General features: G+C 48.9%; 193 protein-coding genes, 4 tRNA genes, 2 other RNA genes and 1 CRISPR repeat array (2 of these 200 running past the window's edge). Of the genes, 108 read left to right on the forward strand and 91 right to left on the reverse strand.

All coding sequences use genetic code 11. The annotated features are described in order from the left end of the window. Positions 1-113, forward strand: partial view of a sodium-translocating pyrophosphatase gene (locus tag CFX1CAM_RS03615; protein WP_087861701.1) — the 3' end only. The gene continues 1,954 nt to the left of window position 1, outside the view; only the last 113 of its 2,067 coding nucleotides appear in the window; the start codon falls outside the window, past its left edge; the stop codon is at positions 111-113. 134 nt (positions 114-247) lie between these two features. Next, positions 248-523, forward strand: coding sequence for a hypothetical protein (locus CFX1CAM_RS03620; RefSeq protein ID WP_157891673.1), 276 nt, complete (start codon positions 248-250; stop codon positions 521-523). An 11-nt stretch (positions 524-534) separates the two neighbouring features. On the opposite strand, the gene CFX1CAM_RS03625 is transcribed toward CFX1CAM_RS03620, so the two are convergent. The 7 genes from CFX1CAM_RS03625 to CFX1CAM_RS03655 all read right to left on the reverse strand — a co-directional run bounded on the left by CFX1CAM_RS03625 (position 535) and on the right by CFX1CAM_RS03655 (position 5,338). Then, complete coding sequence (locus CFX1CAM_RS03625) at positions 535-1,335, reverse strand: DNA alkylation repair protein (protein WP_087861703.1); 801 nt, start codon at positions 1,333-1,335, stop codon at positions 535-537. A 74-nt stretch (positions 1,336-1,409) separates the two neighbouring features. Further along, entirely contained in the window at positions 1,410-2,846 is a 1,437-nt protein-coding gene (proS, locus tag CFX1CAM_RS03630) for a proline--tRNA ligase (RefSeq protein WP_087861704.1), read from the reverse strand. A 31-nt stretch (positions 2,847-2,877) separates the two neighbouring features. Further along, positions 2,878-3,429, reverse strand: a complete 552-nt coding sequence (locus tag CFX1CAM_RS03635) for an LOG family protein (RefSeq protein ID WP_157891674.1) — start codon at positions 3,427-3,429, stop codon at positions 2,878-2,880. Next, a complete protein-coding gene (locus CFX1CAM_RS11610) occupies positions 3,413-3,904 on the reverse strand; it encodes a nucleotide pyrophosphohydrolase (RefSeq protein WP_213696445.1) in 492 nt (163 codons plus the stop codon). Before CFX1CAM_RS11610 ends, CFX1CAM_RS03635 begins: the two co-directional genes overlap by 17 nt. Before the next feature lie 16 nt (positions 3,905-3,920). Then, a complete protein-coding gene (locus tag CFX1CAM_RS03645; RefSeq protein ID WP_087861706.1) occupies positions 3,921-4,775 on the reverse strand; it encodes a class I SAM-dependent methyltransferase in 855 nt (284 codons plus the stop codon). A 7-nt stretch (positions 4,776-4,782) separates the two neighbouring features. Beyond that, on the reverse strand, positions 4,783-5,160 hold the full coding sequence (locus CFX1CAM_RS03650; protein ID WP_087861707.1) for a septum formation initiator family protein: 378 nt from the start codon (positions 5,158-5,160) through the stop codon (positions 4,783-4,785). A 94-nt stretch (positions 5,161-5,254) separates the two neighbouring features. Continuing rightward, a tRNA-Leu gene (locus CFX1CAM_RS03655) sits at positions 5,255-5,338 on the reverse strand. 310 nt (positions 5,339-5,648) lie between these two features. Here CFX1CAM_RS03655 and CFX1CAM_RS03660 point away from each other — a divergent pair. Next, positions 5,649-5,891, forward strand: coding sequence for a cold-shock protein (locus CFX1CAM_RS03660; protein WP_087861708.1), 243 nt, complete (start codon positions 5,649-5,651; stop codon positions 5,889-5,891). 50 nt (positions 5,892-5,941) lie between these two features. Here CFX1CAM_RS03660 and CFX1CAM_RS03665 read toward each other — a convergent pair whose 3' ends face one another. Continuing rightward, positions 5,942-6,574 carry a YdcF family protein gene (locus CFX1CAM_RS03665; RefSeq protein ID WP_087861709.1) on the reverse strand — a complete coding sequence of 211 codons (633 nt, stop codon included), beginning with the start codon at positions 6,572-6,574 and terminating at the stop codon, positions 5,942-5,944. A 4-nt stretch (positions 6,575-6,578) separates the two neighbouring features. Beyond that, positions 6,579-7,724, reverse strand: a complete 1,146-nt coding sequence (locus CFX1CAM_RS03670; RefSeq protein ID WP_087861710.1) for a MalY/PatB family protein — start codon at positions 7,722-7,724, stop codon at positions 6,579-6,581. Positions 7,725-7,968: 244 nt separating this feature from the next. Between CFX1CAM_RS03670 and CFX1CAM_RS03675 the strand changes: the two genes are divergently transcribed. Beyond that, positions 7,969-8,871 (forward strand): UbiA family prenyltransferase, encoded by a 903-nt coding sequence (locus CFX1CAM_RS03675; RefSeq protein ID WP_157891675.1) that lies wholly within the window; start codon positions 7,969-7,971, stop codon positions 8,869-8,871. 111 nt (positions 8,872-8,982) lie between these two features. After that, entirely contained in the window at positions 8,983-9,474 is a 492-nt protein-coding gene (locus tag CFX1CAM_RS03680) for a CinA family protein (RefSeq protein ID WP_157891676.1), read from the forward strand. A gap of 29 nt (positions 9,475-9,503) precedes the next feature. On the opposite strand, the gene CFX1CAM_RS03685 is transcribed toward CFX1CAM_RS03680, so the two are convergent. From CFX1CAM_RS03685 to CFX1CAM_RS11475, 5 genes are all read right to left on the reverse strand, one after another. Beyond that, on the reverse strand, positions 9,504-10,835 hold the full coding sequence (locus CFX1CAM_RS03685) for a hemolysin family protein (RefSeq protein ID WP_087861713.1): 1,332 nt from the start codon (positions 10,833-10,835) through the stop codon (positions 9,504-9,506). Continuing rightward, positions 10,819-11,037 carry a hypothetical protein gene (locus CFX1CAM_RS11470; protein ID WP_162287650.1) on the reverse strand — a complete coding sequence of 73 codons (219 nt, stop codon included), beginning with the start codon at positions 11,035-11,037 and terminating at the stop codon, positions 10,819-10,821. The genes CFX1CAM_RS03685 and CFX1CAM_RS11470 overlap by 17 nt, the downstream gene beginning before the upstream one ends. A 282-nt stretch (positions 11,038-11,319) precedes the next feature. After that, a complete protein-coding gene (locus tag CFX1CAM_RS03690) occupies positions 11,320-12,048 on the reverse strand; it encodes a histidine phosphatase family protein (protein ID WP_087861714.1) in 729 nt (242 codons plus the stop codon). 3 nt (positions 12,049-12,051) lie between these two features. After that, positions 12,052-13,086 carry a histone deacetylase family protein gene (locus tag CFX1CAM_RS03695; RefSeq protein WP_157891677.1) on the reverse strand — a complete coding sequence of 345 codons (1,035 nt, stop codon included), beginning with the start codon at positions 13,084-13,086 and terminating at the stop codon, positions 12,052-12,054. A 123-nt stretch (positions 13,087-13,209) separates the two neighbouring features. Then, positions 13,210-13,425, reverse strand: coding sequence for a hypothetical protein (locus tag CFX1CAM_RS11475; protein WP_162287628.1), 216 nt, complete (start codon positions 13,423-13,425; stop codon positions 13,210-13,212). Between CFX1CAM_RS11475 and CFX1CAM_RS03705 the strand changes: the two genes are divergently transcribed. Beyond that, positions 13,403-14,236, forward strand: coding sequence for a pirin family protein (locus CFX1CAM_RS03705; protein ID WP_197687155.1), 834 nt, complete (start codon positions 13,403-13,405; stop codon positions 14,234-14,236). The genes CFX1CAM_RS11475 and CFX1CAM_RS03705 overlap by 23 nt on opposite strands. 122 nt (positions 14,237-14,358) lie before the next feature. Here CFX1CAM_RS03705 and CFX1CAM_RS03710 read toward each other — a convergent pair whose 3' ends face one another. From CFX1CAM_RS03710 to CFX1CAM_RS11560, 4 genes are all read right to left on the reverse strand, one after another. Then, positions 14,359-15,861: an ABC transporter permease subunit gene (locus CFX1CAM_RS03710; protein ID WP_087861718.1), complete on the reverse strand. Its 1,503-nt coding sequence runs from the start codon at positions 15,859-15,861 to the stop codon at positions 14,359-14,361. Then, positions 15,858-16,973, reverse strand: coding sequence for an ABC transporter permease subunit (locus tag CFX1CAM_RS03715; protein WP_087861719.1), 1,116 nt, complete (start codon positions 16,971-16,973; stop codon positions 15,858-15,860). The genes CFX1CAM_RS03710 and CFX1CAM_RS03715 overlap by 4 nt, the downstream gene beginning before the upstream one ends. Beyond that, entirely contained in the window at positions 16,970-18,568 is a 1,599-nt protein-coding gene (locus CFX1CAM_RS03720; RefSeq protein ID WP_087861720.1) for a sugar ABC transporter ATP-binding protein, read from the reverse strand. Before CFX1CAM_RS03720 ends, CFX1CAM_RS03715 begins: the two co-directional genes overlap by 4 nt. Before the next feature lie 92 nt (positions 18,569-18,660). Continuing rightward, a complete protein-coding gene (locus CFX1CAM_RS11560) occupies positions 18,661-20,934 on the reverse strand; it encodes a DUF3798 domain-containing protein (RefSeq protein WP_197687156.1) in 2,274 nt (757 codons plus the stop codon). Between the two features lie 267 nt (positions 20,935-21,201). Here CFX1CAM_RS11560 and CFX1CAM_RS03730 point away from each other — a divergent pair, with 267 nt between their 5' ends. The 12 genes from CFX1CAM_RS03730 to alr all read left to right on the forward strand — a co-directional run bounded on the left by CFX1CAM_RS03730 (position 21,202) and on the right by alr (position 36,877). Beyond that, a complete protein-coding gene (locus CFX1CAM_RS03730; RefSeq protein ID WP_087861721.1) occupies positions 21,202-22,506 on the forward strand; it encodes an MFS transporter in 1,305 nt (434 codons plus the stop codon). Then, on the forward strand, positions 22,493-24,418 hold the full coding sequence (locus tag CFX1CAM_RS03735) for a glycoside hydrolase family 127 protein (protein WP_087861722.1): 1,926 nt from the start codon (positions 22,493-22,495) through the stop codon (positions 24,416-24,418). The genes CFX1CAM_RS03730 and CFX1CAM_RS03735 overlap by 14 nt, the downstream gene beginning before the upstream one ends. 204 nt (positions 24,419-24,622) lie before the next feature. Next, complete coding sequence (locus CFX1CAM_RS03740; protein ID WP_087861723.1) at positions 24,623-26,077, forward strand: TldD/PmbA family protein; 1,455 nt, start codon at positions 24,623-24,625, stop codon at positions 26,075-26,077. Between the two features lie 3 nt (positions 26,078-26,080). After that, positions 26,081-27,466, forward strand: a complete 1,386-nt coding sequence (locus tag CFX1CAM_RS03745; protein ID WP_087861724.1) for a metallopeptidase TldD-related protein — start codon at positions 26,081-26,083, stop codon at positions 27,464-27,466. Between the two features lie 421 nt (positions 27,467-27,887). Continuing rightward, positions 27,888-28,931 carry a 2,4-diaminopentanoate dehydrogenase gene (ord, locus tag CFX1CAM_RS03750; RefSeq protein ID WP_087861725.1) on the forward strand — a complete coding sequence of 348 codons (1,044 nt, stop codon included), beginning with the start codon at positions 27,888-27,890 and terminating at the stop codon, positions 28,929-28,931. Between the two features lie 26 nt (positions 28,932-28,957). Further along, the gene (gene ortA, locus CFX1CAM_RS03755; RefSeq protein WP_087861726.1) at positions 28,958-29,242 is read left to right on the forward strand and encodes a 2-amino-4-oxopentanoate thiolase subunit OrtA; all 285 of its coding nucleotides are present in this window, start codon (positions 28,958-28,960) and stop codon (positions 29,240-29,242) included. Beyond that, positions 29,239-30,654: a 2-amino-4-oxopentanoate thiolase subunit OrtB gene (ortB, locus tag CFX1CAM_RS03760; protein ID WP_087861727.1), complete on the forward strand. Its 1,416-nt coding sequence runs from the start codon at positions 29,239-29,241 to the stop codon at positions 30,652-30,654. Before ortA ends, ortB begins: the two co-directional genes overlap by 4 nt. Before the next feature lie 78 nt (positions 30,655-30,732). Next, positions 30,733-31,098 (forward strand): D-ornithine 4,5-aminomutase subunit OraS, encoded by a 366-nt coding sequence (oraS, locus tag CFX1CAM_RS03765; protein WP_087861728.1) that lies wholly within the window; start codon positions 30,733-30,735, stop codon positions 31,096-31,098. Beyond that, complete coding sequence (oraE, locus tag CFX1CAM_RS03770) at positions 31,095-33,305, forward strand: D-ornithine 4,5-aminomutase subunit OraE (RefSeq protein ID WP_087861729.1); 2,211 nt, start codon at positions 31,095-31,097, stop codon at positions 33,303-33,305. The genes oraS and oraE overlap by 4 nt, the downstream gene beginning before the upstream one ends. A gap of 7 nt (positions 33,306-33,312) precedes the next feature. Continuing rightward, positions 33,313-34,644, forward strand: a complete 1,332-nt coding sequence (locus CFX1CAM_RS03775; protein ID WP_087861730.1) for a glutamate mutase L — start codon at positions 33,313-33,315, stop codon at positions 34,642-34,644. Between the two features lie 17 nt (positions 34,645-34,661). Continuing rightward, positions 34,662-35,744, forward strand: a complete 1,083-nt coding sequence (locus CFX1CAM_RS03780) for an alanine racemase (RefSeq protein ID WP_087861731.1) — start codon at positions 34,662-34,664, stop codon at positions 35,742-35,744. Between the two features lie 11 nt (positions 35,745-35,755). After that, complete coding sequence (gene alr / locus CFX1CAM_RS03785) at positions 35,756-36,877, forward strand: alanine racemase (RefSeq protein ID WP_087861732.1); 1,122 nt, start codon at positions 35,756-35,758, stop codon at positions 36,875-36,877. A 57-nt stretch (positions 36,878-36,934) separates the two neighbouring features. Here alr and CFX1CAM_RS03790 read toward each other — a convergent pair whose 3' ends face one another. Then, complete coding sequence (locus tag CFX1CAM_RS03790) at positions 36,935-37,429, reverse strand: permease (protein ID WP_087861733.1); 495 nt, start codon at positions 37,427-37,429, stop codon at positions 36,935-36,937. A gap of 527 nt (positions 37,430-37,956) precedes the next feature. Here CFX1CAM_RS03790 and CFX1CAM_RS03795 point away from each other — a divergent pair. From CFX1CAM_RS03795 to CFX1CAM_RS03815, 5 genes are all read left to right on the forward strand, one after another. Then, on the forward strand, positions 37,957-39,822 hold the full coding sequence (locus tag CFX1CAM_RS03795) for a choice-of-anchor Q domain-containing protein (RefSeq protein WP_087861734.1): 1,866 nt from the start codon (positions 37,957-37,959) through the stop codon (positions 39,820-39,822). Positions 39,823-40,193: 371 nt separating this feature from the next. Then, the gene (locus CFX1CAM_RS03800) at positions 40,194-41,144 is read left to right on the forward strand and encodes a carbohydrate ABC transporter permease (protein WP_087861735.1); all 951 of its coding nucleotides are present in this window, start codon (positions 40,194-40,196) and stop codon (positions 41,142-41,144) included. Further along, on the forward strand, positions 41,141-41,980 hold the full coding sequence (locus CFX1CAM_RS03805) for a carbohydrate ABC transporter permease (protein WP_087861736.1): 840 nt from the start codon (positions 41,141-41,143) through the stop codon (positions 41,978-41,980). The genes CFX1CAM_RS03800 and CFX1CAM_RS03805 overlap by 4 nt, the downstream gene beginning before the upstream one ends. A 43-nt stretch (positions 41,981-42,023) precedes the next feature. Continuing rightward, positions 42,024-43,448, forward strand: coding sequence for an ABC transporter substrate-binding protein (locus CFX1CAM_RS03810; RefSeq protein WP_087861737.1), 1,425 nt, complete (start codon positions 42,024-42,026; stop codon positions 43,446-43,448). A 184-nt stretch (positions 43,449-43,632) separates the two neighbouring features. Next, positions 43,633-44,460, forward strand: a complete 828-nt coding sequence (locus CFX1CAM_RS03815; RefSeq protein ID WP_157891678.1) for a glycerophosphodiester phosphodiesterase — start codon at positions 43,633-43,635, stop codon at positions 44,458-44,460. Positions 44,461-44,529: 69 nt separating this feature from the next. Here the strand turns inward: CFX1CAM_RS03815 and CFX1CAM_RS03820 are convergent, their stop codons facing one another. The 4 genes from CFX1CAM_RS03820 to CFX1CAM_RS03835 all read right to left on the reverse strand — a co-directional run bounded on the left by CFX1CAM_RS03820 (position 44,530) and on the right by CFX1CAM_RS03835 (position 47,498). Continuing rightward, complete coding sequence (locus tag CFX1CAM_RS03820) at positions 44,530-45,210, reverse strand: amino acid ABC transporter permease (RefSeq protein WP_087861739.1); 681 nt, start codon at positions 45,208-45,210, stop codon at positions 44,530-44,532. Beyond that, on the reverse strand, positions 45,211-45,975 hold the full coding sequence (locus CFX1CAM_RS03825; RefSeq protein WP_087861740.1) for an amino acid ABC transporter ATP-binding protein: 765 nt from the start codon (positions 45,973-45,975) through the stop codon (positions 45,211-45,213). It abuts the gene before it with no gap. A 14-nt stretch (positions 45,976-45,989) separates the two neighbouring features. Further along, positions 45,990-46,634, reverse strand: a complete 645-nt coding sequence (locus tag CFX1CAM_RS03830) for an amino acid ABC transporter permease (RefSeq protein ID WP_087861741.1) — start codon at positions 46,632-46,634, stop codon at positions 45,990-45,992. A gap of 105 nt (positions 46,635-46,739) precedes the next feature. After that, positions 46,740-47,498, reverse strand: a complete 759-nt coding sequence (locus CFX1CAM_RS03835) for a substrate-binding periplasmic protein (RefSeq protein ID WP_087861742.1) — start codon at positions 47,496-47,498, stop codon at positions 46,740-46,742. Positions 47,499-47,912: 414 nt separating this feature from the next. Between CFX1CAM_RS03835 and CFX1CAM_RS03840 the strand changes: the two genes are divergently transcribed. The 4 genes from CFX1CAM_RS03840 to iolG are packed head-to-tail and all read left to right on the forward strand — an operon-like array spanning position 47,913 to position 52,136. Beyond that, the gene (locus CFX1CAM_RS03840; protein ID WP_087863221.1) at positions 47,913-48,743 is read left to right on the forward strand and encodes an SDR family oxidoreductase; all 831 of its coding nucleotides are present in this window, start codon (positions 47,913-47,915) and stop codon (positions 48,741-48,743) included. Between the two features lie 4 nt (positions 48,744-48,747). After that, entirely contained in the window at positions 48,748-50,001 is a 1,254-nt protein-coding gene (locus CFX1CAM_RS03845) for a lactate racemase domain-containing protein (protein ID WP_087861743.1), read from the forward strand. Between the two features lie 25 nt (positions 50,002-50,026). Beyond that, entirely contained in the window at positions 50,027-51,112 is a 1,086-nt protein-coding gene (locus tag CFX1CAM_RS03850; RefSeq protein WP_087861744.1) for a sugar kinase, read from the forward strand. 7 nt (positions 51,113-51,119) lie between these two features. Then, positions 51,120-52,136 (forward strand): inositol 2-dehydrogenase, encoded by a 1,017-nt coding sequence (gene iolG / locus CFX1CAM_RS03855; protein ID WP_087861745.1) that lies wholly within the window; start codon positions 51,120-51,122, stop codon positions 52,134-52,136. Positions 52,137-52,269: 133 nt separating this feature from the next. Here iolG and CFX1CAM_RS03860 read toward each other — a convergent pair whose 3' ends face one another. The 9 genes from CFX1CAM_RS03860 to CFX1CAM_RS03900 all read right to left on the reverse strand — a co-directional run bounded on the left by CFX1CAM_RS03860 (position 52,270) and on the right by CFX1CAM_RS03900 (position 62,881). Continuing rightward, positions 52,270-53,466, reverse strand: a complete 1,197-nt coding sequence (locus CFX1CAM_RS03860; protein ID WP_087861746.1) for an FAD-binding protein — start codon at positions 53,464-53,466, stop codon at positions 52,270-52,272. 3 nt (positions 53,467-53,469) lie between these two features. Beyond that, positions 53,470-54,294, reverse strand: a complete 825-nt coding sequence (locus tag CFX1CAM_RS03865) for an electron transfer flavoprotein subunit beta/FixA family protein (RefSeq protein WP_087861747.1) — start codon at positions 54,292-54,294, stop codon at positions 53,470-53,472. Further along, positions 54,291-55,937, reverse strand: a complete 1,647-nt coding sequence (locus CFX1CAM_RS03870; protein ID WP_162287651.1) for an FAD-binding oxidoreductase — start codon at positions 55,935-55,937, stop codon at positions 54,291-54,293. Before CFX1CAM_RS03870 ends, CFX1CAM_RS03865 begins: the two co-directional genes overlap by 4 nt. A gap of 47 nt (positions 55,938-55,984) precedes the next feature. Beyond that, positions 55,985-56,818: a 5-keto-L-gluconate epimerase gene (iolO, locus tag CFX1CAM_RS03875; RefSeq protein WP_087861749.1), complete on the reverse strand. Its 834-nt coding sequence runs from the start codon at positions 56,816-56,818 to the stop codon at positions 55,985-55,987. 63 nt (positions 56,819-56,881) lie between these two features. Beyond that, on the reverse strand, positions 56,882-58,081 hold the full coding sequence (iolM, locus tag CFX1CAM_RS03880; protein WP_087861750.1) for a scyllo-inosose 3-dehydrogenase: 1,200 nt from the start codon (positions 58,079-58,081) through the stop codon (positions 56,882-56,884). Between the two features lie 33 nt (positions 58,082-58,114). Beyond that, the gene (gene iolN / locus CFX1CAM_RS03885; protein ID WP_087861751.1) at positions 58,115-59,239 is read right to left on the reverse strand and encodes a 3-dehydro-scyllo-inosose hydrolase; all 1,125 of its coding nucleotides are present in this window, start codon (positions 59,237-59,239) and stop codon (positions 58,115-58,117) included. 67 nt (positions 59,240-59,306) lie between these two features. Beyond that, positions 59,307-60,350 carry a zinc-dependent alcohol dehydrogenase gene (locus tag CFX1CAM_RS03890; RefSeq protein WP_087861752.1) on the reverse strand — a complete coding sequence of 348 codons (1,044 nt, stop codon included), beginning with the start codon at positions 60,348-60,350 and terminating at the stop codon, positions 59,307-59,309. 39 nt (positions 60,351-60,389) lie between these two features. Continuing rightward, positions 60,390-61,850: a tagaturonate epimerase family protein gene (locus tag CFX1CAM_RS03895; protein WP_087861753.1), complete on the reverse strand. Its 1,461-nt coding sequence runs from the start codon at positions 61,848-61,850 to the stop codon at positions 60,390-60,392. After that, entirely contained in the window at positions 61,850-62,881 is a 1,032-nt protein-coding gene (locus CFX1CAM_RS03900) for a LacI family DNA-binding transcriptional regulator (RefSeq protein WP_087861754.1), read from the reverse strand. The genes CFX1CAM_RS03895 and CFX1CAM_RS03900 overlap by 1 nt, the downstream gene beginning before the upstream one ends. A 177-nt stretch (positions 62,882-63,058) precedes the next feature. Here CFX1CAM_RS03900 and CFX1CAM_RS03905 point away from each other — a divergent pair, with 177 nt between their 5' ends. The 16 genes from CFX1CAM_RS03905 to CFX1CAM_RS03980 all read left to right on the forward strand — a co-directional run bounded on the left by CFX1CAM_RS03905 (position 63,059) and on the right by CFX1CAM_RS03980 (position 83,426). Beyond that, a complete protein-coding gene (locus CFX1CAM_RS03905) occupies positions 63,059-63,799 on the forward strand; it encodes an HAD family hydrolase (protein ID WP_087861755.1) in 741 nt (246 codons plus the stop codon). Beyond that, the gene (locus CFX1CAM_RS03910; protein ID WP_087861756.1) at positions 63,792-64,553 is read left to right on the forward strand and encodes an HAD family hydrolase; all 762 of its coding nucleotides are present in this window, start codon (positions 63,792-63,794) and stop codon (positions 64,551-64,553) included. Before CFX1CAM_RS03905 ends, CFX1CAM_RS03910 begins: the two co-directional genes overlap by 8 nt. A gap of 18 nt (positions 64,554-64,571) precedes the next feature. Next, the gene (locus tag CFX1CAM_RS03915) at positions 64,572-66,152 is read left to right on the forward strand and encodes a 2,3-bisphosphoglycerate-independent phosphoglycerate mutase (protein WP_087861757.1); all 1,581 of its coding nucleotides are present in this window, start codon (positions 64,572-64,574) and stop codon (positions 66,150-66,152) included. Between the two features lie 11 nt (positions 66,153-66,163). Beyond that, a complete protein-coding gene (locus tag CFX1CAM_RS03920; protein ID WP_157891679.1) occupies positions 66,164-67,345 on the forward strand; it encodes a uridine kinase family protein in 1,182 nt (393 codons plus the stop codon). Between the two features lie 3 nt (positions 67,346-67,348). Further along, on the forward strand, positions 67,349-68,551 hold the full coding sequence (locus tag CFX1CAM_RS03925; protein WP_087861759.1) for a 2,3-bisphosphoglycerate-independent phosphoglycerate mutase: 1,203 nt from the start codon (positions 67,349-67,351) through the stop codon (positions 68,549-68,551). Between the two features lie 3 nt (positions 68,552-68,554). After that, entirely contained in the window at positions 68,555-69,745 is a 1,191-nt protein-coding gene (locus tag CFX1CAM_RS03930) for a uridine kinase family protein (RefSeq protein ID WP_087861760.1), read from the forward strand. A gap of 128 nt (positions 69,746-69,873) precedes the next feature. After that, positions 69,874-70,761, forward strand: coding sequence for a MurR/RpiR family transcriptional regulator (locus CFX1CAM_RS03935; RefSeq protein ID WP_087861761.1), 888 nt, complete (start codon positions 69,874-69,876; stop codon positions 70,759-70,761). A 94-nt stretch (positions 70,762-70,855) separates the two neighbouring features. Then, the gene (locus tag CFX1CAM_RS03940; protein WP_087861762.1) at positions 70,856-72,697 is read left to right on the forward strand and encodes an ABC transporter permease; all 1,842 of its coding nucleotides are present in this window, start codon (positions 70,856-70,858) and stop codon (positions 72,695-72,697) included. A gap of 10 nt (positions 72,698-72,707) precedes the next feature. Next, a complete protein-coding gene (locus tag CFX1CAM_RS03945; RefSeq protein ID WP_087861763.1) occupies positions 72,708-73,796 on the forward strand; it encodes an ABC transporter ATP-binding protein in 1,089 nt (362 codons plus the stop codon). Between the two features lie 113 nt (positions 73,797-73,909). Beyond that, positions 73,910-75,235, forward strand: coding sequence for an ABC transporter substrate-binding protein (locus CFX1CAM_RS03950; protein ID WP_087861764.1), 1,326 nt, complete (start codon positions 73,910-73,912; stop codon positions 75,233-75,235). Positions 75,236-75,381: 146 nt separating this feature from the next. Continuing rightward, positions 75,382-76,692, forward strand: coding sequence for an ABC transporter substrate-binding protein (locus tag CFX1CAM_RS03955; protein ID WP_087861765.1), 1,311 nt, complete (start codon positions 75,382-75,384; stop codon positions 76,690-76,692). 117 nt (positions 76,693-76,809) lie between these two features. Continuing rightward, positions 76,810-78,255, forward strand: coding sequence for an HAD family hydrolase (locus CFX1CAM_RS03960; protein ID WP_087861766.1), 1,446 nt, complete (start codon positions 76,810-76,812; stop codon positions 78,253-78,255). A 3-nt stretch (positions 78,256-78,258) separates the two neighbouring features. Continuing rightward, the gene (locus tag CFX1CAM_RS03965; RefSeq protein ID WP_087861767.1) at positions 78,259-79,953 is read left to right on the forward strand and encodes an HAD-IA family hydrolase; all 1,695 of its coding nucleotides are present in this window, start codon (positions 78,259-78,261) and stop codon (positions 79,951-79,953) included. A gap of 25 nt (positions 79,954-79,978) precedes the next feature. Next, positions 79,979-81,658: a TIM barrel protein gene (locus CFX1CAM_RS03970; RefSeq protein WP_087861768.1), complete on the forward strand. Its 1,680-nt coding sequence runs from the start codon at positions 79,979-79,981 to the stop codon at positions 81,656-81,658. 36 nt (positions 81,659-81,694) lie between these two features. Beyond that, positions 81,695-82,579, forward strand: coding sequence for a carbohydrate kinase family protein (locus CFX1CAM_RS03975; RefSeq protein WP_087861769.1), 885 nt, complete (start codon positions 81,695-81,697; stop codon positions 82,577-82,579). Further along, positions 82,557-83,426 (forward strand): MBL fold metallo-hydrolase, encoded by an 870-nt coding sequence (locus CFX1CAM_RS03980; RefSeq protein ID WP_157891680.1) that lies wholly within the window; start codon positions 82,557-82,559, stop codon positions 83,424-83,426. Before CFX1CAM_RS03975 ends, CFX1CAM_RS03980 begins: the two co-directional genes overlap by 23 nt. Positions 83,427-83,526: 100 nt before the next feature. On the opposite strand, the gene CFX1CAM_RS03985 is transcribed toward CFX1CAM_RS03980, so the two are convergent. The 3 genes from CFX1CAM_RS03985 to CFX1CAM_RS03995 all read right to left on the reverse strand — a co-directional run bounded on the left by CFX1CAM_RS03985 (position 83,527) and on the right by CFX1CAM_RS03995 (position 87,048). Beyond that, positions 83,527-84,327 (reverse strand): DODA-type extradiol aromatic ring-opening family dioxygenase, encoded by an 801-nt coding sequence (locus tag CFX1CAM_RS03985; RefSeq protein WP_087863222.1) that lies wholly within the window; start codon positions 84,325-84,327, stop codon positions 83,527-83,529. A gap of 135 nt (positions 84,328-84,462) precedes the next feature. Next, positions 84,463-85,122: a hypothetical protein gene (locus CFX1CAM_RS03990; RefSeq protein WP_087861771.1), complete on the reverse strand. Its 660-nt coding sequence runs from the start codon at positions 85,120-85,122 to the stop codon at positions 84,463-84,465. A gap of 321 nt (positions 85,123-85,443) precedes the next feature. Beyond that, positions 85,444-87,048: a hypothetical protein gene (locus tag CFX1CAM_RS03995; protein ID WP_087861772.1), complete on the reverse strand. Its 1,605-nt coding sequence runs from the start codon at positions 87,046-87,048 to the stop codon at positions 85,444-85,446. Positions 87,049-87,379: 331 nt separating this feature from the next. Between CFX1CAM_RS03995 and CFX1CAM_RS04000 the strand changes: the two genes are divergently transcribed. The 5 genes from CFX1CAM_RS04000 (at position 87,380) to serC (ending at position 91,873) form a co-directional block, all read left to right on the forward strand. Beyond that, on the forward strand, positions 87,380-88,900 hold the full coding sequence (locus CFX1CAM_RS04000; protein WP_087861773.1) for a YifB family Mg chelatase-like AAA ATPase: 1,521 nt from the start codon (positions 87,380-87,382) through the stop codon (positions 88,898-88,900). Positions 88,901-88,985: 85 nt separating this feature from the next. After that, on the forward strand, positions 88,986-89,219 hold the full coding sequence (locus CFX1CAM_RS04005; protein WP_087861774.1) for a DUF6290 family protein: 234 nt from the start codon (positions 88,986-88,988) through the stop codon (positions 89,217-89,219). After that, complete coding sequence (locus CFX1CAM_RS04010) at positions 89,212-89,550, forward strand: type II toxin-antitoxin system PemK/MazF family toxin (RefSeq protein ID WP_087861775.1); 339 nt, start codon at positions 89,212-89,214, stop codon at positions 89,548-89,550. The genes CFX1CAM_RS04005 and CFX1CAM_RS04010 overlap by 8 nt, the downstream gene beginning before the upstream one ends. 438 nt (positions 89,551-89,988) lie before the next feature. Continuing rightward, positions 89,989-90,507, forward strand: coding sequence for a DUF3592 domain-containing protein (locus CFX1CAM_RS04015; RefSeq protein WP_087861776.1), 519 nt, complete (start codon positions 89,989-89,991; stop codon positions 90,505-90,507). 274 nt (positions 90,508-90,781) lie between these two features. Continuing rightward, positions 90,782-91,873 carry a 3-phosphoserine/phosphohydroxythreonine transaminase gene (gene serC / locus CFX1CAM_RS04020; RefSeq protein ID WP_087861777.1) on the forward strand — a complete coding sequence of 364 codons (1,092 nt, stop codon included), beginning with the start codon at positions 90,782-90,784 and terminating at the stop codon, positions 91,871-91,873. Positions 91,874-92,240: 367 nt separating this feature from the next. Here serC and CFX1CAM_RS04025 read toward each other — a convergent pair whose 3' ends face one another. Genes CFX1CAM_RS04025 through CFX1CAM_RS04035 form a run of 3 tightly spaced genes read right to left on the reverse strand, consistent with a single transcriptional unit; the run spans position 92,241 to position 97,913 of the window. After that, positions 92,241-94,058 (reverse strand): hypothetical protein, encoded by a 1,818-nt coding sequence (locus CFX1CAM_RS04025; protein WP_087861778.1) that lies wholly within the window; start codon positions 94,056-94,058, stop codon positions 92,241-92,243. A 25-nt stretch (positions 94,059-94,083) separates the two neighbouring features. Further along, the gene (locus tag CFX1CAM_RS04030; RefSeq protein ID WP_087861779.1) at positions 94,084-95,100 is read right to left on the reverse strand and encodes a hypothetical protein; all 1,017 of its coding nucleotides are present in this window, start codon (positions 95,098-95,100) and stop codon (positions 94,084-94,086) included. A 32-nt stretch (positions 95,101-95,132) separates the two neighbouring features. Further along, positions 95,133-97,913: a serine/threonine-protein kinase gene (locus CFX1CAM_RS04035; protein ID WP_157891681.1), complete on the reverse strand. Its 2,781-nt coding sequence runs from the start codon at positions 97,911-97,913 to the stop codon at positions 95,133-95,135. A 315-nt stretch (positions 97,914-98,228) separates the two neighbouring features. On the opposite strand from CFX1CAM_RS04035, the gene CFX1CAM_RS04040 reads away from it, so the two are divergent. Beyond that, a complete protein-coding gene (locus CFX1CAM_RS04040; RefSeq protein ID WP_157891682.1) occupies positions 98,229-98,894 on the forward strand; it encodes an HAD family hydrolase in 666 nt (221 codons plus the stop codon). A gap of 103 nt (positions 98,895-98,997) precedes the next feature. Here CFX1CAM_RS04040 and ruvA read toward each other — a convergent pair whose 3' ends face one another. From ruvA to CFX1CAM_RS04070, 6 genes are all read right to left on the reverse strand, one after another. After that, the gene (gene ruvA, locus CFX1CAM_RS04045; protein WP_087861782.1) at positions 98,998-99,576 is read right to left on the reverse strand and encodes a Holliday junction branch migration protein RuvA; all 579 of its coding nucleotides are present in this window, start codon (positions 99,574-99,576) and stop codon (positions 98,998-99,000) included. Beyond that, positions 99,573-100,385 carry a TrmH family RNA methyltransferase gene (locus tag CFX1CAM_RS04050; protein ID WP_087861783.1) on the reverse strand — a complete coding sequence of 271 codons (813 nt, stop codon included), beginning with the start codon at positions 100,383-100,385 and terminating at the stop codon, positions 99,573-99,575. Before CFX1CAM_RS04050 ends, ruvA begins: the two co-directional genes overlap by 4 nt. Then, positions 100,382-100,888: a crossover junction endodeoxyribonuclease RuvC gene (gene ruvC / locus CFX1CAM_RS04055; protein WP_087861784.1), complete on the reverse strand. Its 507-nt coding sequence runs from the start codon at positions 100,886-100,888 to the stop codon at positions 100,382-100,384. The genes CFX1CAM_RS04050 and ruvC overlap by 4 nt, the downstream gene beginning before the upstream one ends. Positions 100,889-100,894: 6 nt before the next feature. Beyond that, entirely contained in the window at positions 100,895-101,650 is a 756-nt protein-coding gene (locus CFX1CAM_RS04060; protein ID WP_087861785.1) for a YebC/PmpR family DNA-binding transcriptional regulator, read from the reverse strand. Positions 101,651-101,782: 132 nt separating this feature from the next. Continuing rightward, the gene (locus CFX1CAM_RS04065) at positions 101,783-103,018 is read right to left on the reverse strand and encodes a ribonuclease H-like domain-containing protein (RefSeq protein WP_087861786.1); all 1,236 of its coding nucleotides are present in this window, start codon (positions 103,016-103,018) and stop codon (positions 101,783-101,785) included. Then, positions 103,011-105,530: a DEAD/DEAH box helicase gene (locus tag CFX1CAM_RS04070; RefSeq protein ID WP_087861787.1), complete on the reverse strand. Its 2,520-nt coding sequence runs from the start codon at positions 105,528-105,530 to the stop codon at positions 103,011-103,013. Before CFX1CAM_RS04070 ends, CFX1CAM_RS04065 begins: the two co-directional genes overlap by 8 nt. A gap of 145 nt (positions 105,531-105,675) precedes the next feature. Between CFX1CAM_RS04070 and CFX1CAM_RS04075 the strand changes: the two genes are divergently transcribed. Further along, complete coding sequence (locus tag CFX1CAM_RS04075) at positions 105,676-106,992, forward strand: MFS transporter (protein ID WP_157891683.1); 1,317 nt, start codon at positions 105,676-105,678, stop codon at positions 106,990-106,992. Here CFX1CAM_RS04075 and CFX1CAM_RS04080 read toward each other — a convergent pair. From CFX1CAM_RS04080 to tatC, 5 genes are all read right to left on the reverse strand, one after another. Next, positions 106,989-107,798, reverse strand: a complete 810-nt coding sequence (locus CFX1CAM_RS04080; protein WP_087861789.1) for an SDR family oxidoreductase — start codon at positions 107,796-107,798, stop codon at positions 106,989-106,991. The two genes, CFX1CAM_RS04075 and CFX1CAM_RS04080, sit on opposite strands and share 4 nt — an antisense overlap. Before the next feature lie 8 nt (positions 107,799-107,806). Then, positions 107,807-108,031 carry an FmdB family zinc ribbon protein gene (locus CFX1CAM_RS04085; protein WP_087861790.1) on the reverse strand — a complete coding sequence of 75 codons (225 nt, stop codon included), beginning with the start codon at positions 108,029-108,031 and terminating at the stop codon, positions 107,807-107,809. A 68-nt stretch (positions 108,032-108,099) separates the two neighbouring features. Beyond that, a complete protein-coding gene (locus CFX1CAM_RS04090) occupies positions 108,100-108,468 on the reverse strand; it encodes a hypothetical protein (RefSeq protein WP_087861791.1) in 369 nt (122 codons plus the stop codon). A 15-nt stretch (positions 108,469-108,483) separates the two neighbouring features. Next, complete coding sequence (locus CFX1CAM_RS04095) at positions 108,484-108,681, reverse strand: twin-arginine translocase TatA/TatE family subunit (RefSeq protein ID WP_087861792.1); 198 nt, start codon at positions 108,679-108,681, stop codon at positions 108,484-108,486. Between the two features lie 10 nt (positions 108,682-108,691). After that, a complete protein-coding gene (gene tatC, locus CFX1CAM_RS04100) occupies positions 108,692-109,423 on the reverse strand; it encodes a twin-arginine translocase subunit TatC (protein ID WP_087861793.1) in 732 nt (243 codons plus the stop codon). A gap of 168 nt (positions 109,424-109,591) precedes the next feature. On the opposite strand from tatC, the gene dinB reads away from it, so the two are divergent. Continuing rightward, positions 109,592-110,791, forward strand: coding sequence for a DNA polymerase IV (dinB, locus tag CFX1CAM_RS04105; RefSeq protein ID WP_087861794.1), 1,200 nt, complete (start codon positions 109,592-109,594; stop codon positions 110,789-110,791). 67 nt (positions 110,792-110,858) lie between these two features. Further along, positions 110,859-111,635, forward strand: coding sequence for a hypothetical protein (locus CFX1CAM_RS04110; RefSeq protein ID WP_087861795.1), 777 nt, complete (start codon positions 110,859-110,861; stop codon positions 111,633-111,635). Positions 111,636-111,709: 74 nt separating this feature from the next. Here CFX1CAM_RS04110 and CFX1CAM_RS04115 read toward each other — a convergent pair whose 3' ends face one another. Beyond that, complete coding sequence (locus CFX1CAM_RS04115; protein ID WP_231941005.1) at positions 111,710-112,960, reverse strand: glycosyltransferase; 1,251 nt, start codon at positions 112,958-112,960, stop codon at positions 111,710-111,712. Positions 112,961-113,020: 60 nt separating this feature from the next. Here CFX1CAM_RS04115 and CFX1CAM_RS04120 point away from each other — a divergent pair. Beyond that, positions 113,021-113,092: transfer RNA gene (locus CFX1CAM_RS04120), tRNA-Thr, on the forward strand. A gap of 191 nt (positions 113,093-113,283) precedes the next feature. On the opposite strand, the gene CFX1CAM_RS04125 is transcribed toward CFX1CAM_RS04120, so the two are convergent. Both CFX1CAM_RS04125 and CFX1CAM_RS04130 read right to left on the reverse strand, forming a co-directional pair. Further along, positions 113,284-114,072: a YhfC family intramembrane metalloprotease gene (locus tag CFX1CAM_RS04125; protein WP_087861796.1), complete on the reverse strand. Its 789-nt coding sequence runs from the start codon at positions 114,070-114,072 to the stop codon at positions 113,284-113,286. Between the two features lie 12 nt (positions 114,073-114,084). Continuing rightward, entirely contained in the window at positions 114,085-116,184 is a 2,100-nt protein-coding gene (locus CFX1CAM_RS04130; protein WP_087861797.1) for an acetate--CoA ligase family protein, read from the reverse strand. A gap of 98 nt (positions 116,185-116,282) precedes the next feature. Between CFX1CAM_RS04130 and CFX1CAM_RS04135 the strand changes: the two genes are divergently transcribed. Genes CFX1CAM_RS04135 through recJ form a run of 4 tightly spaced genes read left to right on the forward strand, consistent with a single transcriptional unit; the run spans position 116,283 to position 123,793 of the window. Beyond that, on the forward strand, positions 116,283-118,409 hold the full coding sequence (locus CFX1CAM_RS04135) for a DEAD/DEAH box helicase family protein (RefSeq protein ID WP_087861798.1): 2,127 nt from the start codon (positions 116,283-116,285) through the stop codon (positions 118,407-118,409). Beyond that, positions 118,406-120,664, forward strand: a complete 2,259-nt coding sequence (locus CFX1CAM_RS04140; RefSeq protein ID WP_087861799.1) for an ATP-dependent helicase — start codon at positions 118,406-118,408, stop codon at positions 120,662-120,664. Before CFX1CAM_RS04135 ends, CFX1CAM_RS04140 begins: the two co-directional genes overlap by 4 nt. Beyond that, complete coding sequence (locus CFX1CAM_RS04145; protein ID WP_087861800.1) at positions 120,648-121,487, forward strand: PD-(D/E)XK nuclease family protein; 840 nt, start codon at positions 120,648-120,650, stop codon at positions 121,485-121,487. Before CFX1CAM_RS04140 ends, CFX1CAM_RS04145 begins: the two co-directional genes overlap by 17 nt. Continuing rightward, on the forward strand, positions 121,487-123,793 hold the full coding sequence (gene recJ / locus CFX1CAM_RS04150) for a single-stranded-DNA-specific exonuclease RecJ (RefSeq protein WP_087861801.1): 2,307 nt from the start codon (positions 121,487-121,489) through the stop codon (positions 123,791-123,793). The genes CFX1CAM_RS04145 and recJ overlap by 1 nt, the downstream gene beginning before the upstream one ends. Before the next feature lie 75 nt (positions 123,794-123,868). Here the strand turns inward: recJ and CFX1CAM_RS04155 are convergent, their stop codons facing one another. Beyond that, the gene (locus CFX1CAM_RS04155) at positions 123,869-124,714 is read right to left on the reverse strand and encodes a DegV family protein (RefSeq protein ID WP_087861802.1); all 846 of its coding nucleotides are present in this window, start codon (positions 124,712-124,714) and stop codon (positions 123,869-123,871) included. Between the two features lie 367 nt (positions 124,715-125,081). Here CFX1CAM_RS04155 and CFX1CAM_RS04160 point away from each other — a divergent pair, with 367 nt between their 5' ends. Then, entirely contained in the window at positions 125,082-125,831 is a 750-nt protein-coding gene (locus CFX1CAM_RS04160; RefSeq protein WP_087861803.1) for a hypothetical protein, read from the forward strand. Positions 125,832-125,948: 117 nt separating this feature from the next. Beyond that, positions 125,949-127,169, forward strand: a complete 1,221-nt coding sequence (locus CFX1CAM_RS04165; RefSeq protein WP_087861804.1) for an MFS transporter — start codon at positions 125,949-125,951, stop codon at positions 127,167-127,169. Positions 127,170-127,469: 300 nt separating this feature from the next. On the opposite strand, the gene CFX1CAM_RS04170 is transcribed toward CFX1CAM_RS04165, so the two are convergent. Then, positions 127,470-128,606, reverse strand: a complete 1,137-nt coding sequence (locus CFX1CAM_RS04170; protein ID WP_087861805.1) for an META domain-containing protein — start codon at positions 128,604-128,606, stop codon at positions 127,470-127,472. 1,210 nt (positions 128,607-129,816) lie between these two features. Continuing rightward, a tRNA-Val gene (locus CFX1CAM_RS04175) sits at positions 129,817-129,890 on the reverse strand. A gap of 51 nt (positions 129,891-129,941) precedes the next feature. Here CFX1CAM_RS04175 and CFX1CAM_RS04180 point away from each other — a divergent pair. From CFX1CAM_RS04180 to ligA, 7 genes are all read left to right on the forward strand, one after another. Next, positions 129,942-130,712 (forward strand): fumarylacetoacetate hydrolase family protein, encoded by a 771-nt coding sequence (locus tag CFX1CAM_RS04180; RefSeq protein WP_087861806.1) that lies wholly within the window; start codon positions 129,942-129,944, stop codon positions 130,710-130,712. 35 nt (positions 130,713-130,747) lie between these two features. Next, positions 130,748-131,035, forward strand: coding sequence for a DUF503 domain-containing protein (locus tag CFX1CAM_RS04185; RefSeq protein ID WP_087861807.1), 288 nt, complete (start codon positions 130,748-130,750; stop codon positions 131,033-131,035). A 14-nt stretch (positions 131,036-131,049) separates the two neighbouring features. After that, positions 131,050-131,838, forward strand: coding sequence for an SDR family oxidoreductase (locus CFX1CAM_RS04190; protein ID WP_087861808.1), 789 nt, complete (start codon positions 131,050-131,052; stop codon positions 131,836-131,838). A gap of 25 nt (positions 131,839-131,863) precedes the next feature. Further along, positions 131,864-133,714 (forward strand): TIGR03960 family B12-binding radical SAM protein, encoded by a 1,851-nt coding sequence (locus tag CFX1CAM_RS04195; protein ID WP_157891684.1) that lies wholly within the window; start codon positions 131,864-131,866, stop codon positions 133,712-133,714. Beyond that, complete coding sequence (locus tag CFX1CAM_RS04200; protein ID WP_087861810.1) at positions 133,705-134,361, forward strand: TIGR03936 family radical SAM-associated protein; 657 nt, start codon at positions 133,705-133,707, stop codon at positions 134,359-134,361. Before CFX1CAM_RS04195 ends, CFX1CAM_RS04200 begins: the two co-directional genes overlap by 10 nt. 186 nt (positions 134,362-134,547) lie before the next feature. Beyond that, positions 134,548-134,619: transfer RNA gene (locus CFX1CAM_RS04205), tRNA-Arg, on the forward strand. A gap of 66 nt (positions 134,620-134,685) precedes the next feature. Further along, positions 134,686-136,713 carry an NAD-dependent DNA ligase LigA gene (ligA, locus tag CFX1CAM_RS04210; RefSeq protein WP_087861811.1) on the forward strand — a complete coding sequence of 676 codons (2,028 nt, stop codon included), beginning with the start codon at positions 134,686-134,688 and terminating at the stop codon, positions 136,711-136,713. 116 nt (positions 136,714-136,829) lie between these two features. On the opposite strand, the gene CFX1CAM_RS04215 is transcribed toward ligA, so the two are convergent. The 3 genes from CFX1CAM_RS04215 to CFX1CAM_RS04225 all read right to left on the reverse strand — a co-directional run bounded on the left by CFX1CAM_RS04215 (position 136,830) and on the right by CFX1CAM_RS04225 (position 140,785). Continuing rightward, the gene (locus tag CFX1CAM_RS04215; RefSeq protein ID WP_087861812.1) at positions 136,830-137,936 is read right to left on the reverse strand and encodes an Ldh family oxidoreductase; all 1,107 of its coding nucleotides are present in this window, start codon (positions 137,934-137,936) and stop codon (positions 136,830-136,832) included. Between the two features lie 261 nt (positions 137,937-138,197). Beyond that, positions 138,198-138,597: a transfer-messenger RNA gene (gene ssrA, locus CFX1CAM_RS04220) on the reverse strand. A 223-nt stretch (positions 138,598-138,820) separates the two neighbouring features. After that, entirely contained in the window at positions 138,821-140,785 is a 1,965-nt protein-coding gene (locus CFX1CAM_RS04225) for an endonuclease/exonuclease/phosphatase family protein (RefSeq protein ID WP_087861813.1), read from the reverse strand. Positions 140,786-140,927: 142 nt separating this feature from the next. Here CFX1CAM_RS04225 and CFX1CAM_RS04230 point away from each other — a divergent pair, with 142 nt between their 5' ends. After that, entirely contained in the window at positions 140,928-141,635 is a 708-nt protein-coding gene (locus CFX1CAM_RS04230; protein WP_087861814.1) for a SpoIIE family protein phosphatase, read from the forward strand. 110 nt (positions 141,636-141,745) lie between these two features. Further along, positions 141,746-142,765 (forward strand): NAD-dependent epimerase/dehydratase family protein, encoded by a 1,020-nt coding sequence (locus CFX1CAM_RS04235; protein WP_087861815.1) that lies wholly within the window; start codon positions 141,746-141,748, stop codon positions 142,763-142,765. 110 nt (positions 142,766-142,875) lie between these two features. Here the strand turns inward: CFX1CAM_RS04235 and gyrB are convergent, their stop codons facing one another. Both gyrB and CFX1CAM_RS04245 read right to left on the reverse strand, forming a co-directional pair. Continuing rightward, the gene (gyrB, locus tag CFX1CAM_RS04240; RefSeq protein ID WP_087861816.1) at positions 142,876-144,792 is read right to left on the reverse strand and encodes a DNA topoisomerase (ATP-hydrolyzing) subunit B; all 1,917 of its coding nucleotides are present in this window, start codon (positions 144,790-144,792) and stop codon (positions 142,876-142,878) included. A gap of 42 nt (positions 144,793-144,834) precedes the next feature. Then, positions 144,835-145,815 carry a hypothetical protein gene (locus CFX1CAM_RS04245; RefSeq protein WP_087861817.1) on the reverse strand — a complete coding sequence of 327 codons (981 nt, stop codon included), beginning with the start codon at positions 145,813-145,815 and terminating at the stop codon, positions 144,835-144,837. A 154-nt stretch (positions 145,816-145,969) separates the two neighbouring features. Between CFX1CAM_RS04245 and CFX1CAM_RS04250 the strand changes: the two genes are divergently transcribed. Next, positions 145,970-146,791, forward strand: a complete 822-nt coding sequence (locus CFX1CAM_RS04250) for a DUF5656 family protein (protein WP_157891685.1) — start codon at positions 145,970-145,972, stop codon at positions 146,789-146,791. Here the strand turns inward: CFX1CAM_RS04250 and CFX1CAM_RS04255 are convergent. Next, on the reverse strand, positions 146,788-147,636 hold the full coding sequence (locus CFX1CAM_RS04255; protein ID WP_087861819.1) for an MBL fold metallo-hydrolase: 849 nt from the start codon (positions 147,634-147,636) through the stop codon (positions 146,788-146,790). The two genes, CFX1CAM_RS04250 and CFX1CAM_RS04255, sit on opposite strands and share 4 nt — an antisense overlap. A 193-nt stretch (positions 147,637-147,829) precedes the next feature. Beyond that, the gene (locus CFX1CAM_RS11565; RefSeq protein WP_087861820.1) at positions 147,830-150,061 is read right to left on the reverse strand and encodes a right-handed parallel beta-helix repeat-containing protein; all 2,232 of its coding nucleotides are present in this window, start codon (positions 150,059-150,061) and stop codon (positions 147,830-147,832) included. Between the two features lie 197 nt (positions 150,062-150,258). Between CFX1CAM_RS11565 and CFX1CAM_RS04265 the strand changes: the two genes are divergently transcribed. Both CFX1CAM_RS04265 and bcp read left to right on the forward strand, forming a co-directional pair. After that, on the forward strand, positions 150,259-151,137 hold the full coding sequence (locus tag CFX1CAM_RS04265; protein ID WP_087861821.1) for a UbiA prenyltransferase family protein: 879 nt from the start codon (positions 150,259-150,261) through the stop codon (positions 151,135-151,137). A gap of 85 nt (positions 151,138-151,222) precedes the next feature. Further along, positions 151,223-151,684 (forward strand): thioredoxin-dependent thiol peroxidase, encoded by a 462-nt coding sequence (bcp, locus tag CFX1CAM_RS04270; RefSeq protein WP_087861822.1) that lies wholly within the window; start codon positions 151,223-151,225, stop codon positions 151,682-151,684. A 206-nt stretch (positions 151,685-151,890) separates the two neighbouring features. Here bcp and rsfS read toward each other — a convergent pair whose 3' ends face one another. Continuing rightward, entirely contained in the window at positions 151,891-152,235 is a 345-nt protein-coding gene (gene rsfS / locus CFX1CAM_RS04275) for a ribosome silencing factor (RefSeq protein WP_331712529.1), read from the reverse strand. A 37-nt stretch (positions 152,236-152,272) separates the two neighbouring features. Next, positions 152,273-152,851, reverse strand: coding sequence for an RNA 2',3'-cyclic phosphodiesterase (gene thpR, locus CFX1CAM_RS04280; protein ID WP_087861824.1), 579 nt, complete (start codon positions 152,849-152,851; stop codon positions 152,273-152,275). 110 nt (positions 152,852-152,961) lie between these two features. Between thpR and ssrS the strand changes: the two genes are divergently transcribed. The 11 genes from ssrS to gndA all read left to right on the forward strand — a co-directional run bounded on the left by ssrS (position 152,962) and on the right by gndA (position 162,255). Beyond that, positions 152,962-153,135, forward strand: a non-coding RNA gene (gene ssrS, locus CFX1CAM_RS04285) — 6S RNA. 365 nt (positions 153,136-153,500) lie between these two features. After that, positions 153,501-154,160, forward strand: a complete 660-nt coding sequence (locus CFX1CAM_RS04290; protein WP_157891686.1) for a hypothetical protein — start codon at positions 153,501-153,503, stop codon at positions 154,158-154,160. Then, positions 154,157-155,443 carry a tRNA (N(6)-L-threonylcarbamoyladenosine(37)-C(2))-methylthiotransferase MtaB gene (gene mtaB, locus CFX1CAM_RS04295; protein ID WP_087861826.1) on the forward strand — a complete coding sequence of 429 codons (1,287 nt, stop codon included), beginning with the start codon at positions 154,157-154,159 and terminating at the stop codon, positions 155,441-155,443. The genes CFX1CAM_RS04290 and mtaB overlap by 4 nt, the downstream gene beginning before the upstream one ends. Positions 155,444-155,624: 181 nt before the next feature. Then, positions 155,625-155,795 (forward strand): 50S ribosomal protein L34, encoded by a 171-nt coding sequence (gene rpmH, locus CFX1CAM_RS04300; protein WP_087861827.1) that lies wholly within the window; start codon positions 155,625-155,627, stop codon positions 155,793-155,795. Positions 155,796-155,851: 56 nt separating this feature from the next. After that, positions 155,852-156,199: a ribonuclease P protein component gene (gene rnpA, locus CFX1CAM_RS04305; RefSeq protein WP_157891687.1), complete on the forward strand. Its 348-nt coding sequence runs from the start codon at positions 155,852-155,854 to the stop codon at positions 156,197-156,199. A gap of 59 nt (positions 156,200-156,258) precedes the next feature. Continuing rightward, complete coding sequence (gene yidD, locus CFX1CAM_RS04310; RefSeq protein ID WP_173745455.1) at positions 156,259-156,489, forward strand: membrane protein insertion efficiency factor YidD; 231 nt, start codon at positions 156,259-156,261, stop codon at positions 156,487-156,489. 23 nt (positions 156,490-156,512) lie between these two features. Next, positions 156,513-157,574, forward strand: a complete 1,062-nt coding sequence (locus tag CFX1CAM_RS04315; protein WP_087861829.1) for an outer membrane protein assembly factor BamB family protein — start codon at positions 156,513-156,515, stop codon at positions 157,572-157,574. A 12-nt stretch (positions 157,575-157,586) separates the two neighbouring features. Then, positions 157,587-158,498 carry a YidC/Oxa1 family membrane protein insertase gene (locus tag CFX1CAM_RS04320; RefSeq protein WP_087861830.1) on the forward strand — a complete coding sequence of 304 codons (912 nt, stop codon included), beginning with the start codon at positions 157,587-157,589 and terminating at the stop codon, positions 158,496-158,498. Positions 158,499-158,549: 51 nt separating this feature from the next. Further along, positions 158,550-159,284 carry an RNA-binding cell elongation regulator Jag/EloR gene (gene jag, locus CFX1CAM_RS04325; RefSeq protein WP_087861831.1) on the forward strand — a complete coding sequence of 245 codons (735 nt, stop codon included), beginning with the start codon at positions 158,550-158,552 and terminating at the stop codon, positions 159,282-159,284. Positions 159,285-159,385: 101 nt separating this feature from the next. Continuing rightward, positions 159,386-160,696, forward strand: a complete 1,311-nt coding sequence (locus CFX1CAM_RS04330; protein ID WP_087861832.1) for a thymidine phosphorylase — start codon at positions 159,386-159,388, stop codon at positions 160,694-160,696. 152 nt (positions 160,697-160,848) lie between these two features. Then, positions 160,849-162,255, forward strand: coding sequence for an NADP-dependent phosphogluconate dehydrogenase (gene gndA, locus CFX1CAM_RS04335; protein ID WP_087861833.1), 1,407 nt, complete (start codon positions 160,849-160,851; stop codon positions 162,253-162,255). A 91-nt stretch (positions 162,256-162,346) separates the two neighbouring features. Here the strand turns inward: gndA and CFX1CAM_RS04340 are convergent, their stop codons facing one another. Genes CFX1CAM_RS04340 through CFX1CAM_RS04350 form a run of 3 tightly spaced genes read right to left on the reverse strand, consistent with a single transcriptional unit; the run spans position 162,347 to position 164,588 of the window. Then, positions 162,347-163,309 carry a sugar phosphate isomerase/epimerase family protein gene (locus tag CFX1CAM_RS04340; protein ID WP_087861834.1) on the reverse strand — a complete coding sequence of 321 codons (963 nt, stop codon included), beginning with the start codon at positions 163,307-163,309 and terminating at the stop codon, positions 162,347-162,349. Between the two features lie 23 nt (positions 163,310-163,332). Continuing rightward, the gene (locus CFX1CAM_RS04345) at positions 163,333-164,205 is read right to left on the reverse strand and encodes an SMP-30/gluconolactonase/LRE family protein (RefSeq protein WP_087861835.1); all 873 of its coding nucleotides are present in this window, start codon (positions 164,203-164,205) and stop codon (positions 163,333-163,335) included. Further along, the gene (locus tag CFX1CAM_RS04350; RefSeq protein ID WP_087861836.1) at positions 164,205-164,588 is read right to left on the reverse strand and encodes a cupin domain-containing protein; all 384 of its coding nucleotides are present in this window, start codon (positions 164,586-164,588) and stop codon (positions 164,205-164,207) included. Before CFX1CAM_RS04350 ends, CFX1CAM_RS04345 begins: the two co-directional genes overlap by 1 nt. 259 nt (positions 164,589-164,847) lie before the next feature. Here CFX1CAM_RS04350 and add point away from each other — a divergent pair, with 259 nt between their 5' ends. Both add and CFX1CAM_RS04360 read left to right on the forward strand, forming a co-directional pair. Further along, positions 164,848-165,855: an adenosine deaminase gene (gene add, locus CFX1CAM_RS04355; protein WP_087861837.1), complete on the forward strand. Its 1,008-nt coding sequence runs from the start codon at positions 164,848-164,850 to the stop codon at positions 165,853-165,855. A gap of 29 nt (positions 165,856-165,884) precedes the next feature. Continuing rightward, positions 165,885-166,781, forward strand: coding sequence for an alpha/beta hydrolase (locus CFX1CAM_RS04360; protein WP_087861838.1), 897 nt, complete (start codon positions 165,885-165,887; stop codon positions 166,779-166,781). A gap of 83 nt (positions 166,782-166,864) precedes the next feature. Here the strand turns inward: CFX1CAM_RS04360 and CFX1CAM_RS04365 are convergent, their stop codons facing one another. Then, positions 166,865-168,658, reverse strand: coding sequence for an ArnT family glycosyltransferase (locus CFX1CAM_RS04365; protein ID WP_157891688.1), 1,794 nt, complete (start codon positions 168,656-168,658; stop codon positions 166,865-166,867). 259 nt (positions 168,659-168,917) lie between these two features. Between CFX1CAM_RS04365 and CFX1CAM_RS04370 the strand changes: the two genes are divergently transcribed. The 3 genes from CFX1CAM_RS04370 to CFX1CAM_RS04380 all read left to right on the forward strand — a co-directional run bounded on the left by CFX1CAM_RS04370 (position 168,918) and on the right by CFX1CAM_RS04380 (position 174,112). After that, complete coding sequence (locus tag CFX1CAM_RS04370; RefSeq protein WP_157891689.1) at positions 168,918-169,349, forward strand: hypothetical protein; 432 nt, start codon at positions 168,918-168,920, stop codon at positions 169,347-169,349. Between the two features lie 291 nt (positions 169,350-169,640). Continuing rightward, positions 169,641-171,095, forward strand: coding sequence for a leucyl aminopeptidase (locus CFX1CAM_RS04375; protein WP_087861841.1), 1,455 nt, complete (start codon positions 169,641-169,643; stop codon positions 171,093-171,095). 1,035 nt (positions 171,096-172,130) lie between these two features. Beyond that, a CRISPR array of direct repeats spans positions 172,131-172,706; the repeat unit is 37 nt; unit sequence GTTTCAATGCCCCGAAGGGCTCATTGTGTATTTCACC. A gap of 905 nt (positions 172,707-173,611) precedes the next feature. Then, complete coding sequence (locus CFX1CAM_RS04380) at positions 173,612-174,112, forward strand: DUF3592 domain-containing protein (protein WP_087861842.1); 501 nt, start codon at positions 173,612-173,614, stop codon at positions 174,110-174,112. A gap of 73 nt (positions 174,113-174,185) precedes the next feature. Here CFX1CAM_RS04380 and CFX1CAM_RS04385 read toward each other — a convergent pair whose 3' ends face one another. The 12 genes from CFX1CAM_RS04385 to CFX1CAM_RS04455 form a co-directional block, all read right to left on the reverse strand. After that, a complete protein-coding gene (locus CFX1CAM_RS04385; protein ID WP_157891690.1) occupies positions 174,186-175,820 on the reverse strand; it encodes a WD40 repeat domain-containing protein in 1,635 nt (544 codons plus the stop codon). A gap of 373 nt (positions 175,821-176,193) precedes the next feature. After that, positions 176,194-178,404: a hypothetical protein gene (locus CFX1CAM_RS11305; RefSeq protein WP_157891691.1), complete on the reverse strand. Its 2,211-nt coding sequence runs from the start codon at positions 178,402-178,404 to the stop codon at positions 176,194-176,196. Continuing rightward, on the reverse strand, positions 178,365-179,255 hold the full coding sequence (locus CFX1CAM_RS11310) for a hypothetical protein (protein ID WP_157891692.1): 891 nt from the start codon (positions 179,253-179,255) through the stop codon (positions 178,365-178,367). The genes CFX1CAM_RS11305 and CFX1CAM_RS11310 overlap by 40 nt, the downstream gene beginning before the upstream one ends. 309 nt (positions 179,256-179,564) lie before the next feature. Next, a complete protein-coding gene (locus tag CFX1CAM_RS04410; protein ID WP_157891693.1) occupies positions 179,565-180,467 on the reverse strand; it encodes a hypothetical protein in 903 nt (300 codons plus the stop codon). Between the two features lie 635 nt (positions 180,468-181,102). Next, complete coding sequence (locus CFX1CAM_RS04415; RefSeq protein ID WP_087861848.1) at positions 181,103-181,975, reverse strand: formylglycine-generating enzyme family protein; 873 nt, start codon at positions 181,973-181,975, stop codon at positions 181,103-181,105. A gap of 100 nt (positions 181,976-182,075) precedes the next feature. Further along, the gene (locus CFX1CAM_RS04420) at positions 182,076-182,789 is read right to left on the reverse strand and encodes a zinc ribbon domain-containing protein (RefSeq protein WP_087861849.1); all 714 of its coding nucleotides are present in this window, start codon (positions 182,787-182,789) and stop codon (positions 182,076-182,078) included. A gap of 39 nt (positions 182,790-182,828) precedes the next feature. Next, on the reverse strand, positions 182,829-183,455 hold the full coding sequence (locus CFX1CAM_RS04425) for a zinc-ribbon domain-containing protein (protein ID WP_087861850.1): 627 nt from the start codon (positions 183,453-183,455) through the stop codon (positions 182,829-182,831). Between the two features lie 138 nt (positions 183,456-183,593). Continuing rightward, on the reverse strand, positions 183,594-184,397 hold the full coding sequence (locus CFX1CAM_RS04430; RefSeq protein ID WP_087861851.1) for a hypothetical protein: 804 nt from the start codon (positions 184,395-184,397) through the stop codon (positions 183,594-183,596). Positions 184,398-184,441: 44 nt separating this feature from the next. Further along, positions 184,442-185,770 (reverse strand): zinc ribbon domain-containing protein, encoded by a 1,329-nt coding sequence (locus tag CFX1CAM_RS04435; protein ID WP_157891694.1) that lies wholly within the window; start codon positions 185,768-185,770, stop codon positions 184,442-184,444. 92 nt (positions 185,771-185,862) lie between these two features. Then, positions 185,863-189,525 (reverse strand): hypothetical protein, encoded by a 3,663-nt coding sequence (locus tag CFX1CAM_RS04440; RefSeq protein ID WP_157891695.1) that lies wholly within the window; start codon positions 189,523-189,525, stop codon positions 185,863-185,865. A 663-nt stretch (positions 189,526-190,188) separates the two neighbouring features. Further along, positions 190,189-190,923: a zinc ribbon domain-containing protein gene (locus CFX1CAM_RS04445; protein ID WP_157891696.1), complete on the reverse strand. Its 735-nt coding sequence runs from the start codon at positions 190,921-190,923 to the stop codon at positions 190,189-190,191. Positions 190,924-191,390: 467 nt separating this feature from the next. Next, on the reverse strand, positions 191,391-192,125 hold the full coding sequence (locus CFX1CAM_RS04455) for a zinc ribbon domain-containing protein (RefSeq protein ID WP_087861856.1): 735 nt from the start codon (positions 192,123-192,125) through the stop codon (positions 191,391-191,393). A 551-nt stretch (positions 192,126-192,676) separates the two neighbouring features. Between CFX1CAM_RS04455 and CFX1CAM_RS04460 the strand changes: the two genes are divergently transcribed. From CFX1CAM_RS04460 to CFX1CAM_RS04535, 15 genes are all read left to right on the forward strand, one after another. Continuing rightward, positions 192,677-194,026, forward strand: coding sequence for a Card1-like endonuclease domain-containing protein (locus CFX1CAM_RS04460; RefSeq protein ID WP_087861857.1), 1,350 nt, complete (start codon positions 192,677-192,679; stop codon positions 194,024-194,026). A gap of 18 nt (positions 194,027-194,044) precedes the next feature. Further along, positions 194,045-195,685, forward strand: a complete 1,641-nt coding sequence (locus CFX1CAM_RS04465) for a Cas10/Cmr2 second palm domain-containing protein (RefSeq protein WP_087861858.1) — start codon at positions 194,045-194,047, stop codon at positions 195,683-195,685. Further along, positions 195,686-196,303, forward strand: a complete 618-nt coding sequence (locus CFX1CAM_RS04470; RefSeq protein WP_087861859.1) for an RAMP superfamily CRISPR-associated protein — start codon at positions 195,686-195,688, stop codon at positions 196,301-196,303. It begins immediately after the preceding gene. 1 nt (position 196,304) lies between these two features. Next, on the forward strand, positions 196,305-197,894 hold the full coding sequence (locus CFX1CAM_RS04475; RefSeq protein ID WP_087861860.1) for a hypothetical protein: 1,590 nt from the start codon (positions 196,305-196,307) through the stop codon (positions 197,892-197,894). Between the two features lie 3 nt (positions 197,895-197,897). Next, complete coding sequence (locus CFX1CAM_RS04480) at positions 197,898-199,295, forward strand: RAMP superfamily CRISPR-associated protein (RefSeq protein ID WP_087861861.1); 1,398 nt, start codon at positions 197,898-197,900, stop codon at positions 199,293-199,295. A 6-nt stretch (positions 199,296-199,301) separates the two neighbouring features. Beyond that, positions 199,302-199,868, forward strand: a complete 567-nt coding sequence (csx19, locus tag CFX1CAM_RS04485) for a type III-D CRISPR-associated protein Csx19 (protein ID WP_087861862.1) — start codon at positions 199,302-199,304, stop codon at positions 199,866-199,868. Between the two features lie 3 nt (positions 199,869-199,871). Continuing rightward, entirely contained in the window at positions 199,872-202,160 is a 2,289-nt protein-coding gene (locus tag CFX1CAM_RS04490; RefSeq protein ID WP_087861863.1) for a TIGR03986 family type III CRISPR-associated RAMP protein, read from the forward strand. After that, the gene (locus CFX1CAM_RS04495; protein WP_087861864.1) at positions 202,157-202,549 is read left to right on the forward strand and encodes a hypothetical protein; all 393 of its coding nucleotides are present in this window, start codon (positions 202,157-202,159) and stop codon (positions 202,547-202,549) included. Before CFX1CAM_RS04490 ends, CFX1CAM_RS04495 begins: the two co-directional genes overlap by 4 nt. Next, on the forward strand, positions 202,546-202,929 hold the full coding sequence (gene csx15, locus CFX1CAM_RS04500) for a CRISPR-associated protein Csx15 (protein ID WP_087861865.1): 384 nt from the start codon (positions 202,546-202,548) through the stop codon (positions 202,927-202,929). The genes CFX1CAM_RS04495 and csx15 overlap by 4 nt, the downstream gene beginning before the upstream one ends. A gap of 23 nt (positions 202,930-202,952) precedes the next feature. Further along, the gene (locus tag CFX1CAM_RS04505; protein ID WP_087861866.1) at positions 202,953-203,372 is read left to right on the forward strand and encodes a hypothetical protein; all 420 of its coding nucleotides are present in this window, start codon (positions 202,953-202,955) and stop codon (positions 203,370-203,372) included. 80 nt (positions 203,373-203,452) lie between these two features. Then, positions 203,453-204,286 (forward strand): CRISPR system precrRNA processing endoribonuclease RAMP protein Cas6, encoded by an 834-nt coding sequence (gene cas6, locus CFX1CAM_RS04510; RefSeq protein ID WP_087861867.1) that lies wholly within the window; start codon positions 203,453-203,455, stop codon positions 204,284-204,286. 75 nt (positions 204,287-204,361) lie between these two features. Continuing rightward, positions 204,362-204,574, forward strand: coding sequence for a hypothetical protein (locus CFX1CAM_RS04515; protein WP_087861868.1), 213 nt, complete (start codon positions 204,362-204,364; stop codon positions 204,572-204,574). 286 nt (positions 204,575-204,860) lie between these two features. After that, positions 204,861-205,805: a DUF6017 domain-containing protein gene (locus CFX1CAM_RS04525; protein WP_197687158.1), complete on the forward strand. Its 945-nt coding sequence runs from the start codon at positions 204,861-204,863 to the stop codon at positions 205,803-205,805. A gap of 2 nt (positions 205,806-205,807) precedes the next feature. Next, on the forward strand, positions 205,808-206,308 hold the full coding sequence (locus tag CFX1CAM_RS04530) for a PcfB family protein (protein ID WP_157891697.1): 501 nt from the start codon (positions 205,808-205,810) through the stop codon (positions 206,306-206,308). Then, entirely contained in the window at positions 206,305-208,068 is a 1,764-nt protein-coding gene (locus CFX1CAM_RS04535; protein ID WP_087861872.1) for a VirD4-like conjugal transfer protein, CD1115 family, read from the forward strand. Before CFX1CAM_RS04530 ends, CFX1CAM_RS04535 begins: the two co-directional genes overlap by 4 nt. 877 nt (positions 208,069-208,945) lie before the next feature. Here the strand turns inward: CFX1CAM_RS04535 and CFX1CAM_RS04540 are convergent. The 9 genes from CFX1CAM_RS04540 to CFX1CAM_RS04580 all read right to left on the reverse strand — a co-directional run bounded on the left by CFX1CAM_RS04540 (position 208,946) and on the right by CFX1CAM_RS04580 (position 222,159). After that, entirely contained in the window at positions 208,946-210,154 is a 1,209-nt protein-coding gene (locus CFX1CAM_RS04540) for an NHL repeat-containing protein (RefSeq protein ID WP_087861873.1), read from the reverse strand. After that, the gene (locus CFX1CAM_RS04545; protein WP_087861874.1) at positions 210,151-211,644 is read right to left on the reverse strand and encodes an RHS repeat domain-containing protein; all 1,494 of its coding nucleotides are present in this window, start codon (positions 211,642-211,644) and stop codon (positions 210,151-210,153) included. Before CFX1CAM_RS04545 ends, CFX1CAM_RS04540 begins: the two co-directional genes overlap by 4 nt. A gap of 33 nt (positions 211,645-211,677) precedes the next feature. Then, positions 211,678-212,193 carry an Imm26 family immunity protein gene (locus CFX1CAM_RS04550; protein WP_087861875.1) on the reverse strand — a complete coding sequence of 172 codons (516 nt, stop codon included), beginning with the start codon at positions 212,191-212,193 and terminating at the stop codon, positions 211,678-211,680. 10 nt (positions 212,194-212,203) lie between these two features. Then, positions 212,204-213,238 carry an RHS repeat-associated core domain-containing protein gene (locus tag CFX1CAM_RS04555; protein ID WP_157891698.1) on the reverse strand — a complete coding sequence of 345 codons (1,035 nt, stop codon included), beginning with the start codon at positions 213,236-213,238 and terminating at the stop codon, positions 212,204-212,206. 40 nt (positions 213,239-213,278) lie between these two features. Then, the gene (locus CFX1CAM_RS04560; protein WP_087861877.1) at positions 213,279-213,521 is read right to left on the reverse strand and encodes a hypothetical protein; all 243 of its coding nucleotides are present in this window, start codon (positions 213,519-213,521) and stop codon (positions 213,279-213,281) included. Positions 213,522-213,615: 94 nt separating this feature from the next. Further along, a complete protein-coding gene (locus CFX1CAM_RS04565; RefSeq protein ID WP_087861878.1) occupies positions 213,616-214,296 on the reverse strand; it encodes an imm11 family protein in 681 nt (226 codons plus the stop codon). 115 nt (positions 214,297-214,411) lie between these two features. After that, positions 214,412-215,284: an RHS repeat-associated core domain-containing protein gene (locus CFX1CAM_RS04570; protein WP_087861879.1), complete on the reverse strand. Its 873-nt coding sequence runs from the start codon at positions 215,282-215,284 to the stop codon at positions 214,412-214,414. After that, complete coding sequence (locus CFX1CAM_RS04575) at positions 215,281-215,778, reverse strand: SMI1/KNR4 family protein (RefSeq protein ID WP_087861880.1); 498 nt, start codon at positions 215,776-215,778, stop codon at positions 215,281-215,283. Before CFX1CAM_RS04575 ends, CFX1CAM_RS04570 begins: the two co-directional genes overlap by 4 nt. Positions 215,779-215,790: 12 nt before the next feature. Beyond that, the gene (locus CFX1CAM_RS04580; RefSeq protein ID WP_087861881.1) at positions 215,791-222,159 is read right to left on the reverse strand and encodes an RHS repeat-associated core domain-containing protein; all 6,369 of its coding nucleotides are present in this window, start codon (positions 222,157-222,159) and stop codon (positions 215,791-215,793) included. A gap of 811 nt (positions 222,160-222,970) precedes the next feature. Here CFX1CAM_RS04580 and CFX1CAM_RS04585 point away from each other — a divergent pair. The 6 genes from CFX1CAM_RS04585 to CFX1CAM_RS11675 all read left to right on the forward strand — a co-directional run bounded on the left by CFX1CAM_RS04585 (position 222,971) and on the right by CFX1CAM_RS11675 (position 228,307). Beyond that, positions 222,971-223,711, forward strand: coding sequence for a hypothetical protein (locus CFX1CAM_RS04585; protein WP_087861882.1), 741 nt, complete (start codon positions 222,971-222,973; stop codon positions 223,709-223,711). Positions 223,712-223,780: 69 nt separating this feature from the next. Beyond that, positions 223,781-224,158, forward strand: coding sequence for a hypothetical protein (locus CFX1CAM_RS04590; protein WP_157891699.1), 378 nt, complete (start codon positions 223,781-223,783; stop codon positions 224,156-224,158). Positions 224,159-224,289: 131 nt separating this feature from the next. Continuing rightward, on the forward strand, positions 224,290-225,369 hold the full coding sequence (locus CFX1CAM_RS04595) for a hypothetical protein (protein WP_087861884.1): 1,080 nt from the start codon (positions 224,290-224,292) through the stop codon (positions 225,367-225,369). A gap of 39 nt (positions 225,370-225,408) precedes the next feature. Next, positions 225,409-227,235 carry a hypothetical protein gene (locus CFX1CAM_RS04600; protein ID WP_087861885.1) on the forward strand — a complete coding sequence of 609 codons (1,827 nt, stop codon included), beginning with the start codon at positions 225,409-225,411 and terminating at the stop codon, positions 227,233-227,235. A 12-nt stretch (positions 227,236-227,247) separates the two neighbouring features. After that, the gene (locus CFX1CAM_RS04605; protein ID WP_087861886.1) at positions 227,248-227,889 is read left to right on the forward strand and encodes an ABC transporter ATP-binding protein; all 642 of its coding nucleotides are present in this window, start codon (positions 227,248-227,250) and stop codon (positions 227,887-227,889) included. A 169-nt stretch (positions 227,890-228,058) separates the two neighbouring features. Continuing rightward, positions 228,059-228,307: a transposase gene (locus tag CFX1CAM_RS11675; RefSeq protein ID WP_087861887.1), complete on the forward strand. Its 249-nt coding sequence runs from the start codon at positions 228,059-228,061 to the stop codon at positions 228,305-228,307. Positions 228,308-228,551: 244 nt separating this feature from the next. Here CFX1CAM_RS11675 and CFX1CAM_RS04615 read toward each other — a convergent pair whose 3' ends face one another. After that, complete coding sequence (locus CFX1CAM_RS04615) at positions 228,552-229,973, reverse strand: DEAD/DEAH box helicase (RefSeq protein ID WP_087861888.1); 1,422 nt, start codon at positions 229,971-229,973, stop codon at positions 228,552-228,554. Continuing rightward, positions 229,973-230,686, reverse strand: partial view of an ATP-dependent nuclease gene (locus tag CFX1CAM_RS04620; protein WP_087861889.1) — the end only. It continues 987 nt past the right edge of the window; only the last 714 of its 1,701 coding nucleotides appear in the window; its start codon lies off the right edge, out of view; it ends in the stop codon at positions 229,973-229,975. The genes CFX1CAM_RS04615 and CFX1CAM_RS04620 overlap by 1 nt, the downstream gene beginning before the upstream one ends.

Here is a 230,686-nt window from a genome sequence, read left to right on the forward strand (position 1 = left end):
TCGGCGATCCTTTTAAAGACACAGCCGGACCTTCGCTCAACACGCTGATTACGGTCATGTCGCTGGTGGCGTCCTTGTTTGCGCCACTGATTGCCGCGTTTCATTTGTTTTGAAGGTTGTGAATAGCGAATTGTGAATCGGAATTTGAAATTTGGATCGGTTTTCAGGCAAAAGGCGCCAGCGACATGCGATCAACGATGAGATACCAATCACTGTTTGCCACTCAATGGTCTCGATGACTTTTGATATGAATTTCTCAAAGGCAACCCCTGATTATGGGGGCGGTTTGTCCCTGGACGAGCTGGTTGGCATGCCTGCGGGTTCGATTTACGGCGCCAAACTCCCAAATGGTGAGGCCTTTCAGACAGTTCTGCGGGCATCAGGGTATATGCTGCAGGCTGAGCTGGCGTTGTATCGGTTGATAGAAATTTGGGCAGACGGGCACACCGCCTGGCATGGAGATAAGCGAGACGACCCGGTGGTGGTGACGCCATCGGGTCAGTTGATCCGTACCCGGGGATGAGTGCGAACGAATTATTCCTTTCGCAGGGCTGAGGTCAAATTTGCCTGGATATCTTTGGGAAAGGATGCCAGGCAGTTCTTAATTAACCACGACGTTTCAGGTGAAATGCTGGTCGCAAGAATCTGCCTGAGGAAGTAACCGGTCTCCTGGGGAGAGATTTTCGCCAGGGTGATCATCAGGTTTTCTAAATCCTGGATGAAGGCGTGATGGGGGTCCCTGATGAAGGGGCTTGCTAAGCGAAAAATGGCCGGCAGGTTGTGAAAACCAGGCGATTTTGCACCTGCTGCCAGGGCTTGGATCCCCAGGGAGTTGATTGCCGGATCGGTATCAGAGAGCAAGGAAAACACCCAGGACTCCCAGGCCTGGGGGAAGCGATCTTGCAGGTTGCGGGTGCCCACCATGAACAAATCTGATTTAAGCACCTGATCTAAACCCGGTGAAAGCCAGCTCGTGATTCGATCAAGGATCAATTGTGGGTCTTCAACGGGCATCTCTCCGATGATGAACAACGCTGTGTGTTTGACCTCGTAGTAGCTGTCCTCCCATAGCTCATCTGCCAGTGCCAGGGCAGCATGCGGGTTTTCTGAAATGTAAGGTCCCAGGTCAAATTTAATCTGACGCATCACCGGGTGAGGTAGATGGTACATGGGAATAAGGGGACGCATGGGGGCGGTTTCTCCAAAACGCAGGCTGTAGTTCGCATAGAGACTGAATAAATTGCGCAAAGCCTGGCGAAATTCAACCGGCGACCCGAACTGACCCATTAACGACTCGGTTTGGTGCCGCAAGCGCGTGGGATCAACTGCGGTCATAAATCCTCAGCTCCCGGGCTGGTGGTGAAGTTTCTATTGTGTGGTTCATCGCGGATCCCCCAACAAAGATGGGTTTAATACGCCCTGGCGAAATAGGCTTTCTCAGTCGTCTCCTCACCGCTGAAGATACACCTGCCTTTTCCACCAGGTTGCTCCAGGGGGAGGCAGCGCAGGGTTGCCCTGGTGTCCTCTTTAACACGGGCTTCGTTTTCCACGCTTTGCTTCCACCACACATAACACCAACCATCGGCCGCGATAATTTCTTTGAATTCTTCGTAGTTCTGTGGTTGATGAATGTTTTCATCCCTGAATTGGGTGGCTTTGACCAGCATATTGATCTGGATGGCTTCCAGAATGGAGCTGACCGTGTCGGCGATGCCTTCCTGTGAGACAAAGGATTTTCCTTCCCGCCCGGGGATATCGCGGCGGGCCAAGGCAACCGTGTGGTTGGCTACATCTTTCGGTCCGATCTCCAGGCGTAAGGGCACCCCGCGCAGTTCCCACTCGTTGAACTTGAAGCCCGGGGTGACTTCAGTGCGATCGTCCACTTTGACCCTAAAGGCAGAAAGTTCATGTTTGACGCGCTCCACTGCAGCCATCACCAGAGTTTGTTCTTCATCCTTGCGGAAGATAGGCACGATCACCACCTGGATGGGCGCCAGTCGCGGGGGCAGGACCAGGCCCTGATCATCGCCGTGAGTCATGATAATGGCACCGATAAAGCGTGTGGAAAGGCCCCATGAGGTGGTCCAACAGTATTGAAGGGTATTGTTTTCGTCCAGGTACTGGATATCGAAGGCTTTGGCGAAGTTCTGCCCCAGGTTGTGGCTGGTGCCGGCCTGGAGGGCTTTTTTATCGCCCATCATGGCTTCGATGGTATACGAGCGCACCGCGCCGGCGAATTTTTCACTTTCGCTTTTGCACCCCGGGATCACAGGCACGGCGGCTTCGTTGATGGCGAAATCGGTATAGACATCCAGCATCTGCAGGGTTTCAGCTTCAGCCTCTTCAGCCGTGGCGTGGGCAGTGTGGCCTTCCTGCCAGTAGAACTCCAGGGTGCGCAGGAACAGGCGGGTGCGCATCTCCCAACGGACGACGTTGGCCCACTGGTTGATCAGCACGGGCAGGTCACGGTAGGACTGGATCCATTTGGCGTACATGTGCCCGATGATCGTCTCGGAGGTAGGCCGAACGATGAGGGGCTCTTCCAGCTCACTGCCACCGCCAATGGTGACCACCGCCAGCTCGGGGGAGAATCCCTCCACGTGCTCTTTTTCCTTCTCCATGAAGGACATGGGGATAAACAGGGGAAAAGCAGCGTTGACATGACCGGTGGCTTTGAAGCGCTGATCCAGGGTGGCCTGGATGTTCTCCCACAACGACCAACCGTAGGGGCGCACGACCATACAGCCGCGAACAGGGGCATAATCAGCCAGTTCTGCGCGCTGCACGAGCTGGTTGTACCATTCTGAATAATTTTCTGCTTTGGGGGTTAATTTCTTCTCATCCATAATGACTTTCTGCAATAAACGATCATTGGGTTTAAACCAAACCTAAAAAATGTCTCAACAGCTCTAAGGCTGTGCTGGGGTCAGGTGCATAAGCCAGGTACTGGCGGTCGTCCACGGGGATATAATCGCCCAATTCAGAAAAAAAGGTTTCCAACACCTTTTGCCAGGCGCTCCCCAGGAGGATCACGGGTTTGGGTTCGATGATGCCAATTACGAGCTGGTTCCAGGTGAGGGCGATTTCGAGTAGGGTTCCAATCCCGCCAGGCAGGGCAATGGCAGCATCACAATGGGTGACCAATGTGTTCAAACGGTCATTGAAGGAGTGGCAGCGCCATTCCTCGGCAACCCAGGCATTGGGATCGGTCGGTCGCCAGACTTCAATTTCGTCGCAGGTGACGCCGATGACGTGCCCTCCAGCTTCACTGGCGCCACGCGATACGGCTTCCATGGTACCCGAATAACCGCCAGTGAGCACGGTCATCCCGGCAGTGGCCAGCAATTGACCTAATTTTAAGGCCTCGAGATAAGGCGGAGTGCCCGGTTTAGGGGCAGATCCGCCAAAAACGCTAATCTTTTTTTCCATTTTGCTCGCTTTCATCTATCAGGTGTTGATCCCATTCGCGTCGGTAATTGATCTTGAGTTTGTCGATCACCGCGGTTTCAAGGTCGATGCCGGTTAACCGTGCCAGTTGCAGCAAATACAGCATCACATCCGCCAGTTCACTTGCCAATTCATCCGGGTGCCTTTGTTTTTCGGACCATTGGAACAGCTCCAATACTTCAGCAGCCTCGATGGACAGGGAAATCGCCAGGTTCTTGGGGGTCTGCGGGCGCGGGGAGTCGGGCAGGTACCAACCCTTGGCGGTGACGAAGCGGTCCATGGCGCGGGTGAGGTCTTCGATATCCATTAGAAGGGAATTATACATGATATCGGGGGTTAATGGGGTTGCTGACAGGCAATCTTCGCATGTAGCATGCAAAAAGTAACGCAGTGTTGTACCTGTTCCCCAATTTATTCTTTCAACACTATTGCGGACCGGTCTCCACTCATCATTCATGTATGGAGACCTTCAGTCAAAGACCCTTGTTTTCCTTGACTGCCAGCACGCCAAAGGCGCGCGGCTTTGCAGACACCCTGAAGCCAACCTGGCCCAGGCGTGCGATCACGCCGCGGCCGGTATTGGCCCCGTAGCGGCTATTGGGGTTGCCGATGTAATGAAACAGGCGTCCGCCGGGTTTGAGGATGCGGTACAGGTGCTGGTAGGTTTCTAATGCATACATCTCTCCAGCCAGGGAAAAGGTGGGCGGATCGTGGATGATTGCGTTGAAAGTCGCGTCGGGAAAGGCTGCAACCAGATCTACGCTGTCCCCAATCAGCGGTTGGATATTGGATAGGGTAAACAACTCGGCTGACCAGGGGTTTTGCCGGCAGATCTCGTGGACGGCGGGATCAAACTCAATGGTGACCACCTGTTCAGCGGTCTGCGCAGCCATGATGGCGGTGTAACCCAGCCCGGAAGCTGTATCCAGGATGCGACCGTAGGGTTTCCCCAAAGCTTTCAGTTTTTGACGTGTATCCATATCAGGCGTGATGTCTTTAACCCGATGCATGGGAATTCCGGAGATGAGCATCGTGGGCGCGCCAGCGGTCGGCATCAGGCTGTAATAACGGTTGGTGCGGGAAGAGAAAGTCTGGACTTTTTTCAACTGGCTGCCCACCAGGCGAAAACACCCATTCAAGTCGCTGGAAATGGTGTTGAGATTTGCATCTGTCAGGAGCTCTCCATCCGGCAATGCCCAGCCGGATTCAACGCGGCGCACATGGACCTTTGTCCGCCCCAGGTTGGGAGAGATGCTAATAACAGAGGCTGGGTTCTTCGCCAGCAAAGGGCTGATTTGATGGTGAGAAAATATCAGATCGTGAGGCACAGGCGGTTCAATCCCCCAGGAACAGCGCTTGCCAGATTTCCCATTTCTGAATTTTATCGATAACAACAGGTTCAATAACACTTGGAGTTGGAACCTGCTCAGTAGGGGGCAGGAGCACGATGGGGATATCCCCGGGCTGGATCATCATTGCATCTTCGCGCGCCCAGCGCTCTACGGCTTGATCGGATTGGGCATAAATCAACTCAGCTTCCAGGGCGGTGCGCGTGGATTCCAAATGAGAATAGTATTCGGTCAGCTCTTTTTCTTGTCTGCGCAAGCGTGTGAGCAGCGTCATACGCTGATTGAAGTTCACCAACAGCAGCACCAGGACAATGCCCAGTACGGCAAAAATCACCCGTTTGTCTTTGAGAAGCTTCTTAATCATGATGGTCAGCACCTGATTTAATACCGTTACAAGAATTATACCATTTCAGCAGAAATTAAAATAAAATGGGGCTAACTTAACCGTCAGCCCCGAGTGCCGAAGGAGGGATTTGAACCCTCACGGGCTCTTGCCCACTACGCCCTGAACGTAGCGCGTCTGCCTGTTCCGCCACTTCGGCAACGAATTTTATTTTATCCGATACCCCTATTTTGTCAACTATTTGCAGGGAAGTCAACGCCGACTTCGTAAAGCCCCTGTATAGCTTGCAAATGGATTGAGTTGTGCTCCGTCCGTCTGAATACTTACGTTGCAAATGGAAAATATGGACATCCGCCTTAGTTTGACATTTGAATGGCTTTCATAAGCAATGTTTGCATAGATCGCGTGATAACTTGACACAAAGGTTCGAAAGGATTATATTTATTTGCGTTAAGCCACAAGGCTTAACAAGTCGAACCTTAAAAAAATAAGAAAGATGGAGTATTAGCATGTCAGAACGTTTTGTTGGAACTGTCAGATGGTTTAGCGCCCCCAAGGGGTACGGTTTCATTGGCCGTGACGATGGTGAGAATGATGTCTTCGTTCATTTCTCCGCCGTTCAAATGGAAGGCTACAAGCGGCTCAGAGAGGGCCAGGCTGTAGAATTCTCCATTGAACATGGTCCAAAGGGTTTTCAGGCGTCCAATGTGATTCCTATCCCCGGGAATGAGGAAGAGCTGCTTTCTTCATAAAATAATTTCGGGCCGCCTTGTAAAGTAAACAGGCGGCCCGATTTTTTTATTTAAATATGGAAAAGTAAGTAATTGAACAATTTGGCAATTTCAAGAAATACTGCTTGCCAGCCTGCGCAACTGAAGAACCAGGTCGAAGATTTAAACCAGTGACCCACTACCGGGCGGACTGAGATGGTCACTCCACTGCCGCGCAGCTCGTGCCGAAAAATCAAACGCGTCCTGAAGCTATGGTAGGGGTCGGTCACGACCATAAATGCGGACCAACCATGATCTTCGGCGAATTGTTTCACGGCTCTGGCCTCATCCCGGGTGCTGTCGACAGCCCGCTCTGTGATGAAAATACGGCTATTGTCAAACCCCAATGCTTCTGCTTCACTGGCCAAGAGCTGATTAGCCGCAGGGTCGGTATTGGTGATCAGCAGGGTATCGGCATACCCCCTTTTCAGCAAATCTGCAGCCATTGCCAGGCGGTCGCCTGAATCACCGCTGAGGATGACGATGGCATCCACCGGAACAATCGGATCTGCTACAATCAGGAATCCTCCCACAGCCGCTAAAACCAGGTAGATGATCAGCGGGCTCAGCAGTAGAAATATGAAAGCGTTTGAGTAAACAATGCAGCCCCTCCCTGCTGATTTCTCAGCGGAGGAAGGCTGTGCGCTTATCAATTGGGGTGACATGGGTTTATAATTTTTCGAGAGCCGTTTTCATGCGGACCAAGCCTTCATCAAGCATGGCGCGGGGGCATCCAAAGTTGATCCGCAGGAAACCCTGGCCGTCTTCGCCAAAGCTGATACCATCGTTGAAGCCTACTTTGGCTTCGTCTAAAAAGAAGCGGTGGGGTGATTCGACTTCCAGTTGACGACAATCCAGCCAGCCCAGGAAAGTGCCTTCAGGCGACCACATGCGTATGCCAGGCAGGTTTTCGTTGACATAGTTGACCAGGTAATCCCGGTTTGCCTGAAGGTAATGCATCACCTCGCGTAACCAGGGGCGTCCGTGCAGGTACGCGGCCCGGGCAGCATGTAAACCGAGGATATTGGGGTGACCTAAAAGCATGGACAGGGTTTGACTCAGCCTGTCTTTGATGACCGGATTCTCAGCAATCACAACTGACGTGGACAAGCCCGCGATATTAAAGGTTTTTGAAGGCGCCAAATAGGTGACCGTAATCTGAGCTGCATCAGGGGAAAGGTTGGCAATCGGGATGTGCTGATAGCCGGAAAAAATCAGGTCATTGTGTATTTCGTCCGAACAGATCCATACATTGTACTTTAAACAAATCTCCGCCATTTTGGTCAGCTCTTCACGAGTGAAGACCCGGCCAACCGGGTTGTGGGGGTTGCAGAGTATGAAAAGTTTCACGCCGGAGGCGACTTTTTCCTCGAAGTCGTCAAAATCAATCTCATATTTTCCATCTTCTTTCAAGATGAGCCGATTATGAACTGCGACCCTGCCCGTGGCATGGGGTGCCCGTAGAATGGGGGGATAGATCGGGGTTTGGATTAGCACCGATTCGCCGGGCTCGGTGAGGCTGTAGATAGCGTGGACAAAACCGGTCACAACGCCACAGACAAAGTTGAGGTCTTCCGGGTTAACGGTCCAGTCGAAAAAGTGCACCAGGTGTTGCAGGATGGCATCATCCAGGCCTTCAAGCCGACTGCCATAGCCAAAGACACCGTGGTTGACCCGCTCGGTTAATGCCTGGATAACAGGTTCAGGAGCTTTGAAGTCCATGTCTGCCAACCACATGGGCAAAACATCCTCGGGGTAATAATGCCATTTATAACTCTCAGTACAACGTCGGTCAATTATGCTGTCAAAATCCATTGTTTTCCTTCTAACTCAGTGTTGTTGATTAAAGACGAATGTAAAACCATATTGTTAATTAAAAATATGTATTAAACATACCCGATGAACCTAGAGACTCTTTGAGTCTGTTCCGATACGGATGCATGATTTGCTTTGGGCTCCTCAATTTTGCAATGATTATAGCCTAATATTGGAATTTCTTCCCAGGGTCTTGGCCAAAGAAAAATGGTATACTCACATTGATTGGTACCCGGAGACCCCGTTGAAGAAATCATTTTCAGCATTAATCAAACTTGTCCGTTTTCAAGAATATGGTTATTTTATTCTAATCACGTCTCTTTTAGGGGCAGTTACTGCAGGAGGGATATTGTCCGATCGCCTGTTGGCGATTCTGCTGGCAAACGGTCTGGTGGTTGGCTTTGCGCATATGGTCAATGATATTGAAGATGCGGCAGAAGACGTTTTTTCATTAAAAAACAGCTTGCGTAACCCCATCTCGAGCGGCTTGATTTTACCGAAAACTGCCCGATTAACAGCAGCGATCGTGGGGTTGATCGCGGTGGCTTTATTTGCCCTGATGGGTCGATGGCCGTGGATCTTTGGAGCAGGCAACCTAGTGCTGGGTTTGATTTACTCACATAAAGCCATCCGGTTGAAAGCGCTGCCTTTGGTAGCATTCATCTCGCGCGGCGCATTGCTGGCAGGATTGCCATTTTTATCGAGTTATTTCACTTTTTCTGACTCGCTCAATCGCATCTGGTACTGGCCATTTCTGTGGTTGATTTCGCTCAGTCTTTTATTTGATCTTCACAGTGAACGCAGTGGAGAAGAGAAGATACGATTCTCACGCTGGAATGAGATCTCTGTGCAGCATGGAGAACGCTTTGCCAATGTGTTGATGATCGGTGTGATCATCGTGGTTGCAAGCACTGGCGTGGTTTCGATGTTTTTGATTAACCTGTTTCCGTCCTGGGTCATTATCATCATTTTAATGCTGTTAACGCTGTTGATTGTGCCGCCCTATTTCAAGTATCGGCGCGACAGAACCGGTGTTGACCTGGCGGATTTGTTGTTCCATGGGTTGGTCCATGCGTTTGCAATTGGATTGATGCTGCAATTCCTTCTCCCTGCGCTGGTTCGAATCATTCGTCCAGGGTGTTTTTAAGGTCAGTGTAGTCGTAGCAATCAGCACCTCAGGTTTTATGGCATGGGTTTGTCCGTCCTCACGAACCGGTTTAGGGCTGTACGAATCGAGTTTCAAAACGAAAGGTGGAAGATGGATCAAAAATTTTTATCACTCTCAAAGCGGGTTGCCCGGAGTTTGCTTGATCGAGAGTACACGCTCAGCACAGCTGAATCCTGTACGGGCGGGATGCTCAGCCAAACCATCACAGCGATTTCAGGCTCTTCAACCTATTTCATCGGCGGTGTAGTGGCTTACCACAATCGGATCAAAGAACACTTCCTGGATGTGCAGGGCTTCACTCTTGAAACCTATGGGGCAGTAAGCCTGCAAACGGCTCAAGAAATGGCTGATGGTGTGCGGAAACGGTTCCAGACCGAGGTCGGCTTATCGACGACGGGGATCGCTGGGCCTACCGGCGCGACGGAAACCAAGCCGGTGGGTTTGGTGTGTTTGGGCATCAGCCTTCCTGAGAAAACCTGGACGTACAAGTGTAATTTTCGTGGTGATCGGCTCGAGGTGATGCAAGCGAGTGTGGTTGAGATCCTGGAGCGCTTGTTAGAATTGTTAGAACTGCCCGATTGATCCGATCTTACAGGGGGATAAAGATAAGCTCAGTTTATCGGTTGGTCTTGTTGAGCACTTTCATCCGGTAACGGGGTGACCAAAACGCGATCCACCCGGCGACCGTCCATATCAACAACCTCGAAGCAATACCCTTCATAGGTGAATTTTGCACCTGTTTTTGGGATATACCCCAACTGGCTCATTACAAACCCGCTCAAGGTTTGGTAAGCCGAGCGTTCTTCGCCGGGCATGACTGAAAAATGGAGGATCTCCTTGAGCTCGTCAATCACGAGAAGACCGTCAAACAGCCACGACCCATCCTCGCGCTGGTAAACCATGACATCGGTATCCATGCTATCTTCAGGGATTTCACCTACAATGGCTTCGAGGATGTCGTATTCGGTGGTCATGCCTGAAATTCCGCCATATTCATCGAGGATTATCGCCAGGTGAACGCCGCTATTCTGGATGGCGTCCAGGGCTTTGAGCGCAGCCATATTCCCTGGCAGGTAAACCGGGTCTTTAATGAAATCCCTGATATTAAAATCAGGATCATCTGGGCGATGTCCCAATAGATCGCGGACTTTGATATAGCCTATTGTTTGGTCAAGGTCGCCATCGGCAACAGGAATGCGGGAATGGGGTGAGGTCAATATTTGCTGCCAAATCTCCTCGATGGGCGCATTGATGTCTATCCAGGTGAGTTCCAGGCGCGGTGTCATCAGGGCTTCCACCCGACGATCACCCAACCGCAAGATACTCGAGAACATTTCCTGTTCAGCGTCCTGAATTAAGCCAAATTGACGACCTTCTTCGATGTAGCCTTTGATTTCATCAGTTGTAATTGAAGGGTCTTTGTCGGTGTTGATCTGAAAAAGTTTGAGTCCCAGGTTGGTCGATGCAGCTAAGAACAGGGTTAGCGGGCGGAATAATTTTGTTAATCGGAAAATGAATGGCGATAAAGCGACAACGATATTTTCCGGTTTACTGACTGCCATTCGTTTGGGGATCAATTCACCTAAAACAATCGAGAAGTAGGCAATAACAACTACGACAAATACCAGGGATAGAATTCCGGCATAATTCGTCAACCATGGAATTTTGGCGACTTGTTCCGCTAAAGGTATGGATAAGTTTGCACCACCAATACCGCCCGCCAATGTATCAATTAGCGTGATCAAAATTTGAACCGTCGAAAGATAATGCTGATCGGGATCTTGTAACATCTTGAGTGCTACAGACGCACCTTTCGCTCCCTCATCAGCCCGTTGTTGCAGTCGTATCTTTTTGGATGCAACCATCGCGATTTCGTACATTGCGAAAAACGCGTTGAAACCAAACAGAATTAAAATAATGAGGATATTAACGTAGATGGGCATGATTAAGAATTAATCCTAACTGAGAGATGGTGCTTGTTTTCAAGATCTGTGTTGATACCAATGCCCGGCTGATCGATGCAAAGGTTTCGCACCTGTAAATGTTGATGAATCCTTTGGGGTAAGGCGTCAGCGGATCTCTCAATAAACCTGATGTTCTCCGTGAATCACGTTCTTCTCGACTGGCTAATGCGCCTTTTTCCATAATTATTCTACCGTTACCTCTTCGATTCAATGAATAAGAGCACCAGTAGTTTGTTAAGAATACCACAGGTGAATCAAAGTAAATCCATTTTCTTTTTCACTGATGTTTATAATTTAAATAATTACAAAATTTATACACTATGATATGAATTAACGCACCAACCCCTTGGTGGTTTTGCCAGCGCCTGTTTCCCAGGAAGCGTAAAGAGGTACAGAAAAAACAACAGCGTTCTTTTTCACCCGATTTGGGCGGATGAAGAGATATTTTTCAGACATTCACCGGTCAGGTGACCAGATGATCGGGAAAAGGATCAACTTTGTTCGTGTATTGCAGCCTGACATGACCTTTATCAGAGATATCAACGCGGCTGATGGCACAGTTGTTCATCTGGAACCAGTAATGTTCAGCCTGGATTTCAAAAAATGCGGTGAGGATGTGGCCGAAAATTCCGCCATGCATGACGATCCCTACGCGGTGGTCCGTGCCCCCATGCTCGCTTAATAAGCGGTTGACGATCTCCCGGGCGCGTACAGGGTAATGCTCACGAGGTTCTTTTTCCCGGTTGTACCAGCCTGTTTCAGGCAGATCATCGGGGATGATCAATTGAGGAAAATTTGATTGAAAATAAGATCTTCCTGGCCCGGGTTGACCGATGAGAACCGGTTCCTCATCGATAAATTCGACGTCAAACAGTCCACCGGTTTCATGCAGTTCAGGCCAGGCGACCAGTGGCAAGCCAGTTTTTTCGGCAATGGCCAGTCCGGTTTTCACAGCACGCGTCATCAGACTGCAATATAAATGGGTCAGACCAAAACCTGAGCGATTCTGGGGGTCATAGCCGTTATTTACATAAGGGCGAGCAATGGCTTCCGCCACCAGGCGCGCCTGCTCTTCGCCAATTGGGGTCAGATCAGGGTCAGTGGACCTTTGAGATAGATAAGTATCGCTGCCATCTTCCGTAAGGAGATTATTGGTTGATTGCCCGTGCCGTATGAAGTAAAGCTCTAACATAGTTTATTCCTTTCTTAATTGATGCAGCGCAATGATTTTTTCAACGTCCGGACTGCCGGACGGATGGCCTGGAGATGGACCATAATGATCGGGAAATGTCGATCTTTCGCAAAGCGCTGCCAGGCAAGCCTGGATATTATCATGCAATGCTTGTGCATCGTAACCGCCTTCCAAACCAAACAGGATGCGGCTCTGGCAGTAATCATCCGCCAGTTCGACCAGGATTTTTGAGATTTGATAAAAGCTATCTGTGTCCAGTGTTGTGCTGGTCAGTGGATCTGAAAAATGGGCGTCAAATCCAGCCGAGATGAAGAGCATCTCTGCTCCAAAGCCCATTAACCACGGCTTGACAACCTGTTGGAAAACGCCCAAATAAGCTGCCGGGTTGGCAAAGGAAGGCATGGGAACATTAATAATCCGCCCCCGGGCGTGTGGCGCTGAATTCTGGTGACCGGTGCCCGGGTAGAGATATTCTTCATGCAGGGACAAATAACCCACACCGGGATGGTGTGAAAAAATGGCTTCGGTGCCGTTGCCATGATGGGCGTCGAAATCAATAATCGCGACTTTTTCGAGGCCGTGCGCAACTGCATCTGCGGCGGCGATGGCAAGGTTGTTAAGCAGACAAAAACCCATTGGGCGGTCTGCTTCCGCATGATGTCCGGGCGGACGCATGATAGCGAAACCTCGGCCGCGCCCTTCCGAAAGGATGCGCCTGCTAACGGCTAAGGTAGCCCCGGCAGCCATCAAGGCCGCGTGATAACTGGCTTCGGTGACATAAGTGGGCGCAGAATCAATCTCGTGAGAACCCCTGCGGCTGGCAGCCTGTAAGGTTTGCAAGATTGTCGCGTTGTGAACGCGCAGGACGTCGCTTGCCAGGGCTGGCATAAAATTCAGCCAAACCATTTCGGGATAGGGGGGGTCCTGGAGCCAGGGCTTCACAAGCTGCAGGCGTTGGGGTGACTCGGGGTGTCCCGGGAAGACGTGTTCGGGTGCATCATAAAAGGTGCAGTAAACAGGAATTTTCTCTGGTTTCATAATATTCGCAATGGTTAGTATACCGCAAGAATTGAGGGGAGAATGATTGATTTTCTGAACCATGGATTTGCAAAAAGGTTGAGAACTGTTTTTTTACGGCCTCAGCCGCCTTGTTATGAAAAATCATCGAATCGGCAAGACGTTTTCAACCCCAGAAATGATGCAAAAGCCAGCACTCTCCTGGATCCGGTTGACAAGGGCAATTTCAGATTCTATGATCAAGTAAACTATCTTATCGATGGTTAACAGGCTGGCAAGCGGTGTCAGCCCGGTATTGATTACGGGTAGAAAAGGATCATTAATTGTGGACAACGCTTTGAGGAAAATCAAAAAAATCATTCACGGAAGACACGCCATTGACGGCGCCGGCGTACACCTGGTGCGCTTGTTCGGGCACGATGAAACCCAGGATTTCGATCCCTTCCTGCTGATGGACGCCTTCGATTCCACCAACCCCGAGGATTACATCCGCGGATTCCCCTGGCACCCGCATCGCGGCATTGAGACAGTAACTTACCTGATCAAAGGCGATCTGGAACACGGCGATAGCCTGGGCAACCGGGGCAGCATTCTGGATGGCGACTGCCAGTGGATGACGGCGGGCTCTGGCATCATTCACCAGGAGATGCCCCAGCCAACGGAGCGCCTTTTGGGCTGCCAGCTCTGGCTTAATTTACCCGCCAGGGACAAGATGACCGCACCGGCGTATAACGATATCCTGTCTGCTGATGTGCCAGTGGTTGATGAGGACTCAGCCCGTGTGCGTATCATCGCTGGGGCGTACAGGGGGCAGCAGGGCGCGTTTGAGGGCAAATTTGTCAAGCCCCTGTACCTGGATATTGAGGTCCAAGCTGGTCAGGTGTGGCAGCTGGATACCGTCCCGAACACGACCCTGTTTGTTTATATTCTGTCGGGTTCAGCCGGATTTGACCCCGCAATCGATCAGCAGATTGATGAAAAGAGCGTGGTTTTATTCGATGAAGGTGAGCGCTTGTGGGTGCGTGCGGGTGCTGCTGGCGTGCGGTTGTTGTTGCTCAACGCGCCCCGGTTGGATGAGCCAATCGCCTGGGGCGGTCCGATTGTGATGAATACTCGGGAGGAGCTAAATCAGGCGTTCAGTGAATTGCGCGAGAACACGTTTATTAAGTAACACGGGTTAAATTCGCCTGGACAAACGAGCCATTCCGATTGCCCGGCGAACACTTGTAGATCATCAACAACAGCCGCGAAAGAGACCTTTCGCGGCTGTTTGTGTTGATGATGATTGTTGTTTTACACAGCTTTTATTTCTGTCGGAGTTTCCTGGCCGACATCCAGGCTTTCTAATTCTTCTGGTGGTTCTTCGGTCTTTTTCTCGACCATTTTCCAGGCGTGCATGGCAAGCGATAGGGCAATGACGCCGTAAGAGACGAACACCCGGAAATATTCACCGATCTGGGCATTGTCGAACAGGTTTTTACCCGCTTGCGGGGCGACGATGAACAGGGTATGGAAGAGGATCACACCGATGATGGCTTGTTTATTGGTCGCTTTTTGGACCGAAGCCCCGCCGACCAGCAATGCAGCGATGGCAAATTGTGCAATTTGCAGGTGTGCGCCGTAGGTGGCAAAGGTGCCAATATTCTGCAGATAGATCAACTGCCCCCAACTCGCCAGAACGGTAGAAATGATCATGGCAATGACTCGAGTCTGGTTGACATTGATTCCTGACGCCAGGGCGACGCTCTGGCTCTGTCCGGTCGTGCGCATATTCTGACCCAAACGCGTATCGAGGATTTTCTGGTTAAACAGGCATAGCACACCAATTAACAGGAAAGGCAACACCGGCATTTTAACGGTCAGAAGTATTGTTTCTATTTCCGGAATGTATGTTGCAGCATACAGCGCTGCGCACAGGATGATGGTCAGCACTGGTTTGCGGATGGAGTACTCTTCCTCTTTTAAGATCAGTTTCTTCCGCACAATATTGATTAGCTGTAAAACCGCAATGACGATCAAGCCGATGGTAACAGCACTCAGCAATTCCAATCGATCTGCGAATAAAAAGGTTTCAATGACCGGGATATAGGAAATCCCAAATAGAACTGCAATCACCGCAAACTGGAAGAAATCGCTACGTTTGAGTGTGTATTTCTTCAAAAAGTGAAGGACAACTTTAACAACCGTTATCGCCAGGATTCCATAGAACACAACGGTGAGGATATCCAGCATGCGAATCGCGTCAAGAGAATATTTTAAGGTACCTGCGAGGTCGATGGTATTCTTTACACCCACGCCATGAGAGATGATCAGGGTCGGGTTGTCGACCGGGATGACCCCACCGATGAGAACCAGGAATAACAACTGGTAAAGCCCATCGGCAAAAAAGCCCAGGATCAAGCCGGCAATCATTTCAGTGCCTTTCATCCTGTTGAAGAGCTTGCCAACCAGAAAACCAAAAAATGCGGCAATCGGGGTAGCAATCAATACACACAGCATCATGCCACCGAATCCCCCAATGCCCCAATGAACGACCCAAAATAAGGCGATTTGAGCAGCAATAGCACCGATGACCATGCCAAAGTTCAACCCTAACCCGGCGATGACAGGAATAATCAGCGCCAGGACCGTGAATGTATTTCTGCCGATGCGGGTGATGACACCATCGACGATGAACGTCATCGGGCTGCCGGATAGCAAAATGGCACCAAGACAGACCAGAGCGAAGGCAATCATTACCTTGTTTTCGAAAAGGTATGAGCCGATATTTTTGCTAATTGTTTTTATCTTCGTCATTGGTTTTCGCCTTTCGCTTTTGAAAGTGCATACAAGATGATGCCGTTTGAAATGATGATTCTGAGGACTTCAGGCAGTACACCAATTTGAATCACGACGTTCACCACCGGTAATGCTGTTACCAGAATACCTTGAAACAGCAGGGTACCAATAATGACATGAGGTATGGCTGCTCTGTGAACGGATGCTCCACCGATCAAAATGGCTGCAACACTGGCAAACCCCATCATCAACGGTGCGTTGTACAATTGTAGGAAGCCGTAGGTTTGCGCGTACATAATGATGCCAACGGCGCCAAACACCGTTGAAATAACCGTTCCTAAGATACGGGTTCGGTCAACATTGATGCCACTCGAGGTTGTAAAGGTTGGATTTTCACCGCCGGCGCTCATGGCGATACCCGCTTTGCTTTGTAAAAAGAGCCAAATAACGAAGGCGCATAATACAAAAACAAGGATTAATCCCAGGGGAATGGTGACGCCGCCGACATTAAAAGCCAGCCACTTCAGCCATGCGGGTTGGGTATCTTGTATCACAGTGGGTTCACTGAGTAAACCCCCAAAGCTTCCCGCCAGGCTGGCCGTGTTACGCAGACCTTTTCCCTGCAAAGGCCAGCTCAGTTCGCCGTTTTGGAAGGAAAATGAAAGCCAAACGATGTTCATAAAGGCAATCACTGAAAAGCCAACATAGGTTGACACGGTCATTTCAGAGCCTTTTACCCTGTTGAGCAGCAACCCATATAAATATCCGAGGACTGCCGCAATGACGATGCCAATGGCAAGGGCTAAAAGAATGGTGAGCCATGGATTGGCGGCGCCGAATTTTTCAGCCCAGTTGTTAACAAAACTTACCTCCATGGATAAAACTGCCCCTAAAAGACCAGCGGAGATGCCGATTGAGATGCCAAAATTCATCCCGATTCCGCTTTGAACACCCGGGATCATGGCAAGTACCAGGATACTGTACATTAAAACACGTCGAAGGACATCGCTGAACAATACGCCCGGATCGAATCCCACAGCCAGTGAGGTTATCAGCAAAAGTATGAAGAAAAGCCCAATGATCAACCTGGGCAGGCCGACATTGTCAATGATGGTTTTTAATTTTTTCATGCCAAAACCTCCTCTCGCACGCCAGCCATGGCAAGGCCATAGGCAGAATCGGGGTCATCGGGGTCCATAATGGAGAATAGTCCACCTTCAAAGACGATACCGATCCGGTCACACAACGAGCGTAATTCCACCAATTCGGAACTGATCATAATAATGGTGGTGCCCTGTTCCCGATTGATTTTCAGAAGATAATCTAAAACGAGTTTCTTTGCGCCAATATCAATGCCGCGAGTGGGTTCTGATACGATCAGAATATTTGGGTTCATCGTCAGCGCGCGCGCCAGGCAGACTTTTTGCTGGTTTCCGCCGGAAAGGCTACCACTTGTTTGTGAAGGACCTGTGCAGCGGATATCCAGAAGTTTGATCATCTCCTGGGTGTGTTGTTCTGCTCTTGTTTTGTCAATAAATTTTAAGCCCGCAAATTTTTTAAGAAATTCTTCTTTTATTTGAATTGCTGAAAATACGATGTTGAGCTGAATCGATTCGCCCAGAAGCAATCCGACCCCTCGTCGATCTTCCGACACAAAGGCGATATCGTTGCGCAGTGCCTCGCCCAATTTGCTGAGATCGAGTTTTTTCCCATGGACAATAATATCTCCCCTGGTTTCAAACAACCCCATTATGCCATTGATGATGCCAATTTTTCCCTGTCCAGCCAGGCCACCGAAACCAAATATTTCACCTTCGCGAATGCGGACATCAATGCCTTTGACCATTTCCCCAGGCATGTCCACTTGAAAATTTCTTAATTCCAGGGCAATTTTCTCATCTGATATTTTGCGCTCGTTGATTTGATCTTCGTCTTCTTGCCTTTCGACTGACCGACCGATCATCAACTGGGCAATTTCAACCAGGTTGGTGTCTTTAACATTTTTTCGAGCGACAAGCTCTCCGTCACGGAGGATCGACATGCTATCCGCAACCATCATGACCTCAGTCAGACGGTGGGTGATAAAAATGATGGCGATGCCTTTACTGGCAATGATCCGCATGATTTCAAGCAAGCGTTCCGCCTCACCTTCAGTGAGTACCGCTGTTGGCTCATCAAATACGAGGAGCTTGATACCCGTTTTATCGATCTCGCGCGCGATTTCTACAAACTGTCGGTAACCAATTGGCATGCCTGATATTTTGGCATATTCATCAATATCCATGCCAATGTCATCAAGTGCACGCCTGGCATCTGCTGCCATTTTCTCCCAGTTCATTTTTTCTAACAAATTGCCGAAGACTTTGCTAAAGGCAGTCGTCTCACCGATCTCCCTGCCAATTTTGATATTCTCCGTGACAGTAAACTCGGGAATCAGCATGAATTCTTGATGAACCATGCCAACCCCGTAAGACATCGCTTTATGCGGGTCATCGATGACCGCTTTTTCGCCATTTATTAGAATTTCTCCCTGGAAACCGTCCGTAGAAAAGATCACCGGCATCCCAAAAAGAATGTTCATCAGCGTCGTTTTACCTGCCCCATTTTCGCCAACGAGGGCGTGTATTTCACCGGGTTTAATCTGTAAGGTGACATTTTTCAGCACGCGGTTACCGTAGTATTCTTTGGAAATATTGTTCATTGATAATAGGTATTCACTTTCCAAACCGTGCCTCCTTAATCCTTATCCATAAAAGCGCCGGCTTTTACAAGCGCAAGCCGGCGCTTTGTTAGGTCGATTATCTTATTTTGATGTGCTTATTTTGAAAAATCATGGAAGGGACACAGCAGCATCAGGAAGTTGTCGAGTTTAACTTCTTCATCGTAGGATGTAATGGTTACCTCTCCAACGCCACGCGCTGCAGCAGCTTCGTTGATGATTCTCTTGAAAGCTTCAGCATCGTTGGGGTCAACTCTGCCCTCAGCATACTCGATGGCAAAACGGACACCTGCATCGATCATCAGCATGTTGATGGGCACACCCCAGGTGGACATGCGGCCTTCCTGGCCTTTTTCTTTCAGTTTGGCTGCGATTTGTTCCAGCATGTAGGGGACGTCGCCCTCATGCCCGGAGACATCGATGTTCAGTGCGGCGGGGTATCCGTGGTAGGGGCTGGGGCAGCACTGCTGCGGGTAGATGGCTCCACCCTCCCAAATCATACGGATCAAGGGTTCTTGCAAGCCGCAGTTTGTGGAGAAGAAAGCGGTGTCCTTGCCGTAGGTGGCGATTTGTCGTGGCACGTCTTCAACGATGAACTGTTGCGCGCCGGACATACCGGCATCACCGGTTGGATCGGGTGCGGTGACTTCGACGAGTTCAATGCCGAGTTTTGCACAGGTTTCCTTCATGATCTCCAAGCGGCGGGCAATCGTCGCGTAGGAGAGGTGCCGTGGGAATGAGTAGTGGATGAAGGTCTTGGCGCCCATTTCGTAAGCCAGTGTGGGGATGGTGACACCCATGGAGATTTCGTCGACTTGCATGACGATGTTGGCTTTACCAGCGATGACCGCCGGGTCTTCGGCGGGCACACCCGCGATAAAGACCATGTCTGGGCGGGTTTCGCGAACCTTGTCGATGGCAGCAGCAGCACCCGGGACAGCCTGGACAAAGACGATAGCCTTGACCTCAGGATCGGAAGCCATTTCAACGGTGCGTGAGATGGTCGTTTCCATTTCAGTGGAGAATTGGTCCGGGTAGGTGGCATGGACGATAAGGTCACCGTATTTAGCGACTTGGTTCAGTGCTTCCTGGTATTCCTCTTCACCCTGGGATACGGTGCCCGTCATGATGCCGATTTTATAGGGTTCGACGGCTGGTTTTTCTGTAACAACACCACCGGAAAAATCATGGAAGGGGCACAGCAGCATCAGGAAGTTATCGAGTTTAACTTCTTCATCGTAGGATGTAATGGTTACTTCTCCAACGCCACGCGCTGCAGCAGCTTCGTTGATGACTCTTTTGAAAGCTGCAGTATCGTTGGGGTCAACTCTGCCCTCGGCATACTCGATGGCAAAACGGACGCCTGCATCGATCATCAGCATGTTGATGGGCACACCCCAGGTGGACATGCGGCCTTCCTGGCCTTTTTCTTTCAGTTTGGCAGCGATTTGTTCCAGCATGTAGGGGACGTCACCCTCATGCCCGGAGACATCGATGTTCAATGCGGCGGGGTATCCATGGTAGGGGCTGGGGCAGCACTGCTGCGGATAGATGGCTCCACCCTCCCAAATCATACGGATCAAGGGTTCCTGTAAACCGCAGTTTGTGGAGAAGAAAGCGGTGTCCTTGCCGTAGGTGGCGATTTGTCGTGGCACGTCTTCAACGATGAACTGTTGCGCGCCGGACATACCGGCATCACCGGTTGGATCGGGTGCAGTGACTTCGACGAGTTCAATGCCGAGTTTTGCACAGGTTTCCTTCATGATCTCCAAGCGGCGGGCAATCGTCGCGTAGGAGAGGTGCCGTGGGAATGAGTAGTGGATGAAGGTCTTGGCGCCCATTTCGTAAGCCAGCGTGGGGATGGTGACACCCATGGAGATTTCGTCGACCTGCATGACGATGTTGGCTTTGCTGGCGATGACCGCCGGGTCTTCGGCGGGCACACCCGCGATAAAGACCATGTCTGGGCGGGTTTCGTGAACCTTGTCGATGGCAGCAGCAGCACCCGGGACAGCCTGGACAAAGACGATAGCCTTGACATCAGGATCGGAAGCCATTTCAACGGTGCGTGAGATGGTCGTTTCCATTTCAGTGGAGAATTGGTCCGGGTAGGTGGCATGGACGATAAGGTCACCGTATTTAGCGACTTGGTTCAGCGCTTCCTGGTATTCCTCTTCGCCCTGGGATACGGTGCCCGTCATGATGCCGATTTTGTACTTTGCATCTTTGGAGACGATTTCTTCGACTGCTTCGGGTTTTTCAACGACCGGCTCTTCGACAGGTGGGGTGGTTGTGCGGCAACCTGATGCAAAAAGCACAAGTGCAATCAACATCAGCATCACACATTTCGTCAAAATACTTTTTTCTTTCATTAAAATGCTCCTCCTTTTGAATGTTTACAAGAGATTTGAAATATGGCTCAGATTTGCATGTTTATCGATGGCCCTCCACTTGACCGGTTGAAAAATCAATGCATTCTTTGCCAGGCAGACTGAACCGATGGCGCAAGCCCAGTCTTGTGTCAATGTTATCATAAAGGCATATCTTGTCAAGAAACTTTTTCTACTACATCTAAAATTTTCTTGTATACTTGGCGTATAAAACAAATCTTTCTACGGCTATGATTGCAAAGGAGAAGCATGCAAGAAACTCCCCCCAACCAACTGACGAAACGTAACTGGGCTGTCATGTTTGCCCTGGCGCTAACCGGGCAGATTGCCTGGGCTGTGGAAAACTCGTGGTTCAACACCTTTGTGTTCGATACCATCACGCCTGACCCGCGACCGATCGCGTGGATGGTAGCGGCCAGTGCGGTGACTGCGACTTTAACCACGTTGATCATGGGAACCCTCAGCGATCGCACGCGCACCCGCTGGGGAAAACGTCGACCATATATTTTGCTCGGGTATATCCTGTGGGGGCTTTCGACGATCCTGTTCCCGACGGTGGCGTATATTAAAATCACCTTGCTGGCTGTAGTCATGGTGGTTATTGCCGATTCGGTGATGACCTTTTTTGGTTCAACAGCGAACGATGCTGCCTTTAACGCCTGGACGGTGGATGTGGCTACCAGCGAGACACGCGGCCGAGTGGAGGGGGTGTTAAACCTGAGCGTCTTCCTGGCGCAGATTGTGGCAATGGTAGCTGCGGGGATGTTGATCGACGCTTTTGGATACTTTATTTTCTTTTACGCGCTGGGCGCCATTGTGATTTTGGTGGGGTTCCTGGGCGGGCTGTTCTTGCAGGAACCCGATGGTTCCCAGGAAGAACCCGTCTCTCGTCCTCCATTTTGGAAGGAATTCGCCGACCTGTTTTCCATTAACACCTTTAAAGAAAACCGTATGCTGTTTATTTTATTGCTCTTCATTATGATCTCCAGCATCGGGATGCAGGTATCCTTTCCGTATATGATCGTCTACCTGGAAAATTTCGTGGGCGTGACGAAAACGGAATTCAGTATTATTGGCGGGGCGGTGATGCTGGGATCGGGTGCGCTGGCGATTCCCTTTGGGATTGCGGCAGACCGTTGGCGCAAACGCTTGATCATTGCCATCGGGATCATCATCAGCAGCCTGGGTGGCATTGTGTTCTCAATGGTGCGCAGCCTGCCGCTGCTAGCCCTTTCTGGCTTGTTGTGGCAGGCATTTTCTGTGGCGGCTGGCATTGCCTCAGTCGCCTGGTTAAAGGATCTGCTGCCAGAAGAAAGCCGCGGCAAGTTCTTAGGGATACGCATGATCTTCTGGATCGCGATTCCCATGGTGATCGGTCCAGCCATTGGCTCCTGGTTGATCCGCTCGTATGGCATCCCGACCCATTTGGCAGGCCAGGAGGGCTTTATTCCGGTGCCGATTATCTTCCAGGTGGGGTCACTGATCACGCTGCTTTCGCTGATCCCCCTGGCGTTGACCCGCAAACAGAAGACAGTCCAAGATGAAAGGGATTGAGTCGCGGCTCACTGGCGGATATTGGGGGCGGTGGCAAGCCGTCAATCGGGAGTCGGCGATCTTTCATCAGTGGGCGCAACTGGAAGCGACCGGTTGCATTGATAATTTCCGCATTCTGGCAAAAGGGAAACCCGTTTCGCGTCAGGGCTTGTATTTCGCTGATTCGGATGCGTACAAATGGCTGGAGGCAGCTTGTCGCATCCTCGCTCAGGCGCCTGCGCCACGTTTAACCGAGCTGGTGGAAGAGTTCGTAGAATTGATCCGCGGGGCACAGGCGGAGGACGGGTATCTGTACACCTTTAATCAAATTCATTTTCCGAGAACCCGCTGGGTGAATCTACAAATTGAGCACGAACTTTACTGCCACGGGCACCTGATTGAGGCTTGCATCGCCGGGTACCGGACAACGGGGGATGAAGCGCTACTGGATATTGCCAGGCGGCTTGCGGACCGAATCACGGAGGATTTTTACGGTAAAGGACCGCGCTTGACCCCTGGGCATGAGGAAATTGAGATCGCCCTGCTGCGCTTGTTTGAAGTTACCGGGAATGAGGGTTATTTTAACATGGCGAGGCAGTTCGTGGAGCAACGCGGTAGAGACCGGTTTTTCGCCTTTGAGATTGTCAGACAATTTATCAGTAATAACCGGCGGGTGGAACAAGCGCAAAAGCAGGTTAATGAGGATCAGGCTGCGCCAGCCGAGCCCCTGCCAGCGGGCAACACGGCTAAAAGTCCTCCATTGAATCAACTGCGTTTTTATTTCAGCGCCCTAACCGGAAAGCTGCTGCAACAAAACAAGCCTCTGGCCAGCCAGGCTGTCCCGGTTGGGCATGCGGTGCGCTTTGCTTATTTGCAAACCGCCGGAGCCATGCTCGACCGCCTGTCCGGGACAGCAGGATACCGTGGGACGCTGGCGAAAAGCTGGCAGCATATGGTTCGGCGGCGAATGTACCTTACGGGCGGCGTCGGTTCACTGCCCGGGATTGAAGGCTTTGGCCGGGATTACGAGCTGGACCCGGCTGTGGCTTATGCTGAATCCTGCGCGGCATTGGGGAGCATGTACTGGAACCGAGAAATGTTAAAATTGACCCACGAAGCACAATATAGCGACCTGTTTGAGTGGCAACTTTACAATGCGGCTCTGGTGGGTATGGGCTGGGAAGGAACAGCCTACCTGTACAATAACCCGCTTGCATCAACGGGAGACATCGAGCGCCGGGCGTGGTACAAAGTGCCCTGCTGCCCATCCAACCTTTCTCGAACCTGGGCTGCTCTACAGGATGATGTTCTGGATTTCGACGATGAGGCGGTTTATATCCAGCAATATTTCAGCAGCCAGCACCGGCTGTCGATGCCGGATGGGGAGCTGGAGATGGATCTTGAAAGCGGGCTGCCCTGGTCTGGCGAGGTAAAGATTCGAATTGGTGCTGCACCCGGAAAACCGATCACGCTCAGGATGCGGCAGCCTTCCTGGGTGTCAGCGGTCAGGGTGGTATTGAATGGTGTGGATATCCGGCTGGTAAAACGCGCTCCTGCAGCAACCTTGATGCCACAAGAGGCAACCTGGTTAGAGATCACCCGCACATGGAAGGTTGGTGACCAGGTGATGCTGGACTTTGAACTACCCATTCGGATTTTGCACGCTCACCGGAAGGTCAGGTCGGTGAGCGGTAAGGTTGCCATCGCGCGCGGTCCTCTGGTGTATTGCCTGGAGAGCATTGATAACTCTGGCGTTGACCTTTTTGCGGCGCGGCTAAACAGCGCTAGCCTGGAGGCGCAGGTTTCCGAGTTGTTTGATGGGGCGGTGACTATCACTGGACGCGAAATTAGCGGCGCTGAATTGACTTTCATCCCCTATCATTTATGGGGCAACCGGGGTCCCTCACAGATGAGCGTATTTGTCAGGGTATAACAGTGCGGTTTTTCAGGCTGCGAGGAAACTATGGCGGATTGACCGGTCGTTGACTGCCGGAAGTCCGCCTGCTTTCTGCTTCGTTTTCTCCGACTTCGCTTCGAGATTGATCAAAATAATGTTATACTTAGAGGGTGTTTTAGATAAACATCTAATTTTTCTCATAAGCAGTGTGTGCAGTTTATTGAACAAGGAGTGATACGGATGCAAAAACAAATTAAAGCGCAAATTGACCGCATTGTTTCGGAAGGCGCGATCTATGCCGATGCCCGTTGGTACCCGGTTGAGGAGGAGGAATACCTTGCCATGTGGAACGGCAACCTGAAGAGCGCCAGCGCCTCACGAGAGAGCGGGATCGGCGTACGCGTGCTCTACAAAGGTGCCTGGGGTTTTTCAGCCTCTTCGGATATGAACAACCTGCCGGGAGTGTTTGAAAACGCCCTGGATAACGCTCGCACAGCAGCAGAGCGGGTGACCTTCCCGGTGCGCCTGGCGGAGAAGGACGCTATCCAGGCGAGTTTTACCAGCCCGAACCAGATTGACCCGTTCAACGTGACCTACGGTGAAAAAGTGGGCTTTCTCAAGCATATGGATGACCTGCTTAACCAGCCTGGTGTGGCTCAACGCATCGTCGGGTTGAACTTCATGCGTAAGCAAATCATCTACATCGATTCAGAAGGGAGTGAAATTGAAAAACACATCATTGAGGTCTTTCCTTCGATTGCTGTGATGGGTATGGATGAAGAAGGCATGGCGCACGAGCGCACCTTCCGCCCCTCTCGCCTGGGTGAGACCCGCGGTTGGGAAACCATCGATCAAGAGCTTTTCACTCGCGAATCTGAACGCATTGTGCGTGAGCTTAACCAGGTCTTGAAAGCGGAACCCTGCCCCAAGGACGACCGGTCGGTGATCCTTTTGCCGGGTATCATGTTCCTGCAAACCCACGAAACGATCGGTCACGCGCTGGAGCTGGACCGCATTTTAGGGTACGAACTGGCATTTGCCGGCGGTTCTTTCGTCACCCTGGATGATTTTGGCACCCTGCGTTATGGGTCGGAGAAGCTGACGGCGCGTGCCGATGCGACTGCCGTCAACAGCCCGGGCAGTTTTGGCTTCGATGATGACGGCGTTCCGGCGCAGGATAACCTGTTGATCGACAGGGGCATCCTGGTTGGAGCCATCACCGGGCGGCAAATGGTTGAAGAAGCCAATGCCACAGCGCGCAGGCAAATTTTCCAGGGCAGCAGCGGGGCTAATCGGGCGACCAGTTTTTTCCGAGTACCGATTGAACGTATGACCAATATCAATATCGATCCCGGCGATGATGGCACCCTGGAGGATATCATCAAGAATACTGAAAAGGGGATTGTGCTGGACGGCGACAAGAGCTGGTCGATTGGCTCGAACCGGGAACAATTTCATTTTGCTACCGAAATTGGCTGGCTGGTGGAGGATGGCGAGGTCACCCATGTGGTGAAAAATGCCACGTACAAAGGCGACACCCTTAAGTTTTATAATGCCCTGTCTGCCGTGGGCGATGAATCGACCTGGGAGTTGAAATACGTGGATAATTGTAGCAAAGGGCAGCCCAACCAGATCATGCAATTGGGTCATGGCATCCCCGTTTGCCGGTTTGATGATGTACGGATCGGAGAATAAAAAATGGACGAAAGAATCATTGCAAGATTACAAGAACTACGTCGATTTGCGATTGAAAAAGGCATTGTGGCTGAGTTCTTCTATCACGAAGAAGACAGCGCCTTGATGCGCTTTGCTAACTCGGCAATTTCATTGAATACAAACGAACACCTGGTGCGGCTGGAAATTACTGCCCACGAAGAGAATCGGCAGGCAAGTTTCTCGCTGATCACCAACCTTGACGCCATTGATGACATGAAAGATGGTGTACTGCAGGCTGCTGAGATCCTCAAACATACCCAGCCACTCAGCTATATGCCCTCGATCCCCGTTTATCAGGAAACCATTATTGAAGAAACGGCCTTCGATTCAAACCTGGCAGAGATCAGCAACGCAGAAAAGCTGGATTATTTTAACCGGGCTGTTGCCGGGATGGAAACGGACCAGATCAATTTGGGTGGCATTTTTTCCAGTGGAAAAAACGTGATTGCGATCATGAACACGAACTCGGAGCATGCCCTGGCTTTCGTTACCTCAGATGCGCAAATCACGATTGTGCTTTCACACAAAACCCTCAAATGGGAGGTGATTGCTGAGCAGTCTGCGCAGAAGAAAACAGATTTGAACCCTGCAGCACTGCACCGCCAACTGGCTTATTTGTTGGGGCATTACCAGAACGCGCCAGCAATACAACTTCCCCTGGGGCGGTATGACATTGTCTTCGGACCTGCAGCCATTGCTGAACTGGTCAATACCATGAATTGGATTGGTTTTAATGGCGGCATGATGAAGCGCGGTTTTTCCTTCCTTAAAGAAGAACACCTGGACACCCAGGTGTTGGGCAGCGCCTTCACCCTGGTGGATGATCCAACCCGAATTGAAACCTTCCCCTTCTCGGTTGATTTAACCGGGATCACGCGCAAGCCATTCACAATTTTTGAGCAGGGCACCTTTAAAGCCTTTACATGGAACCAGGATAGCGCCGATGAGTTTGGCGCCCAACCGACCGGGCATAGTGTGATGCATAAAAGCCTGCTGTTAAGCGGCGGTGACAAACCCATCAACACGCTTGAAGAGCTGGTTGAAGCCCCGCGCGACAAAGACGTGCTGTATATCCCCTATATTCATTACATGAACTTTGTTAACCCGTCCCAGGGGCTGGTCACTGGCAGCTCACGGTTTGGCGCCCTGTTGCTTAAGCAGGATGGAAGCGTGGTGGTGCCCTTTAACGTTCGCTTAACCCAGAGCTTGCTGGATATCTTCGGTGAAAAAATTGCATGGCTTTCCGATGGACAGGTGGTCTACAATGTTTCGGCAAGCTACGGCGCTCGCAATCCAACCGCCCTGATTGTGCCGAATTTCGTGTATGTAAAAGACCTGGAGATCTCACACGCGAATAGCTCCTATTAACCGTTGAGATTTCTTTTGCGGTAAAAAAATCTAATAAATCAGTCCGACGTTGACCAAAACAGCAGTATCAGGCAACGTTCGGACTGTTTTTTATAAACATCAATCCGCTTCCAATGGAAAAGAAATAATCAGGTATAATGGGGTGCGGGTAGGACAGACCTTCGATGTGCGCTTTGTACCTTATTGATATGCGATCATTTTTTTTGAATTATTATTTAAAGCGCCAGGTGCCTTTCCCTCATCAAGAATCGAATCGGGACAATTGCCCGGTTTGGGGACGAACATTGAAAATGCCAATTGGATGTCTGGTACGGGGCATTTTTCAACTGAGCATGGCTACATCACGAGCATCAGTTAGCTGAAACCAGTTCTAGATTGAACTGGTCTTTTAACTATTTTTTTACAGAACAAGGAGCGAAATATGAAAAAAACAATACGAGTGCTTCAGTGGGGATTAGGCGCCATGGGCAGCGGAATGGCCCGGTTGACGCTTGAAAAGCCAGGCTTGGAGATTGTTGCTGCCATTGACAGCTTCCCGGAATATGTGGGCAAAGACCTGGGTCAGGTGTTGGGTGTGGGTAAGGATTTAGGCGTGATCGTTACCGATCAGCCAGAAACCGTTCTTGACCGGGATAAGGTTGATATTGTCATCATCGCAACGACGTCCTGGGTGGCACACCAGATGCCTGACCTGAGAAAGATCATCAATGCTGGCATCAATGTCATCTCGATTGCTGAGGAAATGTCGGATGCTGAAGCGCAAAATCCCGAACTGGCTCAGGAACTGGATCAGCTTGCCAAACAGCAGGGCGTGACGGTGTTGGGAACCGGCGTCAATCCCGGTTATGTGCTGGACTTGTTGGTGATTGCCCTGACCGGTGGCTGCCATTCGGTGGACCGCATCGAAGCTTCACGGGTGAACGACCTGAGCCCCTACGGACCGACCGTGATGGAAACCCAGGGCGTCGGCACCACACCGGAGGTGTTCCGCCAAGGCGTTGCTGATGGAACCATCGTTGGTCATGTGGGTTTTCCGGAATCGATCCGTATGATCAGCGAGGCACTCGGTCTGGGCGTGGACCGCATCGAAGAGCACCGCGAGCCGATCGTGAGCAATGTTTTTCGCGAAACTCCCCATGTCAAGGTGGAACCGGGCATGGTGGCTGGTTGTGCGCATACGGGCATCGGGTACCGCGGTGACAAAGAAGTCATCCGGCTGATCCACCCACAGCAAATTCACCCCCAACTGGAAGACCAGGACACCGGTGATTATATCCACATCTACGGTGTGCCTGAGATCGATATGGCGATCAAGCCGGAGATCGCAGGCGGTATCGCCACCATGGGGATTGCGGTGAATATGGTCCCCCATGTTGTGGCTGCCTCACCGGGATTGAAGCGTATGATCGATCTACCCATTCCCGCCGCGTTGATGGGTGAGAGCGCATACCATCGGCGGATTTAATCCGATTCAACAGGAGAAAGATCAAGATGACAAAAATTCTCGCGGGAACATGGGTTGAGGTCGAAAAAATCATCCTGACCCCTGAAGAGCGTGCTCCTACGCTGCCCGAGGAAACCAAAAAAGTACCTTATGTGCTGAATGTATCCGGATTTTTGCTGGAGGATGCGGAGGTGGGTTCGCCAGCCCGGATCCGCACCATGATTGGCAGGGAGATGGACGGTACTTTGAAGACCGTCAACCCGAGTTACACCCACTCCTTTGGGACGGTTGTTCCTGAGCTGCTCGACATTGGACTGGGGGAGGATGTATGAATAACCGAGACATGTCCTATGAAGCCGTAATGAGCCGTAAAAATGAGATCATGAAGGCATCGTTAGGGATTGACTTTGATGATTTCATTCACTCGCCGATTACTTTCGATTATGAACGCATGATGGCAGAGACGGGTTACTCCCATGAGGATATCGCCCGCATTCAGCATGAGACCAAGGTGGGCAACACGCCCCTGTTCGAGCTGCACAACCTGACCCGGGCTGTGCGACGCATTTCACCGCCTGGCAAAGGCGCCCGCATCTTCCTTAAAGACGAGGCTGCAAACGCCTCCGGAAGCTTTAAAGCACGGCGGGCATCGATCAGCGCGTATGAAGCTGCAGCCAAGGGATATCGGGGGATGATCGCGGCGACCAGTGGAAATTATGGCGCTGCCGTGGCTTCTCAGGCGGTGCAGCGCGGGCTGAAGGCGATCATCATCCAGGAGGTATTTGACAGCCGAGGTGTTGGTCAACCTGAGATTATCGAAAAAGGTCGCAAGTGCGAAGCTTACGGCGCCGAAGTGCTCAAGCTTTCAGTGGGACCCGAGCTGTTCTACTTACTGTTGCGCACCCTGGAAGAGACTCATTATTTCAATGCCAGCCTGTACACGCCCTTTGGGATTCGGGGCGTAGAGAGCCTGGGTCTTGAGATCGCCCAGCAGGTGCGTGAGGAATGCGGGCAGGACCCGGATGCCGTGGTGATCACCCATGCAGGCGGTGGCAATCTGACCGGTACGGCGCGCGGTCTGCTGGCAGCAGGATGCGATGACACCCGGATCGTAGCCTGTTCGGTAGATTTGAGCGGGCTACACATGGCTTCAGACCGCGACTTTAACCGTAAATCCTTCACCACCGGGCATACCGGGTTTGGCGTGCCCTTCGCTACCTGGCCGGATCGGGTGGACGTTCCCCGCAATGCTGCACGCTCGCTACGCTATATGGATGAATACCAGCTGGTAACCCAGGGTGAGGTTTTTTATGTGACCGAGCTGCTCACCAAAATCGAAGGCATTGAGCGCGGCCCAGCCGGGAACACCAGCCTGACGGCAGCGATCACCCTGGCCCGGCAAATGGATCAGGACCAGGTGGTGGTTGTCCAGGAAACTGAATATACAGGCGCAGGCAAACATCACAACAGCCAGCTCAGCTTTGCCCGGGAAAATGGCATCGAAGTCCGGCGCGGCGACCCCGAAGAAAGCGTGCCCGGTCAATCGATTGTCATCCCTGAACGGCTGGAACAGGTGCGGGGCAAAGTGCAGGACATGGAGCGCCTGCGCAGTTCCTATCTGAAGAATGCAGCCAATCATCACCCTGTTGATCAGTGGGATGAGATTGATATTGGCTTTTTAGCAGCGGATCTGAAGGTGAATGAGGATTGGATCCGTCAACACATATCAACGTTGGGTGCTTGAACCAGCTGCACCCCAGGCACTTGAAATTTATTGAAGCTGGATTTTATGACCAGAGAAATGAGTAAAGGAAGTGAAAAAATGACAGATGATCGCATCGCCCGGTTTGAACAACGCCGGGAAAAATACAAAACAATGTCGGATGAAGCGTTAAAAGAACATTTTTGGGACCTTTGCAACCAGCTTGTCGCACCGATAGCCGAGCTGGCTCGTACACATACATCCCCCTCGATCGAGCGCGCTGTGTTGCTGCGTATGGGCATTGACAGCTTGAGCGCGCATGGGGTGGTGGATCGGGTGCTCCAGGCAGGACTGCTGGGCAAGGGCGCCGGGCACGTGCTTTTGCGTGTGGCAGAAAAGCAGGGTTGTGATATTCGAGAAGCTGCTGCCGCCATCCTGGAGGATAAGGATATCCTGAATAATTTGTTTGAGGAGGTGACACAATGAGCGCATTAAAACCGCTTAATCCCAATGAAAAGATGGATATTGAAGCCATCCTGACGGACCTGGAGAATTACCGTCCGCTGCGCAAAGGCTGGGTGTGGCGTAAAGTCATGGAAGATGGCGTCGACATGGGACCGTTTCACTTTCGTAATATGTCAGAGCCATTAAAAAACAGCATCGGTCTGCCGGCATCGAAGTATTTTGACGATATCGATCCGCAACCCGAGTGCGTGGTGACCACAGAAATTGCTTCTGGTCGCTTTGAGGATGACCTGCGGCGGATGCGCATGGCAGCCTGGCATGGCGCGGACCACCTGATGGTGATCCGGACCACCGGGCAGAGCCATATTGATGGGTTGATGGAGGGCACTCCTGAGGGTGTGGGCGGTGTGCCGATCACGCGCAAGCAGATCAGAGCCAGCCGCAAAGCCTGTGACCTGATTGAAGAAGAGGTTGGGCGACCAATTAACTTCCACAGCTACGTTTCTGGCGTGGCTGGGCCTGAGGTGGCTGTGTTGTTTGCTGAAGAAGGCGTCAATGGGGCTCACCAGGACCCGCAGTACAACGTGCTTTACCGCAACATCAACATGTATCGTTCTTTTGTGGATGCGGCTGAAGCCAAGCTCGTGATGACAGCAGGTCAGATTTTCCAGATTGACGGGGCGCATAATGCCAATGCTACCGCCAAAGCCGGCTGGCTGGTGATGCCCGAGCTGCTGGTGCAGCATGGGATTAACTGCGCTTATTCGCTTGCTTCGGGGATGCCCAAGGAGCTGATCGGGCTCTCCACGGTGCCGCCCAACTCACCACCGGCGCCAAAATTATGGTACGACCTGCCCTACGCAGTGGCTTTACGCGATTTCTTCTCTGATTTCAAGATGCGCGCCCAACAAAATACACGTTACATTGAATCGGATATCGAAGAGGCCATTCGGACTCACACGATTGACACCCTGATCTCGATGCTGACCAGCGCCGATATCCAAAGCACCATCACCCCTGATGAGGGGCGCAACGTGCCCTGGCATTACAACAATATCCGCGGTGTGCAGACGGTTAAGCAGACCTGGTCAGCCCTGGATGGGATTAAAGAACTGCTCAGCCTAAAGATGGACGGTCCATTGGGTGAGATGGCGCGCGATATTAAAGAGCGCGCAGTGGGCTTCCTGGAAGAAATCCTCGAGGTCGGTGGGTACTTTGCCGCAGTTGAGCAAGGCTTCTTTGTGGACTCGGCTCAATACCCTGAACGCAGCGGTGATGGCATTGCCCGGGACGGTCAGGGCGGGGTGGCGGCTGATTCGATCGTGCCGCGCGACCCCGATTACCTGGCACCGGTGTGCGCTCATTTTGGGAACAACAACCTGCCGGAGGGATTGGATCGTCCGTGTGATTTGATCGGAGGCTGCACGCTCTGCCATCCGGAAAAAATTGTCTATATCGACGAGCTGGATCCTGAGGATTCAGCGGACCGACGTTTGCAGGAGACCTATCCATACCGCAAGGGTCATCTGATACGACCCGAGGTGGAATGGGCAGGCGACGGGACGGTTCTGGTGCAGTTGATGGTTCCCGAGCAAGAGGATTACGCCCGCGAAGCCGGCCTGGAAATCGCCCGCCGAATGGGATTGGATGACCCCCAGGTGATCAACCTGATGGTGTTGCACCCGGCAGAAGGCTGCTATCTTGAGGTTAAAGGGAAGGTGACCTTTGACGTGGATCGCGACACTTTGAAGATCCCCGAGAAAATCGAATTACTTCCCGAAGAGGAACTGCGTGAAGCGGTTTTGAAGGTCGGCTTGACAGTGGTTGCAGGTACGGTCGGAGAAGACGAGCACAGTGTTGGTCTGCGAGAAATCCTGGACATCAAACACGGCGGCATCGAAAAATATGGCGTCAAGTACCATTACCTGGGCACCTCGGTGCCGATCAGCAAGATGATCGATGCCGCAATTGAAACCGGTGCTCAGGCGATTCTGATCTCGACGATCATCAGCCACGGCGATATCCACCGCATCCAGATGAAGCGACTGGTTGAGCTCTGCCAGGAAAGAGGCATCCGTGACAGGCTGATTCTGATCGCTGGCGGCACACAGGTGACACCTGATATGGCTGCTGAAACCGGACTGGACGCTGCCTTCGGACGCGGCACCAAGGGCATTGAAGTGGTCGATGCGATGGTGAAAACACTCAAGCAACGCGGCGTGCTGTAGAGGATCTGTGAACGAAGATGTCCTGACAATTGAGATCGGTTCGACCATCACCAAGGCGAATGCCTTCAGGCTGGGACCGGGGGGAATCTTTGAGCACCTGGCGCAGGGCTTTTCGACCACGACGGTGGCGGAAGGTGATGTTGGCATTGGCGTTGATGTGGCTTTGGCTGAGGTTGAAGCCAACCTGGGCCGATCTCTAAATGACCCACAAATTTTTATCAACAGTTCAGCCGCGGGCGGTCTGCGCATGACCGTCCACGGGCTGACTCAAAGTATGACTGCCAGGGCAGCCCGTGAGGCTGCCCTGGGTGCCGGTGCGATTGTTAAGCTGGTGACGGTTGGCGCCCTGGATGCCTACGACCTGGATGCTATCCGGGACATTAAGCCGAATATCATCCTGCTGGCTGGGGGCGTGGACTACGGTGAAAAGAAGATTGTGTTGCAGAATGCCGCAAGCCTGGCTTCCCTTGGACTTCAAATTCCCATCGTCTACGCGGGGAACGCGGTGATCCGCAAACCGATTAACGAAATATTTGATACAGCCGGGATTGAAACCCTGCTGGCTGACAATGTTTTTCCTGAAGTGGACGTTTTGAATATCGAGCCTGTGCGTTACCTGATCCAGCAGGTATTTAACCGTCATATCATCCACGGGCCGGGCATGAGCCGCCTGGGTGACCTGACCGACCATCAAATCCTGCCCACGCCGGGCGCAGTTTTACACGCTGCGGAATTATTTGCCGAAGCCTTGGGCGATTGTTTGGTCTTTGATGTGGGCGGTGCCACTACCGATGTGCACAGCGTCAGCGAGGGCAGTCGTGAGTGGGCAGACCGCCTGACCGAGCCAGAACCGCATGCCAAACGTACCGTGGAAGGCGACCTGGGTGTGTATGTCAATGCCCGCAACATCATCGAGATGGCAGCGGGTGAGGGCTTGCATTACCAGATCGAGAACTTAAAGGCTGTCCCCAAAACGGAACATGAGATGACCCTGACGCGCTGGCTGTGTACCCGGGCGGTGGAAACCGCCATTCGGCGTCATGCCGGCATGGTGGTCGATGTGTACACCCCAACAGGCAAGCGTCAGGTGGTGCGGGGAAAAGATCTATCGGCGGTTAAATGGGTGATTGGCACCGGCGGCGCACTGACGCGCATCCCGGGCGGTGCGGAGATTCTGCGTTCAATCTGCACCGGGCCGGGAAAATATCTGCTCCCCCTCCCGGATACGGCAGTACTGATTGACCGCGATTATCTCTTTTCAGCTTTTGGCACCCTGGCTGGAGTTTATCCCGATGCGGTCAAAAGCACATTTCTCGCCTGGGTTGAAAGTCAGGCTTAGCATTAGAAAGGACTTGATTGAATATGTACACTCCCCGACTCGAAATATTCCCCGACCGGATTGCTGAAAATGTCAGATACATCCTTGGGTTATGCCACGAGCATGGTGCACAGGTCGCATGTGTATCCAAAGTGCTGCGGGCGCACCCGGCGATTCAAAAAGTATTTAAAGAAGAAGGCGCTGACATGCTGGCGGATTCACGGACCGAAAACCTGCGCCTGGCTGCCGAAACCTACCCGGAGATGCCCCGTTTGATGTTGAGATTGCCTGCGTTGTGCGAGGTGGAGAACGTCATTCGCTATGCGGACTACTCGTTGAACTCATCCCTGGGGACGCTGGAAGCGCTGTCACAGGCGGCGGTGGGATTAAATCGGACCCACAAAGTGATCATCATGGTGGACGTGGGCGATCTGCGCGAGGGTGTGTGGCCGGATCGTGTGGTTCCGTTGGTGGAAAATGCCGCCCGACTGCCCAATATTGAGATTGCCGGTCTGGGCGCCAACCTGGCTTGTTATGGCGGGGTGATCCCTACGCCGGAGAACATGCGCACCCTGATTGATTGCCGGGATGCCTGCCGCCAGGCGACAGGCCTGCCCTTGGATATGCTCTCCGGTGGGAACAGCGCCAACCTGCCCCTGTTGATGGAGGGCGGCATGCCGCCTGAGATCAATCACTTCCGGATTGGCGAGGCGATCATCCTGGGGCGCAACGTGCTCGACCGTTCTCCCTTGCCGGGGACGCGCCAGGATGGCTTGCGGGTCGTGGCGGAAATTATCGAACTTGAAAGCAAGCCCTCGATCCCGATCGGACCACGCGGACAGGATGCCTTTGGCAACCAGGTTGAATTTGAGGACCGGGGTGTGCGCAAACGTGCATTGCTCAACATGGGTCGCCAGGATGTGGACATTGAAGGTCTGACACCGGAGGATGAGGGCATCATCGTGCTGGGCGGCAGCAGCGATCACCTGGTGCTGGATGTAAGCGATGCACATCAAGCGCTGCAACTGGGCGATGAGGTTGCCTTTATGCCAACTTACAGCGCGCTTTTAGCGGCTTCGACTTCGCCTTATGTTGAGAAAAAAGTTGTGCACGGATTATAATTGGGTTCGTCATGCTCTACCAGACTCACATCCGCATTCATCTGGATCATATTCGCTTCAATATTAACGGCATTCGCCAGGCCATTGGTGCTGAGCGCAAGCTGTTGATTGCGGTTAAGGCGAATGCTTACGGGCACGGCGCGGTGGAAGTCTCCCGAATGGCAGAGGAAATCGGTGTGGATTGGCTGGGCGTGGCTACGGTTCCGGAGGGCATCCAGTTGCGGCAGGCGGGTATCCACTTGCCGATTTTAAAGTTTTCACCGGTCTTTGAAGAGGAAATGGAAACGGCAGTCCACAACAACCTGGTGTTAACCGTCTGCGAGCTGGAAAATATCCACGCGCTGCAAGCTGCCAGTGCCGCAGCAGGAAAGCGGCAGCCTGTACACCTCAAGGTGGAGACCGGCATGGGGCGCATTGGTGTGTCCATCTCAGAAGCGCCAGCGCTGGCAACGTTCATCGATCAGCATTGCCCAAACCTGGAGCTGGAGGGGATTTTCACCCATCTGCCAATCAGCGATGACCCCGATCCCGATTACACCCGGGGACAGATTCAGCGCTTCAAGGCTGTAGCTGAGGATATCCATAAAGCCATTGGTCGCCGGGTAGACCTGGTGCATTGTGCCAATTCGGGCGCGGTGCTGGGGCATGATTCGGGATGGCTGGACATGGTGCGTCCGGGTGTGATGGTATATGGGACGTATCCCGACCCGCGCACCCCACGCACGATCCCCCTTAAGCCCGGGATGAGTTTTTACACACGCGTCTCATTTCTCAAATACGTAACCGCCGGGACGAGTATCGGGTACGGGCGCACCTGGTTTGCCCCGCAGGATACATGGATCGGCACCATTCCCGTAGGCTATGCGGATGGCTTTAATCGTCTGTTTTCAAACCGGGGCAGGGTGTTGATCAACGGGCGCTCGTATCGACTGGTGGGGCGGGTATGTATGGATCAGAGCATGGTTGACCTGGGGCCAACGACGGATGTGAAGGTGGGGGACGAGGTCGTGTTGATGGGCAGGAGCGGCGATGAGGAGATCACCTGTGAAGAGTGGGCGCAGACGCTGAATACCATCACCTATGAGGTGACCTGTCAGATCAACCCGCGTGTGACGCGCGTGTATTTACATTAATTGGGCAGGTTAATTCAGGCGAAAGAACTAATTACAACCAGAGTGACTGGGCTTCATTTACCCCATGAACTTACTCAAGGCATGCGCAGCCAGGCCGGATAAGGGGGGGACGATAAAGGTGATGGCATAACGCAGCAGGGCGGTTTTGGGGTTGATCAGCGCCATTTCTATAGGGAGGCGGGAGATTGACCACAGAGACCAGGCAGTGACAAACCCGATGATGGCGCCCAAACCGGCGCCAGCTTTATAAAAACCGGTGACAATCGGAAAGACGACGTACGGTGAACCCGGCACGATCCCACCGGCGACACAACCAATCAGAATTGCCTTAATCCCGGCGGAATCCCCCATCCATTTTGCAATCAACGCTCCTGGCAGCAGCACTTGCATCAAGCCAGCGATTAAAAAACTGGCAATCAATAGAATCAGGTTGCTCCACACCGTGGCGCCAGCCAGTTTGATCCCGGCAATAGCCAGGTTTTCACCCCGGATGAGGGCAACAATCAACAGGATGAGTGCAATTCCGGACAGGATCAGCGCAGGGGTATTCATGGGCGATCTCCTTGTGAAGTTATTCGTTGGATTTTCTCTCATCATCATGGGCTTTGACTTGTGGATGGTTCTTCCTGTTGATTATAAATGGGTTAATCACCCTGGGCAAGTTTTTTTGGTTCTGCAAATGAGAAGCAGTTCATGCTGGACAGCATAAGAGTGGCTTGAAAATGGGTCAGTTCTTAATTCAGGGTCATGCGTAGGGGCGGACCTTCGCGTAGTAATCCCTGTGCCCTGCAAGGATATTGAGCTGTGTCCGCCCAACCCGAAAGTGCACGATGCTCAGAGTAATCCACTATGGTTGCCCTGCTGCGAATGAATATCATATTCAAAATTATTGTAAATGCTAAAAATTATGATGTTCATTCATAGACCGATTATGAAATATCCCTTCTTCAACATTTTCGATAATTTTCTTGAATATATTCGTATTTCAATGTATACTGTCATTAAAGCCCGATAATCATTATTGACAATCGTGTCGTAGAGTTTTCGATAGGAATATTTTTCTAAAGAAAGGAGTCGTTATGATGAACAATAGTCGCTACTTGAGATTATTTTTGAGCCTATTTCTTACTTTCGTGTTGCTAACCAGTCTTGGTGTCAGCGTAAAGCCTGTTGCAGCGGCTACAATCACTGTGATCAATACCGAAAACTCTGGGCCCGGGTCTTTGCGTGAGGCGCTGCTAAACGCCAGTCCAGGTGATACGATCAAATTTTCTGAGGCACTTCAAGGCCAAACTATTGTAGTTAGCGGTGATCCGCTGTTTATTCAAAAAAATGTGACGATTGACGGATCTTCACTGTGGCTGAGGATCACAATCAGTGGTGATGATCAAATGAGGGTGTTTGACGTGTTTGAGAACGTTGAAGTTAAGATGATTGGCCTCAATATTGCGCATGGTTATAAAGGCGGTTTATCAATTAAAGATGGCGGGGGCATTTACCTCTCAAAAAATGCAAAAGTCACCTTAAAAAACTGTAACTTGTTTAAAAACCGGGCGAAGGGCAATGGTGGAGCGATTGCTGTCGGTGAACAAGCGATCTTAGAAGCTTATAATTGCATATTTTCTGATAATACGGCACTAGAAGAAAATACAAGCTCTGGCGGAGCCATCTACAACCTGGGAAGTGTATATACATATCGCAGCACCTTTAATGATAACTTTGCCAATTGGGGTGGCGGAATTGAGAATTCGGGTTCATTGACGGTTAGTGAAAGCCAATTTCTTGACAATTCTGGTGGGAATCAAGGCGGGGCGATCCGGAATATCGGGCTGGTGGAAATTTCCGATAGTATATTCAGCGAGAATACTGCGCAGATGGGCGGTGCGATTCTGAACTGGACTGATTTAGAAGTGATAAACAGCGAAATAATAGACAATTTCGCGCCCAGCGGTGGTGGTGTGTTTAATTTTGGCATCTTTCGCTTAGAAAACAGCACATTTAATGGCAATCAGGCAGTGGAGGGTGGTGGGGTTTATAATTCCGATGATGCGGAACTTACTAGCTCGAACAATTATTTCTTTAAGAACACTGCAGAAGAATCAGGCGGGGGTATTTACAACTCGGCTGTTTTACATATGACAGGCGACACTTTTGAGGAAAATTCTGCCGAAACGGGCGGCGGCGGCGGTATTGAAAACCAGGGCATATTAACGGTTGAGGCAAGCCTATTTCTTGGAAATTCTGGAGGGATTCAGGGTGGGGCAATCCGGAATGTCGAACAGGTTGATGTTTTCGACAGTACATTCAACGAGAACAAGGCATTTTTTGGCGGTGCGATCCTGAATTGGGAAGTTTTGGACGTTACTGGGAGTACATTTTTTGGCAACACTGCCACTTACGGTGGGGCGGTGAGAAACTGGGGTGGGGACATGGTTATTAAAAACAGCACCGTGTCCGGCAATCAGGCGATGGAAGATGGCGGTGGAATACAAAATGTAGACGGTGGAAAGCTTGCCAGTTATTACAATACAATCGCATTTAATAAAGCCACAGGTGAAGGTGGCGGTGTAAAAAATGGGACTGGTTGTACCATGGTTTGTTTCAGCACGCTGATTGCCGGGTCAACGGGTGGGGATTGTGTAAATTTAGGTGATATTTACTCGAGCTCTAACAACTTTGTTGGAGATGGCGGTTGCAATGCAACCTTCTCCGGCGACCCCAAGATAGGGCCCTTGGCAAACAACAGCGGACCCACGCAGACCCACGCCCTTTTACCCGGTTCACGGGCGATTGATGCGGCTCACGCCGATTCGTGTCCACCAACAGACCAGCGCGGTGTTACAAGACCTTATGGTCCGGGTTGTGATATTGGTGCTTTTGAATTCAATCCCGACTACCCGTATATTGGGGTGGCGAAAATTTTCATACCCTGCTTTTTACGATAGTCGTTTGGTAAGCAGCGAATCATTTTTGATTAATTGGGAATTGGAAAGCACAATTTTTGGTGGTGAGGGAATTGAACTGAGACTGAACTCGTTTTTCAATAGTCCAGATTTTTAAAAACCTGGCTCAGTTTCGTTCAGTTCCTATTTCGAAGGCTGGTATCTTTGTTTTCGCTTCGCGTGAGTTCACGCGAGCCCGATTGCTTTAACATTAAAAAAATATTAGAATAATGCTTTCGAATATAAATAACTATTTTATCGTGTTATAATGTGCTTAGAGCCTTGGCTCGTGTGAATTGGAAAAATTCGTTAAGCTCGTCTGAACAAAGATATTCGATAACCATTTATTATCCGAAATGATGAGGTTTGATTGAATGGCACAGAGTCAGATGCAAAATAGTCTATCCACAAATGTTCCACAGACAACTTATTCAGGATCAGCAGGAAAAAGAAAAAGAGCTCTTAAGAATTTTTTCGAGGCGATGTTATACCTCAGCCCGGCATTAATATTATTTATGGCTTTTGTGTTCGTTCCGCTGTTCCGCTCTTTTCAGATCAGCGCATATATTACCGATCCGATTGGACGTTTGTCCAAATTTGTGGGGTTGTTGAATTACAAGCGCTTATTTGAAACCACCAACTTTATTAACAGCCTGAACAAATCATTCCTGTTTATTCTTTACACCGTGCCCACGACAATCGCGATTTCGTTAGGGCTGGCCATGCTGGGTGACCTGCGCCTCAAGGGCATTTCCTTTTTTAGGATGGTCTTCTCGATTGCTATTGCGATCTCAGGCGCAACAGCCTCTTTGATGTTCAAGTATATTTACCACCCGACAGTGGGTGTAAATTACCTGTTAAGTCTTGTAGGAATTCCGAATATTCCCTGGCTGGTAAGCCAGGACACCGCGTTGATGTCAGTTGCCTTAACAACCGTATGGCTTCAAATCGGCATGAACACGGTGATCATCCTGGCAGCCATGCAGACCATCCCAGAAGAGCTATATGAAAGCGCCATGATCGACGGTGCCAATGGCTGGAATCGGTTTGTACACATCACCTTACCGATGCTTTCATCCACCTTCTTCTTTTTACTGGTGGTGGATACGCTGGCAGCCTTCCAAACCTTTACACCGATTCATATTATGACATCGGGCGGGCCGCTCGAAGCAACCAATTTGCTGGTATATTCGATTTACCGTGAGTTCTACTTTAATGGAAAGTTCGGATTTGCTGCTGCCCAATCGATCATGTTGTTTTTCATCATGTTGATATTGACCATTTTCCAATTTGTATTCCTGGAACGAAGGGTTTATTACGAATGAAACTATCGAACTTTCGCTACCGTCCATTAATCACAATCGGACAATACATCATTCTGATTATTGCCGCATTAATTATTTTGTATCCGATCTGGTCTGCTTTCAATATCAGCATGATGTCTGATTCTGAAATGGGCTCCTATCCGCCGCTCCAATTCCCATCGGGCATTCGTTTAAACAATATTCGACGTGCCCTGACACAAGCGCCATTGCCTCGTTATTTATTGAATAGCGTCATCCAATCTTTGTTGGTGATGATGGGCCAACTGATTACAGCCAGCTTGGCAGCGTATGCATTTGCCTTTATTGATTTTAAATGGCGCAATTTCTTTTTCCTCCTGTTTTTATCGACCATGATGATCCCCTGGGAGGCGACGATTATCCCGAACTACCTGTTTGTGCGCAAGTTGGGATGGACCGATACTTTTCAGGGATTGGCAGTCCCCTTTATGGCTACAGGGTTTGGCACCTTCTTGCTGCGCCAATTTTTCTTAAAGATCCCACCTGACCTGAGGGACGCTGCTACCATCGATGGGTGCGGCAGTTTCCGGTTTTTGGTGACGATTGTTCTCCCCCTGGCGCGTCCGGCTTTAGGGACTTTGGCGGTTTACAGTTTTTTGCAGACTTACAACCAGTATTTATGGCCTTTACTGGTTACGAACAATCCTTCGATGCGAACCGTTCAAATTGGGATTGCGCTGCTTCAAGATGAAGAACGTTTGATGATTAACATCATCATGGCGGGCGTGATTTTTATTCTGATCCCAACATTAACTTTGTTTATTGTCAGCAATCGGCAACTTATTCGTGGGTTAACCGCTGGTGCTGTGAAAGGATAAATCCAGCGGATATTGTTTGTTCACTATCAAAAAGGAGAGAAAAATGAACAAAAAACTATTGATTTTCCTGGGCGTACTGATCATTTCGACGATGATCCTGTCCGCCTGCAAACCTGCAGCCGAACCGCCGGCTGTGGAGGAGCCTGCTGTGGAAAAGCCAGCTGCTGAAGTAGAAGCGCCGCCAGCCCCGGAACCGGAGGAAACGGTGAAGATTGACTTCTGGCACAGCATGGGTGGTGACCTGGGTGGTGTTGCCATTCCGCAAATGGCTGATGATTTCAATGCCTCACAGTCAAAATGCTTTGTCGAGCCGATTTACCAGGGCTCTTATGACGACGCATTGAACAAGTTGAGGGCAAGTCTCCAGACACAGGATGTGCCAGCAGTGATGCAACTGTATGATATCGGCACCCGCTTGATGGTTGACCTGCAAATGATCACGCCAGTTCAAGAGTTCATTGATAAAGACAATTATGATGTCTCGGACCTTGAGCCCAATGTGCTGGCATATTACACGGTTGATGGGAAGCAAGCTTCAATGCCCTTCAATACGTCCACGCCAATGCTGTATTACAACAAAGACATGTTCAGGGCAGCGGGTTTGGACCCTGAAAAACCACCAAGAACCTTCGAAGAAGTCTGGGAAGCCGCTCGTGTTCTGACTCAGAAGGATGCCTCTGGCAATGTGGTTGTCTCTGGTATTTCAATGAGCATTTATGGCTGGTTCTTTGAACAATTCCTGGCTGTTTCCGGTGGGTACTACGCCAATAATGCGAATGGGCGTGATGCCCTGGCAACCGAGGCGACCTTTAACGGTCCGGAAGGCGTAGCTATCCTGGATTGGTGGAAGGGCATGTGGGACGAAGGCCTGATGGGCAACTACGGACGGGTGAATGCTGATGTCCGCACCGCTTTCTACGCTGAACAGACTGCCATGTTTGTTGACTCGACAGCAGTTCTGCGTGGCGCCATGGACACGGTTGACGGAAAATTTGAAATCGGCACCGCATACCTGCCGCGTCCTAACGAAGCAGCCTTTGACACCTCAGGAACCATCATCGGTGGTGGATCGCTGTGGATCATCAACGCCAGCACCCCGGCAGAACAGGCTTGCGCCTGGGAATTCATCAAATACCAGGCTTCACCTGAACAGCAGGCTTACTGGCACACCATGTCAGGCTATTTCCCCATCCGAGATACCGCATACGATGTTCCTCTGGCAACTGAGTGGCGTGAGCAGTATCCGCAATTCAAGACCGCGGTTGATCAACTGCACATTGCACCCAACAACAGGGTGACCCAGGGCGGTTTGATCGGCGTATTCCCGACCGCACGGCAGACCATTGAAGGCGCGATCGAAGAAGTGTTAGCCGGTGTGGCAACACCACAGGAAGCGCTGGACAAAGCAGCCAAGATTGTTACCGACGCCATCGAGGAATACAATATTTCAATGGGCTTGACCGATTAACGTTGAAAATTAACCATCCGTAATTTATGCAGGGTGTCTGATATTCGGGCACCCTGCAATGGTATTAAAAATGATTTCATTTAAAAATCTTGTAAAAGTTTTATTTTGCTTACTGATGATCTCAGGTTTGCTTGTTGCCTGTTCCAATGAAAAAGCAGTTGACACAGAGATGCGGAGAGAAGATATGACTACAATGGACACTTCCCAGGTTATGATCATTGCCCATCGTGGTGCCCGTTCATTGGCGCCTGAAAATACACTGCCAGCCGCGGCAAAGGCGCTGGAAAACCATGCTGACGGCTGGGAACTGGATGTTGCGATGAGCGCCGATGGCGAGCTGGTGGTTTTGCATGACGATACATTGGAGCGGACCTCGAATGTTATGGATGTTTTTCCAGAAAGAAAGCCCTGGTCCGTGTATGAATTTTCGTTAGCCGAATTACAGCAGCTGGATTTTGGACGCTGGTTTGTGGAAAGCGATCCGTTCGGGCAGATCTCTGAGGGAAATGTCGCAGCCAGTGATGTGGAAGCATTCCGGGGAACAAAGATCCCCACGCTGGAGAATGCATTGGAATTTACGCGATCTAACCATTGGTGGGTCAATATCGAAATCAAGGATGCCAGCGGCACACCTTCAGATGCTGTGATTGTTTCAGAGGTTGTCAGGCTGGTCGAAAAGATGGGGATGGAAGACCAGGTGCTGATCTCATCTTTTAATTGGGATTATCTAAGTCAGGTTAAAGCGCTGAATCCTGACCTGGCGACGGGCGTTTTAGCGAATTCAATCGTCGTGGATCCCGTCTCCTTGATGAAGAAACTGAATGCACAGGCGTTTCACCCCGGGATCAAAGTCACGCTTGCTGCACAGGTTCAACAACTGCGTGAAAATAACTATGGTGTCAACGTGTGGACAGTCAATGACGTGTCGGACATGGAACGGCTGATCGAGATGGGCGTGACGGGCATTATCACGGATTTCCCCCAACGTTTATACCCGATTCTCAATCCTTAAGAAGATCATCGCATTGCAGGACTGGGTTATTGCCAACCTTTTTATCCTGACCTGCTCTTAAAAACCCCTTCAGGGTCGTTTGGTTTCCATATCGAAGCCTGGAATTCTTGTTTTTCGCTCAAGCCATTTTAACAAGGCATTCACAACAAAAACAAAGACCAGGTAAATCATTGCAATCGCCAGGTAGCTGCCGATCGGGTTGTAGGTGATGGTGGCAGCCCGTTTTCCCCTGGCCATCAGGTCCTGAACGGCGATCAAGAACACCACCGCAGTCGTTTTCAATAATGAAATCGGTTCGTTGGACCAGGCTGGGATCACCAGGCGCAGGGCTTGCGGGAGAATAATGTGCCAGATGGTCTGCCAGCGAGTCAGCCCGATGGACCTGCCCGCGGTCATCTGCGAGTCGCCAATGGATTGGATGGCGCCCCGCAGGTATTCAGCCTGGTAGGCTGCGCTGTTAAGTCCCAGTGCCAGGTAAGCAGAGGTTTTTTGATCAAGGGTTAACCCCAGGGAGGGCAACCCGTAATAGATCAAAAACAGCTGGACGAGTAATGGCGTTCCTCTGAAGAATTCAATAAACCCGACCGCAATCGCTCGCTGCCATCGTGGCCCATATGTGCGCATCAAAGCCAGGATCAGCCCCAAGATAAACCCCAAAGCCAGGCCGACAGCCGTGAGCTCTAGGGTCACTGCCGTTCCTTTGAGGAATTCAGGCAAAAATCTGCGCAGGATCGTAAAGGTATCGCCCATTTATGCTTCGCTTTCCGTATCGCCGTACAGTTCACTGATCTTCCACAGGAAGGAACGTGTCCGTTCATATTTTGGCCGGTTGAACATCTCATCCGGCGACCCCTCTTCGACGATGCTGCCATTCTCTAAAAAAATGATGCGATTGGCTACTTCACGGGCGAAACCCATTTCGTGAGTAACCACAAGCATGGTCATCCCTTCCCTGGCCAGGTTTCGCATGACCTCGAGCACCTCACCGATCAATTCGGGATCCAGCGCCGAGGTCGGTTCATCGAAGAGCATGATGCGGGGGTCCATGGCAAGGGCGCGGGCAATGGCGACGCGCTGCTGTTGTCCACCGGAGAGCTGACCCGGGTAATGCCCCGCCCGGTCTAACAGCCCCACTCGATTGAGCTCCTGCATTGCTTTCTCTTCAGCTACTTCATTGGGGAGCTTTTTGACTCTGCTGAGCCCGATTTTGACATTGTCCAGCGCGGTCAGATGGTTGAAGAGTAGAAAATTTTGAAAAACCATACCCACATGCTGGCGGACCTCGTCTTCATTGTGTCCATGGGCGGTGATCTCATCACCATCCAGCCAGATCTGTCCTGCATTGGCTCTGGTAAGCAGGTTGATGCAGCGCAGCAGGGTGCTTTTTCCCGTCCCGCTGGGCCCGATGATCACCACGGTGTCGCCTTCATTGACGGTTATATCGATGTCATGGAAAACGACATTTTTGCCATATGCTTTGGTGAGTCCTTTGATAACCAGGATCGGTTCTGCCATAATTTCCTCCGTAATTAAGGGTTGGCGGGAATCGCCAGCCGTTTTTCCAGGCGGTTTAAGAGTCGGTTGGTGATAAACACCAGCGCGAAGTAAATCAGCCCTGCAGTGATGTATGCTAAGAAGGGTTCCTGCGTGCTGGCGCTGATCAACTGAGCGCGGCGCAATATCTCTGGGACACCCAGGGCGTAGACGAGTGATGAGTCCTTGATGACAATGGCAGCCTCATTTGACCAGGGCGGGATGGCCAGGCGCAGGGCTTGGGGGATGATGATATGCTGGATAGCCTGCATTCTGCTCATGCCAATTGAGCGAGCCGCCATCATCTGGCTACCACTGACGGAAAGCAAGGCACCGCGGATGATCTCCATCTGGTAGGCGCTGCTGACAATACCCAGTGAGACCGACCCCGCCCAGAAGGGCGAAAGGTTGATGTTGCCCGAGACCATGAAATACAGGATGAACAGCAGAACAATGGGAGGAATACCGCGCATGATGGTACTGTAAACAGCCATGATCCTGGAGAAGAGCTTCCCACCGTATACGTGCAACAATGAGAGGATTAATCCCAATACCAGACCGAAGGGCAGGGCAATCAGTGTAACACCAACCGTGTAGGCTGTTCCAGAAGCAATGTACTGGAAGAATTTGGCAAAATCCATGGATTAAACTTTCAATGAAAGACCGATTAACAATTGCCCGAAAGATAACCGGGGAGAAAAGCATAAACACGTTTCAGCTTTTCTCCCAGGTTGGTTAAGCGAATGTTATTCGTAAAAATACTTGATCGCCAGTTTTTCGATGAAGCCTTCTGCTTTTAATTCAGCAATGATGCGGTTAATTTTAGCCTGCAAGTCAGTAGAACCTTTTGGAAGGACGATGTTAATCGGCCCTGTATAGAGCATTTCTTTGTAGATGATTTCAAGATCATCATCCTGGCTGGCGATGACGCCGGCGGGGACATCATCCGCCATCAAAATATCGATCCTGCCAGCTTTAAGATCAAGAGCAGCCTGGTCCACCCGTTCGTAGCGGGAGAGGTTGCTCTCGCTCATCAAACCAGTTTCAATTAACTCCTCGGTGATCCATTCATCCTGCATCGTGCCAGATTGGACACCGAGTTTGTAATTTGCTGCATCTTCGGCTTTGGTAAAGTCTTTGATAAAGCCTTTCATCGCGATGAAGGCATCCTCAGAGGTGTGATAAGGATCGGAAAAATCGACCAGTTGGGCGCGCTCTTCGGAGTAATTAAAACAAGAGATTGAAGCATCAATCTTGCCTTCCTGGACGGCCTGGATCAGGCTGTCGAAGGGCATATCCTGCCACTCGATTTTCACATCCATGCGTTTTGCGATCTCTGCCATCAGTTCGATGTCAAAACCAGCCAGGTTCCCGGCTTCATCGACGTATTCGTAGGGGGGATAATCTGCTGATGTACCGACGACAAAATTGTCGGATTTCTTTTGGCACGCTGTGAGTGCCAATGCCAGTAATATAACCAGTAGTAAAACGTTGCGGTGTTTCATGCGTTCTCCTTCATATAGAATTGAAAAGATCAGTTTGTTCACCTAATTGTAACATACCTTTATTACCGATTTGAAAAGCAAGGATTCTCTCTATGATTTACCCGCCTGGTTGTGTTGAGAAGTTCGACTAATAAATGAGTCAGGATATCCTCAGGCAGTGCCATCCTGGGATCGGTGTTTGATGAAAGAGCCAACAAATCAACGGGCCTTTGCAAGAAATCTTGCAAAAACCATTGACATATTGGTCAAGCCCATGTACAATAAATCCGGTTCTGCACACGTGTGCAAACCCGGGTTTCGTTAAATCACAGGTTTGACGAAGGATTAACACCCGGCTTATCAGCCCAAGGGTCAAAAAAACTGATCTGTGCACCGAACCGCTGGGACTTCGTTTACAATCAAGTTGAGGTGAAAATGGTAAAACCGATTGATGAATTTTATGATTTTTCAGGGTCAACCGCGGTGATTACCGGCGGAACAGGCTTTTTAGGGGCTGAAATGTGCAAAACCCTTGCCGCCTTGGGCGCAAAGGTGGCTATCCTTGATATCAACCTGGAGAAAACCAAACTGCTTGCCAGCGAGATCAATGCGGCGGGCGGCACTGCTGCTGCATTCGATTGTAATGTGTTAAGTCGCGAGAGTATTGAAGGCGTTGCACAGGAAATCGACTCCAGCTTTGGCACCGTGGATATTTTGATCAACGCCGCAGGGGGCAACAAACCCCAAGCCACCACCAGTGATGCGCTGTCCTTTTTTGATCTGCCCATGGATGCCTTACGCTGGGTGTTTGATCTCAATCTGCTGGGCACCATCCTGCCTTCACAGATTTTTGGAAAAGGGATGGCTCAGCGCAACTCTGGAACAATTTTGAACATCTCTTCGATGAATGCCTTTCGCCCGCTAACCCGCATTCCGGCATATTCTGCTGCTAAAGCGGGGGTGAGCAATTTCACCCAATGGCTGGCAGTTCACCTGGCGCAGGAATATTCACCTAATATCCGGGTCAACGCGATCGCGCCAGGTTTTTTCATCACCGATCAGAATCGGTTCCTGCTCATTGATGCGGAGAGTGGCGAATTAACCGATCGCGGTCGTACGATCTTAGGGCATACCCCTATGAACCGCTTCGGGGTTCCGGAAGATTTATTGGGTACGATGTTGTGGCTGGTTTCGCCAGCTTCTGCGTTCGTTACCGGCATTGTGGTGCCCGTCGATGGCGGATTTTCAGCTTTCAGTGGAGTGTGAGTCAATGGTCATAGGTTCAGGTTTTCTCGATCAGTTTATCAGTGCTGAAACAGCCAACGAGATCGTTGGCGAGGCGCTTAATTCACTGCCACTGGAGGGCAAACGGGTATTGATCCTCATTCCGGACGGGACGCGCAGTATGCCGATGCCGCTGATGTTCAGTTTGTTTGAAGAGCATCTTTCCGGGCGGGTTGCCGCCCTGGATTACCTGGTCGCCCTTGGCACTCACCAACCGATGACGGATGCACAATTAACCCATCTGGTTGGAAGGAGTGTTACCGACGGGAAAGTTGGAAGCAGCACCATTTTTAATCACCGCTGGGAAGACCCTGAAACCTTCATCCAGGTTGGCATCATCCCCGAAGATGAGATTCATGAACTTTCACAAGGGCACATGCGGCAGGATGTCGCCGTTCGGCTGAATAAGCTGATCATGGATTATGATCATCTCTTGATCTGCGGACCGGTATTTCCCCATGAAGTGGTGGGCTTTTCTGGCGGTAATAAATACTTTTTCCCGGGCATCGCTGGCGCTGAGATTATCAATTTCACGCATTGGCTGGGAGCGACCCTCACCAGTTTCGATATTATTGGTTCCGGATACACTCCCGTACGGGCGGTGATTGACCGGGCTGCTTCTATGATACCCAAACCGGTGCATTGTTTTTCCCTGGTGGTAACCTACGAGGGGTTAGCCGGGCTTTATTTTGGCAGTGCACAGGAAGCATGGAAGGCTGCTGCCAATCTTTCTGCCCAGAAGCATATTATCTATGTGGATCAGCCTTATCAAAAGGTGCTTTCGATCATGCCTGAACTGTATGATGATTTGTGGACAGCCGCCAAGGGCATGTATAAATTGGAACCTGTTGTGGCGGAAGGGGGAGAGGTGATTATTTACGCACCGCATATCGATGAGGTCAGTTATACCTACGGAGATATTATCGACGAGGTTGGCTACCATTGTCGGGACTTTTTCGTAAAGCAATGGGAGCGTTACAAACATTACCCACACGGCGTGCTGGCACACTCCACCCATTTACGCGGTCTAGGTACCTACGACGCCGCCACTGGCGTTGAGACGCCGCGCATCAAGGTGACCCTGGCATCCGGCATCCCGGCTGATCGCTGCCAGCGCATTGGATTGGGCTATCTCGACCCGCACTCGATCAATCTGGATGACTGGGTTGACAAAGAGGACCAGGGAATCCTGGTCGTCCCGCGAGCGGGAGAAATGCTGTACCGAATCAAAAAACAATAAAAATTTTTAACGAAACGAGGCACATATGAACCAATATGGATTGAACATCAAAGAAACGGGTGCGCTTGATTTTGTCTCCCTGGGAGCGCTGGTAAACCGGTTGGATCCCGGCGTAATCCCCTTTCGGAAGGCAACCCAATGCCAGATCCACGTAAGCGGCGGCGAGTTTAATTGTGCAGCCAACCTTGCGGACTGCTTTGGCTTGAAAACCGGTATTGTGACGGCAATGGTCGATTATCCGATCGGCGATTTGATCGCAGAGCGGGTGAAGGCGATGGGCGTAAAACCTTTTTACAAACGCTTTGCACATAACGGGGTTAACGGTCCCAACATGGCGACGGTTTATAGTGACCAGGGCTTTGGTGTGCGCCCGCCGGTGGTATTTTACAATCGCTGTAACGAAGCCGCAGCCCAATTAAAGCCCGGGGATTTTAACTGGGATGAAATCTTTGCCGGGGGCGTTCGCTGGTTTCACAGCGGCGGCATCTTTGCTGCGCTTTCAGAAACCACCGGACAGGTCATTATCGAAGGGATGAAGGCGGCCAAAGCAGCGGGCGCAGTGGTCTCCTTTGATTTGAATTATCGTGAAAAATTGTGGAGTATCTGGGGCGGGCAGGGCGCTGCACAGTCGGTGCTGTGCGAAATAATGAACTATGTTGATGTACTGGTGGGCAATGAAGAAGACATGCAATTGGGACTCGGTGTTTCTGGTCCGCAGGTGGAAAAAACCTCAAAGCTGGACCCGAGAACCTTCATTGACATCATTGGAGAGGTTGTCAGCCTGTTCCCCGGCATTAAAGTGGTCACGACCACACTCAGAGAAGTCAAAAACACCATGCAGCATTCCTGGAGCGCAGTCGCATGGATCAACGGGCAGACTTATATTGCCCCCACGTGTGACCTTGTTGTGTATGATCGCGTGGGCGGTGGCGACGGCTTTGCCTCGGGAGTGTTTTACGGTCTGCTCACAGGGGAAGATGAACAACAGGCGGTGAACCTCGGCTGGGCGCACGGTGCGCTACTGACGACCTTTCCAGGCGACACGACGATGGCCAGTGTGGAACAGGTCAAAGCATTTGCTTCAGGCGGATCCGCGCGAATTCAGAGATAAAAATACAATGTCAGAGAAAATCAACATTGCTGTAATTGGAACTGGTCGCATGGGAAGTGTGCATGTCGGCAACCTGGTCAATCGCATACCTGAAGCCAACCTGGTGGCCCTTTGTGATATTAAATTGGATGTTGTTCAGGCTGTGGCCAAACAATGGGAGATCAAACGAGCGGTTCAGCACTATCAAGATCTGTTGGAAGATAAGGCAATTGAAGCCGTGTTGATTGCCACCAGCACCGACACCCATGCTGAAATCCTGAAGGATTGCGCCAATGCTGGGAAGCACATCTTTTGTGAGAAGCCCCTGGCGCTGGATCTCAATGAGATCGATGAAGCGCTTTCAGTGGTTGAACAGGCGGGCGTGAAACTCCAGGTTGGGTTTAATCGCCGGTTTGATAAGAACTTTCGGCAAGTGCGCCAGATCGTCAAGTCGGGAGAATTGGGGCGCCCTTGCCTGCTTAAGATCACCAACCGCGACCCGGCATTGCCTTCTTTAGAATTTCTGCGCGCCTCTGGTGGCCTTTTCCTGGATATGACCATCCATGATTTTGATATGGCGCGCTTCCAGATCGGCGAGGTGGACGAGGTGTATGCAACCGGCTCGGTATTAATTGATGAAGCGCTCAAGGAATTTGGCGATTTGGATACAGCCGTGATCAGCTTAAAATTTAAAGATGGCACCCTGGGTTCGATTGATAACAGCCGACAGGCGGTTTATGGGTATGATCAGCGCGTGGAAGTGTTCTGTCTGAACGGTACAGCCATGGCGGAAAACGAAACTGAACACACTGTTGCAAAGGGCAACCTTGAAGGCTTCCATACTGCCCGGGTTGAAGCGTTTTTTATGCAGCGTTATGGTCCCTGTTATGTCGAAGAAGTGCGGGAGTTTCTACGCTGCGTCCGGGACGATCAACCTGTACCGGTCTCCGGCGAAGACGGCCGGCAGGCTGTTGTTCTGGGCTATGCTGCCTGGAAATCCTTCCACGAAAACCGCCCGGTAAAGGTGTCCGAGATCGCTGGATGACCTTCCCTAACTGATTTTTTCTATATTACAAAAACACCCGCTGCGGGCAAACCCGGCGGGTGTGATTTTTTTACAAATTTGCTGTTGAGTCGCTGTTTTTCCTTGAGCGATTAGCCTTGACTATCTTCAATTCCTAAGAATTTTTATTCCGGTCGTCTTCAATCATCTGGTTCAAAATGGGAATGATTTCCAAGGCATCGCCGACAATTCCCAGGTCAGCAACATTTAATATGGGTGCCTCAGGGTCTTTATTGATGGCAATGACGGTTTTCGATGCGCTCATCCCGACCAGGTGCTGTACAGCGCCACTAATTCCCGCGGCGATATACAATTGTGGTCCAACCGTTGTGCCAGATTGCCCCACCTGGTGAGTGTGTGGAATCCACCCCTGCTCGACAATAATTCGAGATCCGGCTGTGGTTCCACCCAATTGGTCGGCAAGGGTTTTAAGCATCTCGAGGTTGGCGGCTTTTCCCATGCCTCTGCCTCCCGAAACAATGATGCGGGCATCGGCAATGCCAACCTGGTCGTCAGCATCCAGGTTTTCAGACTGTACCAGACGGGTGCGGATGGCTGCCCGGCTCATGGTCAGGGGGAATTCAACCACTTCTGCCAGACGAGATGGGTCTGGTTCCAGCGCTGGGAAGACATTCGGACGGACGGTGGCCGTTTGGGGGCGGGTGTGGGGTGTGATGATTGAAGCCATGATATTGCCGCCAAATGCCGGGCGAGTTTGCACCAGTTGCCCGTCGTCATCGATGGATAAGCGGGTGCAATCGGCCGTCAAGCCCAGCCGCAGGCGTGCCGCCACTCGGGGTGCCAGATCGCGACCATGGGGCGTGGCGCCGTAGAGAACAACCGAAGGCATCTCAGACGCAATCACTGCGCTGAGAGCTTGCGTATAGCCTTCCGTGGAATAGGTGTCTAAAAATTTGTGCTGACAGAGAATCACCCGGTCAGCGCCGTAGTTCCCCAAATCAGCGGGGTCAAAATTGGTTTCAGCGGCGATGATCACTGCGCTCAATTCCTGTCCGAGTTGATCTGCCAGTTCACGCCCTTTGCCAAGCAGCTCCAGAACGACCTTGCGCGGCTTACCGTTTTCCAGCTCAGCCCAAACAAAAACGCCCTTGTATTTTCGCAGTTCTTCCGCATCAATCTGTTTGCGCTCAATGTGCAGCGCCTCAAAGGGGCACACGTTGACACACGCACCGCACAGGGTGCAGGCTGAACTGACTTCCAGGAAACCATCGACAATTGATAGGGCGCCAAAGGGGCAATTGCCAATACAAATTTTGCAACGGGTGCATCGATCGTGGTTGATATTCAGCATGGTTTATTTTGCTCCGGATCGATTATTTTCCAGGAAATGGTTTTCTTTGAGGAAACTAAAAATTTCCCTGGCTGCTTCAGCCGGTTCAAGGTCTTTGAGGACGCGACTGTCTTTCTTTGTAGGTGGGGGGAAGACCTTGACGACCTGGGTGTAAGAGCCTTTCAAGCCCAACTTTTCCTCATCCAATGACAGGTCACCCGCGGTTATGATTTCAATGTTTTTGCGATGGGCATCGATGACCGCATCCAGTGAAGGCGCTCTGCGTTGGGTTTCACCTTTTGTGATGGTGACCAACGCAGGCAGGGCTGCGTCGAGCACCTCGATGCCGTGCTCCGCTTCACGTTTGACCTGCACACGCCTCCCGTCTGCCGTCAGGTTCACATTCGTGCCATAGGTGATTTGTGGTAAACCCAAAATTTCTGCGATTTCAGGTCCAACCTGGGCGGTATCACCATCAATGGCCTGTTTACCAGCCAGGATCAGGGTGAAGTCCGGGATCAATTGGCGGATGACTTCAGCCAGGGTATAAGCGGTTGCCCAGGTATCGGCGCCGGCGAATTTTCGGTCGGTTAACAGGATAGCCCGATCAGCGCCAAGCTCCAAACAACGCCGCAGGGCGTCCTCAGCTTGGGGAGGTCCCATGCAGATAGCAATAACCTCGATATCTGCGTCGGCTTGTTTGATGCGAGCGGCATGGTCAAGGGCATATTCGCAGAAAGGATTGAGGATCGATTGGACCCCCTCGCGAAGGAGTGTGCCCGTGGTTGGATCCACCTGTACATCGGTGACTTCAGGGACCTGTTTAACGCAAACAACGATTTTTTTCATGCGCACACCTCGCAGGGAAATAGATCACCCGGGTTGAGTAAATAATCAGGGTCGAAGACGGCTTTCACATGCTGCATTTGTGAAATCTGTTCCGGGGTGAACATTAAGGCCAGAAAATTTTGTTTGATTTTGCCTATGCCATGTTCTGCAGAAACAGCGCCGCCCCATTCGACGGCTTTTTGTGCAAAAAGCTGATAAAGTTCAAGTCCCTGGTTCAGTTCCTCGATACTCCGGGGCAGGATGTTTACATGAATGTGGTTATTGCCAATATGTCCAAATGCAACCCATTCCAGGTTGAGGGCATCACAATTTTCCTGGTAGTGAGTCCAGATGTCCATCAGGTGATCATCAGGAACAGCCAGGTCAGTGCCGAGTTTGTGCAGTTTAGGGATTGATTTTTTACGCTCAGCAATAATACTGTTGACGGTTTCAGGCAGCAAGTGACGGAAGACTTTAAAGCGTTCTAACTCACGCGGCTCGTGTGCCGCCCAAGAAAGGGCAGGGTCAGCGCCATGCTGACGGATGATTTCCTGAAGCAGAACCAGGTGATCGTTGTTGGATTGCGAGTCGTAATTCAGCTCGAAGAACAGGGCTGAGCGCGCCTCGTCTGGAATCGGGGGCATGTTGACGGTCGAAGGCGCTTCAGCCTGCACCCGGCGCAACAAATTCAGCGCGTTGCCGGAATAGAATTCGAGGAAATCGAGCTTGATTCTCTGGTCGGAGCGCAGAGAAGCGGTGAGGCGGACTGCCTGGTAATCGTCTTCCAGGAATTGAACGATGGAAATTTTCGGCTCGCTTTTTATCAGCGCCACGTCCACCTGCGTAACAATGCCCAGTACGCCTTCAGAGCCAATGAACAAGTCAATCAGGTCCATGCCGGGGGCGGTGAAGAAACCCGCGGCGCACTTGGTCTCGGGTAAGCGATAATCCGGTATGGTAAGGGTGCGCCTTTCCCCAGCCGTGTTGACGATTTCAAACGTGCCTTCCTCAGAGGCAAAATACTTGCCGCGCGGGATATCGATAAATTCGCCATTAGCCAGGACCACCCTCAGCCCGCGTACCCAGTTGCGGGTGGCGCCGAAGCGGAAGGTACGGGCGCCGGAAGCATTGGTTACCACGGATCCGCCCAGCGAGGCGCTCATTTCCGTCGGGTCAGGTGGATACAAGTAGGTATCGGCGTCGGCTTTGAAACGTTCGTAAGAACGCCTGACGGATGCGTCCTCTGTTTTTTCAAGGTCGGGGAAGCGTTTACTTTTTAGCATGGCTTCCAGACTCTTCAGGCTGACGTACGCGCCTGCCCGGAGGACCCATTCCTGGTGGTCTTCGTCGAAAAATAGACTTTCGACCCGGTCAAAGCGTTCCAGTGAAACGATCGCGCCACAGGCTGGGACACTGCCACCCACCAGGCCAGTGCGCGAACCAGCGATGGTAATCGGGATGCTCTGCGCGGACATTGCCTGGATTACAGCAACCAGCTCAGCTTCATCCCTGGGGATGAAAAGATGGTTGGCGTCGGTTGAGACCAGTTTTGATTCATCGGTCAGGTAGATCGGATAATCTGTTTTGATGGCTTCATAGCCATCGATTCGTTTTACTGTTTTGAAGTCGGCTCGGGATGCTGGTTGGGAAATAATCGTATGCATCATTGCTCGCGTTCTATTTTGGGGTAAACCATGCCGATTTGGGCAAGTTAGCCACTGAGATTGCCGTATATGTCTTCGAGTATGGGTTTTAAATAAGCGAGATTCTTTTCTCCGGCAGTGTGGACATCTGGTAGGGGCAGGAATTCACCCGAGATGAAACCGGAATAACCGGTATCGATTAGCGTGCGTAAAATGGATGGAAAATCCAGGTGCCCGCTGCCAGGAGACCAGCGGTTTGAATCAGCGACATGAAAATGGAAAATACGTTCATTGCACAGGCGCAGGCTGTCTTCAATGATGGGTTCTTCAATATTCATGTGGAAGGTATCCAGCAACAGACCAAAATTTTGGCTGCCGACAGCATCGATTAAATCCATTCCCTGTGCAACGGTGTTGATCAACGAGGTCTCATAGCGGTTGATGGGTTCGAGCGCCAAACGCACGCCTGCATCTTCTGCTGCCTGGCTGCAATCCTTGAGCGCGGACCGCAGCCATTCCATGGCCTGTTCGTGTGAGTCGCCTGGTTTCAGCACGCCGCGGATCAGACCGATGATGACCACGGCATCAAAATGAGCCGCCAGGGGCAGGTGGCTTTTGATGCGCTCAATCGCAGCCTGGCGGATGGATGGGTCAGAAGCGGTGAAAGAAAGCCCTTCATCGTTCCAGGCTTGTCCTGTGCCGATGGCTGGCACAGCCAACCCAAGTTCACTGACCAGTGCGGATAGTGAGGGAAGGTCGATTTGCTTCGGGTCACGAATGGCAAGTTCGGCGCCGGTATACCCCATTTGCTTGAGTACAGACAGATTATGGTGCAGATCGCCAGAGAAGGTGGCGGCTGCAAATTGGGTTTGCTGGGCGGTTACAACCATTGAGAGCTTCATTGGACACCTCAAGTTGAGGCGCCAGCAGCCAATCAGTTGCTGGCGCCTTGTGAAAGCAATTTTTTACAAATTAGCCAGGTAGGTGACCTTACACTGCGAACGATCGGTTTGAAGCTGGATGATGTTTTCAGGAACTTCAGCCAGGCTGATCTGCTTGGTGCTGATCAGGGTCATATCCATGCCGTCTGCCATGCAATCAATTACACGGGGGAAGGTGCCGTGACCAGAGTGACCCTGGGCACCGATGATGCTGGCTCGGCGAACCTGCAGCACCTCGCCAGTAACAGGCATCTTTGCCTCAGCGCGTGCCGTTACAACGACCTTGCTGTTCAGCGTCCGGCCTTCCCAGATCACTTTTTCGATATCCGGGTAGACCACCTCGGGTAGCCCGGTGGCTTCCATGAACAGGTCAGCACCCATACCGTTGGTTAATTCCAGGACGGTCTCAGCGAAATCCTCATTAAGCGGGTTGATATGGTAATCCGCGCCGAGTTTGAGAGCCATCTTGCCGCGATCTTCCTGGGTTTCGGAAATGATCACTTTGGAAGCCCCAGCGCGTTTGAGAATGGCACAGGCAGCCAAACCAACCGGACCGCCACCCAGGACCACCGCGCGGTCGCCAGGGCGAATGCCCCCGCCGCGTTCGATAACAGCATTGTAAGCCACGCAGGTGGGCTCCACAAGGCTGCCGGCTAAGAAGAGCTTATCTTCGGGGTAGCGCTCTTTGAGGGGTTCCAGGCTCCACAGGGTGCGGGCAGGCACAACCAGATATTTGGTAAAGGCACCGTGAACGTTAAAGCCGATTTCGTCCAGGCGCTCACAGTGATTGGGCCAGCCATCCGCACAGGGCTTACAAGAACCGCACCACAACATTTCTTCGGTGGTCACTTCTTCGCCCCCCTTATAGGGCTTGTTGGTGTTTTTGTCGTAGGCGTTTTTGCCCGCCTCGACCACCACGCCGGAAAGCTCATGCCCCAGGATGCTGGGGAAGCCTGTCAGGCCGGGGTAAAAGATGTAGCCATCGGCTTCAGCCTGCGCCATGTGGACATCAGAACCGCAGATACCGCAGGCTTTAACTTCGATTAAAACCTCATCATCGCCGGGTACGGGAATATCATATTCGCGAATTTCAATCCTGGGGTTGCGCCATACCTGGCTACCGAGGTAGGTCTGGCGTCCCTCAATATCTTTGGGACCCAGTTTAAAACCTGGTTTTGGGTCCCAATCTGCAATCAGGGTCACGCCTTGCATTTTCTCTTTCATTATCAGTCTCCTTCAATCAAATCAGGATGATTATCAGACTTCGGTGCCCTGACCAATGCGAGGGATGCCGTAGACTGTCTTCCAACCTTCGCTCAGAGGTTCACGCAGATAGGGCTCCATGTCCTTCTCTGTGCGCAAGGTCACTTTTTCTACTGGGGGAACTTCGCCTGCCGGGAAGGCTTCTAAAACATCATCGTGCCACAGGGTTAAGTATTTGAGGATGGCTGCCATGGGTCGCTTGGCTTTTTGCGCAGCCCCAGATTTAGCCTTGCCTACAACGCCTTCGGGTGTGGCTGCAATTTCAATTGCAAAGTGACCTTCACCTTCAGACCAGCGGCTCGGTCGACCAAAGGGATCGACGGATTTGTCGAAATGACCTTCTGGCAGGTAGCTGATGCCCTCGGTGTCCACGGCATAGTCCATATCGACCATTTCGGGGTGCAGCAGCAGGCTCAACGATGTTTCTGATTCGTCAGCATGGACAAAGTTTGTACCCATGGTGCCGCCGCGATCATCAGAGCGGAAAAATTCACGCACGCCACGGTGCCAGTCGATTACACGGAAGATGCCCGGCAACTGGTAGCGTTTTTGGAATTCCTGCACGGCGGATTCAAGCATCCATAGCTGTCCATGGTTATTGACGATTAACTGTTTTCGAAAACCATCATTCCACAAGCCCAACATGACATCGATCATCATCTCGCGCACCACGTGTTCCCGTACGATGACCGTGCCGGGCATGCCCATATGGTGGTAGGGATGTCCGCCATAGTTGAGCGGCGGCAAAGCCAGGTTGACCGGGGCGCCGCGTTTGGCGGTGAAGCGGCGTACGCCTTCGCAGATGGCGCTGACGTACAGGGTGTCAGCTGCGCTGGGCAGATGCTGTCCGTGCAGCTCGGTGCAACCAACAGGAATGAAAACAATGTCATTTTTCTTGCGGTTGGCTTCCACCTGCCAGCGGGTGGTGGTTTGAATATACGAGCCAGGTTTTGCCCACTCTACGGGAGATGGGATGCCGTAATCCTCCAAAATTGCGTCGATTTCGGCATCACTGGCTTCCCAAACCGATTTTTTCAAGCGCCCGACAGGATTGTCTTCAAAAAACAGGTCAGGTTCGCTGGTGGGTAATAATCCTTGAGGGATTGGTTTATCAGGCATTATGGTACTCCTTTTTTCTTCGCTCATGAAATCTTCATCGTTCATCCTAAGTGATTAAGGATGGAGATTAAGGAATCATGACGATTTTCATAGCGCTCTTGGGTCCGCGGGTAAGGGTGTCGATATCCAGACCGAGGTCTTTGTACGCGCTGGGACCTTCCTCAAGAGGAATGACTTTGGTGTAGAAATGACTCATATCCAGAGTGTTTTCCCGGAAAATACGAACGGAAGGCAGCATGGTGTTCTGACCCAGGTACAGGCCGATGATCTTGGTTGCCCAACGGGTAATCTGGTTAGGAACGATGGTGGCGGTGATACTGGAATCCATGCCGAAGGGCAAAATTGTGCCGCCCGGGGTGACGATCTTCAAAGCTTCTTCAAAGCCGTTGCCGGTTGCTTCGATGACGATGTCAGCTTTGCTGCCGTAGGTGAACTCGTTAACCTTTTCTTCCAGGTCGACTTCGTGTGGGTTCCAGGCAGTCAGCCCGCATTGGTGCGCCAGGTCAAGCCGGAAGGGGTCAATCTCGGAAACGGAGACTTTGGCGGCAATGTTTTTGGCAAATTGGGCAAAAAGGTAACCGATGGGACCAAAACCAATCACGTGCACGTAATCGTAGGGCAGCATCTTCAGAGCATTCATGCCATTAACGACGGTTGCTAGGGTTTCCACCTGGGTGCCAGCGACGTCGTCAATTTCATCAGGTAGCACGTAGCATTGCTTTTCCGGGACGATGGTATATTCAGCATAACCGCCGTCACGCATCACGCCCAGGGCGCTGGTTTTGATGTCAACACACTGGCTGGTGAGTCCCATGCGGCAAAAATCACAGAAACCACAGCGAATGTTATTATCAACAGCGACGCGATCACCGATTTTGATATGATGTACGTGGGTGCCAACATCCACGACCTCTCCACAAAATTCGTGACCAAGGACGGTGTCGAGTTTGTAGTGGTGCTTGCCTTCCACGATTTTAAGATCTGTACCGCAGATACCCACGGCTTTAATTTTCAGAACAACATCATCCGGGTCTTTAACCTGGGGAATGGGTCGTTCTTCAAGGACCAGTTTCCCAACGTCTTTCAATACGAGTGCTTTCATTTTTTCCATGACAATTCTCCTTTATCTAAAATAATTTTTGTTGACCAATTAAGCTAAGGGGTTAGCAAAAGGTTGCAAATGTTTAATAAAATGCCTTTCTAAATTTGAGGCATACAGCTCCCGGTTGGATTTGATGATCCTGGCAAAATCAGAATAAAAGCGAAAATGGCCTTCCGGGTCGCGTTCGTTCAGAACTGAGCCAAAGGTGACATGCAATATCTGACGCGCATCAAATTGATCTAAAAGGGCAGGCCAATCTGTGATCTGCTCGGGGTGAGGTGCGTTTTCAAGCTCGCCGAACACGTCATAGCTAACCCGATCGACCGTGTAGCGTTCTCGGGCAAAGCGATAAATTTCTTTGAAGAAATCGACATCAAGCTCCGCAATGGTGCGCAGCGCTTCCAGGTAACTTGTGCCGGCTGTTTTCAGGTGGACCAAGCCGTGTGTCTGTCGCATGGCTGCTTCGTAGACGTTGAACTTGTCGGACCCTGAATGTAAGCTGAGTTTGTAGGGACCAAAGTGACGGGCGACCGCCGCGTGGCGGGCGATATCGGCTTCAAAAGCTTGCGGATCCCCGATATAATCCACGCCTTTGGGGAAATGACCGCAATAGCGGGGCGCCAGGCTGACCCAGTTAACACCCAATCGCCTCAGTTCGCTGGCAATATAGGCATGTTCGAGCATGCTTGTCGGTTGCGCGGTTTCGTCAACAGAGACTTCCAATTCAACGGGGTGGCTGCCCGCGCGATCGATGAGGTGGTGGTACATCCTGGCAACATGCGCCACGGCTTTTCCATATTTCACCACAGCTTTGAGCAGTTGCGCTTCATCAAAGACCAGTTGGTGTCCTTCGATATTGATGGATTTACCCAGCAAACCGCTCGCTTCAGGGCGGATGTCTTCATTTAATAAGGCGGCTAATTCACGCAATGTGGATTGCGAAGCGCTTTCAGCGCGATTGTCCACATGCTCGCCGGGGTCGATGGTGTAAAAGGTGAACCCCGCTTGCAGGCAGGTGTCGATATCCGCTTCAGTTTTCAGATGGTCGGCATCAGCACCAAACCCATCCTGCCAGGATTCTTGGAAGATGCCCCAAACGGCATCATCGATGACCTGCTGGGCGGTGCGACCGGTGCGGTTCATCTCGCGGATGGATTGCTGAGCAAAAATCGGGGCAATTTTTCCGCCTACATCTCGCACGGCACGGATGTGCCCGGGCGTTGCCCAGCCCAGGCGATCGCCCATTCCGGCTGAGGTGCGCAGTCCCAATAAACTGGGATTTAACCAGGGCAGTCTTTTTCTTAGAAGCGCTGTATTATGCGGGGTTTTGGGGGCAATCACCAGGGAATGCGTGTTTTTGGGAATGCGTTCTCCCTGCCAGTCACCCGCGTCGGTTTCGAGAATGGCTAACTTGAGCTCACCACCATCCTGCAAAAGTGCATAAGCTGCATCGTTATCAGTGAACAGGGAGCTTTCAATAATATTTAGACCTTCGAAGTCGTCTCTCACTACGTTTCCTTTTTCCTTGGTTTTGCAGTGGTAGCCCTGACCAACAACTTTCCTTTAAGTACCTTGACGCCCTGTGTGTGACTGCGGAGGTCGGATTCTTCTGAAAGCAAACTCAACAGCAATTGCGCAGCTTCACGCCCAATCTCATATTTTGGCTGGTCGAGGGTTGTCAGTGGGGGCACTGAGAATTCAGAGAAGGCGATATTGTCAAAGCCGGTGACGGAAATCTCATCCGGAACGCGAACGCCAGCCTGGCGGCAGGCTTTTAACGCGCCAATGGCGAGCATATCGTTGAAGCACATCACCGCGGTCGGTGGGTTGGGCAGGCTGAGAAAATAGTTCATGCCCTCGGCGCCCATCTGCAGCGATCCGCCCGGTACATAGTGAATATGATCAGGGGAAACAGACAGACCATGGTATTCCATTTCTTCTTGCAGACCGCTCAACCGGTCGAGGGTGGTTTTCCCTGAATGTGAATTACCCAGATAGGCGATATCCTTGTGACCGAGCTCAATTAAGTGGCGCGCAAGTTGGCGGCTGCCATCGATATCGTCGTGGTAAATGGAGAAATTGTAATGATCAGCAGCCTGGTTATTGACCACAACGATTGGAAATCGATCGGTTGGGAATTGTCGCCAGCGCTCAATGCTCACCGGCGTGGAGCAAATGATGCCACCATCGATGCGCTGCTCGAGCATAGTCTGGACAATTCTTGCTTCTTTGTCTGCGTCATGATTGGAAGAGCCGATAAACAGGCTGTAACCGGCAGCATGGGCGGCGCCTTCGATACCATTTAATACCTCGCTGAAGAAAGGATCTGCAATGCCACTGAGGATCACACCCAAAACATGGGTCCGTTTGGTCTTCAAACTGCGTGCGGCTGCACTGGGCAGATAGTCCAGTTGCTGAGCGGCTTTCCGGATGCGTTCGGCAGTGAGATCTGCGACCAGGGGGCTGCCTCTGAGGGCTCTGGAGACCGTAGAATGGGATACGCCGGTTATTTTTGCGATGGTTTTTATCGTTGTCTCCATATTCACCTTTGCACACGTGTGCAATAACCATAAGTCTACACAAGAATGGATGCTTTGTCAATACTATTTTGAAAATTGCCTTGCAGAAAAAGAATATCTGGTGTAAAATCGACAAATGAAAGTAAACTTTCACAACGTCAACTTTTTGCAAGTCATCTTAAATCAAACGGAGGTCATATGAATCCCAATATTGAAGCCATTTTTCTGGATGTCGGCAACACTTTGCGCATTGTGCTCAATGATCCTGAATTTTCTCAAAAAGCTGCAGAAAATCTACATGCTGCAGTCGGAGCGAAACAGCCCCTGGACGAGTTTATTTCAATGCTTAAAGATCGTTATAAGGTCTATCGAAAACGGGCAAAAACCATCCTGTTGGACGTGAGAGAAACTGAATTGTGGTCAAAATGGATGCTGCCTGATTATCCTGAAGAATTAATCGTTCCACAGGCAAGCAAACTGACCCGCTATTGGCGGGATACTAATGGTCGACGGGTGGCGCGGGAAGGTGTTAAAGAAACCATCATTGAACTTCATCGCCGTGGATATAAATTGGGAATTATTGCCAACACCATTACCGAAACAGAGATTCCGGACTGGATGGAGGAAGACGGGGTCAGGGAATACTTTTCAACAGTTATCCTTTCCTCCATTGTTGCACTTCGAAAACCCAATCCAGAAATATACTTAATGGCAGCGCGGGAAATTGGCGTTGACCCTGCCAAATGCGCTTATCTGGGCGACAATCCTTTGCGGGACATCCAGGGCACCCGGGAGGCTGGATATGGGATGATGATCTTGATTGAAGAACCGGATACCTTGAGGAAAATGCCGGAGGATGTCGTGATTAATCCCGACCGGATCATTACCAGGATCGACGAACTCCTGGACATCTTCCCGCCGAGGAATCAGGATGCCTGAGATTTCTGCGGTCTTTTTTGACCTTGGCAACACCCTTCGATTTGTGGTCAAGGATGAAGCCCACCAGTTGGCTGCCAAACGGCGGATCGCTGAGCTGATCGGTGCAGATGACGATCCAGACACTGTTTATGCCCAATTAAATGAACGCTATCAGGACTATCGAGACTGGGCGTTTGAAACCATGCGCGAAGCTCCGGATGATGAATTATGGACGCGCTGGTTGGTGCCGGAACTTCCCGCAGAAAAGATCGCTCCACTGGGTGAAGAACTGACCTACCAATACCGGCAAGCCAATGGGATACGTGTTTTAGAGCCGGGCGCTGAAGCGGTGATCAAAACGTTGCATCAACGCGGCTATATCCTGGGCATCATCAGCAATTTGATCGGCACACGGGAAATTCCCGAATGGCTTGAAAAAGATGGGCTGGCACAATATTTCAAATCGGTGGTTTTATCCTCGGTTTTGGGCATACGTAAGCCCAACCCTGCTATTTATCACCGTGCGGCTTGGGAAATCGGCGTCAGCCCGGATAACTGCGCCTACATTGGCGACAACCTGAACAGGGATGTGACCGGTACGCATGCGGCAGGTTTTGGTCTTTCGGTGATTATCAATCAACCTGAAAAGCTTGCACAGGTTGAGGTCACAGAAGATAACCAGCCTAATGTTGTTCTGCACAAATTTGAGGATTTACTGACGCTCTTTCCAAAAAGCCCCCAGATTAATCTGGTCGGCTTGCGCGAATTGAGTTAGAAAAAGAAGATAAACACTATGGATAACGAACACGAATTTTACGGAGGCCTGTCAATGGCTGCCGCTGTACAGGAAGCCTACAGCCGTGGGCAGGTCGATTATTCGATGGAACCCCTGGTTCGGGTTGATGATCGTGGCGAACCTGTGGGGTTGATCAAAGATGGCGATGGGGTGATCTTCTGCTGTCGGCGCGGCGAACGCGAAATTGAGCTAACGGAGGCTTTTACCGAAGATGGGTTTTCACATTTTCAACGCGTCCCGTTGAACTTATCTGATTTTGTGATTTTAACGCTCTATCATGATAAATTTCTTCACCTGCCGGTAGCTTTTGCCCCCGACGCAGTTTCAAACACATTGGGTGAGCTGGTCAGCCAGGCTGGAATGAAGCAATTCCGTTGTTCCGAATCGGAGAAATTTGCCCATATCACGGTTTTCCTTAATGGTGGACGTAATGAACCGTTTCCAGGCGAAACCCGCAAGCGGTTCCCTTCTCCGAAAGGTGTAGCCTTTGACCAGGTTCCAGGACTGAGCCTGGCAGAAGTGGCGGATGAACTGATCCGACGCGTTAGCGGTCCGTACAGGCTGATTGTGACCAATTTTGCCAATGGGGATGTGATCGGGCACACATCTAACGATGCAGCAAAAATTGAGTGCGCTGAGATCGTTGATCATCACCTCAACCGGGTGGTGACTGCTGCCCTGGCTGAGGAACTGGTGGTGATCATCACCGCTGACCACGGCAACCTTGAATTGATGCGCACGGACGCGGGCAAAGCACACGTGGCTCATACCTCCAATCTTGTGCCGTTGATCGTGCTTGATAAAAATTCGGATACGGAGCTAATCCCGGAGGACGGTCGCCTTTCAGACCTGGCGCCGACGATCCTGGCGATGCTTGACCTGGATCCGGCTGCTGAAATGACGGGGAAAAACCTTCTGCCGGGGCATGTTTGGGGAGCGGACCGGCGGGTATTGTTGATCATCCTCGATGGTTGGGGCCTGGGCAGGGAAGATGAAACCAACCCCATTCATCTTGCGGATACTCCTTTTTGGGATGCACTGATCAGTCAGCATCCGTATTCAAGACTGTCTGCATCGGGGGAAGCTGTAGGGCTGCAAGCGGGCAAGCCGGGCAATTCTGAGGCGGGTCACAGCAACATTGGCGCAGGGAGGGTGGTACTGCAGGATGACACTCGCCTGGACCTGGCTTTGCGGGATGGCTCTTTCTCCAGCAATCCAGTTTTCCTGAAAGCGATGCAGAAGGTCAAAGCTCGGGGTTCGGCGTTGCATTTGATTGGCTTGTTGAGCGAAAAGAGCTCCCACGGCTCGATTGACTACCCCCTGGCGCTGATTAAAATGGCAAAGGAACAGCAATTAAATGAGGTCTACTTGCATCTGATTTTTGATGGACGCAGTACAGAACCCGGCAGCGCGCCCGTACTGCTGAAAAAATTGGATGAGGAGCTGCGCAAGATTGGATTGGGTCAAATTGTTACCGGGGTTGGGCGCGGGCTGGCGCTCGACCGGGATGGTAATTATGGTAAAGTGCAGTTGGCTTATGAAGCCATGGTGGATGGGATTGGGACGGTATATGCCTGATGGTGAGTGCGATGAACCTTTACGATCAAGAAAAATTCTCCAAAACGCTTTATCAACGGATGGGAGACATTTACCCCGGGGTTAAAACCCTGGCGTTATATGAATTCCAATATTGCCTGAATAACCTGATTCCCGAGGATGGATGGGGTAGCGTGGAATTATCACCCACCTCTGCCATTGAAGCGCAGATCAAGGATCTGAACTTTTACAAAAACATCGAGTTTAAACCGGTTAAGCATGGCAGCATTCAGCTTGATTCGCAGGTGTTGCATTTAACCCGGATGCTGTTGGTTGGGCTGGCTCTGGGCGATTATTTACCCGATTGGGTCAATCAGAATTTCTATTTTGATATTCGTGCTTCCATCTTTTTTGCCCACTCGGTCGATTACCTTCCAGAGCTCAAAGACCGCTTTGGTGGACAGCCCTTTCTACAATTCGAGCAAAAACAACACGAGCTGGAAGTTTTGCACGAGATCGGTTACCGGGAATTCACCCGTGCGAACAAAGAGGTTGACACCGCTTTGATGGAAATTGTGGAGACCCTCACGCGGAAACTTTCACCTCCGCTGTTTTTAACTGTAATCGGTCCAACCGGCGCAGGCAAGACAGAGATCATCTCCCGCATTCGAGAGCATCTGTCAGCCAAGGGCCTGAACCTGGAGACGATCGAAATGGACAATTTTTACAAAGACGGCGCGTTTCGTGAGGGAAAAAAGCTTGACAAGAACTTGATCCATTACGATCTTTTTATCAAAGCCATGCAGGCGATTCGTGCAGGAAATTCAGCAGAGATTCCCAGGTATGATTTTCTAAACACGACATCCTCCCATGACCTCAACAGTCAGCTCAGACCCGGGAAGCAATCGCTGACTATCCACCCGGCGGATATCATCTTTTTAGAAGGAAATTATCCGTTCCATGAGGATGAGGTCGCTGAGCTGGTGGGGATGAAAATTGTTTATATGACCCGTGATGACATTCGGCTAAAACGCAAATGGCGCAGGGATATTGATTTGCGAAAAAAATACGATTCGACCTATTTTGTCAACCGTTATTTTCGCACCCAGTTTATCCGTGCTGTTGAACTGTATCTTCCATTGACGCATGCCTGCGACCTGTTTATTGACACGAGCCAGGCTGCTGTGTGGGTATTGCCTGAACATCAAGCCCTGCTGGCCGATATTCGGAAATAGACTATGAAAAGCTTTTATCAGGATTTGATACGGAAAAATTCCACCAAGATTGTTCTGGTCATTTTAGATGGTTTGGGCGGTTTGCCACGCTTCCCGGGTGGGAAAACCGAACTCGAACAAGCCCATACGCCCAATTTGGATGAATTGGCTGAGCGCTCTTCCCTGGGGCTGACGGTTCCCCTTGCCCCGGGTGTTACCGTCGGCAGCGGCCCCGGACACCTGGCGATATTTGGCTATGACCCGCTTGAAAATGCAATTGGGCGGGGCGCTTTGGAAGCGTTGGGCGTCGATTTTGCCCTGAGACCGGATGATATCGCTGCCCGGGGAAATTTTTGCACACTGGATAAAGATGGCACCATCCTGGATCGACGGGCGGGTCGGTTAGCCAGTGAGAAAAGTGCCAGGCTGGTTGAGCGCCTGCGAGAAATCGAGATTCCGGGAGTGGAGTTTTTCGTTGAACTGGTCAAAGAACATCGTTTTGCTTTCGTCATGCGCAAAGCTGGGCTGGGTGCTAAGCTGAGCAGTTCGGATCCGCTCATCACAGGTGTCCCTCCCTTAGCGGTCAGGGCGCTGGATGACGATTCGAAACAGGCGGCTGAATTGGTCAACGCATTTATTGCGCGAGCGCGCCAGGTGTTAGAGGACGAACAACCCGCCAATGGAATCATGCTACGTGGATTTGCACTGACGCCGGTTATCCCTTCTTTTAAAGAAAGGTTTGGAGTAAATGCGGCTGCCATTGCCGTCAACGGCATGTATCGCGGCGTCGCACGGCTGGCAGGCATGCAGGTGTTGGATGTAAACGGAATCAGCTTGGCGGATGAATTCACGACGCTTGAGGCTGCCTGGGATGCTTTTGACTTTTTCTACCTGCATTTTAAAAAGACGGATACCTGTGGCGAGGCCGGTGACTTTGACGGCAAAGTGCGAGCGATTGAGGAATTCGATCTTTTGCTCCCCCGGCTGCTGGCTTTGAATCCGGATGTGGTGGTGATTGGAGGCGATCACTCTTCGCCGGCAGTGATGAAATCGCACTCCTGGCACCCGGTGCCGCTGCTCTTGTATGCTGCTAACTGCCGATCGGATGGCAGGCGCGAATTTGGTGAACGTGCCTGTGCTGCAGGCAGCCTGGGAGCCATTCCTGCCATGCAGGTGATGCCCCTGGCGATGGCCCATGCCGACCGTTTTGAGAAATTTGGAGCCTGATTTATGGACAATCATCACACGGATCAATCTTTTGTTGACCTACTTTATCAACGCATGGTGGCTGTCAACGCGGCTATTGCTGAAATGGAGGTTTTCGAGTTTGGTTATGGACTTGAAACCCTGGAACCTGAGGATGGATGGCAGTCGGTTGCCCTGGAGCCCTGTGTTGATATCGAGCGCAGGATCAAGGACAGCGCTTTTTTTTACAGTATCGCGCTCAGACCCATGGCGAATGGAAAGCCCGTTATGGACGCGCAGGTGCGCGCTTTGACCCAAACCCTGATGGTTGGACTGGCAACCGGATTTTACACACCTGAATGGGTCCGCCAGTATTTTACTTTTGATGTTCGCGGGTTTTACTTTTTTGTGCGGACCCATTATTACACGGATGAGATCATATCTCGCCTGGGTGGCGCGCCTTATCGGCAATTTGAGCCCAAACAGAAATTGTTTGAAGCCCGACACGCGATCAGTTACAGGGAGTTTATGGAAGCCAATGCCGAGATTGATCGTTGCTTTATGGACCTGGTGATGACACTGGTGGACATTTTAGGTCGACCGGTGATTATTGCGATTGCCGGGCAGACTGGCGCTGGCAAAACTGAAATCACGGCGCGATTAACCGAGTATTTTGTGTCTGCGGGGCAGCGGGTGACAACGGTTGAAATCGATCATTTCCTGCTGGACAGGGACTATCGCGAAGCTCGGGGCATCGACTCCCTTGGGATGAAAGCCCTGCACGGTGATCTGTTCAAATCTTGTTTGCAGGAGGTTCTGCTGGGCAGACGCGTCATCACGCCGAGCTATGATTTTATTTCAGCCATGTCCAGTCACGACGAAATGGGAAGGCGCAGACCTGGATCTCAGGAACAGGTCATTGAGCCCGCTGAAATCATCTTTATGGAAGGGAATTTCCCTTTTATTGACGCAGAAGTCGCCAAACTGATTGGGATTAAAGCCATGTACCTGACCGATGATGATATCCGGCTGAAGCGCAAGTGGCGGCGAGATATGGACTATCGTAAAAAATATGAACGAACTTATTTCTTAAACCGCTATTTTAGAGAGCAATTTATCATGCTGGAGCAGGTTTACCGTCCGCAAATGGCTCATTGCGATCTACTGGTGGATACAACAGCAGCCGCCCTGTGGGCGATTCCTGCTTTGCAAAATCAGCTAAATGGCAGATTTTAACCTTAAAAATTGAAAATAGACTTGCAAGAAACTTGATATTTGGTGTATACTATTACAAATGCAAGAGAAATTTCACAAACTGAATAAATGTTGGGTTCACGGAGCTAAATTTATCTTGAGGAGATAAGATGAATAAAGCCAATGGTGCGCAGGGCTTTAATCTCAACCAATTAATCAGTGATCGTTATCCTGAGCTCACGAAAAGCGAAAAAATTATCGCTAACTTCATCAGGAAGAACCAGGAGGAGGCAGCCTTCCTCTCAGCGGGGGAAATTTCAGAACGCTTGAATCTAAGCGAAGCCACCATCGTGCGATTCGCACGCAAACTTGATTTTGAAAGTTACCCTGCCATGCGGGCTGCATTGCAGGACAACTTTCGCCGACGTGTGACCCACTCTTCACGCCTGCGTGGCCGATTGCAGGATATGGTCTCTGAAGGCGACGTCCTGGAACGGTTAACGGCGACGGAAATCGATTATCTTTCACAGGCCGTTCTTTCCATCGACAGAAATGAAATGAAAAAGGCTGTTGACCTGCTGCGGCAGCATCAACGGATTTTTGTGTTTGGTTTGGGGCCATCGATTCCCCTGGTTGGCTTGATGGAGTTGCGTTTACGGCGTTTCGGTAAGGACATTGTTCCACTCATCTGCTCGGGACGTGAATTAATTGAATCCCTGATCACTTTGCAATCAACAGACCTGGTTTTTGTGATCTGTTTTTTTGATCAAAACCCGGCTTTGCAGTTGTTGTTAGATTACAGTCGACAGGCTGGCTGTAAGACCATCATATTGACCGATACGCTGGGCTCTATTTTGGGTGACTGCGTGGATGTGGTCCTGGCAGCACAACGAGGTCCTGTGGGTGAATTTCACTCCCTGGTGGTGCCAATGACTGTAATCAACGCCTTGCTGCTCACTTATGCCAGTGAAGAGCAGGATCAGATTATGCCTTTGTTGGATAAACTGGATGCGTTACGTGAAAAACTAAATCGCTTTACCAGTCAACGTAATGGATGATAATGTTGGTTTTTGACCGCTTTATTTTATTCTTCATTCATCTCTCGGACGCGGAGATGAAAACTTTAGTTAACACAGCAAGGAGCTTACCCTAATGTCAACTTATTCACTGTCCCAAGCACAGGATTCATTATGGTTAGCTAGACTGCGGCGGTTTTTCCGCTGGTTGACAACGCCGTATGTGGTGTTGTCTCTGGTCATGATTGTCGTGATGTTCTACATGGTGATCATTCCGCTCTGGCGCATGATCGTGACAACGGTTACTGTGTCGGAAATTGATTTGCGCGTGATCCCGGATGCATCACTTGGAGATATGACCTCCTATCACTGGCGACGAATGCTGATTGGGCAAATCGCGAAGATCATGACTTATGAACCCCTGGTCAACTCCATGGTGATCTCTTTGGGAGCGACTTTCCTGGCGCTTCTTATGGGTGGAGGTATGGCCTGGCTGGTTGTGCGTACGGATATACCTGGAAGAGACATCATCCATATGCTGGCCACAGTCCCTTACATCATGCCATCATGGACAATAGCCTTGGCATGGAAAGTACTGTTTAAGAGCACGTCGGTCTCTGGTGGTGTACCTGGATTATTTCAATTTTTCACCGGGATTGCACCGCCAATCTGGTTGTCCAATGGTGCTTTACCAATCATCGTTGCAAGCGGTTTGCATTACTACACCTTTTTCTTTTTATTTGTGTCTGCAGCGCTGCTTTCAATCGATTCATCCCTGGAAGAGGCCGGTGATCTGGCTGGTGCCGGTCGCGCTCGGATATTAAGAAAGATCACCTTCCCGTTGGTACTGCCAGCCATTGCCTCGGGTTTTATCATGACTTTTTCAAAAACCATGGGAACCTTTGGTGGTCCCAATGTTCTGGGCGTCCCTGTCGGGTATTACACGCTCTCGACCATGTTGCGCTCGAATATGGGGATTGCAAATTATGGTGATGGCTTCGTGACAGCAATTGTATTGATCTTGCTTTCAATGACGACCGTAATGATCAATCAAAAATTGATTGGAACCCGACGAAGTTATGAAACCATTGGTGGACGCGGCTTTATGGCACAGAAAATGAAATTGCGTGGTTGGCGTCCAGTTTTTATTGTGTTAATTGTGCTCGTCCAATTTACGATTGCTGTTTTGCCCCTGGTTGTTTTAATCTACAGCACGTTTATGTTAAGAACTGGAAACTATAGCCTGAGCAATTTTACCCTGCATCACTGGCTGGGAAAAAGCGATCTGAGTATTAACAATGGTGAACCCGGGGTTTTACTTAATAAAGCCATCTATCGGGGCGCCTGGAATTCGATCCGCCTTTCATTATGGTCTTCTTTCATTGGCGGTGTTATCGGGGTGATCCTCGGTTATGCCATTGTTAAAGGCCGCGGGACCCGCCTCTCAAAATTTGTTGAACAACTTGCCTTCATTCCTTATCTACTTCCGGGTATTGCGTTTGGTGCGGTTTATATCTCGATGTTCACAAAAAGCTTTTTTGGTTTACCCCCATTATATGGAACATTTGCCCTGCTAGTGGTGGTCTCAGTTGCCAAACACATCCCTCATTCCTCGCGGACAGGTGTATCGGCTATGATGCAGGTCAGTAAGGAGTTGGAGGAGGCTGCCTCTATTTGCGGCGCAAATGCCTGGCAGAGATTTAAGCGCATTATCTTCCCGCTGACCAGCCCCGGGTTTGTCTCGGCATTTTTGTTGAATTTCATCACCACCATGCGCGAACTTTCATTGATCATCTTGTTGGTGACACCTTCAACCGCTGTGCTTTCCAGTATGACCATGCGCTATATTGAGAATGGAAACGAACAGCAAGCCAACGCAGTCATCATTATCTTAATCGTTTTAGTACTGATTGGAAATGCAATCATCAGCCGTTTCAGGGGTGGTAGCCTGAAAAAAGGCCTTGAATCATCAAAATAAAGAGGAGCTCATGCCTGAACCATTTATCATCATCGAAAATATCACGAAGACCTTTGGCGATGTCGTCGCGGTCGATGACCTCAGCCTGGAAATTGAATCCGGACAATTCATCACTTTGTTAGGACCCTCTGGTTGTGGGAAAACAACGCTATTGCGTTGCATTTCTGGCCTGGAAGAGCCGGATTCCGGTCAAATAATTATCGGGGATAAGGTTGTATTTTCCCGTAAAAAAGGAATCTCGTTGCCACCCGGTCAACGCGACCTGGGATTGGTGTTCCAGAACTATGCTTTGTGGCCGCATATGACCGTCTACAAGAACATCACCTTCGCACTTGAAATCCAAAAAATGTCGAAGGCTGAGATGGATCAGCGCGTTAAGCAATCGCTAGCAGAAGTGCAAATGGAAGGCTATGAAGATCGTTATCCACGAGAAATGAGCGGCGGTCAGCAGCAACGGATTGCCCTGGCGCGTATGCTGGCTTATCGGCCGAGCGTCTTCCTGCTTGATGAACCGCTCTCGAACCTGGACGCCCGCTTGAGAATGGACATGCGCACCGAGCTCAAACGCCTGCATTATGATTCTAACGCCACCACAGTGTATGTAACCCATGATCAGCTTGAAGCGATGACCATGTCAACGAAAATTGCTGTCATGAAACTGGGTGTGGTTCAACAATTTGACACGCCCAACCAGGTTTATCATTATCCCTCGAACCTGTTTGTAGCGGATTTTATTGGCAATCCAAAAGTGAATCTTCTCGAGGGAAGGGTTATTGGTCAGGACCTGGTTGAGGTTGGACATTTCCATGTGCCCGTTAATACAAAAGATGCGACCGGCGACGTTGTACTTGGAATTCGCCCGGAAGACATTGCCATCAGCCTGGAACCTGTTGAATATGGCGAGGAGTTTGTTGCATACTCGGTTTTGCCTTCCGGAGCAGATACAACCATCATTGCCCGACAGGAACAATACGAACTTTCGGTGAAAGAGATTGGCGTCAGCAACATTGAAATGGATCAAAAAATTTGGTTGTGTTTCAAAAAAGATGCCATTAACCTCTATGACAAGCAGTCAGGAAATTTGATCAATGCCGATTAAATTTTTTCTCATTTACGGCAATTATGAAAGAATGGAGGCAAACGGGAAAAAATAATTACTCAATAAAATTGTGAACTTCAAATTGATCAAAAAGAAATAAGGAGGCATATCCGATGAGAAAATTCTCGCTATATTTACTGATAATTATTGTTATCAGCATGCTGGCAGCTTGTGCAAAACCTGCAGAGCCAGTTGTTGAAGCCCCTGCGGTCGAAGCCCCCAAGGTTGAAGAACCGGTGGTTGAAAAACCCGCTGTCGAAGAACCGGTGGCTGAAGAACCGGTGGTTGAAGAGCCCGTGGTTGAAGAACCCGCAGAAGAGGTTGTTGAAAACCTTTCCGGTTATGATGATGCTAAAGACGAATGGCTGCGAGTTAACCAACTTGGTCCTTACGATACCGGAGAACAGGATTGGGATGCGATTGAGGCAGCTGCGAAAGAAGAAGGTTTGCTTTTAGTTTATGCAAACTCATCTAAAACACCCAAAGCAGCAGAAGCTTTTATGGAGCTGTATCCTGAAATCGAGGTTCAGGCGTTTGACCTCGGCGGAGATGACGTCACCTTAAAGACCCGAGAAGAACAGAAAGCCGGCGCTTTCACGGGCGACGTCTGGCACAGCAGTGGTGGCCCTGTCCTGAAAGGTGAATTTGTCCCCAATGGTTATGTGTGGAAATTCGTTCCCGACACGGTGGTGGATGTCGTTCCGGAGGTGTACCAGGATCCGATTTTGGTTTCAAGATTGGGAAGCCAGACCTGGGGTTATAACTCAGAGCTGAACGATTCCTGCCCGATTACCAATATTTGGGAATTAACCGAACCCCAATGGCACAGCAAGATCTTCATTGAAGACCCATTGAACGATGCTTCTACCCTCGGTAAACTGATGACCTTCATTTACCATGCAGATGAAATGGCAGAAGCCTACAAGTCTTTCTATGGAACTGACCCGGTTTTGGATAGTGATACACCGGATGCGGGCTGGTTGTGGTTCAAGCGCCTCGCTCAGAACAACCCCATTCCACAATCTGGCGGTGACGAAGTCAATGCGGCTTTTGCAACACCTGGCATGACCGAGAACTATCTCGCTTTTGCGTCTTATGGAAAATATCCTAAAGTACTCGATGGTGAACTGGCTTTCGATCTGTGCTGGGACCTTGAACCGGTTGCTGGTGTGGCTACCCAATCCTATATTGGAATTCTTAACCAGGCACCGCATCCCAATGCCGCAAAGTTGTGGATTAAATTTATCACCACGCTGGAAGGCTCCAAGCCCTGGTACAAGATGGGCACCTATTTGCCTAACCCCACTTACGATCCACCAAAAGATTCCCTTCCATACGAAGTTGTTATTGGCAGCACCTGGCCATTTAACGACGGCTTTGTCTGGGATAACATCATCCAGGCACGCGATTTTTACCTGATTAATCTGGGTAGAAAATAGAATAAATTGCTAAATTCAAAAAACCAGGCACGGATTTTCTTTGCCCGTGCCTGGTGTTTTCTTGAGGTGCGACCGTAAATAATAGCCGCGTTTTGTGGATTAGATAAATTCTTATTACCAACAAACAAAAATAGGAGGTTCGTCTAATGAAAAAATTCTCATTAACTTTATTGATTATTATCATCATCGGTATGTTAGCAGCTTGTGCAAAACCTGCAGAGCCAGTTATTGAAGCCCCTGCGGTCGAAGCCCCTGCGGTTGAAGAACCGGTGGTTGAAAAACCCGCTGCCGAAGAACCGGTGGCTGAAGAACCGGTAGCCGAAGAGCCTGCCGAGGAGGTTGTTGAAAACCTTTCTGGTTATGATGATGCCAAAGACGAATGGCTACGAGTTAACCAACTTGGGCCTTACGATACCGGCGAACAGGATTGGGATGCGATTGAGGCTGCAGCAAGAGCTGAGGGCAAACTGCTGGTGTATTGCAACTCGTCTAAAACTCCGAAAGCCGCTGAGGCTTTTATGGAACTGTATCCTGAAATCGACGTTCAGGTGTTTGACCTTGGTGCGGATGACGTCACCCTGAAGACACGCGAAGAACAGAAAGCCGGCGCCTTTACAGGTGATGTTTATCACAGCGGTGGTGGGCCGACGCTTAAAGCCGAATTTGTACCCAATGGCTATGTTTGGAAATTTATTCCAGATACCGTGGTTGATGTTGTACCAGAGGTTTACCAGGATCCTATTCTGGTTTCTAGATTGGGTAGCCAGACCTTTGGGTACAACAGCGAATTGAATGATTCTTGTCCGGTTGCAAATATCTGGGAATTGACTGAACCAGAATGGCATAGCAGGATTTTTATTGAAGACCCGGTCAACGATGCAGCAACTCTCGGAGAACTGCTTACCATCGCCAAACACGCGGATGAAATGGCAGAAGCTTATAAGGAGTTTTATGGCACTGATCCGGTTTTAGATAGCGACACCCCGGATGCGGGTTGGTTGTGGTTTAAGCGCTTTGCCCAGAATAATCCCATTCCACAACCTGGAGGGGACGAGGTCCTTGGAGCATTTGCTGTCCCAGGAATGACAGAGAATTTTATGGCCTGGACGTCTTACAACAAGTATCCCAAGGTTTTGGACGGTGAGTTGGTTTTTGATCTGTGCTGGGACCTTGTACCGGTAGCAGGCATCGCCAAGCAATCCTACATTGGGATCCTAAATCAAGCCCCACATCCAAATGCAGCGAAATTGTGGATCAAATTTATCACCACGGAAGAGGGCTCAAAACCATGGTACAAGATGGGTACCTATATGCCTAATCCGAACATGCCACCACCAAAGGATTCATTACCTTACGAAGTGGTAATTGGGAGCACCTGGCCCTTTGACGATGGATATGTTTATGACAATATTATTTATGCCCGCGATTTTTATCTGATCAACTTGGGCAAAAAATAGAATAACTTCATAAATCAACAAACCAGGCGCGGGTTGGGGCTTTCCATCCCGTGCCTGGTTCTAGAGTGAAACTGATACAGGCAAAAATTTTTAGATAATTCGGGAGCAACTGACTGTATGAAGCTAAAAGCTGTCTTCTTTGATATGGGTGGGACAATTGAATACTTTTATTATACGCCAGAACTTCGCATTGAACGCAGTCGCGTCATTGTGGACTGTCTGGCGCGTGCAGGCATAGCGTTGCCCATAACAAATGAAAAATTGGCAGAAAGCATCACCCTCGGTGCTGCTGAATACACCCGCTGGAATATGAAAACCCATATCGAGCTGAATCCGGCTGAAATTTGGTCCCGATTTTACCTGAAAGACCTATCCATCGATCCACAGATGCTAGAACCCGTGGGCGAGGAATTGTCTTTCCTTTATGAAACTGAATTGTTCGTTCGAGAAATGCGCCCGGAGATACCCGCTGTACTCGAACAGATCAAGCAAATGGGGTTGACTCTTGGCATTATCAGCAATACCCAGAGTTCAACTCAGGTACCTTTTACCCTTGAGAAATATGGCATCAGCTCATATTTTAATCCCGTGGTTCTCTCATCCATCTATGGACGTCGAAAGCCCGACCCGGCGATCTTTTTCTACGCTGCGCGCATGGCGAATGTGTCAACAAAAGCCTGTATTTATATTGGGGACAAGATCAATCGAGACGTGTTGGGATCGAAACGGGCAGGGTATCGCCTTTCCGTTCAAATTAATCATGTTTATGGTATTAAAGAAATCGATGAGGGTGCAATTCCGGATGCAGTGATTCATGATATGACTGAACTGATACCGCTCATCGAAGCAGAGCTTGAACGGGATAAGCAGTTTGTGGTCGGTGGCAACCTCGGCGAGATCAAAGCGATTTTTTTCGATGCCGGTGATATTCTTTATTACCGACACCGAAGAAACGAGCATTTGAATCAATTTTTAAATGGGAAAAAATTAAATCCGGCGCCCAATCTTGAGGAAGAAAAAGCTCGCTTAAAAGAACTTGCTTTTGTAGGAAAGATGAAGCGTCATGATTATTATGCCGAGGTTATCCGTTTATATGGCGTTACCGATCCGCTTGAGATCGCTGAGGGTGTGCGTGCCCTGGCTGATGATAGCGATACCGTCGCCATTTATGACGGTGTTGCAGAGACTTTGTTAGAACTGAAAAAACGCGGTTTCATCCTTGGAATTATTACCGATACTTCCATGCCTTTTTCGAACAAGCTGAGATGGTTTGAAGAACATGGTTTTGGCGATATTTGGGATGTAGTCATCAGCTCTCGCGAAATCGGGATTCGCAAGCCGGAAGCGATCATGTACGAGTTGGCGCTAAACCAAGCCAATGTGAGCCCTGCGCAGGCGATGTTTGTTGGTCATAAAACCAGTGAATTGATTGGTGCGAGATCTGTGGGAATGAAAATCGCAGCCTGTAACAACGATCCTGATGCGCCAGCGGATTATTACCTCAAAGAAATCCGAGAATTATTGACTTTGGATTGTTTACAACCCCGAAACACAAAAAGGTAAATCATGAAAAACCCTATTTATGCAATCTGGTTTGATATTGGTGGTACCCTGAAAGTGACCCGGAGGGACCCTGAAGTTCGGCGGTCAGCAATCCTTGAACTCATGGAGGCGTTGAATTTTCAGGGCAGTTTTGATGATTTTGATCAATTGATCAGTTCGCGTTACCGGTCTTACAAGGAATGGTGCAATAGTACTCTGTACATGTTGAGTGAAGAAGATCTATGGGTTCGATTTCTGTTACCGGATTACCCGGAAGATTTCGTCAGACGGCACGCACTTGCTTTTAATAAACTGCGGCGGAGCGGTCGCGAACCGGTCCTGCTGCCCGGCGCGGTGGAAACCATTCACACCCTGTATGACCGCGGGTACCGATTATTTGTGATCAGCAATACCACCTCATCCATTGAAACGCCGAATCTGCTGGAAAAAACCGGACTTGTGGATGTGTTTGAAGGAGTACTTCTTTCAATCACCTTTGGAAGGCGAAAGCCGCATCCTTCATTGTTTATAGCAGCAGCCCGTCAGATGAACATTGACCCAGCAAATTGTGTTTATGTTGGCAACGATCTTGCCAGAGACCTGGTGGGCGCACGCCAGGCCGGGCTTGGAGGGACGATTCTGATTGATAAAGACGGTGGCTTTGATGATGATCTGGATAAAGGAATCGATCAGCAGGAAAGCATTGGTATGCAGCCAGACGCCCGGATCAGCTCACTCTCGCAATTGCTGGAACTTTTCCCGCCGCTAAATGGTCAAACTGCCCCAAAATGGGATGAACAGCCGCTCTATGACGCTGCCCTTTCAACAATGTGGGGTGTGGGTCAACCCGGCTCTTTTAACCAAACTTTTATTGATGGGAGAAAGGCTGGTTTTGCACGCTTTGAGCTTAATCACCGGGTGACCACGGAACTTATTGAACAATTTGACCACGACCAGTTTTATATTGCATCGGTACATGAACCTTGTCCGACAACGATGAGCTACGAAGACAGAAAACAGATGGATATCACCATTTCCAACTTGGAAGAATCCAAACGGGTTCAGGCGGTTGATGATATCAAGCGCTCAATCGACACGGCAATTAAACTGGGCTCTCGCCTGGTGGTGATCCACCCGGGCGCGATTACCTGTGATCGATGGCGCGATGACCGGTTGCGGGTGCTTTTCAGGCAAGGGCACCGGCACACCTCCGAATACCAGGCTTTACTGGCAGACGTGATTGCTCACCGAGAAACGCTGGTGCACCCACATTTAGAACAGGCGCTGATAAGCATGCAGGAAATTGTCCGTTTCTCAACGGGTAGTGGCATCAACCTGGGGCTTGAGAATCGTTATCGCTATTATGACATCCCATTGCTGGATGAAATGGAACAACTTTTAGCGATTTGTGATGCAAACTGGTATGGTTTTCAGTACGATGTTGGACATGCACACACATTAGATGTCCTTGGCCTGGTACCCCATTTCGAATGGTTGGAAAGGTTTTCCAGCCGGATGGTTGGCGTACATTTTCATGACGTGATTGGCATTACCGATCATCAAGTGCCCGGACAGGGTGACGTAGACTTCACTGCAATATCTCGTTACATACCCGACTCAGCCCAGATCACGCTTGAAATTGGACCCAAAGCGAGTTTAACGGACCTGGCTGAGGGCTTACAAAGATTAGTCGATTACGGCTGCATAGAGCGGATTTAATTTCCTTCAGGATTCTTACCCCGGTATGAACAAGATTGAAAATAACCCAATTAAAGCCCTGTTTTTTAAAATTGAGGGCACTTTAGCCTATCAACAGAAGGACATTGAAAGCGCTCAGGATTTAATCTTGCGGATGATCGATGTGCTGGGTGTCGATTGTCAACCGGCTGATTTTGCGGAAAAACTGATCAAAGGTGAAAGCGAATATCAAACCTGGAGCGAAAAGTATTTTGTTGATTTGGCGCCAGAGGAGAAGTGGTCGCGGTTCCTTCTCAGGGATTTATCGAAGGAGCTGATACGGGAGCACGCACATACGCTTGAAAAACTTTGGCGCGAATCACAGGCTGGGTGGCAGTTGGCTGAAGGTGTGGTCAACACATTGCAGGAGCTATCAGATAGAGGTTACACCCTGGCGACGATCAGCCGCAATTCGTTAAAACATCTTCAGGGCGAAACCTTTTTAGACCTGTTTTGTGCACGGGTTCAGCCCAATAATACCAAGAGGTATCAACCTCATTCAGGTCTTTTACTGGAGGCTGCCGCACAATGCAATCTCTCCCCGGATGAGTGTGCTTACATTGGTGACCGCCCTTCCCGAGACGTGATTGGCGCTCGCGAAGCGGGGCTAAGAGAAGTGATCCTTCTTAAAAATCAATACACGACGGAAGACAAAACACCCTGCCCCATGCAGGCAGACGCGCAACTCAGCGATATGACCGAATTGTTGGATTGCTATCCGCCGTTAAATGGGTCTAATGCACATCGCAAGGCATTGAAGATTTCGCCCGTATTGTTCGATGCTGCGCTTTCAACCATTAATTGGAATCGAGAACGCATTTCAATCAATGAATTTTTTGAAATTGGGCGTGAACTGGGTTTTGCGCGATTTGAATTGAATCACCAGATCCCGCTTGAGGTTTACGAACAGATCGATTTCAATCGCTATTATATTTCCAGTTTACATAATCCCTGCCCTGCCATTCAGCACATGAAAAAACTTGAAAAGGAAGACAAAATCCTGACCTCAGTGGACGAAAAATTGCGACAGGTTGGGGTTGATGTTTTGAAAAATACAATCGAGCATGCGTACCGTTTGGGCGCGCGAAACATTGTGATTCACTCTGGCAGGGTGACTGGTGATGAAAGTATGGATCTTGAACTCAGGAAATTGTTCAGGGCGGGTAAACAAAACACCCATGAATTTCGCGTGCTTAGAGAACGGATGATTGCTGACCGTAAGGAGCGCGGCAAGCCACACCTTGAGGCACTGGTCAGAAGTCTCTCTGAAATCGTTGGCTTTGCTGAGGGAACCAATATTCTCTTGGGGATTGAGAACCTGATGTACTACTACGAATTCCCCACATTTGAAGAAATCCAAGTATTGTTGGAAACCTTCGATCAACCCTGGATCGGGTGGCATTTTGATGTCGGACATTTAGAAATTATGGCGAACCTTGGTTTGGAGTCGATCCCTCACTGGTTGGATGCTTTTGACAAACGGATGGTGGGCATTCATCTGCATGATGTGAACGGAATTGATGACCATTTTGCTCCTGGTGATGGGAAAATTGATTTTTCAGTCGTTGGTCCCAGGCTTCAGCCATTCACGCAGGTCACTGTTGAGGTGAAACCCTTTGTATCAACACAAGAAATCAGGGCTGGGCTTCCTGTTTTGGAAGACACAGGCTGTATAGCCCGGCTTTAAATGATCTCAATTTCAAAGAATGGAGTGACAATAACGATGAAACAATACGATATCGTATGCGCTGGAAATTATACCAAGGATACCTTGATTACCCTGGATGGCGTGGATTATGTGGATGGGGGCGGGATGAATTATGCTGCCCATGTTGCGCATCAGTTCGGGATGCGAACTGCTGTGGTGACCCGGTTGGCAGAGGAGGACCAGCATGTCGTTGACAATATCCGCGCCGATGGTATTGATTGCTATCCTTTTTATTCACCCACATCCACAGTGATGACGCTGGAATACAAAACCCGCAATGTTGACGAGCGAAATTTATACGTAAAAACCATCGCCGGCACCATCCTTCCCGAACATCTGGACGGTCTCGAAGCCAGGGCTATTGTGGTCAGTCCCAGCCTGCGGGGCGAAGTTGAGCCAGCTTTTTTCACGACCCTTCGAAAGCGGGAAGGGGTGTTAATATCGGCTGATGTGCAGGGATTTGTGCGGGTACTGCAGGGTGAATTGCTGGTCTATCAACCATGGCCTGACATGGAATTGGTGCTGCAGAACCTCGATATTTTGAAAACAGATGCGGTTGAAGCAGAATATCTGACGGGCGAGGCGGACATCGAACGGGCGGCAAAAAGGTTCGCTGAATGCGGCGCCAAAGAAGTTTTGCTCACACATCGGGAAGGCATCCTGGTGTATGCAGAGAGCGAGTATCATCACTTTGCTTTTAAAGGCAGCTCCATGGTGGGTCGAAGTGGACGCGGCGACACCAGCGTGGGTTCTTATGTTTCCAAGCGCTTGAGCCTGCCGCCGCGCGAGGCAGCAAAGTGGTCTGCTGCTGCGACAAGCTTGAAAATGGAGCGAGTGGGCTATTTCAATCGCACGGTCGCCGAGGTTGAGGCTTTTATTGCCCGCCATTATGCCGAATGAATCTCAGCCGGGTGATTTCGCTCAGCGGAATCACCGGAAGCAGTCTGCCATCAATGCGTATCCACAGCTCTGGCGCCGGATGATCCGGGATTGGCAGTCGGACCAACAAGAAGACGCGCTTTGGATGCTGTACGCCGCCAGTTACCTGGCTCGCACCGCGGGAGTCCGCTGGGCACTGGACCCTTTTGCCTTGTTTACACGTGCAGGTGGCGTCAGCACACTCGATTATCGAGCGGACCTGGTGCCGCTGGACCTGATCTTGCTTTCACATCGGCACGCGGATCATTTTGACCCCCATTTGCTAACCGAACTGTGCGCATCCCCACTGACCTGGATTGTCCCAGAGTTTATGCTGGAGATGGTGACGACGTTTTTACCCCTGGATGCAGACCGGGTCATTATTGCGCGTGTGGATCAGCCCATTCAGTTCAAAACGATGACAATCACTCCATTTAAGGCTTTGCATATCAGGGGAAAATCGGGCGTTCCCGAATTGGGCTACCTTGTGGAATACCCTGGCAAACGCTGGCTATTTCCCGGTGATACACGCAATTATGATTTCTCCATGTTACCTGATTTCGGGCCGCTGGATGGGGTGTTTGCGCATTTATGGCTGGGAAAGGGTGCTGCTCTGGACCCCGACCCCCCCTTTTTGGAAGATTTTTGTCGCTTTTTTACTGCTTTTGATGCACAGGCTACTTTCATTGCCCACATGTATGAGTATGGACGGGATGAAAGAAATATGTGGACGATGGAGCATTTCCGAACGGTCCAGGAGCGAATGGAAAAACTGGCACCTGGGATGGCGATAAAACCTGTGCTGACAGGCGATAAGATTCTTCTCTAAAAAGGTGGTCCCTTTTTGAAAACTTGAGCCTGATTTGGGGTTAAGTCAGTCAAGCCGGACTTCAGCAGCCGATTGTTTGAGGACCACCCAGGAGGCTCGCTTACCACATAAAGGCCATGCAGCGCACCCCCATAATTTGATCATCGAAGATCAATTCACCGGCCCGCCCTGCCATCCCAAGGCAAACATGCAGCGGCAGCAAATGCTCTTCACGCGGGTGACAATAACGCGCATGGGGCGCTTGTTTCCAGTTTACCAGGAGGGCTTTGCGTTCCTGTTGGTCGATATCGGCTGTGACAACATCGATCAACCAATCCTGGAAGGCATTGTTGCGCGAAGCGATGATGTCCGGATCGTGATGAAAAAAGGCGGACATATTGTGGAAGGAAAAGCCCGACCCGATCACCAGCAGTTTGTCGGCTTGCAGATCTCGCAGCGCTTCACCGATGGCGATGTGGGCATCCGGAGCAAGCCCCGATTGTAACGAAAGCTGCAATGCCGGGATGTCCGCCTGGGGGTACATCAGGTTGAGTGGAATAAACAGGCCGTGATCAAAGCCGCGTTGATCGTCGACGTGGGCAGGAATCCCGGCGCCTTCCAGCGTTTTGCTAATCTGGGCTGCCAATTTGGGATGACCGCTGGCCGGGTAGTCAATCTGGTAGGCGGCATCCGGGAAACCGTAATAGTCATAAAACATGGGCGGATTGGCAGCGCCCAGCAAGGTTGGCTGCGCTTCTTCCCAGTGTGCGCTGATCACCAGGATGGCCTGAGGTCTCGGCAAGAGATCTGGCAGCCTGGTCATGAAGTCGATCATCGCCTGGTGCCCGGGGTCACCCAAAAGAGGCAGTGGGCCGCCACCATGAGAGAAATACACGATACGGGTTTGGTCAGTTTGCGTCATGATTGTAATCATACCCTGCTGCAGGAAGATGTTTGCTTTTGTGCTGAGGATACTCCTGTAGTCACCAATTTTTGATGTGCAAGAGGGTTTTTCATCTGGGTGGTCATCCGTATTGATATTTGATGAAGGTGGTGATTAAGCGGTGCCTTTTCTGTGCTTTGAGTAAGCCAGAATCATCCCCAGTGCGATGGAAAGATAGGCAGCGACGATCACGCGCAAGTAATTGGGCAGCATAAAGACGATGGTATGGGCGGGTACCCAGAACAGCGGGATGGTCTTGCCGACCACGAAGGTGATAAACGCGTTCCAATCAATGGTTTGGACGAGATCATGAAATGAGGGTTTTTTGTGGTGAAGCCTCAGTTCGATATAGGCATCGCTGATCCTGTGAGCAGCCATGAATACGATGCCAAAGGTGAGGTTCATGGTTGCGCTGGTTAGAAACGCGATCAGGAGTGCTGACAAAAAACCATTGGGAGGTGTGGCGGGTTGCAGGATCGCCGTCACACCAGCAGAATAGAGCGAAAACATAAAGGTGATCAGCACACCGATTACACCCCATACGATAACCTTGAAAACGAACCCGCCCGGTTTTTCCCAGGCACCAGCAGCCAACCTCAGCGCCAATAATTCACCCATGCTCGCCAGGATGGCAAATTTTATGAACCCCATTCCATAAGGATGGTTATTTGTTAATTGGATAAAAATTTGGCGGGTGTGTGGGATGACCAGGAAAGCTGTGATCAGCAGTAGAACCAGCATCCACAGCAGGTCTGTAAGCCATGTGCGTTTCATTGTCGGCGCTCCTTCGAAGTTATCCATGCAAAATGCTGACCCATTATCATCACGATCGAAAAAACCATGTTTTCCATTTGGATTTTACTCGAGATCTGCGACCCAAATCCGGGTGAGACTCGGTTAATCTGAAGATTCTCCTATTAACAGGGCTAAAGCCATTGCGCATATTCACCAGGATATCAATAGTTGTATCAAGAAGATAACCGGGTGGTTTAACTTCAACCGCCCCTCTATGAGTACTTTTAGAGATTGATGAATGTCGGTGCCCGCATAATACGCTTTGAAATTTTTGAATTTGTCGAGCGTTTGCCGCCAAGATTAATGACAGATGTCAGGGTCAAAGTCGCGCAGGCAGACATCCTGTCGAAGATATAGCAGAGCGGTCTCATGATCAAAGATCAGGTAATAACCTTCAATCGTGCCGTCTTTGGCATCCTGGTAAAACGCCTGGGAGCGGGCAAAGGATTCCGGGTCAACACCCACGGCATTTGGATTGAGGTAGTCCCGAATACGCTGCTGCAAGAGAAACAGAACGTCAAAATTGCGAGATTGGATAAAATCGTAATCCAGCAGCTCAAAGGAGGTTTCTGTCGCCCAATTGTCCTTTGGGGGCATGTACAGGCGGTAATCATAATAGGCAAAGACCGACCGGCCTTCGAGGGGTTCGAGCTGATTCATGGCAAGGTCATAAAAGATGACTTCGGCGCTGTTTTCTTTGCGGAAGGTGCGCTCGACCAACATGCGGGTGGATTGGACGCCAAACAGGATGAATTGGATGAGGAATAGAATCAGCAGGATCATTTGTCCGACCTGACGAAAGGAAATATTTTTAAGATTGAGCTTGAATTTCTCAGGAAGAATCGTGTGCCAATTCGCAAAGAGTGGAATCGCTACCGGCAGCCAGTACTGGTATTTGTAATGGGAAAAGGTCAAGATAGAAATCGTTAAAGGGATAAACCATGCCAGGATCAGGGCGTGCAGGAGTCGGGTTTCTTTTTTGATGATGTTCCAGACGCTGATCCCCAGTGTAGCGATCAGGAAAACCACTTCCCCATAGTACTGGTGCATGAGCGGCCAGGATGCCTTCAACCCCCGGTTGTAGACGATGCCATACCCCAGCGACAGCAGCCCCGTTTGTTTGCGAAAAGTGTTAATATACAGCGTTCGATGAGATTTAATCAGCAAAAAGGGATTGGAAGCAATGAAAGTTGCGAACATGATCCCAATGAATGCTGCAGACATGAGGATGGCTTTCTTCCAGGTGACATCCTTTTTTACCAGGCCCCAAATGATTGCTATGGCGACAGCCATGAAAAAATACGCACCGACCAACTTGGTGGCGGTCAAAATCCCGCAGAAAAAGGCGGCTAAAAGGAATCGCCAGCCAAGCTTGTGTGCGTCAGTATACAGAAAATATAGCACAATGACGGCGAGCAGCAGGACGATCCCATCCGGGTGCCACCAAAATCCATTGGAGATGATAGCGGGAACCAGCAATAAAAATAGATATAAGACGACTGACCGAACTGTTTTAAAACGGTCATGCATGTAAACCAGCAACAGTAGCGCCAGGATCATCGGTAATACACTGATGACCTGCCGTAAAGTGAGCATGAGCCACTGAATATTGTTGATCTGGTTCAACCACTGAAAAGGGAATGTCACCAAAGCGGATGAGGCAAAAAATGGAAAACCGTAGAAATAGTATCCATACAAAAGGAAATAATAGAGAAAATCTTTGACTGATTCTTGAGGGGCGGTCATACTTTTTATCACCGGGATCATGATGCCCTCATCCGGCTCGAACATCGAGACCATGGCGATGTTTTCAGAGGCTTTGGCGTTGGGGATCGCCAGGATAATGAAGAATATAATTGAGATAGCAATCAGTGAGATACGGATCCAGACGGGTTTCTTTTTCATGGGTGAATTTTACCACGAATGGAGTTAATACTTTCAGGATGGAGACTGTGTCATCCATGCTGTGATGCAGGTTCCGGCTCGATCAGGAGAAGCTGTCTTCGATTTTGAGAATCTGATATTAACAGCTCTCTTTCATGGTGAAATTAAAGGGAGATCCGAATTCATGTTGGAAATTAGCAATGCATTGCAGTTAAAAAAGGAGGATAGATAAAATAGCGACGGGTTGTATTTGGGACTGCATTTCTCGACACGTGTTTGCGAATCAAACCTGGATAGCGATCATTTCATGTTAAAATTGACCTATTGATTGGATCACAGAACCGGGGTGTTTATGCTGGCACGTGTTTATTCATGCGCAGTAATCGGCCTGGACGGCGTTGTCGTTGAAGTCGAAGTCGACACCGGCGGCGGGCTGCCCAAGATGGTCATTGTCGGATTGCCGGATACGGCTGTACAGGAAAGCCGCGAGCGGGTGCAGTCGGCGGTGAAGAATGCCGGGTTTTACTATCCGCGCCGCCGAGTAACGGTCAACCTGGCACCGGCATCGGTGCGTAAGGAAGGGCCGGCTTACGATCTACCGATTGCGGTGGGAGTGTTGATTGCCACCAATCAGCTCGATCCACAGACCGTGGAAAATACGCTCATCATCGGTGAGCTTTCTTTAGATGGGGGAGTGCGCCATGTCAAGGGCGTGCTGCCGATGGCAGCCCTTGCCAGGCAGGCAGGATATCGCACCGTGGTGGTCCCCGAGGTGGACGCCCCAGAGGCCGCGTTGATCCCGGGCATCACCGTGATTCCTGCACCAACACTCAACGCGCTGTTTGACCATTTACGGGGTGATGCGCTGCTTTCTCCTGCTGTTCCGCCAGAACATGACCCTGAAGAGATTTTGGTTGATACTGACTTCAGCGAGATCAAGGGACAGGAGCATGTCAAACGTGCACTGGAGGTGGCAGCCGCGGGCGGGCATAACCTGCTGATGATCGGTCCGCCTGGCTCGGGAAAGACGCTGATGGCGCGGGCACTTCCGTCGATTTTGCCGGCAATGACGATCGACGAGGAGCTGGATGTGACCCGTATTTACAGCGTGGCGGATATGCTGCCCTCAGATGTGCCATTGATCCGCGCGCGTCCCTTCCGTGCGCCACACCACACCATCAGCCATGCCGGGCTGGTGGGCGGAGGCAACTGGCCACACCCCGGCGAGATCAGCCTGGCGCATCGCGGCGTGCTGTTCCTGGATGAGCTGCCGGAGTTCAGCTCGAAGGTGCTGGAGGTGCTGCGCCAGCCGCTGGAGGACAAGGTGGTGACGATCAGCCGCGCCCAGGGCTCGCTGACCTTTCCGGCTAATTTTCAGTTGGCTGCGGCGATGAACCCCTGCCCATGTGGCTATTTTGGCGACCCGAGCCGACCGTGCACCTGCTCATCCACGACGGTGACGCGCTATCAGAAGCGCGTCTCCGGGCCGCTGATGGACCGCATCGATATTCACATGCAGGTGCCGCGTGTGGAGTATGCCAAGCTGCGTGATTTAAAAACGGGGGAATCTTCTGCAGAAGTGCGTGCGCGGGTGGAGGAGGCTCGTGCGCGACAACGCCAGCGCTTTGAGGGCACGTCAATAGCCAGCAACGCGGATATGTACCCGGCACAAATTCGCAAGTATTGCGAGCTGGATGACGCCTGCCAGGCGCTGATGAAAACCGCCATGCGCCAGATGCAGCTTACCGCGCGGGCGTATCACCGGGTACTGAAACTCAGCCGCACGATCGCGGATTTGGCGGGGTCGGAGGAAATCACCCAGGTGCACCTGGCGGAGGCGCTGCAGTACCGCCCGAAGTTGGAGCTGATGTAGATTTATCATAAATTGGTACTTGATAAATGTATATGAGTTGCGTATAATTTATACACATTAAAATCATGCACAATTGAGGTGTTAAATGGAACGGGTTCAGATTTTGCTTGATCCTGAGCAGAAACAAATATTGAAAAAAATTGCCAAACAAGAAAATCGAAATTTTTCGGAGCTTGTGAGAAACATGCTGGATGAGCAAATCAATAAACATCTCAGAACTCAACTGGCTGCCGCAGCACAGGCTTTACGGGATGATTACGAGGCCGATCAAGAGTTGACTGCCTTTACCGCTGTGGATGGGGACGACTTCAATGCATAGGGGAGAAATTTGGTTAATCAACCTTGACCCCACCGTAGGCGCTGAGATCAAGAAATCACGGCCTGCTGTGATTGTCAATGTGGATGAGGTTGGGGTGCTTCCCTTGCGTGTGATCGTTCCCATAACAACGTGGAAAGAGCATTATTCACAAGCACCCTGGTTGGTTAAGCTCCATCCAACGGGACAAAATGGGCTTGATCAGACCTCTGCAGCAGATGCGTTTCAGATTCGATCCCTGTCAGTTGAACGCTTTATTCACTGCATTGGAAATGTTGACTCGGAAACGCTTTCCACGATTCTTGATGCTGTTAAAGTTGTTCTGGGTTTTTAAAATAAACATAATTATGTAATGCTATGATTGCTCATCGGCGGCCGCCGACGACTATTTCAAGGCGCTGAAGAAGACGGTGCCAGAAAGTTGAGGATTTAGCGGGTTCTGAAGAAATCATCCAGGTGCGCCTGGCGGAGGCTCTGCAGTACCGCCCGAAGTTGGAGCTGATGTAGATATGCTTAATGTTCCAATGGCGGCCTGGCGGTCAACCTCACGCCGGGTCTGGCCTCTTTTCGCTTTGTTCCGGGGTCAATCAAGGCCGGTGAGAGCGGGCAGAGATGTGGAAATTCTTGACAGAAACGTGTGATCGATCTTCCTTGACAAAGTCCACATAAAGCCTTTTAATGGTTAGTGAAACAAGAAATTGAGAATGCATTTTGGTCTTTAGCGAGGCAAATTTTTAAGCAAAACTTTTAGCTAATTCCCGGGAGGTAAAACATGTCCTTTTCACTGAATGATAGTATGGCAGGACCGATTTGTGGTGGTTTGGCTGGGATTGCTTTATTCTTTTTTTCAATCTTCTTATTTGTAAAAGTTACACGTGAAAGGCAAAAAGCTCGAGCAAGCCTGAACTGGCCATCCGTCGAAGGGAAGATCACAGCGCAGTGGGTGAACCGATCCGAGGTGCACGACGAAGACGGCGTGCATGTTAGCTACATACCTAAAGTTGTTTTCGAATACACCGTTGAAGGTCTATCTTTTCAAGGGCAACGGATCGCGTTTGGCAGTGAAGCCAGCTTTAATTCGCGTAAAAAAGCTGAGGCTTTCCTGGCTGGATATCCAAAGGATGGTGCTATCATGGTTTACTACAATCCCGAAGACCCATCTGATGCCGTTCTCTCGCAAACCATGCGCAGTTTTTTTGGTGGCATCATCGGTGCGCTTGTTTTGTTTGCCACCAGCCTGTTTTTGATGTTCCAGGTTGTAAAGGGATTGATCAACGCGTTCTTTCCTTAATACGGCTTGGATAATTAATTTGTGAGCGTGAGGTTTTTAAAAGATCCGGGCGGTTGTTCACCACAAAATTCACACCAGAGACAGGAATGAACGCATGAAGCGGAGGTATTGCATGCTAATCGGGTTGTGGAGTAAAGGATCAAAGCAAATCCGATCCCTTGCTTAATGAATTCTATATTATAATAGCGATATACGAGAACCAATGTTGAATAATTCTGAAAGGATTAAGGAATTAATTTCTAATCCTCACCTAAATAGAGAAAAGGAGTAAATCATGCAGTACGGACGAATCTACAATTTTTCTGCAGGACCCAGTATGCTCCCCGAACCCGTTCTTGAAGAAATTCAGGCAGAACTGCTGAACTATCGGGGCTCTGGTATGTGTGTGATGGAAATGAGCCATCGCAGCAAAGTTTTCCAAACCATCGTTGATGAGGCTGAGGCAGATCTGCGAACTCTGCTGGGAATCCCGGATAATTACAAGGTGTTATTTATCCAGGGCGGTGCGACGCTTCAATTCAGCATGATCCCCATGAATCTCATGAAAAACGGGGTGGCGGATTATATTGTTACGGGAAGCTGGTCTGATAAAGCATACAAAGAAGCATTGAAATTTGGAGAGATAAATCTGCTCGCATCCAGCAAGGATAAAAATTACAGCTACATTCCCGATGTTTCTAACCTGCCCATCTCAGAAAATGCAGACTATGTCTATATCTGCGAGAATGAGACCATCCACGGAACGACTTACCAGGCATTGCCAAATACGAAAGGCAAAGTGCTCGTCTCGGATCAATCCTCAATGTTCCTATCAAAACCCTGCAATGTTGCGGATTATGGTTTGATTTTCGCTGGAGTTCAGAAGAATGTTGGGCCGGCTGGAATGGCAATTGTCATTATCCGAGAAGACCTGATTGATCCTGACCTGGATCCAAAAACACCGACATACCTGCGCTATAATATCTTCTCTGAAAACGGCTCAATGTATAATACACCCAACTGTTGGGCGATATACGTATGTGGAAAAGTCTTTAAACATTTGCTCAATCTTGGTGGACTTGATGCGATGCAAAAAATTAACGAAGACAAAGCCGCGATTCTTTACGAATTCCTTGACAACAGCAAAATGTTCAAGGGGACTGTAGAAAAGAAGGATCGCTCTGTGATGAACGTTCCATTTGTCACCGAAAGCAAGGAACTTGATGCAGAAGTGGTGGCGGCGACGAAAACAGCAGGCTTTGATAATTTAAAGGGGCACCGGAGCGTGGGTGGTTTGCGGGCTTCCATCTATAACGCCATGCCAAAGGAAGGCGTGGAAGCTCTGGTCAACTTCTTGAAGGATTTTGAAGAAAATTACGGCAAATAGTCATTTCAACCGCTGCGAAATCGCAAATATTGAAGATGCTATCGACAAAAAGAAGGACGCCAAAGGGGTGTCCTTCTTTATTTTATGGTATACGCCACGAGGATGCCCCGGGCAGGTTTGATACATTCAATTTTTTGGTGCCTCTTTCACCCAGCGACGGATCGCTTGGCAAGTTTGAGGGCTTCATTTTATGCAATCAAAGGCGAGCAGTATCATTATATTGAACTGGGTGTGTTTGATCAGTAGTCTGTGATTGGAGATGGGCTGTTCAATTTAAGGTGATTGAGGTCAGGCTGCCCTGGTACAGAGAAACCTGAAGCGGAAATTAATCAGTGGCTGATTTTTTCAGCCACTTTTCGTTTCCCCTTTATGGAAAACTCAAATCCATAAGTAAGATGTACCCGATCACATTGGTTTCTTCTGTTCGGTATTCAACCAAAACACATTCCCGGTTGAGGTCATCGAAAACCCGATTAGGCAGTGAGATCAGAGTCACCACCGCACCTTCAGGGAGACGACCGGTGGCGGGGAAGGCTTCATAGCAGGACTGGCGGGTGAAGAGGTTTCGCAGGACGGTTCCCGTGATGATGGGTGTGGGGGTTTGCGTGTAAAAGGGAGTTTCTGTGGGTGAGGGCTCCGGGGTGGCGGTCTCAGTGGGGGTGAGGGTGATGGTGCTGGTAGGCGTGATGCTGGCTGTCACGGTGGGAGATGGGGTACGGGCGAGCTGCTGGGCGCGAATAATGCCGGAGATTCCCCTTCCGCCAAACCACAACACCAGGATGAGCAAGATACCCACAATGGCGCCGCCGCCATAAACAGACACGTGGTACCAGCGCAGGCGCCGCTTAAGCGCTAAAACTTCTGGATCATGAGGGAAACGCTTGCGGACTGCTTTGCTGATCAGAAAGGCGTTACGAGGAAAAAGCCGGTTTTCTTGATGGACCGATTTTCCAGCGCGATCAAGGCTGTTTTCCAGATTTTCCAATTCAGCCCGGGCATCCTGAATATCGGCTTGCAGGGATCGGTGATTGGGATGGTCCGGTTGGAGCACCTGCAAGACTTCCAGACCCTGTTCGGATTGTGCATAAGCATCTTTGGCTGCTTCAAGTGTACTGGCTGATTCTGCCAGACGAATCTGCCGGTTGATATCTTCCAGCAGAGAAGCAAGCGTGTTGGGAAGGATCACTTCCAGGCGATTGCGAAGCCGAGAGATTCGCGGAATGTCCCCGTATTTAATCGATAGACGATCCAATTTTTGGCAAACTTCGGCTAATTTTTTGGGTGAGATTGACCCGCTCATGTGGACCACATCGGCAATCTCATCGAGCGTGGCAAGGTCGTTTCGAATTTCTACAGCTTTATCGATGTATTCAGGCAGCGCGACCGCACTGGCAGCGGCCTGAATTTTGGAGAGTCCCCCCTGGAGGTCGCCCCGGTCCAGCAGTAACTGGCCTTCTTGAAAGACCTCATGGGCTTGCATCTGGTTTTCCAGATCCTGGCGGAGCTCTTCGCCTTCCCTCCAGCGGTTGATGCCGGCTTCTTTCAGGCTGTAAAAAGCCTCGTCCAGGTAACCCAGCGCGGTTTGATAGCGAAAAACCCGGGCAGCAGATTGGGCTTTGCCAAAGGCTTTTCCTGCCTCAGGGGGCAGGGCGACAGAGGGGATATTTCCGGAACGCAAGAATTCTTCTGCTTCATCGCGATGTTCCTGGGCGCGCGACCATGAAGGTTCGATCGCCAGGACTTTTTCATACAGAGGAATCGCCTTCTGGTAATTGCCACCATAGAAGGCTTCCTCTGCTGAGTCCATCAGAGCTTCAGCTTCGGGGTCATGGCTGGAGGTGAGAAATTTCCGGAGCGGATCGTAAACATCGTCTTCGCCCATCTGGGGGGAGATGCTGAGTGTATCACCTGCCAGTGGGAAGCTGTCCTGTGGTTTTTGCTCGGAAACATCGGAAACAGGCTGGTTTTGTGCATCTGCCATGCGCCGAGAACGCTCGCGGCGGACTTCTCGCAACAAACGGTTGGCATGTTCTAATTCTGAGTAATCGACCGGCGTAGAAATCCGTTCAGTCGCAAGCGCTTCAAGATAGGCGCTAAGCGCATTTTCGACTTCCAGTAAGTCCTGGTCTGAAGGATGATCCTGGCTGAGGACTTCCTTTGCTGTGATGATCAGATCCGTTAACATGAATTTCCTTTCTCAGGAGATTATTTCAAGCCACTGATTGGCGTTCTTCCAAAAGCGCGTAGAGGTCATGTCCTAAAGCCTGCGCCGTAGGATATTCACCCTGGATGGCTTTGCCCAGCAGCGCCAGCTCATCTTCGGTCAACCGTTTTTGATCGTCATAGGTCCATACCGGCTCATATTGGTGCGGGGAATTTTGGATTTCCTCAGGTTTGTTGGCGCCGACCTTGACTGATCCCGGTGCCTGGCGTCCGGTCAGCAGGTGATGTAAGGCACGGGCACTGAATTGGAGAATATCAAATTCAAAGACCTCCTGGTTGTTTTCATCGGCAACCAGACGACCAATGTTCCAATCCAGGGCGAAGACCTGCTGACGGGGGTCATTCCAGTAATAGTGTAAAATCTTGTGATCCAGGTAGACAATGCCCCGATCGTGAGCAGCCTGGATGATCTGGCAAATTTGAAATGAAGCCTGGAGCGCCTGGCTGACGGGGAAGGTGCGGTGGAATTCGCCGCGCGTATAACCAGCATCACAGCGCAGGTAGAGGTTGTCTTCCCAGCGACGTGGTAAGACGATAAAGATCAACCATCCAGCGGATACCCTGGTATCCAGATGTGAAAGAAAGTCGTCAGTCTCATCCGGAGTGTAAAGTTCCAATGTACCTTGAAGCTTAAGCGCTGATCCCCGGTTTTTAAGCGATGTGGTCAGTGGGGCGATCTCTTCCGGCCAGGTTCCGTCTTCCACTTTCAGGAAGCCCATTGCCAACATGGGTGTGATGCCCGGCACATCCCGCATGAGATCTAAAATGCGGACTTCATTTCGAAATAAGGGCAGGGCATATTGAATTTTATCCGGGCGCATGACCTTGATGGCGGGATAATCGACATAATCACCGGCGAAGGGGTCATATTCCAAAAGGAAAACCCGGGCTGATGAACCGGCTGCTTCAGGGACTGCAAAATCGCGCAGCCCGATAGATAGCCAGGTATCCAGCGGTTCGGTTAATTTAATGGGCTGATCGGGCCCAAACGTCTTGGTTTCCATAGTGCTTAATAATCCTACATAGAAAAGGTGTTTTATGCAAACGTTGATTTTACCAGCCAGGCGTAAAATGGGTGCTCTTCCGTCAATCCGCCAATTAATGCATGGCGAGCTTCGGCAGTGGCAGCATCTGCAATTTGATCGAAGGCAACCTGATAACCGGTAAACCGTCGGCTATCAGGATCGGTGATCAGCTCAGCTTCAAGGGAAGCCAGATGATAAAGAATGTTTTTGATGTTCTTTTTTTGTACCTCGATGCTAACCGGGTCGCCATCTGTGAACAGAGAAAAATGGAGCTTCGCCTGGTGGCTGTGATGGGTTGCACGCATTAAACAATTTGATATTTGGCGTATCTTATCGAGCTGACACAGGTAAACCAGGCGCTCAACCGGGTCGGATGAATATTCCAGAGTAACACGCCAATCAAGAAAACTTGAGCGAGCGGATTCGATGTTGGCTTCCAGTGCTTCGAGCAGATTGATAAAAATACCGGAACTGTAAACCTGGTCCCAAACTTTTTTAAGCACCTGGCAGCTTTGATAGATATTAAAGAGTGTGAGAGCATCCGAGTCCGTTGGGTTAGGCTCGATTTCATCCATGGACTTCAAGGCGCGAATCGCATCTAAAACGGGGATAATGATCTGCTGCCAGCGCAGTGTCACCTGGCGTGCCTGTGAGGCGAGGACCCACCCCTGGCGTTCAAAGGGTTCCAGACACTGGCTGCCTTCAGAGAGGTTTTGTTCAGCGAGACATTGCCGCCATTTATTTAGCGCTTGCAGGGTATGGTTAGCCTCCCGCAATGCTTCGGGAAGTGACCACAGATAAACTGGCTGGTCCTCTGCGGGGGAGATGTTCAAAGAGAAAACTTTTTGGAAATGATCGAACAACCGCTGACACAGCGGATAGACTGACGGAGCTTGTGCCTGGATCGCTTTTAGGCTGGTATCCATCCCTTGCCAGCTTTTCAGGCTCGTCAGGAACGCGGTTAGCAGTGTGTTCAAAACACTGTTTTCAACTTCTGGCGGGCGGGGATCAGCGCTGCAAATGTCGGTATAGTGCAGCAACCAGGGACAATAAACGGTCACGACTTCCTTGTGGCTTGAGATGGGGGCTCCCTGCAAAATGGCGTTGAGGGAATCGTTTAGGGCAGAAAGCCAGGGGATTGGACCCAATACACGATCAACGGCAGGGCGAGTGGTGAACATTTCTTCTAAAAATTGCTGCAAGCGGTTCGAGGTTTGCGGACCTTCGTACAGGTCTTTAAGCCAATACTTCAGGCTTTCAACCTGATCCTCAAGTGGAATGACGCTCCAACGGTCCGGGTCCCAGCTGAACAGGTGGCGGAAGGCTTTGGACAGAGCCTCCCAATTTGCTTCTTGCCAGGCAATGATCAATTCCCGTAGGATCTCTTCACCCAGTGCATAGCTCTGCCTGGCTTTAGATATTATCCGACCTGGAAGATCGGAATTGTTGCGTACAAGCTCCAGAAACTTATCGTCAAATGGATTGACATCCACCTCATCGTCCTTAACTCGCCATCCGACCAGGATCGGCTCTAACTGGTTGAGCAGGCCTTGTTTGCGGCTTTCTTTTGCCCAGGTATACAGCGCCCGACAGGCCTGGTATGGGGAGATTAACTGGGTTTGAAGGGCTTCCTGGCGCATCGCCGGAATCAACGCATCCCACCAGATGGGCACCGGGTTCCCCCTGGCGATTGTCCCTGCTGTCCACAATGCGTGCCGCCACCTGGCGTTCAAGGTGTGCCTGACCAGGTCAGGAAAGGCTGTGTGGGTGAGGATGTCGATATGGCGGCAGTATTCGCGCAGCAAATGCCAGGGAAGGCCGAGCGAGTCGTTGAAGATCTCCCACACCTGTGCTGTGACACTGACCGTGGTTTGGGAGCTTTTTTCTTTCAGGCTGTTTTCAACCAGTGACCGGCTGTACTGGAGGATTTCTTCACGCTCCCAGGGAGCCCCCGTCAATTCGAGCACTTGAAGATACTCTCGGATCTTTCGCAAGCCTTCGAGGGCGGGTTCATTGTTGAGGATCACTCGAATGAGCGATTGATACTCCATCACCTGCAGGGCGATCACCTGCTGTTGATAGGAAATCCGCCGTGCAAGCGTGGAAACCAGGGAAGCATCAAGGGTTTTGTTATGGAATTCGTCCCAGCCGAGGTCTTCAAACAGGTCTGGGGCAGCGCTTTGGAGAAAACTGCCCAGGGCTTCCACCATCTGTTGATAATCCTGCCAGCGGGGATGGGTTCTGGGGTGCTGGTCGTCAAGGAAGATCGCATTACCCCAATCAATCACGCTGACTGACCCGCTTGGGTTATCCCAGTAGATGTGCTCTAGCTTAACGTCATTCCACAATACGCCAGCTTGATGAGCAGCGGAAAACATGTCAAACAGGGCATCTAAAACTGTGATTATTACCCGGCGAGGAAAGGGTTTCCCGGCCTTGTGAGCCCTTGAGAGCATTGTGGACAGAGCTTCGCCGGAGGCAGCCTCACTGACCATAAAATAATTGGCAGTACCTCTGGTGTAATCGGGTGCCTGGTCTAACAAGCGGGGTGGATGGGCTTTTCTTCCTGTAAGACCATTCAAAAGATCGAGGGCGTGTGCCTCCTGTGCAATCTGGACGGCCTGGCGCTGAATGGTCCCGGCAGTTGCCACCCTGGCGGGTCTTTTCAACACGCCGCTCAGTTCGGGTTGCTCAAGGCACACCACGGCATACACTTCACCAGCATCACCGCTGCCAATTGGGCGATCACCGATCTGCCATGTATATAAGCTTCCCTGAACCGAATTTGCCAAATGTCCTCCAAAAGGCATTCATTAACCTGCACACCATTTTACCTGTGAAGATCATAAATCAAAAGGATGATCACGTGAGGCATGAGTACTGTGGATTAACCCATAATTTAGTTTACATTTGCTCCGGCGGTCTTTACCTGCTGATAGGTGATTAATTCTATATTAATTAACTTCTTGTGTTTACCTGAATCATGAGATAGCATAAAGATTTGAGTCGTTCGTGTCCATTTGATGATATGATGGGGTGTGATTTTAAAAGGAGGAACTTTTAAGTTCTTTAAAATAATTTTGAAAAGGGTTAATGAACGCAACAAAATGACGATTGAAGCTGTAATTTTTGATTTGGATGATTTGATGATTGATAGTGAGCGGTTTCACTTTGATGCTCTGAAACGGTTGATGAAAAAATATGGTAAAAGCACTCCTGAGGAATGGTTTGCCCCGATGATCGGTCTGGACAACTATGAATGTGCTGAATTTGTGATCAAAAATGCTCAACTGCCGCTGCCTGTTGACGCATATCTTGATCAGATGATTGAGAACCTGATTGAATTATTGCCGCAGATGATCAATCCAAACCCAGGCTTATTCGAATTAATTGACATGTTGACGGGCTCTGGTATTAGTTTAGGCGTGGCATCGAACAGCTTTAAAAAGTATGTGACGCTGGCACTGGAATCCCTGGGCGTGATTGATTCTTTTGCCTGTGTCATCACGGCTGAAGATGTTGAGCAGGGCAAACCAGCGCCGGATATTTATTTGTTGGCTGCCCAATGCCTGGAAACAGAACCTGAACGTTGCCTGGCGCTGGAGGATTCGCCAGTAGGAATGATTGCCGCATTGAGCGCCGGCATGTCCTGTGCGGTGATTCCAAATCAGTACATCAAAGGTGCAAATTTCTCGGATGCGACCTATGTTTTCCCGTCACTGGTGGAATTAACGCAGGCAATACCTGAAATATTATCTCAAAATCAGCAATGAATTTTGCCTTGAGAGATCTTTCAAGCTTGTTGCCAGGCATGCAAAAACCGAATTATCCTGGGGGTGTGATAAAGATTTGATCGATTTCAATGGAGAACGTGCGTCACCCGAAAAACTGTAAGGCTTTGCGCAGACGCGTTTCAGCATCTGTATGTTGATCTTCTTTGGAAAGGGATTGCAGGGCTGTTTGAGCTTCCACAACAGAATAGCCCAGGGCGGTGAGGGCTTCCAAAACCTCGGCATCGATCTCATCCATCCGGGAGACTGCTTCGAGGGGTTCCAGCGGTTGGATCTTTCCCTGCAGGTCCAGGATAATCTTTTGGGCGGTCTTTTTCCCGATACCCGGAACTTTGGCAAAGATTTCGGGGAGATCTGCAGTGATCGCCCGTCGAATGGTCTCAGGGGAGAGGGCGGAGAGGGCTGCCATGGCAATTCTTGGCCCGATGCCGCTGACGCCAATCAGGTGGACGAACAGTTCACGCTCTTCGGGGGTTTCAAAGCCGTACAGTGCAAGCTGATCTTCTCTGACGACCAGGAACGTATGAAAAGCCCGTTTCATGCCGGGATAGCAGGCGATGCAGGTCGCTTCAGTCAGGTTGACGAGCAATCCAACACCGCCCACATTGACGACGACCTGCCTTTCCAGAACATGGGTAATCTCTCCGCTAATGCTGGCAATCATGGCTCTATTGTATCAAGTTTTTTGGATTGGTTGTAAATTTCATACAGAACAATCCCGGTGGCGACCGACACATTGAGCGAATCAGCCCGACCCTGCATGGGAATGCGCACAAGAGCATCGCAAGCGGCAACTGCTTCAGCGGGCAGGCCATGTCGCTCACTGCCCATCAATAACACCAGGGGACGCGGGTAGGTGATGTCCTGGTAATCGGTAGGGGCCATATCCGAGGTACCGATCAGCGCAATCTGGTTCCCGGTACGCCATTTGAGGAATGACTCCCAATCGGATGTCACCAGTTTAAGAGAAAAGATTGAGCCCATGCTGGCCTTGACTGCGGTGGGGTCGTGGGGATCTGCGCAGGCGCCCAGCAGGATGATGCCCTGACAGCCGCTGGCATCTGCAGTGCGCATGATGCTGCCCAGGTTACCGGGGTCAGCGATCCGGTCGAGGGCAACCCACACAGCGGTGCTGCTGACCGGTATCGCATTCAGGGAATGCCATTGCTGACGGACAATGGCGCCAATCCCCTGGGGACCGTCTTTATGGGCGATTCGCTCGAAGACCTCACTGCTGACGGTGATTGTTTCAACCGCTTGAACCGCAGGGTGCGCCAGGAGGGATTGACCGAATGTGCTGATCAATAGTTGCGGGGCAATTACGAGGGTTTCAATCGGGGCACCGGTCTGAATTGCTTCGCCCACGGTGCGTAAACCCTCGATGAAAAATAAACCCGTCTCCTGGCGGGCTTTTCTTTCCTCAAGCTTTCGAATTGCTTTGATTTTGGGGTTGGAAAAGCTGGTGATCATCATGCCTGTTGTGAGCGCAAAACGGCATCGTTAAACGCCTGGTGGTGCAAGTGACAGATGGCGATGGCCAGGGCGTCAGCGGCATCATCCGGCCTGGGTAAATTATCCAGGTTGAGCAAGGTCTGAACCATGTGCTGAACCTGGCTTTTTGCGGCATTACCGTAACCGCATACGGTTTGCTTCACTTCGTTCGGGTTGTATTCAAAGATGGGCACACCCGCCTGTGCAAGGGACAACAGGACCACACCACGCGCTTGCCCGACAGCGAGGGCTGTTTTGACGTTCTTCTGGAAATAGAGTTTTTCGACTGCGCTGGTTTGAGGTTGGTGGCGTTGAATTAACGCGGTCAGCTCGGTATGCAGAATTTTAAGTCGATCTGCGTCTGCCTGATCTGCAGGGGTGGAAATGATGCCAAATTCAATGCATTGATACTGAGACTGATCACCAGCCTGGATCAGTCCAAAACCGGTAGTGGCTAAACCAGGATCAATGCCAAGGATGCGCATTGCAGACTATTCGTTTTCCAGGGCCTGGATCGCTTCTGCGCTGACGTCCAGGTTGGCATACACGTTTTGTACATCATCCAGGTCTTCAATAGCCTCGATCGCTTTCATCACCTTGATGGTCGCTTCGACATCCAGGGAGACCTCCTGTTTGGGGACGTAGCGAACTCCAGATTCCTCGGGCGTGATGTTGGCTTTTGTGAGCTGATCAGCAATGGACTTAAATGCGCTGGGCGCTCCGTAGATCTCGATGAGCTCGTCATCATGCTGGATATCATCTGCGCCGGCTTCGACTGCCAGTTCGAATATGACCTCAAGATCATGCTCTTCGCTGAGCAGGGCAAAATAACTCATGCGATCAAATTGCCAGCCGACCGATCCCGGGTCTCCCAGGCCGCCGCCCGCGCGATTCAGGGCATGCCGAAGTTCAGCGACCGTACGGTTGCGGTTTTCGGTCACACACTCAATCATCAAAGCGATGCCATTGGGCGCAAAACCCTCGTAGAGGATTTCTTCAAAATTGGCGCCGTCTTTATCTTCACCGGTGCCGCGCTTGATGGCGCGATCGATGCTTTCCTTGGGCATGTTGGCAGCTTTAGCTTTTTCAATCGCCAAGCCCAAACGCACATTCATATTGGGGTCGCCGCCGCCCTCGCGCGCGGCAATTACAATTTCGCGGGCAACCCGGGTGAAAATCTTACCTTTCTTTGCATCTGCAGCGCTCTTCTTGCGTTTAATGGTCGACCAGTGTGAATGCCCAGCCATATTTACGACCTCCTGACAATAATAAAATCCTTCATATTAAAAATCAACATCAATAGAATTATATCATACCAGAGCTGAGCATGAAGAAAAATTTCTTATGTGCGGACTGAGGCAGGCAACATTAAAAATTTGCTACGACAAAGCCATTTTTCGGGCAAGGCGTTGCAGGCGATGATCCAGGCTTTTTTTCCAGCGATCACGCTCACTGCGTGATAAGGAGCTGGATTCAAGGACCATCTTCGCGCTTGATGCCCAATAATGGGCAGCTTCCAGGTCTCTGGAGTGATGTTCGTAGTATTTTGCCAGTTCCTCAAAAGCATACAGCTCCTGATCTTGTGCGGCCTGCTCCCACAGTGCGCCAGCGGCGTTCCAGTCTCCCTTGCGCTTCAGTAAAAAGGAAAGCCGCGAGCGGGTATCCTGAAGTAATTCTGCGGGCAATTTTTCTGTCATTGCCTTTTTGTAGAGGGCTTCTGCCCGGTGGTGATCGCCCATGGCTTCAAAAAAGCGACCTAAAGACACGATATCCTCGGCATACTGAACGTCTTCAGAGTCGGGTTCGTTCAGTAAAAAAGCCATATGAGAGAAAAGCCCTGCCAGGCTGAGGATGTCGACAGCATTATGGTAAAAGACGCCTCCCAGGGGGCGGGCGTCGCTGGTGCGCAGGTACTCAAAGTACATCTCAGGGATCAAATATCCCGGGACTTCATCAGCGCCGCGCGAAACGCCCAGAATATGATTCTCAACATTGCCCAGGGTGCGGCTTTCCAGCCGGATGCGCCATAAGCGGCGGGCGAGGGGCAGGAGATCAAAATGAGCCACACCTTCAAAGGGATTAGACAATCCCATCAGCGTGTAACGCGTGTTGAGTAAGGGGAGATCAAAAGCCTTGCCATTGTAGGTGACCACGGCCTGCATACCGTCGATGAAGGTTGAAAGACCAGCCAGAAGAGCAAGCTCTTCACCGGGGTGGCGCATAAAAAATTGCGCCAGGTGGAAACCGTCATCGGTAAAACGGGCGGCGCCGATTTGAAAGGCATAAGTGCCGGTGCCGCCAGCAAGGCCAGTCGTTTCGGTGTCGAGGAAGATGATGTCTTTGAAATCGGTGTGAGTTAAAAGCGCTGTATTCGCCCAGCGGCACAGCGTGTTAACCGGGTGCACCGGCCAGATTCCGCGAGTGCCATGCACGTAGTCCCTGGGATAACGTTCTTCGTGGCAGAAAACCTGGCCATCACTTAGATCGAGGAAACGACCTTCAACGACGGATTCGATCGGGTGTTTCTGCTGGCGCGGTGAACTGGGACGTCGATCTTTGCCCAATTCGACGCCCAAGGCTTTAAGTTGTTTGGCGAGGGTTTCCCAGTCAGTCATTTCCGGTTAATGCCTTGAAGATGGCTAGGGCTTCCGCCTTTCCTCCCGAGGCTTCCTCCCCGATGGGTCCCACACAGGAAGGGCAGCCGTCAGCGCATTCACAGCGGGCGACGGTTTCGTAACCGCTCAGCAGGAGTTCTGCATGCCTTTCGTATAGGTTATCGGATAATCCCAATCCGCCGGGGATATTGTCGTAGAAAATTACAGTGGGCAGACCGTCACCCAGGGCGCTGTTAGGGTCGTAATGCACGCCGATATCGTCGTAATCGCACATCAGCAACAGGGGCGCCAGGTTGTGCAGCAGGTAACTGATGCCAGCCATGCCGCTGCGAATTCGGACGCTGGTTTCAGCCTGGCGATGACAGCCTGGGCAGAGTGTGACCAGGTTGTGCAGTTGATTGGCTGCCTCGCGACTGGTGAAGCTGCGGAAGGGCTGAATGTGATGCACGTGCAGGGGTTGTGCACGTCCCTGGTACCTGCAGACCTGGCAAGTGTACCTATCCCGTTGTAGAACACGCTTTCGGAGGGCATCCCATTCTGGTCCGTAATCATTGCTGCCTTCGTCCCATAACATTTGATCCTTGAGCGCTTTTACCGTCTGTTCGTTGAGTGAGATCCAGTAACCCGTGGTGTTGAGCAGGGTGGGCGGCAAGTCAACCTCGCCGCCGCCGAGAATTTCATGCGTGAACCAACGGATTTTGCGAAAGCCGGTCACCCGGGTTGTGACAAGAAGCTCACCGAAGGATTTGGTCGCGGCGGGCACCGGGGATTGTTTAAGCAGCGATTGCCAATCGATTTCGACATTCTGGCTGGCCTGCGTGTAGTAATCTACGACAGCCTGGCGCAAGTGGGCGATGCCTGCCTCTAAATCCAGTGTTTCCACCAGATAAGATGCGCCTTCATGCAGGTAAATGGCCTGCGGGTGCACCATCCAGTAGGCGCTGGAAAGGTCGACCTGCCCGATGGTCTGCGAGTTGTGATCGACCTGGAGAATCAGTGAGATGTAATCCGGGGTGGCGTTCCTGAGGGAGATGCCTGAAGCAGGATATTGATCTGCCATCCAGAAGAAACGCTCGCCCTGCTGGTGCAGATCACCGTGCTGTGCCAGCATGGTCAGAAAAGCGTGCACCTTTTCAGCAGGAATGGCGCCAAAGCCTTCACCTGCCGCAAAGGGCAGCTCAAAAGCTGCGCAACGAATGTGCCCTAAAAGGATCAGGAGGTTGTTGGGTGCAATCAATGCCTGTTCGGGTGATCGTTCAAAAAAGTATTCCGGGTGTCTGGCAAGGTACTGGTCCATGGCGTTAGCAGCGGTGATCATCACCGCCAGGGATGGCGCCAGTTTTCTGCCAGCGCGTCCTGCCTGTTGAAGTGTAGCCGCGATGCTGCCAGGGTATCCAATCAGCACAGCGGCATCCATTCCACCAATATCGATGCCCAATTCGAGGGCATTGGTGGCCACCACGGCTTTCACCTCCCCGCTGCGCAGACCGTCCTCAATGGCGCGGCGTTCCCTGGGAAGATAGCCGCTGCGATAGCCGCGCAAACGCAGTGGATCGGCATCTGGATTACGTTGCCGCAGGTAAGTGAGCAGCAGCTCGATCGCGCGCCGCGTCCGCCCAAAGATAATGGTTTGGATGTCTTCATCGATCAATTCTCCTGCCAGGGAGGTGCCTTCCATCAGGGAACTCTGGCGGATGCCCAGCTTTTGGTCGATGAAGGGCGGATTGTAGATCAGAAAATGGCGTTCGCCGTGGGGTGAACCATCCTGGTCGATGACCGTGACCGGGTTTTCAATCAACCTTTCTGCCAGGTCTTTGGGGTTGGCAATCGTGGCTGATGTGAGGATAAATTGGGGCTGGGCGCCATAAAACCGGCAGACACGCTTTAAGCGGCGCAAAACATTAGCCACATGTGAACCAAATACGCCGCGGTAGGTGTGCATTTCATCAATGACAATAAAGCTCAGGGCGTTGAAGAAATCCTTCCAGGCGGTGTGGTGGGGGAGGATCCCTGTGTGTAGCATGTCGGGGTTGGTGAGGATGATGGATGATTCCCGGCGTAGCGTGGGGCGGGCGTGGACGGGTGTATCGCCATCGTAAATGTTTACGCTGCGCTGCGGGCTTTCCAAAAGCGAGAGGGTTCTCCTCAGGTTGGATAGCTGATCCTGCGCCAGGGCTTTGGTAGGATAAACGTAGAGCGCCCTGGCTGTGGGTTGTTGAATCATCCTGTCGATGACCGGCAGGTTGTAGCACAAGGTTTTCCCGCTGGCTGTGCCGGAGACCACGGCGATATTCTCCCCAGCCCGAACCTTTTCATAAGCCAGGGCCTGGTGCCGATATAGACTTTTAATACCCAGCCGATTTAATGCGGAAACCAGGCTCGACGCAAGCGCGTCAGGAAATGGGCAATCATCAGCAGGTTTGGCTGCCAGGAGGCGCCATTCGACCAGGTTTTCAGCGATGCCAGGCTGACTGCGCCAGCGATTGAGGAGACGTTTGATGCGGGAACTCATATGATTCTTCGAATATTTGTTTTATTTATGATAATCCAAATACTTGATTATTTCTAGAGGATGGGTTCGAAGGTGTATTTCGATGAGGCTGTTATTTGCAAACCGGATATACTTGTATTATCGACCTATGGCAAGGGAGTGTTTCATGGAAAAGAGAACAAACCGATCTCGCTGGGGAACTGTGTTGATCCTGTCCTTGTTTCTGCTTTTTTCTCAGGTTTTGGGATTCTTTATTGAAACCATCACAACAGTGGTCAGTGAGTTCACTTCGATAACGGATCGCTGGTTTGACTTTATCATTCCCACGGATTTGATTATTATGGCGCTCTTCTTGCCCGCCGGGGGTGTTTTGTTTGATCGGAATTCCCGCAAGCCCCTGATCGCGCTGGGGGGATTTGTGTGGGGCGTGTCTGCCCTGTTGATGGGCATCTCGCTCACATTTGCGACATTTAATGTTTCAAAAGGAATTTACGGATTAAGCCGGGTAAGTTTCTGCGGAATTTTCGCACTGACAAGTGATTTTTACAAACCGGTCAACCGCGGGAAGATCTTATCCTTGCTTTTAATGCTCCATCCACTTTCTATCGCGATCGGCACAACCTTTCAGGATGTGATTAATTTAGAATTGCATTGGCGAGAATTTTTATTTCTCATGGGTGCGGTTGCCTTGTTTATCGCCCTGGCAGTGCGACTAAAAGTCGATGAGCCAAAACGTGGAGAGAAAGAGCCTGCGTTAACGGACATCCCTTTAAAGGGGGCTTATCGGCTTGATTTGGAAAATATTAAACTTTTACTGACCAGGCCAAGCCTGGTTTTGCTTTATTTTCTAATTTTGTTTATTGCGATGCCTGCGATCGTGCTGTGGAAAGGGATCCCCATTTATTTACAAGATGTCCATGCCCTCCCAAGGACTGAGTTATTCAGTTTAATCATCCCCGGCATGCTGGGGATTGTGCTTGGTTACCCCGTTGGCGGAGCTTTGGGAGACTTGCTTTTCAGGGGCAATAAGACCGGTCGCTTAGTGGTCTCTTCGTTAGGGTTTTTTGTGCCTCCAATCAGCTTGCTCTTTACACTCAGGTACACCGATGTTGGAGGCAATCCATTTCTTTTCTGGTTATTAATCACGAGTTTCTTCCTCGCCCTGACCCTGCCAAACCTGTTCGCGTCGATAATGGATGTGACCTTGCCCGAGATCAGGGCGTCAGCACTTGCCATCGGCCTTTTTGCGCAAACCTTAAGCTTTTTGATCACACCTCCATTGTTCTCCTATGGACAAAAATTTTTTCCGATTGCAGATTTAATGCTATGGATATGTTCAGGATTGTGGGTGATTTGTCTGTTCTTGTTACTGGGTTTATTCTTTGTGCTTCACAAGGATATCGAAGCACTGCGCCGCCACATGGCTTATCGCGGCATGGTGGAGACGCGACTATCCGGATCGGAAGAAAAAGCGCAGGATTAAGCTTTTTTCCGCGCCCTTTTTACCATCCAATCCAGGATGGGGTATTGTAAATTCCCGAACAAATTTACAAGGCGGTAAAACAGCTTTCCTTCCAACCCGGGCAGGATAATAAATTTCCCCTTTTTTAATCCAGTTAATGTTGAAGCAGCAACTTGTTCTGCTGTTAGCACGCCCGATTGGCTGGAAATTGCCCTGGTTTCGATGGGTTTCAGGGGTTCTTCAAACTCAAGCTGAGGCGTTTGCGTATCTGGTGGGAAGACAATTGCTATGCGAATACCGTATTGCTTCAATTCGGCGCGCATGGCCTCGCTCAATGCCCGCACAGCAAATTTTGATGCGCTGTATCCCGAATAGCCAAAAATCGAGATAAACCCTGCCTGCGATGAAATGTTAACAATGGTCCCGGAACCACGTCCAATCATCCCCGGGATGATGATTTTTGAAACATACAGGGTGCCAAAATAATTAACATCCATCAAGCGGCGAAAGACATCGATATCTAATTCTTTAAAATAGCCTGGATAGGCGATCCCAGCGGAATTAATCACCAGGTCCGGACATCCGTAGACCTGCACCCATTGATTCAGAACCCGGGATAAAGATACATAATCAGTAACGTCACTGGAAATAAGATGAACCTGTTGATCTTCTCGCACAAGGGTTTCTGTGAGCGCTTGCTTTGCGGTTTCCAGGGCGTTTTGATTGCGAGCAAGCAGGCATACATCGCTGCCTTGCGCAACAAGCGCTTTTGCCAGCGCAAACCCGATTCCGCTTGAACCACCTGTGATCAGTGCCAGTTTGTACATATTCAAGGCTAATGGGACCCACAGGTGCTGCAAGAGCCGCCGGAACAGGTGCTACATTGCCCTCCCCCTGCAATGATGCGACCAGCGCTGGAAGCATTAAACAGGGACAGATTGCGTTTGAGGTGGTGTCCCTGGCATTGTGTGCAGGTGAGGGGGGCATCGGCTTCATGCATGGGACGCAGGATTTCAAATCGGGTATTGCAATCCTGACAGGTGTATTCGTAGATGGGCATTCGGGTTGTTTACCTCCTGTTAAAATCAAGGATAGATTGTCCAGGGTGTTTACAGCTTAAGTTATCAGTTATCTTCCCGATGGATCATCGAATTCGGGGTTAGCATGAAAACCTGAATTGAAGGCATCGTTAATCGAAGAAAGCTCGGCTTGGGTCTCGAGATGGGCCTGGTCAAGGGTGTTTTCAATTTCCTGCGCAGAAAGGTCAAGCTCGTTGACCAGGCTTTGAAGTTCAGCATCATCGAGGATGTGCCGGGGTAAATCATAGACCTCGTTTGAGGCGTTCATTGCCTCACGCCACAGGGGTGAAGTGACCAGGTTTCTGAGCCACACACCGATTTTCCTGGCGGTCACAACCGCCTTTTTGGGTCCCAGCACGATAAACGCCAGGGCCAAGATGAAGAGGAGCTCTCCAATGCCGACATTGAAGATTTGCATCATGCAATCCTGACTTTAAGAGGGGTCATCTTTGCTATCGTTGTTTTCCTCTGGATCTTGGTCTTCAGAAGATTTTCCTTGCAATCCGTCTTTAAAAGCACGAATGCCTTTACCAAGCTCCCCGCCCAATTTTCCAATCCGACCCACACCAAACACAAGTAAGATGATCACCAGTATAACGATGACTTCGAGCGGACCAACAGTTTTAAACATAGGGCACTCCTTAATGATTTAGATGATATTCATCCGTTTTTTTGCGGGCAAACACTGCCAGCAGTATACCCAAAAAATATAAAAATAATAATGGCAGCATCAACAGAGCCATGTTGATTGGATCAGGTGTTGGGGTTGCGGCTGCAGCAATAATGGCAATAATGACAATAGCGTAACGCCAGGCTTTGAGCAAACCCTTAGGTGTGACCAGCCCAATTTTTGCCAGCAAAAACATAACTAGAGGCATTTCAAAGCTCAAGCCCATCCAAAAGATCAGGCTGGTAACAAATTTGATGTAATCATTCCATTTCGGGAGCACGGTTGGTCCGGGAATCTGCGTCAGAAAAGGGATTGCGGCTGGCAACATGACCAAATAGGCAAAAGCCGCCCCGGCGATGAACAAAGCGGAAGCCAAAGGAACAGAAATCAGGATCCAACGGCGTTCGTGCTGCTTTAACCCCGGGCTGATGAATAAGTACAACTGGAGCAGAAGGAAGGGGAAAGCAAGGATAAAGCCGCCCAGCAAAGTCACCTTGAAATAGGCGGTAAAATTTTCGGTAACCTGGATTGAGACCAACCGATCAAAACCGCCGATTGGCCTGGCCAGCAATTCGAGTAGAAAATCAGCAAAGATGATCGCGGAGACCACCCCGACGACGATTGCGAGTAAGGCATAAAGGAGGCGCGTACGCAGCTCGTTCAGGTGCATCGGGAGGTCAATATCAAAATAATTTTTTTCCATAAAACACCTGAGCCCGGGTCAAAAAGGAATCAGATTTTTGACCCTGCGCTTGCTTAATCAGTATAGCACGCGGGAGAATTTTTAACAAATGATGTGCAAATCTACAGGCGGTAAACCGGTTGGATTAAGCGCTTTTCTGACCAGGGCATTTGATTGTATAATCACCTTATGGTTCGAAAAATTTTACATATCGACCTGGATGCATTTTTTTGTGCGGTGGAAGAGCTTCACAACCCCAGTTTAAAGGGAAAACCCTTTGCTGTGGGCGGAAAGTCCGATCAGCGCGGGGTGGTTGCCTCCTGCTCGTATGCTGCCCGACAATTCGGTGTTCGATCAGCCATGCCGATGGGTCGCGCACTGCGGTTGTGCCCCGGTCTGATTGTGATCTCATCCCGGCATGGGGTTTATGGCGCTGTTTCAAAACAGGTGATGGCATTAATTGATATAACGCCGCTTGTGGAACCTATTTCAATTGATGAAGCTTTTGTAGATGTGTCTGATCTACCTGATTCGATCGAAACAATTGCCACAACCCTTCAAACCCGCATCAATCAAAACCTTGATTTGCCGGTATCTATTGGCGCTGCAACCAATAAACTGGTTGCGAAAATCGCAAATGATTGGGGCAAAAAACAAAAAATTGGACCTGAGCCGCCCAATGCGATCACAGTTATCCTTCCCGGAGAGGAAGCCGCCTTTCTGGCGCCCTTACCCGTGCAGGCGTTGTGGGGCATCGGCCCCAAGACTGCAGATAAACTGGGAAGCCTTGGCATCCATACAATTGGCGCTTTGGCTCAGGCACCGCCCGAAACTTTGAAGATGCTGTTTGGCAGATTTGGGCCGGATTTGCGTCGTCGGGCGCTGGGAATTGATGACCGTCCTGTGGTTGTTGAACAGACCGTCAAGTCGATCAGCAACGAGATCACTTTCCCGGAAGACCTGACGGATGAACAGGCGCTGCTGGCTCATTTTCGAAGTCTTTCGGAACAAGTTGGTCGCCGTTTGAGGAAGGCAGATTTAGCCGGTACAACTGTGCAGATTAAATTACGCTGGTCGGATTTTACAACCATCACCCGACAGAAGTCTTTACCATCGCCGAGCAACCTGGACCATGAAATTTATGAAACGGCAGCGATGCTATTCAAGAGCAATCAACACAGGGGTAGACCGGTTCGATTAATTGGGGTTGGGGTGAGCAACCTGCATCCCCCTGTGCGTCAATTGAGCCTGTGGGATGACGATCAGAAGAAAGAACATCAATTACAATCGGCGGTTGACCAATTGCGTGAACGCTTTGGTCCAGATATTATCAAACGTGTCCCACAGGTCAACGAGGGCGATCATGAGGGTTTGGACGAGGAAGACTAATTAAACGGGTTTCGCTCCCCGGTTTATTCAGGTATGATGAAAGGCTAAAAGAACAGGATCAAAACGTATGAAACGTAATAATCAATACCTGTTGGTGATTGGCTTGTTGGTTTATATCCTGGGTATGGTCGCCAGTTTAATGTTTAACGTGCTCGTTCTGTGGGCTAACCTGGAAGGCCAATCCTTTTGGGGATATCCTGAAGCCCTGAGCTTTGATTCGAGCCTGACTGCAGAAGCGCGACTGGGAAGATTAACCTGTCCGATGATCATTACGCCGGGAGAGGTGGGTCATTTGGAGCTGAAGGTTCGCAACCCGAACAATTACCCGATTGAAGCCTGGATCAGCGCACATATCAGCAAACCGGGCGAAACTGAAGGAATGATTCGGGAGTTGACCAGCGTACCCCTGGAACCTGGAAAAAGTTCGAAATTGAGCTGGCAGGTGAGCTCTGAAAATGTGATTAACCGTCCGATAGTCCAGGCACGGGTTTTCCTTCGCCTGACGAAAGCGCATCCGCCGGCACGCACCAAACATTGCGGGATCTTTGTGGTGGATTTATGGGGAATGTCTGCGAATACGATCACCTTGCTTGCCCTGGTTGGGGGACATATACTCCAGGTGGGTGGCATCTTGATGTGGGCAAATGGGCTGCAATTCTCGCGGAACAGAAATCACACGGCGCGTAATTTGTTAATAGCCTTGAGCATCCTCTCGTTGTTAATGACCATAAGCAGCCTGTATCATAGCTGGGTGCTGTCGATGGTTGAGTTTTTGTTGATACTGGTGTTTCTGTTCACGACCGTTGGCTATAGTATTGGGATGCCAGGAAAACCTTCTTCGTAAATCTGACAGAAGGAAAAATTCAGTCCAGGTCAGCCAGCAGCCTGCTTATTCTGTGGTTAAGTCGATCAGAACCATTATGCTGAGGGGGAAATCATTTCCTGGTAAACCTGGTGAATTTGTTGCGTGATTGACTCCCAGCGAAAACCCTGGGCATAGTCGACTGCCTGGGCGCTCAGTCGAGCACGCAATTCCGTATCGACAAAAACCAGGCGGAGTTTTTCTGCCAGTGCGTTTGGATCTTGCATTGGGATGGTGAAACCGGTTTGGCCATCTTGAATAAGATGGGCGAGCCCACCCACGCGTGAGGCGATCACGGGCGTCCCGCAAGCCATTGCCTCGAGTGCGACGATACCAAAGCTCTCATAATGGGAGGGCATCACAACGACTTCAGCGGCAGCATAATAGTAGGGCAGGGTCGCCTGCCCGCGTTTTCCCAAAAAGAGGATCATTTCGTTCAAGCCTAAATCCTGGCACAGGGATTGGATGCGTGCCATTTCAGCGGACATTTCATCGGGGTCTTCTTCGGGGTCGCCGCCAATGATGACCAGGTAGTGGGGACACCGAAAGGACTTACAGGTGTTTTTTACGATGGACATCGCCCTGACCAGGGTGTCGAGACCTTTCAGGGGTTCGATCCTGCCCACAAATAGCGCCATACGATCCTGAACCGGGATACCGATGGCTTCTTTGGCTTCATCCTGGGGAATGGGATAGAAATGGTGTGTATCAACGCCAGGTGGGATGATGGTGATTTTTTCAGGGTTTACACCATACAGGGACCTCAGTTGATCAAATTCAGCTTCAGTGGCAGCGATGATCCGGTCTGCGGCAGCCATCACCTCCATTTCACCGACGATTCGATAATCTCCTTCGAACTCATCAGCGGAACGGGCGATTTGCTGTTTCATCAGCCCCAGGGTATGGAACATCTGCAGCATGGGGACGTTCCAATGGGTTTTCAGAATGGCGCCAGCCCTGCCCGACATCCAATAATGGGCGTGGATCAGGTCATAGCGGATACCCTTTCTTTTGGCAAACTCAACGATCCCTTCAGCAAAAGCATCGGTGTAACCCCAAATCTTTTCGTTCGGCAGATCGTATTCTGGCCCGGCGGGGATGTGAACGACGCGGTTGAAATATCCCAGATCGTGAGATACCGAGGGGACGTGTTCGTCCTGTGAGCGGGTGAAGACGTCGGCGTGAACTCCCTCTTGACCCAAAAAGCGGGTCAACTCCCGAACATAGACGTTCATCCCGCCGGTATTTTTCCCGCCCAGAATGGCCAGTGGACAGGTATGGTATGAAAGCATGGCGATGTTGATCAATTCAGGCTCCTGGGTGAAATATTGTCAAAGTTCACGGGTTGCTGGTATAATGGATGATACGCCAACGTAGCTCAGTGGCAGAGCAGACGCTTCGTAAGCGCCCGGTCGAGGGTTCAACTCCCTCCGTTGGCTTTTTGTTCAAACCTGACAGCTCATTGAGCTGTTTTTATTTTAACGATATATCCGGTTGATATATAAGTCGATTAATGAGTGCTTCACTTCCTTTCGTCCCAAGGATGGGTGAGGTCATCATTCTGCGTTGATGGACACATTCGTATAGATTAGCGAGTCTGGATTTTGGTTCCGTAAGCTGAAGTTCTTGTTCATTCAATCTCCTGACCTGAGCCCTCCGTAGGGGTCAAGTTGAAGGCTTGTAAATGGTTCAGCAATGCCAGGATGCCAGCCAGTAAAACCAGGGCAATTAATATGACCCAGCCATAAGCCATTTCAGCCAGGGAAAGCGAGAGAATGATCCCATTGATGAGGACTTCCAATCCTATGGCGGCTGCCAACCAAAGTCCGTTTTTACGTATAAAGGTTTGAAGCACCAGGACTGTGATGGCGTTATGCAAAACCAATGCCAGGATGCGTTCAACCGATCCGGCAGCAGGCACCCAGGGTGAGACCTGCCAGAGGGCTTCAAGCTGCGCGATGATATCAGGATCGAGGGCACTGGTTTGGGGGTTGATATATCTCAACATGGTAATAAACGTCATCAACAAGGGCAGCCCAACCCGGGAAATACTCTCAGCGCTGCCAAAGCCCAGGCCAATTCCAAAGGATGCTTCCAGGCTTGTAAGGGGGAGTTTGGAAAATTTCATCCCAACCCAGCGCAGGATCACCCCCAGCAGCGCGGCGAGGAGCACGCTGACCGCAAGCTGGATCAACTCGTTGCTCTCATTGAGAACTTGCGTGCCTTCAGTTTGCATCAGGGCAATGAAAGCAGTGTACAGCAGGGTGAGGAGCGCCTGAACGATGAAATACCCTAACGCCCCTAAGACGATCGTCTGCCAGGCGACCTTCAGGCGTTTGTTAAGCCAGAAGCCTGCCACGACGGGGAGACCGATGGTCACCAACAGGGCGAAGACAATGCTAAAACTGAGCAAAACCATAGCATCCGATCCTTATGCTTCAGATAAAATCATGCGGGCATCCAGAACGATGGCGCCCTGTCCTTCGGGCAGCACGAGCAGCGGGTTGATCTCAACCTCGTCAATTCCAGGGTGATCCAGCGCCAGTTGGCTCAACCGACCAATGGCGTCCACGACGGCGTGCAGGTCATACGTCGGCCCGCCACGAAAGCCCTGCAACAATTGGCCGGTCTTGGTGGCAGAAACCATCTCGTAAGCTTGTTCGACAGTCATCGGAGCGATCCCAAAGCCGATGTCTTTGAACAATTCCACATAAACGCCCCCCAATCCAAACATCATCAGAGGACCAAAGGTCGGGTCGCGCTTCATACCAATGATGACCTCCATTCCCTTCGGCGCCATTTTCTGTACCAAATAACCGGTGATTTCAGCTTCAGGTGCGGCAGTGTTGATCCTTTCGACCATTTGCTGCATGGCTGACTCTAAATCTTCAGCAGAAGCAATGTTGAGGGCGATTCCGCCCAGGTCGGATTTGTGCAGGATTTGAGGAGAGACGATTTTCAGCACAACCGGGTAGCCCAATTTTTCGGCGACAGCCAGGGCTTGATCGCGATCTGCTGCTAATTCGCCCGGTACCAGGTTCAGTCCATAGTCCGCCATGATGGGGCGGGTATCTACCTCGCCCAGCACCAGGCGTTCCGTGTGGTGTAAATAATCGCATACCCGTGCTTTTTCCAGGTCAGAGAATTCAAAGGGCGTTGGGTTCGATTTTTCCAGCCATTGGCGATAGGATTGCATGGCTCCTAAAACCTTTCCCGGCACCTCGGGATAAACGCTCATCGGAACCCTGTTGGAGTGAAACACTTCACGAGCTTCCCCCACACTTTTATCTCCGACCATACAGGCCAAAATTGTTTTTTTGATTGTTTTAGCTTGATTGACAATGGCGCGGGCAACTTCCGCCGGATCGACCAGGGATTGCGGAACCAGCATCGGCAAGAAGGTGTCGATATCGGGTTGATCTGCGAGCACATTAAAGCAATGATCAAAATCATGGGCTTCAGCCCCGCCGAGCATGTCAACCGGGTTGGACACCTGGGCACTGGGGTTGAGTTTTTCTGCCAGTTGGCGCTGTTTTTCAGCGCTGATTTCCACCAGCTCGAAACCATGGGATGCTAGCAAATCGGATGCCAGCGCGGCTGGGCCGCCCGAGTTGGTCATGATAACGACTCGATTGTTCTCGGGCAAAGGCTGGCAGCTCAATGCCCAGGCGACATCAAACAAAGAGCTGAGATCCTCAACCTCGATCACCCCTGCTTGCTTGAAAGCAGCCTGGTAAGCTGCGTAACTCCCAGCCAGCGAGCCGGTATGTGATGAAACCGCTCTGGCTCCAGCATCGGTGCGTCCGGCTTTCAGCAGGACGATGGGCTTTTCCTTTGAGACCTGGCTGACCACCTCAATGAAGCGTTGACCGTGTTCGATGGCTTCTACATAAGCGGCGATTACCTTCACCTGCGGGTGGTCCCCAAAAAAGGCGATGACATCGGTTTCATTCACATCCAGCTCATTGCCCAGGCTGGCGAAATGAGAAAAACCGATGCCCTTTTCACCAATCAAGTCGACCACGCCGCCACAAACTGCACCGGATTGAGACACAAAGCCAATCGAGCCCCTGGCTGGCATGCCCTCGATGAAGGTGGAATTAAGACCGGTGTATAAATCCATCGTGCCGACACAGTTTGGTCCAATCAGGCGCATTTGGTAACTCTGAGCAATCTGGAGGCACTCCTTTTCAAGTTCAACGCCCACACCGCCCACTTCCTTAAAGCCACCCGAAATGATGATGACCGCTTTGATACCCCGTTCACCGCAGGCGTGTAAAATTGCGGGAGTCATCGGTGCTGGCAATACTGCCACAGCCAGATCCACAGGGTCGGGAACGGCGCTGATGTCCGGGTAGGCTGGTAATCCCAGGATCTGGTCAGCCTTGGGGTTGACGGGGTAAATTCCGCCCTGGTAACCATATAGGGTCATGTTTTTGAGGATACCATGGCTGAGCTTGCGCGGATCCTGCGAGGTGCCGATGATGGCAACGCCAGAAGGTGAGAAAAATGGAGCCAGACTCCTGGTCATAGGTGGGTTCCTTTCCTGAAATTGCTGAGTTGTGCTGCACCGATATTATACTCGCGAAGGGAGCAGCGACCTGAAGATTTTTATCATATAATAAGAGCATGCTGCTTACTGACGAACAAGGCTTGTTGTTAACCCAGCCGATCGATACGAAAATTTTTGTCCAGGGCAAAGCCGGTACAGGAAAAACGACTGCCGGGGTGCACTGGCTTCAAAAACTGCTAAAGTCTGGCGTACCCCCTCATCAAATCCTGGTTTTCACCCCGCAACGGAGTCTGGCACAACCCTACCTGGATTGTATGCACGATGAGGGAGGCTTTGCCCACAGTGTGATCACCACGATGACGCTGGGCGGCTTAGCCAGGCGGATGGTGGACTTATTCTGGCCGCTCATTAGCGAGGAGGCTGGCTTTGCTCACCCCAATCAGCCGCCGCATTTCCTGACGCTCGAATCGGGTCAATATTATATGGCGCATGTCGTCAGGCCGCTGATCGAAAACGAAGGATATTTTGAGAGCCTGACCATTCATCGCAACCGAATTTATGCCCAAATTTTGGATAATTTGAATAAAGCGGCGATTGTGGGTTTTCCCTGCGAAGAGATCGGTCCCCGTTTGAAATCCGCCTGGATTGGGGGCATTGAACAGTTCAACATCTACGATGATGTCCAGCGCTGTGCGGACCATTTTCGCCAATTCTGTCTGGAACATAACCTGCTGGATTTTTCATTGCAGGTGGAAGTGTTTCTTCAGCGCCTGTGGCCGCTCCGATTATGCCGTGAACACCTGATCCAATCCTACCGCCACCTGATTGCGGACAACATCGAGGAAGATACGCCTGTAACCCATGACGTGCTCAGGGATTGGCTGCCTGAATTCGAATCGGCGCTGTTAATTGCTGATGAGGAGGCTGGCTTTCGTTCTTTCCTTGGCGCGGATGTGATCAGCGCGTTTTCATTGGGCTCAACCTGCGAAACGCGTTTGTGGTTCAAACAGAATTTGGTTAATGAGCCTGCTATCGCCCAGTTGAAAACAGGCGTCCAATCGGTGATCAGCCAGCTCCAATCCCGGAACGAGGAGGAGATTGAAAGCCCCACGCCAGCCTTACGGGAGGCACTGGGCTTGCCGGGTGAGCCTATTAAATTATTTCCATCAATGGTCAAATGGGTCACGCAAAACGTGGCTGAGCTGATTGAAAGCGGGGTTCCGCCCGCTGAGATCGTCCTTTTGGCGCCTTATATGCCGGATGTACTGCGGTTTGCCCTGGGCGATGGTCTGGATGCATTGGGCATTCCACACCAATCCCATCGACCATCACGGGCGTTGCGTGATGAACCTGCCACACAGACCTTACTCAGCCTGGCAACAATTGCTTATCCGGGCTGGTCGATGCCAGCACAACCGGTCAACCTTGCACTGGCATTGTCGCAGGCGATCGAAGGTTTAGACCTGGTCAGAGCCCAATTATTGGTCAACCTGGTCTTTGAACCAGGCAATGACGGAATCATGCTTAAGCCATTCGAGGCTATCCCGAATGAAATTAAGGATCGAATAACCTACAGCGTGGGAGAACGCTATAACAGGCTGCGGCAATGGCTGCTGGAAGTTGCAGGGGCAGAGGGCAATCAGAACCTTGATTTTTTCCTCAGCCGGCTGTTCGGTGAGGTGTTGAGCCAACCCGGTTTCGGGTTTCATGATGATCTGGAAAGAGCCAATACCGTTTCAACTCTGATCGAATCGGTGCAAAAATTTCGTTGGGCGGTTGGACAGCAGTTGCCCGGCGAAGATTTTGACCCGGGCAAAGAATACCTGCAAATGGTGCAGGATGGCGTGATAGCGGCCCAGTACCTGAGAACCTGGGAGGAGCGTTCGCCGGATGCCGTGTTCATGGCGCCAGCCTACACCTTCCTGATCAGCAACCAGCCGGTGGACGTTCAATTCTGGTTGGATATTGGTAGCCCGAGCTGGTACCAGCGCCTGCATCAACCCCTGACCCATCCCTCTGTACTCAGCCGGCACTGGACAGCCGGGGACGTATGGGATGCTGATGACGAGCTGGCTGCTGCTCACGAAACCCTGCGAAGGCTCAGCATTGGATTGCTCAACCGGTGCCGGAAGAAGGTCTATATCGGGATGAGCACTCTGGATATACGCGGCTACGAGAATCGGGGTTTGTTGATCCGAATTATCAATGAGGCCTGGCGGCGTTCACTTAAGGAGGGGGCATGAGCGAGCCAGTTATCCGATTACGACCCGGACAGGAAGCAGTTTTGCGTTACCAGGGCGGACGCATGGGGATCAGCGCTGTGCCTGGCAGCGGAAAAACATGGACACTGGCATATTTGGCTGCCAACCTGATCAAACGCGGCATGATTGAGACTGATCAGGAAATTTTGGTGGTGACGCTGGTGAATGCTGCTGTGGATAACTTTTCATCGCGCATCAGTGCGCAGCTCCAGATGGAAGGTTTGCTACCAGGCTATGGGTATCGGGTGCGTACGCTGCACGGGCTGGCGAATGATATCGTCCGTGAACGCCCAGACCTGGCGGGATTGAGCAATAGTTTTCAGATCATTGATGATTATGAGTGTGAGCGGATCAAGAGCAGAATCGCCAAGGATTGGCTTGCATCTCACCCGGACTTTCTGGAGCCATATCTGGAATATGATCAAAATAATCAAAGCCACGTAAATGCCATTCAGCAAAATCTGCCGAGGACGATAGAAAACATTGCTAACGCCTTTATCCGTCTGGCAAAGGATCGGGAGTTGTTGCCTGCTGATATTGAGAATAAACTGAGCCGGATGCAAATCCCCCTGCCCCTGGTCAGGATGGGGCTGGACATGTATACCGAGTATCAGAATGCCCTGATCTACCGGGGCGGCGTTGACTTTGACGATCTGATCCGGCTGGCGTTACGCTGCCTGAAATCAGATCCATCTTTGGTGCAGCAACTGCGTCAACGCTGGCCATTTATCCTTGAGGATGAAGCCCAGGATTCAAGCCGCCTACAGCAGGAGATCCTTTCGCTGTTGGCAGGTGAGGGCGGCAACTGGGTGCGGGTCGGCGATCCAAACCAGGCCATTTACGAGAGTTTTACAACAGCCAGCCCTCAATTCCTGCTTGATTTCCTGAATCATCCCACGGTTGAGCAGCGGACATTGCCGGAGAGCGGTCGATCTTCACAGGATATCATCGACCTTGCCAACCATCTGATCACATGGACGCAGACGGAACATCCTCTGCCGGCTGTGCGCGGTGCTTTGTCGCCGCCATTGATACTGCCAACGCCCGCCGATGACCCCCAACCCAACCCCGAACCCTGCCCACACTGCATCCGCTTGCTCACCAAACGAATGAATTCCGATGAAGAAATGGACTATGTGATCAACACCGCCCGGTCCTTTCTTAAAAAGCAGCCCGATCAGACGGTGGCGATCCTCTGCCTGAGTAATGACCGGGCTTATAAATATGTTGAACAGCTCAAGAAACTAAAGGTCCCTTGTGTGGATAGTTTGCTATATTCCTCAAGCTCGACTCGGCTCTCAACCGATGCCATGGTCAAAATTCTACGCTGCCTGGCCGATCCGACCTCCAGCCGAAAATTAGCCGAAGCGTACAAGGTTTGGCGTCGAAGAGCGCAAGAAGATGACGATGCCTGGAAATTTCACCTGGGAATTGCAAAACAGATTGAAAGGTGTAAAAACCTGGAAGAATACCTGTGGCCTTTTGCTGACCGGGATTGGCTGGCTGATCTCGCAGAAAATGAGGGCGATTCTGATACCCTGAATGAGCTGAAGTCCTTTCAGTCCGTTGTCCGGCGCTGGCACTCAGCCGTGATTTTACCGATCGATCAACTCCTGTTGACAATTGCCCAGGACCTGTTCCTGGACCCGGTTGAACTGGCTCTGGCTTATAAACTGTCCACGCTTTTACGCCAGATGAGCGACGACCATCTGGATTGGCGTCTGCCGCAATTTATCGACGAATTAACCACCATCACAAAAAATGAACGCCGATATCTGGGATTTTCTGCTGATGATGATGCCTTTGACCCGGACCGTTACCCCGGTCAGGTTGTGGTGGCAACCATGCACAAAGCCAAGGGTTTAGAGTGGGATTGTGTGTTCCTGACCGCAGTCAATAATTATAATTTTCCTTCTGGCGCTCCTTATGACCAGTACCTGCCGGAAAAGTGGTATGTCAAGGGAAAGCACAACCTGGAAGCAGAAGCAATCGCCCAATTGCGGGCGTTAATCGACGGACATACCTATGATTGGTATCGACCGGGTCAGGCGTCGCTGGATGCTCGACTGGAGTTCATCCGTGAACGACTGCGCCTGTTGTTCGTTGGCATCACACGGGCGCGTCGCTTTCTATTGGTCAGTTGGAATTCTGGCAGACCTGGCAATAAAAACGTGCCGGCTGAGGCATTGACCGCATTAATAAATTATCTGGAGGCCAGAAATGATCCTCCCCAATGATTTTGTTTTCACCCAGGCTAACCTCCAGGACTATGTGGATTGTCCTTACCGTTTTTACCTGCGCTATGTATTGCGGACCAGGTGGCCTGCGCTGGTGGTCGACCAGGCGCTTGACTTCGAGCAACGCGGGCAGGCAGGCGGGCGCTTTCACCGACTGGTGCAGCAGTATTTACTGGGCGTGTCAGCCGAACGGATTGAAGTGCTGGCAGAGGAAGACCCATGGCCAGAACTGCGCGCATGGTGGGCAGGTTTTTTGACGCATGTACCGCCCTGGCTGGTGGGTCAACGCTGGGTAGAGATGCCCCTGACCGCTACCCTGGTCGGTCAACGGCTGCTGGCAAAGTACGACCTGCTGCTTGTGGAAGAACAAGGCAATCTGACCATTTTTGATTGGAAAACGTCTGAAAAGCCCCTGAGCAAAGCTCGACTTTTGGAACGAATCCAAACCCGGCTCTATCGCCTGGTGGTGTTACAAGCCAGCCCAATGCTGCTTAATCATCAGTCGGCAGCGCCCGAGCAGATCAGCATGCATTACTGGTATGCGACGCATCCCCAAACGCCAATTTACCTGATTTACAGCCAGGCGGATTTTGATCGTGATCGTGAATACCTGGCGCACCTGGTTGAGACCGTCGCCAACGCTGAAGTTGAGGATTTCTTGCGCACCGCTGACCTTGCCAGGTGCCGGTTTTGTGTTTACCGCTCGCATTGTGAGCGCGGCGTTGAAGCGGGCAGCCTGGAAGAATTTGACCGGTTGGAACTGGAACTGGATGATCCTGATCGATTGATCGACTTTGATGACCTGCCCGAGATTGAATTCTGATGTCGCCCAAACAGCCCTGGGTTCACGTGGAAACCCATCCCATCCCGATTGAATTTCAGGAAGCCATTGGCGGTCATCCGCTGGTGGCTCACACACTTTATGAACGCGGCTACCGCACGGTCGACGAAGCCCTGGCGTTTTTAGATCCTGATCTTTACCATCCATCCAGCGCTTTTGATTTGCCCGACATGGAGCGGGGCTGCGATTTACTGACCAGGGCGATTAGTGAGCAGGCGTGCATCCTGGTGTGGGGAGATTTTGACGTCGATGGGCAGACCGCGACCACACTGCTGGTGGAGGGGTTGCGCGGCCTGGGTGCAAATGTTCGCTATCACATTCCGGTGAGGGCTAAAGAATCCCACGGCATCCGAAAAGAGGTTCTCAAAGCCCAGCTGGTACAGGGGTTTGACCTGCTGCTGACCTGCGACACGGGGATTACCGAATTTGAAAGCTTGCAATGGGTGCGTAACCTGGATATCCCAATTATTGTTACCGATCACCACCTGCTGGCTGAGAGGATGCCGCCCGCGGATGCCGTGATCAACCCCCAGCGGCTGGAGGAGGGTCATCCCTTACGCACACTGCCGGGCGTGGGCGTTGCTTATCAACTGATCGAAGGGCTGTATGCTTCCCTGGGCCGGGAACTGGATCTCGGTCGGTTGCAGGAACTGGTTGCCCTGGGCATCGTCTCCGATGTGGCAGAGCAGCGGGGTGATACCCGCTACCTGCTGCAGAGGGGATTGAAAAGCTTGCGCAAGACCAGCAGGGTTGGGTTGATCCGGTTGTTTGAAAACGCTGAACTGAACCCCGGGCTGATTAACGAGGGACATATTGGCTTTCAGATTGCGCCGCGGCTGAACGCCGTTGGGCGCCTGGGAGACGCCAACCCGATGGTGGAGTTTTTAACCACTCAGGACAAATCAGAAGCACGCCGCCTGGCGACCCTGATAGAGGGGATGAATATCAAACGGCGTTCAGAAACGCGCCAGGTAGAACGGGGAGCCGAGGCGCAACTCCAAGCCTCCAGCGATGACCGGCACGCACCAGCAATTGTGCTGCATCATCCTGGCTGGCCTGGCGGGGTGGTTGGGATTGTCGCCAGCCGCCTGGTGGAACGTTACCACAAGCCGGTGATCCTGCTGACCGGCGAGGATCCGATTTCCGGTTCAGCCCGCTCAGTGCCCGGATTACACATCACAGAGGCGATTGGCGCCCAGTCTGATCTGCTGAATAACTTTGGCGGACATCCGATGGCTGCCGGGCTGTCCCTGCCTGTTGCACATTATCCTGCTTTTAAACGGCGGTTTTTGGCAACGGTTGAAGCCCAATTGCCCTCCGGTGCGGTTGGTGAACCGATTGAAATCGCCGGATCCCTCCGCCTTGACGAGCTGGATCTGGCGCTGGTGCGAGAAATCTCGCGCCTGGGTCCCTTTGGCCAGGGAAACCCGGCTTTGAACTTCCGGGTGAACGACCTGCGGGTGGTAGCAGAATCCACCGTGGGGATTGAGCGCGAACACCGCCAGGTGACGGTTGCGGACAAAGAGAACAACGAACTGCGCCTGATCTGGTGGAATGGCGCCGATGAGCGGCTGCCCGAGGCGCAATTTGACCTTGTGTGCCAATTAACGGAGAGTGATTACAAGGGTACACCTCAACTCAGCGCAGAATGGATTGATTTTCAACTTTCGGAAGCAGGAAAGGTGGAAATTGCCTCCCGTCAGGTGGAACTTATCGATTATCGAGCAAGCCTTCACTCACAAGACCAATTGGCTCAACTTGTGCTCGAATCCCCGCGGGCTTTAATTTGGGGCGAAGGTGATTTACCCAATGCGATTCACTTCAAGGGCAGGCATGAGCTTGAAAAAAATCCGCACCTGGTCATCTGGACGGCGCCGCCTTCACAAACTGTTTTACAGCATGTGCTGGAGCTTGTGCAGCCGAAACAGGTGACCGTTTTTGCTGTGGAACCTGGCATCGGTGAACTGCATGCTTTTATGTCCCGTTTGGGCAGCGCGGCAAAATACGCGCTCAACAACTTGGGCGGGAGAGCCAGCATTGAGAGGTTGGGTGCCACTTGCGCCGCTGATGAAAGCGCGGTCCGCACCGGGTTGCTGTTGTGGGAAGCCAGGGGGATGTTGTCTGTGAACTTTAAAGGCGAAGAGGTTCACATTCGCGCTGACAGACCGGAAGCCGATTTTGATGCAAGCGCGTTATTGGAAACCATGCTGAAAGAATTGCTGGAAGAGAGCCGAGCTTATCGGAGGTACTTCCACCAGGTGGAATTGCGCTCGATTATCAACCGGTGAGGGGGTTAAAATAACAGGCTGACCGATGCCATTACCGGTCAGCCCATGGAGAGGGCTGGTTTTTTAGACTTTACTTCATCCTGAAAACCCGCACAGCGCCAGCGCACCGGGACCGGTGTTGATACCCAGAACCGGACCGGTGATATTGATAATCAGCTTAACGGGATTAAATTCTTTTTGGATGCTTTCTGCCAGGCGCTGTGCTTCCTCCGGCACATTCCCATGTAAGACAGCGATGTGAAGTTTGCCATCCCGGTCGAGGGAGTCAAAGAATTTCCTGTGCAGCATGTTCAGCATAGATTGATGGGTGCGCGCCAGCCCGGCGGGTTCAACCCGACCGGTCTTGTGATTGATCCTGACCACGGGCTTGACTTTTAACAGGGTTCCCACCCATTTCGCCGCGTCACCAATCCGACCGCCGCGCTCCAAATATTCTATTGATTGCATAGCCACAACCTGGACAAGCTTCTGGCGCAACGTGGCGACCCTGGCAATGATATCATCCATGTCTGCATCGGCATCCCGGGCACGGGCAGCTTCCAGTACCTGCCAGCCCAGGGACATGGTTGGCCCTTTTGAGTCAATCACTGAGACCGGGATGCGCGCTTTTTCTGCAGCAGCTTTGGCTGTTTGGTAAGTCCCGCTCATGGCGGAAGATACGGTCAGGATCAGTGCTTCAGTTGCGCCGTTTTCAATAGCTGCATCGATGGCAGACAGGAAATCATCTTTGGTAGACTGGGAAGAAGTTGGCCTTTGTGGGTCGGTTTGAAAACGCTGGTAGAAAGCTTGAGGCGAAAGCTCTACCCGGTCTTTGAATTGTTCATCACCCCAAATGATGTACTGGGGCACAATCTGAATGGCGTACTTTTCCACCAGGTCTGCAGGGATGTCACAGGTGCTGTCGGTGATAATCGCGATCATACAGGCCTCCAGAAATCTTATTTCGCTCACAGTGATTATAAGCGATATTGATTGCTGTTGGGTTTTCCCTGTGAATCCCGTGGTTGTTGAGCAAAGGATTAAATTTCGTCCAATCTGTTTATAAAAATTAGGTTGACCAGGTACGAATCGCTCTTGGCGAAGGGTGAGCCTGTGACGCTCAACGCTATGCTCTGCAGAACCCGGATAAGGACGGGCCTGCCTCTGCGATCGGGTATGAGAGCGATTAATGTGATCTGAAAAGAATTATGATTTAAACCTCGAGGCTCGGTATAATGATGTTCAAGCGTTTTGATCAACGATCAATGACCGGGTTCACAAAATTTCGTTCTTAAAGAGGAGAAAGAACATGACTGAAGATGAGACAATCAAAAACCAACCGGAGCCCAAGGCAGCGGACACACCCGAACTGAGCGACGAGCAGGAAGCCATCACGCCACAAATTCGTGCGGAAGATGCAGCCAGGCTTGTTTTCGAACCTGCCGAGCGGGCCCCAGAACCGGAAATGGAACCAGAGGTTCCGCCTGTGGAAGCCGTTGAAAAGAAACCTCCCACGCGTTTCCAATTGTTTTTGCGCAAAGCGTTAATCGTGCTGGGGGTGGCTGCACTGGTATTTTTAGCGGGTTTCCTGACCGACCACTTTGTGCGCTTCAAACCGCTTGCAGATGAGATGAAAGAAACCCGTGCCCAGTTGGAAGATGCCAACCAGGCCGTCAGTGACCTGGAGAGCGAAAACAAGACGTTGATTGCTTCGAACCAGAAAGCTGAGAAAGAGATTGCAGGCTTGAAGGATGAGGTTTTTGCTGTCAGGGCGAATGCGTTGTTTTACCAGGTGCTGGTGGATGTGAACGCCGCCCGGATTGCGATGTTTCTTGATGATATCGAGGGTGCACAGGCAGCGCTTGCTGACACTCAATCGCGAATCGAGGAGTTACGACCTGCCATCGAGGCGGTGGAACCCAATTCGACGATTTCCTTGCTGGCCCGGCTGGAACTGGTTGTTTCCGGGTTAGATCATGATAAGGATATCAGTCTGATCGACCTGGAATTGTTGACAAAGTCGCTGCTGGAACTTGAACCGCATCTGGCTGTGGAGTAAATAAGGCTGAGCTCGGTTGTGGGGTGAGCTCCGAGAAAAAATATTAACAGGTTTGTTTTCCCGAACAAGTGATACACTTATTCGGGATTTAATTTTTTATTGTAACGGTGATGATCAATGAAGAATAGTGCCTGTACTGAGGCTGATAGTGCCGCCAACATCATGGAAAATGACGCAAAGACGCTCAATCAAGAATTTCAAGCCGGAGCTGTGACAACAGTCTCAATTGCACATTCCGTGCATGATGCCTATGTAGCCTTCCTGCCCCCGATTTTGCCGATGTTGATCGAAAAGTTCGCCCTCAGCAATACCCTCGCAGGACTGCTGACCGTGTTTTATCGCATGCCATCTTTGGTACAACCTTATATTGGCTGGATAGCCGACCGAGTGAATTTGCGCTGGATGGTGATCCTTGCGCCGGCAATCACCGGTGCAGCCATGAGCTTTCTCAGCAGCGCCCCAACTTATGGTTTTACGGCGTTTTTATTGATTTTGGCGGGAATCAGCTCCGCGACCTTGCATGCAACCGGTCCGGTGCTTGGCAGCTTGCTCTCGGGAAAATATTTAGGTCGAGGGATGAGCTTCTGGATGGTAGGCGGCGAGCTGGGACGCGCCCTGGGTCCGTTGATCATTGTCACAGCCGTCACGTACTTGACGGTGGAACGTGTGCCCTGGCTATTGTTGGGGGGCGTTTTGACCTCGGTATTCTTGTTTCTTAAATTGGATCAGATCTCAACCCAAACAATGGAGCCAGATGCACAAATTGATTGGCGTCTGGGATTGCTGCAATTACGCAAATTGATGCTGCCTGTCGCAGCGATCTCCTTCTTGCGCTATGTGACGTTGACGTCACTGACCACCTATTTACCCACATTTTTAACCCATGAAGGCTCAACGTTGTGGATGGCGGGATTTTCACTGACCATCCTTGAAGTGGCAGGCATGGGAGGTGCGTTCCTGGCGGGCGGTCTGAGCGATCGATTTGGACGCCGGCGCATGCTGATCATTTCAGCGATTACCACACCAATTTTTATGATTTTATTCCTGTATGCCAATGCAAATTGGAAACTGCTCCTGTTGTTGCTGATGGGGTTTTCTTCACTGGCTGTGGTGCCGGTGTTAATGGCGATTGTGATGGAAAATGCCAGCGAACAGCGTGCCTTTGCCAATGGTTTGTATATGGCAATCACTTTCGTGATGGAATCTCTGACCGTCGTCCTGATTGGACTGTTTTCAGATCGGTATGATTTGCGGCTGACGTTCTTGGTCAGCGCTGCGGCAATGCCCTTGCTGATTCCATTTGTCTTTCTGCTGCCGAAGTCGGTGAAAAGAGGGTGAGATAGAGGGGCTTGGTTTTCTGCCCGCGTGGGATTGAATTTACTCAATAGTTTTTTGAAAATTAAAATCACAGATGAAAGGGGGGTGATACTGTTCGATTGTGATCCGAGAGATTTGAGGGTTGGTGAAAATTAGCAAATTTCCGCGAAATTGTGTTACGTCTTCTAAAAAAGAGCACAGCTCGGGATGAAACCCGAGCTGTGAAAAATTTTAGAAAAGCGTTGTGTTAAGCAGGCAGATCTAATTTGAGGATTTAAACCTGTTCTCCGGAGCTGATAGCCATAACCTGTTGAAGAAACGTTATTCCTCAGCGAGGAAGAAGAGGGTATTGTTCTTCGAACTCAGGGTCAGGCGATTGTTATCGATCTGGAAAGTCAACTCGTCCTGCATTGCGGCGATGAAAGCCTCTTCAATAGCCATAGATGGTTCACAATACATGGCGGTTACCGCAAGGATATTGACAGTCAATCGATCCGCATCAACAGCGTAGGTGCCGGAGTAATTATTGCAACCTGCAATACCAAAAACAGCGTCTTCATCTGAAAGGGTGAGGGTCACCTCGATATCTGCAGGGATAACCTCACCATTGAGTGACTGCAGGCGCCATTGTGTGTTGATCAAGGTGAATTCAGAGGCTGAAAACGTCAACACTGTTGTAAGGTTTTCATCGGATAATACCAGCTGGTTGTCAATGATCTTGTATTGGGTGACCGTGTCCAATGCCCGCATGAAGCTGCCTTCCAGTTCCATCAGACCTTCACAGTACATTCGGGTGCTGGCGATTGGACCGAAGGAGATCTTCTCGTCCTTGGCTACATAATCAGAAAAGATGTTGTTGCAACCCCCGTAGCCTGTCATGCCGCTATCTTCTGATAGATTCAAAAGCGGTGCATTTTCCGAAGGAATTTCGACGTCGCCTTCCGGTGTGACCAATGAACTGAGCACCCAATTCGTACCCAGGAGGGCAGGGGGCTGTTTGTTTTCAAAAAGCATATAGTCGAATCCTTCTGCTGATTTTTTAAATTTAATAACCAGTTGATTGTTTTCATTGAAGTAAAAACTCTTCGCAGACTGTAAGGCCCCCATAAAGGCTGTTTCTTCGTCCATGAAGCCTTCACAATACATGAGGGTCGATCCAGCCGGTTCTACAAGTGAGAACCGACCCTTCTCGGATACTTTGTAAGAACCAAAGAAGTTATTGCAACCTGCATTGCCGGATAAACTGCCATCGGGCTGGAAGTCAATGAAGGTATTCAAGCCAGGGGTGACGTTCTCAGTTTTATCTTTATAACCATACGCGACCAGATGCCATGTACCGGAATAGAGCTGTTCCAAAGAAATGGTCTTCTTTCCTGCACCTGCTGGCGCACAGGCTGCCAGTAGTGTAGCTGCGATTAGAATCGTTATCATTGTTTTTTGAAATTGTTTTGTGTTCATTTGTTTTCATCCTTTTTTCTTTTTTACCTGTCTAACAAAGTCAATGTTCGCCTTATACTGCCTTATTTCTTGAAATAACTTTGTTTCACAGGCCAATTTTTTTATTTCGCTGATTATACCTCGCCAGGTTTGAGATCGCGCATCTGGCACGAGATGCTGACGGAGCATAGGTGAGCGCATTTGTTTTAACGTTATATCGGGGAAAAAAGTTCCATTCAGTATAAAAACCTGATGGAAATGAGCCTGATTTTGATTCTCGGGTACTTGAAACAGAATGTGTAATTTAAATAACCGACATTTCAGCAATGTTTATGATTTGGATATTTTGCCAAAAAGGATGAAGCCAGAGAGCGCTTATCCCCCTCGGGGAGGGGCTAGATGAGGGGGCATCCTTCGTGTAACTCTCGACAGAAGGGTTTGTAATTGAGCAGGCTAACAGCGAAACCGGGAATATTGGTCTCGCGTTAAGACCCCCGGGGTTTGATTGCGGGGTTGAGAAGGTTGTACAAAAACCCCGGGGGTCTATGTTCAGGGGTTAGGTGAGGGGGCATCATTCGTGTAACTCTCGACAGAAGGGTTTGTAATTGCGCATGCCGTTAAGACCCCCGGGGTTTGATTATGGGGCTGAGAAGATTGGACATAAACCCCGGGGGTCTATGTTCAGCAGTTAGGTGAGGGGGCATCGTTCGCGTATCTCTCGACAGAAGGGTTTGCAATTGCGCCTGCTAACACCGTAACCGGGAATAATGGTCGTGCGTTAAGACCCCCGGGGTTTGATTGCGGTGCTGCGAAGATTGGACTCAAACCCAGGGGGTCTATGTTCAGGGGTTAGGTGAGGGGGCATCGTTCGCGTATCTCTCGACAGAAGGGTTTGCAATTGCGCCTGCTAACACCGTAACCGGGAATAATGGTCGTGCGTTAAGACCCCCGGGGTTCGATCGCGAGGTTGAGAAGATTGGACCCAAACCCCGGGGGTCTATATTCAGCGGTTAGGTGAGGGGGCATCATTCGTGCGACTTTTGATAGAAGGGTTTGCAATTGTGCATGTTAGCAGAAAAACCAGGAATAATGCTCGCCTGTTAAGACCCCCGGGGTTTGATTGCGGTGTTGCGAAGGTTGGACCCAAACCCCGGGGGTCTAAGTTCAGGGGTTTGATTGCGGGGTTGAGAAGATTCGGCCCAAACCCCGGGGTCTATGTTTGCGGCAAAAATGGGCGAAACAGGACTCGAACCTGCGACCTCTTCTGTGTAAGAGAAGCGCTCTAACCAACTGAGCTATCCGCCCGGGAACAAAAATTATACCGCATGACCGGCTTTAAATGGTATCATTCCTGATATGAAAATCTTACGCTTTGAAACTCCCCTGCGCGGACCGCGCTATGGCTGGCTGTATCAAGATCGGGTTGGCGAGATCGATGGCGACCCCTTCGGCGCCTTCCGCCGTCTCGACCCCGACCTGTCGGTGGATTCGGTGCGGCTTTTACCCCCGGTTTTGCCCGGCAAGATCATCTGCGTGGGGCGCAACTATGCTGCCCACGCACAGGAGCTTGGCAACCCGATTGGCGAGATCCCCGTTTTGTTTTTCAAGCCCGGCAGCAGCCTGATCGGCCCTGGCGATGCGATCGTCCTGCCGCCCCAATCTCAACAGGTGCAGCACGAGGCAGAACTGGCTGTGGTGATCGGGAGGCGCGGGCGCTGGATCCAACCGGAGGAGGCAATGGACACCGTATTTGGCTATACCATTGCCAACGATGTCACCGCGCGCGATTTGCAGGGCAGCGACACGACATGGGCGCGCGCTAAGGGCTTCGACACCTTTTGCCCCCTGGGGCCCTGGATCGAGACTGAATTTGACCCTGCGGATGCGCTGATCACCTGCCATGTCAGCCAATCACTGCGCCAGATGGGCTCGACCCGCGATATGGTCTTTTCCATTTCCCGGCTGATCGCTTTTATCTCCTCGGTGATGACCCTGGACCCGGGGGACATCATCCTGACCGGCACCCCGGCAGGCGTCGGCGACCTGGAAGATGGCGACAGCGTCTCGATCACGATTGAGGGCTTGGGGACGCTGACCAACCCGGTAACCAGCGAACACAGGGTCTGATTGACATTTGAGGTTCGCCGAGTTAAATTAAGTCCATGACTATCGGAATATTAACATTAACGTTGCGCTTGCCGGATTGCCATTCCCTGAAGGAAAAGCGCCGACTGATCAAACCGATCGTTGCCCGACTACACAAAGAATTTAATATTTCTGTGGTGGAATACGGGCACCAGGACGTCTGGCAGAGCAGTGAATTGCTGATCGCCTGTGCAGCCAGCCCGGGCAATCATGTTGAGAATACTTTATCGAATGTCGTCGCCTTTTACGAATGTCACTGGCCCGATTTGCCGCTAATTGGTGAGAAAATCGAAATCATCGCATAGAAAGAGGAGTTGTCATGGACCTGGGATTAAAAGGAAAGATCGCTCTGTTGACCGGTGCAAGCCGCGGTTTGGGGTTGGCTACTGCCAAAGTGCTTGCCCAGGAAGGCGTCAATCTTGCGCTCAACAGCCGTGACCCTAACAAACTATCACAAGCAAACGAAGTGCTGGCTGAATTTGGCGTTAAGGTGGTGCTGATCCCTGGTGATGTGACCGACCCCGAAATCCCTGGAAAACTGGTTGACCAGACTTTGGAGGCTTTTGGCGGCCTGGACCTGCTGTTCACCAACTCGGGCGGGCCGACGCCAGCCGCATTTGAGGACATTGATGACCCAACCTGGGAGCAAGCCGTTGAACTTTCTTTTCTAAGCCATGTGCGGCTGATCCGGGCTGCGTTGCCAGCGCTCAGGCGTTCAGAAGCCCCTTCCGTGCTGACCGTTACATCGGTATCAGTCAAACAACCGATTCCTAACCTGGTGCTCTCCAACAGCATCCGGGCTGCGACCGCCGGGCTGACTAAAACCCTTGCGCTGGAACTGGGCAGCGAAGGAATCCGATTCAACTCAATTTTGCCTTCATGGACGCAGACGGAACGGGTGGAACAGTTGTTGGCTGATCGGGCTATGCGCAACAGGACCACGATTGAAGCCGAAATGCAGGCGCAAAACGCAGATGCCCCCCTGGGGCGCATGGCGAAGCCTGAGGAATTTGCCCGGGTGGCTGCCTTTTTACTTTCTCCGGCGGCATCTTATGTCACGGGTGTGCTGTTGCCGGTGGACGGCGGAACCTATAAGGGACTGGTCTGAAGTGGGGGTTGTGAAGGAAAAAAGCTTGCAAGAGCGAGTTGAACATCTCTTGCCGGCTGTGACCAAACCGGGGCGTTATGTCGGGGGTGAACTGAACCAGGTTGTCAAGCCCTGGGACGATGTGCAAACGCATGTGGCGCTGGTGTTTCCGGATATTTATGACCTGGGTCAGGCGAACCTGGGGATTGCGATCCTGTATGACCTTTTAAATCAGCGGGTTGATGTTGCTGCAGAGCGCGCCTTTGCCCCCTGGGTCGACATGGAAACAGCCATGCGCAATGCGGACATTCCCTTGTTCAGCCTGGAGAATAAACGTCCCCTGGCTGATTTTGAGATCATCGGGGTCAGCTTGCCCTATGAAACCCTGTACACGAATTTCCTTAACATCCTCGACCTGTCGAAAATTCCCCTACACAGCAAAGACCGTGAGATCCAGCACCCCCTGGTGATCGCTGGCGGGCAGGCCGTTTTCAACCCGGAACCGGTGGCACCCTTCGTGGATGCCTTTGCCATCGGCGAGGGCGAGGAAGTAACACTGGATATTGTTGACGCGCACCAGGACTGGGTTGAATCGGGTGGTTCACGCCAGGAGCTGCTGCTGCGGCTGGCGCAGATTCCGGGTGTCTATGTTCCCGCACTCGTTAAAGTGGATTATCATCCTGACGGCAAAATTAAAACGGTTGAGCCTGCTGATGCGAGGGTGAAATTACCGGTAGTAAAACGCATCCTGGCAAAACTTCCCCCGCCATTATCGCGCTTTTTGGTTCCCAACGTCGAGGTGGTGCACGAACGCGTCAGCATTGAGATTATGCGCGGCTGCACACGTGGCTGCCGTTTTTGCCACGCGGGGATGGTCAACCGACCGATCCGTGAGCGCTCGGTGATTGAGGTCATGCAAGCCCTGACCGCAGGTCTGGATCAAACCGGCTACGAGGAGGTTGGCCTGCTGTCACTGTCTTCTTCGGATCATAGCGAAATCATTCCCTTGATTGAGGGTTTGCGGGAACTGCTAACGCAACGCCAGGTGGATATTTCGCTGCCCTCGTTGAGGATTGAATCCTTTTCTGATGAACTGATGGATGAACTTCAATCGCTTTCGCCGGGCGGCGGGTTTACGATCGCGCCAGAGGCCGGCACGGAACGGATGCGCAATATCATCAACAAACCGCTACGCGATGCGGAACTGATGGACACCGTACGCTCGGTGTTCGCGCATGGCTGGAAATCGATCAAGCTGTATTTCATGATCGGGCATCCGCAGGAAACGCTTTCTGATGTGGAAGCCATCGCCGAGTTATGTAAAAGGGTGCTCCAGGAGGGACGCCAGATTGCTGGTGGGCGGGTCAGGGTGCATGCCGGGGTGAGCACCTTTATTCCCAAACCGCATACACCGTTCCAGTGGGCTGCTTTTGATGACCTGAGTGCGATTGACGCCAAGCTGACGCTGCTGAAAGATGCTTTGAGGGGAAGTAAAATCAAGATGACCTGGAATGATCCGCGGGCGTCGTTGCTGGAAGCCTGGCTGTCACGCGGTGATCGGCGCATCGCACCTGTAATCGAACGCGCCTGGCGAAAGGGTGCGCGTTTTGACGCCTGGAGCGACCAGTTCAGGTTAGAGCACTGGGAATCAGCCTTTGCTGAATGTGGTTTGGACCCGGATTTCTACAGTTTTAGAGAGCGAGACCTGGATGAAGTTTTACCCTGGGATCACATTAATGTCGGCGTTCGTAAATCCTTCCTGCAGGAGGATTACCGGATGAGCCTGTCAGGAACCGTTCGCCCGGATTGTCGTGAGCAGTGTTACGCCTGCGGCATCCTGGCCGCCTTCAGTGGGCTGCGACGTGCCCAGCCCGGCGGAGGGTGGAAATGCCCGTGAACGCACATCCACTGGGGATCAGCCGCATTCGCGTAGTCTATGCTAAACGCGACGGGCTGCGCTTTACGGGTCACCTGGATTTACAGCGCCTGTGGGAACGCCTGCTCAGGCGCAGTAAGCTGCCGCTGCGTTACACCCAGGGTTATCATCCTCGCCCCCGGTTGAACCTCGCTTCAGCCCTACCGTTAGGGTTCATCAGCGATGAGGAATTGCTCGACTTCTGGATGGATGAGTCGCTCCCGCTGCCGGAAATCCAGCAGCGGTTGACTGCGGTTGCACCGCCTGGACTGGAAATTTATTCAGTGCAGCAAGTCGATATGGGGGAAGACGCTCTACAGGTCCAGATGAAAGCCAGTGAATTTGAGGTCAGTTTTTATGATCCACAAAACATCCTGGAGCTCAATCACCAGGTTGAGCAATTGTTGAACCAAACATCGATCCCAATTACACGCCGCAAAAAGACTTACAACCTGCGTCCGTTGATCCTGGCTCTGGAAACTGCTACCGATCCGGATGGCGCAGTGATCCTGCGGATGCGCCTGAAAGCAGAACCGGGCGCCACCGGTCGTCCCGATGACCTTTTGGAAACCCTGGGCTATCCCAATACCGCCTATCTCGTCCGCCGCACCCGATTATTGTTGAATTAGCTGCACATCACAGCTCGCAGTGACAAAAATATTCTTCTAATCCCTGTTCCCAGTCCCTGATCCCTAATCCCTGATTCCCAATTATATAATCCTCCATTTCCCTTTCAACTTTCACCTTTTTCCATTTGCTTACCCCCTATCACCTAACTCAGGTATAATTTACCTGCTTGCGATCCACTTCCGCATGTTCCCGTAGCCTAAAGGATAAGGCGACGGCCTCCGGAGCCGTAAATGTGAGTTCGAATCTCACCGGGAATATTTTCCTTTAAAGCGGTCATCGTGTAAAATTCAGGCATAAGTTTCCAAGTAAAAAAGGGAGAACCGATGACGCCCAATGATCTCAAGGCTGAATACCAGGCTTTACAGGCTGAAATTCATTATCATAATTATCGTTACCACGTGCTGAACGACCCTGTAATCAGCGATCCTGAATTTGACTTAAAACTGAAACGTCTCAACGCCATCGAAGCAGCGCATCCGGAATGGGTCACACCTGATTCACCTTCCCAGCGGGCTGGAGCTGAACCGCTGGAACAGTTCACAAAGGTGGTCCACCCGGCGCCGATCCTCAGCCTGGCGAATGCATTCAACGGAGAGGACCTGCGCGACTGGCTTGCGCGCCTGACCCGCCTGGATGCTCGAGCGGAGAAGGCGGATTTTGTCGTGGAGCCCAAGTTGGATGGGCTGACCGTTGTGCTTCACTACCGCAATGGCAGTTTTGTTCAGGGTGCGACGCGCGGGAATGGTGAAGTTGGGGAGGATATTACCGAGAATCTGCGCACCATTAAAGCGCTGCCGCTGCATATTCCGGTTTCGGCTGATGGACCCCGGGTTCCAACTGAGCTGGTCGTGCGCGGAGAAGCGCTGATCACCAAAGCGGATTTTGAAAACCTCAACCGCAGGCTGGAAGCTGAGGGGCAGAAAACGTACCTCAACCCGCGCAACACGGCCGCCGGTTCATTGCGGCAACTGGATTCACGGATCACGGCGCAACGACCGCTGACTTTACTGGTGTATGCAATTGTTCACCATGAAGGGGGAGACATTCCCACAACCCAATGGGGCACACTCAATTATCTGCGTGAACTGGGCTTCCCGGTGTCGACTGCCTCGCGTCATTGCACGGAGTTAGAGGAAGCTATACAATTCTGTCTGGAAACCGACCCCAACGCCTTCCCCTACGAGGTGGATGGGATGGTGATCAAAATCAACGACCTGATCCTATCTGAGCAATTAGGCGTTGTGGGAAAAGACCCACGCGGTGCGATTGCTTATAAATTCCCTGCACAAGAAGTGACCACGCAGTTGAACGACATTGGTGTCAATGTAGGTCGTACGGGGGTGATTACACCCTATGCCATTTTGGAGCCTGTAGAGATTGGCGGGGTGATTGTTAAACAGGCGACACTGCACAATTTTGACTTTATTAAGGAAAAGGACATCCGGGTCGGTGATCGGGTGCTGGTCAAGCGGGCTGGTGAGGTGATCCCGTATGTGATTGGCCCGATCGTCGATGTCCGCAGTGGTGACGAGCAGCCTTACCGGGTACCACAAAACTGCCCTTCCTGTGGTGAGCCGATCACAAATCCTGCCGGTGAGGTGGCGTATTACTGCACGAACAGCGCCTGTCCGGCACAACTGGTGCGCAACCTGGAGCATTTCGTCTCACGCGGCGCGATGGATATCGTCGGGCTGGGGATCAATGTCGGTGAACAGCTCATCAACGCCGGGTTGGTCAAAGATATTGCTGACCTTTATCGTCTGAAGAAAAGCGACCTGCTTAAATTAGACGGTTTTGCCGATAAAAAAGCCGAAAACTTGCTCGCCGCAATCACGGCTTCTAAGGCGCAACCCCTGGAGCGTCTGATCACCGGCCTGGGCATTCGCGGTGTGGGAGAGGTGGCTGCGCAGGCGCTTGCCAGGCACTTTTCCGATCTGGATGCGCTTGGTCATGCCACTCAGGAAGAGATCGAAGCCATTGAGGGTTTTGGGCCCAATATGGCTGCTTCGATCGTGGAATGGTTCAGTTCTCATGAAAATCAGGTTGTACTTTCGAAATTAAAAGAAAGTGGGGTGTGGCCGCGCGCCGAATCTGAACGTGTTGCCGGGCAACAACCCCTGGCTGGACTCACCTTTGTCATCACCGGCACGCTGCCCACGCTCTCGCGCAGCGATGCGAAAAAGCTGATCGAATCAAGGGGTGGGAAAGTCACCGGCAGCGTCAGCAGTAAAACCGATTTCCTTGTCCTGGGCGCAGACCCGGGTTCGAAACTGGATCAAGCCCGGCAGCGGGGTATTGCCACGCTTTCGGAAGACGAATTGCAGCAGCTAATCAAAAGCCGCTCGATCTGATCGATCGGTTCCTCAAATTAATAAACCAAAAATCCCTCCTCAAGGAATATCCCGAGAGGATTGAAATACTCCCGGTTTTTCATCGAAGAGGGGTGTTTTTGGATGATGGTTGATCTTTAAAACGGAAACTCGTATTGTGACAGACCCAGCTTGTCGCGCACAAAGATCAAATCCTTCTGCAGATTTGGAGGGAGCCTGACGCCGTCACGGCGCACACGGATTTCTGTTTCGTATTCTTTTTCACCGGCGGTGTAGATGCGCTCTTCGCCCGGGGCTTTGCGTGAGGCGCGCAGTTCCCTGAGAATTGAACCGGTGGTGCGCTTGAAGTCCTCCAGGTCGACAAAGCTCTCAATGTTCAGCGCCATGAAGAAATGTCCAACCTTGAAGTGTGCGGGCGACCCATCAGGATTAACTCCTGAAAGCGCACTCAGGAAGGCGCCGGTCTGCAGAGAGGCGCTCAAAATTTCTACGATGGTTGCCAAACCATAGCCTTTGTGCCCCCCCATGGTTTCGCCGATCCCGCCCAGGGGTAAAAAGGCGGCATCACCTTTAACCAACGCGGCTAAAATTTCCTTCGGATCGGTCAGGTATTTGTTTTCAGGGTCAACCAGCCAACCTTCCTGGGCTGGCTTATCTTCACGCACGAATCTTTCAATCAAACCTCGCTGAACAATCGGTGTGGCAGCGTCAAACAGGTAGGGGAAGGGTTCATCGGTTGGTGCGCCAAAGGCGATGGGGTTGGTGCCCAACATGGGCATGGTTCCAAAGGTAGGGCATACCGAAGGGCGGGCGTTGGTGAAAGCGAAGCCTACCATGCCAGCATCTACCGCCATGGAAGGATAATAACCAGCAATACCGAAATGGGTTGAGTTTCTCACCGCTACCGAGCCCATTCCATAGGTGTGCGCTTTTTCAATCGCCAGGTTCATGGCGTATTTTGCAATCACCATACCCAAGCCATGGTTGCCATCCAAAACAGCGGTGGTGGGGCTTTCACGAATAACGTCAATTTTTGTGTTGACATCGTGCTGACCGGTGATAAGACGATCATAATAATAGCGTAATCGACCGATCCCATGCGATTCAATCCCTCGAAGATCGGAAGCGATCATCACATCAGCGCAGATTTGAGCATCTTCCGGGGGAGTTCCAAAGGCAACAAAGCACTCCTTGATAAACTCCAGTAAAAAATCAACAGGCAGGTAAACATCTTGGTTTGACATAACGGCTCCTTTATTTGTTTTTGACTTTCATAAAACCTCATCCATTCGATGAGAGCATTTTTTCCATGGCTTCTAATTATATCCGATAGGGCAACAGATCATGTCAGAAATGGTTTGATAAAAAGGGAGACGATTGAACTACGGCGCCAAAGAATTCATTCGAAACCAATATCAAGGAAAAAGCGCTTCAAACACCGTGCACTTGCAATGCGCAAGGCTTTTTAATAAGCCAAAAACCGTCTTTTAAGACGGTTTTTGGGCTTGTGGAGATGGCGGGAATCGAACCCGCGTCCGAAAGATTCGACCCACGAATATCTACGAGTGTAGTCGGCTTATTCGTTCTCGCTTGAGGTTAGCCAGCCAACCGGGCGACCCTCTCGCCAGCCGTTGGGACCCGAAAGCCCCTCTTTCACGCATTTAACGGCATCCTGCGTGGCATCCTGACTTTGCGACGCCAACTCCATCTCCGGCCAGGCAAACGGAGCGTGGGTGACGTGACCTCTTCAGAGGTCTGAGCTTAACGCCCTACAGTTTAGGCTGCAAGGGGTAAAGCTGCATATTGTGTGCGATTGGCACTTTTGTTTTGTACTGATTTTACGAGTTCGGTACCTCTCGACTCGCAATCCGGGACCAGCCTCTCCCGTCGAAGCCGATCATCCCCAATGCAGATTATATTATACCCGATTTTGATGGATTGTGAATTGTGAATTGAGAAGCAGTGAATGGTCCCACTTACTGCGCTCGGGGAAACTGCGCACTGAATGGGATATTGCCGACTTCACAAGCGGTGACACCAGGTCAAAATCAGCGAAGAATGCTTTCAATCCCTCTTCGCAGGTAGAAGTCTGGAAATCTGTTTGTACTGGTAGAGAGTGAGGCGGGTTTTACGGCGTTGCTGACTCCCACTTGAAGGTTGCCACAATCGGGTCATGGTCTGAAAATCGGTGCCAGTAATCAAACTCGCTATTCAGGTGGAGGATGTCCACCGATAATAATTGGGTGTAAAGTGCTTCGCTGACCAGGATATGATCCAGCACCTGGCTGTTGCCCTCATAGATATAGGTGTAACGTTCTTCTATCGGTAAAGTTTCAATCAAATTATGAAGGAGATCCCCCTTTAGCGTTTCAAGCGGAGACGAGAAATGAAAATCATTCAGGTCTCCCAGGACGATAATTTTGCTGTTGGGATCAATCTTCAGCAGGGTTTCCACGAAATCATAGACGACCTGAGCCTGGGCATCGCGTCGAACCTCGGAGTTCAATATTGGTGGTTGGACGGCGCCAAACAAGGCGTGATCTCCGCCCTTGGAAATGAAATGGTTGTTGATCACAAACAGGGGCTGATCCTCGATGAGGAAAGAGACGATCAATGGTTTGCGACTGTTGGTGAAAGCCGAATTGGTCGGGTCAATCCGCCCCGGGTTGAGTGAGAGAGCCACTCTACCATTGAGGGTGTCCACATCAATCGGCGTTTGTGCATCCCCGCGGGGCGCGTCGACCAGGCTCAGGCCACGATCCAGCCGGTAAAGGAAGCCGACCCGGATATTCGCCCCGGGGACGCCCCCATCCTTGTCCGGCAGGGGCTCAATATCCACAAAGCCATATGGGGGACCGCCTAACGCTGCTATTGCGGAGATGATTCCCTGGTAAGTCAGTTCTGCGGAGGCGGCCTGCTTGCCGGTAACGCCGTCGTTGTCAGCGATCTCCTGGAAACCGATGATATCCGGAGCTGCAAACCCGTTGACGATATGATCTGCCAGGGTTTTGATGCGGTCTGAATCAAGGGCGGAAAGAACTTCTACGTTGTAAGTCACCACGCGGATCTGCCCTGGTAACGCCGGAGTTAAGGGCACGCTGGGTTGGAGATTGCCGGCGAGAAAATTCACATCCGCAATAGGCTGTACTTTGTAATTGCCGTAAGCATAATCCATCACGCCGACGATCGGCTGCTGTGAATAGTCGCCGACCTGGACGAAGGGCATTTCCCGCAGAGCATCGTCCAGGATCACCCGTTCAGGGTTGAAATCACCTTGCTGGACAATGATGCCGCCGCGCGGGGTACGTGTGGATGCCCAAGCGCCATTATCTGGCAATACTACAATTTCTTTGTATTGGTTGGTAGGTCCGACCACAACAGCGTTGTTGATTTGAACGAGCATCCCCTCCAGGCTTTCGAAAAAGTCCAACCCGTCAGAATGGGGATTAAAATCCCCACCTGCGATGACCCGACCCTGGGTTTGACCGTCGATCACCTCTGTTGGTGGAATACGTCCATCCTGACCGATAATAATGGGTGGTGGCAGCGGGTTGCCTCTGGAAAGGATTTCGATCGAAGGATGGCGAATATGGGTGATCATCAAATCGTTGACCGGATCACCGTTGAGCACCCCCTCTTTGACCAACCCATTTACCAGCACTTCGTCGCCTGAACGTACGGATGGAATCAGCCCCTGCAGAACGTAAATCCCCTCGGAGGTGGCGGGATCATTGTCAGGAACGAGTGATTGCATATAGAAACCATCTGCCCGGATCGCAGTGACAATGCCGTGTATACCTTCAACCTGCTGATTTTCAAACGGTGAGACATGACCTGCTCCCTGGATGGATGAAATTGTGATTGTGCCAGACACGCCAGGATCCACAGCGACGACTTGTGGACTGGGATCGTCTGCTTCTTTTGTGATCGTTGGCATTACCTGGCTTGGTACGGGTTTGGGTGTGCGGGTACACCCGCTGACGACCAGCGAAAATGCCAACAAGCCCGACAACATCATCAATCGCATGCGCTGATGAAATTTAAAGTGATCTTTCAAGAGGGTGCCTTTCAATGGTTTTTGGCATACTTGCATGTAATTTTCCAATTTGATTATATACTATATCGTCCCTTGATTGATTTGGTTTCAGTTTGTGATCACCGGGTAATCCGGCAGAATTAACATAAAAAGAAAAATTTGGTCCTGATTCAGCGAGAATTTCAAGTAAAATAAGGGCATGGATATCAAAATAGCAATCGCAAAGATCGACAAACATGGTTTCAGTAATTGCGGTGATACGATAGAGATTACCGAACGCCCCAACGGGGGAATTACTGTTGTAATGGCTGATGGAATGATTGATCATCATGGCGACAAGTCAATGTCGACAATGGTTTGCCACCGGGTGATTGACCATATTAGCAGTGGAATGCGTGACGGCGCTTCGATCCGAGCCGCTGCCAGCCAAATTTATTCAGAACATAAAGGTAGGGTGCAGGCAAACTTGTGGGTGATCAGTGCTGACCTGCAAACCGGCACCATCATTATTTCACGCAATAATTCGCTGCCGGTTTTCTTGATCTCTGATGATGTGGTGGATTGCTTATCCAGTGAAAGCGAACCGATTGGCAAGAACACAGATGTTTCGCCCACAATTATTGAGCTGTCAATCAAACCTGAGATGACATTAGTTGCTTTTTCAGATGGGGTCTATTCTGCTGGAGCTCATAACCAACAGACCATGGATATCTGCACCACCATTGGCGCCTTTATGGAGGAGCAGGAACCGACGGCAAGGGAAATTGCTGAGTTTTTATTACAACGTGCGATCCGTTTAGACAACGGACAACCGCTGGATGCGATGAGCATCATTGTTTTGCAGACGTCATCACGACCCTCAGATAATATCCGCCGGATGAGCATATCACTTCCTCTGGAGACGTAAAGCTGATTATTCACACAGTTTCTCGAAATTGCTCTGATTTAAAAGCTGCCAGGCGCCAGGAAGGATCTTCTGTTACGATAAAAATATATCAAATTTCTTAGGAGGCATGCATGCGTCAAAAGGTTGTGCTTATCACCGGAGCCAATGGAGAAATGGGTCATGGCTTGATACAGGTTCTATCAAAACAGGCAGACACGAATATTGTGGCATTGGATGTGGTTCCGTTGGATAGAGCCCTGCGAAACCTGGTCAGTACTTATATTGTTGGTGATGTTCTTGATCAAATGCTGTTGGGAAGGCTGGTCGTTGAACATGAAATTGCCATTATCTACCACCTGGCTTCGATCCTGTCGACGAAAGCGGAATACAACCCGGAGACCGCCCACCGGATCAATGTTGAAGGGACCTTGAATCTGCTGCGCCTGGCTGTAGAACAATCTCAATGGCAGGGCGAGTCGGTGAAATTTATTTATCCCAGCTCGATTGCTGCTTATGGCATCCCGACCCTGAAGGATAAAGCCGAGGCTGGCGCTGTTGTTGAATCAGATTGGAATTTCCCCACCACGATGTATGGCTGCAATAAGCTGTATTGCGAGCACCTTGGGCGATATTACAACAGTCACTACCGCCAGTTGGCAGCGGATCATGATGGAAAACAAACCGTTGATTTCAGGGCGATTCGTTTTCCGGGGCTGATCAGCGCAGAAACTGTACCAACCGGCGGCACGAGTGATTACGGACCTGAAATGCTACATGCGGCTGCCAGGGGCGAGGAATACAATTGTTTTGTCAGGCCCGAGACAATCATTCCTTTTATGGTCATGCCGGATGCGATCAAAGCGCTGGTGTGTTTAGCTGCTTCGCCGAAGAATCGGCTGTCAAAATTTGTGTACAATATCACCAGTTTTTCCATAACCGCGCAACAGTTCTTTGATATCGTGAAAGCAGCCTTTCCAGAGGCAAAAATTCATTTCGCAGTCGACGAGGCAAGGCAGAAAATTGTGGATTCATGGCCTGAATGCGTGGATGACTCAGCTGCTCGCAACGATTGGGACTGGTCGCCGGACTATGACTGCGAACGATCCTTCGAAGAATATTTGATTCCGGCAATTCGGAAACGGTATCAATAAAAAATGGTGGAAGACCGGTGAAGTGGATTTGCCGATCACTGAAAAACGGGAATGAATTTAAAAGAGGCTGCCTAAAAGGCAGCCTCTGTGCTATTGATTTTTATCCTGGTTTACACATCCAGGTTTCTGACTTCTTTGGCGTGAGTTTGAATAAAACGCCGGCGCGGAGGCACTTTCGAACCCATCAACATGTCGAAGGTGCGGTCTGCTTCAGCGGCATCTTCGATACTTACACCCAGTAAGGTACGCTTTTCTGGATTCATGGTGGTTTCCCACAACTGTTCCGGATTCATTTCTCCAAGACCCTTATAGCGCTGTATCGTGTAACGGCTGCCGTTGGTGGTGATCTTCTGGATCAATGCTTCTCGTTCGGCTTCTGAGTACAGGTAATGTTTTTCTTTTCCATAGGTGACCAGATACAAAGGGGGTTGGGCAATGAACAAATGCCCTTTTTCAATCAATTCCTGCATAAAGCGGAAGAAAAAGGTCAGCAGAAGCGTGCGTATGTGAGAACCGTCGACGTCGGCATCAGTCATGATAATGACGCGACCATAGCGCAAACCCTCTAAAGAAAAGCCTTCGCCGATGCCTGTGCCGAGGGCTGAAATCAGGGCTTTGACCTCCCGATTTGCCAGAATTTTATCCAGGCGGGCTCGCTCTGTGTTGAGGATTTTGCCGCGTAAAGGCAAGATGGCTTGAAAGTGACGGTCACGACCCTGTTTGGCTGACCCGCCTGCGGAATCACCCTCGACGATATAGAGCTCTGTGCGGTGCGGGTCGCGTTCCGAGCAATCCGCCAGCTTGCCCGGGAGGGTCATGCTTTCGAGCGCAGACTTGCGAATGACAAGGTCACGCGCTTTGCGGGCGGCATCCCTGGCACGTGCGGATGTGAGGCATTTCTGGATGATTTTCCTGGCTGCTGAAGGATTTTGTTCCAGGAAGCTGGTGAACCCGTCACTCACCACCTGCTGGACATAAGTCTGCACTTCGGTATTCATCAGCTTGACCTTGGTTTGACTTTCAAATTGAGGGTCGGGATGTTTGATGTTGATGATAGCCGTCAGACCTTCGCGAGTGTCATCACCGGAGAAGTTGGAGTCGGAGTCCTTGAGGAGGTTGTTTTTTCGGGCGTAATCATTGATTGAGCGGGTCAGGGCAGTGCGCAAGCCGGTGAGGTGTGTTCCACCGTCAATGGTGTTGATGGTGTTGGCAAAGGCGTATACTAATTCGGAATAAGATTCGGTATACTGGATAGCTGCTTCAATACCGATGCCATCGATTTCTTTTTCTACAGAGAAGACATCGTGGAGCGTGTCACGGTTTCGGTTGAGGTATTTCACAAATGAAGATACGCCACCCTCGAAATAATAGGTGAATTGGGTATTATTACGCTTGTCTTCAAGCCGAATAGTGACGCCGCGGGTGATAAAAGCCATTTCACGAAAGCGTTGCGACAGGGTATCAAATTTATAAGTTTCATCACCCTTAAAGATGGTGTGATCATATTTAAAGGTGGTGGTTGTCCCGGTTTGAGATTTTGGCGCTTTCGCAACCACTTTAACCGGTCCTTGAGGCAAACCTTTTTCATAACGCTGAAAATAGACTTTACCATCCCGGTTGACTTCAACTTCGCACCATTCTGATAGGGCATTGACTGCCGAGACGCCGACGCCATGCAGGCCGCCAGAAACCTTGTAACTGGTACCGGAAAATTTACCACCTGCATGGAGAGTCGTCATAACGACTTCCAGGGCAGACACTTTTCGCCCCGGGTGTTCGTCGACCGGGATGCCGCGACCATTGTCGCTTACCGTCACACTTTCATCTTCGTTAATGGTGACTGAAATCAAATCGCAGGTTCCTGCCAGGGCTTCATCGATGGAATTATCGACAACCTCATAAATCAGGTGATGAAGCGCCTTGTGATCGGTTCCGCCAACGTACATACCGGGTCGCCGGCGTACAGCTTCGAGACCTTCCAAAACTTGAATGTCGTTTGCGTTATAAGATACAGGTTGTTTAGACAAATTAAAATTCTCCGGATTATTGATTTGTTTTTCTTCAGGTGCTTAAGTCAAATTTAAATTATTGTTGATCACCGACTGTGAGAACCTGGTTGCGTCGATGAAGTAGTGAAAAGATGCGGCGATTATGGCAGACACGATAAAGGCGTGCCCCAGAATGCCGACAAATAAGAACCAATTATCAACATTGGGAGATCGCCAGAGGTAGTTCAGGCCTTCTACCATCAGGTAGGAGGCTAAGATGAACCAGATCGTTTTCCCCATGGAGATGCGGACAACTTTTATGCTGGTGATCATTGCTGCAATTAAATTCTGTTTATAAAGAAAAATTCCGTGAGGCGTGAAAACTAGTGGCATGATCGCCCACAGAATGAATACCAGGGCCAGAGTTATTAAAAATTGACTGATCACCGGGCTGATGATCGTTACCAGGGTGACCAAAAAGATCATCGGTAAGGATAAAATGATGATGATCAGCAATAAAAGAATTGGCATGAGAACAATTTGGTAAAAAGAATTCAGCAATGATTTGATGTTTTCCTGGTGATAACCCAAGATCTGTTTTGAAATATTTAGAAAATATAAATTGCCCAGGAAATATCCCACCAGGACAAATAGCAACCAGGCGATGAGAAATTGGGTGCTCGAATCAAGGCTGAATGTAATTGGTTGGCCGATTGGATTCAAATAGGAGGATTTAGAAACCATCAGACTGGGAACACCGATTGGCAATGTGCGCAATGAGACGGCGAGATTAAAATTGGTCAGAATATCATGCACAATTGCCTGGTAGTTCTCGATAAAGGGAGGGATCTCAACCGCACTAATGCCTGGCAATTGCGTCATGTTCTTCACAACAGGGCCAAAAAGGCGGTCGATTCGCCAGACCGGACCAAACCATAAAAACAAATCCAGCGCAATTGGAATGAGAATCAAATCAGGTTTACTGGCGATGGTGTTAAAGCCTGCGAGCAATGCCTGAATGATGCTGGGAGATTGGAATTTGGAATCAGAACTTGTGTTCATACAATGATTAATTTTACCACATACAACCGAGTCTGACCACAAAATCCTGCAAGTCCCCCCTCATTGCGTACGGGCCGCTTCATTATATTAATTTAAAATGTTATTGTTAGGGGTAATCCTTTTTCAATACTTTGCTGGTGGTAAAATTATTGATATGCCAACTAAAACTGCTCTGCCAGATCTCGAACGGCTTTCGATTGTTACTGCAATAATCATGCTGGCATTTGCACTTACTCAGTTAATTTCTTACCCTGCACAAAATATTTCCTTTTCGGTTTTTGGTATATTAATCGATTTTGTGCTGGATTTTAATATCTTGGTGATTGCTTTCTCTGTCCTTTTAGCGGCAGCAGGCATGGATTGGTTGATTCAATCGCACCCCGAAGCGCAACTATTCGATAATCGATGGGAAACCATCCGCCATTGGATCGTCCCCGTATTGACTGCACTTGTGATTGGTGTAGCGTTGATTGCCTTTGCGGGAAGTTTACTGTGGTGGGTTGTGTACATCCTGGGAAGCTTGTTGTTGTTTGCAGTTTTTATTGGTGAGTACAACGTGTTCGTCGCCGGGAGCGCGGTTAATCCATTGGCAATTGTCGGATTGAACGCGCTTTCTTTTGTGCTTTTCTTGCTCTTATCAATTGCAATTTTTTCCGCCAATATCCGTTTATATATTCGCTTGCCGCTGCTTGGGATTGGGGCGTTGATGGTCACCTCGCGGACTTTGTTTTTAAGATTGGGAGAGTGGCACACACTGTGGGGGCTGGTGATCAGCCTGGTGGTTTCAGAGGTTTTGATCGGTTTTCATTATTTACCGTTGAACCCAATTCGGCAAGGTTTACTGTTGGTCGGGATGGTGTATGCTCTCACCAGTATGGTTACTGGAATCAAAGAATCCCGACGATCCTGGGCATTTTGGGGTGAACCTGTGGCGATGTTATTATTGACGCTAATTGTGAGTATTGTCTGGGCTTAATCGTTCTGTTCGAGCGGGAACTCTTTCAGGGATTGAAAATACATTGAGCGTAAATTGCGTCGGTGAAGCTCACTGGCAAGCCCACCTAAGAGGACCCTGCTTTTTCCGCAGGTTTCAACGTCAATGTTATCTAAAACCTCAAGCGGATTTTCTCTTCTCTTGGCGGAGTTTACCGCTTTTTGCAAGGTCTTTACATAGGTGACATTTTCCCGAATTTTTTCTTCAACTTCACCCCGCAGAATTATTTCACCGTGACCCTGGATAATGTTTTCCAAGCCCAAACCAGCAAAACTCTGCATCGTTTGGATGCTTTGTTCAGGGTCTCCTTCAACAACGAAGGGGATGGACATGAAGGCGTCGCCAGCAAACAGGACGCGGTCTTCTTCAGCCAGAACAGAGATTCCATCTGCTGAATGGCCGGGTGTGGAGAAAATCAGCAGATGCTTTTTCCCAACTTTGAGACGTAAATGGCCGTCTTGAAAGGTGATTTGAGGTGGGACGATGCTAAGTTGTTTGTAGAGGGGGCTGTCCTGCCTGGCGACCTCAAGAGCGGAAGGCGCCCGATCTAAGAGTAACTGTCGGCATTTTTCATGCCCGATAATGGTTGCTCCCGGAAAGAAACAATTGCCCCAGCAATGGTCTGCGTGATGATGTGTGTTAATCACATATCGAACCGAGAGATTGAGTTTTTCTTCAATGTAATCTCGCAACATCAAACTTTCTTGAGGCATGAGGGTGTCAATCAAAACCGCCCATTTTGGTCCAGCAACCACTCCGGCAGTAACCTGTGCATATGTTTCACTTTGGAACCAAAATATGTTTTCCGCTATGATCTCGCGAAGCATAAACCCATTCCTAATTTTAAAAATAAAGTGTTTTGGAAGAATAGCACATTGCAGGTTAAAAGTCAAAATCTTAACAGTTGTCGCCACTGAAACGTATCGGACCTGTTAATATTTTTGCAGATAATGACTTAAAGCAAGACTTTAAAAAATTCAGTACGATTATTTCCCCCTGTGCCAGGATGTTTATTTTTGCTTACGAAAAGCGAGATTTCACCAAGATTACACTGACAGCGGCAAGTAAACTCAAACCGCCTGCTGCGCCAACGATGACAAAAATCCAGCGAATATTCTGGATTGGCAACGCAACGTCCTCGTCGAATTCCGTTCCTGTTTCAGGGATTTCAATTTCAGGAGAGGGCGTTAGCGTTGGCGTCGATGTTGTTCCTGGCAGCGGGTATCCTTCAGATTCAGGAGAGCTTTCCAATTGTGTGGGTTGTGGCGTCTCCATGTCCGGGTAGGCATTCTCAGGGTAAAAATCACTATCATCGACTGGAAAAGTGATTGCTCCGGATGTTGGGCTAATGCGACGTATCGGAGTTGGATAGGTTATCGGCGTTGATGTACTGGGCACGTAATAGCTTGTTGGTGTTGAGTAATGGTAATAGGGCGTAGGTGTATAATAATAGAAAGGGGTGCGCGTGCGAGTAGGGGTCGAGGTGATTGTTGGTCTGAGTGTCGGGGTACTTGTTTTTGTCGCTGTTGGTGTAGCGGTAGCTGTTGGGGTGGCGGTGGCTGTTGGGGTGGCGGTGGCTGTTGGGGTAGCGGTGGCTGTTAAAACGCTTACCGGGCCATGGGTTTCGATTGAATTACCGAGATTATCGATCACCTCAAGTTTATAGTAATAGGTCCTGGCAAAAGAAGAGATCTTGTTGTCTGTGTACTGGTAAATACCACCAATGTAAACATCGCCAATGGCTGAAATCTGAGAAGAAATTCGGGCATAGGGACCATCTTGTGAATCTGCCCGCAATATGTAAAACCCCTTAACATTGATTTCACTGCTTGTGGTCCAATTGATGATGTTATTCACGCCGTCAAATTCCGCTTTGAATTGGGATAGGGTAATCCCATCAATGACGGGCAAGCCGACGACAAAGGGCGTAAAGCTCAGGTCACTGGATAGTCCTGGTCGACCGCTGTTGTCAATGACAACCCTGATTTCTTTTTGATCAAGGTGGCAGGTTGTTTCCTGACCGGAAGCGCCGCCAGCACCTGGACCCTGGGGCGCCTGTCCACAGGGGTTCCAGCCATCAGTCGCCATTGTGGCAGGATCATACCAGGCAAGTGGGTATTTCGTGCTGTCGGTTCCACCACAATACTGGTCAGATTCGATTTGACTGACACAGTTAGGGTTGAGATTATAGCTTAATGCCAGTGTCAGGTCGGCGGCAACCGCATTTTCTTCCAGGAAAACATCGTAAAAATTCGAACAGGGCCTGATGTCCAAACCTCCGTTTTTGTAAAAGGGAATGTTTTCGGACGCGCCCTGACCGTGGTTAACAATGATGATGTTAAAATCACCGCCGGAAGCATGCATTGCTCCAATTTTACCGTCAAATGCGTAGGACATTGTTGAAGTCACCGCCAGGCGCTGGGCTTCAACCCCTGATTGATTGGACAATCGTGAAATTATTGCCCCTAGGCGTTTTCCATCAGAGACCCCACATTGATCAGCGCTGGCTGTTGCTAAACGGTCAACCCCCCAGAAGTTATGGTTGGCTGTTCCATTGTTGTTGCAATTGATCTGGTACCCAGATCCGTTGTTGATGATGTTGTTGGCGTAAACACTGACTGTGCCAACACCGTCACCGACGCTACGGAAGACAGCATGGTTGTCATTATTGATGATGTGGTTAAAAGCCACAATGACTTCGCCAGAGTTGTCATGGATATCGATTGCACGGTACCCATAGGCGAGGGTATTGTGCTCGATTGACACCGGTTTTGAGCTGTTGACCTCAATCAGAGTGCGTGAAGGATTAAGGCAACTTCCATCGTTGATTGTCAGGTTTGTAAGGTATCCCCCTTGCGTGAATTTTAGCATTGGGTTAGAACAGTCAGTGCCCGAATAGGTAATCAATGCCTGTTCATAGCCCCGGATATGCACTTCTTTGTCAATTAACACCGTATGGCTTTTTACCTTGTATTGCTTAAGAATCCGGATTTCAGCGCCTTGATTGGCGGCAAGCAATGCTTCACGCAATCCTGTGCCGAGGCCATCTTCGCCATCTTCATCAGAATTGAAGTAGCAGGGCGTGAAGGTGCCGCAATCATCGGATGTGTTTGCCACATAGATCACTTCAGCAGGTTCTTCCTGAGGGGTTGATCGGCGAGAATCGGCCGCGAGGGTTGAGCTCGCTGTGATAGAAAACAGGGTCATAAACGAAAGGAGAAGCGGCAGAAATAACCGAAATAATTTTTTCATGATAAAAGTCGCTCTTTGTTAGCCTGGTTTTATTATACCATTTGATGAGCAGGGTATTGTTTGTCTTACGATGATCGATTTTTAACTGCCCCTGGGTTGAAATGTTTGTTTGGCTGAAGGATTGTGATTAAGAGCGAGTGATCGAGTATGATAAGGATTTATTGAAGAGCCTTTGAACTCAACGGTTTGGAGTTTCGATGATCAAAACCATCCTTGGCGCGTTCAAACCTTTTCGCTTGCTCAGCCTTGTGATGACCTATTTAATGGGCGCAGGGCTGGTTAAGTATGTTCGGGGATTATCAGGCTGGTCATTATTAATCCAGGGCGGGATCTTTCTGTTATTGCTTTCCCTCAGTCTTGAATTATTATGCCTGCTGTACAGGCTGGGCGAACCTAAAAATTGGGCGGAAGGGATGCAGCTAAGGGAAATCAAGCTGACCCGGTCAGGAATTGCGGCAATCATTGCAACACTGCTAACTGTGGCGACATCAATCTTTATCCATTGGATTGGAGAGGGTGTTCTTTGGCAGGGGTTGGGTTTTTTATTTCTCACGTTGTTCGCGCTCTGCATTATTTATTATTTGTCTCAGACCATTGCGATTTTAAAGCCCTTTCATCTATTGATAGAAGTTTTATTATTTGTGGTTATCCCCCCTGCTCTGGCTTTTTTTCTTTATTCGGATGATTTGCATCCTTATTTAACCCTGGTGGTCATCAGTCTGGTGCCTGCCTACCTGGCAAATCGCCTGCTGCATGGGTTAGAGAATTTCAACCATGATCAAAAATACGAGGTTGACACACTGGTCATGCGTATTGGCTGGGAGAACGCCATGATTATCCACAATGTCCTGATATTGTTAACCTATTTCCTGGTGGGCTTAAGCGCTGTATGGGGCTTGCACTGGTTCATTATCTGGCCGGTTTTTTTATCTCTGCCAATTGGTTTGTTGGAAATCTGGTTGATGGAGAGAGTCCGCGGCGGGATGAAACCACTGTGGGGTGTGATGCGATTTGCTGCAGGGAGTGTTTTTTTTATCTCTGTTTACCTGATCGGGCTTGCTTTTTGGATTCGTTAGAGACCAGCGACAAATGAAAACCAGGGCAAAATTATTGATATAATCGTGACTGATGATGTGGTCAACCAATAAAAGGAGTGTAACGATGATACGATCAGCAGGCGAACGAGCCCCTGAATTTGAATTAATGGATGATGAGGGTAATTTACGCAAATTATCCGACTATCGAGGGCAAACCATTGTGCTTTACTTCTACCCCCGCGACAATACGCCAGGATGCACGAAGGAAGCCTGCTCCTTCAGGGATGCATATGCAGACTTTCGCGAGGCGGGTGTTGAAGTCATCGGCATCAGCCCGGATAGTGAGCAATCGCACGCGAAATTTAAATCAAAATACGAGCTGCCCTTCACCTTGCTCGCCGACCCCGACCGAAGCGTTTGTAAAGCCTATGGGGTCTGGGGTCCTAAAAAAATGGCTGAACGCGAATATGAAGGCGTGTATCGAACGACCTTCGTTATCGACCCAGATGGGGTAATTAAAAAAGTGTTTGAGAAGGTAAAACCTGCTGATCATAGCCAAGAAGTATTGGCTGTTGTCAGAGCTTGAGTGCTTTTAACAGCACGTTTTTCCATTCATGATTAATTGCTCGGCATGGATGCTTTTCCTGTATGTTGTTAACGAACAAAAAATGCTGCCTGAAAAACTTCGGGCAGCATTCTGTTTTAACAAGCGCGAGGAATAAGATTGCAGAATTAATATAAGGGGCACAACAGGTTCAGATCAGGCCAGGGCTGACAAACCGAGACGTTCGATTACATCAAACGCAGGACGACGTTACCTTCAGACCACAATTCTTCCAGGCGGTAATAACTCCGTTGTAGCGGAGAAAACAAATGCACGACCACATCGCCGTAATCGAGCACAATCCAACCCGCGCTTCCCCTTCCTTCTGGTTGGGCAGTTCTGTGGAAATGGGTTTTTATTTCCCGTACCAGTCCGTTGCTTAGGCTTTCCAGCATGCGGTCGCTGGATCCGCTGACGATTACAAAATAATCTGTAAATGACGCTATTTCTTTGATATCTAAAATGAGAATATCTTCCCCCTTTTTACTTTCGAGAAAATGTGCAATTTCTCTTGCTAATGATATTGATTCCAGATGTCACCTCACTTTACTAAATATTTTTCTTGTTAAATTATACTTGATTCAGCGGAACTGAAAACAGGGTTGTGTAAATGGGGCCGGAAGGCGTTAACACGCTTTGGAAAAGCTGTACACGGTCGATGTTGAACAATCCCAAGGAATCAACCCTGAACTGGGAAAGCGTTCTACCGATCGTCTTTGAAGAGGCAGCGTCAGTGTTTCTGCGCAACCTGGCGATGGTCAGGTGGGGCGAAAAAGGCCGGCCTTCGCGTTGAATGCCAAGACGAGCCAGGTTTTGGTCAAGGATGTTGTGCATTGCAATCAGGGGCTCACCTCCAGTAACGCCCAGCCAGATTACTCGGGGATTAGTGTTGTTGGGATACATGCCCAATCCGCCAATTTCCAGCGAAAAGGGAGCCTGATGAGCGAGGGATTGACTCAGCACTTTCGTAATTTCTTCGATTTTCTCTTGTTTGGTCTCGCCAATGAATTTGATGGTCAGGTGAAGATTCTCGTAATCGACCCATTTCACCGCAGTCGGTGATGTTTTGCTCTGCAAATAGTCTGTAATCTCCGTGATCTTAACACGAATGTTCTGCGGGATCTCAATGGCGATAAATATGCGCATCATCGATTGACCTTTTTTAACTTGATCTTGTTAAAAGATTACCATAGGTTAGAATTTCTACACAAATGATTTTTTACCCCCTACCCAATGTTGACAAAACATGGTATAAGTTATTTACCCTGCTGTGCTCGTGATGCAGCATACACGTTTTGGGCCAACACCAATTAAAAGCGTCGGAACTCTGGTCAGCTACGCGATAGACTCAGCGTCAAGGCGAACCTGACGGGTACGGCGAACCTGTTTCAACAGGTTCAAAACTCAGCAGCACACGGTATGGCGGGGTTGTTTTTTTAATTTTTCATCTAACGAGAACATCTTGCGATAAACACATTATGACCGTGTTGGTAAACGAAGCGATAATTCGTCGATTCGAGAATTGGTGATTGGTTCAGAAATTGTCAGAAGAATACCTGTTGTTGGCTTTTTGTCACTTAAAAGGTGCCAGCAATCAGAACTCACCCTTTTTGTCTAATCACCGATAGTTGACCTGTAGTGGAGTAGGGCACAGGCTCATTTTAATTTTCGCCTGGGTTATAATTCCTGACGTCCTTTCAGACAATAAATCCGCTGGTATTTGATTTTGCAAATCAAGCCCGGAGCAGAAAACATTGAAAGGCAAACAGGTTAAGGTAACATCGCTGCGAGATTGATGATGAAAAAAATAATTGTGTGCTTCTTATGCTGCCTTCCATTCCTGGCGGGGTGTTTGGGTGAAACCCTGACTGCTGACACATTGCCCTGGGTTGGTGATGAACCGATGCTATTTATGGACGACTTTTCAGGGCAAACCGGAGGATGGCGCACCCAGGAAGACCGGTTGAGCTTCGTCGGCTATGCACAGGAGGGTTTCAGGCTTTGGGTTGACCTGCCGAATTACCAGGTGTGGAGCGTGCCGGGACTTAATTTTCGGGATGTCAATATTTATACACGGGTGCAAAAAATTGGCGGGTCAAACGACAATTTATATGGGCTTGTGTGTCGTTACCAGGGTGATGAAAATTATTATGCGTTTTTAATCAGTTCGGATGGGTATTACGGGGTATTTAAAAAACAAGCTGGTATCCAAAGCCTTCTGGGCATGGAGCAAATGGGTTTTTCTGAAATTATCAACCGGGACGATGCTGTGAATGAGATCCTGGTCGTCTGCCAGGGCGATCAACTGGCATTAATTGTTAATGAGGTTGAGCTTTCCCGGGTCAGAGATGCTGACTTTTCTTACGGCGATATTGGCATGATTGCTGGAACCCGGGCTGAACCTGGGGCAGATGTCCTGTTTGATTATTTAATCGTTATGAAATCTTTACGAAAATGAAAGTATTTTTAGATGTGATTGGCTGCCGCTTGAACCAGAGCGAGGTCGAGGGATTTGCCAACCAATTCAGAGCACTCGGACATGAGATTGTCTCATCCCCGTCTGAGGCAGACCTGGCAATCGTCAATACCTGCACGGTGACGGGCAAAGCAGCCGCCGATTCGCGGAAAAAGCTTCGCAGGGCAAGCCGAGAAGGCGCCGGTCGGGTGGTAGCAACGGGATGCTGGGCAACGCTTGAGCCTGAAACAGCGCTGAACCTACCAGGCGTGACGCAAGTGATTGCAAACGCCGATAAAGAAGCCCTTGTGGCGATTTTGTTGAATAAGTCCCGTGAGGAATTCTCTTCTTTAAAATATCGCCGCGTCCCTCTGCCCGGAGATCGAGCCAGGACGCGAGCCTTTATTAAAGTCCAGGAGGGCTGTGATAATCACTGCACTTACTGTTTAACCCGAGTGGCCAGAGGTAGCTCCCGCTCAATGGAATTATCGGAGATTTGCAAAGACATCCAGGCAGCACTGCAGGGCGGTGCTGTTGAGATCGTTTTAACAGGCGTGCAGTTGGGCGGTTGGGGCAGGGATTTTGTTCAACCTTTGGGATTAAAGGATCTCATCGGTCATCTCCTCGAATTGCCAGGGATCACGCGTCTGCGTTTATCATCGATTGAGCCCTGGGATTTCGACCCGAGTATGTTATCCCTGTGGCAGGACAAACGATTGTGCCGTCAACTGCACATCCCTTTGCAATCGGGTAGCAATCGTATATTAAAAAGAATGGGCAGACCAATCTCGGTGCAGGAATACCAGGATTTGTTGGAGGAGGTCCGCCTTAGGATTCCTGATGTTGCCATTACAACGGACATTATCACCGGTTTTCCGGGTGAGACGGAAGCTGATTTCCAGGCCACCGTAAACGTTATCAATAAGATGGCCTATGCAGGGGGGCATGTTTTTACCTATTCGCCACGACTGGGAACCGCGGCCTATCAGATGGTAGACCGGGTGCCAGCACAATTAGCGAAAGAGCGCAATGCAATTTTACGGGATTTATTTGCCTCCAGTGGTCAGCGCTACCGGGAGGGCTTTTTCGGCAGGCACCTGAAGGTGTTGTGGGAAACCAGTCAACAACAGGAAGGTGGAAACTACAAACTATCAGGATTAACCGATAATTACATCAGGGTGTTCAGTGAGGCAGAAACGGATTTGTGGAACAGGATTTCAATTGTCAACCTGGATTCGCATATGCCCGATGGGGGTGGGGTTTTTGGGCACATTGTGAATGGATAAGCGCATCGAGTGTGATTGAATCCATAACGTGAATTCGCCGTCCGATAGATTAAATGCGGTTAAGGACTTGCTAAGTCAAGTTTGACCCTCATCCAGCCATGCGGTATAATTATCCGCTGTCTTTAATACCGGTGTGTTGAGAAAAAAGGCAAGAAAATAAGCAAGAAAGGACTCCGTAAGAATGCCAAAGCGAACATATCAACCGAAACGTCGCCGCCGCGTTCGTGTGCATGGGTTTCGGAAACGAATGCAAACCAAAGGCGGACAGAACGTTCTGAAGCGACGTCGAGCAAAGGGACGGCAAGAACTGGCGAAGAAAGCCAATAACCACGTAAAAAAGGTCCGCTGGTAAGACACCAGAGATTGTTTTGACACATGCTTACTGGTCCACGTTGAATAGGACGATCGGTGCAGCGCAGGTTAAGATTAACCCGTAACGATGAGATTAACCGTGTGCGCCAGGATGGACAGACCCTGGCAAACACGAACTTAGTGTTAGGCTTTCTGCCAAATCAATTGAAACAGAACCGTATCGCAATCATCGCCGGACGCTCTCTCGGCGGAGCCGTCCAGAGGAATTTTGCTAAGCGGCGGTTAAGGTCTGCCATTCAAAGCCTTGTATCGGAATTTGATCAGGGGTTTGACATGGTGTTGATTGCTAGAAAACCCATTCTAACGGTTAATTACGCTTTGATTGTCACTGGACTGAGAGACCTGGCACGGGACGCGGGTTTGTTGAAAGACGAAATAAATTGACTAAACGACAAAGTCAAACCGAGAATTCTATCCACAGCCCTAAATTGAGAGACTTGCCTTTGAATATTCTCACATTCCCCAGGTGGGTCTTATTAATTTTGATCCGAGGATATCAAATTTTCATCTCCCCGGCACTCCCGGCTGATACTTGCCGGTTTTATCCCACGTGTTCACATTATAGTTACCAGGCAATATTCAAGTATGGGGCTTTCAAGGGCGGCTGGATGGCGCTAAAGCGGATTGCCCGTTGTAACCCTTATAACCCGGGTGGCTTTGACCCGGTACCATAACGAAAGTGAGAAGAGAAAAGTAAATGAAAAAACCTCACATTTTAATAATTGGAATGCTGGTTGGACTGACCTTCGTCCTGAGCGCCTGTGCGCCCGGGCCCAGGGTATCCGGGACCCCGGGGCTGGAACTTTCGGGAGACCAGGCTTTTGTCGCATACGGCAATTCCCTCTATGCTCTGAAGGCAAATTCTGGCACGGTGGAATGGACTTATCCTGAAGAATCGAAAAACACGGTGTTGTTTTTTGCACAGCCCCTGGTGGTCGACGACAATGTCTTTGTAGGTGATGTTGCAAAAACATTCCACAAAATTGATCGCAGTAACGGCAATTCAGTATGGACTTTCACTGGCGCTAATGGCTATTTTATAGGTCAGGCGAACGAAGGACATGGGATGGTCTTTGCTCCCAACAATGATGGCAATCTTTACGCTCTCGATTTACAGGGAAACTTACAGTGGGTATTTGAAACCCAGCATTTCATCTGGTCACAGCCACAAATTGGCCCGGACGCGGTTTACCTCAGCTCTATGGACAGGTTTGTCTATGCAATCTCAACAGATGGGAAACAGCTTTGGGCGAAGGAGATGGCTGGCGCTGTTGTCGCCAGTCCGGTTCTAAGCGAAGATGCCGGCACACTTTTCGTGGGCTCTATGGGCAGTGATTTTGTTGCGCTCAAAACAACCGATGGACAACTGGCCTGGTCCTTCACCGCACAGAACAGTATTTGGGGGCAGGCAATTCTGGCTGACAACAAGTTGTATTTTGCAGATACCGGCGGATTCCTATACATTCTCGACCCATTAAGCGGCGCTGAGAAAAGCCGTGTGGAAATAGGCGAACCGGTGATTGGCGGTTTGATAGCATTGCCCGACGGGATTGCCCTGGTCACTGAGAAAGGCAACCTTAAGGTGCTGGAATTTGATGGCTCGACCCGATGGGAAGCAAGAATCTCGGGCAATGTTTTTCAAAGGCCGGTTGCCAGCGATGATTACCTGATGGTGGCTGCAGTTGACGGAGACAACATGATTTATGCTTTTGATGTCCAGTCCGGTGCACAAAAATGGTCAGTTACCCCTAAGAAATAGAGGAAAAAATTTATGTGGGAAACAATTGTTATTCAACCTTTTTTGAATGTCTTGTTGTTAATCAACTCACTGGTTGGTAATTTTGGCATCTCAATTATCCTGTTCACGCTCCTGGTTCGATTAATCACGCACCCTTTGACCGTTAAACAATTTAAGGCAACCCAGGGAATGCAGCAACTTCAAAACGATCCACGCTATAAAAAAATAATGGAGAAATACAAGGACGATAAAGAGCGGTTGTCTCAGGAGCAGATGAAGCTTTATAAAGAATTAGGCATCAACCCGCTGGGGTCATGCTTACCGACGCTGATCCAGTTCCCGCTTATCCTGGGTTTGTACCAGAGCGTGGTGAGGGCGATGGCTGCTTCGCCTGTTGAACTTTTTCGTCTCGCACAAAGTATTTATCCTGGATTTATCAACCCGGTGGCCGTTTTACCATTGCAGAACCGGTTTTTGTGGATGGACTTAGGACAGCCTGAACGGTTGACCGTGTTTGGATTTGGAATTCCTGTCCTGGCTATTTTAGTGGTGATCACCACTTTCTTGCAAACGAAGCTAATTGAACCCCCGTCATCCAACGGTGGACAGGCTGAGATGATGACCAAATCTATGAATATTTATATGCCCTTGTTGATGGGCTTTATGGCTTATTCGCTTGCCTCTGGCTTGGCGCTCTATTTCTTGGCGAGCAATTTGATCGGAATTGCCCAGTATTCAATCCTTGGTAGGGCTAACTGGAAGAATATTTTGCCCTTCTTGAAGGGTAAAGAAACTGACCCGATCCAGGGAAAAACACCGGTGCAAGTCGTTGACGTGGTGCCTGAAGAGGTCCCCCAAAAACCGTCACATGCAAAAACAACACAGGCGACGGGAAAACGTATGACCAAACCGCAAAAGCAACGGTACGATCGCAGAAAGAAGTAAGAATTATATTTTTCATCGGCCCTGAGAAAGTGTGTAAAGGGAGCAGAATTTATGTCAGAAGAAAGAACTAAGCTGGAAGTGATTGCGCCTTCTGTTGAAGAAGCGATTGAAAAAGGTTTACAAATACTGGGGCTAACACAGGCTGATATTGATGTTGAGATATTGGATGAGGGGAAAAAGGGCCTGTTGGGCCTTGGCACCCGACAGGCGAGGGTTGTTTTGAAGGTTAAACCTCAGTTTTTTGAAGCAGCATTGGATGCGTCTGCGGATGAACCAGGTCTTTCAACTCAAAACGATGCGGTCACACCAATTGATGAACCAGAAGAAGTGATCATTGCCAGGGAGACCATCCAAATCATCCTGGAGAAGATGCGCGTCAAGGCTAATGTTTCGGTACGCATGGGCGAATCTGATGCAAACAGGATTCAACCTGTCTTGATTGATATTGAAGGCGCCGATCTCAGCTTTTTAATTGGCAGGAAAGCAGAGACGATCAACGCGCTGCAGTTCATCACCAGTTTAATTGTGAGCCGGGAAGTGGGCCGCTGGATTCCATTGCAAATCGATGTTCAGAAATATCGTCGACGACGAGCCGATGAACTGAGGAAATTAGCCCGGAGGATTGCCGATCAGGTTGTCAGCACCGGGCGACAACAAGCCCTGGAACCGATGCCCCCCAATGAGCGCAGAATCGTTCATATTGAATTGCGGGATCATCCTGAGGTTGAAACAGAAAGTGATGGTGAAGATCCGAAACGAAAGGTTGTGGTCAGGCTTAAAAGATGACCTGGATTTTTCGAACATCACATACTGGAAGGCTGTGTGGGTAGAAGAACGTCTACCTGTTCGACTTAAAATTGATTTTGGAAAACATTCCGGAGGTGCTAATGCGAGCCGTAGATATCATCGAAAAAAAGCGCGATGGTATCGAACTTTCGAGGCAAGAGATTGAATACTTCGTCAGGGGGTATACGAACGGCGAGATCCCTGATTACCAGGCTGCTGCCTGGGCAATGGCAGTGCTGTTGAAAGGAATGACTGCCGAAGAAACCACTTTCCTGACTCTCGCCATGGCAAATTCAGGTGAAAAACTGGACTTAAGCCACGTGGTTGATATTGCCGTCGATAAGCATTCGTCTGGTGGTGTTGGCGACAAAACTTCGATTGTAGTGGTTCCACTGGTGAGAGCATGTGGGTTGCCGGTAGGTAAGATGTCCGGTCATGGTTTGGGTTTCAGCGGAGGCACACTGGACAAGCTCGAATCGATACCCGGGTTCCGAACAAACTTGAGCAAGGATGAGTTTCTACATCAACTGGGTACTCTGGGGATGGTTTTGTCCGGGCAAAGTCTTGATCTGGCACCAGCCGATGGAAAATTTTACGCGTTGAGGGATGTAACCGGAACTGTGCAGTCAATCCCATTGATTGCTTCTTCGATTATGAGTAAAAAAATTGCCGCAGGTGCCCAGGCGATCGTTCTTGACGTGAAAGTGGGTCATGGCGCCTTTATGAAAACACTGGATGAAGCCCGGGAGCTGGCTGCGTTGATGGTATCGATCGGAGATTTGAGCGGCAGAGACGTTGCTGCGGTGCTTTCAGACATGAATCAGCCGCTGGGGCAAGCTGTGGGCAATGCGCTGGAAATGAAAGAGGCGATTCTAACCCTGCGAGGTGAAGGTCCGGCGGATTTTTGGGCGCATTGCCTGGAAATTTCCAGTCAAATGTTGGTGTTGGGAAAACGAGCTGAGACCATTGAAAAAGCCAGAGCAATGGCCCAGGAGGCTTTGATGACAGGACAGGGGTTGGAATATCTCCGACGGCTGGTCGACGTTCAGGGCGGGGATGTTAGCTATGTGGATCACCCGGAGAAACTACCTCAAGCGCCGATTGAATCGATGATTACAGCGCCGGTAAACGGGTATCTCCACGAGGTAAACGCAAGGCTGGTTGGAGAAGCAGCGGTACTTCTGGGCGCCGGAAGATCAAAAAAAGGTGAAGAAATCGATCTTGCGGTGGGGATTTCTGTCCTGGTCAAAGTTGGCGATTACGTGGAGGTCGGTCAGCCGTTATTCTTGGTCCACGCGCGGGATGAAACAACGCTGAATCTGGCAGCAGAGCAATTATCTGCTGCAAGCGTCATTGCGGATCAGCCCAAGGCTCCACTTCCATTATTCTATGGGTTGGTGAGCTCTGATTAGCGTCATTTGTTGAAGGGCAATCCCTTTTGGCGCCAGAAGGGATGAAGGGATGATGATTAACCCGGATGGAACAAAATCTTTGCAGTCAATAAAAAAGAGCCTGGCGAATCTGCTGGCACTTTTTTCAATCTAACACGTTTATTGGAGGAACAATGGAAAAAGCAAAATTTGCAATTGTTGGTTTGGGCGTCATGGGTCAGAACCTGGCGTTGAATATTGCCAATAACGGCTATCCTGTGGCGGTGTTTAACCGCACCGAGTCAGTCACCCGGCAATTTGTCGCCGGTTTGCCCGCCGATCAGGGCATTATTGGCACCTACAGCTATGTTGAGTTGGCGGACAGCCTGGAAAAGCCGCGCCGGATCATGTTGATGGTCAAGGCTGGGCCTGCAGTGGATGCAGTCATTGCGGCGCTTAAACCCCATCTTGAACCCGGGGATATTCTAATTGATGGTGGAAACTCATATTTCGAGGACACCGAACGGCGCACGGTTGAGCTGGAAAAAGAAGGGTTTTTATTTATTGGTACGGGCGTCTCGGGCGGAGAAGAGGGTGCTTTACATGGTCCCAGCATTATGCCGGGGGGCAGCGTAGATGCGTGGGCAGCCCTTAAGGATATGTTCACAGCGGCTGCTGCAAAGGCATATGATGGAGAACCCTGTGTGGACTACATCGGGCCGCGCGGTGCCGGTCACTACGTCAAAACTGTGCATAATGGGATTGAATATGCGATTATGCAGATGATTGCCGAAGTTTATGACCTGCTGAACCGGGGCCTGGGCCTTTCAACGATGGAATTGAGCGAGCTGTTCAAAGAGTGGGACGCAGGCGAGCTGGCGTCTTACCTGGTGGAGATCACCTACAAGATCTTTGAAAAAGTAGACCCCGAAACGGGCAAACCGCTGGTGGATTTAATCGTGGACGAAGCCCAGCAAAAGGGAACCGGAAAGTGGACCTCCCAAAATGCATTTGATTTGGGTGCTCCGACACATACCATCAACGCAGCAGTGACCAGCCGGATTATCTCTGGTATGAAAAGCCAGCGCACAGTGGCTCAGGCATTAATTGATGGTCCATCAGAAAAATTTTCAGGTGACCGGGAGGCAATGATTGCCGCCATTAAAAATGCTTTGTATGCGGGCATTATTCTTGCCTACGCACAGGGCTTCGGTTTGCTGCATGTGGCTTCGGAAGAATATGATTATGATCTCGACATGCAGATGATTGCAAAAATCTGGCGGGCAGGTTGTATTATCCGGGCAGATTTGCTGGATGATATCATGAAAGCTTTCGACCGTGATCCGGGGTTGGTCAACCTGCTGCTGGATGACGACTTCAGAGAAGCAGTCGTCAGCCGGCAGGGAGACTTGCGCCACGTGATTATCAACGGAATTAAATTGGGAATCCCGGTATATGCGCTCAGCTCGGCGCTGGCTTATTTTGATGCCTACCGCACCGAGCGTTTGCCAGCTAATTTAATCCAGGCACAGCGTGATTATTTTGGTGCGCACACTTATCGCCGCCTGGACAAAGAGGGCTCATTTCATACCGACTGGTAGTTGACCCTCGCTCCATTTTTTGACCATCAATTGGTCATATGATTTTTCAGCCACCTGATGGGCATAAGCTGAGTAGAGCGTTAAACTCGGCTTATGCCCAGAACATTTCACCGGGGGGATCGAATATCATGGCTTCTTTCAACAAGGTGATTGCTTTAACCAAGCCTTCGTCATTGGACATCAGGGCATCCTCATGTTCAATCGAGATCACGTAATCATACCCGACCAGGCGCAGCGCACTGACGAAGTCTTTCCAGAATTTTAAATCGTGTCCATAGCCAATGGTGCGAAAAGTCCAGGAGCGATCCAGGATGTGGTGGTAGGGTTTGTGGTCGTTGCAACCGTTGACAGCCACATTGAGGGGATCGACATAACAATCTTTCCCATGGACGTGATGTATGGCCTCGCCGAGGGCGCGAATGGCTGCCACCAGCTCCACGCCGTTCCAGACCAGGTGGCTGGGATCGAGATTGGCGCCCAGGGCTGGTCCGACTTCTGAACGCATGCGCAACAGGGTTTCCACGTTGTAAATCAACATACCGGGATGAATCTCAATGCCAATCTTGACGCCGTGGTCGGCGGCAAAGGCTGCTGCATCCTTCCAGTAGGGGATGGCGACCCGGTTCCACTGGTAATCGAGAATTTCAAGGAATTCCGGCGGCCAGGGGCAGGTGACCCAATTGGGCGTGCGGTCGCCCTCACATCCAGCGGGCAGCCCGGAGAAGGTATTCACTACCGGCACGGCCATCAATTGCGCCAGGTGAACGGTTTTTCTGAAGAGATCATCCGCATGGTCCGCAATGGCTGGGTCAGGGTGAAGGGGATTGCCATGGCAGCTGAGGGCGCTGATGAACATCCCGCGCTGGTGAATTTCGTCGAGGTAAGCCTCTCGGGCTGGTTTTTCTGTCAACAAGCGCGCCAGGTCAATGTGAGCGCTGGCAGCAAAAGCGCCGGTGCCAATCTCGACTGCGGTTACGCCCATGGCCTTGACCTTATCGAGGACTTCTATAAAGGGCAGATCCTGGTACAGGGCTGTTAATACGCCAATGTGCATGTTCAAAACCTCCTTTTTAAGTGTTATGATCCAAAGAAATGTGTGTTCTGACCGGTCGTTTCAGTGTGTACCACAAATACACCACCAGCGTGAGGCTGCTTGTGCAGGGCTGATTGCGTGAGACCGGTGCGTGCAGTGGTGATAAACAGCAGGTCTTTGCGCTCACCACCAAAACAGCAGGAAGTCACGCGTTGGGCGGGCAGTCTGATGGTAAGCAGGGGCACGCCGGCGGGGCTGTAACGAACGACCTGCCAGCCATTCCAATGAGCGCTCCACAGGCAGCCCTCTGCATCCACGCACAGACCATCGGGGACGATCTCAGCGCTGGTTCGGGGCAGTTGAAGGAAGGGGCGCTGATTTCCAATGGCGCCGGTCTCCAGGTAGTAATCAAAACTGAAGATGGTGTACTGGCTGGAATCCGTGAAGTACATTGTTTTCCGGTCGGGGCTCCAATCCAGGCCATTGGCAATGCCGAGATTTTTGAGCAGAGTGTGTTGAGCGCCATCAGGGTCCAGGCGATATAATTCCGCCTGGGACTGCTCAGTGTCGATACTGCCAGCCCAGAACCGCCCAGCGGGGTCGACTTTACCGTCGTTCAGGCGCACATTGCTTCGTGGCGGCAGGGGATTCCAGATTGGCTGAGTATTCAGTCCATCCCAGGCTAAAAAACCCTGACCGGTAGCCAGTAGAAACCCGCCTTCTTTTGTGAAGCAAAACGCGCCGATGGGCGTATCAAACGAGGTGCGGGTGTAGGAATTGAGTGCGGTGTCACTGCGGTATAGAAATTGAGCTTCGATATCGACCCAATACAGGCAGGATTTTTCCGGGTGCCACAGGGGACCTTCACCCAGGGTGTTGCCAGTATCGAACAGCAGTTCAGCGGTGATGGATTTCATCAATATTCCGCCTGGCGGGTGATCACACACAGGAAACCCAGCGGTGAATCACCGATGTTGACGAGCTGATGGATATCATTGCCTGCAATAAAGATGGCATCCAACGGACCCAGTTCATAATACTCCTGGTTGATTTGCACCCTGGCCTTCCCATGCAGGATCACGATCCCGTGTTCGTGTGGGTGCTTGTCGTAGAAGGTGTTATCTCCGATCGGAACGTGAAAATAGCGGATGACGAAATTTGGCGCGCCGTCATCCGGGCCGACCAGAACGTGTTTCAGGACTTGCCTGACTTCTTCGGTGTGGATTTCAAGCGGTTCAACCCCCTCCCAGGTGTAGTCCTGCGTGGTGGTGTCGCCTAAAAAGCGGTGAATTGTAGACATCGACACTCTCCTTGGCTGTTTGTGTTCTGGTAAGAATTATAATGCCACTTTTTTATGGAGTGTGATTTTTCAGGTGATTTGGCAAATCACGACCTGATTTATCTTATCCTCGGGGGTTCATTGGATGAGCGTGAAACACGCTGATAAAAAGGAGATCAGGCTTTTATGCATTCTAAGCCCTTATTGGACACGGAAAGAAATATAATCTGTAATATAATATCTCTGATCGAGCCAAATAAATTAGATAAAAAGGATGACCATGATCCACGCCGATTTACCTCTAATTGACCTTCACCGCCACCTGGATGGCAATGTGCGCCTGGCCACCATCCTTGAACTGGCGCAGCAGCACAACTTACCTCTACCCGCCGACAACCTGGCAGATTTACGTCCTTACATACAGGTCAGTGAACCAGAAACTGACATCATGGCGTATTTTCAAAGGTTCACCTGGATGATATCGATCTTTGCAGATGAGGATGCCTGCCGCCGGGTGGCGTATGAAAACGTGCTGGATGCCCGTGAAGAAGGGATCGACTATATTGAGCTACGGTTCAGCCCCTGGTTTATGGCTGAGCCGCATGGCCTTGACCCGGTTGGGGTGGTGGGCGCGGTGGTGGACGGGGTCAGAGCTGCGGTAGAAACGCTGGGTGATATCCGGGTGAACCTGATCGGCATCATCAGCCGCACGTATGGCGTGGAGATTGGCTACCAGGAACTGGACGCATTGCTGGCTTACAGAGATGACATCGTCGGGCTGGACCTTGCGGGGGATGAAGCCAACTTTCCAGCGGAGTGGTTTACTCCTCATTTCAAGAAGGCGCGCGCTGCAAGCTGGGGATTCACCGTGCATGCCGGCGAATCCGCCGGGACTGAAAGCGTCTGGCGTTCGATCAGGGATTTGGGAGCAGTGCGCATCGGGCATGCGGTGTGCATCATGGATGACCCCTCGCTGGTCGATTACATGCTCGAGCATCGGATTGGTATTGAGGCCAATCTGACCAGCAACTGGCATACCAACACAGTCGCCAGTTACGCACAGCACCCGTTGAAAACATGGCTGGACGCCGGTTTGCTGGCGACCATCAACACCGATGACCCCGGCATCAGCCCGGTGACGCTGCGAGATGAGTTTGAGATCGCGGCGCCGGCAGCTGGCTTGACCTCAGCGGACACACGCAAGGCTCAGATCAATGCCGTCGAAGTCGCTTTCTTATCGGCGGCTGAGAAACAGGCGTTGTTGAAGAAAAAGGCGCAGGCTGGCTGAGCGGCATTAATATCAATAACAGGTAAACAATGACGACATTAATTTGGGTTTTGGTTGCGCTGTCGGCGATCATTATGATCTACCTGGTGGTTGGGTCAGTTGCCGCGTTGACGCTGACGAAGATCGGCGATCACCCCCAGTATGATCAAAACCCGGGACGCTACGGCGTGGAATATGAAAGCGTGCAATTCAAGGCGCGGGGTGAACCATTGCAAATTGCAGGCTGGTATCTCCCTAATCCAGACGCCGAAAGGGTGATGATCCTGGTACACGGGCGCAATGCCAGCAAACAAAATGCCATCTCGGGCAATTTGTCCGCATTGGCAGCGGAGCTCCACAAAGCGGGGATGGGTGTGCTGATGATCGACCTGCGCGGGCACGGCGAGAGCGAGGGGAAACGCTATACTTTTGGCGCTCAGGAGCGGCGGGATGTGTTGGGGGCGGTGGATTTCTTGCTCGGGCAAGGGTTTGCGCCGGGGCGGATCGGCGCGTTGGGGATCTCCCTGGGAGGTGCAGCGGTGATCGGTGCGGCTGCCGAAGAGCCTGCGATGGGTGTTGTGGTCGTTGAAAGCACTTTTGCCGATATCAACGCGTTGATCGAGCCCAACTGGAAAGTGGAAAGCGGGCTGCCGATGTTCTTCCTGCCCGGGGTATTTTTGATGTGGCGCGTGCTGATCGGTTTTGATTTGAGGAACGTGAAACCTGTTGAAGAGCTGGCGCGCGTTCTGCCGCGACCGATATTGATCCTGCATTCAAGGCAGGACAAGATGGTGGATTGCTCGCAAGCCCAGGAGTTGAAGGACGCGGTCCCGGAAGCCAGGCTGGTTTTGTTTGAAGACTGCGACCATGCGGAGCTGTTTCGTGATCAGCCCGAGGCTTACCTTGAGGCGATGATCCCATTTTTGAAAGAACACTGGAATGGTTAAGCGCACCTTCCCTGACGGGCGATATTTCAAATTAATCTGCTGCTGTTTTTGATTCCAAGGAGCGGCTTTATTTCCTGAAAGGATCAATCGATTCGTTTGTAAATCTCAACCCCATTGACACGGTCGATATGTTGATAATTCTTACAGGTGAAATGGATGATCTTTTCTAAATCCGTGCCATCTGCTGGAACCATTGCGAGACACTCATCGTTGGAGACGCCATCGATAAAGGGGTACTGCGGGTTTCGCATATCCAAAATAAACTTTGGCGGGTGGGCGAGGATGTCGTTAAGCATGATGGCTGTCGATTCGGCTTGTAAGGGCGATCGATAATACAAAGAATCGACATATGAAAACCGTGATGGTGATGAACGATGGGAAAGGTAGTTGATCAAAGTCTCCAATCCCCACACCAGCACCTGGTCATCTTCATTGGAATTGTCTACGATGTATTGAACCAGTTCGCGATAAGGATGATAGGTATAGGGACCACCCAAGCCACGTAACAACCGCTGACCGGGCTGCATCATACCGATGATAAACAACGCGATGAAAATAATGTTCGCTATACGCGTTTTACTTAATTTCCAATCGACATTTTGCGTGATCAGGTAAACCCCAGAAAACAATAGAAATGCAGTTGCATATAAAGGTATAAAATAATGGGGATAATTCCGCCCGGAGGCGGTGGCGAGGAACAGCACAATCGGAAAGTGAAACACCCCAATTAACAGGGGATCGTGAATGGAGAAGATTTTTTGATCGTTCAGGGTGTCCCATGGGGTCAGACGGATTGGCTTCCGCACTTGATGGTTCTTAGGCTTTAAAACAAAAGCAAATAATAGCGAAAGGATCAGGCTTAGCACGGCGAAAGAAAGCACAACGGTCTCAATTATCCCCAGCCCTGGCTGTGTTCCCATGAATTGACCGATCCCCAGCAAGACGAAGAAGAAGCCCGTGAGTGTGAACAAAAAGATTTTCCCCTTGCGTGTATGAAAAAAGTGTGTGATGAGGGGAAAAGCTTGATACAGAAAGGCGAGAGATGCGCCAACCCAGGTCAGGAAGAGAAAGATGAACAATGGGTATTTTGAGTTGACCTGAAAAATATCGATCAACGCATTGACGCGTTCAAAAGGTCCAATGTCAGAATATGCAAAGTTGTAAATGAAGGCGGCATCCCACCATTCGCGCACGGCATGATTGATCGCCATGCTTAAAACAGTGATCAGATTGGGGATCAAGAATCCCACGCCGATTGACGCCATGGATTTGATGTTAGCCCATTTTTTATCAACGATCATCTCGATGATCAGCAGTAAGCCGATGGCAATGGTGACATCAATATAAGTCTGTTTGATGTTGAAAGCGATGCCCGATAGGGTCCCGATGATGAAGTAATTTCTCAGCTCATGGCTTTTAAAATGTTGAGAAAGGAAAATGAACAGGATGGCAGCCTGGAGCACCAGGGCATATTCTTCTGTGAAATTGCCGCTCATATATTGATATGACGCCATATAAGTTGCGATGATCAGCAATAAACTGGCAATGGGTTTGATCTTGTGGCGCAGGGTTAGAAAACTTAATAAAACGGTTGTGAACAAGAAGAGGACTTCAATGCCCCAAACACCCCATCCTGATCCGCCCCCCAGGAGCAAGCCCAAAGCATTGACATAGAAAATGAACGGTGGTTTGTGCTCCCAAACTTCGCTGTAAATGGTTTTCCCTTCCAGCAATTCCTGACCGAGATACAGGTAAATCCCAGAATCACGGTGTGGGACTTCCATAGCATAGGGATAGAAAAACAGGGCAGAAAGGGCGACCAGGACGAACAGGATCAAAATACAAATATAATTTATTGTGGTTGTTTTTTTAATCATCAGCGTGTTGTATTCAATGTTTGAGTTTATTGGTTGCAATAGAGCATTGTTGGCGTTTTAGGGGAATTCCTTGAGGCTTTAATGAGGACAAAGAAACGGGTGACAATTGCGGTTTGCTCGGTAGTTTTGATAGTCAGGATTTTACCTTCCTGAAGCATAAAAAACAACGACAGGTCGAGAGAGGCTAGTTCGATCATTTCGCATAGCCAAACCGATGGAGGGACGACCGCTTGAAATCGGTTCCTTATTTGCGTCTGCCATGTATAAAACAAATGATGCTGATTTCATGTCGTTCTCTAATCAGGCAAAATACATCAGTTTAAATCCGGCTGACAGTACAGCCACGATTGCAGCGAGAATTCGGTCATTGGCTACAATGGGCGGAACAAATTTCCACTCGATATTTAAAACCGCGAACAGAACTTATGATCGCATCATCATTTTTTCTGACATGCAGGGTTGGATAGGTTATCATACCCCTACAAAAGCGTTCAACGCATACAAGGAACGGACAAATGCTGACCCGGTTGTGTTTTCCTTCGATTTACAGGGTTACGGGACGCTGCAATTTCCCGAAAGAAATGTTTACGCTATTGCGGGATTTTCTGATAAAGTATTTGATATCATGAAGCTGTTAGAAAGTGACAAGCAGGCTTTGTTGCACGAAATTGAAAAGATTGAATTAGGGTAGGGGGATAACCCAAGGGTTTGTTTTTAAGGCTGGTAAACGAATAAATCATTAAACCTGATAATTCTCTGAATAATTGGCAAGCGGGGATAAAAACCTTAATTTCAGAAGTTTATTTAAAGTGGCTCAACAGCTCATGCAAGTCTTTATTATGAGCTCGTCGCACTGTGTTGGCTCTTTTGACAATGGCACAGTTTTTTGACATTGAAATATCAAACACAAGCCAATTAATCCAGGTTTCGTTGTAGAATGATTGTGATGAACTTATCAATCCGAAAAAAGGAGTGCGAAAAAATGAGATTTAATGTCAAAACCGGCGATGTATTAAAGGAACAGGTTGACCTTGCAGTTGTCTTTGCTGATGAGAAGGCAGAATTGCCTGAAAAACTGTCAGAATTGTTTTTGGCTGATGATTTTTCGGGAAAACCCAAGCAGACACTGTTGTTGTATACCCGAAATGCCGTTTTGCCGTCCCGGGTATTGCTGGTGGGACTGGGTGAATCAAATGAAGTTACTGCTGATACCTTTCGAAATGCAGCAGCCATCGCCATCAAAGAAACCATCCGGCTCAAAGCAGAACGGGTTTCGTTTGCCATGTTTGGTGAGACCGATGTGGATGAACCAGTCCTTGCCCAGGCGATTGTCGAAGGCGCGGTTCTGGGTAGCTATCGCTTTCTGGATTACAAGACCGATTTAAAGGAAGAAGATACCTTCGAAGTGAAGGAAGCGATACTTATTTGTAAGAATATCGACGAAGCTGAAAAAGGCGTTTCTGAAGGGCAGGCGATTTCTGCCGGGGTCATCCTGGCAAGAAACCTGGTTAACAAGCCGGCGGCTGAGATAACTCCAGCCCGCATTGGCGATGAAGCTTTGACGTTGGGCGAACGCCACGGGATTAAAGCGACCGTGTTGGGATTGCAAGAATTGAAAGAGCAGGGTTTTGGTGGGATTATTGCAGTTGGAAAAGCGTCTGCCAATGAACCCCGATTTATCATCCTGGAGTACGGAGAGCCTTCTGAAAATGTGCCTACGATAGCGCTGGTTGGAAAAGGAATCTCGTTTGATTCTGGTGGTTTGGACATTAAACCTGCTGATGGAATGGTTGCCATGAAGTGCGATATGAGCGGTTCAGCAACGGTACTGGGCACCATGGAAGCGGTTGCACGATTGAAATTGCCAATTCACCTGGTGGGGCTAATCGCTTCTGCTGAAAATATGCCCGGGTCAAACGCCACACGACCTGGTGATATCGTTAAATCTTTAAGTGGGAAAACCATGGAAATATTGAATACGGATGCAGAAGGCCGAGTCGTCCTGGCGGATGCGTTGTATTATGCCCAGCGCTACAATCCGGATGCAATTATCGATTTTGCTACGCTGACCGGTGCCATTATGATTGCCCTTGGCCAACATGCCACTGGCTTGATGGCAACTGACCAGGCGTTGGCGGAAAAAATTAAAGCCGCGGGCGAAAAGAGCGGGGAGCGCGTCTGGCAATTGCCCATGTGGCCAGAATATCGGGAGATGGTGAAAAGCGATGTTGCTGATGTGAAAAATACTGCGGGACGGGCTGGAGGATCGATCACTGCAGCAGCTTTCCTGGCAGCCTTTGTGGGTGACTTTCCTTTTGCTCACCTGGACATCGCTGCCACAGCCTGGATGGAAAACCCGATCAAAGCTTATCATCACAAAGGCGCCACCGGTGTGGGCGTGCGCATGATGGTGGAATTGTTAAAGGAATATCGATAATTCATTTGTTTTGGTCAGGGATGGCGACTCATCCCTGACCAAAAATTGCTTTGGCGCTGAATTTTGATCTGAAGAATTCGTCGAATTGAAAAAATTGGGCGTTAGTTTTTAAAAAATTGACCCGCTTAATATAAATGTAAGCGGGTTGAATGACGGCGAATGGGGGATCGATGAGTATTAATGCTCCGAAGAGTTGCCTTTATTAAAACAGAATTTATAAGACCGAAGACCGGGGGATTTTAAATTCATTTCACCTTTTTCCATACAGATAAACAGTCATTAGGGAGAATTATTGTGCTGTCAGCTACACGATCTCTGAAACGGTGCAAGCGGAATCAGACTTCAGCCTTTAGCTTTGAGCTTTGAGCTTTGAGCTATGAGCTATACCATGCCCCGAAGGGCTGCCTTTATCATAACAGATGGTCAAAGTTGAAAGTGACCGAAGACCGAGGACCGAAGACCGGGGGTTTAATATACTTTTCGGTTTTTTCTTTACGGACAAACATTTGATAGGACGAATTATTGCGCTGTCAGCTACACGATCTCTGAAACGGTGCAAGCGGAATCAGACTTCAGTCTCGCAGTCCCCGAGCGAAGACGCTCCAATGCCCTTTCATGGTATATGGAGTGCTTCGCGAAGTGGGACCAGCTTTGCAGTCCCCGAACGCAGTGAGTGGGATTAGCTTTGAGCTATGAGCTATGAGCTATACCATGCCCCGAAGGGCTGCCTTTATCATAACAGATGGTCAAAGTTGAAAGTGACCGAAGACCGAGGACCGAAGACCGGGGGTTTAATATACTTTTCGGTTTTTTCTTTACGGACAAACATTTGATAGGACGAATTATTGCGCTGTCAGCTAGACGATCTCTGAAACGGTGCAAGCGGAATCAGACTTCAGTCTCGCAGTCCCCGAGCGAAGACGCTCCAATGCCCTTTCATGGTATATGGAGTGCTTCGAGAAGTGAGACCAGCTTTGCAGTCCCCGAACGCAGTGAGTGGGATTAGCTTTCAGCTTTGAGCTTTGAGCTATGAGCTATAACATGCCCCGAAGGGCTCATTGTGTATTTCACCAGAAGAACACGGCAAAGGTTATTGGCAAGGAGTAATTACAACGTTTCAATGCCCCGAAGGGCTCATTGTGTATTTCACCACTGAGTGTCATGTTATATGCACTCAGGAAGAAGTTTGGCGCGCACCCCGTTTCAATGCCCCGAAGGGCTCATTGTGTATTTCACCAATACATTCAGGCTTTTGAATCGCTTGCTCGGCAACGTTTCAATGCCCCGAAGGGCTCATTGTGTATTTCACCACGGGAGAGTGGAAATCAATCCAAATCCTATACCAAAACAGTTTCAATGCCCCGAAGGGCTCATTGTGTATTTCACCTAAGAGTTTAGTGGATCAAGCCCCTTTACTGTCGATGTTTCAATGCCCCGAAGGGCTCATTGTGTATTTCACCGATTAGCAAGGCACATACATTAATCGAAATGGCATATACGTTTCAATGCCCCGAAGGGCTCATTGTGTATTTCACCGCTAAAGCGAGAAGGTGTCCCCTTTGATAAATGGTCCTGTTTCAATGCCCCGAAGGGCTCATTGTGTATTTCACCTGCAACATCTACCGATATTATACCATATTTTTTAAAATTTTCCCCATATCTTGCGAAATTGATGCATTCCGGGCAATTTGGTTTTGCTAAAAAACCCCGTTTCGCCCGGAAATTATTTAAATAAAACCCCATATATTGGGGTTTAAGAATTTTTGTAGCACTATATATGGGGGCTAAGGCGATATTTTTCCGGGCATCTCGAATTCCTACACGACCCCCCCTGTTGCCCGGAATTTTTGAAAAAACGTGTTTTAAATTAAACAACGATCACATCCTTTTCATTCAAAACCTCAACCCGACCAATCACTTCCGTTTTACTTTTGCATGTTTTACACAATCGATCATACCGCATATGATCTGCTTTTGGGGTGAATTCGTTTTGCAACCCCTATCTTCATCTTGGTCATTTCTTCACCGGTCAGGTTGAATCCAGTCAATAACGCTTTTGACCACCGAGGGCTTTATTCAACGCGTGCCAAATTGCAACTCAGGCATGACCCGCTGCCCGCTTCGCAGTCCCTGAAGCGCAGACGGTCCAATGCTCTTGCAGGGCACAGGGAATGCTGCGCGAAGTGGGATCAGCTATACTATGCCCCGAAAGCGCCATTTTGTATTTCAACGTAAAATTCATTTTTCGTGAAATGCTGATATACGCTGAAAACATGGGGAAAATCCCACCATATAGTATAATACAATTATCATTATTCCTGATCTATTTAAATCCACCCCGAATCATTGGAAGAGACGATCCTGATTAGCAAAGATTGATTGAACAAGCAACTCAAAAAATCATTTTGGGTCAAATTGCAATAGCAACAAACGCAGCGTGGTTTTCCTGCCTGGATGATCGTGAAAGGCTGGACGTTTATTCGATACACCATACCAAAAGATCGGAGGACTGAGAGATGGAAATGTTCGGTAACTGGGCGGCTTATCTATTTGTAGGGTCCATTGTGCTTCCGATGGGGTTGGGCATTTTTTTAATCATCCATGCCCAGCGTAGCAAACGCAAAGCCCTGCAAAGTCAATCCTGGCCAGTAACAAAAGGTATCATCACCGAATCCACAATAACGACAATGGAGGATGAAGAAGACGGCACCACCTACCTCCCCGTCATTCGCTATGCTTATGAAGTTGGCGGGATGATTTATGATGGTAAACGGGTTGTCTTCGGCGGCGATATCGAATTTAATACACACCAGAAAGCTGCTGAATTTCTGGTTGCGTACCCTGTGGATCAAGAAGTCAGCGTATATTACAATCCTGAAAAGCCCCATGAAGCCGTATTGCAGCAAGCAGCCCATCGAACCGCAGTGGGTTTGGTGATCGGGATCATCCTCCTGGGAATTTCTTGTTGCTTTTTGTCTTTAATGGTAATGGGTATCATCTGGCTGAAAAGCCTCTAAGCTTCAAAGGCCAGGCAAGAAGAAAATTGCTTACAGGCTGAACCCATTTTCAAAGCTCGCGCCAATTATGGGATCAGTCCTGGTGCATTAAATGATCAACCCGCCAGATCCTGACCTTGCCGGTCGTAAAACCCGCAGCCAGCCACTGACCATCAGGAGAAAAAGCCAGTTTCTGTAATGTGCCCCCATCTTTGATCCACTGGCGACTGTACAACTCTCCTCTACTACTGTCAAAAACCAGCAATGGTCCGTTATGCATACCCACGGCAACCCGCCGACCATCATCAGAAAAAACACCTGTGTTGACACGCCAACCGTGCGGGATTTGTAAAGCCAATTGCCAGGCTAAATTGCCTGTGGACATATCCCATGCTGTTAACAATCCGTCCGGTCGCAAACCCATCAGGAGGTCTTTGGAAGAATGATATCCTAACGCCACGGCAGTCGTTGGCGAGAAGGGCATTGTCTCACCTTTTTCAATGTCCCATACCTCCAATGAACCTGTGTCACGCGCCACCGCCAATAGCGGCGTTTCGGGAATAAAAAAGAGGCTGGTGACAGACCCCTGCTGGCTGCTGAAAATATTAAGCTCATCGCCTTCCGGCAATCGAAACAACTTGACCTGATCCTTATTTTGTGGATCCGCCCCAAAAGCAATGGCAAGGTACTGGCGACCCGCATGCGCACCCGTATCAAGCGTACTGGTTTGAAATCCCTTATATGATTTGATCAATTCCCAGCTTTGGACATCCCAGATCATCAGGGTCTGATCCACATTGGTGCCACAGGTGACCAGCGTATCCCCGTCTGGCGAATAGGATAGACCATACAATCGCCAATTTCGATCTTCCTTACCAAAAGTATGCCAATACAAGCGATCGGATTGGATGAAATCATAGAGTTTGACGCCCCCATCAAATCCGCTGACGGTTAAAACCGCACCATCGGGAGAAAATGCCATTGCATCAACAAAATTGGTCTCCGTGTCAACCTCAATTTCCGGGGAGACCTTCACGAACGCCGGGATTTGGATGTCAACATGCAGATCATCCCGGCTGGTTTCGTCTGAATCATTCAGGGCGGCTTCATTGGCGTACTGTCCTGCTTTGACCCAACGCCACTCCCCGGATGGCAAGCGCAATAATACACCCGCATGTCCCATCGCCAGGAGTAAATTCCCGCTGTATGGATCAATCATCGCATCCAAAGGTCCGGGACGGACGATTACCTGGCGATCCTCAGCAGGAGTGCTGGCAGGTTCCCACTGGATTTGGCTCAGATCGTAAGCAACCTGCCAGCTCTGCCCTTTGTCCACTGAAATCTCAATGGTTTCACCTGGATTGAAGCGATAGCGTTCCATCCCATTCGGTGGAACCCACAGCTCCTTTGGCAAATCGTAACCCGGGTTGCATAAAGATCCGGATGCCCCGCCTTCATCAAACCCCTCTTGCTCCCAAGTCAAGCCGCCGTCCCGACTGTAGAAGACATCAAAAGCCGGGGCACTGGCAGCGATCGAATCTTCAAATTCAATAAAACACAACACCCCAAAATCCTCGTTCGGCGGCAAAGGCACGCCAATATCAACATCCGAGGGCAATGGCTCGTCACCCCCTCCCAGATCGCGCAGGTGGTTTCCACCTGAGCTAAGATTACAAGCCAGCGTGGAGATTATTAAGATCAAAAGAGGGCAAATTCTTCTGTATTTCATCGAGGGATTTCCTTTTTTACATTTTTTGACCATAGGATGAGCAAAACCTATTTCAACCACACAGAGGATCAAAGGTTTTATTCAAGCACCGCTTCTGATTGACACTCCCGGTCGTTTTTCTGATCGATACACCCAAAAATCCAAACGCAGCAGGGACAAACAAGCGCTGTAAGACAAGAATAAAACCGATCAGTATCAATTATTGATCTTAACATTCAGGCAAACGCCTCCGCCTGTCCGTTCGAAATCCTGGAAGGTTGATTTTGAAAACAACCTCCCATCATGGGGAAACAACCCCGGTGCCGGACGCTCCTGACTCGGACTGCCGCCACAGTTGACCGAAAGCAGCGGAGATGATTCTTTCCGCACAGGCTTACTGAAGGTTTACACCGCGGAATTTCCAGAAAATCAGCTCACGGTCTTCCGGCTCGTATGGGTGAAAGAACATCAACTTGGAAGGTACAAAACCCGGTGCATCAACCCACACTGTGACCATGACCCGGTCGGGCAGGGTGACCATAGCTTCAAAATAGCCATTCTCATCCGTCGGTCCGATGCGCTGGATCGCATTCGAGGTGCCCATTTGCAGGTTGAGATACAGGCCGGAGACATCATCACCAAACTGATCCCACACCGTGCCCCATATGCGGTTCTGGTCGTGGGTGCTGGGTGGGGTGATCTCGTCCCAGTAGGAATAAAAATCGTATTCCCAGCGGTTAACCCCTTCCTCAGCCTGCCATTCATAATAAAGCGGTTCAAAATCATCCTGCGGTGCTTGGGCTCGCAACCGGAGGACGTCCCCGGGTTGGATGCCCTCCACATCCATCAGATACAGCCCATCAATTCGACTGAGAACGGTTGGCTGATCAACCCCATTAATGGACAGGATCACTTCAGCCATGCCCACACCTACTGGACCGGAGGCCTCAAACAACCGCCACACCGTGCCAATAATCAACGTCTGTTGAGATGTTGGCGGTTGGGGCGTATCCGTTGGCGTTGGCGTGAGCGTTGCGGTAAAGGTCGGATTTGGGGTGATTGTTGCTGTGGATGTCAGGGTCGCAGTTGGTGTATCCGTGGGCTCCTGTTCTTCCAAAGGCTCAGGTGTCACGGTATCCGTAGGCATTTCAAACGGCGGTTCCGGCGTGTTCGTCGGTTCAGGTGGCGGCGTGGGTGTTTGTTCAACCAGCTGCCCGCCAATGACAGAAAAGACAGAGCGGTGATGGCGGAGCCCAGCCTCGACGATGAATGTATCCTCTTCTGGCGAAAAATTCGTCCCTGGCAACTCCACCCATAGGGTAACCTGCTGTCCGTCAGCCAGCATGACTTTGCTCGAATAGGTTCCCAGCCAATTGGTTGTACCCAATAGAAAAGCAGGCTGCCCGCTGATGTGGGCATAAATGGAAACGTTCGTAATCGGCAAGGGCAGCAGTCCCCATTGCCGGTGGACAAATCCATGTAGGCGGATCAAGCGGCTGGTTTCATCCAGTTCATCCGCCTCACCCGGAGTGTATGCAATGGAGAGGGTATACGGCTGCAAAGATGCTTTATTATCGGCCGTGAATAATTTGAGGTAATATTCCATGCCAGCCGTTAATGCAGAGGTCAGGAAGGCGTCCTCACCTTCTGGTGAGCATTCACCGGAAAGAAGATGCCCGCCGGTACGGTCGAGCAAGTTCATGCAGACGCTGATGTCCGACCCTGGATTCGCAACCTGGAAGGTCACCGGGTTCCCACCCTCTGTCAGGGGCGCCACAAACTTGAAGTAATCTGCCTGGTACATGCTCCAATGGGTTTTTTCCCAAAAATAACCCTGGATCGGCCCTTCGTCAATCTCCCAATAGGTGGCTTCTGCTTTCTTATCATTGGGTTCACCAAGGTCTGGAATAAAGTCCGTCAATGCGAGTCGATAAAAAGACCCGTCCGATGCCCATTGGAGCGCGTGAACTTTCAGCCAATACTGCTCCCCTGCCGACCCATCCATGGTCAGCGACACCCCCTGTCCTTTGGTAAGGGCTTGCACACTGTGAAGTAAACCTGTGCGACCTACCAGGGATAACCCCACCTTTAAATTAGGAGAAACATCTGTTATAGAAAATGTATAGATCCCGGGTGTCGGGATATCAATCTGGATATAATCCTTGTCGGAGGATTTTAACAAGGCGCCTGTGAAGGGTTCCTGCATGTCCCAGGGATTGGCGTTCTGTTTATCATCATTGGGTTCAACCTCGCTCAAACCGGTCCCGTTCCCGTCCCCAATATATGTTGCGCTCAAGCGATAGGGTTGTAAAGAAGTCGTTAAATCTCTTCCGTATAATTTGATGTAATATTCCTGACCGGGCACCAAAAGATAAACCAGAGAGGCGTCGGCGCCTTTTTCAAAACAGGGTGGCGTAAAAACGGTGCTTCCCCTTTGATCTCTCAGTGACATGCAGATGCTGATGTCCGGGCTTGGATTGGACACCTGGAAGGTCACTGCGCTGCCCTCTGTGGTAACCGGAGCTGTAAAGCGATAATAATCCGCCCGTTGATCATTGAATTCGGCTATTTCCCAGAAGTACCCCTCACCTGACTGATATCCCAATCGGTGGCATCGGCTATTTGATCGTTGGGTTCAAAGGGGTCCGGGACAACATCCAGCAGTTCAAGGGTGTAATAAGTACCATCCTCACCTGTGTTGTAAAGAGTTGCCCGTACCTTGAAATAAAATTGTTCACCTGCTGAGGCATCGAAGGTCAGGCTGACCCCTTCGCCCACATTCTGAGATGTTGCCTCTTCAACAAAACCTCCGTGTCGGGAAACCAAACCAAGAAAGACCTTTGTTTCAGGAGAAACCTCTGTGATCCCAAAGGTGTAGATCCCGGGCTCGCTAAAGGTCACCCCAATATAATCCTCATCCCCTCGGGTTAATTGACCCGAAAAGGGTTCGATCATATCCCATTCATTGGCTGTTTGCTTGGTGTCATTGGGTTCGACTTCCGTAAAAGTGCGGATTTTTGCCTGCTGGGTTTGGGTATATTCTGCCTGTTTGGTTTGTCGGATGCTCGCCGTCGCAGTTACGCTGGCTTTGGTCCTGTATTCCACTTCCAGGCTAAAACTTTTCGAGAAAGTGGGCAACATCCAACTATCATTGCTTGGTGAAGGAACAAATATATAATACGGCTCTGGATAGGTGTTTATTAAATAACATTCACTGGCACTATAACTTTGAGAAAAAATTTCGCATGTGTATGTCCTAGAATAGCGAGGAAATTCCGGCACTGGAATACTTCCAGGATTGACGTAGGTATCCAAACATCCACCTGATGAGCAACTTTGACGTAAAATGACATTATTAACATCTTCGGGCACATTCAAACGAAACATCATCCCGGGTGCATCATCCGGGATGGTATAGTTATACACACCTTCCCCGGGGATGTCGATGATAGGCAACGTGCTGATATCAATCTGCGGTTTGTCTGGCTCGTCATCGTCCCCAGAAGAGCCATGCCAGCCTCCAAGGTCTAAGTCGGTATAACTATAGCTGATGCGATTATTACTGAAATTCTTATCATGGAAAACATCGGCGACCGATTCAACCGTGTATATGCCGGGTAAACGTTTTTCGGGTGGACCCGATAGGGCAAAAACGTAAGTATCTGCTTCGGTTCGCTCGCCGCCGAACCATCCACATGTAATATTATCGCACTCAGTATTTTTGACTGTTACTGCACCAGAGGATGCATCCCAAAATTCAACGGATTAAGTGTGCTTTTTTGTTGTTTTATTGTGTGCTTTGGTCCATGCAACCCCCGCGTAGGGTCCCTGGTTGATGGTGATTGTATCCCCATCCCTTAGCAAAACCACATAACCATCATTGCTGAAGGACCCGGTTACCCCTTTTTTACCAATGGCCTGATCTGTCAGATCATACAATACACCATCTAGGAATTCCACAGTTGTGGGAATATAGCTAGGAGCATCGAGATCCCACAGGATTTCACAACAAGAAGGGCATTCATCACTGATCGTGCACTTATGAGCCCCGAATTCCTGGCTGGTAATCCAGTTAGGAAAACTCATGCTAGGCATAAATTGATGACCAACCGCCAGGGGAGTTCCCCCACCCAATTGGAGTGTGGTCGTCAGATAAAAACGACCACTGTACCCATTTGAGTAATCTAAATAATCACCGCTACTCAATCGATTATCGAGTCCGACTTCGAGGTAACCCGGTGATGTTGTCGTTGCTGTAAGCTTGACATTTGCGCCATAAGCGCTGTTGGATGGGTTAGCATTTCGACAGGTGTTGGCACAGCCCAAGGTTTCGGCTAACAACAACTGGTAACAGGACATCGTTGCACCTCCCGGTGCACCTGATACGGCAATTACAGTTTCCAGAATATCTTTAATACCAACACCTTTGCAACCGCTGGTCTCCCAAAACCGCGTCATGAACTGATAATAAGTACTGGATGCTGGTCCATAACCCATTTTTGAATGTATGAAATTCTGATCCATCATGCAGTGGTACACACAAGCGGAATGATCGAGTTGTGGTTCATATGTCGACTGTGCAGGGACATCCGAAGTTTTCGTTATGACTAAAAGGAAAAAAACGAAAAGTAGCCCGATTAACTTACTCACAAAGAATTTTTTAGTCATGAATATCTCCTCTCATAACCGGTATATTCTTATTCTTTGTCTTTGGCGAATTGATGAGTGCTGAAGTGGATTATATCCATTATAAATGTGAAAATTTTTTAAATCAACACTTCATTGGAATTACTGAAAAAACTTGAACTTTGCCGGCGCGCATATTTAATGAAGTGGTGAAAAAAGGTCGGCGAAATCGTCGGCTTGTGATTTTTAGCTGTCATCATTATTCTGGCATGTCATTTGGTTGTTAATGAACAATGGGTTTTTATGGCTCGAATAAATAGAAAAGATGTTGAAAAATCGACTTAACGAGGTTTGATCCAAAAGGACCCGGTGTGACTGGATTGATTTACAACAATGTTTTTGCACCCTTTACAACGAATGAGAGATTCACTTCAAACCGGTGGTTTTAGATACACCAATTCCGTTGCAAGCAGGTGCGGCTTTCCAATATAAGGTTCCTTACCACCTTTTTTATCAGCTTGATCATCCAAAGAACATGCCTAATCGAAATCAACTTCACTTATTCCCGTCCGCCATTTTTTAAGATGATGAAGACCTGTATTTTGCTTTCAAATAATGGTGTAAAAACTACGACTAGAATCGTGTTGACAGGCTTTAATAGGGAATGTGGTTGTAAATTATGGACCAGACTCCGCGCACCGAAAACCTATTCCCGACAATGTCAAACCAGGTTGGATCGAAATTCGATAAGAGCTGAAGATGACGACATCATAAGTAGCCCAATCGCCGCCTCGAACGACTTTAGTGGTTCCACTTGCCGGCCCCTGAGGATTTTCAGATGGTGAATTCTTATAATACTGTTGCTCATACCAATCAGCAACCCATTCGCTGACATTTCCAGCTAAATCCAATGCGCCATAAGGGCTTGCACCGGCTGGATAACTGCCCACTTTGTTCGTTCCACCCAGAGGATTGACCTGGCCGTAGGACCCCTTAAAATTTAATAATTCCCGGTTCGGTCGTTCATCCCCCCAAGGATACAGCCAACCCTCTGAACCCCGCGCTGCTTTTTCCCATTCAGCTTCAGTGGGCAACCGTCTGCCTGCCCACTGGCAGTAATCGTTTGCCTGATACCAGTTAACGAACTCGACAGGGTGATCCTTGTATTCGATTTCATCATAATGGTTATACAGTCCGAATTCTTGCTCATCACCCGGTGGAGAACACGCTCCACTTTTCACACATTCCAGATATTGCCCATTGCTAACCTCAGTCTGATCAATCCAGAATGCATCCAAAAACACCACATGTTCAGGGACATTATCCCCGTAGCCCATCGCATCTGATCCCATAATGAAATCTCCCTCGGGCACATACACCAAGACCATTTGATCTACAGGCGATATCTTCGAATCATGAACGGATATGACCACGGGTGTGTCATTTCCAGTTTGGGCTGGCAAATCGGAGCCACCAAATGGAGAAAAAACACGACAAGCCAGAAGGGAAGTCCAGACAAGAAAAGCCCAAAAAATCTTCTTATGTTTCATTTTTCCTTCTCATTTCATTTGGGTTGTTTCGGTTTTAAAATCGATAGTTTCTGTCCAGTCGAACGATTACTGGATGAATCCGTCCTAATTGAGCATCGAATCATTTCTTTTGGGCATTCACAGCTTCATTCGCCCTATGTAAAACCTCTGCATAATTCTCGGGAGTACAACGAATTAACATAATCGCTCGCCCCTTGCGACGCAGGACAATTTCAAGTTTATTTGCGTCAGTTTGGATACGATCAACTTTGCTCCAGGCGATCTTCTCTTTCTGTCGTGAAGCTGCAAGCAACCCGGTACCGGCTGGTCCGGGTTTACCGGAAAAAATTAACAGGAAGTTGATGATGGCATTTTTTTTCTTGGTTTTGCCTACCGTTTCGGAGGTGATACCCGTTTCATCCAGTGTAAATTTGTATTCGTACCGGTTGCCATAAAACACAAGCATCACAAGCGCCGCCAATACAGAAAGGGAGCCGAAGATAATCAACGTGTACAGCACATAGTTAAGAAAACGTTGTAAAGTTAGGTCACCACTAAACGCATCAACAGTCAGAATGAAGATCAGCACACAAAGATTGGAAGCGACTAACGCAAACAATAACTGCTTGATGACGACCGAGCTTGTTATTAGGGGTAAGTTGGCATTCCACGAGATGGGATTCTTTTTATTCTTTTGATTGAGACTGTCTCCATTTGAATATTCACTTTGTAGGTTTTCGGCTCTTTCTACAAGCGCGCCACAATTCTCGCAGAAAACCGACCCTTCTTCCAGATCTGCTCCACATTTTGGACATTGTGCTTTAATCGTTTCCACTTTTGCCTCCTCAGCGTATTCAAGAAAAACTCAATCACATCACATGAAGTTGTGTGGATCCATTGACGGGTAACGACAAAAACGGCATCTTTTTTCACTCATGGGATAAACTTTGCCACACACCATACACAATTGTGTTTTTCCATCCCGGTGAATTTTTTCTGGAAAATCATATCCCTTTACCTTGATCACTTGATCGCCCACTGAAAAATACTTAACCAAGCTCGAACCCGCAATCAAGCTTTCCTTCTTGCCCTTGTTGGTTAAAAACACAAACTGCACTCCCTTTTCTCTCGGAATCACCTGGACAAGTTGACCCTGCCAGGTGCTGCCCCCTTTGCGAAGCGTGAAAACAGCCAGCAAGCTGGTAACCACAATGAAGCCACCTAACGATAACCAAACGTCCCGAGACAATTCGCCCACATCTTTCCAAATAATCAATAAAACAATGGGGATGAGAATCAAGCCAAAGATGACAGCCCAAGCAATACGTTGCCGCATAAATCGGGTTGATCGAGACTGTGCCTCTTGACGAGCAGATGGAGAGGGCAAAGCCTGGTGATCATTTTGTTCACCAAGTGATTGACCGCAGAAATCACAGAATTTACTCCCGGATAGGATCTGCTTTCCGCAGTAATCACAGTACTGGGCATCTGTTTCAGGCATTTTTTACTCCTTGCGACTTACTGTTAACCTTGAATTAATCTTCTGACTTGCTGTCCTCTCAATTTTTCTCATCGTTCATCGTCTCTTCAGTAACATCTCATCAAATCAGGCAACACTACATTATGGATTTGGTAGATTTTAATTAGAAAGGCCCGTGATTTGCAGTGTGAGCAGATACCAAACGCCTTCCTCTTCAACCAGCGGTTGTTGCGGATTAGCGTTGATTACCTGCCATACAAATGCTAATGCTTTCCCATCAACGTATCGACCTTTGGCGATTCCTGTTTCTGACTCTAACTCTGCCAGAGAAAAACCAAAGCTTTCAGCAGGCCAGGAGTCAATCTGACTTGCCTGATCAATGCCCCACTGATCAAATTGTCGGTAAGCCCTTAAAAAAGCTCGATCAGGTCGATAATCCTGATCTTCAACACCCGCGCCGGATCGAATTGTTGAAAAGAGCTCATCAAACCCTTGAGGGGGCGGCGCATTGCTTACCACAACACTTTTTGAATAGTCGCGAAGAAAAACGGTGATACTCTTTGCTGGCGGTCCATCTTCAATGAATGAACCACTATACTGGTCTTTCCAGGAGAAAAAACCGCTGTCAGCAAATTGTTGCAGTAATGCCTGTATCTGCTCTGAAGATAAGAAGCCTTGTTTCATGAAGCGAGAGGTGATACCGTCTTTATAAACATACTTCACCCAAAGGATTCGCCCATCGCCAAATAAAATACCTTCTGGAATATAGTTTTCCATGCTCTCATCCTGGTATGTGGGCTTTATCCCTGGAAATTGGATGGGGTCTGAGACGACAATCAGCTGCGCCTCAGGGGATGGGTCCCACTCGAGCTTTGGTGCGGCTCTCTTGAATTGACAGGCGGAAACCATGAGCCCCACGGACAATAGCAGGATTACTGCACTCAATGTCTTATGTTTTTTCATCAGGCAGACTCTCCTTCAGGTTAGAACCCAATCTTGTTCTTGTTTCAATTGACTCTAAAACCACAGTTTTTACAAAATGCCGCCCCTGTGCGGATGGGCTGACCACATTGTTTACAAACATTTACCGGTGATGGCACATCGTCAACTTTTAATCCACAAGTCTTGCAAAATTTTGCGGTAGGGCTTAATTGCGTGCCGCAATTGCTGCACACTCTCGCACTTGATGGTCGGCTTGGAGTTGAAGTTTTTGGTTGAATTGGCGCAGCTGGCGGCGAGGCTGAAGACGTCGCGGGTTTTGGCCGTGGTTTCGCAACGCTCGGTTGCGCAACGACCGTCTTATCTGCGGCTTGTGGTTGGGGTGAAACCTGCCGCTCGATTTTAACAGGCCGATGATCGCCTGTTAATTCGGGGTCTTCGGCTAATCCTGCTGCCAGCATGTGATCTAGAAATTCAGAAACACGTTCTTTGAGTAGCCATCCGTTGATTATCTGTGGTGCGATTAACAACCCTTCTGGGTGCGTCGGGACGAACTGCCAAAGAACCGATGCCTGCAAGAAGGTCAAGGCTTGCTTGGCGCCTTGCGCACCAACTGGGATTTTCTCCAGAGCCAAAGTCAGGTCCCACCAGGCTAAACAACGTAAAATCACTAACAGGTCTTCGGCAACAAAATATTCTGCATCGGCATCACCCGGCAATTGGCGATCATCTTCCAAGCCGATATAAAGATCGTTAATAAAAGCCAAAAGCCAGAATTCAAGATCCTCCAAATTGACTTCTGGCAAAGAGTTGCCAGTCAGGTTAATATAGGCGGCGAGTAGGGATTCGTGAATCGCTGCATTCCTTCCTTTAATTAACCGCTCGTGCCACGACTTTAATGTAAAAATCAAGGGGCGGTTCGGAATCCAATTTGGGTCGGGGTATGGATAGACCTCATTAAAATGATCAGCCAGGGCGAGCAAAGCCGCAAGTCCGGAGGGCGCAAGCGGGGAGAGATAATCTTGAGAAAAACCCAAATTGGAGATATGCTCCATTGGTTCGCATAATTGGTCGGTCAGGGTTTGCAGCGAAAACGGAAAAATCAATTCAACACCCGTATCCGGGCGAGTTTTGAGCAGTAAAATTTCTCCTTCAGGAGCGGCTTTGAAGGCAAAACTGCTGCTGACGGGTTTGCGGTGGTAACCCTGTTTGATTTGAATCATAGATGTCGAACTTACCAGGGCTCTCAAATATTGCTTGGCTTGCTCATCAGACAATTTACTTTGCAAATCTTCCATCAGATATGAGACAGGGCGTTGCTCTGGCCAGCGGTTGAACACAGGCAGACTAATCAGAGGGGAACGCTTTTCGATCGCAATGCCGTAATGCTCGATCAAGAATGCCAGTTCACCCGGCTGCAACCAAATGTGTTTGATGGATGCTTGTTCCATATCCTCAAGTCCTCCACAGGAAGCTCTAAAACCGATGCTTATTTCTTGGTAGCAAGTTTTACACTCTCCAAATTGCTGGAAAGATACTTCGTAAAGTCATTGATATCATTGCCCAATTTCAGTTCTTTGATCAACGCATTTGTCCGTGCGATTGAAGCCGGATGGAATTTCTCTTCTTTAACCTTGTTGATGGCATCCATGACTTTCTCGACTTTAGGGGGGATTTCTCCCACATCGTAACCCTGTTTTTCGTACCCTGCACGCACCTTTCTAAGCTGTTCCGCCCCTTTTGCGGCTTGAGCATAAGCATCAGCGAATGCTCCCTTTTTCATGCTGTCTTGAACCTTTGTTTCGTACATCAAACCCAATCCATTGGCGCTTTTCAAGGTAGCTTTGCCTCCATGAACCTTGGTAATATTCGAGCCCACCTGAGCTTTTCTGAAAGTTAATTTCTTGTCTTTGTCATGAGCGAATTCTTTTCGCCACGCATCAGGATCTTCTACGATCCTTCCCTTTTCATCAACCCACACAATCCCCTGATCGGAAAAATCCGGGGAGGCTTCCGGGTTGGTTCCTGCTGCCGCTAATTGACCATGTCCCTCAGTATAATGCCTGGCTTCTTCCATGGTGAATTTTCTGTTTTCAGCGGTTTCAGCAAAGATCTGATACGATTTGTCCTGGTAAAGGGCTTCTTCAATTTCAATAAAATCTTCCTTCCCTGTAACCGGATCGGCGTAGATGTAACCCAGACGATAATCACGGTCTGTCCCTAAGTCCAAACCATCCGCTCCAGGTGTGCGAAAATCGCCAACAACGATGCGTTTACCTTTATATTGCGGTAGATTATCCTGCGCCCATTTGACCAATTTTTCATCATGTTCTTGGTACAGTTGTTCACGCGTATTTGCAAAAGCTTCCTGGATTTCTCGCGGAGCATTTTTTAACGTCCGTGTAGCGTCCAGGTCTTGCATCACCTCTAATACGGCTTTCTTGTCTGCAACGAGTTTTCCATTAACTCTCTTGGTTGCCTTTTTAATCTTTTCGACTGCCCATTTATATTTCGGGTTCTCCAAATCCTCAATGTTTATCGCCCCCTCTTGTTCTTCCTCTTTATCCTCATCCTCATCCTCATCTGTGGATTCTTCCTGATCTGTCCAACCGCTTTCTTGATAAGCCTCCATAATATCGTCATAAGCTTCTCCAGCCTTTAATTTGGCAAGCGACTCATCTTTAGAACCGAAAATCTCCTCATCCAATACCTGAACAAAATCTTGATCGCCTTTTTTCACCACCAGCTCGCCAATGTAATTCGCAATGACATCGTCCGCGGCTTCCCAGGCGGTCATTTTTGCAGCTTCATAGAGTGATTTTCCTTCCAGGTACCGTTCCATGAAGTTGATTAAGGGTTTAATAATCTTGAATGCCACCCAGCCGGGGATGACGACCCGCCAATTGCTCCCCACAATAATCACCTGGCGATTTTCCAGCTCTTTTTGCAGCCAAGCAAATCCCTTCTCTTTGCCTTTGTCAAAGGCACGCTTCATGAGTGCCTTCATGTCGGTGAGTTGAGCCAGAATATGCCGAATATATCCTAGCGCCCATTCGAGAGGCGTCTTTTTTTCATAGATTCCTGCATTGATGCAGTCAATCAATAAATTTCTAACGACGGGTGCCCACTTCCGCCCTGTCGGTCCAAGTTTTAAGGAAATGACAGCATTAAAACAGTGATCGCCTGCCCATTGCGTCCATTCTAAAACAGTCTCAATTCGTGCCGCCCAATTTCCCTCTGCCAGGTAACCCTGTCCTCCTTCTCCCAAAATCAGTAATTGAGTGATATTCCAGATTTTCAGGCGCAGCTGGTATAGACCTTCAGGTCCAAGTGTTGGCGCGTATTTGTCAAAGATCTCTTGCATCTTGATTTGATAATCGCCGGGGACGAATTTGGTGATCATAAGCTGGCAGTGTTGCATTTCCAACATCCGCTCAAAAACCGGCATCACGGTTGTTTCAACGCCTAATGTGAACTCAGCGAAAAACTCTCCCGTCGTTGCCAGGTAATCGATGTACATTATTCGTCCATCGACCAAAAGTTCGTGTTCAATCCAAAAACGGTATCGCTCTGCTGCCATACCGCTGCGCTTAAATTCCATGCCTTGTTTTTCAATGCGAAGCTGACCAACTTCCAGCGCGTTTGCGATTTCTTCGTCAGTCACCAACGAACTGAACTCAATATCCAGTTCTTTGTGCGGGTTTGCTTCCAACCTGCGCTGTTCTGGATTCCATACGAGCAGGCGAAAATCGATTAAGCGTGGTTCATGTTTACCATCAGCCATCAAATGAAATGTACCGTCGCGAGATTGACCTTGAGTATCGACAAACAGCCCTTCTTGATAGATCCCAACACTCACCCGCTTCTCCAGTTCTATGTCATTCTGCCTGGCAAATACGCGAAGTTCACCTGAAGCGTACAGACCGCCAGGGTGCCTGGTCAATTCGGGTTCCCTGGTTCCCCGTTCCAAGACGATGATGGTAATGCTGGTATTTTCCTCGTCTGCCGTATCGATCTCAACGGGCAATGATTCGTTTTCTAAAACATATGAAAAATCCCAGGCATCGTCACCAGGAGGGTTGATCCACAACTTGATCTCTGATTTCTCCCCTGCACCTAACAGGAAGTTGACACTGTCAGGCTGGTATTCAAGCGCGGCTTCACCGACCAGGCTGATGCTGATCGTAGCCGTCAGATCCTTACCCTCAAACTTACCGTTAACGATGATCTGAACATCAGCGGGTGGTGGTTGACTGTCGGCTTGACCCTGCGGTTTGGAAGCCTGGATATAGATCGTTTGCCACTCCCCTTCTTTGGTTTTTTCGCTTGTTTCAAGCCAACTCGCTCCTGCCCCGCTGATTGAAAATTCCAGCGACTCTTGGGCTGCTTCCAGTTTTTTCTCATCGATTTCACCTTCCGCCACCAGGCAGGCATAAACGTTGAGCCCATCTTTGCCGTCCGCGCGCAGCGAGCGACGGTTTTCGCTGGTCTCAATTTTGATCGCGATTTCGCTCTCAATCTCCACATTCACCTTTGCGCTGGAGCTCGTGCCATTTGCCCTGCCAACCACGTTTAACTGAAAACTGGGGTTGGTCACATTGCCTGCGATGCTCAGATTGGTATTTAAAGTTCCCTGTGCCTGGCGAGGCGCAATGTTCAAGAAATTGGTATTGGCTGGTTGTTCGATGGATAAATCTGCATTCGTAGCCCGTTTATAGCCGCCCTGTCTGTTCACCTCCCACACCGTGGCTTCGAGGCTGGCAGGTTGATCCTGGCTGATTCTTAAATGATCCTGGCTGATCTGCAGGATGTAGCCTATGGCTTCTTCGTCTTCACGTTCGTTCTTCTTCTTTTCGCCGGTCTTGGTTTTTTTCCTGGCGCGATCCGCCAGCGTTTTAGCGGCTATCCCCACCGCCCCGCCGCTCGCGCCCAAAGCGCCGACCACCGTCACCCAGGAAGTGTCGTCATCTTCAATTCTTGTTCCCGATACACTTTCCCCAACGGATCCAATTCGAAATGTGTTGGCAAAATTCCAAAGATCAGTAAGCAGCGCTTGGTGGATTGACAGGTAATCCCCTTGGTAATTCGTTTCTGCGAAAGCTTCTATTCTAATAATCGAGCATAAAGCGTTATTATCGCGCTCTTCAGCCACACATATAAAGCGCACCGTATTTAGACCCGATGGTTTAGAAATAATTTTGTCAATATAGATTGCAGGAAGACTGGGAGATGCCGGGTTATTCAATGGAAACTGAAATTCGGCGAAATTTGAGTAAGATATATTCTTTGAGTAATCAATATTCTCGTTTCCTATTGTTTCTAAAAAATAAGGTGCCACATGATAATTCCTAACATACTCCGCAAATTCACCATATGTGACAGCCTGAGGATCTTGCAAGTCACCGGGATGAGGACCACGAGTTGTATATACAAAAAGACTACCTTGAGAATAGATCTCTTCATTTCTTTTATTACCTTGAGGTTTCTCAAAGGTATTTCCTGTCTCAAAATATCTCCAATTAATTCCACACCATATTTCGTGTCTATACTTTGCATAAATTGTTTCTTTGTCCCATTCATATTGCCCCGGATACTGGCAACCTATTTCGAAACCATGACCTTCTAAGTAAAACCCTGAATTTGGTTCCAAGTTCATTTTTTCATTGAAAATGATAAAGGGTAAATCGGAGTCATTAGGCTTTTCCTCTTGAGCCGACACCACCTGATGTTGTCCTAATAATACCAATCCGGTGAGGATCAAAAATAGAAAAAATCGATTGCGATATTTAGCCATTTCATCTCCCTTCTATTCCACTTATTTACGAAAACATTTAATACCGGCGTTCAACGCCGCCAGCACGGACAGCCCCTGGGTGAAACCCACGGGCATCAGCCCACCCAGCATGGAAGGGTTGAGCAACGCTTTCAGCAGTGTGCCCAGCAGCGTACCGCCCTGCAGAAGCGCCAGCCCGATGTTGGCGATCAGCATGATGATGGAGGCTGCCCCGCGCCGTTTGCTGGCCACCGCCCCAGCCACCAGGTTGACAATCCCCAAGACCAGCTTGGTGATGATCGCCGCCGGTGAAAAATCACCTCCGGTCAGCAGAGGTGCAAGCGATGCCGCGAAAGTGGAAAGGAAAGAAAACATTGCCGGACCAAAGAGTGACGCGCCCAGCTGCGCTGCACCCGATTTTAGGGATTGACCTGCCGACCGAAGGGCAGCCTGGCCCGCCGATTTAAGGATATTTTGAATAGCATTGGGGGGCAGTTGTTTCCCAACCACCACCTGCCAGGGGGCGCCCGCTACAGCGGCTTGCATTGCGGCCTTTCCGGCAGACCTGGCAGCGTTCCCGATTGCAGAGGTTAATTGCGATTCGATCCTCTTGCCAGCGGGTATCGGTGGAGGAATGCTTTTTTCAGGCGATGTCGATCCTCTTTGAACTGCTGTTGCACCCGTTGCAGCCAGCGGTTTGCCGCAGGCTTTGCAGAAACGTGCACCAGGTCTTTGACGCTCACCGCAGTAACGACAATAAAAGGGTTGGTCATTCACTCGGTCACCTCCTTGGTGCCATGCCGGCATTCGCCAGAAAGAGCTTTTACTTGCAAAAATTCCTAACAGAAAAGTGAAACCGTTAAAACCTTAGCAGAGTTACAGGTAGATGTCGTCTAATCAATAAACTGTCCAATAAGGGTTCGATCCGTGCGGATGGTTGTTCTCGCCCAGGCAGGGTTGAGCGCTCAACCCATTAACCTGTGCTTTGCTTCGTCGCTCTCCAATGATCAAAGCGGTCAGATGCTGACAGCCCTCTTCAGGCTTTATTCGCGTGGCTTACCCGAATAAAAGCGAACCTTTATTTGGACTGTCGGTCACACCTGTATTTCTTAAATCTTTAACGTACGATTATTAATAATCTAGTATGCCTTGTTATTGATGTCAACAATTCAGCATAAAAATCATACCGATAACCATTAATGATTTCCCAAAAAAAACATCGCCAAAAATCTTAAAAGCGTGATTTATTGCGCACATGGGAAGAAGGTTACATGTGTAAAGATTTCTGTTTGAAAAGTGCCATCCGGAAGAAAAACCTGGAATTCAAACCAGGACTCGCTCAACAGAGGTGGGTAGTAAAAATTATTCGTTCCTTCCCACGTATCGGCGTTAAATGTATAAGAAAACTGAGTGGGTGAAATTTTTTCCAGAAAAACCCCTTCCCAATCCGTTAGCTGGCCATCTTTTTTCGTATTTAACCGCCATCTGAGGGATAAATCGGTTATATCCGGATCGGCGTCAACGGTAACCGTGAGTGTTACTGGCCTATCGAAGGAGATGCAGTAGAACACGTCACGATCCGTTCGGACAGCCTGAATGGGTTCACTGGGAACCGGAGTAGGTGTATCGATGGCGGGCAAAAAACCTTCGTCTTGAATTGAGCCGGTAGCTTCCGTTTGAAAAGGTACCGTTGAAAAAGAATCTGGGGTTGGCTCCTTTGGCTGTTTGAACCATTTTCCAAGCATGAGGATAGCGACGATCAAAGCCACACATGCAACAAGTGCGGCTGCTCCGATTGCGACATATAGACATGTTTTGGATCGATGGGTTGATTGTGGGGCTTGCTGTGGCGTTGGAGGCAGGTCAGGGGGATGCACAACAGGTGAGGGTGGCGTGTCGATCGCTTTTCCGCATACCTCGCAAAACCGCGCATCAGGAGCTAATTGCGCCCCGCATTGTTCGCAAAAGTTGTCAGCCATCCCTGCCCTCCAAAAAAATGAACGTTAATTAAATCCAAATGGGATTAATTACGCCTTAAATTATGACCGCTCTAACTTCAGCACAAATTCTCTTTTTATTTCTATAAAGTATATATCGAAATAATCATTTAAGTCAAGAAAAAGGTTGATTTAGCTTAAAGTAAACCCAAATTCTAAGTAATAATCCCCAAAATTCAGTACCAGACAAAAGTGGAATCTTCTTGAAAAATTGAAGGGGAGAATCCCAATGAAAAGTAGGAGCGTTATTTGGTTGTATAACCCATATATATGGGGAAAAGAATAATTTTCCCTTATATATGAGAGTTTCCTTGAAAATTAAGCATGTTTGGTATAAGAATTATCATCCGGTTGTAGTAAGGTCGCAGTAAATTCTGATTGACTAAATTTCTCCACGCGTGGAGTTTTGGAAAATTGAGCAGAAGAAGCCTTTCACTCAATAGTTTTCTTTTGCATCCCAAATATGAAATTCGATTATAATCATTTAATAAACAAATAAATTATTTCTCACCTTAGGAAATTAAGGAGGAAGGATGGGGCATCTAGTAGAAAAAGTTTCCGATCATCTATTTTTATTAGTGGGGAATAACCCATTACCGAATTTCATTGCCGCTCACAGATTGGCAAAGCAGGAAAGTTTTCTTCACCTCATCTATACCGATCAGACCCACCAATATGCATTAAACCTTCAGGATTTATTCACAAGTGTTTTGCATTTTGATCATTCACATATCAATCTCAAAAGGCTAGAAACCCCTACAGATCAATCTGGAATTCACACATGCTTAGATCAATATTTAAAATCCAACGTATTATCAGAGGGTTCAGTAGGGTTAAACTACACCGGCGGCATGAAACCTATGTCCGTTCATATATATGAATTTCTTAAAGATTGGTGTGTACAAAACCGCAGACCGTTTATTCATTCATATATTGACCCGATTTATTATTCAATTCGATTTTCACATGGAATGAAATATCCCATAGATATTTCTGAATGTCAGGTGTCAATGGAGAATTTATTGAGTTTGCACAACAGAATCATGACCAGTGTTAAATCAGAAGTTCTTTTCCCAATTTTTTCCAAAGAAATCGCTTTATTTGTGAGTGATCCGGTTAATATGAATAATTTACGAAATTGGTGTGATAAATATGTACGTACCGCATGCCCAAAGGAGTTAAAAAATTACCTGAAACCCTTGCTTGAAGAAGTTAAGCTGGATTCAAACAACCAAACTCTAGATTTAAATGAAATCATTGAAAGAATGAAACGATGGATTACTAAAGAAAGTATTGGCATAAAAACAGAAATCATCCCTAATCAGGATGATGACTTAACTAACCTTGTTCAAATTGAAACCATTGGTCAAATAGGACTAACGCTTCTTAAGTGTGATCAGATTCCCAATGAAGAAATCCACAGCTGGAAAATTAAAAATATTGGGGATTCATTGCGGAGGTTTTTAGACTCAAATTGGTTAGAAAATTATGTCTTCGATTGTTTACAGCAAATCTCAGAGGATTGTAAAATTCATGAAATCAAACGAAACATATATATAAAAAACGCAGACCCCAAAAAACAAAGTCGCGATTTTGAATTTGATGTAGCTGCTGTTCAAGGCTATCGATTATATGCTTTTTCTTGTTCCACAAGTATGGATCGAGGTTTGGTAAAAGTAAAATTATTTGAAGCTTTTTCACGAGCACAACAGATGGGTGGGGATGAAGCCAGGGTCGCTTTAGTAAGTGGTTATCCACAGCCGGATGATTTACTGGAAGAAATCAATGAAAGTTGGATGGCATCCAGGAATAAGATCAAAGTTTTTGGCCCCCAAGATTTCTCAAATCTTTGTAATAAATTCAAAAAATGGTTTAATAGTTAATATGGGAGAGGAGAACTTATGGAAGAACAGTATTTTCTATTTCTTTTGGAGGTTAGCGGTATCCAAAATTTTATATTTTCATCAAACAATCTTCGGGTTAATATTGGCGCATCGTCATTGATAAGGGCGATCACAGACGAGTGGGTAAATTATTTACTTATTGAAAAGAATACCAACTTTGCCAATCACAACCTCAATTCGATTGAGTTGACAGTGAAAGGTATTGAAACGGATAATTTAGATGTTGAAATTATCTATATCGGAGGGGGTAATGCGCTCATGCTTTTTAGATATGAAGCCCATATTGAAGAATTCACAAAAGCACTGACGCGCAAAGCGTTGATTGAGGCTCCAGGAATAAATGTTGCCATGGCACATTTGCCATTTGCGTTCGATATTGATAATTTCAAGGACAAATATTCAGAATTAAGGAAAACTATTAATATTAATAAGGCTGAGCAGGCACCTCCACCCTTGATCATGGGATTAGGTGTCAGTGCACGCTGTTCTTTCAGTGGGAAACCTGCGGCAATGGTGTGGAAAGATCCTGGAGGCAATCCACAGTTGATTTCTCGTGAGGTAGCTGCGAAATTAGCTCAGTTTTCCCAAGGAAAACATTACTTGAACCAACTCACAGAAGGCATACAAAAAGCAAAGAATTATGAATTCATCTCAAATTTTGATGATTTTGGCGATAAAGGCATTTCAAGTTATATCGCCATAGTGCATGCCGACGGTAACCGAATGGGTGAACGAATTAAGGCTTTGGGTGAAAGCCTTTCATTTCCAAAAGATAATCGCAAGTATATCCAGCTACTGCGAAACTTTTCAAAATCGAGTAAAGAAGCTGCCCAAAAAGCCCTCTCCCAGACCTTGACCACATTTCTCGATTGCATTCAAACTGAAAACGGTCAACAAATCATCCGTCGTAGGCAGGGTGTTAAACCAGAATATTATCAGTCACTACCTAAAGTACATATTCATGATCACAAACTCCCCTTTAGACCAATCGTATTCGGTGGTGATGATGTCACTTTTATTTGTGATGGTAGACTGGGTTTAGCGATGGCTAAGGAATACCTCGTCAATTATAATCGTCAATACCTTGAGGAAGGTCTAGGTCAGCCACAACCAGCCATCGGTCGTGCTGGTATTGCCATTACTCCCAGCCACTACCCGTTTTCACGTGGATATGAATTGGCTGAGGAATTAGCTGGTTCAGCAAAATCGATTGGTGATAATGGAATGACCCAAAGTCTTGATTGGCACTTTGGCACCAATGGTATCATTGAACCTCTTAAGACAATTCGCTCCCGCAGTTACAAGGTTGATGGGAAAGACATAATCATGCGTCCTGTCAGCTTGTCTGACGCATCCGCTTACAATTTCTCTACCTTTGAATATATCGTAAAAGAATTCCAGGTTGGCGATGACTGGGCAAAACGTCGCAATAAATTTAAAGCCTTAATTGCCAAGTTACGAAAAGGACCTGACGAGGTTTCAGCCTTCCTTGCAAATGCCCGACTTCCGGGGTTGCCATGTGCTATCCGGCTTAAATCAAAAGATGTGGAAATTAGCAACAAAGGATGGGCTGGATCTGAGTGTTATTACTTCGATGCACTTGAAGCCATAGATTTTTATATCCCCTTGGAGGATTAAATGAAGAAATTAATTCTGAAATTTGTCTTACTTTCTGACGCCTGCTTTTCGCGTGGTGACGGGACAGCTGGTGAAGTGGATATTGAAGTTGAACATGACCAATATGGACTTCCTTACTTAAATGGCAGAGCCCTTAAAGGACTGCTGCATGAGGAAGCAGCAGAGTTGGTACATGCTCTTTCATTAGCTGGGTCAACTTCACAGAATTGGAATCAAATTGCCAATCGTGTATTTGGTGAACCGGGAAGTAGCCAGGAAACACAGGGTTTGGTCCGTTTTGGAAATGCGACGCTACCGCCACATTTTCGCCAGAAGATCATTGATAACAAGCTCAACGCTCATGATGTTCTAATTGGGCTGACCTCCACACGGACGCAAACCGCAAACGATGATACGGGTGCACCCAAACCGGAAACATTGAGGATGATGCGTATTATTCCCAGAGGGACTCCTTTTCAGGCGGAATTGATCTGTGATGATGGCATAGAAGAAATGGATTTGGCTTTCCTCTCTGCATGCGTTAAAGCATTGCGGCGAGCAGGGAGTAACAAAACCCGGGGAATGGGAAAAATCTGGACAAGCTTTGATCACTTCAAAAAATTTGAGGAGGCAATCTAAAATGAATGCAATCCAACTAATCATTGAACTGAAGTCCTCTCTCTTGGTGGCGAGTACCCATTACGGTGATGAAAACAGCCGAATTTCATTGGAATACATCCCTGGTAGCACGATTAAAGGCGCGGTTATTCATCAATTTGTTAAACAGGATACCTTTACTGACCAGGACATCTATTCCAAGGATGCGACTTTTCGAAAATACTTTTTTGACGATCAGGTGATATTCTTAAATGCCTATCCCTACAATTCAACGTTTTTTGACCATCCTCGGGCAATACCTGTACCGCTCTCCTGGCAGACTGAAAAACAAAACCTTGAAGAACAGAACAACGAACGGGAAGTTTTTGACTACGCTTATGATGACGACGCTGATTTGAATCAGGCAAAAACTGAACCAAGAAAGTTCTTTTGGCAGGTCCCTGAAAGGATCAGTGATGAGCCCATACGATATCCTTTAATTTCACCAAAAATGATCTCCACCGTTCATAATATGAGTGTTCATCCTCATATCAAGAAACCGGATTCCAGCACAGTTTTCCGCTATGATGTGATTGCTCCCAAGCAGGTTTTTTGTTCCTATATCCTCTTTAAAGATGAAGCCCTTTTAAAATCAATAGAGCCGTTAGTACCAACAGGCTCAGTGTTCTTAGGAGGATCACGGAGCGCCCGTTATGGTCATACCCATATAACAAAAGTCGAAGTTAAAAATTGGGAAGAATTCGAGAGCCAGGGGGATGATTCAGATGATGATGTAGTCATTACGCTTCTGAGTGATATGATCCTTAAAGATTCTTCCGGCGAACCCTCTTTTGACTTCAGCCTGGCTTTAAAGAAACACTTGAATTTGACATCGAAGCCCAAGCCAGTACGTGCATTCATTAAAACCGGTATCGCTGGTGGGTTCAATCGTAAATGGGGCTTGCCCATCATCCAGGACCCAGTGATCCTCAAAGGCAGCTGCTTTGTTTATCACAAAAACGAATTTTCGGATCTCAATACGCTTAAATCTGATACCCAATGGGGGTTAGGAGAGCGCATATCTGATGGTTTTGGTCGCATCGGGATTAACCTGGTCGGCAATGCCAGTTTTGAAACTTATATACCGAGTATAGAGGCGTCTGAAACAGCTCCCGTCTCATCAGAAAGTGAGTACCTGATAAAACAGTTTATTGAGAAAACAATCCAGAAGCGGATTGATCAAAAACTACTCTCTTACCTTGCAGAAGTGGAAAGCACCAATCCGCCTGAAAATACGCAGCTTAATAAGATTAGGATACTGGCAAAGCAAGCAGTTCGTTCTCCACTGGATGAAAACCTGGAAATCAGTCGTTTTTTTGAAGCAAATATGAAAGAACTTGCATTCTTGCAATTTGATAGGCGCTTTTTGGTAATTCGACATGAAAAATATACTTGGCGTGCCTGGATTATAAAAATGATTAAAGATGCGGACGGATTTGCCCAATTAGGTTTTCAAAAACAGGATTATCAGGTTTTAGGAGAAAGTTACACACCGGATCAGGCAAAAAAGGCTGAAGTCGCTTACAGGATAATCGAAGCAGTCGCTGATAAGGTAATTAAGGAAAAGAGGTAAGAATTGTACCAGAAGAATTTTTCAGGAATACAAGAGCGTTTGATTATTTCTGGCAAGCTTGTGTTTACAACCCCGGCTATTCTCCAGTCTAATGAAACTGATGGTTTAGCTGATTTTGTCATCCTGCGTGATGAACAGGATGGCCCTCCCTTGCTGCCAGGCAGTTCGCTTGCAGGTGCGCTTCGCAGTTACCTGATGAAAACCTTTCCCTCCTCTGATGCGGAGGGGTTGAACCAGGAAAAAGTTCGCCTGCTTTTTGGGGATGTTTCTGGGAACACAACCACACGCAGCTGGCTATTTGTTGAAGATGCATTAGGAGTGGAATCACGCATAGAGTTTCGCCCTGGAATCAGAATAGATCCCAACACACAAACCGCAGCCTATCAGGGTTTATATGATATGGAATTGCTTTCTCCCGGGTCAGCATTCAATATCGAATTTGAATTTCGCCTACCGAAAAATGATGGTGAATCACTGAAAACGTTACTTTATGCCGGGCTTTCGGCGTTAGAACGAGGTAACATCCGTTTGGGTGGGAAGAAGAACAGGGGGCTAGGGAGATGCATAGTGCAAGATTGGACTGTGCAGCGATATCTTATGCAAGAAAAGAAAGACATCCTTCGCTGGTTGAAGGATGACCGAACATCACCTGAGCCGGGAACCCTCTTATGGGAAAAATTAGGCTTTTCGCATGAGCCTGAAATACCTTTTGAAGAAACCCTGAGGATATCTGCAAAATTTGGGGTTAACAAAACACTCATGATTCGCTCCTATCCAACTGACCCGGAACAACCTGACATGGTGCATATGACAAACATTCATGGTCACCCAATGATTCCGGGCACATCGATTGCCGGTGCTCTCCGGGCACAAGCCAGACGAATTGCTGCTTTGAAATTACATTCAATTACAGCGGGTGAGGACCTGGTTAACCAATTGTTCGGATCTGAAAACCCAGACACCAGCGGACGCCTGGCAGGTAGCCGGTTGATCGTCCATGAGGCTGTCATTGAAGGTAGTGGGAGTGGTCTGCTGCAGAATCGCATCAGGATTGACCCCTTCACTGGTGGAACCTATAAAGGTGCGTTATTTAATGAGAAACCCCAATTGAATGGAACGGTTTACTTAAACTTTGAGATTACCAAACCTACCGATCCAGAAGTGGGCATCTTATTGTTGTTGCTGAAAGACCTATGGGATGGCTTTCTGACGATTGGTGGTGAATACGCCATCGGGCGGGGGTATTTTGAAGGTATTGAAGGGGAATTGGTTTGGAATGGAAAAGAGTTTAGTATTTCTAACGAAAATGGGATGAAAATTACCCCTGTTGATGAACAGGATAACGAGTTAATAACCACAGCAATTGAATCATTACAACCAAATGCCAAAGATGAGAGGTGATCACAAATGAGCACGATCAAAATAACTGAAATTGAACATAAGATCGATATTTTCTCAGATGATTTTAAAGAATCACTATCAAAGATAAGCAGCGAGCACCAGCTAAAATATAGCCTTTTCCATCATGAGGATGGGATCATCTGGGGTAAATTTGAAAATAATGTTTGGGAATTTTCCGAAGGGATCGCTCCATCTCCGAAATTTGATCTTTTAACGTTGCTGCAAGCGCGATTTTTTGGTGAGGTTGCAGAACTTTTCTTTTGGAGGGTTGCCAACCGGCTCGAAAGCCGCCTACTGGTTGAAGGACAGGGTCGTGATCTTGAATATTTCGATCAAGTTCAAATACTGTGGGGAAACAAGGCTGAACCTTATAAAAATTCGCCATTCACGCGTATGATTGAAGGGGAACAGGGACTTGAACACTTGGTTCCAATGAAAAATGCAAAGCCGAGGATTGGTTTAACGCTCCGTTCTTACATCGATTATAACAATCAATCCCAGGCATATATCCGTTGGCACCGTCTGGTGAATTTAACCGATAACTTACAACCACAAACTTTAGGGAGTGTATAAATCATGGATACAATTAAATTACCGTATAATTTCGTTAAGCTGAATGACGACCTCGTCCTCGATGCTGAGGAACTCCCCAATAGGCGTTATTTCAACTCGGATCGGAATACGGGTCTGATCCGGAATACGGGTCTGATCCATTGCACTTTGAAGTCACTTTCACCCTTTTATATTGCCGGAAATGATGGGTGCTTTTTCCATCATGGCGACTCACAAAATCCCGTCATTCCGGGCAGCAGCCTGCGGGGCATGGTCCGAAGTATCGTGCAGGTCATTACCTGGAGCAAACTTCAACCAGTAACTGATAAAAATCTATATTTGCGTGATATTCTAAATCGCTCCGATTATATGGATCGAATCAATAGGGGTAGAGAAGCTGGTTTTATCCGAAAAACCAGCGGCGGCTTCAGTATTGAGCCCTGCAAGGCGTATAAGGTACATCACCACCTGATTGCGGGCGCTTTTCCAGGCATTGATGAAGAATTAAAACGAGAAATCATTAAATGGAAGGATAAGGATCAGCCTCTGACTGAAATCCAGAAAAACGATATTATCAATTGGCGCCATAATCTAAAAACGCTGCCCTCTTTCTTAAAGAAAAAATTAAACAAATGGCTTAATGATCAACTGAAATCGAAATTATTTGAGGATAGAACCCTTCCAAAATGGGAATACCAAAACAAAGAAGTCTGGATACAATGCAACGACGCAGAATTTGCCAAGGGTTTCCAGTTGTCAAAACCAGATGACCCAACGGGTTGGGTACAGGGCACTTTTGTCATTACGGGATATATGGGAAACAAAAAACATGAACATGTGTTTGTGCCTGTTCCTGGAGTTGAGACCTTATCAGGTGAAAATATAACGTCCATAATTCAAAACCTAGAAGACGATGATCAGATTTCGGATTGGCAAAAGCATGCCTTTACAGTGGATAAGCCTGATCGATCATCACGTCGCAAGCCTGGTGCTGTTCGTGATGGCGAACCCATTTTCTATATATTGAAGCCAGATGGTGAGATTGATTTTCTGGGCCGTGCTAACCTCTTCAGGTTGCCATACGGAAAATCGCCCTATGCGCTGCTGCCTGAGTCTCATCGTGATAAGAACCAGGTTGACATGACTGAAGCGATCTTTGGCTTTATAGATAAGCAGATTGAGGTTGACGGTCAATTACGCCCTTACGCTTACAAAGGTCGGGTATCCTTTTTGGATGCTAAATACCTCGGTGGAGAAGGATCCCCCTACCTTTCAGATCAACCGTTTTCTCCGCGAACGCTTGCTTCTCCGAAACCATCCTCTTATTCGACCTATCTTGAACAACCATCAAAAATCGAGAAAAAAAATACCAAGCATGAACAGGTTGCACAGCTATGGAAATATTCAGATGAGGAAGCCAAGTTGCGTGGACAAAAGTATTACTGGCACCAGGTAAAGGAGGAAAATGATCAAGTATTGACCTTGGGGAAAGAAGAAATTAAATACAAAGATTTTCCTAAAAAATTAAATCCTCACGATCAATTGATTCATCCAATCAAAGCAGGTCTAGAGTTTCAGGTAAAGATTTGTTTTGAGGATCTGAGCAACGTGGAACTCGGTGCCTTACTTTGGGCGTTAACCTTACCTGGCACTGAACACATTACTTGCGCCCATAAGTTGGGCATGGGCAAATCAATTGGCATGGGCAGCGTCAAGATCACCCTGGATGAGGATGGGCTCCAAATCTTAGATCACAACACTCGCTACTCCAACCTTAGCCAGAGCGGTTATAGCCCAAAAGAACCTCAGGACTTCATTGATGAATTTGAATCTTACATGACTGGAAAAATTGGCAAAGTTTTCAATCAACATGAGCGCATCAAACAGCTGCGTATGATTCTATGTGAACCAGGTGTGAATTGGGAAGATGTTCGATATGCTGAAGACAGGGGTTTTGAAAATTATAAAGACAAGCCTGTGCTATGTTCTGTTGATGATGTCTATAATTTAAGCTGTGTTAAAAAGACCTTTAATGCATCCCAGTCAAACAATCATCAGCCAGAAAATGATGTAAATCATTTTATCGACGAGTTGATCAGGGGGGAGGTGATCGATATATCGCCAAAAGGAGAAATCACTTTTGAAGTCGATGGTGGTGAAAACCTGGGTGTTATTAAACCCGAAAATTTAGCAGACAGGGGTGGGAACTATCGTGTGGGCAATAGAATCAAAGCCTTGTGCATTCGTGTTGAACCAGAGGATAATTCTTTTATTTTCTACTGTACCCTTAATTTCTCAAAGGACCGTCGATGATTATTAATATCTTGGAGGGAAATTTGGGTCAGGAATTCGGGATAAAATCCAGGGTTTGCCCAAAAAATATTTCTGGAAATATCGAAATTGGATTTGTTATTCGGTATAAAAGTGGGCTGGCAGTTGATGAAATTAAAGAAAAGGCCAATAAACGTTCTTTTGAACAGCTTAACAGCATTTGCAGCCCGGATGTGCTCGAAACATATATCAAGAAGTTTAACATCCCCACACATAAACTTAATGAAAACAATGAGGACCTGGTGAAAGCCTGTACTATCGTAAGTATTCGGTTATCTAGCGAGAAAGGCTCCAACTTATTAAAAGAAGATGGAAATACTTTGCTTGAAATGTTAACCTCCACATTGACACATGGAAAGGATAGGCTATGATCTTAATTAATTTTTCACATCCCATCACCAAAGAACAAGAATCGAAAATTATTGCTTTAGCCGGTCAAAGCATTGAAACGATGCTTACAGTGCCCTCTCAATTCAAGCATGATATTCCATTTCCTGAGCAGATAACCGTTCTCATTGATTCAATTGGATTATCTCCTGAAGATTGGCAAACCAAACCGATACTGGTCATCCCACCTGGTTTCAGTCCAGCCGCTGTGACCCTGTTGGCAGAATTACATGGTCGAATGGGGCATTTCCCAAGCATTGTTCGTATGCGTCCCGTGTCCGATAGCAACCTTCCGATGTTTGAAGTCGCCGAAATCATTGACTTACGGTCTTTACGAGACAAAGCGAGAGAGGATCGTCGATAATATCCCTTAGAAAGGAGTCATCCATGGAAATTTTTAGTTATATTGCCGATTTCATTGGTATCTTCAGCTTTTTCGCGGCAGTAGCAGCTTGGATTAACACAAGAAAGATCCAAAAGAACCAAAAGCTGGAATTGGAACGTCTCAACCAAAAAATTAAGGTTAGATTGATTAATCCAGATACTAAAAACTACATTGATTTAAATGGTGAGATGCGAAGAGAAGAAATATCTCGTGCAGAGATTTTAGGCTGGATAGGTATGCTACCCAAGATTCAAGGATTAGAACGCTCGAGATTTCAACTGGAATTCTCAAATAAGGATGAATTTTTTACTCGGATGAATGCTGTCAGGACAGGTTCAGGCGATATGACGTTTGAAATTGATTGTACTGAATATGAATCAGATCAGTTTGCTGTTGAAAAGAAAAATATGTCTAATCATTGATGATTTTACGTAGGTTTTTATATTTGACGTTTATTAAAGATAGTCATCTCTCACCTGTTTCTTTATAAACGACACTGAGTATGAACAGCTTGCTCTCTTCGGTGCTGGAATTAACACCACGGTTTCCGGGGCAAATTCAAAATAAATCCTGGTATGGTTGGGCGTCTCAGGCAATCCTGCTGAAGGCTGTCCGGCAGGTATTTTCTCCCAGGCTCTCACAGTCCATGCACGTGGATAACCTGCGCCGCGCGTATACCGCTTCCAGCCTGTATCTCGCAGGGGAGATCGGTGCGTCGTCGGCTGCGGAAGGCAGGTACTTCTTGCGCTTTACAGCACTCAATGAAGAATGCGCCCGGGCGCTCATCAGCACCACACAGCCCGGGAGGCCCCTGTCTCCGGGCAGCCAGCTCAACCTTTCGGGCTTGCAGATGAGGATCGTGGGGATCTATGTTCAACAATTGCAGCATAAGCTGGCACAGACTTCCTCGTATGAATGCTTGTTTAACAGCACCGCCAGAAATGCAGCCTCGCTGAATGAGCGAATCACCTTCCGCCTGGGATCTGCCACATTTTTTAAAAGCACCGATACCGGCGGCTTTCAATATGAGCCAAAACCTGCGCTGGTTTTCGGCTCGCTATTTGAACGCTGGAAATTATTTTCAAGCCTGAGGGCGCCTGGCGCCGAGTTCATGGAATATGTCGATCAATCGATCCGTGTTGATGACCAGGCGCTTGAACTGACGGGGGTGGGTGGGAAATATCAGCGCCAGGGCGCCGTCGGAACGGTTACCTATATCAGCGCCGATCCGCAATCGCCGTATTGGGTGTTTGCGCACGTCCTGGCCCGCTACGCGCTGTTTGCCGGTGTGGGAAAGGAGACCGCCAGCGGATTTGGGCAATGTTGGGTCCAGTGAAGACAAAATTAGCCATCGTTCATGATTTTGTAATCCCGCTACCGAGAGCGCGGATGAATATCGGGAGTTGAATTGATGCGAAATGAGCACAGCTATAGAGAACGTATCCTCTCGAGGGCAAATTTAATCACAGCCTGGGAGGATGTACAAAGCAAGAAAGGCGCGCCAGGACCCGATGAAATTAGCATTCCCCGCTGGCGGCGCAATTGGGAGGCGAATATCGAACGCCTGATTGAGCAAGTTTCAACCAATACCTATTACCCGAATCGACCCATGTCGAGACTATGACAGTACTACGAAGAACTCAACGAGTAACTTCGTAGAAATCATTCGTTTTAAGCACTTTATTCATAAGATTTATTTCGTCCCTGAAGGGGAAAACTACAGAAACAAGGTCATTAAGAACCATCTTCTTGTGAGAGTGGTTGTTGATCTCGGTTGTGGGAATACGTTTTTTGATGATTCTTTGACCGAAGCAGAACCCACCCAAAACAGCCAATTTTCGGAGATCATTACAGTGTAAAAAGCTGTTTAATGTTCTTTTTATGTTTCCTGCGATCTGGAGGATGAGTTGTTGAAATCACATCAATTTGATTATTACTATGGCAAGCAGGCCGAACAGTTCACCTTCTATCGTATCCCTAAAAGACTGTTCACTGATTCCACCTTTGCTGACCTGTCCAGTGCCGCAAAGGTGCTATATGGTCTGATGTTGGATCGAATGAGTTTGTCTGTCTCAAATGAATGGAAAGATGATCAGGACCGTGTCTTTATCTACTTCACACTTACCGAAATCCAGGAACTGATGAATTGTGGACACAACAAGGCAGTCAGGTTGCTGGCGGAACTGGATAGCATTAAAGGAATTGGGCTAATTGAGCGAGTAAAGCAAGGGATGGGAAGACCAAACAGAATCTATGTTATGAACTTTTTGGTCAGTGAAGAGATCAAAGACTTCCCAAAAGAGGAAGTTATGACTTCCGAAAAAGGGAAGTCAAGAGTTCCCGAAAAAGGAAGTCAAGACTTCCCAAAAAAGGAGTTAATTAATACTGATCTTAATAAGACTGAGGTTAATGAGACTGAGAAGAATGAATCTAATCGATCAATCTATCCATCAAAGAATTCGCACGCGATTGAAAAAGAAAATGAGATGGATCGATGGATGGAATATCGGGATGTTTTCAAGAAAAATATTGACTATGAAATCATGATGCAAAGATACCCTGACTCGATTCCTGAAATCCTTGAGATCTTAGTCGAGACAGCATGTTCAGGTTCAAAGTATTTTCGTATCAACAGCTCGCAGATACCTGCCGAAAGAGTCAGGGAGCGGCTCCTAAGTCTGAACTCAATGCATGTCGAGTACGTTTTGGACGCGATGAGGGATAACTCAAGTGATGTGAAGAATATCAGGGCTTTTCTGTTGTCTGCACTCTATAACGCCAGCAAAACGATCAACAGCTATTACCAGGCCAAAGTAAATCATGACCTGTACGGTAACCCCAAACAAGGATGGTGATCATGCAGGAAGAAGTATCCCAAAAAAGCATGGCTTTCATCATTCAAACTGGCAAGATGACCGGGAAGGTTTTCTTACAAGCCATCGAAAAGTACCTTGCCCAAGAACGCCAAAGAAGGCAACTGAATGCCAGAGATAAAGCACTTCATCCAGCATACAAAGGTCGCATGACGATCAGGGAGATGATGAAGGAAAGATCAGGGCTTGCCAACATTGAGATTCACGATGAGCACATCCATGATTTCGAAAGAATCGCCAGACGCTATGGAATTGAATATGCCATCAAGAAAGAGCGAGACAAGACTCCCCCGCACTACCTGGTTTTTTTCAGAGGTAGAGATACAGATGTCCTCCAAACTGCCTTCAGTGAGTTTGTCAAAAAGCGATTGAAAGTGCAGGAACGCCCTTCCCTTCGGGATAAGCTTCAGCAGTTAAGACAGCAACATAAAGACAGAGCTACCAAAATCCCAGAAAAAGTTCAGAGAAAAGAAATAGTTCGATGAAAAACCGATTCAATAAAGAATTAGCTTTCAACCTGACCTATCTGATCCCTTTCTACCTGGGAAACAAATTAGCTCAAATCTTTCGCCTGCTCCAAGGTGGTGACTTCATCGACAAGGTCATTACCAGCTTTGCCAATTTGTCCTTCATCGCCCAGCATCCTTGGTTATCCTTCAAGCTTCAGGACCTGCTGATTGGGCTCATAGCAGCAGGGTTGTTGAAGCTGATTGTGGTTATCAGAAGTCAAAACCGCAAGAAATATCGTAAGGGCGTTGAATACGGATCGGCTCGTTGGGGAACTGCCAGAGATATCGCTCCATATATTGACAAGAACCCCAGAAATAATATCATCCTGACCAAAAGGGAGTCTCTCACCATGGAGAGCCGTCCAAAAGATCCGAAAAGAGCCCGTAACAAAAATGTGCTGGTGATCGGTGGCTCAGGATCAGGAAAGACCCGCTTCTTCGTCAAGCCCAATCTGATGCAAATGCACTCAAGTTATGTCGTCACCGATCCAAAGGGTACCATTCTCACCGAATGTGGCACGATGCTCAAACGCAACGGATACCAAATCCGGGTGCTTAATACGATCAACTTCAAACGCAGCATGCACTACAATCCTTTCGCTTATATCCATTCAGAGAAAGACATTCTCAAATTAGTCAACGCGATCATCATCAATACCAAGGGGGAAGGTGAAAAAGCGGGTGAAGACTTCTGGATCAAAGCGGAACGTCTCTATTACTCTGCTCTGATTGGGTATATCTGGTATGAAGCTCGAGAACGTGAACAAAACTTCACAACTTTGCTGGAGATGATCGATGCTTCTGAAGCCCGTGAGGATGATGAGAGCTTCAAAAATCCTGTGGATGAGCTCTTTGATGAGCTGGAAGAAAAGGCCCCTGACCACTTTGCTGTAAGGCAGTACAAGAAATACAAACTGGCTGCTGGGAAGACCGCCAAGTCGATCCTGATTTCTTGTGGCGCGCGTTTGGCTCCTTTTGACATCTACGAATTGCGGGAGCTGATGAGTTACGATGAGATGGACCTGGACTTATTAGGAGATCGGTTATCTGCGCTCTTTGTGATCATCAGTGACACGGATGATACCTTCAATTTTGTCGCTGCCTTGCTCTACACTCAGTTGTTCAATCTGCTTTGTGATAAAGCCGATGACGTTTATGGTGGCAGGCTGCCCATCCATGTGCGCTGTCTCTTGGATGAGTTCCCCAATATCGGTCAAATCCCACGCTTCGAACGCTTGATTGCCACAATCCGCAGTCGTGAGATCTCTGCCTGTATCGTTCTGCAAGCCCAAAGTCAGCTTAAGGCGCTTTATAAAGATCATGCCGAGACGATCGTGGGCAACTGTGACAGTATGCTCTTTTTAGGTGGGAAGGAGAGAACCACGCTCAAGGAAATCTCTGAATTATTGGGAAAAGAGACGATTGACCTGGACAACACTTCCGAGAACCGAGGGCGAGAGAAATCACATGGGATTAGCCATCAAAGAATGGGGAAGGAATTAATGACCCAGGATGAACTGGCGGTGTTGGATAATTCCAAGTGCATCTTACAGCTCCGGGGCGAGCGTCCGTTTCTATCGGATAAGTACGATATTACAAAACATCCGAACTACAGATTTCTTTCGGATGCAGATCCAGAGTTAGTATTTAATATTAATAAAGATGTTGGCAAACGCATGCAGCTAGAAAACGATCAAAAAGCAGAGCTTTATGAAATCGGTATTTCTAATCAATAAAGATTAAGGCTTTCAAAACGGAAAAAAATCACTGCTTGTGGCACCCCACCAAGAATCCTTACACGGTTCCGTTAACGGATACATGAACAAGTAATGGTTACGATTACAGAGAAGAAGATGATTCCACGCCTTTTCGGGAGGTAATAAATGAGTTCTATCTCAACCAGTACAGCAAGAAAATCAAGGAAGTCTACAATGCAAGGGGCTTGGCATGGATACATACATCCAGTTGCCCACCTTATGGATATCTCAAATCTCCTGAAGATAAGAACCAATGGATGGTTGATGATGAAGCTGCTGCTGTTGTGAAGCGAATCTTACAACTCACCAAGGAAAGCTATGGTCCCTGCCGGATCAGTATAATTTTGGAAGAGGAATAAGTCGAAATACCTGGGTTTAACTTGGCAAAAAAGGTTCAGTTTTGCACCAACACAAGGTCTTTGAAAACCTGTTCAGATGGAATAGCTCCACAATTTGTTCTATCCTCAAAAAGCGGGAATACTTAGGGCATACGATGGACTTCAAGTCCTGCAAAAGCAGATACAAGGACAAGAGGAACCGCTATCTCCCCAAAAGTGAATGGTTTTTTTCGAGAATACCCACGAAGCTATCATCGATATATGAATTATCAGTTAGTGACGAAAACCTCTTTGATTCCTAAGGCTGCCTAAAACGCCCGAGTTAGGGGTCGAATCCCCTCCGCTGCGCTACACTGACCTGCGGCCACCTGGCATTCATGACACCGCTGGTACTGCCCAGTTGGTCGCCAAATAGGAAAAATGTTTCGTTAACAATATTCATGGCAAATCGCTGACTATCAGCATAGTCTTCATCTACCCGTACCACCCTGTTACCGTGATCATCTAAAACTGTTCTCTCATTCCTGCTTACTCGTTTCTGAAGCTGGCAGCATATATAGGGCATTGTCATAGATAATCCACAGATTTCCCTGGCTGTCTTTGACAATATTGCTCTTTGCAGACGTAAACATGCACCATTCTCCTGTTTCGGGCTGATGCCAGGCAAGTCCCCTCATTGACTTATACCAAATCCGCCCATCCTCCGTTTCTGCCTGTGGTTCCGGACTCTCCCAAACGAAACTTCCACTACCGTCGTCAGTTTGTGTAACAAAAACCGTGGATCGGAATATCAGATGCAAATTAGAGGAATAATCGTCATTCTCAAACCAAGCAAGATCATTCAAATAAACTTGCCCAGTTTCAGTAAAAAAGAACTCTGTTTCTCCAGCATTCCAATAACTACTCTTTGGTGAAAGATATGTATAAGAAACGGTTTTTGCCTTAGGGTTAAATCTTTCAACCACTCCTTTGTTATTAAGTGAAAAGACATTCCCTTTTTCATCAGTATCCACACCGATAATATATTCACTTAGTGTTACATGATCTGTTACCTTTCCGGTTTGTAAATCGAGATTTACTAGAATCTGATTAAGTGTTGTCGGATTGCTCATAATCACCCACAATGAATGATCTGGAGAGTAAGCAAAGTCTAGAATTCTATTATTTAACTTTGAGGCATCGATGATTAACATTTCTTTCAATTTGTTTTCTGCTTGATCTATCTTATAAAACTGCAGCTCAACATTCCCTTCAACGATAAACCATAACTGCGATTCGCTATCAAAAAAATAATGGTCTACCTTGCTGGGTGATGCGACCGCATTCCATTTTTGAGTTTCTAATGAATATGTCCAGAAACTTATAGTCGACTGCTCTTGAACTCGAAACCATAAGGTTAAGCTTCGGGACCTCGGATTAATTAATTCGATTCTAGGATCACTATTCTCCGGGAAAGGAAGTTCCTCTGCTTTTTCCCAGGCCAAAGGTGGTAATGTGGCAATTGAACTTTCAAGTTCTTCCAAAGATAATGTCACATTCTCCCCCAAAGGTAACGAAGATTTAATAATTGGAGGTAGACAAACCTCGAGATTTTCGGTTTCCGTCATCATTTCGGTGAAGCTACTTTTCAAATCGAATTCCTGAAAAGGCTTAGAGACCCCACATGAGACCAGACTAATTATTAAGGTGGTAAGAATTAGTTTGCTGGCATTATTAACTATTTTCATTTTACACCTTCCAAAATCCATCTTTCTGCACGTTCTGCAATGTCTGCAGACAAAGCAAGTTCTGCATGTGTTAAAGGAACATCTCTTTCAAAGGTATAATTACCATACGATAGTAATTCCACGGTATTAATACTAGGAATTATCCTTCCTTCACTATCATAGCCTGTAGTGATAGCAACAAACGTTCTTATCTCTGAACCTATCATCTCATTAAAGTAAGTTGACATATTGCTACCCGGTTCAAAATAATAATTGGCGGTTAATGTCGGATCTAGTAACACGACGCCTGCAATATCCAAATTACCTATCATGTTCATTTTCAACAAACTATGAAAGGTTAATATAATGGCATCAGCCCCTGCACTGTGCCCAATAAATCGAATTTTTGTTTTTGTGGGTAACGTTCGAAGATAATCAACAACACTCGCACTGGTATCTGCTTTTGTCGATCCCTGAACGTAAAATGAGTGGTGTTGTCCACTCCAGGAGATGTAAGGCGACAGTGGCACATCGGCTCCGGTCTGACCACAGAACAATGCCGAGTCGCCAAGTCCGCAAACAGAAATATTGAAGATTGGGTTCGGTGAGGGGGGTGAGATTACGTTACACCCGTTTCCATAATAATCATCGCATGCCCGATTCCCGCTTGGGTCGGTGTATCGTAACGGGTTGTTGTTGACGTAAGCATAACGGTCAAACGCCTGGGTGCCTTGAACCTGCAAGGGCACAAGCGTGTCGGCTTGCATGAAACGCCCCAGCTGCGGGTCGTACCAGCGGGCATTGTAGAAGTAAATGTCGCCTTCTTGCATCTGCCCGGTGTAGCCATAGTCGGTTATGTCATCCCCATTCTCATATCTGGTGGTGCCCCAGGGTTCGTAGAGGGTTGTGCTGACCAGGTTTCCGTTCGCATCCGCCACCGCACTGACGCTGCCCAACTGATCGCCATACAGATAGCTCACCACCCCATTTTTATCTTTCATCGCAATTCGCTGCCCGTCAGCGTAATAATACGATATCCCGCGTGGCATTTGGAATATCATCGGAAGGTAGGTACAATAGGTGCCCGTACATTCCCCACCCTCACCTTGCCCCGCAGCCTCATCTTCTCTCACAAACTCAAAGTAGTTCCCAATGTAGATGGTCTCTTTCTGTGCGACTGAGCTCTCATAATCGATTGCCCAGACCCGCTTCCCATCGCCATCATAGCCATACTCGCTTACAAGCTGGCTGTTCTTTTCTATCCTGGTCAGCTGGTTTTCGGCATTGTAGTTGTATGCCCACTCAACCCCTTCAACCGTCCGGCTGGTCATATTACCGTTTTGGTCATAGGCATAGCTGTTGGCTCCGTCTGTCTCCACAACATGAGGTTGAAAAAAGTAATAGTGATATTCATTGACTGCTGAATGATTCTTCAGATGCCCAAGAGCAGCTTGTGAATCGGATAAGGGAATTAGTAATATATCTCCTGTCTTGAGTCTGATTCTTTTCATTATAGCTTTACTATTTCCATCCAAATCAATTTTTCACTCTCTTGGCGTAAATTTGTTATGATTAATTAAATCGGCATATGGAAAAGGTATTTCACCGGTCTTTATTCGATTAACTACATCAAATGGCGACCAAACCACAAAATACTCCAGTTGCATATGCTCTTCTGGTAATTTAGAGCCTATGGGTCGTGATCCTGTTTCGTCAACCAGATACCAGATTGATACTTCTCCATTTTTCTCAGAATACCACGATTGAATAAATTTCGGATAACTAAAATTTTCAACCGGTTTGTTTCCGATTTTTTTCCATAATCCCGTTTTAACAGCCGCACCAACCCCTGTAATTATCGGAGGAAACAGTCCGTCCGTAAAATCTATATTATCTAAGTCAATATCATTTGGATCGTAAATTCCTTTTACCACTCTAAGTAATGGGTTCAACGGAGCTTTAGGACGTAAATCTAACATCACGATTTGCCCAAGGGCAGCTTGTGAATCGGATAAAGGGATTAAGAGGATGTCTCCTGTTTTGAGTCTGGTCATTTTCATTATTTACCTCTTATTTTATGAAACTTATATTTCGAAGAATTTCGCCAGCTCTTTGAATAGCATTTTCATAAATAGGGTTAGCCTGTGCAATACTATTTATCTTATTGAAAAGATTAGATAAGCCATACTGCTCAATTAAAAATTGTTCAACTGCTCTGGCATCAAACCGGCTTAGATTCTCCAATCCAGGGATTCTTTCAATTACCCATCCCGTTTTTGACAAATGTTCAATCGCTCTTCGGGAAAGATTGTTGGTTATACCAACAAATTTCGTAACGCCATTCTCTACAACACGATATACATAATTTGCACCTGTATAAATCGTGTTTTTGATCGCAGGAAACAATTCTTTAACTACTTCCCCTGCTTTTTGTGTTACTTCTACCCCACTTTTTACAACTTCAGTGCATTTACCAAGACACAAAGAGCTGGTAATCGGAATCGCTCCGGTTGCCAGATAAGAACCTAAGGCAAAGCCCATGCCGCCGAGCACACCTCCGGCAACAGCACCACCGACAATCCATCCAGCAGATATATCTGTTGTCAGAGCCTCTTTGAAACTCATATCGTTATTAAGGTTGCTGATTACCTGACCTGCATAGCCGACTAATGCCCCGACACCTACCCCTATCAGGATAGCTGTTGTGATCGCAAAGTCTCCCCCCGGATCAACATAGTTTATTGGGTTGTTGATGACATAGGCATATCTGTCAAACGCCTGGGTGCCCTGGACTTGCAGCGGTATGATCGTGTCGGCTTGCATGAATCTTCCGATGCTTGGGTCGTACCAGCGAGCATTGTAGAAGTAGATGTCGCCTTCTTGCATCTGCCCGGTGTAGCCATAGTCGGTTACGTCATCCCCATTCTCATATCTGGTGGTGCCCCAGGGTTCGTAGAGGGTTGTGCTGACGAGGTTTCCGTTCGTGTCTGCCACCGCGCTGACGCTGCCCAACTGTTCGCCATACAGATAGCTCACCACCCCATCTTTATCCTTCATCGCAATTTTTTGCCCATCAGCGTAATAATACGATATACCGCGTGGCATTTGGAATATCATCGGAAGATAGCTGCAATAATCGGGGCTCTCATAGTGCACCCTCCCCTTGCCCCGCAGCCTCATCTTCTCTCACAAACTCAAAGTAGTTCCCAATGTAGATCGTCTCTTTCTGTGCGACTGAGCTCTCATAATCGATTGCCCAGACCCGCTTCCCATCGCCATCATAACCATACTCGCTGACAAGCTGGCTGTTCTTCCTTACCGCGCTCAGCTGGTTTACGGCGTCATAAAAACAGGTCCATTCTTCTGTTGCAATAGATTTGCTGGTCATGTTCCCATCCACCTAGCATTGAAAAAGTAAATATCTCCTTACCTGATTAATCTGCTCGAATTACCACCGTTCAGGTTTACTCCCAATTCCGATTTTATTCTCTAACGGTACAACTGGGCATGGCGTGTAAGTTGTACATCATCTTCTCAGATGGAATCAGGTTTAAACCAGTGACCTGATACTTCTTTACAACCTCCTTCAATCGCTCAGAGCACAGGCTTATTCGAGCAGATGAGATCGGGGTAAAGAAGTCATCTCCTTGCCAGGTCCCCTCTTTCATGACATAACGCTGATAACTTGATATAAGTCCATTATGTCTGCCTAACGGGCAATATACTTCATTCTTTCGGGTTTCATACACAAATTCAGACTTTTCCTGGTCAATCTCTCCTCTGCCCCAGGGTATTGTAATCAAGTAATACGTCGGTAGTTCCACTGGGAAAACACCTTTCTTATACTTTCCCACCTTCTCGATGATCACAGGTGGGTCAAAGGGGTTAAGTCCAGTTAATCCTTCCCCTTCGTAGATCTTTCGAAAACGTTCTGAGATCATACACAATCCTGGGACTCCCCACATCACATCCTGCCAACAAGATGTGTCTGCGCTTGAAAACCTGACACGTTGTGGTGGAAGCCACAAATCCTGGCTGACAACTTGTCCACAGACTTTGCAGGTGTCAGGTGGCGCCCAAATCTTTGGCTGTATAATCTCATAGTAAGATACTTTTCTCGAAAAAAGGTCATTAAGTTTATCAAATAAATAAAACTTTTCCATGCTTTCTCCTATTGAATTCTATTAAGAATATCAAGAACTGTCGGGAAGCGTTCTACAAGCGGAGTATACAACTCCACTAACTTATTAACAAAGTCTTCTTTATTAGGGGAATATTTCAAAATAAATATGACCAACTCATTGTGTCTACCGCCCGATGCCACTGCTGATAGCCATGGTGTGCTTCATAATCAACTCCTTGAACAATCAAGGAGTTACGGTTGTTTCCAAATGCGGCTTTGAGTGAATCACTCATCACATTCCAAACCCTATTCGAAAAAATATGGTGAGATTGTCCCCGCAATGGAGCTTTTTCAACAGTGCTAACCACATTATCAATAGTGCTCAGGCTTCTTTCTGCCAAATAATTAATCTCATTTGAGCAATCACCATCAGCACACAAGCTCGAACCGACCGCTGTCGTTGCAGTTGTTGCTTGTATAATCCCAAAGTGAGCCAAAGCTGCAAAGCCCACACCGCCTAATACACCTCCAGCAACTGCACCGCCGACAATCCATCCAACAGATATATCCGTAGTCAACGCTTCCTTGAAACTCATATCGTTATTAAGGTTATGGATTACCTGACCGCCATAACCAACTAAAGCCCCCACACCCACCCCGATCAGGATAGCCGTTGTAATCGCAAAGTCTCCCCCTGGATCAACATAATTCATTGGGTTGTTGTTGACGTAGGCGAACCTGTCAAATGCCTGGATTCCCTGGATATCTGCTGGTACGCTGGTGTCTGCCTGCATAAAACGCCCCAACTGTGGGTCGTACCATCTAGCGTTGTAGAAGTAGATGTCGCCTTCATGCATCTGTCCCGTGTAGGCATTGTCGGTTGGATTTGTTCCTTGGGAGTACCTGGTAGTACCCCAGGGGTGGAAGAGGGTTTTGCTTACCAGATTTCCGCTCGCGTCTGCCACCGCGCTGACGCTCGCCAACTGGTCATTATCCGAGTTTTTCATCGTTAGAATTGTATAGATCATTCCCAATACTTTGCTCCATCATGATCTATGAGTTTAGTAAGCCACTCATCAAGAGAGCCCGCGACCAAATCCCATTCTGATGAGCGCAAATAATTTGTCTCGAGGATCTTAGTTTGTCTACTTGACTTATCAAATACGAGAACTGAGTTATCGCCATAAAGTTCGCAAAAGACCAGATATGGTGAGTCTGGAGTTTGTACTAGATTTTCCATCCAGGTTGTTTGTTTGGATAAGCACTCTTTTAACCCGTATATCTTGTATCCCCATTGTCCATACATATTATCATAGTAAAGAGTAGCACCATTCGAAACAGTGTTCAGAAAATCTAAGTATTGTTTTGGCAGATGGCCACTCTCAACAAGATGAGCATCTCTTTCCTTACATGTTAATGGTTTTTCCCACATAAAGAAGGCTTCCCACGGATCACCAACCTTTATGGTTAGTGATCCGTTTGGATAAGTGTTGTTTCTTAAGTCTATTACTCTCTCAAACATGATTTCTCCATATTATTCCGGTATAAACAATCGCCACCACTTGTTAAACTCATTCTGATGAATAATCCTATCAACCGGAACCAAGTTAAAAAAGTCATTCGTACCCCCAAGCTCTCTAGGGATAATGTGATGTATATCATATCCTTTCCAACCACCGGTTGGTGGTGTATATCCTCTTTCATGCCATTGCCTAATAAATTCCGCCCTTTCGTATTTTGTCCAAGGCACTCGATCTTCCTTCGGAACTGGAATCAGGTCATCAGGAGGCTGCGGAATTGGTTTTCCAGTTCTAGGATCAATAACGTTTGGGTAATTACTAGAATTCGATGTCTGCTGTGAACTTGAGAAAAACTGTACCCCTTTTGTTACCAATTGTCCTGCTCTTACTCCCTGAGGAACCTTTACTCCTGCTTGTGCAGCAGATAAGACTACATCATTACCTGCAACTGCTAATCGCAACCCGGGCCCTCCTCCTGTAGCGATGGGCAAGACCAAACAAGCAACGTCTAAAACCAATGAAGCGCTATTCAACAAAGTCCATCCTTCGTTGGCAATCTGTTGTAAATCAAAAGCAATGAATGCGATATCCAATATAGACTCAGCCCATCTGCCATTTGGGTCTGTATACCGGAGAGGGTTATTATTGACATAAGCGAACCTGTCAAAGCCTTGTGTGCCTTGGGTGGGGGGGACGATGGTATCCGCCTGCAGGAACCGTCCCAACTGCGGGTCGTACCATCTGGAGTTGTAGAAGTAGATGTCGCCTTCCTGCATCTGACCTGTGTAGGCATAATCGGTCGGTTTTGTTCCCTGCGTGTACCTGGTTGTGCCCCAGGGTTGGTAAAGGGTTTTGCTGACAAGAGCGCCAGAACTATCCGCAACTGCGCTGACGCTGCCCAACTGATCGCCATACAGGTAACTCACCTCGCCATTATTCTTCATCGCAATCCGCTGACCATCGGCATAGTAGTAGCTGATGTTTTCTGGGACAATGTTAGCAACATAAGGGAAGTAGGCGCAATAGGTTTGGTTGCAGGGTTGGCTGGGTGTGCCTCCTGTGGGCTGAACATACCCTTCAACCTGGACTTCATAGTAATTCCCGATGTATGTGGTCACTTTCGGATTCGTAGCGAGGTAGCCTTCATAATCCTTTGCCCATACCCGCTTGCCATCTCCATCGTAGCCGTATTCGCTGACGAGCTGGCTGTTCTTCCTGACCGAGGTCAACTGGTTCTCCACGTTATAGGTGTATGTCCAAGCCACCCCAGCCACTGTGCGGCTGGCCATGTTGCCATTCTGGTCATAAGCATAGGTGTTCGCGCCTGCCTGGGTGACCGCGTGTGGATGGGCAGGTGAATAAGTGTATGCACCCACATCGCTCTTATAACTCAAGTTACCAGTACTAGGACTGTAAGCATAAGTCTGCGTGCTGGCATTGATTCTGGCTGAGGTCAACCTGTTCATTGAGTCGTACGTAAAGGTTTGGATTTCGGAACTGCTCAGATTATCATTGATGGTTGTGATGTTTCCTGCCAGGTCGTAAGCAAACTCTAGATTTAGGAGTGAGCCGGACTGCCCGCTCTGAAGTTGACTCAACCTGCTCCCGTCCGTAAGCCAATCGCTGTAGATGTAGCTGGTCGTAGTATTGTTCCCGAACCTTTTCTGGCTTACCTTTCCGTTTTCGTTTACCTGCATGCCCGTCTGATAAGAACCGACACTGTCCGTGCCTCCCTGGGGCAGGTGCGTTATGTTGACAATCTCACCGCTGGGATAGGTCATGGATGTAAGTTGATCCGCGCTGTCGTAAGTGTAATTGGTGGTGAATGGCTGCCCGGATATGGTCTTCTCTTCTGTGACAAGCCTGCCTCTGCCGTCCAGGTCCCAGGCAGTTGAACCGGTTGAGTCGGTCATGCCAGTCCGATATCCCAAATCTCCATTGGCATCATAAGTGAAAGAGACTGCAGGAGAGCCATCGCTGAACGACTTTGAGATCACTCGGTTGAGTCCATCATAAGTGAGTGTTGTGGTGATGGTCGCTGTTGTTTGGGTCAGCAAATTTCCCTGTGCATCGTAGGTATAACTCCAGGTGCCCATATCTGCGTCTGCCATCTGAATTTTCTGACCAGCAGGGTTGTAACTTATAGCAGTGGTTGACGTTCCGTATGCCGTTTCTGTCAGCCTGCCAATAAGGTCAAACGTATAGCTCACACTCGGTCCCGCAGGCGGGATTGTTTTGACAACCTGTCCAAGAGGGTTTGAGTAGGAATGTGTTGCTTGATTATTAGCATTGCTGCTGATTGTATTCAGTCCCCATCCCATATTGCCTGGCAATTGAATGGCTGAATATGTTATGTTAATTTCATATGCCATATTTCCAATTTCGTCTCGCCGGGAAATGTTAAGTAACCGCCCCCTAAGATCATAAGTGAATAGTTTCCCTTGTCTTTGGTTAACATCTATTCCAACAGGTACGTATTCTGTCTCTTGAGCACTAAATGGTATGCTCTCAAAAACCTTATTCCCAAAACCATCGTAAATAAAAGCGCTTTGCACCAATGTCTGACCAGCAACGCCATCTAACTCAGCACCTCTGATTTGTGTCTGCAATTCTCTACCGAAGCCATCCAGGTAATTCACTTGTGATGCAGTGCTAAGCCGATTGACGGTGATAGAGATGGGTGTATCCGCGTAGTTATAGGAAATTGAAGCAGTAGGATTATTCCCCGGTCCACAAGGCGTTGTAGGATCAGTCCAGTTAAGTGGTGCGCAAATGTAGATTATTCGTCCGAGCGGATCGTAGGCAGCACCTTCAATTGCGCCATTTGGTTGGGTGACCTTAACTGGAAGGGCGAGTTCTGGCAGGTAATCAGTTGTCGTTACAAAAGAGATCCCATCGCCTCTATGAATAATCATTGATCCTGCTTTGCCAGGCGCGACATTACTCATTACGTAATCTGTGACCAATGCCTCACCAGTTGGATCGGCACCAACTGTTGCAAAATTCTGCCATGTCTTTGTTTGGCTCAGGTCTCCGTTAGGTGTATAAGAATAGGAGGTCTGAGAATATTGTGAACCTTCTGCTAATGTTTTCTGGTTCAGCTTGTTTCCTCTGATGTCATAGTTATAACGGTTTTCAGAAAGAGTTACCCCAGTTTCATCATTGAGGCTTTGTAGAGTAACCAGAGAGGGCAACCATGGGATATCATTCACACTCGATAGCTTGAAGGTTAAAGTTTGATAATATTGGGTTATCCAGGAACTGCCATTGTGATAGGAATGCCTGGTCTTTGTCACATTTGATAGATAACCTGACTTATTTAATGCATTTTCTTGAGCGAAACTTGTGAATTCCTGCCCGTTATAGTACAAGTATGTTCCTGTTGCCGTCTGTTGATAAATACCGTTGACGTCTGGGTTAAACGAATAATAAATCTCAGTATTAACACGATTCCAATAGATATTCAGATCGGCATAGGTTTTTAGTTTTGTATCTGAGAGCTCGGTGTAACTATAAAGCTTAGAAGCATCTGAAGGGGCGTAGGTATAGATAACCTTCTCCACCAACTGATCGTTCACGAATTTTTCGTGCTGCAGAAGATTGCCTTTACCACTTATCGATTGATCGTAAGTGCTCTTTTCTGTAATGGTTTGTCCATCTATCTGAGCAGTTTTACTAACCGTGTTAAAACCTCGAAATTCATAATTTAAAGGCGTATACAGACAATTTAAACCACATCCGTCAAGCAGCGTATTACTGGCATTGTTGAAAGCAAACCCGGAATACGTATACTCCCATGTCACTGGTTTATAGATCTGGCTGGATGTGTCAGTAACTGTCATCATTGAAACCACGTGACGTGATGGGTAGAGAACGACCTCCAGACTCTTTATATAACTGCCGCTGTTATTTAACAAATAAACATTTCCACTCAAAGGATAGCCAACCCCGACATCGAGCGAGCCTTCACAGATAGTCATGTTCGCTCCAAGAACACACTCCGGAAAAACATTCCTCGGTTCCTTGAATCCAAAAACGGTACCTGTTGGAGTGTTGTTTAACCCTTTTCCTTCAACCAGGAAGCGGAACCGGGAAGCCGGTTTGAGCATGTTCTCACCGATGACATGCGTTGCAAATGCTTCATATCCTCCATGTTCTGCAGGACCAGCAGGAAAATAAAGCAGCGTTTCGTTTCCTACAGTTGTACAGTAAGTGCTGGCATACCTGCCAATCCAACCAAGATTATGACCGGAGGGACATTGCGTGTTGAAAGCCCATCTTTCAGTGCGAGGACCTAATTGTGCTTCTAAAAACATGGTTTCAAGTTTGTACGTAAGGTTGACCTCACCACCGATCCCGTTTTTGATTTTGGTGATGTGCATGCTGTTACCATAGGTAAAAGATGTGGCAGGCATTGCCTTTGAGGTTCCATCTACAGCATATCCAATCTCCTGAACGCCTGCAAGAGTCAGTGTCCGTGCAGTGGAATCACGCCAGATAAACAGAGGTAAGATCGTGTTTGTGTAAGAAAAGCGCGAATCCTTAACTTTTACATTGTGCGAATAGAATTCGATCGCATCCAGTTTGGTATTTGAAAAAAGGACCTTCGAAGCCGTCGTATTCCAGGAATCCCTGTAGTCATCACGCGAACTGGTCACAAAACGAATCGAATAAACGCCTGAATAATCAATTTGGCTCGGGACGATACTCCTGTCTACAGAGCATGTACCTGGATTTGGCTTGGTGTATATGTATGCAATTTCATTATTGTTTCGATCCGTTGATTTGCTTAACATCCACTGCCAGGTAAAACCAGTACCACAAGGGTTAATCCCGGTAACCGTGCGTGCTCTTTCGGATGCAGTTGATCCAAAGAAGTAGGTCGTTCCATCGGGTGTTTTGACGGTCCAGGAATCAGTGCTGACATTTCTTTGAACGATAATGGATTCAGTATATTGAAGACGATAGGTGATAATGTCGTTTACTTCTGAAACAGGGAGGAGTCTCCCTCCCGCCCCATTCAATGATAAAAAGAAGGTATCATCTGACAGATCTGAATCAGTACCATGCATATCTCTTGTAATACTGCCCAGGTCCAGTGACCAACCCATGCCAACCCAGCTTGCCTGGTTGAAAAGAGTGCCTTCATCAATAACCTGACTGTTGTACCGCAAAGAAACAGATGGTTGAATTCCGGCAGTACCGGAAATCACAGGAAAGTCCATTTTATAGGTTGCTGCACCTGTATATTCAGCAACACTGAATGCGTCCTGGAATGGTGGTAGGTAGGATTGCCAGTTAGCTGGTTTGTAATCGAACACCGTCAGATGATCCGTTTGAACGGTGAGCGTCTTGGCGATTGTATCGACTTCAGTAAGCATCGGAAACCAATCCATTGCGTTATCGTCATAATAGAAAACCTGAAGATCGTTTTCCTGTTCTGGAGTTAACTCTTCGGTCGAATATGGGATAATGAGCGTGATTGGGTTTGAAAAGTAACTGACATTAGTTGCCGTATTCTTATCCACTGCAACAACTTCAATTGCATTTTTGCTCAGAACATAACCGGGCTGCAGGTGTGGGCTGATCTGACTGCTTGCAAAGACAAGGTTTTGAGTTACATTATCATCAGTGGAAGTTGCATATGCATGGTGACCAATCATTCTCACCCAATCAGAGAGCAAAGAATCAGTAGGTGTATTGTTTGAAAGGAATGGAATATTAACAAAAGTCGCATCCAGAAGCTCAGAGTTCACATTGAGAAACACAGAAATTCTCAGGTTTTCTGTAGGTTCATTAATTTGGATTAATTCGATGCTACCTTGTAAGCTATTACCTGCTGAGAGATTGACTCGGCCTAACTCCACGAATTGATTATTCAATGTTTCATCAGAAGGCGTTAATCCTTCAGAAAATTGCAGGCTCAGCATGGTACTTGGATTTTCTACAAGCGATCCGCCATTATTAATAGACCAATGGAGAAAAACAGGTTTTCCAGGGATGTAGATGGAAGGTTCGACCGTGAGTTTTAGACTTGGGGTAGGAGAATCTTGGGGAAAAGTCTCCAATAAAATAGGTTCAAAAAGTGGCACATCACTGCTGTAGGATTCTGGAAGTGGATTCTCAAATTCGTTTGGTTCAAAAATCTCACCTGGTACAACCAAGGCTGGAAGTTCCATGCCTTCAATTGGATAAGCATATAAAGGAGAATCTACTGGTATGCTCTGTGGTGCTGCATCTTCATCTTGCTGAGCAGGAATTATCGGATAAGCAAGATTTGGATCTTCCGGATTTCCATGGCTCTTAACCTTGGACTGAACTTGAAATGTATAACTCGTAAAAAGTATTACAATAGCAATAAGAATAGCGCAAAATCGTTTCACTTTTCCTCCTAATCCCCGATAAAAGAGCCTGTAATCTTAGTAATTTTACCACTACTACCCTATGGTCACCTTAGAAGAGACGATTGACCTGGAAAACACTTCAGAGAACCGAGGACGAGAGAAATCGCATAGGACCAGCCTGAATAGACAGGTGGTATTGGAAAATTCTTCAACATCGGGGCGAACGCCCTTTTTATCTGAAAAGAATAACATAACCGAGCATCCTAATTATAGATTTCATTCAGATGCCGATCCAAAGTTAGCATTCAGTCAACCAAAGGAATTTAATACAAACAGAAAATTATTAACTGATCAAGCCATAGAGCTATGCGACGAATCAATATCAAGATTGTTGGTTTAATGGGCTCCAGGAGAATTTACGTAAAGACTTATCATGATTATCATCAGACTCTACATATTGAAAAACTATATATAGAAATCAATCGAAGCCAGATCGAATAGGGATAGCATAATATGAAATCGTTGCACCACTAAACAAGGTCAAAGCTATTGTTCAACGACTGTGACATTTAGTTAACGATCTCATAGATATAGCATTGCTTCTGTTTCAATTCTTCTACAGAGCTCTCTGCTTTCAATTTATGATTTTTTAGGGGCTGAAAGTAATGAAACATTTCCTCCATTAAAACGTTTATCTTAATAGAAATCAGATACAGATTCATGAATGAAATACCGATAAGGAATTTTCTGATTTACTAGTAAAGGAGGTGGCTGACGAATAATCTAGCAATAACAAAAAAGTGCTAAGTATACAATCTATTGAAAGGTGAAACAAATAAACAGAAAGTTTATGCTTGTGATCGTTTTAGTAATCACATTAGTAGCTAGCAGCTCAGCGTTTGCTCAAACTGACATCACCGATCTAAGCACTACTTCTCAACTGGCAGAATTAGAGCCTTACATTACCACAACAAAGGATGGAGGAATCTTCCGCCAGGAGTTGGATTATCCTGCAGCAATTAAAGCAGGATTTTCACCAGACATACTGGATCTCGCTTCGGAGATGGTCGCATTTCAGAACGAATATGCAATGCTTGTGGAAACTAATAACAAAGTAGATGATATCAGCAATTTCTCACCTGAATCAAGTCGATTCCCTAGATTATCTAATTTTATTCTAGAGATGAAAAATAAGGAATCCGCGCCTAAAAGTCAAAACTCCATCACAGCGGATCCACCAGCATGTGGAAACTGGGATCATCCAGTTCCAAATTACACACCTTCTAGGGTTCCATTTTCTGGATATAGTAATCCGGGCCAGACACTGATCAACTGGGGATTCCATAAAACAGCTGGATATGGTTGTGGTCACGATCCCTTCGTTACTTGTGATAATGATTATACAAGAGGACGGTCATACACCGGCGATTATGGAACTTGCTCTTCTCCGAGGTTTAGAGATCAGGGCATTGTAAGCTCCACTTCAAGTTTCAATATTCAATACGGCGAACCTAATCCTGAGATTCTTTCTTATCTCTGGCCATACTGGAATTGGGGAGTGTATGTAAAATATTGGCATGACACTTATTAGTTCTCGGAAGCAAATATGAGATGTGAAGGTGCTCAGCTTTTTTGGCTAGGCACCTTCATTGGAGAAGAAATGAAAAACAGAAAAACGACATTAATAATCATTTTAGCTTTGGTACTCGTCATCCTTGTTCTCCTAGAAAGCTCGACCCATTTCGTTCAGAGGATTATCGATGACATTTTGTACGATAATTACCATCATTACCTTCAATGTGAGGATCTCCCAGAGATTACCGTGGTTGAAAACGCCGTCGCAGAAAATCAGGAGATAATAAGAGAGATCGAAGGTCTTTCTGAAGGCCAGGTTACAATCAGCGTTGATGCATCATCATGTCCAGGAAGAGGAAGTATTGTAATTTTTTTTCCTTCACATACAGTCAGAGAACAAATAGAAGATATTCTGGGCGGCAAATCTTTTTATGGTATTCCAGTAACCCTTATAAACTGGTAATTGCCGCTAGATGATCAGGTAATCTTTGATGAGATGTATCCCTTTGAATACTCCTTGGAAAACTGATCGAGTTCAGGAAGTATATAATGAAGGCCTGCCGAAATTAGAAGAACTTTATGGAAGGAATTAGGATGCGCAAATACTCTTTGGTCTGCTTTCTCATTTTGTTATTAGCCGCCTGCACGAGGCAAACTTATCAAGCTCCTCAATCCGGGGATGGCACTGCTTTGCCAGGTCCAACTGAGACTAAGCCAATCGCAACAGTACCAAATCAGGTGGAAGTAGCTACACCGGCGGAGGGAATCGACGTGCAAACCGTCACTGCTGATTGGGAGAGTCTCTATACAGTGGATAAACCCACCCGCGACCGGGAGGTGATTATCCGAATTCTCGACGATCTACATGACCGTGCCATGGCTCAAATTGACAAAGCCGGATGGTATCGCGAAGGACTATCATTTTCTGAAGCAGAAGACATCCCAAATATCTCCACCTGGGTCCATGTTACAGAGCCAGAAACACACAAATTCGACAGCACGGTAACATTTTTTTATTATCCCGAAATCTACGGTCCGGATTCCATGCAACCTGCCTGTGTTCTCTCTCCGGAGGGGGATTACGGCAAAAATTACAAGGTTGACAATAACGGCGAAGCCTATTTTTATAATCGGTCAGGTCCGGAAGAAGTGTTTTTTCCACATGATTTAATTCTCGATCCTTTTAATGGAATGAAGGAAATGCCTGAGAAAACCTGGGAGAATTTGGGTTGGTTTATTTGCCAGGAACGGGGTCTTAACACTGAAGAAATCCGATATCAACAACGATGGTTGATGAATGAACAAATTGCTAATTGTCCTAAAGCCGAAAAGGTTTATCAGTACGAAGCCTGGGTCGATCTTTTGGAAGCAGAGCCGGTTTTCATCTTTAAACGCAGTATCGATTATCTGACCCCCTGTCCATATACAGCCAAAGGGATTATCACCAAGACGACTGAGAGGCTATTTTTCAACCTGCAAACCGGTTCGGTTGTTGCAAGTGATTCCGTTTGGGAATATGAAAGCGGAGAAATTGAAAGCAGCGAACCTGCTGCCTATAACCATCGTGCAGAATTGGTTTGGTTTGAAGAGCTTCCGGAAATGGAAAGAAAAGTATACGAACACGCCCTCCAATTGTTGAGGGACGGAAAAAATTATGAAGAATGGCTTCAATAAGAAAAAGAATAAAAGGGTTCAGAATGAAAAGGTGAAAATTTGTCACTTCCCATCGAACCGAGATTAAAAACCAGGTTTAACCCAACATCAAAACCCAAGCCTGGTCAAGTCTTCAAATCCGAAATTAAGCGCGCATTATGCTCGCGAGGCTTTCTGATCGCCCTGATCATGGCAAGCCTTTTGCTGCTTGTCGGCTTACGTTTTGCCTATCAACTGCCGAGTGAGCGTTCTTTTGTTGAGGAATGGTATGTCAGTTATACCCAGAGTTTTTATCACCTGATGCTGCCGCTGATTGCTTGTTTTCCCTTTGCCGATTCGTTGGTAACCGATCGCAAGCAGGGCTATCTGGAACGCTTGGCAGTGCGCGAACGCTTTGGCAAAGTAATCTCAGCCAAATTTTTGGCAAACTCGTTTGCCGGTGGACTGGCAGCCTCAATTCCGCTTGTTTTGCTCTACGCCTTCACAAGCCTGACCAATCACAACCCTCTCAATCACCCCATTTTCAACACTATTTTCGCTCGTCCCTATGAAATTGCTGAAGTAACCCAGCTCTACAATAACTCTCCTGACTTCTTCATTTTGCTTGTGATTGCGGTGGTTTTCATCGTTGCGGCAATTTTTGCCAGTCTTGGAATGGCGAGTACGTTGCTGGTAAATCAGCGTTTCGTCGCCTTCAGTCTGCCCTTCTTAGTGGCAAATGCGCTCCAATATTTCGCCAGTGACGCCAGGCTAATCCCCTGGTATTGGGCACCTTCCGAAGTTTTGCTCAAAGCGAATTTTTCATCTACACACAATTTCGAGGCGGTCAACGAAATCCCGTACCTCCTGATTTTGCCACTTTGTCTTATTTTACTGATTGGCTTGCTGATATTTTTCTTTGGCAAACGCAAACAGGTGCTCGAAAATTCTCTGAGCGAGAACCGCAAGCCAAAAGATGGTTTCAGTCTTTCCAAATTAGTGCCCTCCTGGCTGCAAAACTTCCCGGTGAATGAAAAACGATTGAAAAAAGGAACTGTTTTTGGCAACTATTTCCGCAATTTGCTCAATATTCACATTCAGCCGATTCGGATCGTCCTTATTGTTCTGGTTGTCGCCGTGCTTACGATCGTCATGTTCGGATGGATGAAATTGCGCATGCCCTCTTTTTTTGCGGTAGATTTGATTGGCAACCCGCCCAATACCTGGGATCTCTATTTCATGACGATTGGCGACCCGCTAACCATGGCGCTTATCATCGCAAACCTTTTCCTTTTTATGATTAGCGACCTGCAACCGCAAAGTGCTTTTGGACAATTGGCGGTCAAAAGGCTCGGTTCACGAAAACAAAGCTGGCTGGCGCACATTCTCTTCCTCTTTTTATCCGCAATTGCCTATAGCCTGATTGTCTTTCTGACCATGCACCTGACCGGTCGGTTTTTGGGTTTGCCCTTCTCGAACCAATGGAGTGTCTATCGTAATTCTGCTGAGCACATTAACATTCCCGTTTTTCTGACCATTCCGAACACGCATTTCCAGGCATTTCTGGCTGTTTTTGGGATGTCGACGCTCGGTTTTTTTGCAATGAGCCTTTTGGTTCTGCTAATCAACACGCTCACGCAACGCCGTCTGATTGGATATTTGATGGTTGAAATTTTACTGATTGCCAGTTTGCCGCTCTCGTCAATTCTTTTGAATGTACCGGTTGTTTTGCAATATCTGCCGATTATTCGCAATTTGGTTATGCGTTTTTATCCCTTCGTTTTTCGCAATCTTGACCAAGCCTGGCATTCTGTCTATGCCTGGCTGATTTGGCTGGCGATTTTGATCCCTGTCACCTGGCTTGCCTATCGCAAACAAGATTATCTCAGCCACCCCGACTATGATTAGAGGAAATTGATTATGACAACCATATTATCCGCAATAAATATCAGTAAAGCTTTCAAAGGCAAGCAGGTTTTGGAAAATTTGGACTTTGATCTGGAAGAAAATCAAATTGTTGCCATTTGCGGCACAAACGGTAGTGGAAAATCGGTTTTTATGCGTATTCTCGCCGGTTTGGTTGTCCCCGATTCGGGAACAGTTACAGTCAACGGTATCCAGCTGGGCGGAAAAGTGGAATTTCCAAGCTCAACCGGGGTGCATTTTGACAATTCGGGTTTGCTTTTAACCGAAACCGCTAAGAACAACCTGCTTTTACTGGCGATGGTGAGCAACACGGTCAGCAAAGAGCGGGTTGAAGAAGTGATTCGCCTGGTTGGTTTGGATCCGAATGACAAACGCCTTGTACGCACATATTCCACCGGAATGCGCCAGCGTTTGGGCATCGCTCAGGCATTGATGGAAGACCCAAGCTTATTGATGTTGGACGAACCGACCACCGGACTGGATTTCGCCGGGCAAGATTGGTTCCACGAGCTGATTTGGCAATTACAAAAGGAAGGCAAAACCATTTTGATCACCAGCCATAGTAAAGAAGAGATTGCCAGCTTTTGCGACAAAGCTTACGAAATGGCTGGAGGGCAACTGGCGCTCATCAGTTGATAGGCGCCCCCAACCCCGGGCTTCCGGTCCTCTGTTCTCATTTGTAATATTCTGAATGGTGAAATCAAGAGTCTGTTTCTGAAATAGTTGCAAGACGACCGCACTAAACTATGTCAAAAAATGCCCCTCCTCGGTTGGTTTTATTGTCTAACTTTTTGGATGCAGGTCAATACAGGGACACAATTGTTTGGTTAGAGACAAGTGTCTTGGTCTACGTAAAGCCTTGATTGAGACTGATCAATTGACCAGTGTCCAACGCTGCATGGTGCATTTCTACCGTAATGTTTTCTCGATAGTACCCAGAGGTAAGGTCAAGTTGGAAGCAGCCATGCTCAAATCCATCCATGCTCAGGAAGTTGTAGAAACTTCGGCTTTTGAAACCCTAGTCTATATGGAAATCCGCAGAGAGTACTGGTGACGGATTAGATCGAACAATGCCATGGCACAATTGAACCGGGAGATCAGGCGCTGAACCAGGACGGTTGGCACATTCCCAGATAGCCAATCGGCATTGATGTTGGAGTGTGCCAGGCTGAGACACATGCAAGACTCGCTCGGGGGACAGAAGACATACTTGAACATGCAACATTTGGAGGATAACTTACTAAGTGTTTCCTAAATGTGCGAAAAATACTTTACATTACCTTCATTGCAAGCCAATTCTATGACTTTCGACCTGTAAACACAATATTTCGATGATCACTTAGGATGTACACCATTTTTTTGGCTCTGGAAATTGCCACATAAAAATCTTGAGACGTAAATCGCTTACTCAAATCAACTATTACACAATCAAACTCTAATCCTTTTGCCAATACAGTTCGTGTCGATAAGCGCTTGTAAAATCCGTGATTGTTTTGATCATGCCTAATAGCTGACATTGATTCCAGTAAATCTAATCCGGTTTCTTCACTCAAATCAATAGCACGCTTCATTTCAACAAAAGCTTCTCTGCGATACACATTGAAAAGAGGGTTTACTGTTACGTAATCAATAGCTTGTTTGATAAAGAATCTGTTTGAAGACCGGTTTAATTCTATTAAAATGTTACCAAGAGGTTTATGTTTTTGGATGCGCACAAAATCGAAGGATCCGTTTTCTAATCTTTTTATGTATGATTCAAGCTCTGTTGATACATGAGAAGCACACGATTGAAGAAAGTTGAGAAGATTTCTACATAAAAGTGTTCCATAAGATCTAGAGAATTCTTCTGCAAATTTATAAAGTAAATCTGACTTTTGTTTCTCATCGAACTGGAAAAAGCCACCCATTGATTGTGCAAAGCTCAACTGCTTATTTTCTAAGGCTGTTATGTATGCAACGGAAGAATGATTTCTTAACTCACTTATAAGCCTGTTGCCATTAAAATTCGTTGAAGGAAGCAGCTTTACGCATCCTTCAATATCCAAGAAGTTAATAGACTGATGTACTCCAGCAAGTGTTGGTTGTAAAGCATTTCGAACTTGGGAAATCCATTGCCCTAGGTCTAAATTGCTGGAAACCCAACGCCATGGTTGAGTTTCTATATCAACATTTGGAAATAGAAGTTTATCCATATCAATCAACTCCCCTGCCCATTGGAAAATTGCTTGCATCGGATCACCTAATACTCTAACAGGAAGGATTTTTGCAATCGAGCAAAAAATCTCATGTTGCTCTATCATGCAATCTTGGTATTCATCCACAATAAGCCCCGTAAAAGAATTACCTAGTATCTCTTGCGCCCATTTGTGAAGGAAGATTTTATTGGTGCCTTTATATAGTTGATTGTAATAAAGGGTGGAATGTTTTTTATCTAATGGATTTAAAGAAGGATCAATTTCGGATAAAACCGGGAAAGACCTACACCACAACATACAAAAACCAGCAATAGTAAAAATGGTATACTTTTTATTCGGAACATGATTCTTGACCATTCGTTTTCGAAGTGCATCAACTCCTGCATTTGTGTGAGTTAGGATTAACTGGGTCCCCTCAGACAATAATACTAACTGAGAAATCATTTCTGTTTTTCCATGGCCGGCAGGTGCTACTATCTTGCATGTTTGAAAAGAAAGTATTCTATTAATTTCTTCGGAATTCATTACTGAATAATCCAATCTATCAATTTTTGCAAAACCGTTTTTAGATTTGTCGAATCTTCAATCTGTGACCAATTGTCAAAGACAACATTTCCCATTTCCTCGCCAAGATCGATCCGTTTATACCAAGATTGTTTTTCTTTGGAGTTGGCTTTCGAGATTGTTCCTATATGCCTACGTTGGTCAGAAGTAAATCCGACTAATGAAAATTTACCTGTAACACTGATGTCCAAAACATCTTTTAGTTTTTCTGCAACCAAATGAAAGCCTTTATCATCTATTGGGATTTGCAACAATTCCTCAGCAACTTCATTTGGCACATCTTTAAAGATTTGTTCCTCAATCGAATTGCCAATTTCCCATGCAAAAGTTGGAATGTTCCATTTGTCAAATAATTCCTTTTCCATTATCTCATCTGCGTGCTTGTCAGAATCCATTAATATGCATACTTCATAACCAAAACTCGAAAATAGCTTCGCTACTTCTATGGTTTCATCTCCATTGCCAAGACAGTAAGAAACTCCTTCAGATGCCATTCTGAATTTATGGTTGAAGTCCAAGAAACTGTCTAAAGCCCGTATAAAACCAATCTCGGTCTTCCCTTTACATACGATTAATCGTCTACCGAGAAAGGCTTCAGGATTTTTTCGAACTTGGCTCTGAACAAACTCGTTTATAGTTATGTTCTCTGCCTTCATTGGAGTGAGAGTCGTTGT

It is taken from the genome of Brevefilum fermentans (assembly GCF_900184705.1).
GTDB classification, from domain to species: Bacteria; Chloroflexota; Anaerolineae; order Anaerolineales; family Anaerolineaceae; genus Brevifilum; species Brevifilum fermentans.

Bases quoted from the DNA above. Each gene is read 5' to 3' on its own strand.
- CFX1CAM_RS03620 (WP_157891673.1), top strand. From the start codon at position 248: ATGAATTTCTCAAAGGCAACCCCTGATTATGGGGGCGGTTTGTCCCTG.
- CFX1CAM_RS03625 (WP_087861703.1), bottom strand. From the start codon at position 1,335: ATGACCGCAGTTGATCCCACGCGCTTGCGGCACCAAACCGAGTCGTTA.
- proS (WP_087861704.1), bottom strand. From the start codon at position 2,846: ATGGATGAGAAGAAATTAACCCCCAAAGCAGAAAATTATTCAGAATGG.
- CFX1CAM_RS03635 (WP_157891674.1), bottom strand. From the start codon at position 3,429: ATGGAAAAAAAGATTAGCGTTTTTGGCGGATCTGCCCCTAAACCGGGC.
- CFX1CAM_RS11610 (WP_213696445.1), bottom strand. From the start codon at position 3,904: ATGAATGATGAGTGGAGACCGGTCCGCAATAGTGTTGAAAGAATAAAT.
- CFX1CAM_RS03650 (WP_087861707.1), bottom strand. From the start codon at position 5,160: ATGATTAAGAAGCTTCTCAAAGACAAACGGGTGATTTTTGCCGTACTG.
- CFX1CAM_RS03660 (WP_087861708.1), top strand. From the start codon at position 5,649: ATGTCAGAACGTTTTGTTGGAACTGTCAGATGGTTTAGCGCCCCCAAG.
- CFX1CAM_RS03665 (WP_087861709.1), bottom strand. From the start codon at position 6,574: ATGTCACCCCAATTGATAAGCGCACAGCCTTCCTCCGCTGAGAAATCA.
- CFX1CAM_RS03670 (WP_087861710.1), bottom strand. From the start codon at position 7,724: ATGGATTTTGACAGCATAATTGACCGACGTTGTACTGAGAGTTATAAA.
- CFX1CAM_RS03680 (WP_157891676.1), top strand. From the start codon at position 8,983: ATGGATCAAAAATTTTTATCACTCTCAAAGCGGGTTGCCCGGAGTTTG.
- CFX1CAM_RS03685 (WP_087861713.1), bottom strand. From the start codon at position 10,835: ATGCCCATCTACGTTAATATCCTCATTATTTTAATTCTGTTTGGTTTC.
- CFX1CAM_RS11470 (WP_162287650.1), bottom strand. From the start codon at position 11,037: ATGGAAAAAGGCGCATTAGCCAGTCGAGAAGAACGTGATTCACGGAGA.
- CFX1CAM_RS03690 (WP_087861714.1), bottom strand. From the start codon at position 12,048: ATGTTAGAGCTTTACTTCATACGGCACGGGCAATCAACCAATAATCTC.
- CFX1CAM_RS03695 (WP_157891677.1), bottom strand. From the start codon at position 13,086: ATGAAACCAGAGAAAATTCCTGTTTACTGCACCTTTTATGATGCACCC.
- CFX1CAM_RS11475 (WP_162287628.1), bottom strand. From the start codon at position 13,425: ATGATTTTTTTGATTTTCCTCAAAGCGTTGTCCACAATTAATGATCCT.
- CFX1CAM_RS03710 (WP_087861718.1), bottom strand. From the start codon at position 15,861: ATGACGAAGATAAAAACAATTAGCAAAAATATCGGCTCATACCTTTTC.
- CFX1CAM_RS03715 (WP_087861719.1), bottom strand. From the start codon at position 16,973: ATGAAAAAATTAAAAACCATCATTGACAATGTCGGCCTGCCCAGGTTG.
- CFX1CAM_RS11560 (WP_197687156.1), bottom strand. From the start codon at position 20,934: ATGAAAGAAAAAAGTATTTTGACGAAATGTGTGATGCTGATGTTGATT.
- CFX1CAM_RS03730 (WP_087861721.1), top strand. From the start codon at position 21,202: ATGCAAGAAACTCCCCCCAACCAACTGACGAAACGTAACTGGGCTGTC.
- CFX1CAM_RS03735 (WP_087861722.1), top strand. From the start codon at position 22,493: ATGAAAGGGATTGAGTCGCGGCTCACTGGCGGATATTGGGGGCGGTGG.
- CFX1CAM_RS03740 (WP_087861723.1), top strand. From the start codon at position 24,623: ATGCAAAAACAAATTAAAGCGCAAATTGACCGCATTGTTTCGGAAGGC.
- CFX1CAM_RS03745 (WP_087861724.1), top strand. From the start codon at position 26,081: ATGGACGAAAGAATCATTGCAAGATTACAAGAACTACGTCGATTTGCG.
- ord (WP_087861725.1), top strand. From the start codon at position 27,888: ATGAAAAAAACAATACGAGTGCTTCAGTGGGGATTAGGCGCCATGGGC.
- ortA (WP_087861726.1), top strand. From the start codon at position 28,958: ATGACAAAAATTCTCGCGGGAACATGGGTTGAGGTCGAAAAAATCATC.
- ortB (WP_087861727.1), top strand. From the start codon at position 29,239: ATGAATAACCGAGACATGTCCTATGAAGCCGTAATGAGCCGTAAAAAT.
- oraS (WP_087861728.1), top strand. From the start codon at position 30,733: ATGACAGATGATCGCATCGCCCGGTTTGAACAACGCCGGGAAAAATAC.
- oraE (WP_087861729.1), top strand. From the start codon at position 31,095: ATGAGCGCATTAAAACCGCTTAATCCCAATGAAAAGATGGATATTGAA.
- alr (WP_087861732.1), top strand. From the start codon at position 35,756: ATGCTCTACCAGACTCACATCCGCATTCATCTGGATCATATTCGCTTC.
- CFX1CAM_RS03790 (WP_087861733.1), bottom strand. From the start codon at position 37,429: ATGAATACCCCTGCGCTGATCCTGTCCGGAATTGCACTCATCCTGTTG.
- CFX1CAM_RS03795 (WP_087861734.1), top strand. From the start codon at position 37,957: ATGATGAACAATAGTCGCTACTTGAGATTATTTTTGAGCCTATTTCTT.
- CFX1CAM_RS03800 (WP_087861735.1), top strand. From the start codon at position 40,194: ATGGCACAGAGTCAGATGCAAAATAGTCTATCCACAAATGTTCCACAG.
- CFX1CAM_RS03805 (WP_087861736.1), top strand. From the start codon at position 41,141: ATGAAACTATCGAACTTTCGCTACCGTCCATTAATCACAATCGGACAA.
- CFX1CAM_RS03810 (WP_087861737.1), top strand. From the start codon at position 42,024: ATGAACAAAAAACTATTGATTTTCCTGGGCGTACTGATCATTTCGACG.
- CFX1CAM_RS03815 (WP_157891678.1), top strand. From the start codon at position 43,633: ATGACTACAATGGACACTTCCCAGGTTATGATCATTGCCCATCGTGGT.
- CFX1CAM_RS03820 (WP_087861739.1), bottom strand. From the start codon at position 45,210: ATGGGCGATACCTTTACGATCCTGCGCAGATTTTTGCCTGAATTCCTC.
- CFX1CAM_RS03825 (WP_087861740.1), bottom strand. From the start codon at position 45,975: ATGGCAGAACCGATCCTGGTTATCAAAGGACTCACCAAAGCATATGGC.
- CFX1CAM_RS03830 (WP_087861741.1), bottom strand. From the start codon at position 46,634: ATGGATTTTGCCAAATTCTTCCAGTACATTGCTTCTGGAACAGCCTAC.
- CFX1CAM_RS03835 (WP_087861742.1), bottom strand. From the start codon at position 47,498: ATGAAACACCGCAACGTTTTACTACTGGTTATATTACTGGCATTGGCA.
- CFX1CAM_RS03840 (WP_087863221.1), top strand. From the start codon at position 47,913: ATGGTAAAACCGATTGATGAATTTTATGATTTTTCAGGGTCAACCGCG.
- CFX1CAM_RS03845 (WP_087861743.1), top strand. From the start codon at position 48,748: ATGGTCATAGGTTCAGGTTTTCTCGATCAGTTTATCAGTGCTGAAACA.
- CFX1CAM_RS03850 (WP_087861744.1), top strand. From the start codon at position 50,027: ATGAACCAATATGGATTGAACATCAAAGAAACGGGTGCGCTTGATTTT.
- iolG (WP_087861745.1), top strand. From the start codon at position 51,120: ATGTCAGAGAAAATCAACATTGCTGTAATTGGAACTGGTCGCATGGGA.
- CFX1CAM_RS03860 (WP_087861746.1), bottom strand. From the start codon at position 53,466: ATGCTGAATATCAACCACGATCGATGCACCCGTTGCAAAATTTGTATT.
- CFX1CAM_RS03865 (WP_087861747.1), bottom strand. From the start codon at position 54,294: ATGAAAAAAATCGTTGTTTGCGTTAAACAGGTCCCTGAAGTCACCGAT.
- CFX1CAM_RS03870 (WP_162287651.1), bottom strand. From the start codon at position 55,937: ATGCATACGATTATTTCCCAACCAGCATCCCGAGCCGACTTCAAAACA.
- iolO (WP_087861749.1), bottom strand. From the start codon at position 56,818: ATGAAGCTCTCAATGGTTGTAACCGCCCAGCAAACCCAATTTGCAGCC.
- iolM (WP_087861750.1), bottom strand. From the start codon at position 58,081: ATGAAAGAGAAAATGCAAGGCGTGACCCTGATTGCAGATTGGGACCCA.
- iolN (WP_087861751.1), bottom strand. From the start codon at position 59,239: ATGCCTGATAAACCAATCCCTCAAGGATTATTACCCACCAGCGAACCT.
- CFX1CAM_RS03890 (WP_087861752.1), bottom strand. From the start codon at position 60,350: ATGGAAAAAATGAAAGCACTCGTATTGAAAGACGTTGGGAAACTGGTC.
- CFX1CAM_RS03900 (WP_087861754.1), bottom strand. From the start codon at position 62,881: ATGGAGACAACGATAAAAACCATCGCAAAAATAACCGGCGTATCCCAT.
- CFX1CAM_RS03905 (WP_087861755.1), top strand. From the start codon at position 63,059: ATGAATCCCAATATTGAAGCCATTTTTCTGGATGTCGGCAACACTTTG.
- CFX1CAM_RS03910 (WP_087861756.1), top strand. From the start codon at position 63,792: ATGCCTGAGATTTCTGCGGTCTTTTTTGACCTTGGCAACACCCTTCGA.
- CFX1CAM_RS03915 (WP_087861757.1), top strand. From the start codon at position 64,572: ATGGATAACGAACACGAATTTTACGGAGGCCTGTCAATGGCTGCCGCT.
- CFX1CAM_RS03920 (WP_157891679.1), top strand. From the start codon at position 66,164: ATGAACCTTTACGATCAAGAAAAATTCTCCAAAACGCTTTATCAACGG.
- CFX1CAM_RS03925 (WP_087861759.1), top strand. From the start codon at position 67,349: ATGAAAAGCTTTTATCAGGATTTGATACGGAAAAATTCCACCAAGATT.
- CFX1CAM_RS03930 (WP_087861760.1), top strand. From the start codon at position 68,555: ATGGACAATCATCACACGGATCAATCTTTTGTTGACCTACTTTATCAA.
- CFX1CAM_RS03935 (WP_087861761.1), top strand. From the start codon at position 69,874: ATGAATAAAGCCAATGGTGCGCAGGGCTTTAATCTCAACCAATTAATC.
- CFX1CAM_RS03940 (WP_087861762.1), top strand. From the start codon at position 70,856: ATGTCAACTTATTCACTGTCCCAAGCACAGGATTCATTATGGTTAGCT.
- CFX1CAM_RS03945 (WP_087861763.1), top strand. From the start codon at position 72,708: ATGCCTGAACCATTTATCATCATCGAAAATATCACGAAGACCTTTGGC.
- CFX1CAM_RS03950 (WP_087861764.1), top strand. From the start codon at position 73,910: ATGAGAAAATTCTCGCTATATTTACTGATAATTATTGTTATCAGCATG.
- CFX1CAM_RS03955 (WP_087861765.1), top strand. From the start codon at position 75,382: ATGAAAAAATTCTCATTAACTTTATTGATTATTATCATCATCGGTATG.
- CFX1CAM_RS03960 (WP_087861766.1), top strand. From the start codon at position 76,810: ATGAAGCTAAAAGCTGTCTTCTTTGATATGGGTGGGACAATTGAATAC.
- CFX1CAM_RS03965 (WP_087861767.1), top strand. From the start codon at position 78,259: ATGAAAAACCCTATTTATGCAATCTGGTTTGATATTGGTGGTACCCTG.
- CFX1CAM_RS03970 (WP_087861768.1), top strand. From the start codon at position 79,979: ATGAACAAGATTGAAAATAACCCAATTAAAGCCCTGTTTTTTAAAATT.
- CFX1CAM_RS03975 (WP_087861769.1), top strand. From the start codon at position 81,695: ATGAAACAATACGATATCGTATGCGCTGGAAATTATACCAAGGATACC.
- CFX1CAM_RS03985 (WP_087863222.1), bottom strand. From the start codon at position 84,327: ATGACGCAAACTGACCAAACCCGTATCGTGTATTTCTCTCATGGTGGC.
- CFX1CAM_RS03990 (WP_087861771.1), bottom strand. From the start codon at position 85,122: ATGAAACGCACATGGCTTACAGACCTGCTGTGGATGCTGGTTCTACTG.
- CFX1CAM_RS03995 (WP_087861772.1), bottom strand. From the start codon at position 87,048: ATGAAAAAGAAACCCGTCTGGATCCGTATCTCACTGATTGCTATCTCA.
- CFX1CAM_RS04000 (WP_087861773.1), top strand. From the start codon at position 87,380: ATGCTGGCACGTGTTTATTCATGCGCAGTAATCGGCCTGGACGGCGTT.
- CFX1CAM_RS04005 (WP_087861774.1), top strand. From the start codon at position 88,986: ATGGAACGGGTTCAGATTTTGCTTGATCCTGAGCAGAAACAAATATTG.
- CFX1CAM_RS04010 (WP_087861775.1), top strand. From the start codon at position 89,212: ATGCATAGGGGAGAAATTTGGTTAATCAACCTTGACCCCACCGTAGGC.
- CFX1CAM_RS04015 (WP_087861776.1), top strand. From the start codon at position 89,989: ATGTCCTTTTCACTGAATGATAGTATGGCAGGACCGATTTGTGGTGGT.
- serC (WP_087861777.1), top strand. From the start codon at position 90,782: ATGCAGTACGGACGAATCTACAATTTTTCTGCAGGACCCAGTATGCTC.
- CFX1CAM_RS04025 (WP_087861778.1), bottom strand. From the start codon at position 94,058: ATGTTAACGGATCTGATCATCACAGCAAAGGAAGTCCTCAGCCAGGAT.
- CFX1CAM_RS04030 (WP_087861779.1), bottom strand. From the start codon at position 95,100: ATGGAAACCAAGACGTTTGGGCCCGATCAGCCCATTAAATTAACCGAA.
- CFX1CAM_RS04040 (WP_157891682.1), top strand. From the start codon at position 98,229: ATGACGATTGAAGCTGTAATTTTTGATTTGGATGATTTGATGATTGAT.
- ruvA (WP_087861782.1), bottom strand. From the start codon at position 99,576: ATGATTGCCAGCATTAGCGGAGAGATTACCCATGTTCTGGAAAGGCAG.
- CFX1CAM_RS04050 (WP_087861783.1), bottom strand. From the start codon at position 100,385: ATGATGATCACCAGCTTTTCCAACCCCAAAATCAAAGCAATTCGAAAG.
- ruvC (WP_087861784.1), bottom strand. From the start codon at position 100,888: ATGCGCATCCTTGGCATTGATCCTGGTTTAGCCACTACCGGTTTTGGA.
- CFX1CAM_RS04060 (WP_087861785.1), bottom strand. From the start codon at position 101,650: ATGGCTGGGCATTCACACTGGTCGACCATTAAACGCAAGAAGAGCGCT.
- CFX1CAM_RS04065 (WP_087861786.1), bottom strand. From the start codon at position 103,018: ATGACTGACTGGGAAACCCTCGCCAAACAACTTAAAGCCTTGGGCGTC.
- CFX1CAM_RS04070 (WP_087861787.1), bottom strand. From the start codon at position 105,530: ATGAGTTCCCGCATCAAACGTCTCCTCAATCGCTGGCGCAGTCAGCCT.
- CFX1CAM_RS04075 (WP_157891683.1), top strand. From the start codon at position 105,676: ATGGAAAAGAGAACAAACCGATCTCGCTGGGGAACTGTGTTGATCCTG.
- CFX1CAM_RS04080 (WP_087861789.1), bottom strand. From the start codon at position 107,798: ATGTACAAACTGGCACTGATCACAGGTGGTTCAAGCGGAATCGGGTTT.
- CFX1CAM_RS04085 (WP_087861790.1), bottom strand. From the start codon at position 108,031: ATGCCCATCTACGAATACACCTGTCAGGATTGCAATACCCGATTTGAA.
- CFX1CAM_RS04090 (WP_087861791.1), bottom strand. From the start codon at position 108,468: ATGCAAATCTTCAATGTCGGCATTGGAGAGCTCCTCTTCATCTTGGCC.
- CFX1CAM_RS04095 (WP_087861792.1), bottom strand. From the start codon at position 108,681: ATGTTTAAAACTGTTGGTCCGCTCGAAGTCATCGTTATACTGGTGATC.
- tatC (WP_087861793.1), bottom strand. From the start codon at position 109,423: ATGGAAAAAAATTATTTTGATATTGACCTCCCGATGCACCTGAACGAG.
- dinB (WP_087861794.1), top strand. From the start codon at position 109,592: ATGGTTCGAAAAATTTTACATATCGACCTGGATGCATTTTTTTGTGCG.
- CFX1CAM_RS04110 (WP_087861795.1), top strand. From the start codon at position 110,859: ATGAAACGTAATAATCAATACCTGTTGGTGATTGGCTTGTTGGTTTAT.
- CFX1CAM_RS04125 (WP_087861796.1), bottom strand. From the start codon at position 114,072: ATGGTTTTGCTCAGTTTTAGCATTGTCTTCGCCCTGTTGGTGACCATC.
- CFX1CAM_RS04130 (WP_087861797.1), bottom strand. From the start codon at position 116,184: ATGACCAGGAGTCTGGCTCCATTTTTCTCACCTTCTGGCGTTGCCATC.
- CFX1CAM_RS04135 (WP_087861798.1), top strand. From the start codon at position 116,283: ATGCTGCTTACTGACGAACAAGGCTTGTTGTTAACCCAGCCGATCGAT.
- CFX1CAM_RS04140 (WP_087861799.1), top strand. From the start codon at position 118,406: ATGAGCGAGCCAGTTATCCGATTACGACCCGGACAGGAAGCAGTTTTG.
- CFX1CAM_RS04145 (WP_087861800.1), top strand. From the start codon at position 120,648: ATGATCCTCCCCAATGATTTTGTTTTCACCCAGGCTAACCTCCAGGAC.
- recJ (WP_087861801.1), top strand. From the start codon at position 121,487: ATGTCGCCCAAACAGCCCTGGGTTCACGTGGAAACCCATCCCATCCCG.
- CFX1CAM_RS04155 (WP_087861802.1), bottom strand. From the start codon at position 124,714: ATGATCGCGATTATCACCGACAGCACCTGTGACATCCCTGCAGACCTG.
- CFX1CAM_RS04160 (WP_087861803.1), top strand. From the start codon at position 125,082: ATGACTGAAGATGAGACAATCAAAAACCAACCGGAGCCCAAGGCAGCG.
- CFX1CAM_RS04165 (WP_087861804.1), top strand. From the start codon at position 125,949: ATGAAGAATAGTGCCTGTACTGAGGCTGATAGTGCCGCCAACATCATG.
- CFX1CAM_RS04170 (WP_087861805.1), bottom strand. From the start codon at position 128,606: ATGAACACAAAACAATTTCAAAAAACAATGATAACGATTCTAATCGCA.
- CFX1CAM_RS04180 (WP_087861806.1), top strand. From the start codon at position 129,942: ATGAAAATCTTACGCTTTGAAACTCCCCTGCGCGGACCGCGCTATGGC.
- CFX1CAM_RS04185 (WP_087861807.1), top strand. From the start codon at position 130,748: ATGACTATCGGAATATTAACATTAACGTTGCGCTTGCCGGATTGCCAT.
- CFX1CAM_RS04190 (WP_087861808.1), top strand. From the start codon at position 131,050: ATGGACCTGGGATTAAAAGGAAAGATCGCTCTGTTGACCGGTGCAAGC.
- CFX1CAM_RS04200 (WP_087861810.1), top strand. From the start codon at position 133,705: ATGCCCGTGAACGCACATCCACTGGGGATCAGCCGCATTCGCGTAGTC.
- ligA (WP_087861811.1), top strand. From the start codon at position 134,686: ATGACGCCCAATGATCTCAAGGCTGAATACCAGGCTTTACAGGCTGAA.
- CFX1CAM_RS04215 (WP_087861812.1), bottom strand. From the start codon at position 137,936: ATGTCAAACCAAGATGTTTACCTGCCTGTTGATTTTTTACTGGAGTTT.
- CFX1CAM_RS04225 (WP_087861813.1), bottom strand. From the start codon at position 140,785: ATGCAAGTATGCCAAAAACCATTGAAAGGCACCCTCTTGAAAGATCAC.
- CFX1CAM_RS04230 (WP_087861814.1), top strand. From the start codon at position 140,928: ATGGATATCAAAATAGCAATCGCAAAGATCGACAAACATGGTTTCAGT.
- CFX1CAM_RS04235 (WP_087861815.1), top strand. From the start codon at position 141,746: ATGCGTCAAAAGGTTGTGCTTATCACCGGAGCCAATGGAGAAATGGGT.
- CFX1CAM_RS04245 (WP_087861817.1), bottom strand. From the start codon at position 145,815: ATGAACACAAGTTCTGATTCCAAATTCCAATCTCCCAGCATCATTCAG.
- CFX1CAM_RS04250 (WP_157891685.1), top strand. From the start codon at position 145,970: ATGCCAACTAAAACTGCTCTGCCAGATCTCGAACGGCTTTCGATTGTT.
- CFX1CAM_RS04255 (WP_087861819.1), bottom strand. From the start codon at position 147,636: ATGCTTCGCGAGATCATAGCGGAAAACATATTTTGGTTCCAAAGTGAA.
- CFX1CAM_RS11565 (WP_087861820.1), bottom strand. From the start codon at position 150,061: ATGAAAAAATTATTTCGGTTATTTCTGCCGCTTCTCCTTTCGTTTATG.
- CFX1CAM_RS04265 (WP_087861821.1), top strand. From the start codon at position 150,259: ATGATCAAAACCATCCTTGGCGCGTTCAAACCTTTTCGCTTGCTCAGC.
- bcp (WP_087861822.1), top strand. From the start codon at position 151,223: ATGATACGATCAGCAGGCGAACGAGCCCCTGAATTTGAATTAATGGAT.
- thpR (WP_087861824.1), bottom strand. From the start codon at position 152,851: ATGATGCGCATATTTATCGCCATTGAGATCCCGCAGAACATTCGTGTT.
- CFX1CAM_RS04290 (WP_157891686.1), top strand. From the start codon at position 153,501: ATGAAAAAAATAATTGTGTGCTTCTTATGCTGCCTTCCATTCCTGGCG.
- mtaB (WP_087861826.1), top strand. From the start codon at position 154,157: ATGAAAGTATTTTTAGATGTGATTGGCTGCCGCTTGAACCAGAGCGAG.
- rpmH (WP_087861827.1), top strand. From the start codon at position 155,625: ATGCCAAAGCGAACATATCAACCGAAACGTCGCCGCCGCGTTCGTGTG.
- CFX1CAM_RS04315 (WP_087861829.1), top strand. From the start codon at position 156,513: ATGAAAAAACCTCACATTTTAATAATTGGAATGCTGGTTGGACTGACC.
- CFX1CAM_RS04320 (WP_087861830.1), top strand. From the start codon at position 157,587: ATGTGGGAAACAATTGTTATTCAACCTTTTTTGAATGTCTTGTTGTTA.
- jag (WP_087861831.1), top strand. From the start codon at position 158,550: ATGTCAGAAGAAAGAACTAAGCTGGAAGTGATTGCGCCTTCTGTTGAA.
- CFX1CAM_RS04330 (WP_087861832.1), top strand. From the start codon at position 159,386: ATGCGAGCCGTAGATATCATCGAAAAAAAGCGCGATGGTATCGAACTT.
- gndA (WP_087861833.1), top strand. From the start codon at position 160,849: ATGGAAAAAGCAAAATTTGCAATTGTTGGTTTGGGCGTCATGGGTCAG.
- CFX1CAM_RS04340 (WP_087861834.1), bottom strand. From the start codon at position 163,309: ATGCACATTGGCGTATTAACAGCCCTGTACCAGGATCTGCCCTTTATA.
- CFX1CAM_RS04345 (WP_087861835.1), bottom strand. From the start codon at position 164,205: ATGAAATCCATCACCGCTGAACTGCTGTTCGATACTGGCAACACCCTG.
- CFX1CAM_RS04350 (WP_087861836.1), bottom strand. From the start codon at position 164,588: ATGTCTACAATTCACCGCTTTTTAGGCGACACCACCACGCAGGACTAC.
- add (WP_087861837.1), top strand. From the start codon at position 164,848: ATGATCCACGCCGATTTACCTCTAATTGACCTTCACCGCCACCTGGAT.
- CFX1CAM_RS04360 (WP_087861838.1), top strand. From the start codon at position 165,885: ATGACGACATTAATTTGGGTTTTGGTTGCGCTGTCGGCGATCATTATG.
- CFX1CAM_RS04365 (WP_157891688.1), bottom strand. From the start codon at position 168,658: ATGATTAAAAAAACAACCACAATAAATTATATTTGTATTTTGATCCTG.
- CFX1CAM_RS04370 (WP_157891689.1), top strand. From the start codon at position 168,918: ATGTATAAAACAAATGATGCTGATTTCATGTCGTTCTCTAATCAGGCA.
- CFX1CAM_RS04375 (WP_087861841.1), top strand. From the start codon at position 169,641: ATGAGATTTAATGTCAAAACCGGCGATGTATTAAAGGAACAGGTTGAC.
- CFX1CAM_RS04380 (WP_087861842.1), top strand. From the start codon at position 173,612: ATGGAAATGTTCGGTAACTGGGCGGCTTATCTATTTGTAGGGTCCATT.
- CFX1CAM_RS04385 (WP_157891690.1), bottom strand. From the start codon at position 175,820: ATGAAATACAGAAGAATTTGCCCTCTTTTGATCTTAATAATCTCCACG.
- CFX1CAM_RS04410 (WP_157891693.1), bottom strand. From the start codon at position 180,467: ATGACTAAAAAATTCTTTGTGAGTAAGTTAATCGGGCTACTTTTCGTT.
- CFX1CAM_RS04415 (WP_087861848.1), bottom strand. From the start codon at position 181,975: ATGAAACATAAGAAGATTTTTTGGGCTTTTCTTGTCTGGACTTCCCTT.
- CFX1CAM_RS04425 (WP_087861850.1), bottom strand. From the start codon at position 183,455: ATGCCTGAAACAGATGCCCAGTACTGTGATTACTGCGGAAAGCAGATC.
- CFX1CAM_RS04430 (WP_087861851.1), bottom strand. From the start codon at position 184,397: ATGAAAAAACATAAGACATTGAGTGCAGTAATCCTGCTATTGTCCGTG.
- CFX1CAM_RS04455 (WP_087861856.1), bottom strand. From the start codon at position 192,125: ATGGCTGACAACTTTTGCGAACAATGCGGGGCGCAATTAGCTCCTGAT.
- CFX1CAM_RS04460 (WP_087861857.1), top strand. From the start codon at position 192,677: ATGGGGCATCTAGTAGAAAAAGTTTCCGATCATCTATTTTTATTAGTG.
- CFX1CAM_RS04465 (WP_087861858.1), top strand. From the start codon at position 194,045: ATGGAAGAACAGTATTTTCTATTTCTTTTGGAGGTTAGCGGTATCCAA.
- CFX1CAM_RS04470 (WP_087861859.1), top strand. From the start codon at position 195,686: ATGAAGAAATTAATTCTGAAATTTGTCTTACTTTCTGACGCCTGCTTT.
- CFX1CAM_RS04475 (WP_087861860.1), top strand. From the start codon at position 196,305: ATGAATGCAATCCAACTAATCATTGAACTGAAGTCCTCTCTCTTGGTG.
- csx19 (WP_087861862.1), top strand. From the start codon at position 199,302: ATGAGCACGATCAAAATAACTGAAATTGAACATAAGATCGATATTTTC.
- CFX1CAM_RS04490 (WP_087861863.1), top strand. From the start codon at position 199,872: ATGGATACAATTAAATTACCGTATAATTTCGTTAAGCTGAATGACGAC.
- CFX1CAM_RS04495 (WP_087861864.1), top strand. From the start codon at position 202,157: ATGATTATTAATATCTTGGAGGGAAATTTGGGTCAGGAATTCGGGATA.
- csx15 (WP_087861865.1), top strand. From the start codon at position 202,546: ATGATCTTAATTAATTTTTCACATCCCATCACCAAAGAACAAGAATCG.
- CFX1CAM_RS04505 (WP_087861866.1), top strand. From the start codon at position 202,953: ATGGAAATTTTTAGTTATATTGCCGATTTCATTGGTATCTTCAGCTTT.
- cas6 (WP_087861867.1), top strand. From the start codon at position 203,453: ATGAACAGCTTGCTCTCTTCGGTGCTGGAATTAACACCACGGTTTCCG.
- CFX1CAM_RS04515 (WP_087861868.1), top strand. From the start codon at position 204,362: ATGCGAAATGAGCACAGCTATAGAGAACGTATCCTCTCGAGGGCAAAT.
- CFX1CAM_RS04530 (WP_157891697.1), top strand. From the start codon at position 205,808: ATGCAGGAAGAAGTATCCCAAAAAAGCATGGCTTTCATCATTCAAACT.
- CFX1CAM_RS04535 (WP_087861872.1), top strand. From the start codon at position 206,305: ATGAAAAACCGATTCAATAAAGAATTAGCTTTCAACCTGACCTATCTG.
- CFX1CAM_RS04540 (WP_087861873.1), bottom strand. From the start codon at position 210,154: ATGAAAATAGTTAATAATGCCAGCAAACTAATTCTTACCACCTTAATA.
- CFX1CAM_RS04545 (WP_087861874.1), bottom strand. From the start codon at position 211,644: ATGAAAAGAATCAGACTCAAGACAGGAGATATATTACTAATTCCCTTA.
- CFX1CAM_RS04550 (WP_087861875.1), bottom strand. From the start codon at position 212,193: ATGAAAATGACCAGACTCAAAACAGGAGACATCCTCTTAATCCCTTTA.
- CFX1CAM_RS04555 (WP_157891698.1), bottom strand. From the start codon at position 213,238: ATGCCACGCGGTATATCGTATTATTACGCTGATGGGCAAAAAATTGCG.
- CFX1CAM_RS04560 (WP_087861877.1), bottom strand. From the start codon at position 213,521: ATGACCAGCAAATCTATTGCAACAGAAGAATGGACCTGTTTTTATGAC.
- CFX1CAM_RS04565 (WP_087861878.1), bottom strand. From the start codon at position 214,296: ATGGAAAAGTTTTATTTATTTGATAAACTTAATGACCTTTTTTCGAGA.
- CFX1CAM_RS04570 (WP_087861879.1), bottom strand. From the start codon at position 215,284: ATGATCTATACAATTCTAACGATGAAAAACTCGGATAATGACCAGTTG.
- CFX1CAM_RS04575 (WP_087861880.1), bottom strand. From the start codon at position 215,778: ATGTTTGAGAGAGTAATAGACTTAAGAAACAACACTTATCCAAACGGA.
- CFX1CAM_RS04585 (WP_087861882.1), top strand. From the start codon at position 222,971: ATGCTTGTGATCGTTTTAGTAATCACATTAGTAGCTAGCAGCTCAGCG.
- CFX1CAM_RS04590 (WP_157891699.1), top strand. From the start codon at position 223,781: ATGAAAAACAGAAAAACGACATTAATAATCATTTTAGCTTTGGTACTC.
- CFX1CAM_RS04595 (WP_087861884.1), top strand. From the start codon at position 224,290: ATGCGCAAATACTCTTTGGTCTGCTTTCTCATTTTGTTATTAGCCGCC.
- CFX1CAM_RS04605 (WP_087861886.1), top strand. From the start codon at position 227,248: ATGACAACCATATTATCCGCAATAAATATCAGTAAAGCTTTCAAAGGC.
- CFX1CAM_RS04615 (WP_087861888.1), bottom strand. From the start codon at position 229,973: ATGAATTCCGAAGAAATTAATAGAATACTTTCTTTTCAAACATGCAAG.